The 183,041-nt window shown below is 47.1% G+C and carries 161 protein-coding genes, 1 tRNA gene, 1 pseudogene and 1 riboswitch (1 of these 164 cut by a window edge); of the genes and pseudogenes, 86 read left to right on the top strand and 77 right to left on the bottom strand.

The window, feature by feature from the left end:
• Positions 1–127: 127 nt before the first annotated feature.
• The 5 genes from rpmH (at position 128) to mnmE (ending at position 4,051) form a co-directional block, all read left to right on the top strand.
• A complete protein-coding gene (rpmH, locus tag MMOL_RS11870) occupies positions 128–262 on the top strand; it encodes a 50S ribosomal protein L34 (protein ID WP_015833284.1) in 135 nt (44 codons plus the stop codon).
• A 64-nt stretch (positions 263–326) separates the two neighbouring features.
• Positions 327–737, top strand: coding sequence for a ribonuclease P protein component (rnpA, locus tag MMOL_RS11865; RefSeq protein WP_015833283.1), 411 nt, complete (start codon positions 327–329; stop codon positions 735–737).
• A gap of 48 nt (positions 738–785) precedes the next feature.
• Positions 786–995: a membrane protein insertion efficiency factor YidD gene (gene yidD, locus MMOL_RS11860; protein ID WP_015833282.1), complete on the top strand. Its 210-nt coding sequence runs from the start codon at positions 786–788 to the stop codon at positions 993–995.
• A gap of 55 nt (positions 996–1,050) precedes the next feature.
• The gene (gene yidC / locus MMOL_RS11855; RefSeq protein ID WP_015833281.1) at positions 1,051–2,715 is read left to right on the top strand and encodes a membrane protein insertase YidC; all 1,665 of its coding nucleotides are present in this window, start codon (positions 1,051–1,053) and stop codon (positions 2,713–2,715) included.
• Positions 2,702–4,051, top strand: a complete 1,350-nt coding sequence (gene mnmE, locus MMOL_RS11850) for a tRNA uridine-5-carboxymethylaminomethyl(34) synthesis GTPase MnmE (RefSeq protein WP_015833280.1) — start codon at positions 2,702–2,704, stop codon at positions 4,049–4,051. The genes yidC and mnmE overlap by 14 nt, the downstream gene beginning before the upstream one ends.
• Before the next feature lie 106 nt (positions 4,052–4,157).
• Here mnmE and MMOL_RS11845 read toward each other — a convergent pair whose 3' ends face one another.
• A complete protein-coding gene (locus tag MMOL_RS11845) occupies positions 4,158–4,493 on the bottom strand; it encodes a YegP family protein (RefSeq protein WP_015833279.1) in 336 nt (111 codons plus the stop codon).
• Between the two features lie 390 nt (positions 4,494–4,883).
• Entirely contained in the window at positions 4,884–5,333 is a 450-nt protein-coding gene (locus MMOL_RS11840; protein ID WP_015833278.1) for a DUF1924 domain-containing protein, read from the bottom strand.
• A gap of 280 nt (positions 5,334–5,613) precedes the next feature.
• Between MMOL_RS11840 and mnmG the strand changes: the two genes are divergently transcribed.
• The 16 genes from mnmG (at position 5,614) to MMOL_RS11760 (ending at position 21,528) form a co-directional block, all read left to right on the top strand.
• Positions 5,614–7,533 (top strand): tRNA uridine-5-carboxymethylaminomethyl(34) synthesis enzyme MnmG, encoded by a 1,920-nt coding sequence (gene mnmG, locus MMOL_RS11835; protein ID WP_015833277.1) that lies wholly within the window; start codon positions 5,614–5,616, stop codon positions 7,531–7,533.
• Positions 7,530–8,207 (top strand): 16S rRNA (guanine(527)-N(7))-methyltransferase RsmG, encoded by a 678-nt coding sequence (gene rsmG, locus MMOL_RS11830; protein WP_015833276.1) that lies wholly within the window; start codon positions 7,530–7,532, stop codon positions 8,205–8,207. The genes mnmG and rsmG overlap by 4 nt, the downstream gene beginning before the upstream one ends.
• 76 nt (positions 8,208–8,283) lie before the next feature.
• Positions 8,284–9,057 carry a ParA family protein gene (locus MMOL_RS11825; protein ID WP_041928593.1) on the top strand — a complete coding sequence of 258 codons (774 nt, stop codon included), beginning with the start codon at positions 8,284–8,286 and terminating at the stop codon, positions 9,055–9,057.
• A gap of 51 nt (positions 9,058–9,108) precedes the next feature.
• A complete protein-coding gene (locus MMOL_RS11820; RefSeq protein WP_015833274.1) occupies positions 9,109–9,969 on the top strand; it encodes a ParB/RepB/Spo0J family partition protein in 861 nt (286 codons plus the stop codon).
• A gap of 196 nt (positions 9,970–10,165) precedes the next feature.
• Complete coding sequence (locus MMOL_RS11815; RefSeq protein ID WP_015833273.1) at positions 10,166–10,504, top strand: ATP synthase subunit I; 339 nt, start codon at positions 10,166–10,168, stop codon at positions 10,502–10,504.
• A gap of 33 nt (positions 10,505–10,537) precedes the next feature.
• A complete protein-coding gene (gene atpB, locus MMOL_RS11810) occupies positions 10,538–11,371 on the top strand; it encodes a F0F1 ATP synthase subunit A (RefSeq protein WP_015833272.1) in 834 nt (277 codons plus the stop codon).
• Positions 11,372–11,446: 75 nt separating this feature from the next.
• A complete protein-coding gene (gene atpE, locus MMOL_RS11805; RefSeq protein ID WP_015833271.1) occupies positions 11,447–11,713 on the top strand; it encodes a F0F1 ATP synthase subunit C in 267 nt (88 codons plus the stop codon).
• A 77-nt stretch (positions 11,714–11,790) separates the two neighbouring features.
• Complete coding sequence (locus tag MMOL_RS11800; protein ID WP_015833270.1) at positions 11,791–12,261, top strand: F0F1 ATP synthase subunit B; 471 nt, start codon at positions 11,791–11,793, stop codon at positions 12,259–12,261.
• A 23-nt stretch (positions 12,262–12,284) separates the two neighbouring features.
• Positions 12,285–12,821, top strand: coding sequence for a F0F1 ATP synthase subunit delta (locus MMOL_RS11795; RefSeq protein WP_015833269.1), 537 nt, complete (start codon positions 12,285–12,287; stop codon positions 12,819–12,821).
• Positions 12,822–12,870: 49 nt separating this feature from the next.
• Entirely contained in the window at positions 12,871–14,412 is a 1,542-nt protein-coding gene (gene atpA / locus MMOL_RS11790) for a F0F1 ATP synthase subunit alpha (protein ID WP_015833268.1), read from the top strand.
• Between the two features lie 38 nt (positions 14,413–14,450).
• On the top strand, positions 14,451–15,389 hold the full coding sequence (gene atpG / locus MMOL_RS11785; RefSeq protein ID WP_015833267.1) for a F0F1 ATP synthase subunit gamma: 939 nt from the start codon (positions 14,451–14,453) through the stop codon (positions 15,387–15,389).
• A gap of 133 nt (positions 15,390–15,522) precedes the next feature.
• A complete protein-coding gene (gene atpD, locus MMOL_RS11780) occupies positions 15,523–16,950 on the top strand; it encodes a F0F1 ATP synthase subunit beta (protein ID WP_015833266.1) in 1,428 nt (475 codons plus the stop codon).
• Between the two features lie 41 nt (positions 16,951–16,991).
• The gene (locus tag MMOL_RS11775; protein ID WP_015833265.1) at positions 16,992–17,417 is read left to right on the top strand and encodes a F0F1 ATP synthase subunit epsilon; all 426 of its coding nucleotides are present in this window, start codon (positions 16,992–16,994) and stop codon (positions 17,415–17,417) included.
• A gap of 105 nt (positions 17,418–17,522) precedes the next feature.
• Entirely contained in the window at positions 17,523–18,893 is a 1,371-nt protein-coding gene (glmU, locus tag MMOL_RS11770; RefSeq protein ID WP_015833264.1) for a bifunctional UDP-N-acetylglucosamine diphosphorylase/glucosamine-1-phosphate N-acetyltransferase GlmU, read from the top strand.
• A gap of 134 nt (positions 18,894–19,027) precedes the next feature.
• The gene (gene glmS / locus MMOL_RS11765; protein WP_015833263.1) at positions 19,028–20,869 is read left to right on the top strand and encodes a glutamine--fructose-6-phosphate transaminase (isomerizing); all 1,842 of its coding nucleotides are present in this window, start codon (positions 19,028–19,030) and stop codon (positions 20,867–20,869) included.
• A 32-nt stretch (positions 20,870–20,901) separates the two neighbouring features.
• Positions 20,902–21,528, top strand: coding sequence for an adenylate/guanylate cyclase domain-containing protein (locus MMOL_RS11760; protein WP_015833262.1), 627 nt, complete (start codon positions 20,902–20,904; stop codon positions 21,526–21,528).
• A 42-nt stretch (positions 21,529–21,570) separates the two neighbouring features.
• Here MMOL_RS11760 and MMOL_RS11755 read toward each other — a convergent pair whose 3' ends face one another.
• Entirely contained in the window at positions 21,571–22,116 is a 546-nt protein-coding gene (locus MMOL_RS11755; protein ID WP_015833261.1) for a YaeQ family protein, read from the bottom strand.
• A 130-nt stretch (positions 22,117–22,246) separates the two neighbouring features.
• Between MMOL_RS11755 and ettA the strand changes: the two genes are divergently transcribed.
• Positions 22,247–23,911: an energy-dependent translational throttle protein EttA gene (gene ettA / locus MMOL_RS11750; protein WP_015833260.1), complete on the top strand. Its 1,665-nt coding sequence runs from the start codon at positions 22,247–22,249 to the stop codon at positions 23,909–23,911.
• Between the two features lie 42 nt (positions 23,912–23,953).
• Here ettA and MMOL_RS11745 read toward each other — a convergent pair whose 3' ends face one another.
• From MMOL_RS11745 to argS, 4 genes are all read right to left on the bottom strand, one after another.
• Entirely contained in the window at positions 23,954–24,757 is an 804-nt protein-coding gene (locus MMOL_RS11745; RefSeq protein ID WP_015833259.1) for an SDR family oxidoreductase, read from the bottom strand.
• A gap of 188 nt (positions 24,758–24,945) precedes the next feature.
• Positions 24,946–25,593 carry a thiol:disulfide interchange protein DsbA/DsbL gene (locus MMOL_RS11740; RefSeq protein WP_015833258.1) on the bottom strand — a complete coding sequence of 216 codons (648 nt, stop codon included), beginning with the start codon at positions 25,591–25,593 and terminating at the stop codon, positions 24,946–24,948.
• Positions 25,594–25,781: 188 nt separating this feature from the next.
• Complete coding sequence (locus tag MMOL_RS11735) at positions 25,782–26,402, bottom strand: SPOR domain-containing protein (RefSeq protein ID WP_015833257.1); 621 nt, start codon at positions 26,400–26,402, stop codon at positions 25,782–25,784.
• 9 nt (positions 26,403–26,411) lie between these two features.
• Positions 26,412–28,070 carry an arginine--tRNA ligase gene (gene argS, locus MMOL_RS11730; protein ID WP_015833256.1) on the bottom strand — a complete coding sequence of 553 codons (1,659 nt, stop codon included), beginning with the start codon at positions 28,068–28,070 and terminating at the stop codon, positions 26,412–26,414.
• Positions 28,071–28,308: 238 nt separating this feature from the next.
• Here argS and MMOL_RS11725 point away from each other — a divergent pair, with 238 nt between their 5' ends.
• A complete protein-coding gene (locus MMOL_RS11725) occupies positions 28,309–30,567 on the top strand; it encodes a primosomal protein N' (RefSeq protein WP_015833255.1) in 2,259 nt (752 codons plus the stop codon).
• Positions 30,568–30,758: 191 nt separating this feature from the next.
• On the opposite strand, the gene MMOL_RS11720 is transcribed toward MMOL_RS11725, so the two are convergent.
• From MMOL_RS11720 to MMOL_RS11695, 6 genes and pseudogenes are all read right to left on the bottom strand, one after another.
• Positions 30,759–31,094: a P-II family nitrogen regulator gene (locus tag MMOL_RS11720; RefSeq protein ID WP_015833254.1), complete on the bottom strand. Its 336-nt coding sequence runs from the start codon at positions 31,092–31,094 to the stop codon at positions 30,759–30,761.
• Positions 31,095–31,118: 24 nt separating this feature from the next.
• A pseudogene (locus tag MMOL_RS11715) lies at positions 31,119–34,219 on the bottom strand (efflux RND transporter permease subunit).
• Positions 34,220–34,222: 3 nt separating this feature from the next.
• Positions 34,223–35,398, bottom strand: a complete 1,176-nt coding sequence (locus tag MMOL_RS11710; RefSeq protein ID WP_015833253.1) for an efflux RND transporter periplasmic adaptor subunit — start codon at positions 35,396–35,398, stop codon at positions 34,223–34,225.
• Positions 35,398–36,678, bottom strand: a complete 1,281-nt coding sequence (locus tag MMOL_RS11705) for a TolC family protein (protein WP_015833252.1) — start codon at positions 36,676–36,678, stop codon at positions 35,398–35,400. The genes MMOL_RS11710 and MMOL_RS11705 overlap by 1 nt, the downstream gene beginning before the upstream one ends.
• 141 nt (positions 36,679–36,819) lie before the next feature.
• Entirely contained in the window at positions 36,820–37,137 is a 318-nt protein-coding gene (locus MMOL_RS11700) for a hypothetical protein (RefSeq protein WP_015833251.1), read from the bottom strand.
• 621 nt (positions 37,138–37,758) lie between these two features.
• Positions 37,759–39,186: an ArnT family glycosyltransferase gene (locus MMOL_RS11695; RefSeq protein WP_015833250.1), complete on the bottom strand. Its 1,428-nt coding sequence runs from the start codon at positions 39,184–39,186 to the stop codon at positions 37,759–37,761.
• Between the two features lie 331 nt (positions 39,187–39,517).
• Here MMOL_RS11695 and MMOL_RS11690 point away from each other — a divergent pair.
• The 7 genes from MMOL_RS11690 to hemE all read left to right on the top strand — a co-directional run bounded on the left by MMOL_RS11690 (position 39,518) and on the right by hemE (position 49,890).
• Positions 39,518–39,591, top strand: a tRNA-Gly gene (locus MMOL_RS11690).
• Positions 39,592–39,615: 24 nt separating this feature from the next.
• Positions 39,616–40,476: a bifunctional hydroxymethylpyrimidine kinase/phosphomethylpyrimidine kinase gene (gene thiD, locus MMOL_RS11685; protein ID WP_015833249.1), complete on the top strand. Its 861-nt coding sequence runs from the start codon at positions 39,616–39,618 to the stop codon at positions 40,474–40,476.
• Positions 40,477–40,500: 24 nt separating this feature from the next.
• Positions 40,501–41,121, top strand: a complete 621-nt coding sequence (thiE, locus tag MMOL_RS11680) for a thiamine phosphate synthase (protein ID WP_015833248.1) — start codon at positions 40,501–40,503, stop codon at positions 41,119–41,121.
• Positions 41,118–42,407, top strand: a complete 1,290-nt coding sequence (gene hemL / locus MMOL_RS11675; RefSeq protein ID WP_015833247.1) for a glutamate-1-semialdehyde 2,1-aminomutase — start codon at positions 41,118–41,120, stop codon at positions 42,405–42,407. Before thiE ends, hemL begins: the two co-directional genes overlap by 4 nt.
• Before the next feature lie 161 nt (positions 42,408–42,568).
• Complete coding sequence (locus MMOL_RS11670; RefSeq protein ID WP_015833246.1) at positions 42,569–47,260, top strand: glutamate synthase-related protein; 4,692 nt, start codon at positions 42,569–42,571, stop codon at positions 47,258–47,260.
• Between the two features lie 56 nt (positions 47,261–47,316).
• A complete protein-coding gene (locus tag MMOL_RS11665) occupies positions 47,317–48,744 on the top strand; it encodes a glutamate synthase subunit beta (protein WP_015833245.1) in 1,428 nt (475 codons plus the stop codon).
• 81 nt (positions 48,745–48,825) lie between these two features.
• Positions 48,826–49,890 (top strand): uroporphyrinogen decarboxylase, encoded by a 1,065-nt coding sequence (gene hemE / locus MMOL_RS11660; protein ID WP_015833244.1) that lies wholly within the window; start codon positions 48,826–48,828, stop codon positions 49,888–49,890.
• Positions 49,891–50,014: 124 nt separating this feature from the next.
• Here the strand turns inward: hemE and MMOL_RS11655 are convergent, their stop codons facing one another.
• On the bottom strand, positions 50,015–50,755 hold the full coding sequence (locus tag MMOL_RS11655) for a dienelactone hydrolase family protein (protein WP_015833243.1): 741 nt from the start codon (positions 50,753–50,755) through the stop codon (positions 50,015–50,017).
• Positions 50,756–51,132: 377 nt separating this feature from the next.
• Between MMOL_RS11655 and thiS the strand changes: the two genes are divergently transcribed.
• From thiS to mltA, 4 genes are all read left to right on the top strand, one after another.
• On the top strand, positions 51,133–51,336 hold the full coding sequence (gene thiS / locus MMOL_RS11650; RefSeq protein ID WP_015833242.1) for a sulfur carrier protein ThiS: 204 nt from the start codon (positions 51,133–51,135) through the stop codon (positions 51,334–51,336).
• Between the two features lie 59 nt (positions 51,337–51,395).
• Positions 51,396–52,199, top strand: a complete 804-nt coding sequence (locus MMOL_RS11645) for a thiazole synthase (RefSeq protein WP_015833241.1) — start codon at positions 51,396–51,398, stop codon at positions 52,197–52,199.
• A gap of 134 nt (positions 52,200–52,333) precedes the next feature.
• On the top strand, positions 52,334–52,717 hold the full coding sequence (gene apaG, locus MMOL_RS11640) for a Co2+/Mg2+ efflux protein ApaG (RefSeq protein ID WP_015833240.1): 384 nt from the start codon (positions 52,334–52,336) through the stop codon (positions 52,715–52,717).
• A 62-nt stretch (positions 52,718–52,779) separates the two neighbouring features.
• Positions 52,780–54,057 carry a murein transglycosylase A gene (gene mltA, locus MMOL_RS11635; RefSeq protein WP_015833239.1) on the top strand — a complete coding sequence of 426 codons (1,278 nt, stop codon included), beginning with the start codon at positions 52,780–52,782 and terminating at the stop codon, positions 54,055–54,057.
• A gap of 118 nt (positions 54,058–54,175) precedes the next feature.
• Here mltA and pqqA read toward each other — a convergent pair whose 3' ends face one another.
• From pqqA to MMOL_RS11610, 6 genes are all read right to left on the bottom strand, one after another.
• Positions 54,176–54,247: a pyrroloquinoline quinone precursor peptide PqqA gene (gene pqqA / locus MMOL_RS12120; RefSeq protein ID WP_012777389.1), complete on the bottom strand. Its 72-nt coding sequence runs from the start codon at positions 54,245–54,247 to the stop codon at positions 54,176–54,178.
• Positions 54,248–54,406: 159 nt separating this feature from the next.
• Entirely contained in the window at positions 54,407–56,665 is a 2,259-nt protein-coding gene (locus tag MMOL_RS11630) for a lipopolysaccharide kinase InaA family protein (RefSeq protein ID WP_015833238.1), read from the bottom strand.
• 6 nt (positions 56,666–56,671) lie between these two features.
• Entirely contained in the window at positions 56,672–58,636 is a 1,965-nt protein-coding gene (locus MMOL_RS11625; protein WP_015833237.1) for an LTA synthase family protein, read from the bottom strand.
• Positions 58,637–58,709: 73 nt separating this feature from the next.
• A complete protein-coding gene (locus MMOL_RS11620; RefSeq protein WP_015833236.1) occupies positions 58,710–60,059 on the bottom strand; it encodes an MFS transporter in 1,350 nt (449 codons plus the stop codon).
• Positions 60,060–60,129: 70 nt separating this feature from the next.
• Entirely contained in the window at positions 60,130–62,250 is a 2,121-nt protein-coding gene (aas, locus tag MMOL_RS11615; RefSeq protein WP_015833235.1) for a bifunctional acyl-ACP--phospholipid O-acyltransferase/long-chain-fatty-acid--ACP ligase, read from the bottom strand.
• Between the two features lie 18 nt (positions 62,251–62,268).
• Positions 62,269–62,574 (bottom strand): ArsR/SmtB family transcription factor, encoded by a 306-nt coding sequence (locus MMOL_RS11610; protein ID WP_015833234.1) that lies wholly within the window; start codon positions 62,572–62,574, stop codon positions 62,269–62,271.
• Positions 62,575–63,517: 943 nt separating this feature from the next.
• Between MMOL_RS11610 and MMOL_RS11600 the strand changes: the two genes are divergently transcribed.
• From MMOL_RS11600 to MMOL_RS11585, 4 genes are all read left to right on the top strand, one after another.
• Complete coding sequence (locus MMOL_RS11600) at positions 63,518–64,600, top strand: efflux RND transporter periplasmic adaptor subunit (RefSeq protein WP_015833232.1); 1,083 nt, start codon at positions 63,518–63,520, stop codon at positions 64,598–64,600.
• A gap of 18 nt (positions 64,601–64,618) precedes the next feature.
• The gene (locus tag MMOL_RS11595) at positions 64,619–67,807 is read left to right on the top strand and encodes an efflux RND transporter permease subunit (protein WP_015833231.1); all 3,189 of its coding nucleotides are present in this window, start codon (positions 64,619–64,621) and stop codon (positions 67,805–67,807) included.
• The gene (locus MMOL_RS11590) at positions 67,797–69,239 is read left to right on the top strand and encodes a TolC family protein (RefSeq protein ID WP_015833230.1); all 1,443 of its coding nucleotides are present in this window, start codon (positions 67,797–67,799) and stop codon (positions 69,237–69,239) included. Before MMOL_RS11595 ends, MMOL_RS11590 begins: the two co-directional genes overlap by 11 nt.
• Positions 69,240–69,426: 187 nt before the next feature.
• Positions 69,427–69,669 carry a hypothetical protein gene (locus MMOL_RS11585; protein ID WP_015833229.1) on the top strand — a complete coding sequence of 81 codons (243 nt, stop codon included), beginning with the start codon at positions 69,427–69,429 and terminating at the stop codon, positions 69,667–69,669.
• 197 nt (positions 69,670–69,866) lie between these two features.
• Here the strand turns inward: MMOL_RS11585 and MMOL_RS11580 are convergent, their stop codons facing one another.
• The 3 genes from MMOL_RS11580 to MMOL_RS11570 all read right to left on the bottom strand — a co-directional run bounded on the left by MMOL_RS11580 (position 69,867) and on the right by MMOL_RS11570 (position 72,709).
• Positions 69,867–71,363, bottom strand: coding sequence for an ammonium transporter (locus MMOL_RS11580; protein WP_015833228.1), 1,497 nt, complete (start codon positions 71,361–71,363; stop codon positions 69,867–69,869).
• 11 nt (positions 71,364–71,374) lie between these two features.
• Entirely contained in the window at positions 71,375–71,713 is a 339-nt protein-coding gene (locus MMOL_RS11575; RefSeq protein WP_015833227.1) for a P-II family nitrogen regulator, read from the bottom strand.
• 63 nt (positions 71,714–71,776) lie between these two features.
• Positions 71,777–72,709: a TorF family putative porin gene (locus tag MMOL_RS11570; protein WP_015833226.1), complete on the bottom strand. Its 933-nt coding sequence runs from the start codon at positions 72,707–72,709 to the stop codon at positions 71,777–71,779.
• Between the two features lie 179 nt (positions 72,710–72,888).
• Between MMOL_RS11570 and MMOL_RS11565 the strand changes: the two genes are divergently transcribed.
• From MMOL_RS11565 to MMOL_RS11540, 6 genes are all read left to right on the top strand, one after another.
• Positions 72,889–73,119, top strand: a complete 231-nt coding sequence (locus tag MMOL_RS11565; RefSeq protein ID WP_015833225.1) for an accessory factor UbiK family protein — start codon at positions 72,889–72,891, stop codon at positions 73,117–73,119.
• A 5-nt stretch (positions 73,120–73,124) separates the two neighbouring features.
• Positions 73,125–74,615, top strand: a complete 1,491-nt coding sequence (locus tag MMOL_RS11560; RefSeq protein WP_015833224.1) for a YifB family Mg chelatase-like AAA ATPase — start codon at positions 73,125–73,127, stop codon at positions 74,613–74,615.
• Between the two features lie 84 nt (positions 74,616–74,699).
• Complete coding sequence (gene metH, locus MMOL_RS11555; protein WP_015833223.1) at positions 74,700–78,491, top strand: methionine synthase; 3,792 nt, start codon at positions 74,700–74,702, stop codon at positions 78,489–78,491.
• Between the two features lie 33 nt (positions 78,492–78,524).
• A complete protein-coding gene (gene mpl, locus MMOL_RS11550; protein ID WP_015833222.1) occupies positions 78,525–79,916 on the top strand; it encodes a UDP-N-acetylmuramate:L-alanyl-gamma-D-glutamyl-meso-diaminopimelate ligase in 1,392 nt (463 codons plus the stop codon).
• Between the two features lie 64 nt (positions 79,917–79,980).
• The gene (locus tag MMOL_RS11545) at positions 79,981–80,904 is read left to right on the top strand and encodes an energy transducer TonB (RefSeq protein ID WP_049764532.1); all 924 of its coding nucleotides are present in this window, start codon (positions 79,981–79,983) and stop codon (positions 80,902–80,904) included.
• Between the two features lie 145 nt (positions 80,905–81,049).
• Positions 81,050–81,358 (top strand): (2Fe-2S) ferredoxin domain-containing protein, encoded by a 309-nt coding sequence (locus tag MMOL_RS11540; protein ID WP_015833220.1) that lies wholly within the window; start codon positions 81,050–81,052, stop codon positions 81,356–81,358.
• A 67-nt stretch (positions 81,359–81,425) separates the two neighbouring features.
• Here the strand turns inward: MMOL_RS11540 and MMOL_RS11535 are convergent, their stop codons facing one another.
• The 4 genes from MMOL_RS11535 to ispH all read right to left on the bottom strand — a co-directional run bounded on the left by MMOL_RS11535 (position 81,426) and on the right by ispH (position 84,609).
• The gene (locus tag MMOL_RS11535; protein ID WP_015833219.1) at positions 81,426–81,854 is read right to left on the bottom strand and encodes an HIT family protein; all 429 of its coding nucleotides are present in this window, start codon (positions 81,852–81,854) and stop codon (positions 81,426–81,428) included.
• 37 nt (positions 81,855–81,891) lie between these two features.
• Positions 81,892–83,004, bottom strand: a complete 1,113-nt coding sequence (nadA, locus tag MMOL_RS11530) for a quinolinate synthase NadA (protein ID WP_015833218.1) — start codon at positions 83,002–83,004, stop codon at positions 81,892–81,894.
• Between the two features lie 89 nt (positions 83,005–83,093).
• Positions 83,094–83,573, bottom strand: coding sequence for a dihydroneopterin triphosphate diphosphatase (gene nudB, locus MMOL_RS11525; protein WP_015833217.1), 480 nt, complete (start codon positions 83,571–83,573; stop codon positions 83,094–83,096).
• A 22-nt stretch (positions 83,574–83,595) separates the two neighbouring features.
• Positions 83,596–84,609: a 4-hydroxy-3-methylbut-2-enyl diphosphate reductase gene (gene ispH / locus MMOL_RS11520; RefSeq protein ID WP_015833216.1), complete on the bottom strand. Its 1,014-nt coding sequence runs from the start codon at positions 84,607–84,609 to the stop codon at positions 83,596–83,598.
• A 156-nt stretch (positions 84,610–84,765) separates the two neighbouring features.
• Here ispH and purU point away from each other — a divergent pair, with 156 nt between their 5' ends.
• Positions 84,766–85,620 (top strand): formyltetrahydrofolate deformylase, encoded by an 855-nt coding sequence (purU, locus tag MMOL_RS11515; RefSeq protein WP_015833215.1) that lies wholly within the window; start codon positions 84,766–84,768, stop codon positions 85,618–85,620.
• 119 nt (positions 85,621–85,739) lie between these two features.
• Here purU and lysA read toward each other — a convergent pair whose 3' ends face one another.
• On the bottom strand, positions 85,740–86,990 hold the full coding sequence (gene lysA / locus MMOL_RS11510) for a diaminopimelate decarboxylase (protein WP_015833214.1): 1,251 nt from the start codon (positions 86,988–86,990) through the stop codon (positions 85,740–85,742).
• Positions 86,991–87,028: 38 nt separating this feature from the next.
• A complete protein-coding gene (gene lptM, locus MMOL_RS12115) occupies positions 87,029–87,151 on the bottom strand; it encodes an LPS translocon maturation chaperone LptM (protein WP_015833213.1) in 123 nt (40 codons plus the stop codon).
• A gap of 240 nt (positions 87,152–87,391) precedes the next feature.
• Between lptM and MMOL_RS11500 the strand changes: the two genes are divergently transcribed.
• From MMOL_RS11500 to MMOL_RS11475, 6 genes are read left to right on the top strand one after another with little or no spacing between them, the layout of a single operon-like run.
• Positions 87,392–87,835, top strand: a complete 444-nt coding sequence (locus tag MMOL_RS11500; RefSeq protein WP_015833211.1) for a type IV pilin protein — start codon at positions 87,392–87,394, stop codon at positions 87,833–87,835.
• On the top strand, positions 87,829–88,383 hold the full coding sequence (locus tag MMOL_RS11495) for a GspH/FimT family pseudopilin (protein WP_015833210.1): 555 nt from the start codon (positions 87,829–87,831) through the stop codon (positions 88,381–88,383). The genes MMOL_RS11500 and MMOL_RS11495 overlap by 7 nt, the downstream gene beginning before the upstream one ends.
• Positions 88,384–88,423: 40 nt before the next feature.
• A complete protein-coding gene (locus MMOL_RS11490) occupies positions 88,424–88,825 on the top strand; it encodes a type IV pilus modification PilV family protein (RefSeq protein WP_041928591.1) in 402 nt (133 codons plus the stop codon).
• 36 nt (positions 88,826–88,861) lie between these two features.
• On the top strand, positions 88,862–89,941 hold the full coding sequence (locus MMOL_RS11485; RefSeq protein WP_015833208.1) for a PilW family protein: 1,080 nt from the start codon (positions 88,862–88,864) through the stop codon (positions 89,939–89,941).
• Positions 89,938–90,603 (top strand): pilus assembly PilX family protein, encoded by a 666-nt coding sequence (locus MMOL_RS11480; RefSeq protein ID WP_049764497.1) that lies wholly within the window; start codon positions 89,938–89,940, stop codon positions 90,601–90,603. The genes MMOL_RS11485 and MMOL_RS11480 overlap by 4 nt, the downstream gene beginning before the upstream one ends.
• Before the next feature lie 9 nt (positions 90,604–90,612).
• Positions 90,613–94,998: a pilus assembly protein gene (locus MMOL_RS11475; protein WP_015833206.1), complete on the top strand. Its 4,386-nt coding sequence runs from the start codon at positions 90,613–90,615 to the stop codon at positions 94,996–94,998.
• Positions 94,999–95,054: 56 nt separating this feature from the next.
• Here MMOL_RS11475 and MMOL_RS11980 read toward each other — a convergent pair whose 3' ends face one another.
• From MMOL_RS11980 to MMOL_RS11395, 16 genes are all read right to left on the bottom strand, one after another.
• Positions 95,055–96,143, bottom strand: a complete 1,089-nt coding sequence (locus tag MMOL_RS11980; RefSeq protein ID WP_015833205.1) for a DUF3108 domain-containing protein — start codon at positions 96,141–96,143, stop codon at positions 95,055–95,057.
• Between the two features lie 10 nt (positions 96,144–96,153).
• Entirely contained in the window at positions 96,154–96,690 is a 537-nt protein-coding gene (locus MMOL_RS11465) for a Gx transporter family protein (protein ID WP_015833204.1), read from the bottom strand.
• A 56-nt stretch (positions 96,691–96,746) separates the two neighbouring features.
• A complete protein-coding gene (locus MMOL_RS11460) occupies positions 96,747–97,136 on the bottom strand; it encodes a NusG domain II-containing protein (RefSeq protein ID WP_015833203.1) in 390 nt (129 codons plus the stop codon).
• Positions 97,111–98,211, bottom strand: a complete 1,101-nt coding sequence (locus MMOL_RS11455; RefSeq protein ID WP_015833202.1) for an FAD:protein FMN transferase — start codon at positions 98,209–98,211, stop codon at positions 97,111–97,113. Before MMOL_RS11455 ends, MMOL_RS11460 begins: the two co-directional genes overlap by 26 nt.
• Complete coding sequence (gshB, locus tag MMOL_RS11450) at positions 98,212–99,147, bottom strand: glutathione synthase (RefSeq protein WP_015833201.1); 936 nt, start codon at positions 99,145–99,147, stop codon at positions 98,212–98,214. It lies immediately after the preceding gene.
• Between the two features lie 10 nt (positions 99,148–99,157).
• A complete protein-coding gene (gene gshA, locus MMOL_RS11445) occupies positions 99,158–100,468 on the bottom strand; it encodes a glutamate--cysteine ligase (protein ID WP_015833200.1) in 1,311 nt (436 codons plus the stop codon).
• A gap of 65 nt (positions 100,469–100,533) precedes the next feature.
• Positions 100,534–101,496, bottom strand: a complete 963-nt coding sequence (lipA, locus tag MMOL_RS11440; protein WP_015833199.1) for a lipoyl synthase — start codon at positions 101,494–101,496, stop codon at positions 100,534–100,536.
• Entirely contained in the window at positions 101,477–102,127 is a 651-nt protein-coding gene (gene lipB / locus MMOL_RS11435) for a lipoyl(octanoyl) transferase LipB (protein WP_015833198.1), read from the bottom strand. Before lipB ends, lipA begins: the two co-directional genes overlap by 20 nt.
• A gap of 18 nt (positions 102,128–102,145) precedes the next feature.
• Complete coding sequence (locus MMOL_RS11430) at positions 102,146–102,427, bottom strand: HP0495 family protein (RefSeq protein ID WP_015833197.1); 282 nt, start codon at positions 102,425–102,427, stop codon at positions 102,146–102,148.
• 11 nt (positions 102,428–102,438) lie between these two features.
• Entirely contained in the window at positions 102,439–103,617 is a 1,179-nt protein-coding gene (locus tag MMOL_RS11425) for a D-alanyl-D-alanine carboxypeptidase family protein (RefSeq protein ID WP_015833196.1), read from the bottom strand.
• 19 nt (positions 103,618–103,636) lie between these two features.
• Complete coding sequence (locus MMOL_RS11420; RefSeq protein ID WP_015833195.1) at positions 103,637–104,599, bottom strand: septal ring lytic transglycosylase RlpA family protein; 963 nt, start codon at positions 104,597–104,599, stop codon at positions 103,637–103,639.
• A 26-nt stretch (positions 104,600–104,625) separates the two neighbouring features.
• Complete coding sequence (gene rodA, locus MMOL_RS11415; protein ID WP_015833194.1) at positions 104,626–105,720, bottom strand: rod shape-determining protein RodA; 1,095 nt, start codon at positions 105,718–105,720, stop codon at positions 104,626–104,628.
• A complete protein-coding gene (mrdA, locus tag MMOL_RS11410; RefSeq protein WP_015833193.1) occupies positions 105,713–107,647 on the bottom strand; it encodes a penicillin-binding protein 2 in 1,935 nt (644 codons plus the stop codon). Before mrdA ends, rodA begins: the two co-directional genes overlap by 8 nt.
• 7 nt (positions 107,648–107,654) lie before the next feature.
• Positions 107,655–108,131 carry a rod shape-determining protein MreD gene (mreD, locus tag MMOL_RS11405; RefSeq protein WP_015833192.1) on the bottom strand — a complete coding sequence of 159 codons (477 nt, stop codon included), beginning with the start codon at positions 108,129–108,131 and terminating at the stop codon, positions 107,655–107,657.
• A complete protein-coding gene (gene mreC, locus MMOL_RS11400; protein ID WP_015833191.1) occupies positions 108,118–109,257 on the bottom strand; it encodes a rod shape-determining protein MreC in 1,140 nt (379 codons plus the stop codon). Before mreC ends, mreD begins: the two co-directional genes overlap by 14 nt.
• Before the next feature lie 258 nt (positions 109,258–109,515).
• Positions 109,516–110,559 (bottom strand): rod shape-determining protein, encoded by a 1,044-nt coding sequence (locus MMOL_RS11395; protein WP_015833190.1) that lies wholly within the window; start codon positions 110,557–110,559, stop codon positions 109,516–109,518.
• A gap of 310 nt (positions 110,560–110,869) precedes the next feature.
• On the opposite strand from MMOL_RS11395, the gene gatC reads away from it, so the two are divergent.
• The 3 genes from gatC to gatB are packed head-to-tail and all read left to right on the top strand — an operon-like array spanning position 110,870 to position 114,125.
• Complete coding sequence (gene gatC, locus MMOL_RS11390) at positions 110,870–111,184, top strand: Asp-tRNA(Asn)/Glu-tRNA(Gln) amidotransferase subunit GatC (protein WP_015833189.1); 315 nt, start codon at positions 110,870–110,872, stop codon at positions 111,182–111,184.
• A gap of 8 nt (positions 111,185–111,192) precedes the next feature.
• A complete protein-coding gene (gatA, locus tag MMOL_RS11385) occupies positions 111,193–112,677 on the top strand; it encodes an Asp-tRNA(Asn)/Glu-tRNA(Gln) amidotransferase subunit GatA (RefSeq protein ID WP_015833188.1) in 1,485 nt (494 codons plus the stop codon).
• Positions 112,677–114,125 (top strand): Asp-tRNA(Asn)/Glu-tRNA(Gln) amidotransferase subunit GatB, encoded by a 1,449-nt coding sequence (gene gatB / locus MMOL_RS11380; RefSeq protein WP_015833187.1) that lies wholly within the window; start codon positions 112,677–112,679, stop codon positions 114,123–114,125. Before gatA ends, gatB begins: the two co-directional genes overlap by 1 nt.
• A 179-nt stretch (positions 114,126–114,304) precedes the next feature.
• Here gatB and MMOL_RS11375 read toward each other — a convergent pair whose 3' ends face one another.
• Together MMOL_RS11375 and pyrE are read right to left on the bottom strand one after the other, a co-directional pair.
• Positions 114,305–114,988 carry a DUF4124 domain-containing protein gene (locus MMOL_RS11375; protein ID WP_238524381.1) on the bottom strand — a complete coding sequence of 228 codons (684 nt, stop codon included), beginning with the start codon at positions 114,986–114,988 and terminating at the stop codon, positions 114,305–114,307.
• 101 nt (positions 114,989–115,089) lie between these two features.
• On the bottom strand, positions 115,090–115,743 hold the full coding sequence (gene pyrE / locus MMOL_RS11370; protein WP_015833185.1) for an orotate phosphoribosyltransferase: 654 nt from the start codon (positions 115,741–115,743) through the stop codon (positions 115,090–115,092).
• Positions 115,744–115,775: 32 nt separating this feature from the next.
• On the opposite strand from pyrE, the gene MMOL_RS11365 reads away from it, so the two are divergent.
• On the top strand, positions 115,776–116,546 hold the full coding sequence (locus MMOL_RS11365; RefSeq protein ID WP_015833184.1) for an exodeoxyribonuclease III: 771 nt from the start codon (positions 115,776–115,778) through the stop codon (positions 116,544–116,546).
• A gap of 4 nt (positions 116,547–116,550) precedes the next feature.
• Here MMOL_RS11365 and MMOL_RS11360 read toward each other — a convergent pair whose 3' ends face one another.
• The 7 genes from MMOL_RS11360 to hemA form a co-directional block, all read right to left on the bottom strand.
• Complete coding sequence (locus MMOL_RS11360) at positions 116,551–117,885, bottom strand: AmpG family muropeptide MFS transporter (RefSeq protein ID WP_015833183.1); 1,335 nt, start codon at positions 117,883–117,885, stop codon at positions 116,551–116,553.
• Between the two features lie 45 nt (positions 117,886–117,930).
• A complete protein-coding gene (gene metW, locus MMOL_RS11355; protein ID WP_015833182.1) occupies positions 117,931–118,548 on the bottom strand; it encodes a methionine biosynthesis protein MetW in 618 nt (205 codons plus the stop codon).
• Positions 118,538–119,680, bottom strand: coding sequence for a homoserine O-succinyltransferase MetX (metX, locus tag MMOL_RS11350; protein ID WP_015833181.1), 1,143 nt, complete (start codon positions 119,678–119,680; stop codon positions 118,538–118,540). Before metX ends, metW begins: the two co-directional genes overlap by 11 nt.
• Before the next feature lie 48 nt (positions 119,681–119,728).
• Entirely contained in the window at positions 119,729–120,202 is a 474-nt protein-coding gene (locus tag MMOL_RS11345) for a BLUF domain-containing protein (RefSeq protein ID WP_148207870.1), read from the bottom strand.
• A 159-nt stretch (positions 120,203–120,361) separates the two neighbouring features.
• Positions 120,362–121,240, bottom strand: coding sequence for a peptide chain release factor N(5)-glutamine methyltransferase (prmC, locus tag MMOL_RS11340; protein WP_015833179.1), 879 nt, complete (start codon positions 121,238–121,240; stop codon positions 120,362–120,364).
• A gap of 42 nt (positions 121,241–121,282) precedes the next feature.
• Positions 121,283–122,365 (bottom strand): peptide chain release factor 1, encoded by a 1,083-nt coding sequence (gene prfA, locus MMOL_RS11335; protein WP_015833178.1) that lies wholly within the window; start codon positions 122,363–122,365, stop codon positions 121,283–121,285.
• Positions 122,366–122,403: 38 nt separating this feature from the next.
• A complete protein-coding gene (gene hemA, locus MMOL_RS11330; RefSeq protein ID WP_015833177.1) occupies positions 122,404–123,648 on the bottom strand; it encodes a glutamyl-tRNA reductase in 1,245 nt (414 codons plus the stop codon).
• A 117-nt stretch (positions 123,649–123,765) separates the two neighbouring features.
• On the opposite strand from hemA, the gene rpe reads away from it, so the two are divergent.
• The 7 genes from rpe to MMOL_RS11295 all read left to right on the top strand — a co-directional run bounded on the left by rpe (position 123,766) and on the right by MMOL_RS11295 (position 135,430).
• Positions 123,766–124,476, top strand: coding sequence for a ribulose-phosphate 3-epimerase (rpe, locus tag MMOL_RS11325; protein WP_015833176.1), 711 nt, complete (start codon positions 123,766–123,768; stop codon positions 124,474–124,476).
• A gap of 117 nt (positions 124,477–124,593) precedes the next feature.
• Positions 124,594–125,259, top strand: coding sequence for a phosphoglycolate phosphatase (locus tag MMOL_RS11320; RefSeq protein WP_015833175.1), 666 nt, complete (start codon positions 124,594–124,596; stop codon positions 125,257–125,259).
• A gap of 185 nt (positions 125,260–125,444) precedes the next feature.
• Positions 125,445–126,926, top strand: a complete 1,482-nt coding sequence (gene trpE, locus MMOL_RS11315; protein ID WP_015833174.1) for an anthranilate synthase component I — start codon at positions 125,445–125,447, stop codon at positions 126,924–126,926.
• 9 nt (positions 126,927–126,935) lie between these two features.
• Complete coding sequence (locus MMOL_RS11310; RefSeq protein WP_015833173.1) at positions 126,936–129,533, top strand: bifunctional diguanylate cyclase/phosphodiesterase; 2,598 nt, start codon at positions 126,936–126,938, stop codon at positions 129,531–129,533.
• A 356-nt stretch (positions 129,534–129,889) separates the two neighbouring features.
• Positions 129,890–131,140, top strand: coding sequence for a TolC family protein (locus MMOL_RS11305; protein ID WP_238524380.1), 1,251 nt, complete (start codon positions 129,890–129,892; stop codon positions 131,138–131,140).
• Positions 131,141–131,159: 19 nt separating this feature from the next.
• Entirely contained in the window at positions 131,160–132,287 is a 1,128-nt protein-coding gene (locus MMOL_RS11300; RefSeq protein ID WP_015833171.1) for an efflux RND transporter periplasmic adaptor subunit, read from the top strand.
• Complete coding sequence (locus tag MMOL_RS11295; protein WP_015833170.1) at positions 132,287–135,430, top strand: efflux RND transporter permease subunit; 3,144 nt, start codon at positions 132,287–132,289, stop codon at positions 135,428–135,430. The genes MMOL_RS11300 and MMOL_RS11295 overlap by 1 nt, the downstream gene beginning before the upstream one ends.
• A gap of 152 nt (positions 135,431–135,582) precedes the next feature.
• Here MMOL_RS11295 and moaC read toward each other — a convergent pair whose 3' ends face one another.
• On the bottom strand, positions 135,583–136,065 hold the full coding sequence (gene moaC, locus MMOL_RS11290; protein ID WP_015833169.1) for a cyclic pyranopterin monophosphate synthase MoaC: 483 nt from the start codon (positions 136,063–136,065) through the stop codon (positions 135,583–135,585).
• Between the two features lie 107 nt (positions 136,066–136,172).
• On the opposite strand from moaC, the gene MMOL_RS11285 reads away from it, so the two are divergent.
• The 5 genes from MMOL_RS11285 to ahpF all read left to right on the top strand — a co-directional run bounded on the left by MMOL_RS11285 (position 136,173) and on the right by ahpF (position 140,975).
• Positions 136,173–137,633, top strand: a complete 1,461-nt coding sequence (locus MMOL_RS11285; RefSeq protein ID WP_420794739.1) for a beta-barrel assembly-enhancing protease — start codon at positions 136,173–136,175, stop codon at positions 137,631–137,633.
• An 8-nt stretch (positions 137,634–137,641) separates the two neighbouring features.
• The gene (locus tag MMOL_RS11280) at positions 137,642–138,076 is read left to right on the top strand and encodes a thiosulfate oxidation carrier protein SoxY (RefSeq protein WP_015833167.1); all 435 of its coding nucleotides are present in this window, start codon (positions 137,642–137,644) and stop codon (positions 138,074–138,076) included.
• Between the two features lie 72 nt (positions 138,077–138,148).
• The gene (soxZ, locus tag MMOL_RS11275) at positions 138,149–138,466 is read left to right on the top strand and encodes a thiosulfate oxidation carrier complex protein SoxZ (RefSeq protein WP_015833166.1); all 318 of its coding nucleotides are present in this window, start codon (positions 138,149–138,151) and stop codon (positions 138,464–138,466) included.
• Positions 138,467–138,669: 203 nt separating this feature from the next.
• A complete protein-coding gene (gene ahpC, locus MMOL_RS11270) occupies positions 138,670–139,233 on the top strand; it encodes an alkyl hydroperoxide reductase subunit C (RefSeq protein ID WP_015833165.1) in 564 nt (187 codons plus the stop codon).
• A gap of 158 nt (positions 139,234–139,391) precedes the next feature.
• A complete protein-coding gene (ahpF, locus tag MMOL_RS11265; protein WP_015833164.1) occupies positions 139,392–140,975 on the top strand; it encodes an alkyl hydroperoxide reductase subunit F in 1,584 nt (527 codons plus the stop codon).
• 56 nt (positions 140,976–141,031) lie between these two features.
• On the opposite strand, the gene MMOL_RS11260 is transcribed toward ahpF, so the two are convergent.
• From MMOL_RS11260 to MMOL_RS11245, 4 genes are all read right to left on the bottom strand, one after another.
• Positions 141,032–141,229 carry a YgaP family membrane protein gene (locus tag MMOL_RS11260; protein WP_420794738.1) on the bottom strand — a complete coding sequence of 66 codons (198 nt, stop codon included), beginning with the start codon at positions 141,227–141,229 and terminating at the stop codon, positions 141,032–141,034.
• Positions 141,230–141,385: 156 nt separating this feature from the next.
• Entirely contained in the window at positions 141,386–143,026 is a 1,641-nt protein-coding gene (locus MMOL_RS11255) for an NAD(P)/FAD-dependent oxidoreductase (protein ID WP_015833162.1), read from the bottom strand.
• 154 nt (positions 143,027–143,180) lie between these two features.
• Positions 143,181–143,837 carry an HdaA/DnaA family protein gene (locus tag MMOL_RS11250; protein ID WP_015833161.1) on the bottom strand — a complete coding sequence of 219 codons (657 nt, stop codon included), beginning with the start codon at positions 143,835–143,837 and terminating at the stop codon, positions 143,181–143,183.
• A 4-nt stretch (positions 143,838–143,841) separates the two neighbouring features.
• A complete protein-coding gene (locus tag MMOL_RS11245; RefSeq protein WP_015833160.1) occupies positions 143,842–144,924 on the bottom strand; it encodes an AI-2E family transporter in 1,083 nt (360 codons plus the stop codon).
• Between the two features lie 137 nt (positions 144,925–145,061).
• Between MMOL_RS11245 and purM the strand changes: the two genes are divergently transcribed.
• From purM to MMOL_RS11225, 4 genes are all read left to right on the top strand, one after another.
• Positions 145,062–146,111, top strand: a complete 1,050-nt coding sequence (purM, locus tag MMOL_RS11240) for a phosphoribosylformylglycinamidine cyclo-ligase (protein ID WP_015833159.1) — start codon at positions 145,062–145,064, stop codon at positions 146,109–146,111.
• Between the two features lie 98 nt (positions 146,112–146,209).
• A complete protein-coding gene (locus MMOL_RS11235; protein ID WP_015833158.1) occupies positions 146,210–146,968 on the top strand; it encodes a DUF3108 domain-containing protein in 759 nt (252 codons plus the stop codon).
• A 93-nt stretch (positions 146,969–147,061) separates the two neighbouring features.
• Positions 147,062–148,606 (top strand): RsmB/NOP family class I SAM-dependent RNA methyltransferase, encoded by a 1,545-nt coding sequence (locus MMOL_RS11230; protein WP_015833157.1) that lies wholly within the window; start codon positions 147,062–147,064, stop codon positions 148,604–148,606.
• Positions 148,607–148,694: 88 nt separating this feature from the next.
• The gene (locus MMOL_RS11225) at positions 148,695–149,933 is read left to right on the top strand and encodes a dicarboxylate/amino acid:cation symporter (RefSeq protein WP_015833156.1); all 1,239 of its coding nucleotides are present in this window, start codon (positions 148,695–148,697) and stop codon (positions 149,931–149,933) included.
• A 102-nt stretch (positions 149,934–150,035) separates the two neighbouring features.
• On the opposite strand, the gene MMOL_RS11220 is transcribed toward MMOL_RS11225, so the two are convergent.
• The 3 genes from MMOL_RS11220 to ampD are packed head-to-tail and all read right to left on the bottom strand — an operon-like array spanning position 150,036 to position 154,860.
• Entirely contained in the window at positions 150,036–153,191 is a 3,156-nt protein-coding gene (locus MMOL_RS11220; protein ID WP_015833155.1) for an efflux RND transporter permease subunit, read from the bottom strand.
• 12 nt (positions 153,192–153,203) lie between these two features.
• Positions 153,204–154,301, bottom strand: a complete 1,098-nt coding sequence (locus MMOL_RS11215) for an efflux RND transporter periplasmic adaptor subunit (protein WP_015833154.1) — start codon at positions 154,299–154,301, stop codon at positions 153,204–153,206.
• Between the two features lie 13 nt (positions 154,302–154,314).
• A complete protein-coding gene (ampD, locus tag MMOL_RS11210) occupies positions 154,315–154,860 on the bottom strand; it encodes a 1,6-anhydro-N-acetylmuramyl-L-alanine amidase AmpD (protein WP_015833153.1) in 546 nt (181 codons plus the stop codon).
• A 74-nt stretch (positions 154,861–154,934) separates the two neighbouring features.
• Between ampD and MMOL_RS11205 the strand changes: the two genes are divergently transcribed.
• On the top strand, positions 154,935–155,936 hold the full coding sequence (locus tag MMOL_RS11205) for a sodium:calcium antiporter (RefSeq protein WP_015833152.1): 1,002 nt from the start codon (positions 154,935–154,937) through the stop codon (positions 155,934–155,936).
• Between the two features lie 152 nt (positions 155,937–156,088).
• Here MMOL_RS11205 and MMOL_RS11200 read toward each other — a convergent pair whose 3' ends face one another.
• The 3 genes from MMOL_RS11200 to MMOL_RS11190 all read right to left on the bottom strand — a co-directional run bounded on the left by MMOL_RS11200 (position 156,089) and on the right by MMOL_RS11190 (position 159,399).
• Positions 156,089–157,486: a sigma-54-dependent transcriptional regulator gene (locus MMOL_RS11200; RefSeq protein ID WP_015833151.1), complete on the bottom strand. Its 1,398-nt coding sequence runs from the start codon at positions 157,484–157,486 to the stop codon at positions 156,089–156,091.
• Positions 157,487–157,502: 16 nt separating this feature from the next.
• On the bottom strand, positions 157,503–159,095 hold the full coding sequence (locus MMOL_RS11195) for a two-component system sensor histidine kinase NtrB (protein ID WP_041928903.1): 1,593 nt from the start codon (positions 159,093–159,095) through the stop codon (positions 157,503–157,505).
• A gap of 73 nt (positions 159,096–159,168) precedes the next feature.
• Positions 159,169–159,399, bottom strand: coding sequence for a PP0621 family protein (locus tag MMOL_RS11190; protein ID WP_015833149.1), 231 nt, complete (start codon positions 159,397–159,399; stop codon positions 159,169–159,171).
• Between the two features lie 239 nt (positions 159,400–159,638).
• Here MMOL_RS11190 and MMOL_RS11185 point away from each other — a divergent pair, with 239 nt between their 5' ends.
• From MMOL_RS11185 to MMOL_RS11170, 4 genes are read left to right on the top strand one after another with little or no spacing between them, the layout of a single operon-like run.
• On the top strand, positions 159,639–160,244 hold the full coding sequence (locus MMOL_RS11185) for an RNA polymerase sigma factor (protein ID WP_015833148.1): 606 nt from the start codon (positions 159,639–159,641) through the stop codon (positions 160,242–160,244).
• A 12-nt stretch (positions 160,245–160,256) separates the two neighbouring features.
• Complete coding sequence (locus tag MMOL_RS11180) at positions 160,257–160,700, top strand: DUF3619 family protein (protein ID WP_015833147.1); 444 nt, start codon at positions 160,257–160,259, stop codon at positions 160,698–160,700.
• Entirely contained in the window at positions 160,682–161,137 is a 456-nt protein-coding gene (locus MMOL_RS11175) for a DUF3106 domain-containing protein (RefSeq protein ID WP_015833146.1), read from the top strand. The genes MMOL_RS11180 and MMOL_RS11175 overlap by 19 nt, the downstream gene beginning before the upstream one ends.
• 42 nt (positions 161,138–161,179) lie before the next feature.
• Complete coding sequence (locus MMOL_RS11170) at positions 161,180–161,614, top strand: RDD family protein (protein WP_015833145.1); 435 nt, start codon at positions 161,180–161,182, stop codon at positions 161,612–161,614.
• 80 nt (positions 161,615–161,694) lie between these two features.
• Here MMOL_RS11170 and lptG read toward each other — a convergent pair whose 3' ends face one another.
• Together lptG and lptF are read right to left on the bottom strand one after the other, a co-directional pair.
• Positions 161,695–162,765, bottom strand: coding sequence for an LPS export ABC transporter permease LptG (lptG, locus tag MMOL_RS11165; RefSeq protein ID WP_015833144.1), 1,071 nt, complete (start codon positions 162,763–162,765; stop codon positions 161,695–161,697).
• Positions 162,766–162,779: 14 nt separating this feature from the next.
• The gene (gene lptF, locus MMOL_RS11160; protein WP_015833143.1) at positions 162,780–163,904 is read right to left on the bottom strand and encodes an LPS export ABC transporter permease LptF; all 1,125 of its coding nucleotides are present in this window, start codon (positions 163,902–163,904) and stop codon (positions 162,780–162,782) included.
• Positions 163,905–164,102: 198 nt separating this feature from the next.
• Between lptF and MMOL_RS11155 the strand changes: the two genes are divergently transcribed.
• From MMOL_RS11155 to MMOL_RS11145, 3 genes are read left to right on the top strand one after another with little or no spacing between them, the layout of a single operon-like run.
• Positions 164,103–165,605, top strand: coding sequence for a leucyl aminopeptidase (locus MMOL_RS11155; RefSeq protein ID WP_015833142.1), 1,503 nt, complete (start codon positions 164,103–164,105; stop codon positions 165,603–165,605).
• Between the two features lie 33 nt (positions 165,606–165,638).
• Positions 165,639–166,061 (top strand): DNA polymerase III subunit chi, encoded by a 423-nt coding sequence (locus MMOL_RS11150; protein WP_015833141.1) that lies wholly within the window; start codon positions 165,639–165,641, stop codon positions 166,059–166,061.
• Between the two features lie 39 nt (positions 166,062–166,100).
• Positions 166,101–167,171, top strand: coding sequence for a hypothetical protein (locus MMOL_RS11145; protein ID WP_015833140.1), 1,071 nt, complete (start codon positions 166,101–166,103; stop codon positions 167,169–167,171).
• A 73-nt stretch (positions 167,172–167,244) separates the two neighbouring features.
• Here the strand turns inward: MMOL_RS11145 and gcvH are convergent, their stop codons facing one another.
• Positions 167,245–167,625 (bottom strand): glycine cleavage system protein GcvH, encoded by a 381-nt coding sequence (gcvH, locus tag MMOL_RS11140; RefSeq protein WP_015833139.1) that lies wholly within the window; start codon positions 167,623–167,625, stop codon positions 167,245–167,247.
• A gap of 188 nt (positions 167,626–167,813) precedes the next feature.
• On the opposite strand from gcvH, the gene pbpG reads away from it, so the two are divergent.
• Positions 167,814–168,818 carry a D-alanyl-D-alanine endopeptidase gene (pbpG, locus tag MMOL_RS11135; RefSeq protein ID WP_015833138.1) on the top strand — a complete coding sequence of 335 codons (1,005 nt, stop codon included), beginning with the start codon at positions 167,814–167,816 and terminating at the stop codon, positions 168,816–168,818.
• Positions 168,819–169,006: 188 nt separating this feature from the next.
• Here the strand turns inward: pbpG and MMOL_RS11130 are convergent, their stop codons facing one another.
• On the bottom strand, positions 169,007–169,279 hold the full coding sequence (locus tag MMOL_RS11130) for an oxidative damage protection protein (protein WP_015833137.1): 273 nt from the start codon (positions 169,277–169,279) through the stop codon (positions 169,007–169,009).
• A gap of 120 nt (positions 169,280–169,399) precedes the next feature.
• Between MMOL_RS11130 and MMOL_RS11125 the strand changes: the two genes are divergently transcribed.
• Complete coding sequence (locus MMOL_RS11125) at positions 169,400–169,834, top strand: diacylglycerol kinase (RefSeq protein WP_015833136.1); 435 nt, start codon at positions 169,400–169,402, stop codon at positions 169,832–169,834.
• 56 nt (positions 169,835–169,890) lie between these two features.
• On the opposite strand, the gene MMOL_RS11120 is transcribed toward MMOL_RS11125, so the two are convergent.
• The 6 genes from MMOL_RS11120 to dapF all read right to left on the bottom strand — a co-directional run bounded on the left by MMOL_RS11120 (position 169,891) and on the right by dapF (position 175,659).
• Positions 169,891–171,921, bottom strand: coding sequence for a TonB-dependent receptor (locus tag MMOL_RS11120; RefSeq protein ID WP_015833135.1), 2,031 nt, complete (start codon positions 171,919–171,921; stop codon positions 169,891–169,893).
• A gap of 63 nt (positions 171,922–171,984) precedes the next feature.
• Positions 171,985–172,314, bottom strand: coding sequence for a hypothetical protein (locus MMOL_RS11115; protein ID WP_049764496.1), 330 nt, complete (start codon positions 172,312–172,314; stop codon positions 171,985–171,987).
• A 206-nt stretch (positions 172,315–172,520) separates the two neighbouring features.
• The gene (locus tag MMOL_RS11110; RefSeq protein ID WP_015833134.1) at positions 172,521–173,102 is read right to left on the bottom strand and encodes a superoxide dismutase; all 582 of its coding nucleotides are present in this window, start codon (positions 173,100–173,102) and stop codon (positions 172,521–172,523) included.
• Positions 173,103–173,187: 85 nt separating this feature from the next.
• Entirely contained in the window at positions 173,188–174,069 is an 882-nt protein-coding gene (gene xerC / locus MMOL_RS11105) for a tyrosine recombinase XerC (protein ID WP_015833133.1), read from the bottom strand.
• A gap of 14 nt (positions 174,070–174,083) precedes the next feature.
• Positions 174,084–174,776, bottom strand: coding sequence for a DUF484 family protein (locus MMOL_RS11100; protein ID WP_015833132.1), 693 nt, complete (start codon positions 174,774–174,776; stop codon positions 174,084–174,086).
• Between the two features lie 43 nt (positions 174,777–174,819).
• Complete coding sequence (dapF, locus tag MMOL_RS11095) at positions 174,820–175,659, bottom strand: diaminopimelate epimerase (RefSeq protein ID WP_015833131.1); 840 nt, start codon at positions 175,657–175,659, stop codon at positions 174,820–174,822.
• Positions 175,660–175,996: 337 nt separating this feature from the next.
• On the opposite strand from dapF, the gene metK reads away from it, so the two are divergent.
• The 5 genes from metK (at position 175,997) to metF (ending at position 181,510) form a co-directional block, all read left to right on the top strand.
• Entirely contained in the window at positions 175,997–177,160 is a 1,164-nt protein-coding gene (gene metK, locus MMOL_RS11090; protein ID WP_015833130.1) for a methionine adenosyltransferase, read from the top strand.
• A gap of 176 nt (positions 177,161–177,336) precedes the next feature.
• Complete coding sequence (locus MMOL_RS11085) at positions 177,337–178,581, top strand: cyclic di-GMP phosphodiesterase (RefSeq protein ID WP_015833129.1); 1,245 nt, start codon at positions 177,337–177,339, stop codon at positions 178,579–178,581.
• A 76-nt stretch (positions 178,582–178,657) separates the two neighbouring features.
• A riboswitch (S-adenosyl-L-homocysteine riboswitch) is annotated at positions 178,658–178,738 on the top strand.
• An 87-nt stretch (positions 178,739–178,825) separates the two neighbouring features.
• Positions 178,826–180,250, top strand: a complete 1,425-nt coding sequence (gene ahcY, locus MMOL_RS11080) for an adenosylhomocysteinase (RefSeq protein WP_015833128.1) — start codon at positions 178,826–178,828, stop codon at positions 180,248–180,250.
• A gap of 42 nt (positions 180,251–180,292) precedes the next feature.
• On the top strand, positions 180,293–180,637 hold the full coding sequence (locus tag MMOL_RS11075; RefSeq protein ID WP_015833127.1) for a phage holin family protein: 345 nt from the start codon (positions 180,293–180,295) through the stop codon (positions 180,635–180,637).
• Positions 180,638–180,667: 30 nt separating this feature from the next.
• The gene (metF, locus tag MMOL_RS11070; RefSeq protein ID WP_015833126.1) at positions 180,668–181,510 is read left to right on the top strand and encodes a methylenetetrahydrofolate reductase [NAD(P)H]; all 843 of its coding nucleotides are present in this window, start codon (positions 180,668–180,670) and stop codon (positions 181,508–181,510) included.
• 153 nt (positions 181,511–181,663) lie between these two features.
• Here the strand turns inward: metF and MMOL_RS11065 are convergent, their stop codons facing one another.
• Complete coding sequence (locus MMOL_RS11065; RefSeq protein ID WP_015833125.1) at positions 181,664–182,137, bottom strand: Smg family protein; 474 nt, start codon at positions 182,135–182,137, stop codon at positions 181,664–181,666.
• A 95-nt stretch (positions 182,138–182,232) separates the two neighbouring features.
• Positions 182,233–183,041, bottom strand: the 3' portion of a protein-coding gene (gene dprA / locus MMOL_RS11060; protein ID WP_015833124.1) for a DNA-processing protein DprA. Its footprint extends 304 nt past the window's final position; the window shows 809 of its 1,113 coding nt (coding positions 305–1,113); its start codon lies beyond the right edge, outside the window; the stop codon is at positions 182,233–182,235.

Raw genomic sequence — 183,041 nt, 5'->3', positions numbered from 1 at the left:
TTATAAATTAAAACTGATAATAATTAAAAAGTTAGCTTGATTAATAAAACTAAATAAACGTTGACAAAACACTGTGTTATCGGGTTTAATAGCGCCCTTTGTAGCATTTTGCTCGTCGGAGATTCACATGAAACGTACATATCAACCTTCTAAAACACGTCGCGCACGTACACATGGCTTTTTAGTTCGCATGAAAACTAAAGGTGGCCGCGCTGTTATTGCTGCTCGTCGCGCTAAAGGTCGTTCACGCTTAGGTCTATAAGTTAGTAACGCCATAGGCGTTGCTTTCGCTGTATATTTTTTATTGCAGTAGAAACTTAAACATAGTGCACGCGCTTAGGTTTACAAAACAAGCTAAGCTTATTAAAACGGATGAATTTTCATCCGTTTTTAATTTCCGCAAGCGTATTTTTGCGCAATTCTTGGCGGTTCATTATCAACCTAATGCCTTAGCTCGCCCTCGTCTGGGTTTAGTTGTTGGGAAAAAGACAGCGAAATCGGCAGTACACAGAAACTACATGCGGCGTGTGTTGCGAGAGTTTTTTCGGCTGCATCAGCAAAGCATTAACCCGCTAGATCTAGTGGTGCGCGTGCAGAAAAAGTTTAATAAAAAAGATTTTTTAGCTGTGGTGCAAGAGTTTGACTCTTTGCTCAAAAAAGTTAATCAACGCACCTCTCTAAATTCACAACAAAACAACACCAATGCTTCACCATTAAAAGGTAATCAGCCTTTATAATGCATGTTTATTGCTGCACTGCAGGCATCATGGTTTGGCGGTAACGGTATGTCGCGTTTATTGATTTGGATGATTAAAGGATATCAATTCATTTTGAGTCCTTTTTTTGGGCAACAATGTCGTTTTTACCCTACTTGCTCACAATATGCAGTAGAGGCGATTCAAAGACACGGTGCTATGCGCGGTGGCTACTACATGGTTCATCGGTTATGCCGCTGTCACCCCTGGTGTGAGGGTGGGCATGATCCAGTACCTTAATATTCTCTTTTCGGTTGCATTACTAAATATTTATATAGATTGCTTATAAAACAATATGGATACAAGACGTTTAGTATTATTCGTAATTTTTTCAATGTCTATTCTGATGTTATGGGATGCATGGCAAACTAAACACGCCCCAGTACCGGTGGCACCTGTCGCCAGTGTAGGTTCTGTGCCCAGTACTGAAGCTGGTGCAGAGGTTGGTGCAGAGGTTGGTGCTGCAGCAATTGATGCGCCAGTAGATACAGCTTATGCCCTGAAGTCTGGCCAAAATATCGCGGTGACTACCGATTTATATAAGATTAACATCAACACCATGGGGGGTGATTTACGTAAACTTGAGCTACGTAAACACCGCGCTAATGACAACCTATCTAACTTCCTGTTGTTGGATGATGCTGCAAAGCCTATGCTTTATGTTGCACAAACGGGTTTAATTGGCCAAGATTTACCTACACACAACACCGTATTTAGCAGCACTGCACCTAGCTACCAAATGCAAGATGGCCAGGACAAGCTGGAAGTGCGCTTGAGTGCTGTGAGCAATGGCGTTGCTGTGGATAAGGTATATACCTTCCATCGTAATCGTTACGAAATAGACGTAAATTATGAAATTAAAAATAACACCAGTGTAGCGATTACCCCGGTTGTGTACTATCAAATCGTACATGACAGCGAGTCTAATCAAGGATCTGCCTTGATGCCTACTTTCACAGGCGGCACTTACTATACCGAAGCTGGTAAATTCAAAAAACTTGCGTTTAAAGATATGGCAAAAGAGCCGTTAAATATCACCACCAATGACGGTTGGGTGGGTATTTTGCAGCATTATTTTGTAAGTGCTTGGATTCCTAAAGACGGTTTGGCACGTAAATTTTATACTGAAAAGCTAAGCAGCAATATTTTCAGAATTGGTACTAAGAGTACATTAAGTACCATTCAGCCAGGCGCTACACTTACTGTGCCTGCCCGCCTCTACTCAGGGCCGCAAACCAAAAATGACTTGATTGCCGCAGCGCCAGGCTTGGAGTACAGCGTGGATTATGGCTGGTTAACCGTGATTGCATCACCATTGTTCTGGTTGCTATCAAAAATTCATTCTTTGGTGCAAAACTGGGGTGTAGCGATTATCTTGCTTACCATCTTGATTAAAGCCGCATTCTTTAAACTGTCTGCTTCAGGTTATCGCAGCATGGCACAAATGCGTGAACTGGCACCACGTTTGCAGTCCATGAAAGAAAAATTTGGCGATGACCGCCAAAAAATGCAGATGGCCATGATGGATCTATACAAAAAAGAGAAGATTAACCCGATGGGTGGCTGCTTCCCTATTTTGATCCAAGTGCCTGTATTTATTGCACTTTACTGGGTATTACTAGGCTCTATTGAGCTGCGCCACGCACCGTTCTTTGGCTGGATTCAAGATTTGTCAGCCATAGACCCATTCTATGTTTTGCCTATTCTTATGGGCGCAACCATGATTGTGCAAACCAAGCTTAACCCTAAGCCTACAGACCCTATGCAAGCTAAGGTGATGACTTGGATGCCAGTGGTATTTAGCGTGTTTTTCTTCTTCTTCCCAGCAGGCTTGGTGTTGTATTGGTTGGTCAATAACGTACTATCGATTGCACAGCAATGGTACGTTAACAAAATGATTCATGCAGAATCTGTTGCCAAAAAGCAAAGCCACGTAAAAAAATCAGGTGAACACCACTAATTCCGCAGATACCATAGCCGCCATCGCCACAGCAAGTGGCGCCGGTGGTATTGGTGTTGTCAGGGTATCTGGCCCTTTATCTCAAACGATTGCAGTTAGTGTACTTGGGCATTGCCCCAAGCCGCGCCATGCTGCTTATCTCGATTTTCTGCAAGCTGACGGTGATTTAATCGATCGCGGCATTGCTATTTTCTACCCCAACCCGCATTCATATACTGGTGAAGATGTCCTAGAGTTGCAGGGGCATGGCGGCACTGCCTTGATGCAAATCCTATTGGCCAGATGTATTGCACTAGGTGCGCGCCAAGCTGAACCTGGAGAATTTACACGACGCGCTTACCTCAATGATAAGATGGATCTGGCGCAGGCTGAAGCGGTAGCTGATGTCATTAACGCTGCCACGATAGAGGCGGCTAAAAGTGCGGTACGTTCATTGTCTGGCGAGTTCTCGCAGCGGATTAATACCCTACTTTCAAAATTAATTGATCTGCGCATGTATGTAGAGGCGTGTTTGGATTTTCCTGAAGAAGAAATCGACTTCATCACCCAGGGGCGTGTGGCAGATAAGTTGGATGCAATTATTGCTGAAATGCAGGCTGTGTTTGTAAAAGCAAAACAAGGCAGTTTGTTGCGTGAAGGTATTAATGTGGTGTTGGTGGGACAGCCCAATGTTGGTAAATCCAGTTTGATGAATCAGTTGGCTGGTGAAGAAGTGGCGATTGTGACTGCTATCGCAGGAACTACACGTGACACCATTAAGAACGCGATACAAATAAATGGGGTACCTTTGCACGTAATTGACACCGCGGGCTTGCGTGAAACCGACGATGAGGTGGAAAAATTCGGCATTGCACGAACTTGGCGAGCCACAGAAACGGCTCATATCGCATTATTATTGGTTGATGCAACTCATGGTATTACCGAGGTGGAAAAATCGATTTTAGCTAGGTTGCCGCAAAAAATCCCAAAAGTTTGGGTGCATAATAAGATAGATGTGACGCAAGAACCAGCTTTAATTACAGAGCAAGACCATGCAATACATATTTATATTTCTGCAAAAACTGGAGTTGGTGTCGATCTGCTGAAACATCACTTGTTGCAATTGGCGGGTTACCAAAATAATGCTGAGGGTGTGTTTATGGCGCGTGCTAGGCATTTATCTGCATTAACAGAGGTAGCTGCGCATTTGGATTTGGCGGCGAGTCAAATAAACTCGGCTGAGTTGGTGGCGGAAGAATTACGTTTAGCACAAGAAGCATTAAGTAGTATTACGGGAGAATTCACTCCAGATGATTTGCTTGGTGAGATTTTCTCTAAATTCTGTATAGGCAAGTAAGTTTGCTTCGCATGTTGAGGTAGCGATTAACTCTCTGTTGGTTGCTAAAATTATGGTTTTATGATGAAAAATAGCGCCTTAGTAGGCGCCATTTTTTTTGTAACCCTTATGCTGTTAGGTCTGTAATGGTGGCTTCAGGACCATTTTTCTTCACAGATTCAATACCGTTATCGCGTGAAGCTTCGCTTTCATACATTTGGCTTTGACCGATAACCTGATGGTTACCGGCTTTCAGTACAAAGTATGGCTTTTCTGTTTTTGATACCAAGCGCTCATAACGTGCATCATCAGCCGCATTTTTTTGGATGGAAGCGATGCCATTTAATGCGCTGGCTTTAGTCTCGTACATTTCAGATTGCAAAATAATTTGGCCGTTACTTGCCAATAAATTAAAGTGAAACTGACCACTTTTTGCTGTTTTTAATTCAAATTTTCCAGCCATAAAATTCTCCTTAGTATTATTTGTCGGTCTAATGTTCGTTCTTGCACTTATTGCTATAGGTACTATAGGCGCGCAGATGCATACAAGTCAATACTGATGCATTAAGGTGTTGATGCCGAAGGGGGTGCTGTAGATTGTTTCACGTGAAACAATGCCGTGGTTGTTTTGCTTTGTCAGGGTTGTCGGGTTGATGGCACTGCTGCAGATGATTTTGTTGAATAGAGTTCTGTGTTGCGGGGTGTGTGCTAATTAGCTATGGGGGTGTTGGTTTAGCCAACAACATAGCGCCATGTACTGTTTATATTTACTGTGATTGTTAGGTTGAGCAAAGATGGATATAAAAAAAGCAGAACCTCTCGCGAGATTCTGCTTCAAATTAACAGAGGTTAATTATTTTTTAGCCGAAGGTGTTCTTTCAGTTAGTAGATAGATGATGTAGTTAGCTTTTTCAGCTGCTGTACAATCTGTACCGATAATTTCGTTGCAGTGTTCAGTGAATTTCTCTTCAACTTTTTCAATATCTTTAAAGCGTTTGTTGTTAACTGCAGGTGACAATGGCTCGATTGATTTGCCAGTTAATGCATGTTTACCTGGGTTAGCTGGGTTGGTTGTGTGACATGAAGCACAAGCCATCTCTTTGCCGTTAGGCATTTTGAACTTGCGGTTAAAGAACATCTTACCTTCTGTTACAGAGGTGACGAATTCTGGGTTAACCGTTTGTGCGATACCAGTGTATTTTTTTGTTAGTCCTTCGGCGTTGGTAATGTTTGCTTGCGCAGCATGGGCTGTAAGTGAAGCAAAACCTAGTAACGTGGCCAAAACAATATGGGTGTATTTCACGTGCGACTCCTTAGTAATAAACCAATAAACCAAATCTAGTTAAACAAAAGTATATTGATTGTGATTGTTATAATATGACTTAATTCTAAACCAATTATAGCTTGCATGATATCGATTAAAGCGAATTTTATTGCTAATTTGTGAATAAATTATGACAGCGCGGTAATTTTTGATTGTTTCACGTGAAACATTGATTATAAGTAGCGTTATGCATGACCTAAACTTGAGTTTAAGTTAAACTGCTACCTCTTGAGTAATAACGTTTTTTTGTGATTAAAATATGAATTTTCCTGATATTTTTGATGTGATTGTGGTGGGTGGTGGACATGCTGGCACTGAGGCAGCGCTTGCCAGCGCAAGAATGGGTCAAAAAACCTTATTGCTCACACATAATATTGAAACCTTGGGCCAAATGTCGTGCAATCCAAGTATTGGCGGTATTGGTAAGGGGCATTTAGTTAAAGAGATTGATGCATTGGGTGGCGCGATGGCTGCCGCCACCGATGAGGGTGGTATTCAGTTTCGTATCTTGAATTCAAGCAAGGGTCCTGCCGTACGTGCCACGCGTGCACAAGCAGACCGTGTGTTATATAAAGCGGCGATTCGACATCGTTTGGAAAACCAAGAAAACCTTTGGTTATTTCAGCAGGCGGTAGATGACATTATTTTGGAAGGTGATCGTGCCGCTGGTGTGGTGACGCAGATTGGCCTGCGTTTTGCAGCGAAAGCTGTCGTGTTAACCGCCGGTACGTTTTTAGGTGGTTTGGTGCATGTGGGTTTGCAAAACTATCAAGCTGGACGCGCTGGTGACCCACCATCTGTTTCGCTAGCAGCACGTTTACGTGAAATCGGCTTGCCAGCAGGCCGCTTAAAAACCGGCACCCCACCACGTATTGATGGGCGCACAATTGATTACTCAGTAATGACGATACAGCCGGGTGATAATCCTGTGCCGGTGTTTTCATTTTTGGGTAATGCAGCACAACACCCTGCGCAATTGCCGTGTTGGATTACGCATACCAATGAGCGTACACACGATATTATTCGCAGCGGACTAGATCGTTCGCCTATGTACACAGGTGTGATTGAGGGCGTTGGCCCGCGCTACTGCCCTAGCGTGGAGGATAAAATCCACCGTTTTGCGGATAAAGAGTCACATCAAATCTTCTTGGAACCTGAAGGTTTGGCAACCAATGAAATTTACCCAAATGGTATTTCTACCAGTTTGCCTTTTGATATCCAATTGGCTTTGGTGCGTTCAGTACGTGGTCTGGAAAACGCACATATTCTGCGTCCAGGTTATGCGATTGAATATGATTATTACGATCCACGCGGTTTGAAATCAAGCTTGGAAACAAAAGCAGTGCAAGGCTTGTTTTTTGCCGGCCAGATTAATGGCACTACTGGCTATGAAGAGGCGGCCGCGCAAGGCTTGCTTGCCGGCGCTAACGCAGCATTGTATGCGCAAGGTAAAGAGGCATGGTGCCCTGCGCGTGATGAGGCCTATTTGGGTGTGCTGGTAGATGATCTGATTACACGCGGAGTGAGTGAGCCCTATCGCATGTTTACTAGTCGTGCCGAGTATAGGTTGCAGTTGCGAGAAGATAACGCAGATATGCGCTTGACTGAGATCGGCCGTAAGCTGGGTTTGGTAGATGATGCACGCTGGGAAGCATTTAGCCGCAAAAAAGAAGCGATTGAGCGCGAACAGGAGCGTTTGAAAAAAACCTTTGTACAGCCGGCCAACTTAAGTGCAGAGCAAATGCAGGCTGTATTTGGCAAGCCGCTTGAGCATGAATATAGCTTGTTTGAGCTATTGCGCCGCCCCGCGGTGAGCTATGAAGCTGTGCTTAGTTTAGATGCTTCTGGTTTAGGTGAGTTGGAGCCTGCAGTGCGTGAGCAGGTGGAAATTTCTGCTAAATATCAGGGTTATATTGATCGCCAGGTGGAAGAAGTGGCGCGTAGTCGTGGGCAGGAAAATACCATATTGCCCAAGGATTTGGACTATAGGGAAATTCATGGTTTACCAATAGAGGCACAGCAAAAATTAAATGCGCATAAGCCAGAGACTATAGGTCAAGCCAGCCGTATTTCTGGCATTACGCCAGCGGCGATTTCCTTATTGCTGGTTTATTTAAAACGTAAATCACGTGCGAAGAGTTTAACTAACAGCAATGCAGATATGGGAAATGTAGCATGACGGGCAATATGCCAAAGAATTTTAAGTCGGATGATCGTGCACAGTTGCAGGCTAAGTTAGAAAATGGCCTGCAGGAAATGGGAATTACCCTGCTACCGGAACAAACGCAAAAGCTGTTGGACTACGTGGCATTGATCTATAAGTGGAATCAGGTGCACAACCTCACTGCAGTGCGCGAACCTATGGAAATGGTAACGTTGCACATCTTGGATAGCCTGTCTGTACTCGCGCACATCGAATGTAAACGCTTACTAGATGTTGGAGCAGGTGCGGGTTTGCCGAGTATACCGCTGGCGATTTGCCTACCAGAGTTACAAGTAACATCTATTGATGCGGTGCAAAAAAAAGTGAGCTTCATGCGTCAGGTGAAGGCGGAGTTGGGCTTAGCAAACTTCAGCGTGATTCATGGGCGCATTGAAGAGCAAACTGTGCCTAGCAAAGAGATGCCTGAAAAATTTGATGTCATCATCTCGCGTGCGTTTTCGGAAATTGCGTTGTTTATCAAACTGACCAAGCATTTGTTGGTGGAAGATGGCGCTTGGCTGGCGATGAAGGGTGTTGTGCCTGAGCATGAATTTAAGAAGAGCAGCGTGCAGCCTACGGAGATTCGCCCGCTGAGGGTGGCTGGGTTGGATGCGGAGCGTCATTTAGTCGTGTTAAAGCAAGCGTCATAGTATATAAGTTAACTGAGCAGTTTTGAGTGCCTGATTAGGCATGCGTGTAATCATAAAAAATGCAAAGAAAAATATAATGAAAATATTGGCAATCACAAATCAAAAAGGTGGGGTAGGTAAAACTACAACTTGCGTCAATCTGGCGGCAAGTCTGGCTAGCTTGGGTAAGCGTGTATTGTTAATAGATTTAGATCCGCAAGGTAATGCAAGTACCGGTAGCGGTATAGATAAGGCGCATCTTAAATTAAGCATCTACCATGTGTTGATCGGTGAGAAAACCTTAAAAGAAGTTGTAGTGAGTAGTGAAAAAGGCGGATTTGATATTGCGCCATCCAATCGAGAGTTAGCTGGTGCCGAAGTAGAGTTGGTGAATGAGTTGGCGCGTGAGACGCGCTTGAAAACAGCGATTGGTAAGTTGAGTGATGATTACGATGTGGTGTTGCTTGATTGCCCCCCTGCCCTCAATCTGGTGACGGTGAATGCGCTCACTGCCGCCAATGCGGTGATGATTCCTATGCAGTGTGAGTATTACGCGCTAGAGGGTTTGTCAGATTTGGTGAATACCATTAAAAAAGTGCGCGCGCATTTAAACCCTACTTTAGAGATTGAGGGTTTGCTGCGCACACTGTTTGATAACCGCAATATGTTGGCACAGCAGGTTTCTGCACAGTTGATTAGCCACTTTGGCGATAAGGTTTACAAGACCGTGATCCCGCGCAATATTCGTTTAGCCGAGGCGCCCAGTTATGGTGTGCCGGTGTTGAGCTACGATAAAAGCTCCAAAGGCGCGGTGGCCTATATGGAACTCGCACAAGAAATTACCAATAGAGAAATTACTAATAGAGTCTGACAGCAGGCTGTACGGTCTACCCAAAAAATATAAGTTTAAAGAGAAGCAAATATGGTTAAGTTAAAAGGTTTAGGGCGTGGCCTTGATGCCCTGCTCGCTGGGGATATGGGGAGTGTTGGCGAGGCAGACTCGCTGATGATGCTAAAAGTTGAGCAGTTGCGTCCTGGTAAATATCAGCCAAGAAGTTATATGGATGAAACAGCGCTGCAAACTTTGGCTGACTCAATTAAAGCACAAGGCATTATGCAGCCTATTCTAGTTCGTCAATTGACGGATGAGCAATATGAGATTGTTGCTGGTGAGCGTCGTTGGCGCGCAAGTCAGCGTGCAGGTTTGCTTGAGGTGCCGGTATTAGTGCGCGAAATAGCAGACGAATCAGCGTTGGCGATGGCGTTGATTGAGAATATCCAGCGCGAAAATCTTAACCCACTAGAAGAAGCGCAAGGCATTAAGCGTTTAATCGATGAGTTTGCCATGACGCATGAGAAAGCCGCTGATGCGGTAGGACGCTCACGCGTAGCAGTGTCAAACCTACTCCGCCTACTTACCTTGACCGGTGCGGTGCAGGAAATGCTGATGCACGGTAAGTTGGATATGGGACATGCACGTGCATTAGTTGGTTTGGATGGTGCGCAACAAGTAATGCTGGCTGAACAGATTGTGCAGCAGCGTTTGTCGGTACGTGAGGCGGAAGCGCTGGTGAAAAAAGTTGCCGAGCAGCCGGCTGCGGCTAAAAAAGTACCGCCAACGGTGAAAGAAGATGCTGATGTCATCAGGCTGCAGGAAACTTTAAGTGACAGGTTGGGGGCAAGTGTGAGTATTAAGGCCAGTGCAAATGGTGCTGGTGTGTTGAAAATTAACTACACAAATTTAGATCAGTTAGACGATATTATCAGCAGAATTGCGCGCTAAGTGTTTCATTTTCTTACAACTTAGCTATTGACTAAAAACCGCTAATAATTCAAAATCGCGGTCTTTGCTACATCAAGGTCTTGGTGTTGTGGAAATGGATACATAAAGCCTGGCATGATCAGGCGTTATACAAGCTTTTAAATTAACTGGATTTAAGTCATTGTTAGCATTAAATACATCAGATGTTTTTAGTAAAATGCTTAAAATTCAGCTAGTTGCTACGCTTGCTGTTGCTTTGGTGATGTATTTTGCTTCAGGTGCACACGCAGCGCTGTCAGCGGTCTTCGGCGGTTTAAGTGTGGTAGTTGGAGCTTACTTGGCAAGTTTAGTTGCCAAGCGCGGTGCAAATAAAACGGATGCTTCAGCAATCTTGATTAATTTGCTCAAAGCAGAAGCCGTTAAGATTTTAATGATAATTGTGATTTTGGTTATCGTATTTAGTTTTTATAAACAATTGGTGCCTTTTGCACTGATTGCTGGTTTGGCGGCTGCCGCACTATTCTCTGGTGCAGCCCTCAGTAAGTTAAACGTGTAATTTAAACAACGTCAGTTAGAAAAATATTAGATTATGGCTACAGAACACGCAGATAACGCACAACACGCACTCACTCCTTCAGCTTATATCGAGCATCACTTAAGTTTCAATGCGCATCCGCTAAACGAAGGCGCTGGTTTCTGGACATTACACGTAGATACGTTTGTGATGTCAGTAGCCTTAGGTTTGATTGTGATGGGTTTGATCTGGCTGGTAGCACGCAAAGCCACTGCTGGTGTGCCTAGCAAAGGTCAAGCCTTCGTTGAGTTGGTGTTTGCTTTTATTGATGACCAAGTGAAAAACATTTTCCACGGCAACCGTCATAGCTTTATCGCACCAACTGCATTAACCGTGTTTTTATGGGTATTCGCCATGAACTCCATGGACTTTTTACCAGTTGACTGGGTTGCCGGTATTGTTTCATTCTTTGGCGGCGAGCATGCAAAGTGGCGTGCGGTACCTACTTCAGATATCAACACCACCTTCGCTCTAGCGCTATCTGTATGGATTTTAATGATTTTCTTCGCAATCAAGGTTAAAGGCTTGGGCGGTTGGATTCATGAGTTGTTCTGTGCACCATTCGGTACCAAAGTATGGGTATGGCCTGCTAACTTCATGTTCAATTTGATTGAATACGTATCAAAACCACTTTCACATTCATTGCGTCTATTCGGCAATATGTACGCTGGTGAGGTTATCTTCTTGTTGCTAGGTATGTGGGCTGCTACAGGCTTAACTGGCACGATTGCAGGTGCAATTTTAGGTGCTGGTTGGTCTATCTTCCACATTCTGATTGTTGCGTTACAAGCGTTTATTTTCATGATGTTAACGGTTGTTTACCTAGCCATGGCGCATGAAGGTCACTAGTAAGGTTTTGTTTCAATTTAAGTAGTTTTATTTTTTGTAGTTAGTTGTAAGTTTAATTTTAGAGAGGGTAATAACATGGATGCATTAGCATTGATTCAAGCCTACACAGGCGTTGGTATTGGTTTAATTATTGGTTTGGGCGCTGCTGGTGCTTGTATCGGTATCGGTATTATGTGTGCAAGTTTCTTGGAAGGCGCTGCTCGTCAACCAGAAATGATCCCAGCTTTGCAAGGTAAAGTATTCTTGCTATTAGGTTTGATTGACGCTTCATTCATTATCGGTGTTGGTCTTGCAATGATGTTTGCATTTGCTAACCCATTATTAAGCGTAGTTGCTCAGTAATTAGCAAAATTAAGCTAACTAGTCATTAACCTCTGTTTAATGACTAGTGCTTTTATGATTAACAAAATGGATCAAAAATGAACATTAACTTTACACTTATCGCACAAGCTATCGCATTTGCTGTGTTGATTTGGTTCACAGTGAAATTCGTTTGGCCGCCGCTTTTAAAAGCGATTGAAACGCGCCAAAAAGAAATTGCTGATGGTTTGGCAGCAGCGCAAGAAGGCCGCAGTGCTTTAGAAGTTGCGGCTAAAAAGTCAGAAGTGACATTGGCTGAAGCAAAACAAAAAGCGAGCGAGATTATTGCGCAAGCTGAAAAACGCGGTTCACAAATCGTTGAAGAAGCTAAAGGCAATGCTAAGGTTGAAGGCGACCGTATTTTGGCTGGTGCTAAAGCTGAAATCGATCAAGAAGTAAACCGTGCTAAAGAAGGTTTGCGTGCACAAGTGTCAGCATTGGCAATCGCCGGCGCTGAAAAGATTTTGCGTAAAGAAATCGACGCAAATGCGCATAGCGAAATGTTGTCTAAACTAGCTGCAGAACTATAAGGCTAAGGGATAAAGGAAATCACATGGCTGAAATATCAACCATCGCAAGACCTTATGCAGTAGCGGCTTATAAACTAGGTCGTGAGCAAAAGGCACTTGGCAAATGGTCTGAGATGTTGGGTTTTGCCGCTGCCGTTACCAATGACGCGCAAATTAAAGCCTATATTCAAGACCCTAAAGTTGTGAGCAGTGATTTGCAAGCAACTTTCTTGAAAGTGTGTGGCGATCAACTTAATGAAAACGGACAAAATCTTGTCAAAGTTTTGGTTGAGTATGGTCGTTTATCCATTTTGCCAGAAATTTCAAGCGCATTTGAAGCGTTAAAAGCACAGGATGAAGGTACTTTAGATGCTGAAATTATTGCAGCAGCTAAACCAAGTGCGGCTGAGGTTAAAGACCTGGTAAAACGCTTAGAAGCTAAGTTTGGTAAAAAGATAGAGGCTAGTGTTTCTGTTGACCCAGAACTCATTGGTGGCATCAAAATTGTTGTTGGCGATACCGTGATCGACGCATCCGTCAAAGGTCAGTTACAAAATTTAGCCTATACGCTTACGGCATAAGACGCAGGCAATGGCCTAACTTTAGGCAAAGAAACTATTAGGAGTTTACATGCAGTTATCTACATCAGAAATCAGTGAACTGATTAAAAGCAGATTAGAAAATTTTTCTACCTCAGCTGAAGCGCGTACACAAGGTACAGTAATTTCAGTAACAGACGGTATCGTACGTATTCACGGCCTATCAAACGTAATGGCCGGTGAGATGATCGAATTCCCAGGCAACACTTTTGGTTTGGCGCTGAACTTAGAGCGTGACTCTGTGGGTGCTGTGGTATTGGGTGATTACGAGCACATTACTGAAGGCGACACATGTAAATGTACTGGTCGCATTTTAGAAGTGCCAGTAGGTCCAGAATTAGTGGGTCGTGTTGTGAACGCATTGGGTCAGCCTATCGATGGTAAAGGTCCAGTGAATGCTAAATTGACCGACAAAATTGAAAAAGTTGCGCCAGGCGTTATTGCACGTAAATCAGTTTCACAACCAGTACAAACTGGTTTGAAATCAGTTGACTCTATGGTGCCAGTAGGCCGTGGTCAACGTGAGTTGATTATTGGTGACCGTCAAACAGGTAAAACTGCAGTTGCGGTGGATGCGATCATCAACCAAAAAGGTCAAAACATGACCTGTATCTACGTTGCGATCGGCCAAAAGGCTTCTACTATCGCTAACGTGGTGCGTAAATTGGAAGAAAACGGCGCGATGGAATACACCATCGTAGTTGCAGCTTCAGCATCTGACTCAGCTGCATTGCAATTCTTGGCACCATACGCTGGTTGTACTATGGGTGAATACTTCCGTGACCGCGGCCAAGATGCATTGATCGTATACGATGACTTGACTAAACAAGCGATCGCCTACCGTCAAATCTCATTGCTATTACGTCGCCCACCAGGCCGTGAAGCTTACCCAGGTGACGTGTTCTACATCCACTCACGTTTGTTAGAGCGTGCTGCTCGTGTAAACGAAGAGTATGTAGAGAAATTCACTAACGGCGAAGTTAAAGGCAAAACTGGTTCATTGACTGCATTGCCAGTGATTGAAACAGCAGCTGGTGACGTTTCTGCATTCGTTCCAACCAACGTTATTTCTATTACTGATGGTCAGATCTTCTTGGAAACTGACTTGTTCAACGCTGGTATCCGTCCTGCGATTAACGCTGGTATTTCAGTGTCTCGCGTAGGTGGTGCTGCGCAAACTAAAGTAATTAAGAAACTAGGCGGCGGTGTACGTTTAGCGTTAGCGCAATACCGTGAATTGGCTGCTTTCGCGCAGTTCGCTTCTGATTTGGATGAAGCAACCCGTAAACAACTAGACCGCGGTCGTATGTTTACTGAGTTGATGAAACAAGCACAATACGCACCATTGAGCGTTTCAAACATGGCAATTACCTTGTTTGCTGCGAACAAAGGTTACTTCGATGATGTTGCTACTAACAAAGTATTGGCATTCGAAGGCAAATTGCACGGCTTCATCGCTTCTAAATACAAAGCATTAGCTGATGCGATTGAATCAAGCAAAGACTTAAGCGGCGATAACGAAAAAGCACTTGAGGCAGCAATTCAAGACTTTAAAGCGACGACTGCTTACTAATATCTAACTATTAGGATAACTTACCTAGGGGTATTGGAATGGCTGGTAGTAAAGAAATTAGAACCAAGATCAAGAGTGTAGAAAATACACGCAAGATCACCAAGGCGATGGAGATGGTGGCTGCTTCTAAAATGCGTAAAGCGCAAGATAGAATGCGTGCATCACGTCCATACGCTGAGAAAATTCGTAATGTTGCAGCTCACCTTTCGCTAGCACACTCTGAATATAAGCACCCTTTCTTGTTAAAGCGTGACAATGTTAAGAATGTTGGCGTGATTGTGGTGAGCTCAGACAAAGGTCTGTGCGGTGGTTTAAATACTAACGTATTGCGTTTAACTGTAAACCAAATGAAATCTTGGGAAGCAGAAGGCAAGAAATTGTCTGTAAGCGCGATTGGCAATAAAGGTTTCACCTTTATGAACCGCGTTGGTGCTAATGTGAAGTCACACATCACTGGTTTAGGTGATGTGCCACATTTGGATAAACTCATCGGTACGATTAAGGTAATGCTTGACGCTTATACTGCTGGTGAAATTGACCAGTTGCATATTTGCTACACCAAGTTTATCAACACCATGAAGCAAGAGCCGGTGATGGAGCAATTGCTACCATTGACGGCTGAGCGTTTGGGTACACATCCAACTACAGAGAAATCTGAAGCGTTGAGTGCTAGTGCTGTTGTAAAGAGTGCGCTTGAAATCGGTGCGGCAAAAGGTCATTGGGATTACATCTACGAGCCTGAAGCTAAGCCAGTAATTGACCAGTTGATGGTACGTTACATTGAGTCATTGGTTTACAACGCAGTGTCTGAAAACATGGCATCAGAGCAATCATCACGTATGGTAGCGATGAAGTCAGCGTCAGATAATGCGAAAAACGTGATTGGTGAATTGAAACTGGTTTACAACAAAGCACGTCAAGCAGCGATTACCAAAGAGATCTCAGAGATCGTTGGTGGCGCGGCAGCGGTAGCGTAGCGAGATTGTCGATTGGCCGTTACTAACCTTGCCTAGCATGGTGACGTAGTGGCCAAAACGATAAGACGCAGCAAGCAAAGAATTTAATTAAAGAAATATCTGACTAACAGTACGTTTGAGTCGAGGAAAAAAGATGAGTACAGCAAATATTGGTAAAGTAGTGCAATGTATTGGCGCGGTGGTTGACGTTGAGTTCCCACGTGATCAAATGCCAAAAGTATTTGAAGCGTTGATTATTGATGATGCATCAAGCCAAGCGGAAGCTGGTTTGACATTGGAAGTGCAACAGCAATTAGGTGACGGCATTGTGCGTACGATTGCCATGGGCTCATCTGATGGTCTTGCACGTGGTACTGCGTTTAAATCAACTGGTGCACAAATTCAAGTGCCAGTAGGTACAGGTACTTTGGGTCGTATTATGGACGTATTGGGTCGCCCAATCGATGAGGCTGGTCCTATCGAATCAGACGAGCGCCGTTCTATTCACCAAAAAGCACCGACTTTTGAAGAATTATCTCCATCAGTTGACCTGTTAGAAACAGGTATCAAGGTGATTGACTTGGTTTGCCCATTCGCTAAGGGTGGTAAAGTGGGTCTGTTCGGTGGTGCTGGTGTGGGTAAAACCGTTAACATGTTGGAACTAATCAACAACATCGCTAAACAACACTCAGGTTTATCAGTGTTTGCAGGTGTGGGTGAGCGTACTCGTGAAGGTAACGACTTCTACCATGAAATGGCTGAAGCTGGTGTTATTAAACTAGACGACATGAAAGAATCAAAAGTAGCGATGGTATTCGGTCAAATGAACGAACCACCAGGCAACCGTTTACGCGTAGCTTTGTCAGGTTTGACTATGGCTGAGAAATTCCGTGACGAAGGCCGTGACGTGTTGTTCTTCGTTGACAACATCTACCGTTACACCTTGGCCGGTACTGAAGTATCTGCGTTGTTAGGCCGTATGCCTTCAGCTGTAGGTTACCAACCTACCCTAGCTGACGAAATGGGTCGTCTACAAGAGCGTATTACTTCAACTAAAACAGGTTCTATTACTTCTATCCAAGCGGTTTACGTACCAGCGGATGACTTGACTGACCCATCACCAGCAACAACATTCCAACATTTGGACTCAACCGTTGTGTTGTCACGTGACATTGCATCTTTAGGTATCTACCCAGCGGTAGACCCATTGGACTCAACATCACGTCAATTAGACCCATTAGTGGTTGGTGAAGAGCACTACCAAGTTGCACGTTCAGTTCAACAAACATTGCAACGTTACAAAGAATTGCGTGACATTATCGCGATTTTGGGTATGGACGAGTTGTCACCAGAAGACAAATTAGCTGTTGGCCGTGCACGTAAAATCCAACGTTTCTTGTCACAACCATTCCACGTTGCTGAAGTGTTTACAGGCGCGCCAGGTAAATACGTACCACTAAAAGAAACAATCAAAGGCTTTAAAGCGATTGTTGCTGGTGAATACGATCACTTACCAGAGCAAGCTTTCTACATGGTTGGCGGTATCGAAGAGGCTGTTGAGAAAGCTAAAACACTTAACTAAGTTTTACTTGGTTAATTAGTTAAACGCTTTAAGGAAAAATAATGGCAAATACTGTTCATATTGATGTAGTTAGTGCAGAGGCAAGTATATTCTCAGGTGAAGCTGAGTTTGTAGTTGCTCCTGCAAGTGCTGGTGAAGTAGGTATCTACCCTAACCACGCACCGATGATCACTACCATCAAGCCTGGCGCTTTGCGTATTAAGCAAGCGAGCGAAGCTGAAGAAACGTTAATCTTTATCTCAGGTGGCATGTTAGAAGTGCAACCTGGCGTGGTAACTGTATTGGCTGACACAGCAGTACGTGGCCATGACTTAGATGAAGCAAAAGCGATTGCTGCGAAAGAAGCGGCTGAAGAAGCGCTGAAAAACAGATCTTCAGATATTGACTATGCAACAGCACAGGCAGAATTGTCTGAAGCCGTGGCACAGATTCAAACTATCGAACGCTTACGCAAAAACACGCACTAGTTGCGGTGAAGATGGTGTAAAAGCAAAAAGGCAACCTCGGTTGCCTTTTTTGTTATACTTTGTGCATACAAATCTAGTGCGTATAGAAATAGACTTAAATAACACATGAACAAATTAAATATCGTGATACTGGCTGCGGGTAAAGGCACTCGCATGCATTCTGATTTACCTAAAGTCTTACATGTCGTTGGTGCAAAGCCGATCTTGGCACATGTGATTAATTGCGCCAAAGCATTGCAGCCTAATAAGATTATTGTTGTTTATGGTTTTGGTGGCGAGCGCGTGAAAGAAGCGTTTAGCGGCGAGGACATTACTTGGGTAAACCAGGCGGAGCAACATGGCACCGGGCATGCGGTGCAACAAGCTTTGCCCTACCTAGATGCAGATGCGGACACGCTGATTTTGTTAGGCGATGTGCCACTGGTGGATGTAAATGCCTGCAAACGTCTGATTGCACAGGCTGATAACAAGCTGGCGATTCTGTCGTTTAATAAGGCTGACCCTACCGGTTATGGACGTATCGTGCGTGATACCAATGGCAGGGTGCATGCGATTGTGGAGCATAAAGACGCCACAGCAGAGCAGCGTGCGATTGTTGAGGTAAATACCGGCATTATGGCCATGCCCAATGCTCATCTCAACAGCTGGCTATCCAGAATCACTAACAATAATGCACAGGGTGAATATTACTTAACCGATATTGTGGCATTGGCTGTAGCAGACAAAGTGAGTGTAGTGGCTGAAATCACCACTGATGAATGGTCTGTCACCGGTATTAATGCAAAAACAGATTTGGCGCAAATCGAACGTGTGCATCAAGCCAGAGTCGCACAAGCTCTACTGCAGCAAGGAGTTACCTTAAAAGACCCAGCACGTATTGAAGTGCGTGGTGAACTACAGTGTGGGCGTGATGTAGAGATAGACGTCAATTGCGTGTTTGAAGGCAAGGTGACGTTAGGCGACCGTGTGAAGATTGCTGCGAATTGTGTGATTAAAAATGCTGTGATTGCTGCAGGTACGCAAATTGCTGCGTTTACGCACATTGATGACACTACTGTGGGTGAAAATAGCAAGATTGGCCCGTTTGCACGCTTGCGTCCTGGTACTACCTTGGCTGCGGATACACATGTTGGTAACTTTGTTGAGCTGAAAAACGCACAGGTAGATGTAGGCAGCAAGATTAACCATCTAAGTTATGTGGGTGATAGCACAGTAGGCAAGGCAGTGAATATCGGTGCAGGTACCATTACTTGCAATTATGATGGTGCCAATAAATTTAGAACGGTGATTGAAGACGGTGCTTTTATTGGCTCAGATTCACAATTGGTGGCACCGATTACCATCGGTAAAAACGCCACAATTGCAGCTGGCTCAACGATTACCAGAGACGCACCAGCTGATGCCCTCACCTTTTGTCGTGCCAAAGAGCAAAAGACGATTACAGGTTGGAAGCGACCACAAAAGATTAAAAAGTAATTCCTTACAAATGATTTGAGTAGCAATCAGGCCAAGTAATGCATCAGCCCATGTAATCTGGGCATGGTAAATACGAACCAATCGGCTTTCTGCTGGTATAAGCAAATCGAGACAAAAATTAAGAGAGTAAAACTATGTGTGGCATTGTAGGTGCAGTAGCAAATAGAAACGTTGTTTCAACCTTAATCGAGGGCTTAAGCCGCCTAGAGTACAGGGGCTATGATTCAGCCGGTGTTGCTGTATTAAACGATACAGGGATTGCGCGTGTGCGCGCCGTGGGTCGTGTTTCTGCCATGACAGAAAAGGCAAATGAGTTGCAACTTAGTGGTTTGGTCGGTATTGGCCATACACGCTGGGCTACGCATGGCGGCGTGACTGAAAGCAATGCGCACCCACATATGTCACCTAGCCAATTGAATGGCGAAGTGGCCGTGGTACATAACGGCATTATTGAAAACCATGATGAGCAGCGTGCACGCTTAAAAAGCTTGGGTTATGTGTTTGAGTCGCAGACCGATACCGAAGTGATTGCACATTTAATTCATCACTACCATCAATCGCTGCCTTTACTGGCGGCAACACAAAAAGCAGTCGCTGAACTGACTGGTGCATTTGCGATCAGTGTCATTTCTAAAAAAGAACCAGAGCATATGGTGACGGCCCGCTTGGGTTGCCCACTACTAATCGGCCTAGGCGAAGGTGAGAACTTCATTGCTTCTGACGTTTCTGCGGTGCTTTCCGTCACCCGTAAGGTGATTTACTTAGAAGATGGCGATGTGGCAGATATTCGTCGTGAAGGTGTGACCATTTTGGGCCGTGATGGCGCCGAGGTTACACGTAAAATCCATATGAGTGACGTGTCACTGGCCAGCTTGGAATTGGGCCCTTACTCGCACTTCATGCAAAAAGAGATTCATGAACAGCCACGTGCATTAACCGACACCATAGAGGCATTGATTGATGATAATCACTTTTCACCGGCCCTGTTTGGTAAGAATGCCGCAGCTGTATTTGCGCAAGTGGATAGCATTTTAATCCTGGCCGCCGGTACCAGTTATTATGCGGCGCTTACCGCTAAATACTGGTTGGAAAGCATTGCCAAGTTACCCACCAACGTAGAAATTGCCAGCGAATACCGTTATCGCGAGTCTGTACCGAATCCACGCCAGCTAATTGTGACTATTTCTCAGTCTGGCGAAACATTAGATACCATGGAGGCGCTGAAGCATGCCAAGGCATTAGGTCAGCATTTAACTTTGGCCATTTGTAACGTGCAAGAGAGCGCCATTCCTCGTGCGTCAGAGTTGGTGTTCTACACACGCGCTGGTGCAGAAATCGGCGTGGCGTCTACCAAGGCGTTCACTACGCAATTAGTCGCTTTATTCACTTTAGCTGCCACACTGGCAAAACAACGCGGCTTGCTAGATGCAGAGGCTGAGCAAGCGCATTTAGGCGCACTGCGCCAATTGGCGGGTAGCGTGCAGCATGCGTTAAACCTAGAGCCGCAAATTCGTGAGTGGGCAAACTCATTTGCCAACAAACAGCATGCTTTATTCTTAGGGCGTGGCATTCATTACCCTATCGCACTGGAAGGCGCTTTGAAGCTTAAAGAGATTTCTTACATCCATGCCGAGGCTTACCCTGCGGGCGAGCTTAAACACGGCCCCTTGGCCCTTGTGGATAGCGCCATGCCAGTAGTAGTGATTGCTCCGAACGATGCTTTGCTAGAAAAAGTGAAGTCGAATATGCAGGAAGTCAAAGCACGCGGCGGCGAGCTGTTTGTATTTGCGGATGCAGATAGCCATTTTACTGAATCAGAAGGTGTACACGTGATTCGTACTCCGCGTCATGTGGGCGTGCTCTCGCCTATTTTGCATACCATCCCCGTGCAGATGCTGGCCTACCATGCAGCGCTATTAAAAGGCACTGATGTGGATAAGCCTAGGAATCTGGCGAAAAGCGTGACCGTAGAATAGGGATTGCTGTTGCATGTTTAGGATTGGACGCGATGAGCCACAACGCTAAAACTGCCATGCGGAACTCTGAAGGTCGCCTATATGACCTAATTGCACAGAGATTGTTGCCAGATACGAACAAGACTGAAATAGATCAGCGTATTTGGGATTTGTTTGGTGAAGAGTGGTGTGTGATGATGACGGACTTAGCGGGATTCTCTCGTCGAGTTGCAGAGTATGGCATCATTCATTTCTTGCAGACGATTTATGAATCTGAGCGCTTATTGTTACCTGTGATTGAGCAACATGAAGGTTTTTTACTTAAAACTGATGGCGACTCTTTTTTAGTGATTTTTCGTAAGCCGCAAAAAGCTTTGCAATGTGCAATGGTGATGCAGAAAGTGTTAGTTCCATACAATCAAGCTAAACTTGAGCAGGAAAGAGTTCATCTTTGCGTGGGGCTGGGCTTCGGTAAGATTTTACGTGTAGGAAATACTGAAGTGTTTGGCGCTGAAGTGAATGCTGCATGTAAGCTTGGTGAAGATGTCGCTAACCAAGGTGAAACACTAGTAACTGGCGCATTTCAGCAGGCTTGTGTAGATTTTGCAGGCGCCACCTATCAAAAACTTGAGCATGCGCCAGCTGGCGCAAATGCCGCCTACAAAGTCATTTTTTCTTAGCTAAGACTACTACAGCAATCTTTTTGCTTAGAAAATGCAAATTTAGTAAGTGCTTTTTTCTTTTAAAATCGTTGGGGTAATGTGTAATGTGCCATTGCTATGCCCCACCATGATTTGCCCATCTTGAATGGTGCAACTGACGTCGAAGCCACGTTCTGCAATGTTTGCTAACTCTTCAGTTTCTGGCAGGTTAATCACGGTTAAATTATTTAGCTTGAGTAAAGCTTTGCTGTTTTGCTCCCACCACATATCGGCAACTTTGCCACCATAGAGCACTACGGCTACTTGCTGCGCACGCCCTGCTGCCTTGCGGATTTCTTTTTCTGTGGGTAAACCTACACCTATCCACAGCTCGATAGCGCCGGTGAGGTCTTTTTGCCATAAATCTGGCTCATCCTCATCGCTGAGGCCTTTGCCAAAGGCCAGTGACTCTGAAGCAAATAGTGTAAATGCAATCACACGCACCATCATGCGTTCATCGGTTTCTGACGGGTGACGCGCCACGGTGAGGTTGTGCTGCCCATAATACTGCCTATCCATATCGGCAATGTTGAGGTCAATTTTGTAGATGGTAGATTTAAGCGCCATATGGGTTTTATGCTTTAAGTTTTATAAGTGGCCACATTATACCGTTATCTATTGATTCTACTGGTGTTGCCTAGTAAGTGCCCCCTACTTTCTGTTAAGCTTGCATCTTTAAAATTTGCAAAATAACATCATGGCTCAGTATGTAATGTCTATGCTCCGCGTGAGCAAAATCGTTCCTCCTAAAAAACAGATTATTAAAGATATTTCTTTGTCTTTTTTCCCTGGCGCTAAGATTGGCCTGCTTGGTTTAAACGGCTCAGGTAAATCTACCGTGCTGCGCATTATGGCGGGCGCTGATAAAGAGTTTGAGGGCGAGGTGCAGTGGCAGCCTAATATTTCAATTGGCTATTTGCCGCAGGAGCCAGAGCTAGATGCCGATAAGACCGTGCGTGAGGAGGTGGAAGCTGGCCTAGGCGAAGTGATGGAAGCCAAGCAAAAGCTGGAAGAGGTATATGCTGCTTATGCCGAGCCGGATGCAGACTTTGATAAATTGGCTGAACTGCAAGCCAAATACGAAAACATTATTTCTACCAGCGGTGCCGATGTAGAAACCCAACTGGAAATCGCAGCAGACGCACTGCGTTTACCGCCTTGGGATGCCAAGATTGGCCCACTATCTGGTGGTGAGAAACGCCGTGTAGCGCTGTGTAAATTATTGCTATCCAAACCGGACATGCTGCTTTTAGATGAGCCAACCAACCACTTGGATGCGGAGTCAGTGGAATGGTTAGAGCAGTTCTTGGTACGTTTTCCGGGCACAGTGGTGGCGGTTACGCATGATCGCTACTTCCTCGACAATGCTGCTGAATGGATTTTAGAGCTGGACCGTGGCGAAGGCATTCCTTGGAAAGGCAACTACTCTAGCTGGTTGGAGCAAAAAGAAGCACGCTTAGCGACTGAGCAGAAACAGGAAGATGCACACCGCAAAGCCATGAAGCAAGAGCTGGAGTGGGTACGCCAAGGTGCCAAGGCACGCCAATCTAAATCTAAAGCGCGTTTGAGCCGCTACGAGGAAATGAGCTCGGTTGAGTACCAAAAACGTAACGAGACACAAGAGATCTTTATTCCACCTGGTGAGCGTCTAGGCAATCAGGTTATTGAGTTTAACGGCGTATCTAAAGGCTTTGGTGACCGCTTACTGATTGATAACCTGTCTTTCAGCATTCCACCGGGTGCTATCGTCGGCGTGATTGGCCCGAACGGTGCCGGTAAGTCTACACTGTTCCGTATGCTGCAAGGCATGGAACAGCCTGACAGCGGCGAAATTCTAGTGGGCCCTACCGTGAAAATGGCGGCTGTAGATCAATCGCGTGCTGGTCTGCCGGATGACAAGAGTGTGTTCGAGGCTGTGTCAGGCGGTGCTGATATTATTTCTGTAGGCAAGTTTGAAATGCCTAGTCGCGCCTACATCGGCCGCTTCAACTTTAAAGGTGGTGACCAAAACAAGATCGTTGGCCAACTTTCTGGCGGTGAGCGTGGGCGTTTACATTTGGCCAAAACCTTGATTGCCGGCGCTAACGTGCTGCTACTGGATGAACCGTCAAATGACCTAGATGTGGAAACCTTGCGCGCACTGGAAGATGCCTTACTTGAGTTCCCTGGCTGCGTGCTGGTGACCTCGCATGACCGCTGGTTCCTAGACCGTATTGCCACGCATATTCTAGCGGCGGAAGGTGAATCACAATGGACGTTCTTTAACGGCAACTACCAAGAGTATGAAGCCGATAAGAAGAAACGTTTGGGTGAAGAAGGCGCTAAACCTAAGCGTATCCGTTATAAGCCGATTGCGCGATAACAGTTAATCAGATGAGCAGTGACGGATACACCGTCACTGCAATTACTCGACATTAATACGTGGTTTATGGGGGGCATTCTTTGCCAGATAATCCCATAAGACTGGCGGAATGAACCGCATCAGTCGCGCTACCCAGCCCATTTGCCATGGAATGACCACAAAGCGTCTTTTGCGCTCAATGGCGCTCACAAACTTATGTGCAGCGATATCGACATCCATTAAAAATGGCATTTTATAAGTGTTGATATTGGTCATGGGCGTACGAATATAGCCGGGGGCGATGGTTGTAACGGCAATATTGTGATGCAGCATTTCTACGCGTAGGCTTTCCAGGTAAGCGATAGCGGCGGCTTTGGATGCACTATAGGCCCCAGCGCCCGGCAGGCCGCGGACGCCCGCTACGCTGGCGATGCCGACTAGTTGCGCATTATGGCCGCTGGCTGCGGCTGCGTGCATGGCGTGAATAAATGGTTGAAAGGTATTCACGAGGCCCATCACATTAATATCCATTACCGCTTGAAATGCATCGGTATCTGCGGCATTTTCGGTGAGGGTGCCACTGCTGACCCCGGCGCTGCCTATTACCACGTTAGGAGTGCCATGGTGCTGTATAAAATGTTGAGCGGCAGCCGTGAGCGCGTCACCGTCACGTACATCCAATGCATAAACCTCACATTTGACGCCATAGCTAGTTTCTAAAGTATGTTGCAACGCTTGTAAGTGCCCACTACGTCTTGCTGCTAATCCAATAGTCGTATCTTGGTGCGGATGGCGCTTAGCATATTCGTATGCTAGCGCCTCACCTATGCCACTGGATGCCCCTGTGATAAAGACTTTCATCGTCATCTTTCATTATTGTTGATAGTGGAGTGACAGGTCATCCAAAGATAAAACCCCGTTTTGCCATGATGCAGAAACGGGGTTTTAAGTTTAGGTCAACTTGACTAGATTCATTGATTAAAAAGTTTACCAATTAAAAAGCTTTTCATACCAAGCGCTAATCCAGGCTTTAAACCAGTGGGGTGTCGCGCTGGTTACTTTTTTGCTGGAGTTGCTGCTCTAGCTTTGTCGGCACGGATGTTAGCAATGATATAGTCCGCAGTTTTTAGCGCAGCATCATTGTTACCAGCCATGGTGCTGGAAGTAATGAATTGGCCATTGATAATCAAGCTAGGCACGCCAGTTGCGCCTGAAGAACGGAAGATATTAGCGGCACGATTCAAGCTAGTGTTGGTAGCAAATGAGCCGAAAACTTCTTCCACTTTTCTTTTGTCTAGGCCGCTTTGTTGGGTAACCCAGGCAATTGCTGCTTTTTCATCGGTAGGGTTAAGTGTTTTTTTGGTGTGAATTGCTTCAAATAGCGGTGTGTGCAACTTCTCTAACACGCCTAGAGTTTCCATTGCGTAGTAAGTTTTTGCCATAGGCGCCCATGCTTGGTGCGGCAGGCCTGGTACGCGTTTAAATGTCACATCGGCAGGTAATTTTTTAATCCAAGCGTTGATTGGTGCTTCCATGCTGTGGCAATGACCACAGCCATACCAAAACAGCTCAATCACCTCAATTTTATTTGGGTTGTCGGTGTTGATGGTTTGAGCGGTGCGGTCAAAGTCTTTGCCCATTTGCGGCTCAGCCATTACGCTAAATGAGGCTAGCAACATTAAGGCGGTTAAAAATTTTTTCATTGATATTGTCCTTGTTAACGATTCTTTAAATTTGTACTTAAAAACTCAGCTACTAAACCATTTAGTTATTCGACCGATTAGCTGTTTAGCTATACAACCAACGCGTCAGCTAGAATTTGGCTGACAAGCACTGCTCTACTCAGCACCCTTAGCTGACCACGATTACTTTGCATTGACCTGTGCAACGGCTATTGGGTTTCATTGTTGATGGTAATTAAATCAGATTTAAAGCCATTGCTGGCTAAATCGGCTTTGGTTTTGTTAATCAGCTCCAGATTTTTGAGCGGACCCACGCGTACACGGTGCCACACGCCCTTGTTAGGAATAGTGGCGGTTTGTACTACCGCCTCAAAGCCTTGCAAAGCCAGCGTGGCTTTCATGTTATCTGCTTCGTCTTCAGTCTGAAAAGCGCCCACTTGTAAAAAGTAGGTGTTTTTTGCTGATGGTTCCGCAGCTTGCTCTTTGTTTTTCACTTCTTCAGTTGTAACTTGGCGCTCGCTGCCGGGCAGTATGGTGTAGAAGTCAAAACGCGTTTTGTCTTCAGCCGTTTCAGTCGGTTTGGCTTTTTCTTCAGTTGCAGCCTTCTCCTGTGCGGCTTCTTCTTTCGCCGTTTCCGCAATCTTCTCAGACACCGGTTTGGTTGGTGCGGCTAAATCGGCAAATGGGCTTTCTCCACCCTTAATCATCATCACTACTGCTAAAGACGCTGCAACGCCCAGTAAAAACCCGATCAATAAGCCGGTGACAAATGGATTGCCCTGGCTTTGCTTGGGCGCGCGGTCTGCTCTAGGTTTGTAATCCCTGCTCATAATGGTTCCTTACATTCTTTCTTTAGCGGTAACACCCAGTAAATCCAGGCCGTTTTTAAGCACTTGCTGCGTAGCGCTAATTAAACTTAAGCGAGCCAGTTTTAACTGTTCATCTTCAATCAAGAATTTGTATTCGTTATAGTAGCTGTGCAGGTCACTAGCCAGCTCTTTTAAGTAATTTGCTACCACATGCGGTGCCAGCTCGGTGGCGGAGTTGGCCACGATTTCCGGGTATTCGCTTAGGCGCTGCATTAATGCAGTTTCGTGCGCGGTAGTGAGTGGGTTTAGGTTAACGTGCGCTAAGCTGCTTACGTCACCATTCCATTGGCTGAGTACGCTGCAAATACGGGCATGCGCATATTGAATGTAGTACACCGGATTGTCATTGCTTTGGCTGCGTGCCAAATCAATATCGAATACCAATTGTGAGTCAGCACGGCGTGCGGCCAAGAAGTAACGCGTGGCATCACAGCCAACTTCTTCAATCAGATCACGCAAGGTGACGTAGCTGCCAGCACGTTTGGAGAGCTTCACCTCTTCGCCACCGCGCATTACGGTCACCATTTGATGTAACACGTAATCTGGCCAGCCTTGCGGTATGCCGATATCCATAGCTTGTAAACCAGCGCGCACACGGGTGATCGTGCTGTGGTGATCTGCGCCCTGCTCGTTAATCACACGCACAAAGCCACGGTTCCATTTGTCTGTGTGGTAAGCCACATCTGGTACAAAATAGGTGTAACCGCCATCGGTCTTGCGCATCACGCGGTCTTTGTCGTCGCCAAAGTCTGTGGTTTTAAGCCATAGCGCGTCGTCTTGTTCATAAGTGTGGCCGCTTTTAATCAGCGCTTGCACGGTTTGCTCCACTTTACCGGTGGTGTAGAGCGCACTTTCTAGTGAGAATACGTCAAACTTGATTTGAAACGCTTTTAAGTCTAAATCTTGCTCGTGGCGTAAATACGCCACGCTAAAGGCACGAATGGAATTTAAATCATTGATGTCGCCACTAGCGGTGACTTCAATGTCATCGGCCACCACGGTGTGTTTGGCTAAGAAAGCGGCAGCAATATCGTTGATATATTCACCACGGTAACCATTTTCTGGAAAGCTCTCATGCTCGGTAGAAATACCTTTGCATCTTGCCAGTACTGAAATGGTCAGGTTGTCGATTTGTGCGCCAGCGTCGTTGTAGTAGAACTCACGGGTAACATCCCAGCCATTAGCGTCCAATAGGCGAGCCAAACAATCACCTACCGCTGCACCTCGGCCATGGCCTACGTGTAAAGGGCCGGTTGGGTTGGCTGATACAAACTCTACCTGTACTTTTTGCTGCTTGCCGCTACTGTTGCGGCCGTATTGCGCACCCGCGTTAAGAATATCTTTAATCACCACTTGCTTAGATTGTGGGCTTAAAAAGAAGTTAATAAAGCCTGCGCCAGCAATTTCCGTTTTGGCGATGTATTCGCTAGTAGGCAATGCTTCAATAATTTGCGTTGCGATAGCGCGTGGATTTTGTTTTAGCGGTTTAGCCAAAATCAATGCCAAATTTGTGGCAAAATCGCCATGGTCAGCAGATTTTGGACGCTCTAATATAATATTAAGGTCGGTCAGTTCTGGCGCAATCGATTTTGCGGCAGCTGTCAGTAATTGGGTAAGATGTGTTTTCACAATAATTACATAAAATCTAAAAACGGTATTTTAACCCATATTGGTGCATAGTTAATGTTTAGTGCGCTAAGTGTAGAAGTTCTGCTTGCAACACCCCTCTAGAGGCTGTTGATAAGCGACATTTGGGCGCCAAAAGCCACATGTTAGATGGCAGATTTCACCAATTTTTAGCTTAAAGTCACTTTGTTCTTATTAACTTTTAAATGTCATTCAATTTTAATTACTAGCGTTATTACCATTGCCTAAACCAATTTTACAAATTGCACTTGATGTACCGCTAGCGCGCTTATTTGATTATTTAAGCGCAGGTCAGCAGGTGCAGGTCGGCCAGCGTGTACTGGTACCGTTTGGCCGCCGCAATCAGATTGGCATAGTGATGGATGAGGCTGATAGCAGCGAGTTTGCCATCGAGAAATTGAAGCCTATCACTCAGGCGTTTAGTGATGAGGTGCCGCTAGATGCAGAAGTGTTAAGTTTAATTAGATTTAGTGCGGATTATTATCATTATCCATTTGGACAGGCTTTGCTGGCAGCTTTACCGGCGCGTTTACGCCAAGTGGCGCCAGCCGTTGCCCGCAAACAATATTGTTATCAAATCACGGATGCTGGCAGGCAAGTAGATTTAGAGTCCCTACCCAAGCGGCAGCGCGTATTGCGCCTGGTGTTGCAAGCCTTACAAGCAGAGGGGGAGCAGACCGAGGCGGTACTGGATGCGCTGTCCGGCAGTGCGCGTAAAGCGGCAAAAGAGCTGGTCAATTTAGGCTATGCCACGGCTGAACAGGTGCTGGCGGTAAAGCGGGTACCGGCGATTTTGCAGACACCGCAGCCCGCGCTGAACGCAGAGCAGGCGGCCGCGGTGACGAGTATTACGCAGGAGATACAGGTTTTTAAGGCTTGGTTGCTGCACGGGATTACCGGCAGTGGTAAAACTGAGGTGTATATCCGCTTGATGCAACACGTTTTGCAGCAAGGTGCAGACGGAGCTGCACAGCAGAGTGCTCAAGTGTTGGTACTAGTGCCTGAAATTAACCTGACGCCACAGCTGGAAGCTAGATTCCGAACGCGCTTGCCTCAGTATAACCTAGTCAGCTTACATAGTAGTTTGAGTGAGAGTGAGCGCTTACATAATTGGCAGTTGGCGCAATCTGGAGCTGCGCAAATTATTATCGGCACACGCCTGTCCATTTTTACGCCTATTCCTAACCTCAAGTTGATTCTGATTGATGAAGAACACGATAGCTCGTATAAGCAGCAGGACAGCATGCGCTACCATGCGCGCGATGTTGCCTTAGTGCGCGCCAAGCGCTTGAATATCCCGGTCGTGATGGGCTCGGCCACGCCAGCGCTGGAAAGCTGGTACAACGCCATGGGTAGCAATGGGCAGGCTACCAGCGCTGCATCTAGTCAGCCCAATAAATACGGCTTGCTTACACTTAAGCAGCGTGCGGTGAGTGCGGCGCAGCTGCCTAAAATTGACTGTATTGATACTACTAAGGTTAATTTGCAGCACGGCTTAACGCCGCAGCTGGTAGCCGCATTGCGCTTGCGGCTGGAACGCAAGGAGCAGTCGTTATTATTTATCAATCGCCGAGGTTATTCGCCGGTATTGCTATGTACAGCATGCCACTGGATTGCGCCTTGCACGCGTTGTAGTAGCCGTTTGGTTGTACATTTGGGGCAGAAAAAACTACGCTGCCATCATTGTGGACATGAACAGCGAATTCCGCATCAATGCCCAAGCTGTGGCGATGCTGATTTACACCCAACCGGCCATGGTACGCAGCGTTTGGAGCAAACGTTAGCTACGCTCTTGCCAACTGCACGCATCGCGCGCGTGGATAGAGACAGCATTAGCCGTAAACATGCGCTCGTGGAGATATTGGACCGGGTGCACAATCAGGAAATTGATATCTTGGTCGGCACGCAAATGCTGGCGAAGGGGCATGACTTCCCTAATTTAACCTTAGTAGGCGTGATAGATACAGATAGCGCCCTGCACAGCCCGGATTTTAGGGCGAGTGAGCGTTTGTTTGCGCAGTTGATGCAAGTAGCTGGGCGCGCAGGGCGTGCCGATAAGGCTGGGCAAGTGATTATTCAAACCGCCTTTCCTGAGCATGCGCTATTTAACGCGCTACGCAGCCAGGATTATGCAAGTTATGCTAATGATTTGTTGCAGGAGCGTGAGCAGGTGCAGTTTCCACCTTATGTGTTTACCGCTTTGCTTAGGGCTGAAGCCCATGATTTCCCCTTGGTGCAGCAGTTCTTGCAGCTGGCATTTAGCAGTGCGCGCGCATTAAGTCAGCAGGTGGTGACTTATGACCCGGTGCGCCCACAAATGGAGCGCTTAAAAGGCATGGAGCGCGGTTATATCTTGATGCATGCACAGCAGCGCCCGGCATTACAAAAGTTATTGACGCAGTTGGTGCATCAATTAAGGGCAGCGCCGATAGCAGCTAAGGTAAGGTGGGCGGTGGACGTGAACCCGTTGGAGTTCTGATGCAAGCGGCGTTAATTTAATTAGTGCTGACGCCGCATGCTGAGGCTAGGCGTAGCATCTATGCTACTTGCCCTGATGCCATGAATGAATGCGGAGCAAGAGACCAGTAGGCATAGACGATACAGCGTTACTACGTGTTATTACTGTTTGTTATTACAAAGTGCTATTACGTTGATTATTAGCCTTTCAGCCTAACAATCAACCACATTAATTTGCTCAGATAGACGGATAAAGCGCTCTACTGGTGTGACCCAGACGATGCCGTCTCCTACTTGGCCAGTATGGCCGATTTCTACGATGGTTTGCAAAATGCCTTCCAGCAAGTCGTCGCTCACCACCATGACAATCATCACCTTCGGGCTATAGTCTGTTAGCTCTTCTCGTATGCCTTGGGCGGGCTTTGCCAAGTGATGGCCGCAGCCATCTACTTTACTGACAGTCATGCCCGGGAAGCCCTTGATATTGCGCAGAGACGAGCGAATTTTAGCCAAACGGTGCGGTTGTATTACTGCTCTGATTTCTTTCATTACACAATCCCTTTCAACGATTGGTTAAGCTTCAATTTTAGCTTCTTCAAAAATGCGGTACAGCGTAGGCAATACCACCAAGGTCAATAACGTCGAGCTGATTAAGCCACCGATTACCACAATTGCCAATGGACGCTGTATTTCTGAGCCAGGGCCGGTGGCAAATAAAAACGGTACCAATGCCAGCATCGCCACGGTGGCGGTCATCATCACCGGTCTAAACCTTTGCTGGCAGCCTTCAATAATCGCTTCCATCTGACTTTTGCCTTCTTCACGCAGTGAGCGGATGTAAGATACCAGCACTACCCCGTTCAGCACGGCAATACCCCACAATGCAATAAACCCAACAGATGCCGGCACCGAGAGATATTCACCAGTGACCAGTAGCGCAAATATGCCGCCAATTGAGGCAAATGGCAGGATCATAATGATCATGGTGGCAAAGCGAATCGAGTTAAAGAGCAAGAACAGCAGGAAGAATATCGCAGCGACTGTCACCGGTACGATAATCATCAAGTGATTGAGCGCGCGCTCCATGTTTTGGAACTGACCGCCATACTCCAGATAATAACCGTCCGGTAGCTTCACTTTGTCGGTCAGCACCGATTGTAGCTCAGCCACAAAGCCCCCTAGGTCACGGTCTTTCACGTTAATTGCTACCACGATACGGCGTTTACCCAGCTCACGGCTAATCTGCGCCGGGCCGTCTTTGATTTCGATTTGTGCTAAATCTCGAAGTGCCACGCGCGAGCCGTTGGGCGAAGTAACTAAAATATTACCGATAGACTCTACATTATTCCTGAAGCTATCCGGGAAGCGCACTGCTGCTGAAAATCTGCGCTGCCCTTCGTAGATATCGGTGGCAATTTTGCCGCCAATTGCGGTTTCAATAATATCGTGAATATCTGAAGCGTTAATGCCTTGGCGTGCAATGGCCTGGCGGTTCACGGTGATATTCAGATATTGCTGACCGGATATTTTCTCTACGCGTAAATCCACAGCGCCGGGGATGGCGCCGGCGATTTTAACAATCTCCTCCGCTTTGCTTTTGAGTTTGCCCATGTCGTCGCCAAATATTTTGACTGCAACATCAGAACGCACGCCCGTAAGCAGTTCATCCACACGGTCTGAAATAGGCTGTGCCATCACAATTTGCACGCCGGGCAGGCCTTCTGTCAGCACCTCGGTCATCTTGTCCGCAATATCATCTTGAGTCCAACCCTCTGGCCACTCACTGCGCGGCTTAAGGCTGATGATGGGCGTAGATTCATTTTGCGCCTGCGGATCTGCCGGACTTTCACCGCGACCGATACCAGACATGGCGGACTTTACCCCAGGCACTTTTTCCATGATTAAGCGCATCGCTTCATTTTCCATCTTGATGGATTCTTCAAGTGAAATATTGGGCACGCGGTTAATACCAGGCACGATAGAGCCCTCTTTCATTTCTGGGATAAACGAGGTACCCAGTAACGGCACCACCAACAGTGCCGCGATAAATACGCCGGTTGCGCCAGCAATGGTTTTTTATCATTCACCAATACCCAATTCAGCATCTTGATGTAGGGTTTTTTGATAAATTGAATAAATTTGGTATCTTCGCCAGAGCCGCCTTTCAGGATATAAGAGCACAGCACGGGTGACAGCGTTAACGAGATAATCAAAGATACAAATAGCGCAATGGCAATGGTGAGCGCTAATGGTGCAAACATCTTACCCTCCATGCCTTGCAGGGTCATGAGCGGTAAAAACACCAGGATGATAATACCCACGCCAAACAGCACTGGTGTGGCTACCTCTGCCGCGGCCTCTAGTACTACGCGAATCTTACTTTCGCCCTGACGGTGCCCTAGATGGTGGAACGCATTTTCTACCACCACCACCGAGCCATCGACCATTAAGCCAATTGCAATCGCCAAGCCTCCCAGTGACATCAGGTTGGCAGAAATATCGTAATGATTCATGGCCATAAAAGTGATGAGCGGCGTCAAAATCAACGTGGCCACTACAATTACGCTGGAGCGTACATCACCCAAGAACAGGAACAGAATCAGTACTACCAGAATAATGCCCTCTACCAGTACTTTGCTCACGGTAAACAGTGCTGCATCCACTAGTTCACTGCGGTCATAGTAAGGCACAATTTGCAGGCCATCTGGCAGCATACCTTTGGCGTTAATTTCTTCTACACGCTCTTTGACACGGCTCACTACTTCTTTGGCGTTACCGCCGCGCATCATAATGACAATACCGCCTACAGACTCGGTATAGCCATTTTTCATCACGGCCCCCACGCGTACTTCATGGCCTAGCTTCACTTCAGCTACATCGCGCATAAATACCGGCACACCGCTCTGCTCTTTGAGTACGATATTGCGAATGTCGTCTAAGCTTTCAATCAAGCCTACACCGCGAATCAGATACTGCTCTGCAAATTGCGGTAACACGCCGCCGCCACTGTTGGCGTTATTTTTGGCTAAAGCCGAGTAGATGTCCTGTAATTTCAGGCCGTAGTGATTCATCCGGTCTGGATTCACCAAAGCCTGATACTGTTTGACATAACCGCCCTGCGAGTTAATTTCTGCCACTCCGGGAATGCCGCGTAGCAATGGGCGCACTATCCAGTCCTGAATCGAACGACGCTCCGTGAGCTCTTCCGCACTTAACTTGGTTTCGCCATCTGCTGGGTTATCCAGGGTGTACTGGTAAATTTCGCCCAAGCCTGTGGCCACCGGCCCTAAAATGGGGGTGACGCCTTGCGGCATTTTATCCATCACCTCCATCAGTCGTTCCATCACCAACTGGCGTGCGAAATAAACATCAGTATTATCTGTAAATACCAAGGTAATCAGCGATAGCCCATTACGGTTGAGGGAGCGCATCTCGGTTAGGCCGGGTAGACCAGTCATGCCAATTTCTAGCGGCACGGTGATAAAACGTTCTACTTCTTCCGGTGACTTGCCGGTGGCCTGGGTAGCAATTTGTACTTGTACGTTGGTCACATCCGGAAATGCATCCACGGATAGCTTTTGTAATGCAAAGATACCGGCCATCATCAGCGCCACGGCGATGACCAGCACAATCAGGCGCTGTTTGAGCGCCGAGCGAATCAGAGATTCAATCATGCTTTACTCCAATTCTTTAATTTTACGTTCGTTATTCACATGGAACGCGCCGTCGTTGACTACTACTTCGCCTTCAGAAATACCATTGGTGATGGTCACCATGTCCATGTATTCTGGCCCAAGCTCTACTTCGCGCAGGCGGAATTTATTTGGTGCAAGCTGCACGTAGACGTAGGTTTTGTCATTCTCACGTACGATACTCTGTAGCGGCAGCGCCAGTTTGGATGTTGGGCTAGATTTAATCAGCATAGAGACCAGCATATCCGGCTTGATTTCGCGGTTAGCATTTTCAATGTCGCAGCGTACGGTCACGGTTCTGGTTTCCGGGTTCACCACGTCACCTTCGTAGATGAGTTTTGCGGTGTATTGCTTGTTGTGCAGCGCTGGAATCTCCACTAACACCTCTTCACCAATCTGAATCAGATCAATCTGCTGTTCGGGCACTTCAGCTACTACCCATACATGAGATAAATCGGCAATGATAAATAGCTCTTCAGCCGGCTGTACTACCTGGCCAAGGTTAACCTTACGGCTAATCACGTTGCCGCTAATACGTGATACCACATTACTGTAAGAGTGAATCTGGCCAGATTTAGACAGCTTGTCTATCGCCGACTCGCTCATGCCCAGTACGATCAATTGGTCACGTGCTGCGTTTAAATCGGCCTGGGCAGCACTTAACTCTGCCTCTCTGCGTTGCAACTCGGCGGAGCCAATCACATCTGCTTCTTGCAGTAGTTTGGCACGATTCACCGCTTTGGTTTGCAAACCGATCTGTTGCGCGGCTTTAATGTAAACCAGTTGGCTCTGCGCTAATTCTGTACTGTTTAAAGTGGCGAGCACTTGGCCGTTGCTGACCTTTTGGCCTAGTGTGGCTTCAATGTCCTTCACCCTGCCAGTCACTGAAGCGCCGATTCTAGCCATGCGCTGTTCATCTACCTGTATGGTGCCGGGTAAGCGCATGGTGTCACGCATCTCAATTTTTCCTGTGGTATGCAAGGTGACTTGCTTGGCGAGCTGGTTGCTGATATCAACGATATCCACATCCTTGGCTTTTGCCTTGGTTGGCGCTACCTCTTCTTTTGAAGAACAGCCTGTTAACATGATGCCAACCATGCAAAATGCCAGCAGCAGATTTTTGCTAAAAAAGTGATGGGTAGTAATGGGTTGAGCAGTCATTATGGTTTAACCTCCAAAAGTTCATAGCCAAGTAAACGCTCTATGGTGAGCATGGCGTTTATGTATTCGTAGCGTGCAGATAAGTAGTCTTTTCTGACCGCACGCTTAGTACGTTGCGCATCTAGATAATCCAGAATGCCGCGCTCACCAAAGCGATAAGCAGCTTCTGCGACCTTAAGTACCGATTCAGCCTGCTCCAGCAGACCATCTTCAAATGCGGAAACTTGCTGCTGTGCAATCAGATAACGCTGGTACGCTGATTCAATATCGCGCTGGATGGTGAGTTCGCGGTCACTGAGTACAGCATGCACTTCTTTTAGCTCGGCCGCAGCATGCGCAATTGGGCCGCTACGTTTGTCCCAAACCGGAATCGGTATCGCCACCCCGATGCGGAACTGGCGCAAGTCCGGGTCTTGCTCCACCCCTGCCTTCAGGCTGAGCCCAGGGTTGCGCAATTCGTCCTGTAAACGTAAATTTGCTTCAGAAGTTTTGATGGCAGCACGAATCTGCTTCAACTGCGGTGAGTCGTGCATCTGCTCGCGCAATGCATCAATTTGCGGCAGGCTGCTGGCAATCGGCAGCTCACCAACCAAGTTAAAATTTTCCGGAATGGCGGCGCTGACTAAGCCTCTTAGGTAAGCCTTGCCTTCCATCACACGTGTTTTGGCCGATTGATAATCGCGCTCCGCTGCCAGCGCCTCTGTGTTGGCTTTAATCAGTTCGTACTTGGGGGACTCGCCTACTTCTACCCTTAGTTTCACACGGTCACGAATGTCTTTTAATAATTTATAGTCGGCTTCGGTCAGGCTAAGAAAAGCCTCACGCTGTAGCACATCATAAAACGCGCTTTTTACACGGGTGATTAATTCTCTTTTGGTGACCTCTGTGCTTAGCGAGGCTACCGCGATGTTCTGTTCTGCCATATGAATTTTGGCATTGCGCACACTTGGGTAATCTAGAGGTTGCGAGATGCCCACTACCCAGTTGCCGCTAGAGCCTAGCCCGCCAGGGGTTCTGTAGCGCGTGGGGCCACCTTGCAGTTCAAGTTCTGGGTTGGCATAGGTTTTAGCGGTAATGACCGAGGCCGTGGCGGCGTCTTCGCGCGCTTTGTAAATATTAAGCAGCGGATTTTGCTCGGCAGCAATGCTAATAATTTGATGAATGGAGTAATTGGGCGCAGCCGTTGCCGTGAAACTAGCAGCGATACCGCCCAATAACATAAATGTTAAAGCTATGGTTCGGGGGTAACTTACCCCTGAATTTGCACCAAATGCAGGCATGAATACTTTTCCTTTGTGATGGAAGTAAGCGCAACGATTAGCACAGTTCAGCCACGGGCTATACGTGGCCTGTGGCTGTGTGAGCTAGTCGAGCGTAGGGTTCTGTGCAAATGCCAATCTCTAGTGATTGGCAAGCAAGAGTTAAGCCAAAGAATGGCTTGGGAGGGGGGGTCTTAGATGCAGGAGCAAAATAGGCTCCTGGTAGCTCGCATAATCATGGTGCAACATGATGTACGTGTAATACGTGTAGGTGGAACGAGGAATGATATCGACAATGGTGTCGCTTAAGTCGCGGTTACCATCTTTATCGGGTTGCGCTGCGGCAAGCTGAGTGCTTTCAGTGATTCTATCTTCGTATAAATCAATATTCGATTGCGTAATCAAAGCAAGCGTGGTCAAGATTCCGATAATCGAAATCAGCCGTGCGATAGTTTTAATTGAAAGCAATTTATAGAGCATTGAATATAGCGTTGATTGGCAAGCGTGCTTTAGTATTTTAAGTAAGTATTTAAGTCTAAGTGTTTATGCAGTAATAGGGTAATCTAGCATTCATGAAGTCATGTTTTTCTACTTGCCCAGTGTCGCTATTTTCCATGGTGCACGGGTTTTAGTCAAATTTGTCATCCATCAGCACGCAAACCATCCAGACATTACCCATTAGCGTGCTTTACCTATCAACGTGTTTTCCATGTATTGAGATTTGGTATTGAGGTTTGCTAGGGTTGCAGGTTTAACAAACTAGCAGAGGAATGCAAGTGACGCGCCAATGATGATGGATAACCATTGTTTCATGCCCATGGTACGTGTCCTGCACGCGATATCCTTGACATTAGACTTGACCATAAGCGTATCACCCGCATTCCTCTGCTAGCGTGGGCTCAAAGCGCTGCAATTTCTGAAAATCGCTGCTTTAAGCGGTATCACGCTGCAACGCACCAGTTGTTTGGTATATGCGATCGCTGTTTTTATCCTGATGCAAAAATATGACAATAACGCTGTTGTAATGGTTCCGTCATAGATGGATAAAGCGGCTCAATCTGTTTGCAGTGACATCAAGCAGATTGAGCCGTAGGCATCACCCTACTTGTGTTTTGTCATTAATAACACGTGGTAATTATTGTTGGCAATAATTACGGCCTGCCCATTTGCGGTTAACTGCGGCGCGAGTTTTGCGTTGGCAATGAGCAGCGTGTCTGGCTGTTGCAGTAAGTTGGTTACAGCAGCGTAATCCTCTATCAGTTGAATCTGTCCGCTGGTGTAGTAACTTAAGGAAAACTGATCAGAGCTATACGCATATAGCGGCAAGCTTGGGTGTTGGCTGTGCGCCGTTTGCACCAGTTTGCGTACAGAGCGGGTTTCCGTCTGTTGCGGAATCCATACCAGGCTGGCGAACGTGGCTAAAATGAGCCAAGCCGCAATTAACACCTGCATTACCCGCTTAAAACGGTGGCCTATGGTTGACCAGAATTTGGCTGTTAATAGCGCAAAAGCGGGTAACGCCGTTAAGGTGTAGGTCCAGATGATGTTGCGCGACAGGGTAAAAAACAATAATGGCGCTAGCACACACGCCCATAACCATTTTGTCTCTGCGTCTAGCTTGGTGTTGATTAGCGGCTTATCTTTAACCATGCTGTAAACAAATAGCGGCAGCCAGATAGCGATAGATGCTGCCCAGTATAGCCAGATCATGCCTATGGCTTGGCGATGTGCGGTGCCATACATATCACCCTTCCAACCGGGCTCAAGAAAGCGCTGGAAGTGTTCACCGACAATAAAATACTTGAGAAAGCCCGGATAATAAATTTCCGCAGGGATATACCAGGCCAATACTAAGCCGATGAATAGCAATATACCTGGCCAAAACCATATTTTCTTGATGTGGCTATAAATCACCTCACGTGATGAACAGACCCAGAACAGCAATACAGGTAAGCCAATCAGCACCCAAGTCGCCAGCCCTTTAGCAATAGCTCCTATCCCCAGCACTATCCATAAGCCATATTGGTCCGACTTTAATGGTGTCGCACTTGTTTGCAAGCGCCATAACAACACCATCGCCCAGGTAACAACGGCGAGCTGGGTGGCATCGGTCATCACCGCGCCGGCACTAATAAAGCCAATCGGTGCAGTCAGCATCACAAACGTAGCAAACAGCCATTGCTGGCGTGTCAGCTTTAGGCTTTGTGCGCCGTATAACAGCGCAAGGCTGGATAACAGCACCATAAGCAATGAAGGCAACCTCAGCGCAAACTCATTGTGACCAAAGGCTAGCCAGCTAGAGGCCGCAAACCATGTGGCGAGCGGTGGTTTAGCAAAAAAGGGCTGGTCTGCCGACATATGCGGCATTAACCAGTAATTGCCGGTTGCCGTCACGCGGGCCAATTCGCCATAACGAGCCTCTGTGGTGTCCAGCAAAGGAATGCTAGTCATCAATACGATGCGCAGTGCAATGACGAATAAAATTAGTGCGATGAAATAGAGAAAAGCTTTTGTTTGGGTGCGCGACATGCTGTTTTTTTAACCTACGCCTTTTTGGCTTGATAAAGATAATTAGGCAAGAGCTATGCCATTATCGGACGGATGGCGATACTGGGTGATATTAATCAATATGTTACCCAAATATTAACCAAGCGTTGAGTGGTCTGAGTATATAAAAAGAATACAGATTTTGCGGGATTTATACAAGGTAGGATTTAGCGCGCTCTGCAAGAAAGAGTACATATTATTATTGTGGTTAAGTCTGATGGCCGCATGTGACTTGGGTGGCGCAAGCCTGCAAGCAGTCGTTTTCACGGCCGTATCATTAACTTGAATCGATTGGAGTATAATTCACATTTTGGCGGGTGTAGTTCAATGGTAGAACGCTAGCTTCCCAAGCTCGATACGCGGGTTCGATTCCCGTCACCCGCTCCACCTTCTAGTAGTTAGATTATATTTATGGCAAACCAAGCACCTCCCTCAGTTTTGACATTCGCAGGTACAGACCCTAGTAGCGGTGCTGGGCTGCAGGCAGATATTCTTACTTTTGCCAGTATCGGCTGCCATCCTTTGTCGGTGGTAACTGCTATCACGGCGCAGGATACTGTGGGTGTAGATGGTGTGCTGGCGATGGACTCCGACTGGGTGAATGATCAGGCGCGCGCTATTTTAGAAGACGTGCAGGTGTCTGCATTCAAATTGGGTTTGCTTGGTTCGGTGGAGAATATTGCGGTGATTGCCGAAATTATGGCGGATTACCCGGATATTCCGCTGTTGATAGACCCTATCCTAACCTCTGGCCGTGGTGATGATTTAAGCAATGACGAAATGATGGAAGCCATGATGGAGCTGCTGTTCCCGCAGGCAACGTTAATTACGCCTAATAGCTTAGAGGCACGCCGCTTTGCGTTTGCCGATGAGGCGGATGAGGTGGGTTTGACCTCACTGGATGAAAGCGCAGCCCGTTTGCTGGCCATGGGAAGTGAGTACGTACTGATTACCGGCACGCATGAGCGTACTACGGAGGTGACGAACACCCTGTATGGTGAAGATAAGCTGATTAAAGCCTATAAATGGGAGCGCTTGCCTGGTAGTTATCATGGTTCTGGCTGCACACTGACCAGTGCCATTGCTGCGTGCATGGCGCATGGACTGAGCATAGAGGATGCCGTGTTGGAGGCGCAGGAATATACATGGCAAACCCTGAAAAATGGCTTCAGGCCTGGTATGGGGCAATATATTCCAGACCGTATGTTCTGGGCGCGTGACGAAGAAGACACTACCGCTGGCAGCGGTGACGGCAGCGCAAAAACCCATTAACGCCGCGATGATGAGTGCAATTGCATGAGCGTGATTAAAGGGTTGTACGCCATTACGCCTGACGAGCAGGATACCGATACCCTGCTGTCCAAGGTAGAAGCGGCCTTGCAAGGCGGCATCGGCGTGTTGCAGTATCGCAACAAGCTGGCCGACCACAAGCTGCAAACACAGCAGGCGCGCGCCTTGTTGCCGCTGTGCCGTCAATATCAAGTGCCATTCATTATTAATGACTCCATCAAGCTATGTCTGACCTTGGATGCGGATGGTGTGCACTTGGGTGCAGATGATGGCAACTTGGCCGAAGCGAGGGCTAGGTTAGGTAGCCATAAGCTCTTGGGCGCATCTTGTTATAACCGTTTTGATCTGGCATTGTCAGCACAGCAGCTAGGTGCAGATTATGTGGCTTTTGGCGCCTGCTTTGCTTCTAGTACCAAGCCCAATGCACCGGTAGCTGGCTTGCATTTATTTACGCAGGCAAAAGCCGAACTTAAGGTACCTAGCGTTGCAATCGGCGGTATCACCTTGGAAAATGCAGCATTAGCGATTGCTGCTGGCGCAAACTCCATAGCGGTCATCAATGCAATTTTTAATGCAGATGACGTAAAATTAACCTCTCAACAATTTACAAAGCTATTTCAATCATGACTTCATCTAATCAAGCTCTTTTTGAGAAATCACAACAACTTATTCCTGGTGGCGTTAATTCGCCGGTGCGTGCGTTCCGTAGCGTAGGCGGTACGCCTATCTTTTTCAAAAAAGGCCTGGGTTCTAAGCTGTGGGACGTTGATGGTAAAGAGTACATTGATTACATCAACTCTTGGGGGCCGATGATCGTTGGTCACGCGCACCCGGATGTGATTGGTGCAGTGCAGGCGGTTGCAGCTAATAGCTTGTCATTTGGCGCGCCAACCGGCTTGGAGCTGGAAATGGCGGCGCTAATCAATAAACTGGTGCCCAGCATGGAGCAAGTGCGCTTGGTGAGCAGTGGTACCGAAGCCACCATGAGTGCGATTCGTGTGGCGCGCGGCTTTACCGGCCGTAATAAATTGGTGAAGTTTGAAGGTTGCTACCACGGTCACTCCGATGCGTTATTGGTAAAAGCGGGTTCTGGTTTGCTGACATTTGGCGAGCCTAGCTCAGCGGGTGTGCCGGCGGAAGTGGCAGCGCATACATTGACACTTGAATACAACAACACGCAGCAATTAAAAGAGTTGTTTGCAAAAGCTGGCGATGAAATCGCCTGTGTGATTATTGAGCCTGTGGTCGGCAATATGAACCTAATAGTGCCACATATGGAGTTTCTGCAAACCTTGCGCGAGCTATGTACGCAACATGGTACGGTGCTGATTTTTGATGAAGTGATGACTGGTTTTCGTGTGCATCTAGGCGGCGCGCAGGCGCTATATGGCATTAAGCCGGATATGACAACGCTAGGTAAAGTAATCGGTGGTGGTTTGCCGGTGGGTGCGTTCGGCGGGCGTAAAGATATTATGCAGTGCTTAGCACCACTGGGTGCGGTGTATCAGGCTGGTACCTTGTCAGGTAACCCAGTGGCGGTAACGGCCGGTTTGGAAACCTTGAAACTGATTCAGGTGCCGGAGTTTCATGCCAAGCTTGCTGCGAAAACTAAAAAGCTGGTGGATGGCTTGGTGGCTGCAGCAAAAGAAGCGGGTGTTGTATTTAGTGCGCAAAGCGTTGGCGGTATGTTTGGTCTGTATTTCAGTGAGCAATGTCCTACCAGCTTCGCTGAAATAATGCAGAGCAATAAAGATAACTTCAATCTATTCTTCCACAGCATGCTGGAGTCAGGCATCTATTTAGGGCCATCTGCGTTTGAGGCTGGTTTTGTGTCTGCAGCGCATACGGATGCTGATATCGCTCTTACTTTAGCGGCGGCTAAAAAAGCATTTGCTGCAGTGGCTGCTCGCTAGCGCTTGACGATAGTCGCAGCAGGCAAAGCTCGCTTTGCCTGATTCGCTTACTTTTAGACGGTAGATAAAAAAATATTTATCTTTAAGTCCTATCTTATTGAACTCATAGGCATTTAGCGGTAAACTTGAAGGTTCCGCTAAATGTTTTGTGATTAGATAATATGGCAACAGATTTAAGTAAGCAAATTGGTTCTGAAAACGCACTGGCTGCACATGATGATGCAGTTGCAGTTAATCCTGATTTGTATGCAGGGCGACCAGCAAAACAAGGTTTATACAGACCTTCAAACGAGCGCGATGCTTGTGGCGTTGGTTTCGTAGCACATATTAAAGGCAAAAAAAGTCACGATATCGTGCAAAAAGGTTTGGAGCTATTAACCAACCTAACGCACCGTGGCGCAACCGGCTATGACCCTAAGTTGGGTGATGGCGCTGGTTTGCTAATGCAAATGCCGGATGCCTTCATGCGCAAAGAAGCTGCCAAGCTTGGTATTGAGCTGCCTGCGGTAGGTCAATATGCAGTAGGTAATGTGTTCTTGCCGCAAACTGCGAGCAACCGTGCTGCCTGTGAAGCGCTATTCACAACGATCATTGCAGAAGAAAATCAAATCTTGCTGGGCTGGCGTGATGTGCCAGTAGATAACAGCAATATTGCACAAGCTGCGCGCGATGTAGAGCCGACCATGCGTCAGGTGTTTATCGCGACTAGCGGCACAGATCAAAACGTATTCGAGCGTAAACTGTTCGTGATTCGTAAACGTATCGAGCATGCAGTACGCGCGCTTGAATTAACTGACCACGCAGCGTTCTACATGCCTTCATTGTCATCACGTACCATCGTGTACAAAGGCATGTTGCTAGCGAACGAAGTTGGCATCTACTACCAAGATCTAAACGATGAAAGCGTTGTGTCAGCATTAGCTTTAGTGCACCAACGTTTCTCTACCAATACTTTCCCAGCTTGGGACTTGGCACATCCGTTCCGCATGATTGCGCACAACGGCGAAATCAATACCGTACAAGGTAACGTGAACTGGATGGCGGCTCGTCACGAAGCGATGCGCTCAACCGTGATTGGCGAAGATTTGGAAAAACTATGGCCATTAATCGCCGAAGGTCAATCTGACTCTGCCTGTTTCGATAACTGCTTAGAGTTATTGGTAGCGGGTGGCTATAGCTTGCCGCACGCGATGATGATGTTGATTCCAGAAGCATGGTCAGGCAATCCACTGATGGATGAAGAGCGCCGCGCGTTCTACGAATACCACGCTGCATTGATGGAACCATGGGATGGCCCAGCAGCGGTAGCGTTTACTGATGGTCGTATGGTGGGTGCTACGCTAGACCGTAATGGTTTGCGTCCAGCACGTTACTTGGTAACAGATGATGACATCGTGATGATGGCGTCTGAAATGGGTGTGTTGACATTCCCACAAGAAAAAATCGTTAAAAAATGGCGTCTGCAACCAGGCAAAATGTTGTTAATCGACATGGAGCAAGGCCGCATTATTGATGACGCAGAAGTGAAAAAAGAGCTGGCTACTGCCAAGCCTTACAAACAATGGATTGAAAAATCACGTTACTTCTTGAGCGATATGCCAAAAGTACAAGGCGAGCTAGAGTTGGCTGCAGATTTATTAGATACACAGCAAGCATTTGGCTACACCCAAGAAGACATCAAGTTTATCTTGCAGCCGATGATTCAAAGCGGTGAAGAGGGTTCAGGCTCTATGGGTAACGACGCTGCATTGCCAGTGTTGTCAGCGAAACCAAAAGTCTTGTACAACTACTTCAAGCAATTGTTCGCACAAGTGACTAACCCACCTATCGACCCGATTCGTGAAGAGTTGGTGATGTCATTGATCACCTTCATTGGCCCTAAACCAAACTTGTTAGGTTTAGACGAAACCACACCGCCTATGCGTTTAGAGGCGAGCCAGCCAGTATTGATGCTGGATGAGTTGGAGCAATTGAAAGCGATTGCTACCTTAACGCAAAACCAATATAAATCATTGGTGTTAGACATTACCTACCCTGCCACACAAGGTAAAGCGGGTATGGCAGCAGCGGTTGCCAGCATCACTAAAGCAGCTTCAGATGCGGTGCAAAATGGCTTCAATATCTTAATCTTGTCTGACCGCAACGTAAGTGCAGACCGCGTGGCTATTCCTGCGCTGCTGGCTTGTTCAGCAACGCATGAGCATCTAGTTAAAGCAGGCTTAAGAACCAGCACTGGTTTGGTGGTAGATACCGGTTCAGCACGTGAAGTGCATCACTTTGCATTGTTGGCAGGTTACGGCGCAGAGGCAGTTTGTCCATGGCTCACTTTTGAGACCATTAAAGACTTGGCAACAGATAGCTATGTTGCGAATAAGAACTTTGTAAAAGCAATCAGCAAAGGCTTATACAAAGTGATGTCTAAAATGGGCATTTCTACTTACCAGTCTTACTGCGGCGCACAGATTTTTGAAGCGATCGGTTTAAATAGTGAGTTTGTAGAGCAGTACTTCACTGGCACGGTGACAAATATTGAAGGTATTGGCTTAGATCAAGTGTCTGAAGAGGCTGTGCGTCTGCATACTGCTGCTTTCGGCGTTGACCCGGTATTGGCAAACCACCTAGAAGCAGGCGGCGAGTACGCTTACCGTGTGCGTGGTGAGGAGCATACATGGACGCCTGAGTCTGTAGCGAAGCTGCAAAATGCAACACGTACCGGTCAATACGACACCTACAAAGAATATGCTAAGTTAATTAACGACCAATCACGCCGTCACATGACGCTACGTGGCTTGTTTGAAATCAAATCAGCAGGCGCGGCGATTCCATTAGAGCAAGTAGAGCCAGCAAAAGAAATCGTTAAACGTTTTGCTACTGGCGCGATGTCATTGGGTTCTATCTCAACAGAAGCGCATGCAACACTAGCGATTGCGATGAACCGTATCGGCGGTAAATCTAACACTGGTGAAGGTGGTGAAGACGCTAAGCGCTTTATCCCTGTGGCTAACGCAACCACCATGGCTGACGTGCTGGGTGCGAATTTGATTGAGAGTAACATCAATCTAAAAGCTGGCGACTCAATGCGCTCCAGCATTAAGCAGGTGGCATCAGGCCGTTTCGGTGTGACTGCTGAGTACCTGGCAAATGCAGACCAGATTCAAATTAAAATGGCGCAAGGTGCTAAACCAGGCGAAGGCGGTCAATTACCAGGCCATAAAGTATCAGAGTACATCGCTAAATTGCGTTTCTCTGTGCCAGGCGTTGGCTTGATCTCACCTCCTCCACACCATGATATTTACTCGATTGAAGATTTAGCGCAGTTGATTCATGACTTGAAAAACGCTAATCCTAAAGCTTCGATTTCAGTAAAATTAGTATCTGAAACTGGCGTGGGTACGGTAGCTGCTGGTGTGGCGAAAGCTAAATCTGACCATATCGTGATCGCAGGTCATGATGGCGGTACTGGTGCATCCCCTATTTCTTCTATCAAGCACGCAGGTGCGCCGTGGGAGTTAGGTTTGTCTGAAACACAGCAAACCTTGGTATTGAACCAATTGCGCGGCCGCGTGGTAGTGCAAGTTGATGGTCAAATGAAAACTGGCCGTGACGTGGTGATCGGCGCCTTGCTAGGTGCGGATGAGTTCGGTTTTGCTACTGCTCCATTGGTCGTTGAAGGCTGTATCATGATGCGTAAGTGTCACTTGAACACTTGCCCAGTGGGTGTGGCGACACAAGACCCAGAGTTGCGTAAACGCTTCACAGGTCAACCAGAGCACGTAGTGAACTACTTCTTCTTCGTTGCCGAAGAGGTACGTGAGTTGATGGCATCTATGGGTATCGCTAAGTTTGACGACCTGATTGGTCGCCCAGATTTGTTGGATATGCAAGCCGGTATCGACCACTGGAAAATCAGCGGCCTGGACTTCAGCAAAGTGTTCCACCAACCAGATATGCCAGCAAGCGTGTCACGTAAGAATAACGACGTGCAAGACCACGGTTTGGTTAACGCATTAGATAACCAATTAGTTGCATTAGCAGCACCAGCGTTGGAAAAAGGCGACAAAGTAGTATTGGATCTGCCTATCACCAACACTAACCGTACCGTAGGTACCATGTTGTCTAACCAAGTGGCTACCCGTTACGGTAACGCTGGTTTACCACACGACACTATCCATGTGAATTTCACAGGTACATCAGGCCAAAGCTTTGCTGCATTCCTGGCGAAAGGCATTACCTTTAACCTAACTGGCGAAGGCAATGACTACGTAGGTAAAGGTCTATGCGGTGGCCGTATTGTGATCAAACCACCAACAACCTTCCGTGGTATTTCACACGAGAACATCATTGTGGGTAACACCGTGATGTTTGGTGCAACGACCGGTGAGAGCTATTTCAGCGGCGTAGCTGGTGAGCGTTTCTGTGTACGTAACTCAGGCGCTACCGCAGTGGTTGAGGGTGTAGGTAACCACGGTTGCGAATACATGACAGGCGGTACAGTCGTGGTGTTAGGCGTGACTGGTCAAAACTTTGCAGCTGGTATGAGTGGTGGCGTAGCTTATGTTTACGATGAAGATGGCTTATTTGCAAAACGCTGCAATATGGGTATGGTGTCTTTAGAGAAAGTTGAGCATGTTGACAATGTGGCGCCAGATGCAGTGCATCATTTGGATCAGCCAGATGAAGTAACCTTGCTGGCTTTAATCAACAAGCATGCTGAATATACAGGCAGTGGCCGCGCTAAAGCGCTACTTGCTGACTGGGATAACGCACGTGCCAAGTTTGTTAAAGTAATGCCAAACGAATACAAACGCGCCTTGATTGAATTGGCTGAAGATAAAGCGCTAGTAGCGGCCTAGAGTCGCTTTTAATATGAAACAAGTAAAGAGACTCTTTAGGGAAAAGGCTTTATAGTATGGGTAAAGTAACGGGATTTATGGAATTTGAACGTCTGTCCGAGGCAAATTTGCCAGTACAGGATCGCGTTAAAAATTACAAAGAATTTGTACTGCATTTAACAGATGACCAAGCTAAGCAGCAAGGTGCACGCTGTATGGATTGCGGTATTCCATTTTGTACAACGGGTTGTCCAATCAACAATATCATTCCGGACTGGAATGATTTGGTCTACCAACAAGACTGGCGCAGTGCGATTGATGTATTGCACTCCACCAACAACTTCCCGGAGTTCACCGGTCGTATCTGCCCTGCTCCGTGTGAGGCAGCATGTACACTGAATATCAATGCGGATGCGGTAGGTATTAAATCTATCGAGCACGCGATTATAGATAAAGCTTGGGAAAACGACTGGGTACAGCCACAAGTTAATCCAAACAAAACTGGTAAAAAAGTAGCGGTTGTTGGTTCTGGCCCTGCTGGTTTGGCAGCGGCGCAACAATTGGCACGTGCCGGTCACAATGTTGTGGTGTTGGAGAAAAACAGCCGTGTCGGTGGCTTGCTACGCTACGGTATTCCTGACTTCAAAATGGAAAAATCACACATTGACCGCCGTATGGCGCAGATGGAAGCTGAAGGCGTTGAGTTCCGCGTGAACCAACACGTAGGCGAGAACGTAAACGCTGATGCCTTGGTGGCCGAGTTTGATGCAGTGGTATTGGCAGCAGGTGCTGAGCAGCCACGTGATTTGCCAGTAACTGGTCGTGAGTTGGATGGCGTACATTTCGCCATGGACTTTTTAACACCGCAAAACAAGGTGGTGGCTGGCGATACTATTCCAGACCAAATTAGAGCTACCGGTAAGCATGTGATTGTGATTGGCGGCGGTGATACCGGTTCTGACTGTGTTGGTACTTCAAACCGTCATGGTGCAGCTAGCATCACCCAGTTTGAGTTGATGCCACAACCACCAGAGAAAGAAAATAAAGAGTTGGTATGGCCTAACTGGCCATTGAAACTACGTACTTCTAGCTCACATGAAGAAGGCGCTAACCGTGACTGGTCTATCACTACCAAAGAGCTGATTGGCGAAAACGGTAAAGTAGTGGCACTGAAAGGTGCTCGCGTAGAGTGGAAAGATGGCAAGATGTCTGAAGTTGCTGGTACTGAGTTCACCATTCCAGCTGATTTAGTGTTCTTGGCCATGGGCTTTGTGTCACCAATCCAAAAACTGCTAGAAGCATTTGGTGTAGAAAAAGACAACCGCGGTAATGCTAAAGCAACTACCGACGGTGTTGGCAGCTATAAAACCAACAAAGACAAAGTGTTTGCGGCTGGTGACGTACGTCGCGGTCAGTCTTTAGTGGTTTGGGCAATCCGTGAGGGTCGTCAGGCTGCGCGTGCAGTAGATGAATTTTTGATGGGCTCATCAGTATTGCCACGTTAAGTTAACGCCACAGTATGACAATGTAAAAATAAAGGATACAAAGTAAAACCACTTTGTGTCCTTTTTTATTTAGGTAACCAAATGAATCAATTAAAAAACGACACGTTCTTAAAAGCATTGATGCGCCAACCAACGGATTACACGCCAGTGTGGATGATGCGCCAAGCAGGGCGCTATTTACCTGAATATCGTGAGAGCCGTAAAACCGCGGGCAGTTTTTTACAGCTTTGCAAAAATGCACAATTTGCGACCGATGTCACATTGCAGCCTTTAGACCGTTATCCACTGCTGGATGCGGCGATTCTGTTCTCAGATATTCTTACCGTGCCTGATGCCATGGGTTTGGGGTTGTACTTTGAAGAAGGTGAAGGCCCTAAGTTCGAGCGTACCTTACAGCAAGAAGCAGATATCCAAAAGCTGGTAGTGCCGGATATGGCCAAGTTGCAGTACGTGTTTGATGCGGTAAGAAGCATACGCAAGGCTTTAGATGGCCGCGTGCCGTTAATCGGCTTCTCTGGCAGCCCGTGGACGCTGGCTACCTATATGGTGGAAGGCAAAGGTGGTACGGACTTCTTGAATACGAAAAAAATGGCGTACGCACGCCCTGAGCTGCTGCACCACATTCTAGAAACCACGGCACAAACTGTGATTCAATACTTGAATGCGCAGATCATGGCAGGTGCACAGGCGGTGATGATATTTGACTCATGGGGCGGTGCCTTGGCGCACAATGCTTACAAAGAATTTTCACTCAATTACATGCAAAAAATCGTCAATGGTTTAATTAAAACCAATGATGGTCGCACTGTGCCAAGCATCGTATTCACCAAGGGTGGTGGCTTATGGCTGGAAGCGCAAGCTGAGATAGGCTCAGATGCATTGGGACTGGATTGGACGGTAGATATCGGTAGCGCGCGTCAACGTGTGGGTGATAAAGTGGCGTTGCAAGGTAACTTGGACCCAGCTATTCTGTTATCAACGCCTGAGGCGATCGAGCGTGAAGTGGCTGCGGTATTAGCTAGCTATGGCAACGGCCATGGCCACGTGTTTAACTTAGGACATGGCATCACGCAATGGACACCGCCAGAAAACGCGGCAGCGATGCTTAGCGCAATTAGGGCGCATAGCTTGCAATATCATGTGTAGTTTTCTGTTTTATCCATCGCTAGCTAAGTAAACGATATAAAAAAGCCTGATCGATATGATCAGGCTTTTTTGTTTGTGCGCCATGCTAATAAATCGCATGGCGTTTGGATTACTGATGTCTAGCTTACTGGTGCAAAGTACGGCTAAACAGATTCAATGCCAGTTGGTAACCAATCATTGCAGTTTGCGGGTCATAACGTTCACCCTCATCACGCATAAATGCATGTTGAGCATTGAACTCATGCCATGTGAATGTGATGTTAGTGTCACCTAATTTTTTATACACATCTGCACGGCCAGCGGCAGGGATATGCGGGTCTTGTTTACCCCAAATCATCAATAGCTCGCCAGTAATATCGCTGAGGCGCTCCATGCTATGTTGGCCAGGTTTGTTAGGAATCACTTGGGTGTGCAAATCCGTTGCGTAGAAGCAAGCAGTACCTTTGATTTCAGGCTGTAATGCAGCGCGGAATGCTAAGTGGCCACCGATACAGAAGCCCATAGCACCGATGTTGCCGTTATACCAAGCTTGTTGTTTCACAAAAGCAATCATCGCGGCATTGTCGGTGTCGTAGCCTTCAACATCTTTTGCAGATTTGTCGGCGTTACCTTTATCACGGCCTGCATCGTCATAACCCAATACTGTGCCAATTGGATTAAGTTCATGAAACACTTCTGGAACTAATACAGCATAACCGTGGCTAGCGATGATTTTAGCAGCACGCTCAATCGGGCCGGTTTGCTGAAAAATCTCTGAATAGAATAAAACAGTAGGATACTTTCCATTGCCTGTTGGGCGGTGGATATATGTGCGCATAACCCCGGTTGGTGTGTTAAGGTCAGCAATGTTACTTTGAATGTTCATGATAGCTCTCTGAATAGACTTTTCAAATAAAAAACTCGAGATATTGTACAACGCTACACGTGTTTTTTGTGCGATATGTGTACTTTATGCGCATGCAAATACGGCATTTTCTACGATGATTGAGCAGAATTGTTAAAAATTAGAATTAGCTAAATTAAGGTTTGCTAAGAGCACTATAATTTCCGTAAAATGTTACTTTAGAATTTCCGTAAAATGTTGTTTTAAATCTATTTGTGTAAACAATCACCCAGGTTTATACAGTTTCAGGTTAATTCCTATCCGGTGCGTTAGTCAGGCGTTTGCTTCTTGAACTAATCACACGGTTTTAATCACTTAAGTCTTTGTCATATGGTTTTAGTCATAATGGTGCAATTTCTATGCAACTTACAATAAATGGAAAAGCGCGCAGTTTTGAACTTGCGCACATGAATACCGCACAGCTGGTAGAGCAGCTCGAATTAGTGGGAAAACGCTTGGCAATAGAGCTCAATGGTGAAATTGTGCCGCGTAGCCAATTTGAGCATACCAAGCTGTCAGATGGTGACAAATTAGAGATAGTCGGCGCAGTCGGTGGTGGTTAGTCGCCACGTTGAATAGACTCACGATTGTAAACTTGCGATGGTAAATTCGCGATTAATGAATGATGAAGGATAATAAGTTGTCAGATTTATTGAAAATAGCAAATAAGACCTATCAATCACGCTTGTTGGTGGGCACTGGTAAATACAAGGATTTTGCCGAGACCCGTGCAGCAATTGATGCCAGCGGTGCAGAAATCATTACGGTGGCAATACGCCGTACTAACATTGGTCAAACTGCAGGTGAGCCTTCACTTCTCGATTATTTGCCGCCGGAAGAGTTTACTTATTTGCCGAATACAGCAGGTTGTTATTCTGCGGATGAGGCAGTGCGTACGTTACGCTTAGCGCGCGAGTTATTGGATGGTCATCAATTAGTGAAATTAGAGGTGTTGGGCGACCCAAACACTTTATACCCCAATATGACTGAAACGCTGGCTGCTGCTAAAACCTTGGTAAAAGACGGTTTTGAAGTCATGGTGTATTGCTCGGATGACCCGATTATCGCTAAACAACTGGAAGAGATTGGCTGTTGCGCGGTAATGCCACTGGCATCACTGATAGGCTCAGGCATGGGTATTTTAAACCCATGGAATCTGCAAATCATCATTGAAAATGCAAAAATCCCGGTATTGGTGGATGCTGGCGTGGGTACTGCTTCTGATGCAGCGATTGCAATGGAGCTCGGCTGCCAGGGCGTGTTGATGAATACCGCAATTGCTGCTGCCAATAACCCTGTATTAATGGCAGGTGCGATGAAAAAGGCGGTAGAGGCCGGTCGTGAAGCTTACTTGGCTGGGCGTATGCCCAAGAAGCTGTACTCTGCTAGCCCTAGCTCACCAACCACAGGCTTAATCTCTAAATAGGGCTCTATGTCCGTTTGAATCGGCACACCGCTGCTTTGCATGTTACATGCAAGCCTGCGGGCACAGATTCAAACGGCTAGATTAGCTTGTGAATTTTATTACTTTTGCACTGTCGGTTAGGTATTGAACGCGAGATGAGCAGCGATAAACATTATGAATGCACGGTAAAAGTAGAGGTTACTTTTATCGCTGAACAGTCGGATATTGAGCACAATCAGTATGCGTTTGCCTACCATGTGACCATTATTAATACCGGTAATGTCGCTGCGCAGTTGATTAGCCGGCATTGGGTGGTGACCGAGGCCAACGGTGAGCGTAAAGAGATTAAAGGTTTGGGCGTAGTCGGCGCACAGCCTTTGCTCAAGCCTGCCGAGCAGCATGAATATACCAGCGGCACCTTGATTAACACGCCGATGGGTGAGATGCATGGTACTTACCAAATGGTTGCCGAGGACGGCACGCAGTTTGATGCGGTCATTGCGCCTTTTGCTCTAGCGATGCCTAGAATCCTGCACTAAATAGCGGTTGCACTGCACTCATTTCAGCATTAAATATCCCACACACTAGACTTGTGATAAAAATGAAAAAAATTGCACAGAATACTTTGCTTGTAGTGCTCACCTTGCTTGCCACTGCATGTGCAAACACCACCACTAAACCGGTGACGCCGCCTGCTCCACCACAAGCAAAATGTGATTGCGCTAGTGGCGCACCCGTACAAGTACCAGCAGGTAGCAAACCTGCTGAGGCTTCGGCTGAGCAGCAAAAGCAGATGGCAAAGCTATCCGATTACAGCTTGCTGCAAACCGCCGATTGGAGCGATATTGATGGCTTGCAGCTAGATAATTTAAGCCTAGCCTGGCCTGCGTGGATGCAAAGCTGCTCTACCCTAGTGAATAAACCGATGTGGAAGAATGCCTGCAGCGCCGCACAAAAACTAAACAGCGACACTGCAAGCAAGCCGCCAACACAAGCTGTATTGAGCTATTTTCAAGAAAATTTCTCGGTGTATAAAACCAGCAATATTGATGGCTCTGAGCAGGGCTTGATTACCGGTTACTACCAACCGGTGCTGAAGGGTAGCCGTACCAAATCTGCCAAGTACCCTAACCCCTTGTACACCACACCGGATGACTTGATTACGGTAGAGCTAGATAGTGTGTTCCCAGAGCTGAAGTACAAGCGAGTACGTGGCCGTTTAGTCGGCAACAAGCTAGTGCCCTACTATAACCGTGCCGAGATTGAGACCGATGCGTCGCCAGTGAAGGGACGTGAGTTTGTATATATTGACGACATTATCGATGTGTTCTTTCTGCAAATTCAGGGTTCTGGCGTAGTGCAGCTAGATACTGGCGAGCAAATGTATGTAGGTTATGCCGATCAGAATGGCCACACCTATAACTCGATAGGCCGTTTGCTGATTGAGCGCGGTGAGCTGACCCTGCCGCAAGCCTCCATGCAGGGCATTAAGAACTGGGCGCGTAATAATTTGGATAAGCTACGCGACTTATTGAATCAGAACCCTAGCTATGTATTCTTTAGAGAGCTACCAGCTGGCTTGCCAGGGCCTTTAGGCGCACTAGGCGTGCCTATTTTGGCGGAGCGCAGTGTGGCGGTAGATCCTAAGTTTGTACCATTGGGCGCACCGGTGTTTTTATCTACCACTGAGCCTAATAGCAACAAGCCACTCAAACGCTTAATGATGGCGCAGGATACAGGCGGTGCGATTAAAGGTGGCGTACGAGCTGACTTTTTCTGGGGCGCTGGTGCTGCTGCCGGCGCGAAAGCCGGTGCGATGAAGCAAGCCGGCAAGATTTGGGTATTTTTACCTAAGGGCTTCGTGATTAAAACGCAATAAGGCAGTGTTCTCATGCCTCGCTTAGACGTAATTGTCTGATAGGGGTGTAGCTTCTTAAATGATGCGTATAAATAAAAAAGGGTGCCATCAGCACCCTTTTTTATTTATACGTAAGATATTACTTGTTCATTACGTACATTGTAACTTCAAAACCGAAACGCATTTCAGTAGCAGCTGGTGTTGTCCACATAGTAATTCTCCTTTTATATAAATTCGTCTCGCATTTGCTTAAATACAATTGCATTACGTGAGAGAGATATTACGGCTAGCCCGGTTTTGTGACATGACCTTGTTCATTAAAGCTGGCTAGTGAAAATCATTAGAAACAGCTTTGTTTGTCAGGCAGGCTTTACTTTCTGAATTTCTGTTTCAGTTTTTTAATGCCCTTGCGCCCAAACTTTCTCTTAAATGCTACTTTAAAGTCATATAAATAGAGCGATAGTTTAATCTGCAGGGTAAGTTTTCTGCCGATATTGGCGAGATACAAGCTCATAAAGCGCTCACGCCCTGCCCAATGCAGTTTGTTGCATACTCTGGCTAAGTCAGAAATGCGGTACTTCATGGCGGTGGGGTGCGTATAGAAATGCGCGCGTGCGGTATCAATCAGTGAGAATGACAGCTGACGGTTGCTCTGTAGCTGCACCAAGACATTGCCGCCGGATAAATCTCGGAAGAAGGTACCGGTTTGATGCATGCGGTGCAGGTATTGTGCTAACTGGGTATAAGCATCTTCGGCACGAATTGCATAGTCTTTGCCGGCAAATGGGAACTCTTTATTGCCTTTGGCAAAGTGCACGAACATCTCACCTACCGAGCAGTCGGCCTTCACGTAGTCGCAAATATAAAAATTCTGTTTGAGAGTTTTATCCCCGGTCTGCTCGAAAAAAGCCACAGGGTGCGCGGTGCTGATACCGCGCCTTAGTAGCTCCACAGCGCCATTCCAGCTGCGCTTGGCTTTACTTGGTTTGAATCTATCCAAGAAAGCCTTGTGTGGGTACATCTTCACCGGTTGTTTCACGGTGACCTGCGCATCGGGATTGCGCGGGTCTGGCAATGCCCAGATAGCATTGCGCGCATGGCGTAGTGCGCCTGATTTTTGCGGGCTCACCAGCTTGTTCGGATGCAATTGTTCACCGATCAGCACCGCCTCTTCTGCACTGCGAGCCAATATCATGCCAAACCAATTATTCTGACGGAATGGGTAGTATTGCAGCCCTGTAATATGTGCATGGATGGCCAAGTCTTGTGCAAGGCCATAGCTAGGCTTGATGTTAACCACGTGGTTTTTAGGCCAGCGTATATAAATAGGTGATTCATTCACCAAGTGGGCTGGCGCGGCCAGCGGCTGACCGTCACGGTGGATGATTTCAGCTGTGTCGAGGTCGGCGCTGTCATAGATGTCTTGCAACAATGCTACTTTGCCGTTGATAGTCCATAGTGCATGGATATTGTGTTCCTTGGTCTGGAAGTGGTGAATTTCCAAGCCATTGGCACTGGAGATTGCCTGAATATAGTCTGCACCTTGCACCATAGCCGCCACAGTTTTAATGGCGTGAAAGCTGGCGTGACGCCAGAAGTTCTCTAGTTTGCCATCAACACTGGCATAGTGGGTAACCCGCTCTAGTGCAGGGTATTCTGCATCCAACAAACCATCGTCTATCAGACCTTCGCGGTGGCAGATAAACGAGCCCCAGAACGCTTGATCTAGTGCGTCGGATGCCGCATTCAGGATCATATAACGTGCAGCATAGTCGGCTTGCTTTTGTTCGCCGTCCGGCAGTAAGCGCTGGATGCGATAAATGGCCCAAAATGCCACTGGTGAAATAAAGCGTTTAATACCGAAGTCGGTGCCTATCTTTCTGAGCAGGCGTGCCTTTTTCACTAGGTTGTATTTAAAAATGGTGGCCCAGCGGTATTTCAGTATCCGGTGGTCAAAGCGTTCAGGCTCGGAAACACGCTCTGAGAATAGATTGTTGCTGTGCACGTCGGGTAACTGCTGCCGTGCTTTGAGCTGGCTTAATATGCCGATATTGTAGATAGGCTCAAAATCGGTAACGTTAGGGCCTGCTAGCTCAATCTGCTGTTGTTTGATGCTGGTATAAGCAATATTCCAGGCCGCGATAAAGCCATTGGGCGTATAGCCCGCCCAGCGTTTTCTGTTGATGGTGTTGCCGATTTCTATACGCGGGATTTGGCCGCCAAAGCGGCTGATAACGTTATTTACGAAAGTTTGCCAAGTAGCCTGCTCTGCTTTACTCTCCATGTTTTTGGCATGCTGAAATGGCTGTATCAGGTGCAAAGTGACGCTAAAGCCATCATTGATCAGGCGTTGCAGAAAGCGCGCGTTAAAGCTTTCTAAATCACCGTAAGTGAAGTCCAGGCGTACCTGTTTAATCCCTAAGGTGAGCAGCTCTGTCACTACATAATCATCCATTGCAGGGTCGGTGGCGGATGCCACGCAAACCCCGATAAAGTCGTTCGGTACCTGATGCTGTGCGGGCGGTAGGTGCGCCTGGTTGACGCGCATTTTGCCGCTGAAAATGTAGGCTAGACCTTTTCTGATGATAGACCCGGTCAGCATGCTACGCTGTTTAGTTAAGTTGTTCATGCAAGTTTACGGTAAATGGTAACGCTGTTCGTTGTAAAGAAGGTCTGGCAGCAATACGTTTGCCAAGGCACGCTGTTCCAATTCTTTGGCATTGGCCGGCGCTGCTACTTCAGTCATTTTTTTAGTTTTTGGATCATACAAGCCGTGCGCCGGTAGCTTACCTGAGCGCAATACCACCACTTCCTTGCCAGATGGGCTTTCTTCCATCCAGCCATAATTGTCGTTGTATTGCATCATGGCGCGGCCTGGGCTATCGGCAGCCAGGCTGGATAAATCGCGGCCTGTCATTGGGTGCGCAGCTTGTATGCCCATCAGTGACAACATAGTCACTGGCAGGTCAAGCTGGCTGGCAAGCCCGGTATAACGTAGCGGCTTGATGTCTGCGCCTAAAATAAGCGCAGGGATATGGAAGTGGGTAATCGGTACCAAGGCTTCACCGCGCACACGGATGTCGTGATCTGCCACTACTAAAAATACCGTGTCTTTCCAATACGGACTTTGCTGTGCCTTTTTGAAAAACTCACCGATAGCATAGTCTGCATATTTCACCGCATTGTTGTCTGTCGCTTTAGGCTGCTCATACAACTCTATGCGCCCGTCAGGAAACTCGAATGGTGCATGGTTAGAAGATGAGAATGCCAGCGTGAAAAATGGCTTGCCAGCATTGTGGTGCGCCATGAGCTGTTCGTGCGTTTTGTTCAGTAGGTCTTCGTCTGAAACCCCCCAGCTGCCGGAAAACACAGGATTTTTATAATCCTTTTGATCCACAATATGGTTAAAGCCATTACCTAGGAAAAAGCTACGCATATTGTCAAAATGTGACTCACCGCCATAGATAAACTCGGTGTTATAGCCTTGTTTTTCCAATAATGCGGCAATACTGAAGAAGTTTTTTTGTGATTTTGACAGCTTAACCGTGCTATCCGCTGGGGTAGGCTGGAAGCCCGTTACCACCGCCTCAATGCCGCGCACAGAACGGGTGCCGGTGGCGTATAGCTGTTCAAACCAAATGCCTTGTTCTTTGAGTTTCTCTAAGTTGGGCGTGACTGGTACACCGCCTAAAGACTCGACAAAGGTGGCGCCCAAGCTCTCCTGCAAAATAATCACCAGGTTAAGCGGCTTGTCGCGCTTATGGCTAGGATGCAGCGTGGTCAGGGTTGGAATATCCGTATCTTTAGCGCCGGTGATTTTGAATATCTCGTCACGCGGCATTTTGCCGTAGATGTCGCTGGATTTAGTTTCTTTAATTAAATTGTAGGTGGCATAAAACACAGAGTAGCCGGAGTTAAGCACAAGGCTATTGACCATATTATCTGCAGTGATTGCAAACAAAGCCGGGTTGGCAGGACGGTGGCCTAATGTTGAGCGTATACCCAAAGCCGCTAATATTACAATCAGTGGCCATACCAGCCAGGTTTTGGTATTTGACCAACTGGATGGCAAACTGAGCCAAGGGCGCATGAATTTATGCACTAGCCATACAGCTAATGCTACGGCACCTAACGCGCTAAAGATTTCTACTTTAAAGCCGCCCCAAAGCATGCTAAATACTTCATGCGGGTATTTTAAGTATTCCACAAAAATGCGATTAGGCCTTACGTCATATTCACTAATAAAGCCCGGAGTAGCGGCTTCTAAGAACACTAGTAGTACCAGTGCGATGCTTACCCAAACATAACTGAACCTTTGCCAAACTTTAAACAGGCGCTGCGTTGCCAATATAGGGGTGAGCAGTAATGGGATGAAGGCAATTAAGCATAGCTGTATCACGTCTACACGCACGCCCTGCAGCAAAATCTCGGCTAACTTACCAGTGTTGCTGACACGCTCAAACTTCCATAGCACCAGCCCCAAACGGGTTGCCGACAACATTGCGAGACCCACAAGAAGCATTGCAATCAATGGTGCAAATGGGCCTAATTTAGCGGAAAATTTCCAGATAGATTGGTGTAGTTTCTTAATCAAAGACATGAGCGTGTAGACAGTAAAATAGTTTTGCTATTATAAGGTTAAAGATATTTTTCTGCCTGATGTTTAGCGCTGTTTATGGATTGGGCTTTAGCCAAGCCATAAAGGTGCGCAGGTAAACAGGCTGACGTATGCATAAATAAATCATAATGAAGACATTAAGCAGTGCTGTGACTAAAAATAGCTGCGGAATGTTCAAGCCCAGATTGAAAATCTGCACTGAAAACAGTGCTGATGCCACCATAAACAATGCGTTGAGAATATTGTTGGCAGCAATGACGCGTGACTGATGGCTTTTCTCGGCTCGGGTTTGGATAAACGCGTACAACGGCACGATATATAAACCGCCAAAAACACCAATCAATGCAATATCGGCAAGCAAGCGCCAATAAGTGAAAATCAAGTGTCCTGTTGCATCATAGTGTTTGGCAATAAACGCTGCGTAATCCAGCAAGGCTTTATTGTTGAGGCTTTCATAGATGCTGGTGCTGGCAAAATATAAATCAACGCCGAACACTGTTAACCCGCACGCGCCAAACAACACCAGCCCCAGTTCGACTTTTCCCTTAGAGAGCTTTTCACACATGAGGGAGCCTATGCCTATGCCTAGTGAGAAAATGGATAGTAATAAAATGAATAGACTTTCATCCCCGTGCAAGATGTTTTTTGCAAAATTGGGGAATTGTGCCAATAGCGTTGCACCATAAAACCAGAACCAGGAAATAGCAATAATCGTGAGCCAGATGGCTTGGTGTTGCCAGATGAACTTGATGCTTTTACAAGTTTCGGTGATTGGATTCCAGTTGACGTGAAGCTTAGGGGCTGCCGCCGGCGAATTAGGCACACCGCGGCTAGTCCAGTAGCCTAGTGCGGCGATGCCTAATACGGTGATGCTGGTTAATGCGGCATGCTCGTTTTGCATGGCGAGCCAGGCGCCGAGTACTTGCCCAAGTAAAATCGCCACAAAACTGCCCATTTCTACCATGCCGTTACCACCCACGATTTCGTGCTCGCTTAAGTGTTGCGGTAAGTAAGCATATTTCACTGGCCCAAACAGTGTGGAATGCATGCCCATCATGAATAGTGCTGTTGCTAGCAGCCAGATGTTATGCAGAAAAAATCCCATGCTGGCAAATAGCATAATGCCAATTTCAAACACTTTAACTAGGCGGATGATTTGTGACTTTTCATATTTATCTGCCAATTGTCCTGCTGTAGCCGAGAACAGGAAGAATGGCAGGATAAATAAGCCTGGCAGCAAGGTTGCCAGCGTACTTCCATCAATACTGGTCAGGCTTGCGGTATGAAATGCCACCAAAGTAATAAGCGCAGTTTTAAACACATTGTCGTTAAATGCGCCTAAAAACTGGGTAAAGAAAAACGGACGAAACCGTTTTTCTTGCATCAATTGAAATTGGTTACTCATGGGTTGGGCCTTTTTATGGTGACTTGATTGCTAGTTTTGTTGTTTGTTTGCTGCATCGTTAGCTTCGTGGCTATAAGTCTTCCGCCATCTTTTTAAGTGTAACGTAATCAGTTTTCCCTGTGCCCAATAGCGGCAGCGCATTGACCCATATGATTTTGCGGGCAACCGCAAGCTCTGGGCTACCCAGTATTTTTGCACTATTACCGAGTTGCTCTCTGTTAAGGGAGCTATCTGTGGTGTAAAGCATGATATTCTCGCCACGCTGTGCATCTGGGCTGGTAGTAGCCGCATGCTGATGCTGTGGTGAGGCATGGTTCGCAATGCTTTCTACCGTTTCTAAAGAAACCATTTCACCTGCGACTTTGGCAAAGCGTTTGACGCGGCCTTTAATAAATACAAAGCCATCTTCATCCAGTTGGACGATATCGCCAGTGTTATACCATTGGTCTTTGGGGGCTTGTATCACGCCTGGGTTGTCAAACAGGTAATAACCACGCATCACGTTTGGTCCACGCACTGAGAGCAATCCACCATGCTCAATACCGGGTACATTTTCCAGTTTGGCCTCTAAACTTGGCATGAGTGTACCTACTGACCCTACTTTGTTCGCCATTGGCGTGTTGACGGCTAATACCGGCGCGCATTCGGTGGCGCCATAGCCTTCTAGAATACGGATACCAAATTTATCCATCCAAGTTTTGCGTACCTCTTCATTCAGCTTTTCTGCGCCAGCCACTACATAACGTAGTTTATAAAAGTCATAAGGGTTAGCGAATTTGGCATAGTTAGCCAGAAAAGTACTGGTGCCGAAAAGTACGGTACAACCGCGGTCATAAATCACCTCTGGAATCACACGGTAATGTAACGGTGATGGATACACAAATAACTTGCTACCAGCGACTAACGGCATAATGGCACCACAAGTAAAACCAAATGCATGGAATAGCGGCAGCACCATCATGAATTTGTCCTGCATGGAGAAGTCAATCACGGATCTAATCTGTGCGATATTTGCCAGAATGCTAGTGTGCGTATGCACCACGCCTTTGGGTTTACCTTCGGAGCCTGAGGTGAATAGCACCACGGCAGGATCACTGGATTTGCATTTGTCGACAGCTAGTCTTGGCAACCACAGTGCGAAACCCATCAGCCATAGCTTATCTAGCCAAGTGAATTGTTTGAATAGGTCTTCAAGATAGACAATGTTGATACTTTTTAAGCCGGAGACAACCTCTTCCAGTTTTGCAGTTTTAATGAACGCGCGTGAGGTGATGATGGTTTTAACGGCTGCTGCAGTACAGGCATTTTGAATGCCAGCACTACCTGCGGTGTAGTTCAGCATTGCAGGTACTCTGCCAAAGGCACTCATGCCAAATATCAGGCAAATTGTATTGGTGACATTGGGCATAAGTACGCCAATGTTTTCATGCTTGCTGCTGATTTTGTTGGTAAGCCGTCCCAAGGCAAGACTCTTTTTCAATAAGTCACCATAGCTTTCCTCCACTTGACGCATGTCTTCTACCAGCATGGTGCTACGGCCATAGGTTGCGATGGCATCTAGAAATGCACTAAACAAGGTGCTGATGGGCGCAGAGCTGAATAGCATATTTTGCATTTCGCGGCGCATGGCGTCACCAGCAAGTCTGCGTCTGGCTTTGGCGGTAGGCGCTTGTGGCATGTCGATGTGGCGTATCGGTAAGATGCTGATGGTGACTTTGGGAAATAACCTTCTTGGATGGCTACCACGGAGGCGGCTAAAGTAGGAACGTGCTGCGCCGTCAATGCGCACCGGCAAAATCATCGCTCCTGTTTTTGCGGCGACAAAACCAGGGCCATCATAGACTTTCATTAACGAACCGGTGAGTGTGATGCGGCCTTCAGGGAATATCACCACGGGTTTGCCGGCCTCCAGCAACTTAATCACTTTTTTCATGGCGAGCGGCGAAGTAGGGTCGACTGCCAAGTATGGAGTGAGGCGTAATACTTGCCTAAATAACCAATGATTAAGTACGGTGGTATGCACAACAAACGTGGCGCGAATCGGTAAAAATAAGCCTAACAGCAAGCCGTCTAGAAATGATTCATGGTTGGCAATAATCAACAACTTGCCTTGTTTAGGCAGATTGGCAACGCCAGAGACGTCTACTCTGAAAATAATGCGGCAAACCAGTTGTAACAGTGTTGCTATCATTTGTGCTCCGTAGGTTAATCAGGTTTCGTTTCGAATGTAATCTAAGACTTGCTGCAAAGCATTGGCAACCAGCGAACTATTTATCCAGAAAAATACTTCTTTGCCGATTTTTTCTGAAGCTAGAACGCCGGCGCGATGTAACACCTTAAGGTGATGCGTGACTGCGGTGCGACTGAGCGTGGTGGTAGAGGTAATTTGCATGATGTTTAATTTCTCACCCTTTTCAAAGGCAAGCAGAATCAGCTGTCTATGCTCATCTCCTAAGGCGATGAAAATGTCAGCGGTATTTTTAAAGCTAGCAGGAATCTCTGTTACGCTCTTCATAACTAAATAATTAGTTATTTAGTTATGAAAGTCAAGCGGATTTATTTGGTGTGATGCAAATTGGAACTATTTGGCTTGCGTTTGTCCAACAAACACGGTTTTTGCTAGCCAGCTTATTTGCCTAGTTTTTATTTGTTTAGTGGTCATCTTGTGCTGATTAGCGCTTGATTATTGACAACATTTTAGTCGTAAGCGATTGAATCGTTGTTAAATTGGCGCTTTTCATATAGTATGTTCCCAAATAATTAAGCGGAAAACGTGCTTAATATTTATTTACAGGATTGTACAAACAACCTTATGGGCCAGAACTTAAATTCAGTTGCGTTTAGAATCAGACTGTTATCGCTAACAGTGCTGATTGCCGTGCTTGGGTTTGTTTTCCTGGCTCAGTATTCTGATAATTCTTCTTACAATGACGATGCACCGCGCTTACGTGTGGCTGAAATTCAAAGCCTCACCGGTGACTCCGAGCCTCCTCCGCAGGATGGACCGCCGCGAGACGTCATGCTGTCCAGCATTGTTTTTATTTTTGCCAGCGTATATTTCATATCGTTTGCGCTTCTAAACGAGGCCTTACCTCGTCTTACTTTTCTTTACCACGTACGACCCCGTTCTCCCCCGTTCAATTAGTCGGTTTAACATGAGCTGGCATCGTGATGCTGCTCAGATTTAACAGACTAGTCATGTAACCCATTCTTTAACTTGCGTATAGCTAGAGGCACTGCACCCGCAGTGATGATGCTTGCGTATGTTTCAAGCGCAGGTTTGCGTTAGCCAAAGTCTACAAATCATTTGTTTTACTGACTGTATTCAGCAAAGTCGCTTCAGCTTGTCTGGCGCCGCTTTGGCATCTAGCACTTGTTGCTTAAGCCTTGGTGTCGTAGCGGCAATCTAGCGTATTTGAGCTTCAAAATTTTTTAAATTTTAGAAATTAGAAATTAATATGATTAATAAATTGTTTGTAGCATTAGGCCTTACCGTATTGCTCATCACTGGTTGCCACCATTCAGAAGAGGCAAAAGAGGAAGAGGCGAAACTTGAGGTGACGCAACCCCTGCGTAAAGACACTGCCATTGTGAAAGAGTATGTCAGCCAGATTCATGCGTTCAGGCATATTGAGTTACGGGCGCTGGAACGTGGTTATCTGCAAGATATTTTTGTAGATGAAGGCCAGGCGGTGAAGCAAGGTCAGCGCATGTTTAAAATTATGCCTAATCTGTATCAAGTGGATTTGCAAAAATCTAAAGCCGAGGCTGAAGTGGTGCGGATTGAGTATCAAAATACTAAAGCCCTGTCAGAAAAAAATATCGTTTCACCAAATGAGCTTGCATTAGCTAGAGCTAGGCTGGATAAAGCTGAGGCTGAGGTTAGGCTTGCACAAACGCATCTAAACTTTACCGATATCAACGCGCCTTTTAGCGGTGTAATGGATCACTTTAATGTGCGAAACGGTAGCCTGGTAGATGAAGGTGATTTGCTAACCACGCTGTCTGACATTAGCAAAATGTGGGTTTATTTCAATGTGCCTGAGTCAGAGTATTTGGATTATAAAATTGCCAAAACCACAAAAGCACCCGTTAACGTTAAGTTGAAAATGGCTAATGGTGAAATATTTGATCAGCCGGGTGTGATTGAAACCATCGAGGCGGATTTTGACAACAAAACCGGTAACATCGAATTTAGGGCGGTATTTGCTAACCCTAACCAAATTCTGCGCCATGGTGAGACCGGTAATATCTTAATCGATATCCCATACAAAAATGCGATGCTAATCCCGCAAAAAGCGACCTTTGAAATTCTAGATAAAACCTATGTTTATGTCGTGAACAAAGAGAACAAGCTAGAGCAAAGGCTGATTACTATTGCTGCCGAGTTGCCACATGTGTTTGTGGTAAAAAGCGGCCTGAAAGATGACGACAGAGTCTTGATTGAAGGTTTGCGCAAGGTACGTAACGGCCAAAAAATCGGCGTTAATTTTGTAGCGCCAGACAAAGTACTTTCACAATTAGAACTGCACGCAGAATAGTGAAAGAAGAGGCCCTATATGTTTAATATATTTATCAAAAGACCAGTGATGGCCATTGTGCTGTCGCTGATTATTGTCTTTCTAGGATTCCTGTCGATCAGGACATTGCCTACCTCGCAGTTCCCGGACATTGCGCCACCGCGCGTGATTGTGTCGTTAGCCTACCCAGGTGCAAGTGCCGATGTATTGGTGCAGTCATCGCTGATTACCATTGAGCGTGCCATCAACGGCGTGCCTGGCATGAAATACATCGTGTCAGATGCAACCAGCGCGGGTGAAGCGACCATCCAGGTGATTTTCGGCCTGGGTACAGACCCTAACCAAGCGATGATTAACGTGAAAACACGTTTGGACCAGGTGATGAGCCGCCTGCCTGAGTTAGTACAGCTAGAGGGTGTGGTAGTTGAGCGTGTGCAACCTAGTATGCTGATGTACATCAACTTGTTCAGTAAAGATAAAGATGCTGATGAGAAGTTTTTGTACAACTATGCTAACGTCAATCTGATTCCAGAGATACAGCGTGTAAATGGTATCGCCAGTGCGAAGATTCTTGGTAGCCGTCAATATGCGATGCGTATTTGGCTGAACCCAGACCGGATGCGTGCTTATAAAGTCTCTGTTGAAGAAGTCATGAAAGCGATGAACGAACAGAGCATTATCGGTCGCCCAGGTCGCTTGGGTCAGAGCTCAGGTATTGCTGCCCAGTCAAAAGAGTACGTGTTGGTTTACCAAGGGCGCTATAACAAGCCTGAGCAATATGAAGACATTATCATCCGTGCCAGTTCTGATGGTGAAATCTTAAAACTGAAAGATATTGCCAAGGTGGAACTAGGCAGTGAATTCTTTGATATTTACTCGAATAAAGATGGTTATCCGTCCTCTGCGATTATTCTGAAGCAGAACTACGGCAGTAACGCGAGTGAGGTGATTGAGCAAGTTAAGGAGAAGATGGAAGAGCTTAAGGGCACTTTCCCTGCCGGTATGGAATATGAAATCGACTATGACGTTTCTAAGTTCCTGGATGCTTCGATTGATAAAGTACTGCACACCTTGGTTGAAGCATTTATCTTGGTGGCATTGGTCGTGTTTATTTTCCTTGGCGATTGGCGCTCTACCTTGATTCCTATCTTGGCGGTGCCGGTGTCCTTGATTGGTACTTTTTTCTGTATGCAGATCTTTGGCATTACCATTAACCTCATCACCTTGTTTGCGCTGGTGTTGGCGATTGGTATTGTGGTGGATAACGCCATCGTGGTGGTAGAGGCGGTACATGCCAAAATGGAAGAAAATGCGGAGCTAAGCCCATACAAGGCTACTCAGCAAGTGTTGGGTGAAATTGGTGGTGCGATTGTCGCGATTACCTTGGTGATGACCGCGGTGTTTGTGCCAGTTGCCTTTATGACTGGGCCTGTGGGCGTGTTTTACCGTCAGTTCTCTATTACCATGGCGGCATCTATTGTGATTTCTGGTGTGGTTGCGCTATCACTGACCCCAGTGCTGTGCGCAATGCTGCTAAAAAATCATCATGGGCACGTTAAGAGAAAAACACCAATTGGTTATTTCATTGATGTGTTTAACCGCGTGTTTGAGAAGTTGACAGGGCGTTATACCAATTTCTTAAGCAAGATTGTGACGCTACGAGTGGTGACGCTGTTAGCGTTGGTAGGCTTCTCTTTCGCTACTTTTACCATCAATAAAACTTTACCCGCTGGTTTTATCCCAGGTGAAGATCAGGGACAAATCTACGCGATTATTCAAACGCCGCCAGGCACTACGCTAGAGGCGACCAATAAGGTAGCGCGTGCGTTGCAGGTAGAAGCCAAGAAGATTGAAGGTATTGAGTCTGTATCTGCCTTGGCAGGTTATGAGATTCTGACCGAAGGTCGTGGTTCTAATGCTGGTACTTGTTTGATTAACCTGAAGGATTGGTCTAAACGCGATAAATCTGTACAGCAAATTATTGAAGAACTGGAAGAAAAAACCAAAAACTTTGGTGCGATTGTCGAGTTCTTTGAGCCGCCTGCGGTGCCTGGTTATGGTGCAGCATCTGGTTTGGCATTGCGTTTGTTGGATAAAACCAATGGTACGGATTACCACGAGTTTGACAAAATCAACCAGGACTTCATGGCGGAGTTGGGTAAACGTAAAGAACTGACCGGCTTGTTCACGTTTTATGCGGCCAATTATCCGCAATATGAGTTGGACATTGACAATAAGGCTGCCATGCAAAAAGGCGTGTCTATTGGTAAAGCAATGGATAACCTCAATATCTTGATTGGTAGTACCTTTGAGCAAGGCTTTATCCGCTTCAATAACTTCTTCCGGGTATACACGCAGTCTGGCCCTGAGTTCCGTAGATATCCTAGTGATATTTTGAACTATTACGTAAAAAATGAAGACGGTGAAATGGTGCCTTACTCATCTTTTATGAAAATGAAGAAGATACAAGGTCCAAACGAGATTACACGTTACAACTTGTATAACTCAGCCACGATTCGTGCCACACCGGCTAAAGGTTACACCACGGATGATGCGATTAAAGCGGTGCAAGAAGTTGCTGCGGCTACTTTACCGCATGGCTATGACATCGGCTGGGAAGGCTTATCTTTTGATGAGGCTAAACGTGGTAACGAAGCGATGATCATTTTTGCGGTGGTCTTGGTGTTCGTCTACATGGTATTGGCCGCGCAATATGAAAGCTTCCTGCTACCGCTAGCGGTAATTCTGTCATTACCAGCGGGTGTGTTTGGTACCTTCTTCCTGCTTAAAACGTTAGGTCTAGCCAATGACGTTTATGCGCAGCTGGGGCTGGTGATGCTGGTTGGTTTGCTGGGCAAAAATGCCGTGTTGATCGTGGAGTTTGCCGTACAAAAACACGAGCAGGGTATGTCGGTTGCTGAAGCAGCAATTGAAGGTGCTAGAGCACGTTTCCGTCCAATTTTGATGACCTCGTTTGCATTTATTGCAGGTTTGATTCCATTAGTAGTGGCGACGGGTGCAGGTGCTGTGGGTAACCGCACCATTGGTAGCTCGGCGTTGGGTGGTATGTTGTTCGGTACTGTTTTTGGCGTGATCTTGATTCCTGGTCTTTACTATCTATTTGCAAAAATGGAAGAAGGCAAATCATTGATTAAAAATGAAGAGTTCAAACCTCTTACAGAGCTATATCACTACAATAAAGATGAAGATAAAGATGATGACAAATAAACCTACTTATATCCGATTAGCAGTCGCGGGGGCGTTAGCCCTCTCGATGCAGGCGTGTTCCATCCCTTTATTAACAACTAAAAAGGCGGACACTAAGCTTCCTGAGCAATTTAATAACCAGTCGGCACAAAGCAGCGAAAATACCGCAAATGTGAACTGGAAGGACTTTTTTGATGATGCCTATTTACCGGCGTTGATAGACACTGCCATTGCCAACAACAAGGAAGTGAATATCATGGCGCAGCGTATTAGCATGGCCAAAAATGAGATTCAGGCCCGCCGTGGTGAGTATCTGCCATTTGTGAGCTTCGGCGCCGGTGCAGAGGTGGAGAAAGTTGGCCGCTTTACGCGTAATGGTGCGGTAGAAGAAAGTCTGGAAATTAAAGAAGGTAAGGCTTTTCCAGACCCTTTACCTAACTATCAATTTGGTTTGTACTCCTCTTGGGAATTAGACGTTTGGAAGAAGCTGAGAAACGCTACTAAAGTAGCGGGCATGGAGTACATGGCTTCGATAGAGGGCAAAAACTTCTTAGTGACTAATCTGGTAGCAGAAATTGCCAATGCCTATTATGAGCTGATCGCGCTGGATAACCAGCTGGATAACTTAGAGCAGAATATTAAGATCCAGCAAAATGCGCTCGAAGTGACCAAAGAGCTTAAAAAGTACGCTAGAACAACCTCTCTGGCTGTGAAGCGATTTGAAGCGGAAGTGAAGAAAAATCAGAGCAGGCAGTATGTGATTAAACAGCAGCAAGTAGAGCTGGAGAATCGCATTAACTTCTTGCTGGGTAGAACGCCACAGCCGATTCAAAGAGCGAGTGCCGGCTTTATGGATATTAAGCCTAAGATGGTCCAGGCCGGCGTGCCTGCGCAGTTGCTGGAAAATCGACCAGACATCCGGAAGGCAGAGCTGGAGTTAGCCGCAGCAGACCTGAATATTCAGGTAGCTAAGGCTAATTTCTATCCTTCGTTCGCGATTCGTGCCGGGGTAGGCTTCCAGGCGTTTAACCCTAGATACCTGCTCAATACGCCAGAGTCTTTGATGTACACACTGGCGGGCGACATGATGGCGCCATTGGTGAACCGTAATGCTATTACCGCTGTGTATAAAAATGCCAATGCAACACAGATACAGGCGGCTTATGACTACGAGAAAACCATTATCAATGCCTATGGTGAAGTCGCAAACCAGCTGTCGAACATTGATAATTTAGAAAAAAATTACCAACTGAAAACGACACAGGTACAAGCCTTGACTGAATCTGTAGATGTGGCAAATCAGCTGTTTAAATCTGCTCGAGCAGAATATTTAGAGATTTTGTTAACTCAGCGTGAAGCGCTGGAAGCAAAAAGTGAGCTGATTGAAACCAAACAGAAACAGATTAGCGCCATGGTGAACCTATACCGAGCACTAGGCGGTGGCTGGAAGTAGTAGCAATCAACGTTAAGCATGGACTGAACATGATGCATGTGCGCTTAAACGCGCCCATGCATCATGTTCCCCCATCTTATCTAGCCCTTACCTAGCAGGCCCGGTTTAAAGCCGCTATTCGGTTTTAAACACACGGGTTATTTTCTTGGGTCTATTATCAATTTTAAAGAAGCATTAGGAGTGACTAATGAAGTTATGCGTATTATTGATGGCATTGGGTCTTGCTGTTAGCGTTAATGCCAGTGCAGATGAAAACAAAGAGCAAAGCAATGCAGTGCAGCAGCTTAAACAGCAGGAAGTTGATGCGAGTAAGGTGAATGCCAACCAAGCTGAGGAAGAAGTTACACGTCAGCATGATGTGTTAAAAAACCAGTTTTTGGGTAGAAGGCCTTATATGGAAACTAAAGTTATGGAAAGCAAGGCCAAATAAAAGGATGGTGTGAAGCCATAGCCAAAGTATTTGCCAAGTTCCATGGTGCAGGTATGGAGTCACAGATAAATGTGTTAGGCATGTAACTATTTGCTGTAGTGTGATGTATAAGGCGATTAGATTTATCTATTAACTCATGCCATTAGGCATAAAAAAAGGGGCGCACATGCGCCCCTTTGCATTACCGCTATCTACTACTAGCTATGGTATGCACGCTCACCGTGTTCGCTTGTATCTAAGCCTTCACGTTCAGCTTCTTCACTTACACGTAAGCCAATTAGTACGTCTACAATCTTGAACGCAATGAATGAAACCACTGCTGATAACACGATTGCAGTTACTACTGCATAAACTTGCGCAGTCATTTGTGCACCAAAGTCGTAAGCTGCTACGCCATTTGCTACATAATCAACAACACCTACGCCACCTAGAGCTGGGTTAACAAACACGCCAGTTGCTAGTGCACCGAATACGCCACCGATTGCGTGGATACCGAATACATCTAATGCGTCATCGTAACCAAGCGCGTATTTCACTTTAGCTACCATGAAGTAGCAGATTGGTGATACTAACAAGCCGATAACGATTGCACCCATTGGGCCTACGAAACCGCAAGCTGGGGTAATTGCAACTAAACCAGCTACTGCACCAGATACTGCACCTAACATTGAAGGTTTGCCTCTTAACAACCACTCAGAGAATGTCCAAGACAAGGTTGCTGCACCAGTTGCAATAAATGTGTTTACTAAAGCAAGCGCTGCATAACCGTTAGCTTCAAGGTTAGAGCCTGCGTTGAAACCAAACCAGCCAATCCATAGTAATGCTGCACCAACCATAGTTAAGGTCAAGCTATGAGGAGTCATTGCTTCTTTACCGTAACCGATACGTTTACCAACCATGATGGCACCAACTAAACCAGCAACACCAGCGTTGATATGTACTACTGTACCGCCTGCAAAGTCTAATGCACCTTTAGCCCATAACCAGCCTGCGTTAGCAACTACAGTATCAAGTGAAGCTGCAGTGGTGATCGCATCAGGACCATCCCAGTACCAAACCATATGTGCTAGTGGCAAGTAAGAGAATGTGAACCACAACACCATAAATACCAAGATTGCAGAGAACTTCATACGTTCAGCAAATGCACCAACGATCAATGATGGCGTGATTGCAGCAAACGTTAATTGGAACGCTACGAACACAAGCTCAGGAATGTAAGTACCTTTGCTGAAGGTTGCGCCTAATGAATCAGGAGTAACGCCAGCCAAGAATGCTTTGCTTAAGCCGCCAAAGTACGGGCTGCCACCTGTAAACGCAACGCTGTAGCCATAGATTGCCCACAATACTGCCATGAGCGAGAAAATCATGAATACTTGCATCAGTACAGACAGCATGTTTTTCTGGCGCACTAAGCCGCCGTAAAACAATGCCAAGCCAGGAATTACCATTAAAGCTACCAGTACGGTTGCAATTAACATCCATGCGGTATCACCTTTGTTTGGTACTGGTGCAGGCGCAGCTGCCGGAGCAACTTCTGTCGCAGCAGGTGCAACTGCAGCAGCAGCTGCTTCGGCAGCTGGCGCAACCGCGGTCGCGGCTTCAGCCACTGGCGCAGCATCTTCTGCGTATGTGTTACCTGTGAAGCCGAAACCCAACATGGTAACTAACGCAAACATCGAGAGTAGTTTCTTCATTATTGATCCCCTTATAGAGCTTCTACACCGGTTTCACCGGTACGAATGCGGTAGACTTCTTCTAGATTAAAGATAAAAATCTTACCGTCGCCAATCTTACCTGTAGCTGCAGATTTTTCAATCGCATCTACTACTTGGTCTAGCAACTCATCTTTAATCGCTACTTCTAGTTTAACTTTTGGTAAAAAATCTACTACGTACTCAGCGCCACGGTACAGCTCTGTGTGGCCTTTTTGGCGTCCAAAACCCTTCACTTCGGTTACAGTGATGCCCTGTACACCGATAATTGAAAGTGCCTCGCGCACTTCGTCAAGCTTAAAAGGCTTGATAATTGCGGATACAAATTTCATGTATGTCTCCTTTGGTTGTTAAGAACAATAACGGGCGCTACGCCCGTTATTTTACTGAAAAATTTAGAACGTACGACCGATAGTCACAACTACACGATCAGCACTTAAATCTTTAGCTTGTTTGCTGCCATTAAAGCTTGAGCCACCGTAGCCTTTGTTGCCCCAGTAACTACCATTGGTGTTGCCAACATAGTAAACGCCTGCATTCCAGCCTTCAGAGTTAGCAATCTTGAATGCTTTGCTTAAGCCAAGTTTGTAATCTGTGTAATCAGGATTGCCACTTTCATTTGTTGCAGATGGTTGTTGACCTGAACTTGATGTGTAGGTTTTGTTAAGTTCACCAGCAACATTCAAGTGACCAATGTGACCTACTAAGGTTAAGTCGTACCATGGTAATGGGTATGCTGCATTTAACTCTAAATAAGTTGTGCCGCTAGTGCCGCCATCCCAGCCAGTTTTCTTTTCCGCGCCGTACCAGTCACCTAATGTAACTGATGCTTTTGCACTTAGCCATTTGTATGACAAGCCGAAGTTAGCTTCATAGGTATCCCAGCGACCACCTTGTGGAGTTTGTTTAACACCTGGTGCCGTGTTGTATGTGTATTTGCTCCAGCTGCCGCCTGGATAGAAGTAGCCAATTGCACCTACAGAGTAGCCTAAGCCATCTACTGCTGGGATTGAACCATTGTAGCCAGCGTATGCATCTAACTCTACAGTGGCGTCAGGGAATGTGTTTGGTGTAACGCTTGAGCCCCATGCACCAGCATAAAAACCGCTTGAGTGAGCAACGTCTATACCGCCTTGAACAGCTGGTTTATGCCAAGATTGTGAAACACCACGTGCATAGTAGTCTGAAACAAAGCCAACGTTTGATGTTAATGACCAAGCAGATTCCGGTGCTTTGGCTGTTGTTTCTGCAGTTTCTTCTGTTGCCGATGCGAATGAAGGCAGGGCGAGTGTACTTAAAACAGCTAGTGTTAGTATTGATTTACGCATGCTATTAACTCCAAGTTAAAAAAGTGTTATCTAAAAAATCCACGATTTTGATTAAGCAATTGCCGTGCCAATAATAAAACTGTTTAAAATCAATATGATATTGAATCATTTGATTGTGGCGTTGATGTGATACTGGGAGATAATCTGCTAAACTAGACCTTATTACTAAGGAATTTAATATGTTAGATACACATAAAATTAACGAAATATCCAATAAAATCAAAGAGGTAATGGCAACGTCGCCGTTGTCGGATGTGGAGAAAAACCTGAATGCACTATTAAAGGGCGCATTCACCAAAATGGAGCTTGTGACGCGCGAGGAGTTCGAGGTGCAGGCTGAAGTGCTACGCAATACACGTGCAAAGCTTGATGCACTTGAGGCCAGGCTGGCTGAGCTAGAAGGAAAGTAAGCGAGATGAGCTTAGCCGTATTGTATAGTCGGGCGCTTACTGGCATGGATGCGCCAGAGGTAGTGGTAGAGGTGCACTTAGCCAATGGTTTGCCTAGCTTTACAATTGTAGGCTTGCCCGAGGCTGAGGTAAAAGAGAGTAAAGACCGCGTGCGTGCTGCCTTACAAACGGCACAGTTTGAGTTTCCGGCACGGCGTATCACGGTAAATTTAGCACCGGCTGACTTGCCCAAAGAGAGTGGGCGTTATGACTTGCCTATCGCACTCGGCATATTGGCAGCAAGTGGCCAGATTCCGGCAGCAGCTTTATCTCAATATGAGTTTGCGGGTGAGTTGGCGCTCACCGGTGAATTGCGCCCAGTGCGCGGTGCATTGGCCATGACTTATAAGTCTTACCAGAGTGGACGCGCCTTTATTTTGCCTACCGACAGTGCGCTAGAGGCGGCATTGGTGAGTGACGCTGTGATCTATCCGGCAAAAAACTTGCTAGAAGTGTGCGCACATTTAACTGGGCGCACCTTATTGGTGCAATTGGACGCACAATGTCAGGCGCAACCGATTGTTTATCCAGATTTTAGTGAGGTTAAGGGTCAGTCCGCACCTAAACGTGCCTTAGAGATTGCTGCGGCTGGTGGCCATAGTGTGATTATGAGCGGGCCGCCCGGCACTGGTAAGAGTATGCTGGCCAGCCGTTTTGTCGGCATACTACCAAGCATGGCAGAAGACGAAGCGCTTGAATCCGCTGCGCTACAGTCGCTCAATGGTCAATATAAAGTGGAACATTGGAAGCGGCGTCCATTCCGCTCTCCCCATCACACTGCCTCAGGCGTGGCATTGGTGGGTGGCGGTGGCGTGCCGCGACCAGGTGAGATTTCATTGGCACACCGCGGCGTTTTATTCTTAGATGAACTGCCGGAGTTTGACCGTAAAGTGCTGGAGGTGTTACGTGAGCCTTTGGAAAGCGGGCATATCACTATTTCGCGTGCGGCACGTCAGGCGGATTTCCCTGCACAGTTTCAGCTAATTGCCGCCATGAACCCCTGCCCTTGCGGTTATTTGGGGCATTTCAACAATAAATGCCGTTGCACGCCTGATCAGGTTGCGCGCTATAAAGGCAAAATATCCGGTCCGTTGCTGGATCGTATCGATCTGCATATAGAAGTAGCGGCATTAAAAGAGGATGAGCTGACGGCAGCTGCCGACGCGGAAGCCAGCGATGTGATCAGGCTACGGGTTGAAAAAGCACGCAATTTGCAGCTGGCGCGTCAAGGTAAAGCGAACTTTGCACTTGGCACTGCAGAAATAGAGATGCATTGTCAGCTTGATGCGGCAGGTTTGGCTTTATTAAAAACGGCGATATCACGCCTTAATCTATCAGCACGCGCTTATCATCGTATCTTAAAAGTTGCGCGCAGTATTGCCGATTTGGCGGGAGAGGTTGAGATTAAACCTGCTCACATCGCCGAAGCCGTGCAATATAGACGTGGTGACGTATAGAACTGGGCACTAGATATATAGAACTAGATTCAGCAACTAGATACTTGCATGATAAAATTGAGAAAATTTTAACGACTGATTTTCATGGCTCAATTAACAATTTCTCCGATAGAAACCCAATTACGCGCTTTACTGGCGCAACGCATTCTGATTTTGGATGGTGCGATGGGCACAATGATTCAGCAATATAAGCTGACCGAAGCTGACTATCGTGGTGAGCGCTTTGTTGATTTTAAAGCGCCTGCGGGTGAGCGCGAGTTGTTTGTAAAAGGCAATAATGAGTTATTGACCTTAACCCAGCCAGCGATTATTCAGGAAATCCACGAAAAGTATCTGGCCGCTGGCGCAGATATTATCGAAACCAACACTTTTGGTGCCACCGCAGTTGCGCAAGATGATTACCATATGGCGCATTTGGTGTATGAAATGAACGTCGAAGCAGCCAAGCTGGCAAAAGCGGCTTGCGCTAAATACAGCACACCGGACAAACCACGCTTTGTGGCCGGTGCATTAGGCCCTACCCCTAAAACCGCCTCTATCTCTCCGGACGTGAATGACCCGGCAGCCCGTAACGTGAATTTTGACCAGTTGGTAAATGCTTACTTGGAGCAAACGCGTGCGCTGGTTGAAGGTGGTGCGGATATCTTAATGGTGGAAACCATTTTTGATACGCTTAACTGTAAAGCGGCTTTGTTCGCGATTGATACCTATTTTGAAGAGGTGGGACGTACCCTGCCTATTATGATTTCCGGTACGGTGACCGATGCCTCCGGCCGTATTTTGTCCGGCCAAACAGTCACAGCCTTTTGGCATTCTGTACGCCATGCCAAACCGCTTACAATTGGTTTAAATTGTGCATTGGGCGCTACCTTAATGCGTCCGTATGTAGAAGAGCTGTCTTCGATTGCCGATACTTTTGTCTGTATCTACCCGAATGCTGGTTTGCCTAACCCCATGAGCGATACTGGCTTTGATGAGACGCCTGATGTCACTTCGAGTTTGGTAAAAGAGTTTGCACAGAGCAACTTCTTAAATATCGCTGGCGGCTGCTGTGGCACCACGCCTGCGCACATCAATGCCATTTACAACGAAATTAAAGATTTGCCACCACGTCAGCTTCCTGCGTTGCCGCGCACATTGAAGTTATCTGGTTTAGAGCCGTTTGTGGTGGATGACGATTCGCTATTTGTGAACGTGGGTGAGCGCACCAATGTAACCGGCTCCAAAGCCTTCGCGCGCCTCATTATCAACGAGCAGTACGATGAAGCACTGACGGTAGCGCGCCAGCAGGTAGAGAATGGTGCACAAGTCATCGACATCAACATGGACGAAGGCATGCTGGATGCCATTAAAGCCATGACTCATTTTTTGAATCTGGTGGCGTCTGAGCCTGATATCGCGCGCGTGCCGATTATGATCGACTCTTCAAAATGGAGCGTAATCGAGGCGGGCTTAAAATGCGTGCAAGGTAAGGCCGTGGTTAACTCTATTTCTATGAAAGAAGGCGAAGAAGAGTTCATCCGCCAGGCGCAGTTATGTAAGCGCTATGGCGCAGCCGCGATTGTGATGGCGTTCGATGAAAAAGGTCAGGCTGATACCTTTGAACGTAAGATTGAGATTTGTAAACGTGCTTATGATTTGTTGGTAGAAAAGCTGGACTTCCCACCGGAAGATATCATTTTCGACCCGAATATTTTCGCGATTGCGACCGGTATTGAAGAGCATAACAACTATGCGGTGGACTTTATCAACGCCACGCATTGGATTAAGCAGCACCTGCCCTATGCCAAGATTTCTGGCGGCGTATCTAACGTAAGCTTTAGTTTCCGTGGCAACGATCCCGCACGTGAAGCGATACACACTGTGTTCCTCTATCACGCCATCAAAGCAGGTATGACTATGGGTATCGTCAACGCCGGCATGATGGGTGTGTATGACGACCTAGCGCCAGAGCTCAAAGAGCGCGTGGAAGATGTGGTGCTTAACCGCGTGGTGGACCCAAATAATCCGTTAGCCGCCACCGAGCGCATGATTGAGATTGCCAGCACGCTAGTGGCTGGTGGTAAAAAAGAGGCAGCTACGCTGGAATGGCGCGGTACGCCTGAAAACCCAGTGCCGGTTGAAAAACGCTTAAGTCATGCCATGGTGCATGGTATCACCGAGTTTATTGTCGATGACACCGAAGAGGCACGCCAGAAAGTGGCGGCGGCTGGTGGCAGGCCGATTCATGTGATTGAAGGTCCGCTAATGGACGGTATGAACGTGGTCGGCGACCTGTTTGGCCAAGGCAAAATGTTCCTGCCGCAAGTGGTGAAGTCTGCGCGCGTCATGAAATCCGCCGTGGCACATTTGATTCCATTTATCGAAGCAGAAAAAGCGGCTGACGAAGCGCGCACTGGCATCGTGGCCAAGCCTAAAGGCAAAATGGTGATTGCCACGGTAAAAGGCGATGTGCATGACATCGGCAAAAATATCGTATCCGTGGTGCTGCAATGTAATAACTTTGAGGTGGTAAACATGGGCGTCATGGTGCCCGCCTCTGAGATTTTAGCCATGGCTAAAGCGGAAAATGCCGACATTATCGGTTTATCCGGCTTGATTACGCCCTCCTTGGAAGAAATGGCGCATGTGGCGCGTGAAATGCAGCGCGACCCGTATTTCAGCGAGCAGAAAATGCCGCTATTGATTGGTGGCGCCACTACCTCACGTGCGCATACCGCAGTGAAAATCGCCCCGCACTATGATGGCCCGATTGTGTACGTTGCGGATGCTTCGCGCTCGGTCACGGTAATGCAGAACTTGCTCACGCCAGAAACGCGCGGCGCGTACCTAGCTGAGATTCAGGCTGATTATGAAAAAGCGCGCACCCAGCATGCCAATAAAAAAGGCACGCCTATGCTCACCATTGCCGAAGCACGCGCTAACAAAGCCGATTTGTCTTTTGCAGGTGCAGATGCACCGGTGAAACCTAAGTTTATCGGTCGCCGCGAGATTAAAAACGCAGATTTGAGCGTGATTGCCCAATACATAGACTGGACACCATTCTTCCAAACTTGGGATCTGGCGGGCTTCTATCCTGCTATTTTGAAAGATGAAGTAGTCGGCGATGCTGCCACCAAGTTGTTCAATGAAGCGCAAATGATGTTGAAAAAAATCATCGACGGGCGCTGGCTCACCGCCAATGGTGTGGTGGCGTTGCATCCGGCCAATCGCACGGGTGATGATGATATTGAAATTTACACCGACGAAACACGCACCAATATTGCCTTTACTTACTACGGTATGCGTCAGCAAACCGTGAAACCGGTGATTGATGGCATTGCCCGCCCTAACCAATGTTTAGCAGATTTTATTGCACCTAAAGGCACGCCGGATTACATCGGCCTGTTTGCAGTGACGGCTGGTCTGGGGATAGAAAAGCACGAGCAACGCTTTGAAGCCGCGCATGACGACTATAGCAGCATCATGTTAAAAGCCTTGGCGGATAGGCTGGCGGAAGCGTTTGCCGAATATATGCACGAACGTGTACGTGTGGATTTCTGGGGTTATGCGCCGAATGAAAACGTAACTAAAGAAGGTCTGATTAAAGAGCAATACCAAGGTATCCGTCCAGCGCCAGGCTACCCTGCGTGCCCGGACCACACGGTAAAACCGGATATGTTCAAGTTGCTGCAAGCTGAAGCGATTAGCATGGCATTAACTGAGTCATTTGCCATGTCACCTGGGGCTGCGGTTTCAGGCTTCTATTTTGCACATCCGGAAAGTAAATATTTCAGTGTGGATAAAATTGGCATAGACCAATTAGAAGATATGGCAAAACGCAGAGGCTTAACTAAAGAGTATTTAGAACGTTGGTTAGCGCCTAATCTGTCTTAAAATTTTATCGAATAGAACAAGTAAAAAGAGCTTATGCACATTCATATATTAGGTATCTGCGGAACATTTATGGGCGGTATTGCGGTGCTGGCCAAGGCCGCAGGCCATAAGGTCACAGGTTGTGACGCCAATGTTTACCCGCCAATGAGCACACAGCTTGAAGCACAGGGCGTAGAGTTGATTGAAGGCTTTGGCCCATCGCAAACTGCGTTAAATCCGGATATTTACGTCATTGGTAACGTGGTGTCACGCGGTAATCCATTAATGGAAGAAATCCTTAATCGTGGCCTGCCTTATATTTCCGGCCCGCAATGGCTGGCTGAAAACGTACTGCAAGGTAAGTGGGTGCTGGCAGTGGCTGGTACGCATGGCAAAACCACCACCAGTTCCATGTTGGCGTGGATACTGGAATATGCAGGCTTGGCGCCAGGCTTTTTAATTGGTGGTGTGCCTGAAAACTTTTCGGTATCCGCTCGTCTCCCGCAAGTACCTGTGCAAGATAAAAACAGCGTATCGCCCTTCTTTGTGATTGAAGCGGACGAATACGACACGGCATTTTTTGATAAACGCTCCAAATTTGTACATTACCGCCCACGTACGGCGGTATTGAATAATCTGGAGTTTGATCATGCCGATATTTTTGAAGATTTGAGTGCGATTGAAAAACAGTTCCATCACTTGGTTAGAACAGTGCCGCAGCAAGGCTTGGTGGTGGCCAATGGTAAAGAAACCAGCTTGCAGCGCGTGCTGGATAAAGGCTGCTGGACACCTGTAGATAAATTTGGCACCGACGATGATTGGCAAGCCACTAACGCACAAGGTGATGGCAGTTTTGATGTGATTTATAAAGGCCAGATGCAAGGACATGTGGCATGGGGCTTGTTAGGTGAGCACAATCGCATGAACGCGCTGGCTAGCATTGCCGCTGCGCGCCATGCTGGTGTGGCGGTTGATGTGAGCATCGCCGCTCTAACAGAGTTTAAAAATGTGAAGCGCCGCATGGAAGTGCGTGGCGAGAGCCGTGGCGTGGTGGTGTATGATGATTTTGCCCATCACCCAACTGCGATTGAAACCACTATCGCTGGTTTACGCGCTAAGGTAGGTGCTGCGCGCATTCTGGCGGTATTAGAGCCGCGTTCTAATACCATGAAGCTGGGCGTGATGAAAAATGCCTTGCCAGCTAGTCTGGCGCAAGCGGATTTGGTATTTTGCTATCAAGCCAATTTAGGCTGGGATGCAGGTGCCGCACTTGCGTCTATCGCCCATAAAACCCAAGTGCACGATGACCTAGCGCAGTTAATTCAGGCGATTAAGCAAGCAGTGGTTGCCGGGGACCATGTATTGATTATGAGTAATGGTGGCTTTGGCGGCATTCACCAAAAGTTACTCGATGCCTTAAAACAAGATGCATTAACAGAAGCGTAAATACTTGGCCAAAGCATCCGCAGCGTTAAATCCATTGGCTGCACTCATTGTGAAAATTAAAACAATGAGTGTTATGTCCATTGCATTGAGTATCTCTTTGCTTATACATTTGGTCGTTTTGAGCATTCATTTTGAGCCTGAGCTTAAAAAGTTTCGTGATCAATTGCCGGTGCTGGAAGTGATGCTGGTCAATACCAAAACCAAGTCCAAGCCACAAAACACAGAGGTTTATGCGCAAGCCAATCTGGACCGCGGCGGCAATACAGATTTGGACCGTCAGATGAAGACAGCATTGCCTGCACTCAAACAGCAGCAAGCTGACGTGACACTTAAACCTGTGGTGAACGCTAAGCAAGCGGCCAAGGCGGCAGAGCAACCAACGGAAGAAAAACAGTCGAAGAAAAACGTTGCGGTGCTAGAAAAGCAAGCGCAAGCATTGATGACCCAGCTGGAGGCTACGCATCGGGTGGAATCGCAGCCGGTGCAAAAGGTGAGCGCCACAGAGGTTGATACTGCACCGCAGGAGAATTTGAGTAAGAAAATTAATCTGCAGGATGTGACTGCAGCAGCGCTGGAAATGGATCGTCTGGAGGCTTTGATTTCCAAGCAGCAGGATGAATACCAAAAGCGACCCAAGCGTAAGTTTGTCGGAGGCCGGGCACAGGAGTATCGTTATGCGTTATATGTAGAGGCATGGCGGCAAAAAGTAGAGAAAATTGGTAATCTGAATTACCCTGAAGCTGCAAAAAACCTAAAGCTTTATGGTCAGCTGCAAATGACGGTTTCGATTAAGGCCGATGGCAGTATTGAGTCGATAGAAATTAACCGTAGTTCTGGGCATAAAGTGCTGGATGCCGCGGCAAGGCATATTGTGGAATTGGCAGCACCTTATGCCAAGTTTCCAGATGATGTACGCAAAGAGATCGACGTGCTCAGCATTACCAGAACTTGGACATTTACCAAGGAAGAAAGCCTAGCTACTGAGTAGCGCCATCAGTTTTAGGTGTCGCTTGAGGTGTATAGCGTGCGTCAGGCATGTAGCATGCACCGTTTGTAGCGTTAAAATCTGGATTGGCCTGGCTGCTGCTGAAAATACCCCCTGCAATTGTCTTAAGCATTGATATGAGAACATTATGAGCCACTTTCAATACCACGTATTTTTCTGCCTGAACCAGCGCGAAGGCGGTGCCGCCTGCTGTATGGATCATGGCGCGGAGCAGGCTTTTGATCACATGAAGTCACGGGTGAAAAAGCTCAATCTAAACGGTGCAGGTAAAGTGCGCATTAACCGTGCAGGCTGTTTGGATCGCTGTAATGATGGGCCGGTGATGGTGGTATATCCGCAGGCAGTGTGGTACACCTTTGTGGATAACGACGATATAGATGAAATTGTCGATAGCCATTTAGTCAATGGCAAAGTTGTTGAGCGTCTATTGGTTTAAGCTACTGCAGTTGGCAGGCACTAATTTAACTTATTTGAGTTAATCCACTTTAGCTTAGCTCGCCAAGTTAACTTGCTTTAAGCGCACATTTAATCAATGTGTTTATAGTGTCAGCTAGCGTTTGCTTAGTTGTTGCATTAAGTAGTGAGGCATTGTGTTCGCGCACTGCTTGCCCCCAGTGTGAGTTCGGGAAGTGTTTGTCATGTTCATAGCGCGGAATCACATGCCAGTGAATATGCGGGGTTTTATTGCCTAGGCTAGCTAAGTTGATTTTGTCCGGATTGAACACCATTCTTAGCGCGGTTTCCACCGCAAATACCACTTTCATCATGCGTGCCCGGTCTTGCGGTGGTAAGTCGGACATTTCTTTAACGTGTTCTAGCAACTCTACACGGCAATAGGCTGGGTAGTCTGCATCGTTAAGCAATACCACTCGGCAGAAATCATCTAACCATAAGATTTCATGGGGTGTAGGCCCGCATAATGGACAAGTCAATTCAGTCTCTTTCAACGTAAATGATTACGCTGGCTGGCTAAGATGCAGCCAACATGCGGTCTAAGGTCAATTTAGCCAATTTAGCCTCGTGCGCAGGTACTTTAATTTGGTTGACCACTTTGCCTTCTACCAAATTCTCCAGCACCCAAGCCAAGTGTTGCGGGTCTATACGTGCCATGGTTGAGCATTCGCACACTACGTGGCTCATAAACTGCACCAGTTTACCTTCAGGCTTCATTTGTTCAGCAAGACGGTTCACTAGGTTTAATTCTGTGCCTACTAGCCATTTAGTGTTGGCGGGGGCATCGCTGATGGTTTTCAAAATATACTCGGTAGAGCCCACGTAGTCAGAGTGCTGACAAACTTCAAACGGCGCTTCTGGGTGCGAAATCACAAAGCCATCCGGGTGTTCGGCACGGAATCTCTCTATATTTTGCAGGCGGAACATCTGGTGCACAGCACAGTGCCCTTTCCATAGAAGAATCTTCGCGTTCTTGATTTGCTCTACAGTTAGGCCGCCTAGCGGTTGGTCTGGATCCCATACCGGCATCTGCTCTAGTGGGATGCCCATTTTATAGCCACTCCAGCGGCCTAGGTTTTGGTCTGGGAAGAACAGCACTTTTTCGCGTTGTGCAAAACCCCATTCCAATATTTTTGTTGCGTTGGTGCTGGTGCAGACGATGCCGCCATGCTCGCCGCAAAACGCCTTAAGGTCTGCGGCAGAGTTAATGTAGGTAATTGGAGTGATTTGCTCATCAAAGTTAAGTACTTTGTTCAGCTCACGGTAGCTGCGCTCCACTTTGGCAAGGTTAGCCATATCGGCCATAGAGCAGCCCGCGGCAAGGTCGGGCAGAATCGCAATTTGCTCTGGGCGGCTTAAAATATCCGCGACTTCAGCCATGAAATGCACGCCTAAAAACACGATGTATTCAGCGTCCAGATTCTCGGTATAGCGTGAGAGCTTGAGCGAGTCGCCGGTGTAGTCCGCATGACGGTACACGCTCTCATGTTGGTAATGGTGGCCTAAAATAACAAGGCGCTTACCTAATTTCTCTTTGGCGGCAATGATGCGGCGCTGGCAATCAGCGTCATCTGCTGCTTGAAATTTATCGAATTTAATTGGTGCTGCTGGTATGGTTGCAATAGACATAGTATTTTAAAAAAGTGTGCACACTAAAGTGCATATTTTATAATGGAAACATGGAGTAAGTCGACGTGCGGGGTATTCCCGCAGAGTGCTTATTCCTTGTTTTCTAAGGTTAAGTCTTCTAAAGTTAATTGATGTCGTTCACCTAATCGTCTTAATGCATCTACGTTGGTCCAGGAAAACACCCGTTTTGCAGCTTCACGCCAATCGACCCATTGATATTGCAAATGTTCGTTAGGTGCTAGCTTAACAGGCAAGGCACTGGGTAGCATCAAGCCAAATAAGTGCTCGCGATTTTCAGTGACACCAGGGGCATAGCGATGGCGCCAGTGAGGGTAAATTTCATATACATTAGATACCTTCCAGTTTTCCAGCGTATATTGTGTTGCATCTAAGCCAGTTTCTTCAGCCAACTCACGGGCCGCAGCCTGTTGCGGGGTTTCGTCACCTTCTACGCTACCGGTGACCGATTGCCAGTACCCAGCTTTATCTGCACGTTCCATAATCAATACTTGTAAATCCGGCGTGTAGATCAGCACAAGTGCAGAGACTGGGGTTTTATAAGTTTTCAATTTGGCGCGAGTTGTTGTTGTGTTATCGGGCGGTCTTGGCTGCACTGGTCAGGTTTTTAGGCAGCTGAAACACTACGCTTTCTACTACGCCCTGTAATTCCTGTACGTTACCTGCACCAAAGCGCTGTAATTGTGCAATCACTTCTTGCACCAACACTTCAGGCGCAGATGCGCCGGCGGACACGCCTACTTTTTTCTTGTTCACTAACCATTCTGGTTTTAAATAGCTGGCGTTATCCACCATGTACGCTTCTATGCCCTGATTCTTTGCTACTTCACGCAAGCGATTGGAGTTTGAGCTATTGGGTGAGCCTACGATAATGACCAAGTCGCAATCTTGCGCCATGATTTTTACCGCGTCTTGGCGGTTCTGTGTGGCGTAGCAAATATCATCGCTCTTAGGCGCATTAACTTGCGGGAATTTTTCCTTAAGCGCATTAATCACCAGCGCTGCATCATCCATAGAAAGCGTGGTTTGTGTAACGTAAGCCAGCTTGCTCGGGTCCTTCACAGTGAGTGCGGTAACGTCTTCCGGCGTTTCCACTAAGTACATGCCAGTATTGCTGTTGCCTGCCTGCTCAACCTGCCCCATGGTGCCCTCAACTTCAGGGTGGCCTTTGTGCCCTATCATGACGATTTCCATGCCGGCTTTACGCATTTTCTCTACTTCAATATGTACTTTGGTCACTAGCGGGCAAGTGGCATCGTAGGCAGTGAGCCCGCGTGACTCTGCTTCTGCTCTTACCGCTTTAGATACACCGTGTGCGCTAAAAATCACAATACTGCCGGTAGGGATTTCATCCAGCTCTTCAACAAACACGGCACCTTTGGCACGTAGCTCGTCTACGACAAACTTGTTATGCACCACTTCGTGACGCACATAAATCGGTGCGCCAAATTTCTCTAACGCCTGTTCTACAATAATAATTGCACGATCGACGCCTGCACAGAAGCCACGCGGGTTGGCGAGCACGATGGCTGCATCGTTCGGCGTGATACTGCTCAGAGGGTTAAGCGTAGATTGTTCGCTGTTCATATGTCATCCACATTCAAATTACATCAGGCGCTAAGCGCATCAGGTATAATTGCTTCTTTTAAAATAATTAACTTTAAAAATATTATCGGTTAATGGTCGTCTTATCGTCTTTGAGTGCTGATAGTGCCGAAATTAGCTAGATTATAAATTTTTACTATGAAAAATACTGCAACCCTACTGATTACTTGCCCAGACACTAAAGGCATCGTCGCAGCCATCGCTGATTTCTTACTTCAGCACAATGCCAATATTTTACACGCAGACCAGCATCAAGATGCGGAAAATAATCTATTTTTAATGCGCGTGGAATGGGATTTCAACGGCTTTAATTTAGATGAAGCTAGCTTTGATCAGGCATTCTCTGTAGTTGCCAACAAATTCAGTATGCAGTGGCAGCTTAAGCTATCCCAGCATAAAACGCGTGTTGCTATCATGGTATCGCAGTATGACCATTGCTTGGCTGATTTGTTGCATAGACACAAAAGCGGTGAGCTGGCCTGTGAAATTCCATTGGTGATTAGTAATCACCGTGATACCGAAAGTCTAGTTAAATTCTACGGCATAGATTTTCACCATATCCAAGTCACCAAAGACAATAAAGCGCAAGCTGAGGCTGCACAATTTAAACTATTTGCCGATTACGATATTGATTTAATCGTGCTTGCGCGCTACATGCAGATTCTGTCACCGGATTTTGTGGCACGTTATCCACAGCGCATTATCAATATCCACCACTCTTTCCTGCCGGCCTTTATTGGTGCACGCCCTTATCACCGTGCCTTTGAGCGCGGTGTGAAATTGATTGGCGCCACCAGTCATTACGTGACCGAGGTGCTGGACGAAGGCCCGATTATTGAGCAAGGCATAGACCGTATCTCACATCGTGATCAAGTGGAAGACTTGATTCAAAAAGGGCGTGATTTGGAGCGTGTGGTGCTATCTAAAGCGGTGAGCTGGCATATTGAAAACCGTATTCTGCTATACGCAAACAAGACGGTGATTTTTGACTAGAAAGATATAAAAAAAGCGAAGATAAATCTTCGCTTTTTTTATGACTGCTATTGATTGTTACTCAACTAACAACTGATAACTCACGCAACTGAGTCACCCACAGCGATTCGCAAGTGTATTTAGCTGTTCGGTACAGTGCTTTCATTTGCGAACAAGTCCGCAATTAGCTCACGTTTTTTGATTAAATGGCATTGGTCGCCATCTACCATCACCTCAGCCGCACGCGGTCTGGTGTTGTAATTGCTAGACATACTCATGCCATATGCACCTGCGGACATAATGGCTAGCAAGTCTCCTTCTTGTAAAGCTAGATTCCTGTCGTGACCTAAAAAGTCTCCGCTCTCGCACACCGGTCCTACGATTTCATAGTTTACGGCCGCTTCATTACGTGGCGCAACTGCTTGAATGTCATGGTAAGCATCGTAGAGTGCTGGGCGCATCAAGTCGTTCATGGCCGCATCCACGATTGCAAAGTTCTTGGATTCGGTCGGTTTTAAATACTCAACCTTGGTCAGTAATACCCCAGCGTTGCCCACTAAAGCGCGGCCCGGCTCAAATACCAGTTTCACATCACGATTGCCCAGCTTTTCACGCATCGCTTTTGCGTAAGCGGTGAATTCAGGAGGTGTTTCATCGCTATAGCAAATGCCAATGCCGCCGCCTAGGTCAATATGCTGAATCTGTATGTTGTTTTCCGCCAATGCATCGACCAGCGCCAGCACACGATCAAACGCATCCAGGAATGGTGATAACTCCGTGATTTGTGAACCAATATGGCAATCCACGCCATGAATGGCGATATTGGACATTTCTGCTGCTTGTAAATAAATATCCAGCGCGTCTTCATACGCAACGCCGAATTTATTGTTTTTTAAGCCGGTGGAGATATAAGGGTGGGTTTTTGCATCTACATTTGGGTTGACGCGCAGAGAAACCGGCGCGATTTTGCCCATATAGGCCGCTACGTCGTTTAGGCGTATCAGTTCACTGGCAGACTCTACATTAAAGCAGAAAATACCGGCTTCCAATGCGGCACGCATTTCTTCTGCGGTTTTGCCTACGCCAGAAAATACTACCTTTTTCGGGTCGCCACCAGCAGCAATCACACGCGCCAGCTCGCCACCAGATACGATGTCAAAACCAGCACCCAGCTTAGCAAACAAATTTAAGATTGCAAGACTAGGGTTGGATTTCACTGCGAAGCAAACTAAGTGGTTCGCATCTTTAAAGCCAGCACTAAAACGCTCAAAAGCCTGGCTAAGCGCAGCTTTCGAGTATACGTAGCAAGGTGAGCCAAAGTTTTCTGTAATTTGTGTCAGCGCTACATTTTCAGCATGTAACACGTTGTTTTTGAGTGTAAAAGTATTCACGGTGATGTCTTAACAGTTAAGGGGTAAAAATGCCGGATTTATTTGCTAGGCGTGGTTGGCTGCGGATATGCCTTCTCAGGGATGTATAGCGGACCTTTGGTGCCGCATGCGCTTAATACGCTGCTTGAAATGAGCAGAAATATAATCAGTTTTTCGCGCATTGAAATAGCCTTTTGTTGGTTATCTACGTGTTTGTAGTGAGATGACGCATCTCATTAAAAAATTAAGACGCTATTCTACCATTTTTTTACTAAGCGTTAGCCCGGCACAAATGAGCATTGTCATTTGGGAGAAAGATCTAAGTAACCGCTTATTAGGCTAAATTTACCATTTGTCGGATGCTAATAGACATGCGAAAAAATTAAGCAGAGGATGCAACCTAGGAAAAAAGGAAAATAGCTATGAATATTTTGTTGAATACACAGTCACGTCGTTGTCGCCAATCGTATGGATTACAGAGAGGCTTTTCTTTAGTGGAGTTGATGGTAGTAGTGGCAATTATCGGCATAGTGACCTCTATAGCATTGCCAAGTTATACCGATTACGTTAGAAAAGGTAGGGCTGCTGAAGCTCCTTCTATTCTGGCAAACCTGAAAGTAAGAATGGAGCAGTATTATCAGGATAATCGCACATATGTTGGCGGCCCTTGTGCACCTGCTAGTGGGGCAAAATATTTTGCTTATACATGCAATAACACAACAGTCGCGACGTTTCAGTTGGTTGCAGATGGTGTGGGCGAGATGGCTAATTTTCAATATACGGTGGATCAAAGTGACGTTAGATCTTCCAAATATGATGGCGTTACTGGCAACTGCTGGTTAACAGGCAAAGGCGCCTCATGTTAGTTTCAGCCCCCAAGCGCAACATGCTGGGCTATAGTTTAGTCGAGCTGATGGTTGGGATTGCTTTAATCGCAGTGTTGGCAGGGTTAGGTGCTTCCAGTTATCGTGATTGGATAGAAAATACTCGTATTCGTAGTGCCGCAGAGTCCATTCAAAATGGCTTGCAAGTCGCACGTGCAGAGGCAGTTAAGCGCAATGCACAAGTTCAGTTTGTATTTACAGGTAATTCTGCTTGGACAGTGGGCTGTGTTGTTGCGATAGGAGATACTGACGGTGATGGTGTTGATGATTGCCCTGCTACGATAAAGAGTCGTAGTCAAAACGAAGGATCTACTGCCAATATCACTGTTTTAACGACACCTGCTGCGCAAACTTCTGTAGTTTTTAGTAATTTAGGCGCCACAACGCCAGCTTCATTTACATCTGTTGACATTGATTCTACGGCTATATCTGGCAGCCGTGCATTACGTATTACGGTTGGTGTGGGAGGGAATATTAGAATGTGTGATCCCGCCGTAGCTCAGTCTTCAGATGACTCTCGCAAATGCTAAATGTGTAAGAGGTATTAATGTGAATAATAGAGCAAATTTTTTGAGCAAACGTTTATGTGCCAGCGTAACCAGTGCCAAAGCACAGCAAGGGATGATGTTGCTTGAGGCATTGATTGCGCTTGTAATTTTTTCTATGGGCATTCTTGCATTGGTTGGGCTACAGGCATCTATGCTGAGTAATACCAGTAATGCTAAGTATCGTGCGGATGCAAGTTATGTGGCGCAGCAAAGAATAGGCCAGATATGGGCAGATTCAGATAATGCCATTAATTATCTGGAAAATCAGACGGCAATTCCTACCTTGTTGCCTAATGGTAAGCGTACCGTGACACAGCCAGATTTGAACCAGTTTCAGGTGACAGTGACTTGGCAGGCGCCGGGCGAGGCTGAGGCACATAATGTGGTAATGAATGCTTCAATTGTTAGAGTGCTATCAAATTAATCTGCAATTGTTGAATATGAATTAGAGGCGTTTTAGATGCTAATAAATACTAAAAGAAATGATGCAAATATCCTGCCTCTTGATGACTGCAGACGCAAATCCATCAGTATGTCTCAAGCTGGATTCAGCTTGGTTGAAATCATGGTTGGCTTGGTGATTGGGATGCTGGTTACTTTGGTGATTATGCAGGTTTTCTCCGTGTTTGAGGGTCAAAAGCGTAGTACCACCGGTACTGCTGATGCCCAAACTAACGGCAATATTGCGCTTTACAATATTCAGCGAGACGTACAAATGGCCGGATTTGGCTTGCCAGAAATTGATCCTAGAGGCTCACCTATGCAATGTAGTCCATCGCCTTCATATGATGACCCAGATACGCCGTTTGTTGAAGACTTTGATATGTTCCCGATCACGATAGTAGATGGCGGTAATGGTAGTGACCAAATTACGGTACGTTATGGTGATGCGCCTATGGGTGGATTCTCTTCACTGATATCCAGTAATCCTGCTGGCTTACCGGAAATTGTTGTAGATAACAATATGGGATGCAAGGTCAACAATGTTGCCATGATCGTGAGTCAGGGTATTTGCGCAATGACAAAGATCAGAACTGTTACTGCTACTACTAAAGTAACAGTTGCCGTCGATGGCGGCGGTAAAGTGGCAGCTAGTGCAAAATCTGGCGCTAGTTTATTCTGTTTGGGTAATTGGAGTGCAGTTGGTTATGGTGTTAATAACGCCATGCTTGAACGTAATGGCCAAGCCAGCGTGGCAGACATTGTGAATATACAGGCACAGTATGGTATATCAGACGCTGCAAACAATAATAGAGTCACCGCTTGGGTTGATGCCACTGGTGTTTGGGCCGCGGCAGGGCTAACAGTAGCAAATAGAAATCGTATTAAGGCTGTACGTGTCGCAGTGGTGGCCAGAAATGGGCAGCTGGAGAAAGACGCGGTTACCTTGAATGCGCCAGTTGCTTGGCCTGATGAAGCGGGTTCACCAGCGCCTGTGGTTGACCTGACGACCATTGCAGATTGGCAACGTTACCGCTATCGCGTTTATGAAACCATTATTCCACTGCGTAATATTATCTGGTCCAGAAACGTATTATGAGTAAATTCATCATGAACTCACTTAATGAAAACAGCACCCTTGCTACTGCAATGCGGCAGGCCGGTGCTACACAGCACAGTATGTACAAACAACGTGGCGTGGTGTTATTTTTTGCGTTGATGGCTCTGGTAGTGATGTCGCTAGCAGCGGTAGCATTGATTCGATCAGTAGATACCAATACATTAATTGCAGGTAACTTGGCATTTAAGCAATCTGCAACTGCATCGGCAGATACTGGTGTTGAAACTGCTATTAAGTGGCTGGATGCAAACCAAACAGCCCTGCTCAATAACGATAGCGTGAATAATGGTTATTATGCATCGCCCCAAGACGATGCAAAAACACGTTTTACTACTGGCTCTAGTTTGGCGACTGGCACGGGTATTTCTGCAGGTAAAGACAGTAGCGGCAATACTATAAGCTATGTGGTAGAGAGAATGTGCGTGGCTGGTACGGTATTACCTAGTACCGGGTTGTACAAAGCAAAAGAAAAATGTCTTCTGGGTGCTACATCAACAAGCCCAGGCTCACAGACTACAAAGGAATATGGTACTGCCGGAGGGCAATTGTCTAGTTCGGGTGATGTGCCAATGTATAGGGTTACCGTGCGTGTAACCGGCCCTAGAAATACGCTTAGCTTTACGCAAGCATTTGTTTATTAGGATTAAATCATGAAAAACTATATACAGTCCTTGTTAACCTCTTGTTCCATCGCTGGCTGTTTACTTTTAGGCGGTATGTTACCGCTATCGGTGCATGCAGCTACGGTTGATTTGGCTACAGTGCCTTTGGCAAACGCCACAACCACTAATGTGCTGCCCAATTTGATGTTTATTTTAGATAACTCTGGAAGCATGAAGCAGGATTACACACCAGATTACATTAGCGATAGCAATCAGACTCCAGGCAGCAACGATAGAAATTGCCGTGATAGTGGCGACGATGATTTACTAGATTCAAGTAGTGCATCAGACCCAAAAGGTGTTGTACTCCCCGGCGTGTTAAGTGGTACAACCCGTGTGCTGGATATGTGCGTAGTCGGTGATGTACCTTTTATGAACAGTGATATGAATAGCCAATACTACAACCCGGCGATTCGCTATACAGCAGGTGTGAATGCAGATGGTACAAGTAGAGGTGACCAAACTACGCCGACCAATGTAAGGACAGACTCTTACAATAAGCAAAATACTACGCAATTGTTGGTAACCACCAATTATGTGGATCTCACCACCAACTATCCGGACCGTGTTTGGTGCACTAAACGGGACCCTAGTGCCAGCGAACTTATTGACACCAACGTATGCCGCAAGAATAGCGGCTATCTTTACCCTAATGCAATCTATAAATATGGGCGTACTTCAGGTGTGCCAAATCAGCAGGCGACGTCTGGTATGCTAGCCAATTTAATTAAGGTGTCTGGCGCACCGTATTACTACTCAGTGGTGCCAACCGAGTATTGCAGTGAGTCTGAGCTAGTTAATTGCGTATTATCGGCAGTGCCAACGACTGTAGCTGGTGTTAGTTATAGCTTTCCAGCTAGGTCGCGTTGGTGCACTGACTCATCAATGACTACCTGCAAATCAACGCGCTCCGGTGATTATATCTACCCACGCTATATAGGCTCTGGTGCGACGGCGACTGGTTCGTTCTCGGTTACGAATGTAAGTAGCTCCGGCACTACTACTGTCAGCAGTGTCAAAGTAAATAGTGTGGAGATTATGAGCACCGGTACTGGTTGCGCCGCTGCAACATACACCCCAACAGGGGGCCCAAATTTAAATACGCGACGTAAGGCGTTAGCCGATGCAATTGTTGCCAAAATTAATGCTTGTATTTCTAGCCCTGATTACATAGCAGTTTCTGATGGAGCAAATACCCCTACAATCACTATCACTGCTATTGCTGCAGGCACTAATAGTAACGGCACATTGCAAATTACATTAAACAATAGCGCGACATATGGCAATGTTGCGAATGCTGCAGGTGGTGTCAGTGGATCAGCGATGCCACCTTACACTTTTAGCCGCACCGATATTGTTGCTTCAACTAACAGTTATCCTAAGTCAGCCGCACGTACCGATTGCGGCAATACCTGTAGTTATGTGCAGGAAATGACCAATTTTGCTAATTGGTATACCTATTACCGTACGCGTATACAAGCGATGAAAACTGCTGCTAGCTTGGCGTTTAAACCGATTGATAATCGTTACAGAGTTGGTTTTGTTACAATTAGCAGCCAAAGCAGCAATTACTTACCAATCAACAAGTTTGATAATGGTACTGGCAGCCAAAAAGAGCAATGGTACACTAAGTTGTTTGGCATAGACCCCAGTGGTGGCACCCCGTTGCGCTCTGCACTTTCAGTAGTGGGCAGAATTTATGCTGGCAAAAAGCCTATAGGTTCCTCCGATCCGGTGCAATACTCTTGCCAACAGAATTTCGCACTGTTAACCACCGATGGTTACTGGAATACAGACACGGCTAGTGATGTGAAAAATGTTGCGGGTACCGGTCAAGTAGGTAATATGGATAGTGGGGATGGTGTCCCACGCCCGATGAATGAGGGAAAAACTGCAAGCACCAATAGCTTGGCCGACGTTGCTAAATATTATTATGACACTGACCTGCGTACTAGTGATTTAAGCAACTGTACTGGGACAATAGGTCTGGATGTTTGCGAGAATAATGTGTTTGTAAGTGGTACCGATAATAACCCGAAGCAGCACATGACCACGTTTACCTTGGGCTTGGGTATTGACGGTACTTTAATGTATAGCAGTGACTATAAAACTGCAACCTCAGGTGATTTTTATAAGCTTAAAACTGGCGTAGGCACTACCACAGTGGATTGGCCGTTGCCTGTGGCAGACAGTGAAAGCGCGGTGGATGACCTCTGGCATGCAGCGGTCAATGGGCAGGGTACTTATTTTAGTGCTAAAGACCCGGCGCAGCTTACCAAGGGTTTAGCTGATGCACTGACTCAAATCAATGCAAAAGTTGGTGCAGGCGCAGCTGCCGCAACCAGCACGCTTAATCCTGTGCAAGGGGATAACTATGCTTATTTGGCGAGCTACACCACAGTTAAATGGACAGGCAACTTAGAAAGACGCACCATTAACACGACGACGGGTGAAGTGAGTGAGTCTGCAGAATGGAGCGTTGAAGATATCGTCACTGCCTCATGCCCTGCACCCAGTTCGATTGTGGCAGAGCCAACTAGCGGCAGTAATATCTATTATTGTGTAACTCCTAATGCAAGCAGTTGTGTGGGTGGTAGCATGGATGGCACAAATTGCAAGGTCGAGGTAGCAGCAGCTAAGGCTGGGACTGGGCAAATTGCAGCTAAGGCCGCAGCAGGTACTAGGCAAGTTTGGATGAATAAAGGTGGGGCATTGGTGAGCTTTGATTATACAAACATGACAACTGTACAGCAGTCTTATTTTCAACAGGCTTATCTAGCGCCTAAATTGAGCCAATGGACCTCGCTAGATGCGGTTACGCAACAGCCAAACGCTAAAGAAGCCAATTTAGTCAACTTCTTGCGTGGAAGTATCACGTATGAAGACCGAGGTACTAACACGCCTGTGAACCGCTTGTTCCGTTATCGCGAGGCATTTTTAGGTGATGCGCTGGAGTCTAAACCTGTTTTTGTAGGTGATCCGGTATTTAAATATAGTGAAAACAACTACCCTAGTGGCATAACTGCAGGCAGGGGCAAGACGGTATATATTGGTACCAATGACGGTATGCTGCATGCTTTTAATGCAGATACAGGCGAAGAGCGTTGGGCTTATGTGCCAAGTATGGTGATTCCTAATATGTGGAAGTTGGCTGATAAGAACTACTCAACCATGCATACCAATTATGTGAATGGAGACACAGTTGTCGGTGATGTTTATGACGGGTCTGCTTGGAAAACTATTTTAGTCGGTGGCCTGAATGCTGGTGGCAAAGGATACTATGCTTTAGATATTACTAACCCAGATTCGCCTATCCTCTTATGGGAGTTTGGTAATTCGGATTGCGAGGGTTGTACACGTACCGATAATAATATGGGTTATAGTTTTGGTAACCCCATTATTACGAAAACACCTGAAAATAAATGGGTGGTGGTATTAACCTCTGGATATAACAATGGTGGCGGCAGTGAAAGTGGTAAAGGCGTGTTATATGTATTGAATGCCATGACTGGTGTTCCAGTTGTTAGTCATATTAGTACTAGTGCTGGTGATAATGTAACACCGAGTGGCTTGGCAGATATTTCTGCTTGGTCTGATGTTGCAGATGCGGACAAGGAAACTATAGCGCACTGGATTTATGGCGGGGATTTACTAGGTAATTTATGGCGTTTTGATATCAGTGCTACGCCATCTAGCCCTAATCCTAAGCTTGTGGCTATCTTAAAAGACCCACAAGGCAATAGACAGCCGATTACCGTGCGGCCAGAGCTAGGTAAGGTGGGAGAGTATCGCGTTGTATTTGTTGGGACGGGTAAGTATCTAGAGATTAATGACTTGACTGATAAACAACAGCAGACACTTTATGCAATTAAGGATAGCGATGGCCCTACAATAGATAATCCGCGTAACACTTTGGTTGAGCAAACGCTTAGTGCACCTAGCAACACGCGTACAGGGTCAACTAATAATGTGGATATGACCAACGGTGATGGCTGGTTTGTAAATTTCTACGTGCCTGCGGCCTCTGATACCACTACAGCAGCTGAGCGGCAAAATGTGGCAGGGCAACTAGTTGCTGGCACGATACTTGTGCCAACTACTATACCTTCTAATGCAGTTTGCAGCCCTGGTGGCTATAGTTACTTTAATTTCTTTAGCTATGATACTGGTAAGCCGCCAAACCTATCTACTGGGTTGGTTTCCACAAAAACCAATGCGCCTATTGTTGGTTTTAATGTGATGTATATTGCAGGTAAGCCAGTGGTTTCTGCAGTGACGGCAGACGCAAAGTTTGAGCCAGTCACCACGGAATTTAGCAGTGGTAATGCCAAGTTTCAAAGTAAACGGGCAATTTGGCGTGAGTTACTGGATTAAAAAATAGCAATTGTTTAAAAATAAAGAGCGGCAAAGCCGCTCTTTATTTTTTAGTACTACCAGGTGACATCGGGCTCTTGTGGTTTCAAAGCTGGTGTAGTGTTAAGGCTACTAATTACCTGTTCTATCACACTGCCATTCTTTTCAGTTTTACGGATTTTTATCGGTAGATTCTTGTAGTCCGTGGCTAGCCATAATTCTGTTTTCTCTTCACTATTTGCGTTAGCTCTGATTAAATGGATAGTATTGAGCGCGCCAAGCTTTGAATAGATGATTTCTTCCCCTTCAAAACGGTAGTTGTAATTACGCAATGTCTTGCCATTGGTGATGTTGATTGCGTTAGACACCAAAGGTGGTGTGAACATGAATTGGTATATAAAACTCAATAAATCTTGCGTGCCAGCTTCTAACTTTTCGGTTTTTTCGCCTTTTTCTGTACGCATCGTTAAGGTGCTATCATCCCAGTGGAATTTAGCGGTTTGCGATTTTTTATTACCGTATCGGTACGAGTAATAACTGGGCTTTAGTCCCTGTTCTGTCACTACTCCTTGGCTCTCTTGTACTAAGTTTTGGAAGAACAGCGCAGTTAACCCTTGGGCTTCAATGGTGCTCTTGATTGCATAACTACCAGCCATATCTATATTGAAAGTGATGCGTGCATTACCGACCGCGCTCTTGCTGTCACCTTGAAATACCTCGAACTCTGTTTCTATATACTGTGGCGGTGTTACGGCCACTTCCGTTTCCGACATGGATGGTTCGCTTGGCATAACGGCATCATCTAAGCTAGCCGCCTCAGGCTCAGTATTTACTGGAGGTACCGGTGCATCGTCGGTTGCTGGTAAATAAACCTTATCTTCAGTAGGCGTCGTGCTGATGCTGTCTGTTGGTTTACTGCTTTCGGTATTCGAATTTTCAGGTTTCTTTTGTTTAGGTTTACTTGCGCTTTTTTCTAAGATCTTTTTTACCATGACGGGCGCAGGTGTTGGTGTGAGCCTGACATTAAGCTGCTGCTGGTTATTAGTTATTTCTGGTAGTGTGAAAGAGAACTCTGACAAAAATAGCGTATGCAATAGCAGCGATACCATCACTGCTGCTATAAAGGTTTTGTGCGCTTTAGCATGTGATGTAAGTGTATGAAACATGGTCGATTAGCTAATGTTGGTTGTTTTTAGATGCGGTATCGATGGTAGATGTTTCATTATAGAGTAACTTGTTGGCAATGACGCCATTGATGAGGCCGAAAAACAGCGCTGCCATTGCAAAGACGGGGACTAGGTAAGCTACGCTGGCATGTGGGATCAGCCATAGCCTGACGATAATCAATTGCCCAGCAATATGCGCAAAAGCAGCGAGTATGCTGAGTGATACAGTGCCGAAATGTTTTTTTGGTAGGTACATGCATAGCCTTAGTACCCCTAAACTTAACATCGCACCGGCTAGACTTAGAATAAAAGTTGGCGATAGAAACTGCCCGAGCAATAGGCTGCTGGCAAATACGCGGAGCATGCTTACCCAAGCTGCGCTGGCAAACCCATATTTCAATAACACATATAGAGTCACAATATTGGCGATGCCTGGTTTCACCCCCGGTAGCGGTGATGGGATTACCGCTTCTAGCATATGCAGGGCAATAGCGACTGCGGCCAGTTTGGCAATGCGGTGGTCTTCTATTGTGGTTTTAATCAGCATGTTTGCATCTATGGTGAGTCTATAGGTATCTATAGATTTACCGTGTCATGATAGCGTTAATAGTTGAGCGAGTCATAAGGTTTGGTTTCACCAATAAGTTCCAAGCTGAGTTGATTGGGCAAACAAATGGCGGCTTGCCCCGCGCGTGAGAGCCAGCCTTGGTGTACACAGTACTGATTATGGCATGGTGATTGAGAAAATCTAGCTTTGCCATGCAAGATGCTCACCGTGGCAGCACCCATCGCGCCCTGTACGTGAATATCCCGCTGCTGGTTGAGGCTATATGTGCCGTAGATGCGGTCACCATGGCGAATCTGTACGCGCGTTGCATCTTGATGCGACCATAATTGTTGGAACAGTACTGCCACCAAGATGATGCCGGCAGTGAGCACGCACCAATCGCCAATCTGGATGGCGCTGTTAATGTTGTGCAGTAGGTTGCGCATGCAAATGCTTCTTGAGGTCTGTATCCAGCCAAGTGAGCTTGGTTTGCATGGCTGGCGTGATGTATACCTGCGCGGCTTGATCAATCACCATATAGTGTTGGACGCCCATTGCTGCTGCCATTTCTGCTTTATTGGCTAATGGCGCAATAAAAATAGGTTTGGATGCAACGTCAGATAAAACCCCAGCTTGCGTGCTATGTGCGGCTTGCGGCGGAATGAGTACGGTAACTGCCTGCGTGTGCTGTACTGGATAGCCTGTACGTGGGTCGATGATGTGACAATAGCGTTTGCCGCCCAGCATAAAATAGCGCTGATAATCACCTGAAGTGCCAATCGCCCAGCCATCATCCAAATCCAGCGACGCAATCGCGCCGGGTTTGCGTGGGTGTTGTATGCCTACACGCCAAGGCTTATCGTCATGTTGGCCCAGCGCAATGATATTGCCGCCAATATTGATAAGGGCATTGTGCACCTGCTGCTTGCGTAGATAGTCTATCGCCTGATCTAAGGCATAACCTTTGGCGTAGCCGCCTAAATCCAATTTTAGCTTTGGGTTTTTACTGTAAGCAGTATTGTTCTTAATAACGATCTCTGACATGCTGGGATTCGCCTTAACCAGCTGGGTGATTAAGGCTGTATCGATATTAACCGCACTGAATTCATCGCGCTGGAAGCCCCAGGCGCCAATTAAATGGCCGATGCTGGGGTTAAATAAGCCATCAGATTGTCTGGATAGTCTAGTAGCATCTAGTAAGATTTCCGCCATGCGCGGGCTGATCTGTACCGGTTTGCCTGAAGCGAATGCGGCGTTTAGGGCACCTAGTTCACTGGCCTGATTATCGGTTGTTGGCTTCCAAGCATGCAGCTGCTGATGCAGCTGCTGAAAGTCCTGCAGAATATGATTAGACAGCACTTTGGCGCGCTGTTCCGGCTCACCATAGATGCTGATATCAACCAGGGTGCCAAATACGTAGCTTTGGCTATGGTAGAGCTTGGGTTGTTTGTAACTAATGAGTCCCCATATTGCGAGGCAGCATGCTGCTACAATGAATAAGGGTTTTAATCCTTTACGCATTTATTTGAGCTGTCGTTGCTCTAGAGCGTCAATAAACATAGCGGCAGGATTGCAGTCGGTTTGTTTGGCAATTTCTACCATGCCGGTGGGGCTGGTGACGTTGATTTCGGTAAGGTGCTCGCCAATCACGTCCAAACCGACCAAGAACAAGCCGGTTTGTTTTAGCACTTGCCCAACGGTGGTCGCAATTTCACGATCACGCTCAGTCAGCGGTTGTGCAACACCAGTGCCGCCTGCAGCCAAATTACCGCGCGTCTCCCCTGCCATCGGGATTCGTGCCAGGGCATAAGGTAATGGTTCACCATCAATCACAATAATGCGCTTATCGCCTTGCACAATGGCAGGTAGATAACGTTGCGCCATCACGGTTTGTGTGCCGAACTGAGTAATGGTTTCCAGTATCACGCTGATGTTAGGGTCTTGCAATGTTAGGCGGAAAATACTGCTACCACCCATGCCATCTAAGGGTTTCACTACAATGTCAGTATGCGTGTGGAGAAACTCACGAATCAAGGCTTGGTTAGCCGTGACTAGAAACTCCGGTGCAAATTGTGGAAAACGTGTTACTGAGAGCTTCTCATTCCAGCCACGAATCGCACTTGGGTTGTTAAATACCTGCGCACCTTGTTGCGCTGCTATTTCAAGTAGATAGGTGCTGTAAAGATATTCGTTATCAAACGGCGGGTCTTTACGCATGATAATGGCGTCAAACGCGCTAGGCGCACACTCTACTTTTTCTGCCGTGACATAACTTTCTCCGGCAAAGTTAAACTGCTGCACGTTAATTCTGGCCTGTGCACCACGTAGGAACAAGTCATGCTGCATGCACACATACAGCTCATGACCACGTTGACTGGCCTCACGCATAATGGCAAGGCTGGTATCTTTGTAGCTCTTAAGACTTGCGAGTGGGTCTAGAATAAAGACGAGTTTCATAGCGCTGGCTTTATTGGTTGAGAGGGTCTTGCTCTTGCAACTCGATGGCCGCGGCTAATAACGCCAGACGCGCTACCACGCCATAGGCATAAAAACGATTAGGCGTGGCGTCCGGTGAGCCTGCGCAGTCGGGCAAGGTACAGGGTTTTTCAAATGCTAGCGGTACAAAATGTGAGCCAGGCGCATTCAGGTTTTCGTCTATGCCTCGCCCCGTGTGCACGCGGTAAAAGCCGCCTATCACGTAGTGGTCCATCATATAGACCACTGGCTCTGCTACCGCATCATTGATGCTCTCAAAAGTGTAAACGCCCTCTTGGATAATCACTTCGGTGACTTCCAGCCCCTCTTTAATCACGGACATCTTGTTGCGTGCTTTGCGATTGAGTCCGCGTACATCATCTGGTGATTTTACGGTCATAATGCCCATGCCATAGGTGCCGGCATTGGCTTTTACGATCACAAACGGCTCTTGCGTCACGCCATATTCTGCGTATTTGATTTTAATTTTTTCAAGCAATGACTCCACTTTAGCCGCCAAGCAGTCTTCACCTGTTCTGGCGTTAAAGTCAATTTCACCGCAGGTTTCAAAGTATGGATTCAACAACCATTCATCTATGCCCAGTAGCTCTGAAAACTCACGTGCCACGCTATTGTAGGCATCAAAATGTTGTGATTTTCTGCGCGTGCTCCAACCTGCATATAATGGCGGGATTAGGTTTTGCTCTAAGTTTTGCAAGATGTCTGGAATGCCACCAGATAAATCGTTGTTGAGCAGAACAGCACAGCTATCAAACTCACTTAGTTGCGTGTCACCTATTTTAGCTGCCGCCAGTTTGAGGCGATTGCCTTCGCGCACCACAGGCTCTAGCAGTAATGGCTGGCCGTCATGTGTTTCCAGCACGGTGGGCTCGGTAATCTCTGGAGAGATAGAACCGATTCTTACATCCATGCCAGCCTGTTTTAAGATATTGGCTAGCTCCACTACGTTGCGTAAATAATAGGTGTTGCGGGTGTGGTTTTCCGGAATGATGAGTAAGCGGCTGGCTTCTGGACAGATTTTCTCTACAGCTACCATCGCGGCCTGCACGCTTAAATGTAAGAAATCCGGATTCAGGTTGTTAAAGCCGCCAGGAAACAAATTGGTATCAACCGGGGCTAATTTAAAACCAGCGTTACGTAAATCAACCGAGGCGTAAAATGGTGCCGCATGATCTAACCATTGTGTGCGAAACCAATGCTCAATTTTCGGCATGGCGTTTAGCATGCTTTTTTCTAGAGATAACAGTGGGCCATTAAGTGCTGTTGTTAGATGCGGAACCATATTTTCCTTTTTTAAAACTTTAACGCAGTTAGTTAGAGGTCATTGCTGGCAGCGGGGCTCCATCGTTAAGTGATCACTTGATGGGCTTGTGCGTCAGCATGATAGCTACTTCTTACCATGGGGCCACTGGCGGTATTATTAAAGCCCATCATGTCAGCTTTTTGTTTTAAAGTTTCAAAAGTTTGTGGTTCTACGTAGCGCATCACCGGTAAATGGTGCACGCTAGGCTGCAGATACTGCCCCAATGTCAGCATGCTGACATTGTGCGCGCGCAAATCCTGCATCACCGCTAAAATTTCTTCGTCCGTCTCGCCTAGGCCTAACATCAGGCCGGATTTAGTCGGCACATGCGGGTACATTTCACCAAACACTTTTAATAGGTTTAACGAATTTTGGTAGTCCGAGCCTGGTCTTGCCTGTTTATACAGCCTAGGGATGGTTTCCAGATTATGGTTCATCACATCAGGCGGGGCTTTACGCAGAATTTCCATTGCAACATCTAGGCGGCCACGGAAGTCCGGCACTAAAATTTCAATGCGGATATTGGGTGAGTGCTTGCGTACCGCTTGAATGCAGTCAACAAAATGCTGAGCGCCACCATCCAGTAGGTCGTCACGGTCTACACTGGTAATGACTACATAGTTTAAGCGCATCTGCGCAATGGTTCTTGCAAGATTTTCCGGTTCATTGGGGTCTGGTGGCAGCGGTTTGCCGTGCGCTACATCGCAGAATGGGCAACGGCGTGTGCAAATGTCACCCAAAATCATAAAGGTGGCCGTGCCGCCGCTAAAGCATTCGCCGATATTAGGACAGCTGGCTTCTTCGCATACAGTATGCAGGTTGTTTTCACGTAGTACACGTTTAATTTCCTGATAGCGCTCGCCATCAGGCACCTTCATGCGTATCCAGTCTGGCTTGCGCTGCACTGGCTGCGGAATAATTTTAATCGGGATGCGCGAGGTTTTGGCTGCGTCGATTTCTTTCACGCCAGCCACTTTAGGTGCTCTGTTAGGAGGTAGGTTCGTCATGCAAATGCTCTAGTTTGCTGGCAAGCATGGTTACAAGTTGCTCACCAATGGTTTGTATATTGGCATCAATGCCGAGGTCTTTGGTTTGTGTCACTGCCAGCCCTTTGTAGCCACAGGGGTCAATCGCGCTAAATGGGCTTAAATCCATGTCTATATTCAGGCTGAGGCCGTGATAGCAGCAGTTGTTCTTTACTCGTAAGCCTAATGAGGCAATTTTTGCCTCTTGCGTGTTGCCTACACTTACATACACACCCGGTGCATCCGCTTTTGCTACTGCGCTTACCTGATATTGCGCAAGTAATTCTATCACTGTCTGCTCCAGCAGGCTGACCAAACTGCGTATATTAAGATGGCGTTTGGATAAGTCTAACAATACGTAAATGATGACTTGGCCTGGCCCATGATAGGTGATTTTGCCACCGCGATCTGTATTTACTACGGCGATATCATGGCGCGATGGCGGTGCAACCTGTTTGCGGTTAAGCCCAAGCGTGTAAACCGGCGTATGCTCGGTGAGCCATATCTCATCTGCGGACTCAGGCGTGCGTGCTGCGGTGAACTGCTGCATCGCCTCACAAGTGGCTTCAAATGAGGTGATGCCTAGATTTCTAACAATAATATTGGTTAGCATCACAAGCTGATGCGCATCTTAAAGCGTATATTTCACTAAAGGATGCGCTGTTAATAAGCGATAAACATCATCAAGCTGTGCTTGTGAGTCCACATCCACCGAACAGGTCAGGCTGATGTATTTGCCATTGCTGCTCGCTCGCATTTCCACCTGCTCAGCACTAAAGCTAGGCACGATGGTTTGAATCAGGCCAATAATCGTCGTCGTGAATATGTCTTGCGTTTCCCCCATCACTTTGATGGGGAAGTTGCATGGAAACTCGATAAGTGGCGGTGTGGTTTGTGGGTCAATATCGGTCATCGTGATCACACTTATTGCATCAGTAGTTTAATAGAGTCCCAAGCGCGGCCGAATAAGCCAGCAGTCGCAACGGATCTGTCCGCCACCAATGCGCGCTCGCTAATGGTTTTGCCATTGAGTACAAATTTAACTTGCCCAATCACCTGACCTTTTTTGATCGGGGCGATTAGTGGCTGAGTACTTGAAGCAATTGCCTTTACATTGGCGTATTCACCTTTAGGCAGGGTCAGGTACAGGTCATTCGCGGTGGTGGAGTTGATTTCATTGACTTCACCTTTCCACACTTTAAGCTTGCTCACCGGTTTGTTTTGTTTGTATACCAAAGCAGAGTCAAAGAATTGGAAACCGTAGTTCAATAATTTTTGGCTCTCGGTAGCGCGTGCAGTATCGGTCGGTGCGCCCAATATCACAGAGATATAGCGCGTGTTGTCGCGTTTTGCGGTTGAAATCAAGCAATAACCTGCAGATTCAGTATGGCCGGTTTTCATGCCGTCTACATTCGGGTCCAGCCATAACAGGCGGTTACGGTTAGGCTGCTTGATGTTGTTGTAAGCATATTCCTTTACTGAATATAAGCGTTTATATTCTTCTGGGAAGTCGCGAATCAGTGCCATCGCCAAGGTCGCTAAATCTTCAGCGGTAGTGTAGTGCTGTGGGTCTGGCAAGCCGGTAGCGTTCATGTAGTGGGTATTCTTCATGCCTAGGCGTTCTGCTTCTTTGTTCATCATTTGTGCAAATAGTGGCTCAGAACTGGCAATGCCTTCGGCCAGCGTAATCGACGCATCGTTGCCAGACACGATAATCATGCCGTGTAGCAACTCATCCACCGTGGCTGGTTTGTTTGGTTCAATAAACATTTTTGAACCTTCGGTTTTCCAGGCATGCTCGCTCACCGGCAGGGTTTGGTTCAGTTGCAAGTGGCCATTTTTCACGGCTTTAAATGCAAGATAAGCGGTCATGATTTTAGTGAGAGACGCAGGCTCCACGCGCATGCTGGCATTGTTTTGCGCAATCACATAGCCGTTGTTAAAATCTTTAAGTAAATAGGCTTTCACCGCTAGGCTAGGTGGCGGTGCGATTTGCGCGGCACCGGCATGTGCCAAGTTGGTGAAAGAGGTGGCAACTAGGCTGATTGCTAGTGTAGTTGCGCTGATAATGCGAGTGAAAACGTTTGTTTTGATGATATGCATGAGATTCTAAAGTGTAGCTTTACTGATTGGTAACAATTGCGGAAATGTTGAGTTGATTACGTACTTTGTTTGCATGAAGGTCAGCCTCTTTCCTATTGACGAAAGGGCCTAATCTAACGCGATGTAAACCATTATTATACACGCTAGTTACGGCCACATCGCCTGCAAGGTCGAGGTCAAGAATTTTCTTTTGTAGCAGCTCGCCATTAGCCTCATTCTTAAAAGCGCCGGCTTGCACATAGTAGCTAGGCGTGCGTACTTCGTTGCTGGTGCTTGATTCTGAAACTAACGGCTTGGCTGTACTGCTTACGTTAATTGGCTCCGGGGTTGGAGTTTTGTTGATATTGGTTAGTTCCGCTTTGGCTACAGTAATGTTTGCCGTGTTTTTTAATGCTTCTGGGCTGGTGTCAATCGCGGTGACTTCCACCGTACCGCTGCCGTTAGCCACTAGGCCTAATTTGTGGGCGGCTGCGTAGGATAAATCAATTAATCGATCACTCTTGAATGGGCCACGGTCATTCACGCGCACAATCACAGCTTTGCCATTGGCTGGGTTGACGACCTTAGCAAAGCTAGGAATCGGTAAGGTGGTGTGTGCGGCGGACATGCCGTACATATCGTACACTTCGCCGCTAGAGGTTTTGCGGCCGTGGTAGCGTTTGCCATACCAGGAGGCGACACCCTGTTTGCTGTAAGGCGCGTAGCTGGTCATTGGCACGTATTTTTTCCCTAAAGCCTGATACGGCTTATTACTGCTGACCAAAGGTTTTTCGGTTTTAAGCTGTGCATCCGGGATGCTGTCAAAATCAATGCCGGAGCTGTCACCAGGGCCGTCATCCAGATAATAGCCGCCGCCTTTTCCGCTGGCACTATTGGATGGTTTGCTTTTAGTGTTGCTAGACTCTGGCTTGGTGCTGGTGCCAGCGCAGGCGGTCAGTAATGCCATGCATAAGATGATAAAGCTCTTTTGGAAAGTAGCCATGAATGTCTCCTCAGTGCTGCAGCTTACTAGGTTGCAACGAGTTTTTTATGGGAGTGTATACTCATCAAAATACCAAACCCCAGATACAGTGTCACCAGTGAGGTGCCGCCGTAGCTAATGAGGGGTAATGGTACACCAACCACGGGCAAAATGCCGCTTACCATGCCCATGTTGACGAATGCGTACGAGAAAAAATTCAGCGTGATACTGCCCGCTAACAATCTTGAAAACGTGTTTTGCGCCTGCGAGGCAATCACCAGGCCACGCGCAATAATCAGGCTAAATAAAGCGAGCAGTAACATATTGCCCAAGAAGCCGAATTCTTCGCTGAATACTGCAAAAATAAAATCGGTGGTGCGCTCAGGTAAAAAGTCTAGCTGTGTTTGGGTGCCATTGAGCCAGCCTTTGCCTGCGCTGCCGCCGGAGCCGATGGCGATAATGGCCTGTATCGTATGGTAGCCCGCGCCTAGTGGATCTTGGGTGGGGTCGAACAATATTTCAATGCGCTTTCTTTGGTAGTCATGCAATAACGACCAAAATACCGGCATTAATGCCAGTAATGAGGCTGATGCGACTAATAAAAAGCGCCAGCTTAAGCCGGCAAGAAATAACACATAGAAACCTGAGGATGCGATTAATAATGATGTGCCTAAGTCTGGCTGTTTCATAATCAGTGCTACAGGAAAAGCGAGTAATAAGCTGCCAATGACAAAGTTACTAGCGCTGGACTTCCCCTCTCTGCTGGCAAAATACCAGGCGAGCATCATCGGTACTGCAATCCGCATCAGTTCTGATGGCTGTATTTGCATAAAGCCTAGGTTTAACCATCTGCGCGCGCCGTGACTAATGGTGCCGAAGAGTGCCACGGCAATCAACAGCAATAGGCCGAGGATATACAGTGGCCGCGCTGCACGCTCCAAGTTAAGCGGTGAAATATTGGCAGCTAACCACATCACGCCCAGTGCTGCTAACACGTTGATGCCTTGTGCGTAGATACGCGAAAAGTCTTGGCCAGAAGCGCTATACAGAACGAACAGGCTTAATAGCAATGCAAAAAATAGACAAGCCATGAGAAATGAATCTAAGTGCTTGAATAAGAATTGAAATAATTTGCTAATCATGTGGCTCTTCCTCAGGGATGGTTGCCGTGCCCGTGGCGCCTGCAGGCACAGGAGCAGCTACTGCCGAGGGCTCAATGGCTGGTGTTTTCCCTAGTAAATAATAATCCATGACTTTTCTTGCAATCGGCCCAGCGGTGGAGCCACCATGTCGGCCATTTTCTACGATAACGGCTACAGCGATGGTAGGGTCTTCGGCTGGGGCAAAGGCAATAAACAAGGCATGGTCGAGATGGCGCTCATTCATGCCATGCTCGTTGTATTTTTCATTTTGCTTGATGCCAATCACTTGTGCGGTACCTGTTTTGGCCGCGATGGAGTAAGGTGCATTTGCACCCACGCTTGCCGCGGTGCCGCCTGGCAAGGTCACGTCCACCATGCCACGTTTTACAATCGCCATATTTTCCGGATTAAGCTCAATGCGGTCTTGCACGACGGTTGGAACATCCGTTTGCTTGCCGGTTAGACTGTTCTGGATTTTAGTGACTAAATGCGGCTTCATCGCCACCCCATTGTTGGCCAGAATAGCCGTTGCTTGAGCCAATTGTAGCGGTGTGACCAAAGTATAGCCTTGACCAATACCCACAATGACGGTTTCACCAGGGAACCACGGCTGCTTGTAGCGACGTTTTTTCCATTCAGGTGTAGGCAGCAGGCCACCAATTTCGCCTTTGATGTCTAAGTCTGATTTTCTGCCAAAGCCAAAGTGGCTGACAAAAGAAGTGAGCCTCTCAATACCCAGTTCCATGGCCAACCCGTAAAAGAAAGTGTCACAGGATACGGTAATGGCTTTTTGCATATCCACCATGCCGTGCCCGCTTGGTTTCCAGTCGCGATAGCGGTGGCTGCTGCCGGCCAGGGTGAAGAATCCACCATCCTGAATCGAGAATGGTGGGGTGCGTTTGCCTGCTTCTAGCCCGGCTAGCGCCACAAATGGCTTAAACGTAGAGCCCGGCGGGTAAATGCCGCGTAGTGGTCGGTTGATTAAAGGTTTATCTAGGGACTCGTTGAGCAGTTTCCAGTTTTCGCTATCAATGCCGTCTACAAACAGGTTGGGGTTGAATGTAGGCTGGCTGACATAGCTTAATACCTCGCCAGTTTTGGGGTTGATTGCGACCAATGCGCCGCGTCTTTCGCCAAAAGCAGTTTCTGCGATTTCCTGCAGCTTGCTGTCTGCCGATAAAATCAGATTGTCACCGGGGATAGGTGCGTTGCTGGAGAGTACCCGCACCGCGTGCCCGTCTGCGTCAATCTCCACTTGCTGAAATCCGGTTACTCCGTGCAGCTGCCGTTCATAAAACTGCTCTAGCCCACTTTTACCAATGTGGTCTGAGCCTTTGTAGTTGGAGTAAACACCATCATTTTTCAGATTTTCGATGTCCTTATCGTTAATGCGCCCAATATAACCCACCATGTGTGAGCCCAATTTTCCCAGGGGATAGTGCCTGAACAGGCGTGATTTAATCTCAACGCCGGGGAAGCGGTAGTGGTTTACTGCGAACTTGGCAGCTTCAATCTCGTTAAGATGGGTGCGGATAGGGGCACTTTCAAAGCTATGGCTTTGCTCTCTAAATTTCTTAAAGCGCTTTTTATCCTGTGAGCTGACTTCAATCAACTGCCCCAGTTCAGCAATGGTGCTGTCTAGGTTTTTTACTTTAGATGGTGTGATCTCTAAGGTGTAGACAAAGAAATTATGCGCCAGTACCACGCCATTTTTATCTAAAATCAACCCCCGATTAGGGATGGTCGGCACTAGTGAAATGCGGTTGTTTTCAGCCAGTGTTTGGTAATGGTCGTAATGCAGAATCTGCAGATAATAAAAGCGGAACGCCAGCAGCGTAAATAGGCAGAGTACAACTAAGCCGGCCACCCCTAGGCGTAGCCGGAAATAATATTGCTCATGAATATAATTTTTGAGTTCAGCAACCATGCTTACATCACTTGCGGGAAGGTCTGCTGGTATTTAAGCCAAGCGCAACGGCGGCCTGCCACAAGATAACGCCGGTGAGGCTGGGTAGGAAATAAGTCCAACCTAATACATCGTTACCGGAGAATATTTTAACGGTGAGTAAAGTCACTTGTGAAATAAGCAGTAATAACAACACATAAACCAATTGCTGTGTATTGCTGAATAACACCAAGCGACGCTGGTAGATAACAGCGACGAAAGTGGTGATGGTATAAGCCAGTGCATATTGGCCAAAAACGCCACCGGTTGCTAGGTCAACCCATAGGCCGATAAACCATGCGGTGCCGATGTTACATTTGTTAGGTGCGCGCAAAATCCAGAAGATGATGACTAATAGTACAAAATCCGGGCGCAGTTTGAGCGCGCTGCCTGACCAAGGCAATAGTACGCATACAAATGCCACTAGCAGTGAAAGGTAAATGGTTTGTAACTTAGTCTTGTGCATGGGGTTTGTGGCTGGTGCTAGGTTCAGTTGCTACAGCTGGCTGTTTATGTTGAGTTGCTTCTGCTGAGGTGGCCGGCGCCGAAGTCGCTGCGGCTTGCACTGCTGGCGCCGTAGGCGTGTTAGTTACCGGAGCATTTGCTGGTACTTTGTTTGTCGGTGTTTTAGCTGCACCTGCTAGTGCTTGGCTTGCTTCAGGCTTGGTGGTTTTTGCGGCTATGTCATTGTTGTTTGCACGCTGGCTGGCCGCACTGGTGTTGGCAACGCTGTCAGGCTGCGAGATGCTGACAATGAGCACTTGCTTATGATTTTCAATACCACCAGTCGGCACGCAGACGATTCTTGCAAACGGCGAGTCTGCGCTGGTTTGGATGTCTGTCACGGTGGCGACTGCCAGCCCCTTGGGGTAAACGCCGTCAATGCCGGATGTCACTAGCTTGTCACCGGGTTTGATATCTACGTTGGCAGGTAGAAATGGCAAGTCTAGCGTGTTATCGCGGCCATGGCCAAACGCAATGGCACGCAAGCCATTGCGCTCAATCTGGATGGGGATGGTCAGTGATTTGTCCGTAATCAGGGTGACTTCGCTGCTGGCTGGATAAGTGCGCGTTACTTGACCGATTATCCCTTTGGCATCTACCACGGCTGCGCCATCTACCACCTGATGGTTGCTGCCGCGATTGACGACGATTTTCTTGGTAAAAGGGTCGCGTCCTACATGCAGAATTTCGCCAAGCTGGCTGTATTCTTCTAGTGATTGATTGGCAGCTAATAGTTGACGCAGATTGGTATTCTCCAGCGTCAGTGTTTTCATTTTCTGCAGCGAAATCGCCTGCACCAGTGCCTGCTTGCGCAGATATTGATTTTCATTGAGTAAACGGTGATGGGTAGAAAAATACTCGTTGGTTGAGTCGTAAAGCATAGAAGGTGCATTTGCAATAAATTGCAATGGTTGCAATACCACCATTAAGTGCTCACGCGCGGTACCCAGATATTGCAGGCGTGAGTCTGTCGCCATTAATGTCAATGATAGCGCAGAGAAAAACGCCAGACGTGCCAGTGGGCTAGGGCCGCGCGCAAAAAAAGCTGGGGCTTGCTGTTGATCCAGATTTTGATGATAACCGGCCATTGTGAGTACGTTCTGATTCCAAACTTTAATGCTGTTAATTAAGACATAGGCCGTAATAATACGGCCTATTAGGTGCTGCGAGTAAATCTCTTGTCAATCTCAAGACTAAATTTTAACTAGACCTGAAAGCGCTAAACGCCTTGAGAAAATTCAATGCTGTAAGTGAAAGCGAGATTATGCTTGTACTTTAGCTGCTTTTACTGGATAGCTGTTCTTATCTAAGTCTAGTATTTGTCTAGGTCTAGTATTTGCGTGTGATTACTCGTAAGCGAAGATGCTGCCTAGTCTGTCCATTTCCTCTAGGGCGCGACCGCAACCGCGTGCCACGCAGGTAAGCGGATCTTCTGCCACAATCACTGGCAAGCCGGTTTCTTCAATCAGCAGACGGTCTAAATCGCGCAATAGTGCGCCGCCGCCAGTCAGTACCATGCCTTTTTCTGCAATGTCGGCACCCAGTTCTGGTGGGGTCTGCTCTAGAGCTGATTTTACTGCGCCTACGATGGCATTTAGTGGCTCGGTGAGTGCTTCCAGAATTTCATTGCTGGAAATGGTGAATTTACGTGGCAAGCCTTCTGCCAGGTTGCGGCCGGTAACTTCCATTTCTAGCACGGTTGAGCCTGGGAAGGCAGAACCGATTTTTTTCTTAATTGCTTCCGCTGTTGGCTCAGAAATTTGCATGCCGTAATTGCGGCGGATGTAATCAATAATGGCTTGGTCGAATTTATCACCGCCTACGCGCTCTGACTTAGCGTATACGATGCCGCCTAGTGAAATGACGCCTACCTCTGTGGTGCCGCCGCCGATATCCACCACCATAGAGCCGGTAGCTTCTGATACTGGCATGTCGGCGCCGATCGCTGCTGCCATTGGCTCTTCAATCAGGAACACCTGTTTAGCACCGGCGCGCTCTGCAGATTCTTTAATTGCACGGCGCTCAACTTGGGTAGAACCTACCGGTACGCAAATAATAATGCGTGGGCTAGGTGCAAACCAACGTGAATCGTGCACGCGGCGGATAAAGTATTTGAGCATTTGCTCAGTGATGGTGAAATCTGCAATCACGCCGTCTTTCATCGGGCGAATCGCTTGAATATTGGCAGGTGCACGGCCTAGCATGCCTTTTGCCTCAGCACCAACGGCTAGAAGGATTTTTTTGCCGTTAGGGCCACCCTCTAGACGAATCGCGACCACGGATGGTTCGTCTAGAACGATGCCTTTGCCGCGTGAGTAAATGAGGGTGTTTGCTGTGCCTAAGTCGATGGCAAGATCGTTTGAGAAATAACTACTTATAGTGCCTAACATTATGTTTTTCCTGTGGTGTGGTGCTGGTTTAGTGCTGCGTGCTTGGTTAATCCTGAGGCAATCCTCAGTTAATCGTAGATGGCGCGATTAAGGTACACGAAAAATCAGGTTATAATACCGTATATCTTGTTGAAAATTAAGATGCATTGGAAAAATTAAGGTGCACCGGGGTTAATTTCACACAAGTCGCGCTTGGATGAAGACTGCCGGGTTAAGCACTTGTTCCTTGAATTTACAAACAATAGATTAAAAAGGTAAGTTTGCTGCAAACTTATCAAATTTCAACTAACCATTTCGGATTGTTAGAAGCATGGCACTGAGTACTGATGATATAAAAAAAATAGCGCATCTTGCCCGCTTGGAAGTAAGCGATAGTGATGCTGCGGCAACGTTGTCAAAACTGACTGGCATATTGGGCCTGATCGAGCAAATGCAGGCAGTGGATACTGCGGGGATTGAGCCTATGTCGCATTCACAAGACGTGGTGCAACGTTTACGTGACGATGTGGTGACCAAAACCAATCAGCGTGAATCTTTCCAAAAAATTTCGCCAGTGCTGGGCAATGGTTCGGCAGAGCTTGCTGTGGACAGCGGCCTGTATCTTGTACCTAAAGTAATCGAGTAATCGCAATCATGATCAACAGTAGCTTAAAAACATTAGCCCAAATGTTGGCTAATAAAGAAATTTCTAGCGTAGAGCTGACGCAAACTTTTTTAAACCGCATTGACGCACTGAATCCAGCCATCAATGCCTATATTGCTTTAGACCAGGATAAAACCCTAGCGCAGGCGAAGGCGGCGGATGTGCGCATTGCCGCTGGCAACGCAACACCGTTGACTGGTATCCCGATTGCACAAAAAGATATTTTTTGTGCGGTAGGCTGGAAAACCACGTGCGGCTCAAAAATGCTGGAAAACTTTATCGCGCCTTATGACGCACATGTGATTACGCAGTTTGACCAAGCGGGTGCGGTGAACTTGGGTAAAACCAATATGGACGAGTTCGCGATGGGTTCATCCAATGAAACCAGCTACTTTGGCGGCGTAAAAAACCCTTGGGATTTCAGCCGTGTGCCTGGCGGCAGTAGCGGCGGCAGTGCGGCGGCAGTAGCGGCACGCTTATGTGCGGCGGCTACCGGTACCGATACTGGTGGTTCAATTCGTCAACCAGCCTCACTGTGTGGCTTTACCGGTTTAAAACCAACTTACGGCGTGGTATCACGTTACGGCATGATTGCTTTTGCTTCCAGCCTGGACCAAGCTGGGCCGATGGCGAAGTCTGCTGAAGACTGCGCATTGATGATGAACGTGATGGCAGGCTTTGACGAGCGCGATTCCACCAGCTTGAATCGCGAAAAAGAAGATTACACGCGTGATTTGAATAAGCCTTTGCAAGGTTTACGTATCGGCTTGCCGAAAGAGTTCTTTGCCGAAGGTTTGGATGCGGGCGTGGGTAAGGTAATTGAAGATGCCATTGCCGAGTATAAAAAACTAGGCGCTGAAATTGTAGAGATTTCACTGCCGAATACTGGCTTATCTATTCCGGTTTACTACGTATTGGCACCGGCTGAGGCGTCTAGTAACTTATCTCGCTACGATGGTGTGCGTTATGGGCACCGTGCTTCTGAATATACCGATTTGATGGATATGTACTGTAAGAGCCGTGCTGAAGGTTTTGGTGCTGAGGTCAAGCGTCGTATCTTAATCGGTACCTATGTGTTGAGCGCAGGCTACTACGATGCGTATTACCTGAAAGCGCAGCAGATTCGTCGTTTAATCGCACAAGACTTCGAGGAAGCTTTCAAAAAATGTGATGTGATTATGGGGCCAGCGGCACCATCCACTGCATTTAAAGCAGGTGAGAAGGTAGATGACCCTGTGGCGATGTATCTGCAAGATATTTACACCATTTCCACCAACTTAGCAGGCTTGCCAGGTATGAGTGTGCCGGCTGGTTTCAGCACTAGTGCTGATGGTAAAGCCTTGCCTGTAGGTTTGCAGATTATCGGTAATTATTTTGATGAGGCACGTATGTTAAACGTGGCGCATCAGTATCAGCAAGTGACAGATTGGCATGCGGCTATGCCGGAGCTTGATGTATTGGAAGGGTCTAAGTAATGGAATGGGAAGTCGTTATTGGGTTAGAAACACATACCCAGTTAAAAACAAATACTAAAATTTTCTCAGGTGCTTCCACCACTTATGGCGCCGAGCCTAACACACAGGCGTGTGAAGTGAGCATTGCCTTGCCTGGTGTGTTGCCAGTATTGAATAAAGAAGCAGTGAATTGTGCGATTAAGTTCGGTCTGGCAATACATGCTGACATCGCACCGCGTTCTGTATTTGCGCGTAAAAACTACTTCTACCCGGATTTACCTAAAGGTTACCAAATCAGCCAGTATGAGTTACCGGTGGTGGGTAAAGGCGCGGTCACCATACAAGTGCCGGCAGTAGGCAAAAACGCTGCTTATGAAAAGGCAATTAATATCACGCGTGCACATTTGGAAGAAGATGCGGGTAAATCTGTGCATGGCGCGGTAGAGGGCATGAGCGGTATCGACTTAAACCGTGCTGGTACACCTTTGCTGGAAATTGTGACCGAGCCTGATATGCGCTCGGCAGCAGAAGCGGTAGCTTATGCCAAAAAACTGCATGAGTTGGTGCAATGGATAGGTATTTGCGACGGCAATATGCAGGAAGGCAGCTTCAGATGCGATGTGAACGTTTCTGTGCGCCCAAAAGGCACTGAAAAGTTGGGCACGCGCCGTGAAATTAAAAATCTGAACTCATTCAAGTTCATGCAGCAGGCGATTGAGTATGAAACGCGCTGGCAGATTGAAACGCTGGAAGATGGCGGCACCATTCAGCAGGCTACTGTACTGTTTAACCCGGATACCGGTGAAACGCGCGCCATGCGTAGCAAAGAAGAAGCGAATGACTATCGCTACTTCCCGGATCCTGATTTATTACCATTAGAAATTACCGAAGCAGATAAGGCACGCATACAGGCAGAAATGCCAGAGCTGCCAGAGGCGATGAAGGCCAGATTTGAAAGTCAGTTTGGCTTAACTAGCTACGATGCGGCTACACTCACGGCAGACCGCGCACTAGCGGATTACTTCGTGGCGGTAGTGAATGCCGGTGCCGAAGCCAAACCAGCCGCTAACTGGGTGATGGGTGCGATTTCTGCTAAGTTGAATGCAGAAGAAAAATCCTTGGCAGCATCACCTGTGGGTGCGGAGAGCTTGGCGGCGCTGATTAAACGCATCACGGATAACACTATTTCTAATAACGCGGCTAAACAAGTGTTTGAAGCCATGTGGAATGGTGAGGGTGAAGTGGATGCCATTATCGAAGCCAAAGGCCTCAAGCAAGTTTCGGATACTGGTGCGATTGAGGCCATTATCGACGAAGTGTTAGCGGCCAATGCGGCTATGGTAGAAGAGTTCAAGGCAGGCAAAGAAAAGGCATTTAATGCTTTAGTCGGCCAAGCGATGAAGGCTTCTAAAGGCAAAGCCAACCCGGCACAGGTAAATGAGGTATTGAAGCGCAAGCTAGGTGCTTAGTTAGGCTTGATTTGCGGTACTGGCAATAAAAAAATCCTGCGGTTAACTACCGCAGGATTTTTTGTTTATAGGACATACACGGCGTAACCGCGTTAGTTATTTGAACTAATTGTTTAGGCTAGCTTTGGTAACAGTTTGGCTAGTTGCTTGCGAAAGTGCTTACTGATTTCGCAGCGCATTTACTGCGCTTGCCCTGCGGGCTCACTTTTTAGCAAGGTATAGCGCTTCTTGTCCTCCTCAAATCGCTTGCGTGTCTCGCTAATGGCAGCATTTTTATCTTCGATGTTTTTATCCAAGCGGCTGATTTGTGTCTGCTCATCGGCAATGTCAGCTTTCAGATCTTTAGGCACTGTTTTCTTTTTTTGCTCCAAGGTCGCTGCCGTGGCTTTTTTGCTATCCAAGCTCTTTTGATGCGTGGCTCGCTCTTGCTTTAGGTTATCTAAGGCAATTTTATCCAGTTGAATATTGCGCTCTAAGGCTAAATCAATCTCACCCACATTGGTAAATGCGCCTAGCAGTGCTTTGTCTTTCTTGGCTTGCTCGGTTTTGGCTTGCTCTAGTTTGCTAAGTTCATCAGCATTGCCTTTGTTCGGCACGTTGTGTTTAACTGTGATGCCTTGACGGTTAATCTGCGAGTTTTCCCGGTTGTTGTATTGGCTAGGCATGTTGTCACCATAGTGGGTGACGCCATTTTCGTCCTTCCATTTCAGAATCTTGCCGCTACCTTCTGCCTTTGCGTATTGTGCTGTGCATAGCAGTAAGCCCAGTGCGTAAACACTGTACATTACAAACTTTTGGATAGGTAGTGTGGCCGCTTGGCTGGGTTGTTGTGTTTTAGGTTGCTGTCTTAACAATTTCTGCATTTTGTTTGCAATCACCTTTCGCGGCCACATTTAAGTCTGGTTTAATTGAGCTTAGTTTACTAAATCTTGCTCGACTTAACCTTGATTGACCAAGCCTTAAATTAAATCACGCCATATTTTTGTCGATATGCCTCGACCGCATGCAAGTTCTGCGCCATCTCGGTTTTATCGTTTAAATAGGCCAACAAATCGTTTAAATTAGCAATGGCACATACCGGTATTTTGTTGCTATTAATCACTTCCTGCACTGCTGAAAGCTCGCCCAAACCTTTCTCTTGCCGGTCGATAGCAATCGCTACACCACAAGCGGTGGCGCCGCTGGCATTGATCAATTCAACAGATTCACGCACTGAGGTGCCTGCTGAAATCACATCGTCGATGATGAGAACTCGCCCCTTGAGTGGGCTGCCTACAATCACGCCGCCTTCTCCGTGGTCTTTTGCCTCTTTGCGGTTGTAGGCATAGGGTACATTGTGACCATCTTTGGCAAGTGCAATGGCAATACTTGCCGCTAACGTAATGCCTTTGTAAGCTGGGCCAAATAACATGTCGAACGCAATACCTGAGTTTTTAATTGCTTGCGCGTAGAACTCACCCAGTTTCATCAGGCTTTCGCCATCGTTAAACAAGCCGGCGTTGAAAAAGTAAGGGCTTAATCTGCCGGCTTTGGTTTTAAATTCACCGAATTTTAAAACCTCTTTTTGGATTGCAAATGCGATAAAATCTTGCCTGAATTGATCGAGTGGTTGGGTCATGATAGTTTCTGTTAATTATTTGGAATAAAGTTTTGAAGATTATATCGTTAAATTTAAATGGCATCCGTTCTGCAACCAACAAAGGTTTGTATGCGTGGTTAAAAAACCAAGATGCGGACGTGATCTGCATGCAGGAACTCAAGGCGCAAGCTGGCGATATGACGGAGCAAATGCTGAATCCGGAAGGTTATTATGGCTATTTCCATTATGCGGAAAAAAAAGGCTATAGCGGCGTTGGCATCTACTCAAAAACTAAAGCTGACAGTGTGATTGAAGGCTTAGGTATAGAAGATATTGATAGTGAGGGGCGTTATCTGGAAGCCAGGTTTGGCAATCTGAGTGTGGTGTCACTGTACTTGCCCTCAGGCTCTAGCGGTGAAGAGCGTCAGGCATTCAAGTTCAGCGTGATGGAGCGCTTTATGCCACAACTACATGCGTTGGTACAAAGTGGGCGTGATGTAGTGATTTGCGGTGACTGGAATATTGCACACAAAGAGGCTGATCTGAAAAACTGGAAAGGTAACCGCAAGAACTCAGGTTTTCTGCCTGAAGAGCGCGCATGGTTGACTCAGTTGTTTGACGACATGGGTTGGGTAGATGTTTATCGCACCTTGTATCCGGATACGACAGATGCCTGTTACACATGGTGGAGTAATCGCGGTCAGGCATGGGCTAATAATGTAGGTTGGCGTATTGATTACCAGATTGCGACACCAGCTTTCGCTGCCAAAGCGGTATCAACCAGCGTATATAAAGATGAGCGCTTTAGTGATCATGCGCCTTTAATCATAGACTATGCTTAAAAACCTATGCGTCGGCTTGCAGTTCTTTTGCGGTTTCATGCCAGGGCGCAATTTTTAGCAGTAACAGCATGCCGGGGATGGCGATGATAAAGCAGAGTATGAAAAAGTCGCGCCAGCCCATGCTTTCCACCATATAGCCGGTTGCTGCATTGGCAAATGTACGCGGCACTGCGGCCAAACTGGTAAACAGCGCAAACTGGGTGGCGGTGTAAAGTGGATGAGTGGTTTTGGCAATGTAGGCAACAAATGCAGCGGTGCCCAGCCCTACTCCCAGCGCTTCTACACCGATGACCATGCCAAGCCATAGCAATCGCTCTTGAAGGCTGAAACTGGTGCCAAATATATCCAACTCAAGGGTGGCACTGAATGCCGCGGGGTTGCTTGCAGCGTCTGCCAGCCATGCAAAGCCCAAAATGGCCAGCATTTGTACCGCGCCAAAAACCCATAATGATTTATTGATACCCAGCCTGATCATCCACAGCCCGCCAATCAGGCCACCTAGCACGCTTGGCCATAGCCCTGCATTTTTAGCGATTAAACCAATTTCGGTTTTGCTGTAGCCCATGTCTAAATAAAACGGCGTAGCGAGCGCGGTGGTCATGCTATCGCCAAGTTTATAAAGGAAGATGAAAGCCAAAATGAACAGTGCTGATTTTAAGCCGTTGCGTTGGATAAACTCTTTAAACGGCTCAACAATCGCCGCGCGCAAAGTTTTTGGTGCGCCATATTTTAATGCTGGTTCTGACACCAGTAGCGTCATCACTAGGCCTGGCAGCATAAATAGTGCGGTAATAGTAAATACGCTGCTCCACGGCATATGGTCTGCCAGTATCAGTGACAGCGAGCCCGGAACCAGACCTGCAATCTTATAGGCGTTGACATGAACCGCATTGCCTAAGCCTAGCTCTGCATCAATCAAGAGCTCGCGGCGGTAGGCGTCCAGCACGATATCCTGACATGCGCTAAAGAAAGCCACGACTGTGGCTAGATAGGCAATGCTCCATATATCAAACTTGGGGCTAAACGCACCAAATGCTGGAATAGACAGCAGCAATAACACTTGCCATACCACCAGCCAGCCGCGGCGGCGCCCTAGCGGTGGCGTGAAGCGGTCAAATAGCGGCGCCCACAAAAACTTCCAGGTAAATGGTAGGCTGATTAACGCAAATAGGCCTATCGATTTTAGGTCTACCCCTTCAGAGCGTAGCCATGCCGGCAGTAGGCTGATTAAAATAAATAGTGGCAGCCCAGAGCTAAAGCCGGTAAATACGCAGATGAGCATCTTTTTGCTCATCAGTGATTGGCGGATGGTAGGCTGGGCAGCGTTTTGCAATGACATTACTAGGGTTTCAATGACCTGAGTTCTAGATTATTTGGGCTTAAACTACTTGGATTTTAGACGGTACATGGCGAGGCTACCCAGTAGGTTGGGCATGAAGTTCACTTCTTTGCCGTCGGTAATGACGCGGCGTTCAAGTATCTCAATGCCGTGCTGCTGGCAGAAGTAATCAAAGTCGTTAATCGTGCATAAGTGCACGTTAGGTGTGTCATACCATTGGTACGGTAGTGCTTTTGAAACTGGCATGCGCCCTGCTGTGATTTGCATGCGGTTGCGCCAATAGCCGAAGTTGGGGAAAGTGACGATGATTTCTTTACCCACGCGCAGCATTTCCAGCACAATTTCTTCTGTATTGTGCATGGCTTGCAGGGTTTGTGACAGTATCACGGTGTTGAATGACTGGTCTTCAAAGCCTGATAAACCGTCTTCCAGGTCCATTTGAATCACGTTGATACCGTTTTTAACGCAGGCGATGAGGTTGGTATCGTCTTTTTCTACGCCATAGCCTTTAATTTCTAATGAGCTGCGTAAAAATTGTAATAACTCACCATCGCCGCAACCTAAATCCAGCACTTTTGTCCCAAACTTCACCCAGTTTGCAATAATTGCAAAATCTTGGCGGTACTCGGTGACATTTTTTGTAATATTTACATTATTTTGCATGGTTACCACCAACTTCAATGTTGCTTAAATAGGTACGTAAGATAGCGTGGTAATGTTTATCTGGCATTAAGAATGCATCATGACCATGAGCTGCCGTAACTTCTGCATAGCTGACTGTGCTTTCGTTATCAAGCAGCGCTTTTACGATTTCGCGTGAGCGCGCAGGTGAGAAGCGCCAGTCGCTGGTGAATGACAGCACTAGAAATTTAGCTTGAGTTTGGCTGAGTGCTTTGCTTAGATCGCCGCCATAGGCCAGCGCAGGATCGTAGTAATCTAAGGCTCGTGTCATGCGCAAGTAAGTGTTCGCATCAAATTCACCGGCAAACTTATCGCCTTGGTAGCGTAGGTAAGATTCCATTTCAAACTCAACGTTAAAGCCGTATTTGATGTCGTCTTTCAGTTTGCGACCGAACTTTTCACCCATTGCGTCATCGCTTAAATAGGTGATGTGGCCCAGCATGCGCGCGATGCGTAGGCCACGGCGTGGTACCACGCCGTGCTCGTAGTAGTCACCACCGTGAAACTCAGGGTCTGTGATAATAGCTTGACGTGCCACTTCGTTAAACGCGATGTTTTGCGCGGTAAGATTAGGTGCTGAGGCAATGACCAAGGCGTGACGTACACGATCCGGATAGGCGATAGTCCATTGCAGTGCCTGCATGCCGCCAAGGCTGCCGCCGATGACTGCAGCTAGTTGCGTAATCCCAAGTTGGTCTAACAGGCGTGCTTGCGAGTTTACCCAGTCTTCAACTGTTACGATGGGGAAAGCAGAGCCCCATGGTTTGTCTGTGGCAGGGTTGATGCTAACCGGGCCAGAACTGCCGTGACAGCCGCCTAGGTTGTTGACGCCAATCACAAAAAATTTATTGGTATCCAGCGGCTTGCCGGGACCCACTAAGTTGTCCCACCAGCCTGGGTATTTGTCTTGTTCTGAATACTTGCCTGCCACATGGTGTGTGCCTGATAACGCGTGGCAAATTAGCACCGCGTTGGACTTATCGGCATTTAAGGTGCCGTAGGTTTCGTAGACAAGATTGAATTGCGCTAGCACTGCGCCGCTTTTAAGAGTGAGCGGCTCGCTAAAGTGTGCGGTTTGTGGGGCAACAATGCCGATAGAGTTATTTTCAGACATAGTTTGATTATACTATGCCGCACTGCAAAAGTTTATGCTGCTAACGCGCTATATCCCGATGTGTATAAATTTTTGTTGTGTCAGGTCATGGCGATGCCATGCCCCGTTCTTAAAAGCCTCTATCAGTTGGCGCGCCCGCCCTGCTGCCATGCCGTTAAATCCAGGGTGGTCTTGGTCAAGGTAATCGGTCAAGCCGGTGAATGATGCCATTTCCTCACGTGTGACATGTTCATAGCTCATGGTCCATTCAGTAAAACTACGCTGCGTGATGGGCTCTCTAATCAGCTTCACTACATGGTGGTTGCGTTTGTCCAGGCAGATTTTTTCGTATAGGGCATCTACAGTGAGCTCTTCGCCTTCTAGCACCTGAAAAAAGCAATCATCCATATACAGCAGCATGCCGGTGATGCCGTGGCGCTGATTGCAATTTCGTGCTGAATCCAGCAGTGATAGCAATTCATCGTGCGTCATCGGGTGTGTTGCAACGCTGGTGTAGGCTAATAAGATAAGTCGATCAGTCATGGGTTTAATATGCATTGATGATGAAAGGTGCTTACTGTTTCAGACATTTTCTTAGCGTATTTGTTCAGGCGCGGGTGTGTGCACGAGGGGTGCGTTGCTAGTGTAATTTTTTTGTTAGCTGTTGATTGGCATTGCTGTCATGCGCTAACTGTGATGATTTCAGTCCCAGTGAGTGCTCACTATTAGTGGGTTTTTGCCTATAGTGACGCGGTCATTCGCTCCTAGGTCTTTGATGGTCTCGATATCAACTAAGCCGCTTTCTGCCATAAGGTCTGCCACCAAATGCGCTTGATTGTAGCCGTGCTCCAGCATCAGCCAGCCTTGTGGTTGCAGGTGGATTAAGCTGTGCGCGATGATTTCACGTATATCATCCAAGCCATCCACACCAGAAGCTAGCGCCGAGATAGGCTCAAACCTTAAATCCCCTTGGCCTAGGTGCGGGTCGTGCTGCTCAATATAGGGCGGATTACTGATAATGAGGTTAAATCTTTCACTTTCTACCGCCGAAAACCAGTGGCTTAAGCTGAAGCGTACCTGCGTTAAACCTAGTTGCTGTGCGTTGTGTTCAGCTATATGCAGTGCGCCTTGAGATGCGTCAACTGCCGTCACTTGTGTGTGTGGACGGTGTTGGGCGATTGCTAGTGCCACTGCGCCCGTGCCGGTGCCTAAGTCCAGGATTGTGTAGTCTGTATCAGTGGGGATTTTTGCTAAGGCGGCCTCTACCAATGTTTCTGTATCTGGCCTTGGAATTAGGGTGTCTGGGCTAACCTTGAGGTTGAGCCCGTAAAACTCGCGGTAACCTAATATGTAAGCAACAGGTTCACCTGCAAGGCGGCGTGTTAGCAAAGTCTCAAAGTCTGCGCTTACACTGGCTGGCAGCACATCTTGCTCGTGTGCCAGCAGCCAGGAGCGTTTTACCTTGAGTGCGCTCTGCAGCAGCAGTTGTGCCTCGAATTTTGCATCGTTAGCCTCTAGTGCTAAGTGCTGAATTAGGCGCTGTTGGGCTACTAGCCATGTGCTGCGTACAGATTGTGTCAATTAATGGTCTTTGAGAGGTTTTCTATGGCTAGCTATCTGGGGCTAGTTATCTTCACCCAAGCTTGCGAGCAAGTCTGCCTGATGCTCTGCTGCCAGTGCGCCGATCAGTTCGTCCATATCGCCTTCGGTAATGGCATCAATTTTATATAGAGTAAGATTGATACGGTGATCGGTAATGCGGCCTTGTGGGTAGTTGTAAGTACGAATACGCTCTGAGCGGTCGCCACTACCAATCAGGCTTTTACGTTCACTGGCAATTTTGCTTTGCTGTTCGTCCACTTGCTTGGCTTTGATGCGTGCGGCAAGTACGGCAAAGGCTTGCGCCTTGTTGGCGTGCTGGCTACGACCTTCTTGGCACTCTACCACGATGCCGGTAGGTGCATGGGTGAGGCGTACAGCGGAGTCGGTCTTGTTAATGTGCTGACCACCGGCACCTGAAGCACGGAAAGTGTCGATACGCACGTCGGCTGGGTTGATGACCACATCAGAAACCTCATCTGCTTCTGGCAAGATCGCCACGGTACAGGCGCTGGTATGGATGCGGCCCTGGGTTTCCGTATCCGGTACGCGTTGTACGCGATGACCGCCGCTCTCGAATTTGAGTTTTGAATACGCGCCATAACCTTCAATTTTGGCGATGATTTCTTTGTAGCCACCCATTTCGCCTTCGTTGGCTGACATCACTTCAACTTTCCAGCCTTGGCGCTCTGCATAGCGAGAGTACATGCGATATAAATCACCGGCAAATAAGCCAGACTCATCACCGCCGGTGCCAGCACGGATTTCTAAAAAGATGTTTTTGTCGTCATTCGGGTCTTTTGGCAGCAACAGGGTTTGCAGTGCAGCTTCAATCGCTTCAAGTTTGGCTTTGCCTGCTTCAATTTCTTCCTGTGCAAACGCTTTCATCTCCGGGTCGTTAAGCATGGTTTGTGCTTCGTTGATGTCGGCTTCGGTCTGCTCAAATGCACGGTATTGCTCTACGATAGGCGTAATTTCTGCATGTTCGCGCGTTAGTTTGCGGTAATTGTCCATGTTGTCAGTGATGCCCTCACTGCTCATTAAACGGTCAATTTCATCTAAACGCTCGCTTAAATTAGCGAGCTTGGTAATCATGCTTGGTTTCATTGTTTGTTTCTCAAGGTTTATTGCTTAAGTAATACTGCTTAACTTTTAATTTGATATAAGTCTTTTAGAATTTCTTCTAGTTTCGCGTGTTCGTCGCCATGCGTCTTGTTTAAAGCATGGCTAGGCGCATGCAGGAATTTGTTGGTGAGTGCCACGCTCAATGCTTCTAGCGCTTTTTCCGGAGCTTCGCCTTTTTGCAGCAGTTTGTAGGCTTTATCTAGCTCGGCCTTGCGCATATGCTCAGCTTGGTCGCGCAATGCTTTAATGGTGGGAACAGCATCGCGTTTTTTAAACCACTGCATGAAATTTTCAACGCGGGTTTCCACAATCATTTCTGCTTCTACCGCGGCAGTCTGCCGGTTTTCAATACCGTCAGAAACCACTTGCGCTAAATCATCTACCGTATATAAGAAAACGTCATCCAATTCAGCTACTTCAGGCTCAATGTCACGTGGTACGGCTAAGTCCACCATGAAAATCGGGCGATGGCGGCGCGCCTTGATTGCGCTTTCTACCATGCCTAGCCCGATGATGGGCAATGTGCTGCCGGTAGAAGTGATGACGATATCAAAATTGGCAAAGTGTGCAGGTAAATCATTCAGCAGCATGGCTTCGCCATTGATTTTTTGCGCCAAGTTAGAGCCACGCTCAATGGTGCGGTTGGCAATGGTCATGCTTTTGGGTTTTTGCGAGGCAAAATGGTCTGCACATAGCTCTATCATTTCCCCTGCACCAATAAACAGCACTTTTTGTGCGCTGATGTCACCAAAAATACGCTGTGATAGCTTGACCGCCGCGGCCGCCATGGAAATAGAGTTGGCACCGATGTCGGTGTTGGTGCGTACCTCTTTGGCTACTTCAAACGTGCGTTGGAACAGCTTGTGTAACAGGGTGCCTAGAGTGCCGGCGTCTTGGGCGATTTTTACCGACTGCTTAAACTGACCTAAAATCTGTGGTTCGCCCAGTACCATGCTATCTAAGCCAGACGCCACACGGAACGCATGTTTCACCGCTTCATTGTCCGGTAGGGTGTAAATGTAAGGGGCAATCGCGGTTTGCTCGATGTTGTGATACTGCGACAGCCAGGCCAGCGCTTTTTGCGGGTCGTCCGTACTGCAGTACAGCTCGGTGCGGTTGCAGGTAGACAAAATGGCCGCCTCCGAAGCGTCGTGCATGGTCAACTCGCGCAGGGCGCTACCAAGATGCTCGCTGTTAAAAGCGACATGCTCGCGGATTTGGATGGGGGCGGTTGTGTGGTTCACGCCTATAACATATAACTGCATAAGTGTAATTTTGAGGGATTGGACTATCTTAAGCAAGAAGCATCATCTTATTAGTGTGAAATAAGGTTAAAATAACGCTTTAAACTGATTAATAAATTTAATTTGACGGATATTGCCATGGATAAAACTTTTAGAATTGCCCCAAGTATTCTTTCTGCAAACTTTGCCAAACTTGGTCAAGAGATTGAAGATGTGATTACTTCAGGCACAGACATCGTGCATTTTGACGTAATGGACAACCACTACGTACCTAACCTCACTATTGGTCCATTGGTGTGTGATGCAATTCGCGAAACTGCAAAAAAAGTGGGCGCATTGATTGATGTGCATTTAATGGTTAAACCAGTAGATCGCATTATTCCTGACTTTGCTAAAGCGGGCGCAAACATCATCACTTTCCACCCGGAAGCTTCTGAGCATATCGACCGTAGCTTGGCCATGGTGCGTGATTTAGGCTGTAAATCAGGCTTGGTGTTCAACCCAGCTACTTCATTAAGCTACTTAGACCATGTAATGGATAAAGTAGACATGATTCTATTGATGTCAGTGAACCCTGGTTTCGGTGGTCAAAAATTCATCCCTGAAACATTAGAAAAGCTAAAATTAGCACGCGCACGTATCGATGCATACTACGAAAAAACTGGCCGTCAAATCTGGTTGGAAGTAGACGGCGGCGTAAATGCACAAAATATTGCAGAAATTGCACGTGCTGGTGCAGATACTTTTGTTGCTGGTTCTGCAATTTTTGGTTCACCTAAAGATACCGATGCAAATCGCTACAACACCGTAGTGGCTGAAATGCGTGCATCTTTAGCAACTGTAAAATAAGCACAATCATTTAAGATTGCCTAGCCGCTACGATAAGAGCTGCTAGGCGTTCTTAGACCGATGTGTTGGAACTAATCTAGCTTTAAATCAGCGTCATTGAAACTCAAGTAAATCATCATGGGATTTCATGTTAAAGCCGTTATGTTTGACCTTGACGGTACATTGGTGAACACTGCGCCTGAAATTGCTTATGCGGCAAATCAGATGCTGAGCGCATTGAACTTACCAAATAAATCGCCGGCGCAAATCGCGCGTTATATCGGTGAGGGTGTGCAAATGCTGGTTAAACGCTGTGTAACCAACGGTACGCAGGTGGAGCCAGATGAAGCTTTGCTCAACGATGCGCAGGCTTTGTTTTTTGAACACTATGCTCAGAACGTGAGCACTAGCCAGCCATATCATGGCGCGCTAGAAACCCTTAATGAACTCAAGCGCACCGGCTTTAAGCTCGCGTGTGTCACAAATAAACCCGAAAAATTTACACTGCCGTTACTGAATGCGACAGGATTGGCAGATTTTTTCGAGTTGATTGTTTCTGGTGATACCTTACCGAAAAAGAAACCCAATCCGATGCAGCTGCATCATATCTGTAAAAAATTAGGAGTGCTGGAAACAGAATCCATGCTGGTAGGAGATTCTGATACGGATGTAGTAGCCGCACACGCTGCAGGATGCTATATTGTTACTGTGCCCTATGGGTATAATCAAGGTAAGGCAATCGACGAGAGTATGGTGGATGCCACTATCGAGCATTTACCTGACTTAATTCATTTATTAACCTAGTATTACTTTTAAACATAACTTCGAATATGAAGCACAGCGCATACGACTATTTATACGATAAGTTTCTTAATGATTCTTTTAGCTGGCGAGGCTCTTGGCAACGCTAATCTACGAAGCGCAGCGCACACATCAATCATGTGGCGTGCGATTTTTTAAGAACACGATAATTTAGTCTTAGGAAGTTTATGTTAAATACTATTAATCAAGAAGAATTCAACGCCCTGGCAGCACAGGGCTATAACCGCATTCCCCTGGTACTCGAAACTTTTGCTGACCTCGACACCCCGCTTTCCCTTTATTTGAAACTTGCTAACCAGCCTTTTTCATACCTGCTGGAATCTGTACAGGGCGGTGAGCGTTTTGGCCGTTACTCCATTATTGGCTTACCTGCAAAAATGCGCATTGTGGCGCATGGCAAGAATATTCAGGTGCTGGATGGCGATACCGTGGTGGAAAGTGTGGAAAATGCCAACCCGTTGGACTTTGTGAAAAGTTTCCAAGCACGTTTTAAAACGCCGCCTTATGAAGGTTTGCCTAGATTCACTGGCGGTTTGGCCGGTTATTTTGGTTACGAAACCGTGCGCTACATTGAGAAGCGCTTGGCTGACAAGCTAAAGCCAGACGCGATTGCAACGCCAGACGTGCTGTTAATGGTGTCTGAGCAGTTGGCCGTGGTAGATAATTTAAGCGGTAAGCTTTATTTTATTGTTTACGCAGATGCGACTGCACCAAACGCGTACGAGCAAGCTAAGCAGCGCCTAAATGAGTTGATGCAGAAGTTAAGAAGTACAGTCACCATTCCAAAATCTGCTGCTACAGAAAAAACCACAGCTAGCTCAGAGTTTGGTGAAGATAACTTCAAGGCAGCAGTTAAGCGCGCGCAGCAGTATATTCTGGATGGTGACATCATGCAGGTGGTGTTGTCACAGCGTATGTCGCAACAGTTCTCTGCACCGCCGTTATCGCTATATCGTGCCTTACGCAGCCTGAATCCATCGCCTTATATGTTCTATTACGACATGGGCGATCATCATGTGGTGGGCGCCTCCCCTGAGATTCTAGTGCGACTTGAAAACGGCACGGTGACCGCACGGCCAATTGCAGGCACCAGACCGCGCGGCAAGACACGCGAGCAGGATATTGCCTTGGCAGAAGAGTTGCTGGCAGACCCGAAAGAGCGTGCCGAGCACGTGCAATTGATGGATTTAGGACGTAATGATGTAGGCCGCGTTGCGGTGACAGGCTCGGTGAAAGTGACCGATAACATGATGATAGAGCGCTACTCGCACGTGATGCACATTGTGAGCAATGTAGAAGGTAAGCTCAAACCAGGCATGGATGCGATAGATGTGATTAAAGCGACCTTCCCTGCCGGTACCGTGTCTGGCGCGCCTAAAGTGCGTGCGATGGAAATCATTGATGAGTTAGAACCTAGCAAGCGCGGCATTTATGCGGGTGCTGTCGGTTATTTGGGTTTTAATGGTGATATGGATGTTGCCATCGCGATTAGAACCGGCGTGATTAAAAACAACATGCTTTATGTACAGGCTGGCGCCGGCATCGTGGCCGATTCTGTCCCTGAAAGTGAATGGATGGAAACGCAAAATAAGGCACGGGCAGTGCTTCGTGCTGCCGAGTTGGTACAAGACGGTCTTGATATCAGCTAAGCGCCGGTGATGCAAAACGCTATTGCTCAATATCGTTTTTTGACTTTCAAAGGAAAGTTAATTACTTTTGTAGCAGTAGCGTTTGCTTATTTTGTCACCGCTAAACTTGGGCTGATGGTGCCCTATAAAGAGTCGGTAGCAACGCTGATTTGGCTGCCTACCGGTATTGCGGTTGGCGCCATCATGCGCTGGGGGCGTGTCAGTATTCCGGCTGTCTTTGTCGCATCATTACTTGTTGAATTAACTGTTTTACCTCTCACCGCCAGTGTTTTGATTGCAATCACTAATACACTTGGCCCTCTCCTCGCAGCCTACCTCCTGCCAAAATTACGTTTTAATCATCATCTCTATAAGCAAAAAGATATTTTTCTGATGATTGCCGTCGCCTTGATCGGCATGTCCGTGTGCGCGACTGGCGGAACGTTTAGCTTATACATTACCGGGCTTGCTCCAACTGATAAATTATCCAGTATCTGGTTTATTTGGTGGCTGGGTGACAGCCTCGGCGTGCTGCTTGCCCTGCCTTTGGTGCTCAATCTCGGCAGAAAGGGCACTTTCAGCTGCAACGACAGATGCTATCAACTGCTGGCATGGATCATTTTATTTGTCTGCGTTGAGCTCATTATCGTGAGCGCGGTGCCAGATCTCAATAAACAGTTTATTTTATCCATGTTCGTGATTCTGCCCATGCTGATATGGGCCTCCATGAGCTTTGGTTTGGTTGGCGGTTCGTTCTTTGTGATTATTTTATCCAGCATAGCCGTGTGGGTAACATCGCAGGGTAGCGGTAATTTTTACAGCCATGATTTAAGTGAGGGTGTGTTTTCACTGTGGACGTTTATGGTGGCCTTAGTGGTGACCATGCTATTAATTTCCGCTTTGCAGTCTGAGCGTAATTTAGCGCATATGACCATACAAAAAAATGACAAAAAACTGCGCTCAGTGATTGATGGCGCGTTTGATGCCATTGTTACCATAGACTCAGCCGGATTGTTGGTTGAGTTTAACCCGGCAGCTGAGCGTATTTTTGGCTACAAAAAAGAAGATGTGTTGGGTAAATCTATGCCAGACCTGATTATTCCGGCACGCTATCGAAATGCACATCATGCCGGGCATCAGCAATATAAAATGACTGGTGTTACGCATATTTTTAACCAGCGCATCGAGCTGGTGGGGATGCGGGCGGATGGCAGCGAGTTTCCTATTGAGTTAACGCTTACTGCATTAAAAGATAATAATCTGTCTTTAGTCACCGGCTTTGTGCGAGATATATCCGAGCAGAAAAGAGCGCGGCAGGAAATTGAAAATTTTGCGTATTATGACGCGCTAACTAGCTTGCCGAATAGACGTTTGCTCGCAGATCGCTATCAGCATGCCATGTCCATCGCGCAGCGGGCGAAGACCTACTGCGCGTTATTGTTTATTGATTTAGATAAATTTAAAGTACTCAATGACACCAAGGGTCACGATGTAGGCGACCAATTGCTAATAGAAGTGGCGCATCGCATTCAACATACGGTGCGCGCCGGCGACACCGTTGCTAGGCTGAGTGGCGATGAGTTCGTGGTGATACTGGAAAGTCTGGATCAGAATGCCAGCATTGCTTATCAACAGGTGAGCGAGATTGCCCAAAAGCTGCTGGCAGAGCTGAATAGAAATTACTACCTGAGCTTGTTTGAGTTTGCTACCAGTGCCAGTATCGGTGTCACTTTGTTCAATGACAATGCGCTGACGTTTGAAGACCATTTACGGCATGCAGATACCGCAATGTATCTATCAAAAGATAGCGGCGGTAATACTTATCGCTTTTATGACCAGCTCACGCAAGAAAGTATAGAAAAAAACTTTGCATTGGAGGCTGCGCTGGGGCTGGCGTTAGCTAATCAGGAGTTGTATCTGAATTATCAGCCTATTGTGAATGTGGCTAAACAGGTGGTAGCGGCTGAGGTATTGCTGAGGTGGAGCCATCCGACTTTGGGTAATGTCAGCCCGGTAGAGTTTATACCGATTGCAGAAAAGTCGAATCTGATTATTAAAATTGGACATTGGGTGCTAGAGCAGGCATGTGAGCAACTGAAAACATGGGAGGCGAGCCCTGTACTTGGCCAAATCAAGCTCTCGGTGAATATTAGCGCCAAGCAGTTTTTATATATCAACTTCGTGCAAGAGCTGCGCGAGATATTGGCACGTACTGGCATCAATCCTAGTTTGCTGAAGCTTGAGCTGACTGAAACAGCGGTGATTGATAATATGGACGATGTGATCCATAAAATTGGTATCCTGCGGCAGATGGGGGTGCGCATTGCACTAGATGATTTTGGCATTGGGCATTCATCTTTGGTCTACCTTAAAAAGCTGCCGGTGACGCAAATTAAGATTGATCAGTCATTTGTGCATGATGTACTTACCGATTCAAATGATGCAGCCATTATTCAGATGGTGCTGGCGGTTGGCAAAACCATCCATTGCGATATCGTGGCAGAAGGGGTGGAGCAGGTAGAGCAATTCGAACTGTTGCGCGAATTTGGCTGCGACTATTTCCAGGGCTATTACTTTAGCCGGCCAGTGAATGTGGCGAATTTCGAACAGTTTGTCAGTGCTAGTTAATTTGTCTGTGATAGTTAAGCTAAATTCATCAATTCTTAATAATTAAGATGGCGGGGTAGGATATACTGCGGGGTTATTTTTGTGCTGCCATTTATGGTTTGGCTTTAGTTTGGTATGTGTTTGGTCGCGTTGAGCTTAAGTTTAAACTTAATGCGGGCACTTGATACAAGCTAGATACAAATCAGGAGTTAATGGATACACTTAATACATCCATGGAATTTTTCTTACACCTTATAGTCAATTAAGCGTCCTACCTGATTCCAAACAGCTAAAGATATCCCCTAAATTTGACTAAAAAATAATCATAGCGAATAACAATGTTGAAAAAAGTTGCTTATCTCCTTGTGCTCGGTTTTTTGAGTAATGTACCCACTGCCTATGCCGAAACTGATTTGGCACATCTAACGCTGGACGCAGCCCGGCAACTATTTCAAGCAAATAATAAAGAGCTGACTTCCGCGAGGCGCATGGTACAAGGGGCTGAAGCTAACGCCATCACGGCTTCGCAAAAGCCTAATCCTAGTTTGTCCGTTGGTGTTTCCAGCTTTAACCTGAATCGCTCCGCTGGTAATAGAAACCAAAATGGCAGCAACAGCCTATCGGATCAAACGCTTAACTCCAGCGTGCAGGTCAGCCAGTGGATAGAGCGCGGCGATAAGCGCGAGCTACGTATGGCGTCTGCTAAGAATGCGATTAAAGCATCCAATTACGACTTGAAAGATGCGGAACGTCAACTGTTATTGAGCTTCAATGATGCTTATTACGACTTAGTGTTAGCGCAAGAAACGGAGAAAATTCTTGCGAGCAATCGTGCTTCCTACGAAAAAGCCATTCAGGCAGCTGAGCTCAGATTAAAAGTCGGGGATATTGCTGCGAGCGACGTAGCCAGAATGCGCGTAGATTTGCTAAAAATACAAAATGACATACGCCAGGCAAAAGCCAACCGCGAAAAGGCGCAAGCCAACCTGGCTTATATGATGGGGCAGGAAAATGAGGCCGCGCGTTTGTATGCGCAAGATGGCTGGCCGGCACTGAGTCAGGCTGTCAGTACGGTGCAAGATGTGGATGCCCGCCCTGATGTATTAGCGGCTGATGCACGGACTAGGCAAGCAGAAGAGAATCAGCGCCTCGCCAATGCCTTAAAAACGCGCGATGTGAATATTGCGCTGCAGTATCAACGCTTTCCCGGACAAATGCCAGGTTCTGACACGAATACCATTGGGGCAGCGATTACTATCCCTTTATTTACCAATTATGAATATCAAGGTGAGATTGCCAAAGCGGAAGTAGATCTGACATCGGCGCTGGAAGCAAAACAGCAGGCGCGAGCCTCCGCGGTGAGTGAGATTTCACGTGCCCGTGCAGATTTAAATGCAGCCTTGGAAAAAGTTAATCGTTTTGACACGCAAATTTTGACCGAAGCACAAAAAGCCGCAGATGCTGCCGAGTTCGCCTATAACCACGGCGCTACCGGTATCACGGACTTGCTGGATGCACGCCGTATACTGCGTTCAATACAGCTAGATGCCGCCACCGCCCACGCTGATTATGCAAAGGCACTGGCAGCATGGCAAGCGGCAATAAAAACAGAAGATTATCAAAATTAAGTATTCATAAGGTAAGCACATGAAGCACGGATTCAACTCTTTACTCACAGTTCTCTTGGTTGGAGCCGCTATCGTGCTACCGACCCCACTCTTGGCCGGCCCCAAGCCCGCGCCACATGCCAAAGCCGAAAACGAAGTAATTTTAAAAGAAAACTCTGCGCAAGATGCTAATTTAAAAATTGAGCCAGTGGTTGAAGTACTGGCCTCCACCACTGAGCCATTGAATGGCAAAATCAGTTTTGATGAAAACTATACTTCACGCATCAGTTCCCCAGTCTTAGGGCGTGCCATCAAAGTTCAGGTGCAATTAGGTGATAGGGTAAAGGCTGGCCAGGCCCTGTTGACGATTGATTCGCCAGACCTAGGCTCTGCTGTGGCTGATTACCGCAAGGCAACGGCTGATTTAGACCTTAAAAGAAAAGCGCTAGAGCGCAGTAAGCTGCTGTTAGATGGTGGCGTGATTGCGCACAAAGAGTATGAGGCAGTACAAGCTGATATGGCGCAATCTCAAGCTGAGGCTACGCGTACCAAATCACGCTTACACAACTTGGGCATTGACCACGCTAGCAGCAATGAAAGTTTTATACTGAAAGCACCGATGGCAGGCATGGTGGTAGACCGTCAGGTCAACCTCGGTAATGAAGTGCGCCCCGATGCACCTAACCCGCTCTTTATTATTACCAACCCAGATCATCTTTGGGCAATTATTGACTTGCCAGAGCGCGATCTTAGCAAAGTCAGCCTAGGCCAAGCCTTGAGTATCAAGGTGGATGCTTATCCTGATGAGGAGTTTCAAGGCAAAGTACAGTCTATGGGTACCATGCTGGATCCGGTGAGCCGTCGCGTGCAAGTGCGTTGCTCGGTAGAGAGCAAAGGCAAATTACGCCCAGAAATGTACGCCAAAGTTACCCCGCTTAATATGACGCAGCAAAAAGTCATTCGCATCCCTAATAGTGCGCTGATTACAGAAGGCCTGTATAGCTTTGTATTCGTTGAAACCAGTCATGGCCATATTCAAAAACGCCGTGTCACGTTAGATTTACAAGGGCGTGATTACGCCACGATTAAAGAAGGCCTCAAAGCTGGTGAGCGCGTGGTCACTAAAGGCGCTATTTTGATTAACTCAGAGCTGGCCGCGGATAAATAATGCTAGAAAAACTCATTACCTTTTCGCTGCAACAACGTACCTTTGTACTGATTGCAACGTTTATCCTCATTGTCGCCGGTATCGTCTCGGTGCAGAACCTGCCAATTGAAGCTTTTCCTGATGTTGAGGACGTACATGTCGGTATCGTGACGCAAGTGCCAGGCTTGGCACCAGAAGAGGTGGAGCGTGTGGTGACGCTGCCGATTGAGCATGGGATGAGTGGTGTGCCGAATTTGTCGCAAATGCGTTCGGTGTCTATTACCGGCTTATCGGTGGTGACACTGACTTTTTCTGAAAAGACCGATGACTATTTTGCCCGTCAGCAAGTGCTGGAAAAACTGCAGGCCGTCAGTCTGCCACCGGGTTACCAGCCTACGCTAGCTCCACTCACTACGGCGGTGGGTGAGATTTACCGCTTCTTGGTAGAGGCGCCTAAAGATATGCCGCAGCGCGAGGTGCGCGCTATTCAGGACTGGCAGATTATCCCAGTGTTGAGAACGGTGCCCGGTGTTGCTGATATTACTAGTTTTGGCGGTGCGGTCAAAGAGTACCAAATCAAGCTGGACCCTTACCTGCTCAAGAAGTACAACCTCAGCATCGATCAAGTTAATCAGGCACTCAACAACGGCAGTAGCAATGTAGGTGGCGGCCTCATGCACCGGGGCGATGAGTCGCTGGTTGTGCGTTCATTAGGTTTATACCGCTCGCTGGATGACATTGCCGAAACGGTGATTGTATCGAGTGCAGGCAAACCTGTCTTGGTGAAAGACGTAGGCGAAGTGGTGATAGGCAATCGTTTCCGCTCAGGTATCGTGGCCTTTAACAATCAGGATGATGTGATTGAAGGCATAGTCTTGATGAACAAAGGCCAGAATCCGGCTAAGGTGATTGAAGCCTTAAAAGCCAAGGTGGACGAGGTAAATGCCAAGTTGCCAGAGGGTGTGAAAATCCGGCCTTTTTATGACCGTACTAGCTTGATTCACCACACCGTACACACCGTGACCGAAAACATGATTGTTGGCGCGATTCTGGTGGTGGCGATTCTTATCATCTTTTTGCGTAACTGGCGTGCCGCGCTTATCGTGGCGGCAATTATTCCGCTGTCGCTGTTGTTTGCCTTTATCGTCATGGATATACGCGGCGTTTCTGCTAACCTGATTTCATTAGGCGCGGTGGACTTCGGTATTATTATCGACAGTGCGGTGGTGCTGGTGGAGGCACTTATGGTGAAACTGTCACTGGCGAAAGTAGATGAGTTCCCCCATCACGGCACGCATTCATGGCGTGTTACCACGCTCAAAAATACGGCGATTGAAATGGGACGCCCTATCCTGTTTTCAAAAGTGATTATTATTCTGGCCTTCCTGCCGATTTTCACGTTCCAGCGCGTAGAAGGTAAAATCTTCTCGCCCATGGCGTTTACCTTGAGTTTTGCTTTGCTAGGCTCAATTTTGCTCACGCTCACCCTAGTGCCAGCGCTCATGTCTTACTTAATGAAGCGCACCGACATGGCTGAAAAACACAGCTCATGGATGCATAACGCACAAGAGTGGTATCGTGGCACCCTGCTCAAGGTGGTGAAGGTACGCATCCCTGTGATTGTGGCATCCGTTTCTTTACTGGTGCTGTCCTTGGTGTTGTCACCATTGTTGGGCTCAGAGTTCTTGCCCAAGCTGGATGAAGGCAATATTTGGCTCACCATCAGCATGCCACCTTCTACCGGCTTAGAAAAAACCAAGGAAATTGAACGCAATATTCGCAGCGTGTTGACCAGCTATCAGGAAGTGAATTTGGTGGTAAGTCATGTTGGGCGGCCTGATGATGGTACCGACCCTAAAGGCCCCAACAATATTGAAATATTGGCGGACTTAAAACCTAAAGACAGCTGGAAGTTTAGTAATAAAGAGGCGCTGATTGCTGATATTTCCAGCAAGATCCATCAAATTCCGGGTATTCCAACCAACTTCTCGCAAGTGATTCAAGATAGCGTGGAAGAGGCCTTGTCTGGTGTTAAAGGCGAGATTTCCGTCAAAATATTTGGCCCGGATCTAGCAGTGCTGGAAGAAAAATCAGACCAAGTGGCCACTGTACTCAATTCGGTGCAAGGTGCTACCGATGTGGCGGCTATCCGTATTTCTGGTAACTCGGAACTGGATATTACTTTAGATCGCCAAAAGCTGGCACGTTACGGCATGAACGTGAATGATGTGAATGCTTCAGTGCAAACGGCATTGGGCGGTACCACGACCAACACATTCTATGATGGCGACCGCCGCTTTGATGTCACGCTACGTTTGGCCAGAGATTACCGCGACTCGTTGGATGATATTAACGAACTGCCAATTGCCTTACCCAATAACGCCGGCACGATTCCTTTAGGGGAAGTGGCTGATGTCACGATTAAGCAAGGCGCATCACGCGTGGCGCGTGAAGGGGTTTCTCGCATTGTGGCAATCAAAGCCAACTTGATAGACCGTGACCAAGGTAGCTTTGTAAAAGAAGCGATGGCCAAGGTGAAGGAGCAAGTCAAGCTACCACCGGGCTATACCATGACCTGGGGTGGTCAGTTCGAGAACCAACAGCGCTCAATCAAGCGCCTCAAGGTGATTGTTCCGCTTTCATTAATGCTGATTTTTGTGGTGTTATTCGGCGCCTTCCGCTCGGTGCGCAACGCACTGCTTGTGTTGTTGATGATTCCGTTCAGCTTGATCGGCGGTTTTGCCGGCTTGGCGTTAGCTGGGTTGCACCTATCTATTTCGGCGGCGGTGGGTTTTATTGCGCTAGCCGGTATATCGGTACAAAACGGCGTCATTATGGTGGAGCAATTTAATCATCTGCTGTTAGAAGGCCGTAGCATCGCAGAAGCTGTGCTGGAAGGTGCGGTGGTACGCTTGCGTCCGATTCTGATGACCGCGCTAATGGCCGGTTTGGGCTTGCTACCAGCAGCACTGTCGCACGGCATCGGCTCAGAAACGCAGCGTCCTTTCGCGGTGGTGATTGTCGGCGGCCTAGTTACCGCTACAGTTTTCACCCTGTTGTTGTTGCCGTTACTGTTCCCGCTGTTCTTTAGTGAAGAAAAATATAAGGGTGATGTAAAAGGCACGGAGCCAGTCACCGGTGATGAGCAATTAAAGCCGCATTAATGCTAGCTAAAGGCTATGCCAAATAAAGGCATAGCCTGTTTTGCGTGGTGTTGATCAAGCTATTTTTTCAGGTATCAACTGAATAAAACGTTCACCCCGAGTCTGGTTTTAGTGGATATGGTTTTGACAAGTTTGCGCTTGATAAGACACGCTTACTTCTCGGCAATCCAGTGTCCAGACTTCCCGCCCTGTTTTTCTAGCAGTTTTATATCCGCAATCACCATGCCTCTGTCTACTGCCTTACACATGTCGTAGATGGTGAGTAAGCAAGCACTCACTGCGGTGAGTGCTTCCATTTCTACACCTGTTTTGCCATAAGTTTCAGTGGTAACGGTGCAGTTGATGCTGGATAGTGCTTCATCTACATCAAAACTCACCGCAATGCGCGTGAGGAAAATGGGATGGCATAGCGGGATAAGGTCTGAGGTTTTCTTTGCAGCCTGAATCGCGGCGATTCTGGCAATGCCAAGTACATCCCCCTTTTTGCTGGTACCGGATTGAATCAGGGCCAGGGTCGCTGGCAGCATGCTGATGTGGCCGCTGGCGATGGCAATACGATGCGTTTCAGCTTTTTCTCCGATGTCGACCATATGTGCCTGGCCGTGTTGATCAAAGTGGGTAAGTGGGTTGGTCATTTTGAGTGTCTCGGTATTTAGGGTGTTGCCGTGTTGAACTGCTTGGGCTGATGGCGGATAATTTGCGCAGAATTATGAAACATTCAACTACAAACGTTATCATAGTAATGATGAAATTAACTTTACCTACCATTAGATTATTAGCCATTATATTATTAGTTGTAGCCGTTGCGCATGGTCATCTAGCAGTAGCCAATGAATTGCCAGATTTGGGCGATGTTTCTGCCACGGTGCTTTCACCTTTGCAGGAGCAAGAAATTGCCGAGCAGATTTTGCGCCAGGTGGCGGTGAGCGATGAAGTATTAAATGATGTGGAAGTCACTGATTACCTGCAAAGCTTAGGTGGGAAGTTAGTGGCGAATGGCCCGGACAAGCGGCAGAGCTTTAACTTTTTTGTGGTGCAGGACCCATCCATCAACGCCTTTGCTATGCCGGGCGGGGTGATTGGGGTACATACCGGCTTGATACTTGCCGCGAATAGTGAATCTGAGTTGGCCAGTGTGCTTGGGCATGAAATCGGCCACGTAACACAGCGTCATTTGGCGCGTATGCTGGCCTCGCAAAAGTACGATACATTTAAGAACTTGGCTGGTATTGCGTTAGCATTGCTGGTGGCAAGGTCTAACCCGCAGCTGGCGACGGGAGCGCTCACGGCATCTTCTGCCATAGGCGTGCAAAATCAGCTCGATTACACACGAGAGCACGAGCGTGAGGCGGATCGTATCGGTTTGCAGATTTTAGATTCGGGCGGTTTTGATGTACGCGCCATGCCAGAGTTTTTTAAAACCCTGCAGCGCGGTTCGCGCTTTGCCGAGGGTAACGCACCTAGCTTTTTACGTACCCACCCTTTAACTTCAGAGCGTATTGCGGATGTGACTAACCGTGTAGAGCAGATGCACTATAAGCAAGTGCGCGATAGCATAGAGTTTCAGTACGTAAAAGCTAAGCTACGAGCCACGTTGGGGGGCGATCAGGCGGCGATTGATTTATTTGAGCAGAATATTCGTGAGCAGCGTTATGCCAATGCTGCGGCAGAGCATTACGGTCTAACGGTAGCGTTGTTACGTAAAAGCGCATGGGTAGCGGCGGACAAAGAGCTGGCCTGGCTGCAGAAAAATGCCGCGCCACACCCCATGATTGCAAGCTTGGCCGCCCGTTTAGAAGTGGCTAGAGATAAGCCCGCGGCCGCTGCAGAAAGATATGCATCAGGCTTAAGAAGTTTCCCGGATAGCCGTGCCTTGATTTATGGTTATGCCGAGCACTACCTCGCTACCAGGCAGGCAGAGCCGGCGATACAGTTAGTTAAGGCTAAACAGAGTTTGTACCCAAATGACGCATATTTCTATGACTTGCTGGCCAAGGCTTACACTATGCAGCATAAAGTGCTGCTCAGTCACCAGGCGCAGAGCGAGGCTTATTTTAGGAAATATGATCTGGCGCGTGCTATTGAGCAGATGGATTTGGCGGCGAAAGCAAACGATGGTGATTTTTATCAGCAATCCATTGTGGAGGCGCGCTTAAGGCAGCTTAGGCAAATGATGGGCGATGACAAAAAGGCAAAACTGTAGGGGGTGATATGCAGCGTAGAAGTTTCTTATTAGGTATGCTGACACTGATTGCGTTAGCGCCGCTCAAGCTATGGGCAGCATTATGGAATAAGCCTGCGTTTGAAGCGGTGAAAATCAACGATGTCAGCAAGTATTTAAATATTAATGCCGAGATTTCCTCGCAGGATATCGTGATTATCGCGCCCGACCGTGCCGAGAATGGTGCCATTGTGCAGGTGGAAGTGCAAAGTAAGATTGAGAATACCGAGGCGATTGCGATTTTAGTCGAGCATAACCCTACGCCGCTGATTGCCAATTTTATGTTCAGTAATGGCGCTGAGCCATTTGTGATTACACGCATCAAAATGGCAGAAACCTCAGATCTGAAAGTCGTCGTAAAGGCTGGCACGCAATATTTCACACGCAGTAAAAATATTACGGTGCTAGAAAATGGCTGTGGCTAACATGGATGCGGGCGATCTTGTTTCACGCAGTGGTAATCCCCACAGCATACTATCGCGTACTTAGGAGCTTACATGGATAGCAACATGAAAATGCGCGCCCAACTGAAGGGTGACTACACTGAAGTGAAGGTGTTGATGAGTCACCCCATGGAAACCGGGCGCAGAAAAGATGACCATGACCAATTAGTGCCTGCACATTTTGTGCAGTTGTTGACGGCTACCTTAAATGGCAAGCAGGTAATCGAGGCACAGTGGGGTACGGGCATTGCTAAGAATCCCTACTTAACCTTTAGATTAAAGGGGGCCAAGTTAGGTGATGTGGTAGAAGTGACGTGGCATGATAATTTAGGTGAAAGCGCCACACAAAGTATTGCCGTTACCTCGGTTTAAGGTGGCGGAGAGCTTGATGCAGTTTAGGCTATATTCATTGTAAATCACGATATCAAAGTACGGCAGCATAGTTTTATCATAAATTTAATTTATCAATATCATTAGAATGATATATTGGATTTATTAATTTTCGGTCTTTATAATTCAAACCATGAATTGATCGCTTTATTAACCATTTTTTTAATCAATAGATAGGAAGAACGATGTCATTAATCAATACACAAGTACAACCATTCAAAACCGAAGCTTTCCACAATGGTAAATTTGTTGAAGTGAGCGATGTAAGCATGAAGGGTAAGTGGTCTGTGGTAATTTTCATGCCGGCAGCATTTACTTTTAACTGCCCTACTGAAGTTGAAGATGCTGCTGATAACTATGCTGAATTCCAAAAAGCAGGTGCAGAAGTGTACATCGTGACAACTGATACGCATTTCTCACACAAAGTATGGCACGAAACATCACCAGCTGTGGGTAAAGCAAAATTCCCATTAGTGGGCGACCCTACACACAAATTAACACGTGCATTTGACGTGCATATTGAAGAGGAAGGTCTGGCATTACGTGGTACTTTCGTGATCAACCCAGAAGGCGTGATCAAAACTGTAGAGATCCACAGCAACGAAATCGCACGTGACGTAAAAGAAACACTACGTAAATTGAAAGCTGCACAATTCACAGCAGCTAACCCAGGCCAAGTTTGCCCAGCTAAATGGCAAGAAGGTGCTAAAACATTAACACCATCATTAGACCTAGTAGGTAAGATCTAATTATTGTTGTAAGCAAAGCAGTACTGCGCTAACGAGCAAACATCTCTTAGCGCAGTGAAATAACAAGGGCATTATTCAAAAGATAATGCCTTTATTTTAAGTAGCGTTGGTTGTGTTACGTCACACCAAACTAAAAGAATTTAAAGAAGAGAGCAATCATGGCATTAGAAACTGGTATCAAAACCCAATTGCAAACCTATTTACAGATGTTGCGTGAGCCTATCGTGTTGGCTGCGTCATTAGATGAAACACCAGCCGCACAGGAAATGCGTGAGCTGCTGGAGGAAATCACCAGCATGTCAGACAAAATTACGCTGACGATGGAGGATGATGCGCGCAAACCATCATTTGCTGTAAAGCGTGGTGCAGGTCATGCCGAAGCAAATAAAGCGGTCGGTGTGCGTTTTGCTGGTATTCCTATGGGTCATGAGTTTACCTCTTTAGTGTTGGCGCTATTGCATACGGGCGGTCACCCGATGAAGCTAGAGCCAGAAAAAATTGCGCAAATCGCAGCGATTGAAGGTAGCTTCCATTTTGAGACTTATATTTCACTGAGCTGCCATAACTGCCCAGACGTAGTACAAGCCATGAATATGATGGCGGTGATTAACCCCAACATCACCCATGTGATGATTGATGGTGCGCTGTATCAGGATGAAGTTAAAGCAAGAGAAATTATGTCCGTGCCAACCATTTACTTAAATGGTGAGGTGTTTGGCGCAGGCCGTATGGAACTAGATGAAATCCTGCCAAAAATCGATCTTGGCGCGGTGGCGCGTGAGGCGAAAAAGCTAGATGCACAAGCGCCTTTTGACGTGTTGGTCGTGGGCGGTGGCCCTGCGGGTGCCTCTGCGGCTATCTATGCGGCACGTAAAGGCATACGCACTGGTATTGTTGCCGAGCGCTTTGGCGGGCAGGTGATGGACACCTTAGGCATTGAAAACTTTATTTCGGTAAAGGAAACCGAAGGGCCAAAACTAGTAATGGCGCTGGAAGAGCACGTAAAAAGCTACGATGTAGAAATCATAAACTTGCAGCGTGCGGTTTCACTCACTGAGCCAGGCAAGCATGGCAACAAAAACGAAGATTTAATCGAGCTGAAACTGGAGAGCGGTGCTACCTTAAGAAGTAAATCGGTGATTCTGGCTACCGGTGCACGCTGGAGAGAGTTGAATGTGCCTGGTGAGAAAGAGTACCGTGGCAAAGGCGTGGCTTATTGCCCACACTGTGATGGTCCGTTATTTAAAGGCAAGCCAGTGGCAGTAGTCGGCGGTGGTAACTCCGGGGTAGAGGCAGCGATTGATTTGGCCAACTTTGTTGACCATGTGACCTTGCTGCAATTTGATACCGAGTTAAAAGCCGATGCCGTGTTGCAGAAGAAATTACGTTCTTTGCATAACGTGACCATCATTACCAGCGCACAAACCACTGAGGTGACGGGCGATGGTAACAAGATGAATGGCTTGACGTATACCGACCGCGTCACAGGTGAGTCTAAGCATTTGGCGTTGGATGGTGTATTTGTGCAGATTGGTTTAGTGCCGAATAGCGATTGGTTAAAAGGTACTTTAAACCTGAGTAAGTACGGCGAAGTAGAAGTGAATCACCATAACGCAACATCGCTGCCAGGCGTGTTTGCTGCTGGCGACGTGACAACTACCCCTTACAAGCAAATCATTATTGCCATGGGTGAGGGGGCTAAAGCTTCATTAGGTGCGTTTGATTACTTAATTAGGCAATAGCTGGGATTAAGCAGTAACTAGCGATAAAAAGGCGGCTTTTCAGCCGCCTTTTTTATTTATTCATGTTTGGTTTTACAGGTGCTAATACCAAGCATGCCGTAAGCAGGGCAAAAGTTAATCAGCCCAGTCACTAGCGGCACCACACCTATCCAAGCCCAAACTGGGCCGTTTGCAAATAATGCCCAAGCGATTAAAGCAAGCCCTGCAATAATACGCACGACACGTTCGGCTCCACAAATGTTAGCTTTCATCATGCAGCTCCTTGAGTGAACACTGACACAGAAGTCAGAGTGTTCAGTGTACGCCCAACTGATGCAGTATGAAAGTGGCTGTATTGATGCCGCTGCTAGTGAGCGTCGGTAATGCCTGAAGGCTGATAATACTTAGCTTCAGATAATATTCAGGCGCCGTTAATGCTGGCTACCGATAATACTAAGCGCCACTGCCTCTGCGACTTTAATGCCATCCACACCAGCCGACAAGATGCCACCGGCATAGCCAGCACCTTCGCCGCAAGGATATAAGCCTTTGGTGTTAATGCTTTCCAAGCTGTCGTCATCACGTTTGATACGGATGGGTGAGGAAGTGCGTGTTTCTACACCGGTCAGTACCCCATCAGCTAAGTCAAAGCCTTTGACCTGTTTGGCAAACTCCGGGATAGCCTCACGAATCGCGGTAATGGCAAATTCTGGTAACACCGATGCCAGGTTGGTGAGGTGTACACCTGGTTTGTAAGACGGAGTGACTTCACCAAACTGCGTAGAGGGCTGGTTTTGCAGAAAATCACCGATTAGCTGGCCAGGCGCATGGTAATTGCTACCGCCAGCGATAAATGCCTGGCTTTCCAACTGGCGCTGTAGTTCCATCCCTGCCAGCGGATGGCCAGGGTAATCTTGCTCTGGCGTGATACCTACGACTATGCCCGCGTTGGCATTGCGCTCATTACGGCTATATTGACTCATGCCGTTAGTCACCACGCGGTTAGGTTCTGATGCTGCGGCAACCACAGTGCCGCCAGGGCACATACAGAAGCTGTAAACTGAGCGGCCATTTTTTGCATGATGTACAAGTTTGTAATCGGCTGCGCCTAGCTTGGTGAGTAAGTCCTCACTGTAGCTCTTGCCGTATCTGGCTTTGTCGATAATAGATTGCGGGTGTTCGATACGGAAGCCAATCGAAAACGGTTTGGCTTCAATGTAAATGCCGCGCTGGTGCACCATTTCAAACGTATCGCGTGCGCTGTGGCCTACTGCCAACACCAAATGGTTGGTTGCTAGGCGCTCCCCGGTTTGCAACACCACGGCTTGCACTTGATTATTTTCAATCACGATATCATCCACACGGCTTTCGAAGCGGATCTCGCCACCTAGCTCGGTGATGGTTTTGCGCATTTCCTCTACCATCCCCACCAAACGGAAGGTACCGATATGCGGGTGGCTGACGTACATGATTTCTTCCGGCGCGCCGGCTTTGATAAATTCTTGAATCACTTTGCGACCATAGTGCTTAGGATCTTTAATTTGGCTATAAAGCTTACCGTCTGAGAACGTACCGGCGCCACCTTCGCCAAACTGCACGTTGGACTCCGGGTTGAGCGTACTTTTACGCCATAAGCCCCATGTGTCTTGTGTGCGCTTACGTACTTCTTTGCCGCGCTCCAATACGATAGGTTTGAAACCGGCTTGCGCCAAGATAAGAGCGGCAAAAATGCCAGCTGGGCCAAAGCCCACGATGACAGGCCTTAGCTGCGGTGCTACCTCGGTAGTTGCCACAAATTTATAACTGGTATCTGGTGCTGGTTTAACGTGTGCATCTTTGCGGAACTTGGCGAGTATTTTTGCTTCGTTCTTCACCTCTACATCCAGGCTGTACACATACAAAATGGCATGTGATTTACGCGCGTCTACGCCACGTTTGAAAATCTCAAAATGAATTAAATCACTTCCCGCAATTTCCAGGCGCTTCAGCAAAGCGGCTTTAATTTCGTCTGTTTGGTGGATTAAGGATTGTGCGTTCTCAATCGGGAGTTTTATTTCACTAATACGTAACATGTGTGGTCACTTTAATAAGGGGAGTGTTTATCTGCCAATGGGGTGTGATTTTACAGCATGTTGGGCCTGGCGAAAAATGCCATGATTGCGCTGGGCTAGCTTTGCTAAGGTGAGCGTTCATTGCCCAAATATACGTACCTAAGCCGGCGTTAAGCTAGGCTTGCAGGTTGTGCTGTAACAGTTTCTTGAGCATAGGTACGGTCACCGGTTTTTTCTCGGTGAGTGACCATACATCCAGCGCATCCAAGACGGCCATCAGAGTTGGCAAGTCGCGGCGCAGGTAGCGCAGGCAGTACTCCACCACTTCATCCGGCAACTTCATGCCACGTTCTGTGGCATGCGTTCTCAGTGCTTGTGCCTTTTCTTCATCGGTGAGCGGGTGCAGTTGGTAAACCAACCCCCATGCCAATCTGGTGGCTAAATCGTCGCGCAGGTTCATTTGCATAGGGGCAGCAATGCCGCTAGAAATCAGGATGCCGCCAGAGGAGCGCAACTGGTTGAATTGGTCAAACAGTGCGATTTGCGCAGCTTCATCTAGTGTATGCGTGTCATCTGCAATAAATAGCGGCAAATTAGATTGTCGAGCCATGCGTTCGCAGGCTTGTAGCAGGTGTGACTTGCCGCTGCCTTGTGCACCCCATAGGTAGATAAAACGCGCCTCTTCGGCGTGAGTGAGTGCTTGCTTTAGGCTGAAAAGTGCCTCTGCATTTTGCCCCTCGATAAAGTTATCTAAGCTAGGTGGTGGCAGTGGCTGAATATCCAGCAATAGTTGCTTGGTCGGGGATTTGTAATGATGCTCCGTGCTATGCATGCTGCTAACCTAAATAAAAGTGACTGCTAAGATATTTTTGTTTGGCGTGCCTGAAGCCGACGGCAATCGCGGCCGATACGGGCAGCGCCAGTAGTATGCCGGCAAAGCCAAATAATTGGCCACCAGCCATCAGTGCAAAAATGACTACAAGCGGGTGCAGGCCGATGCGGTCGCCCACCAACCATGGTGTGAGTGCCATGCTTTCCACCAATTGCCCAATGCCAAACACAATCAGCACCGGAATGAGATCGTTGAGGTTGCCGTATTGTAATACGCCGGAAATGGCTGCCAATGTTAGGCCTAAGCCAAAGCCTAGGTATGGAATAAAGCCTAATAAGCCGGATAATATACCGATAGGTAGTGCAAACTCCAAGCCGACTAACCATAAACCAGTGGCGTAAAAAACGCTCATCAATAGCATCACGGTCAGCTGTCCACGTAAGAACTCGGCGAGTACAGCATCAATATCAGCGGCAATTTCCTGCGTTTTGCCTATCAGTGAACGCGGCAATAAAGTGCTGATTTTTTGTAACAAAATATTCCAGTCTACTAGCAAATAAAACAGCACGAGCGGAATCAACACCACATTACCTAGCCAGCCGATAATGGTCATGCCGTGGCTGCTTAAGCTCAGCGCAATATTCTTGGCAAAGTTGCCGGTAGTTTTCCAGTTTTCGGTAAGGATAGCTTGAATCTGGGTTGGATCGATCTCGGTGCTGATGCCAAAGTTCTTTTGTAGCCAAGGTTCTAGGCTGGTTTTTGCGGTATTTAAATACGCAGGAATCTTCTGTGATAACTGCACAAACTCATGTTGCAGCAGTGGAATCATGATCAGCAAAATGATAGTCAGCACCGCGAACAGCAACACTAGAACTAACACGGTGGCGATGGTGCGACTAGGTTTGAATGAAAGTTTTTTTGCGATGCTATTGCATTGAATTGCTTCAATCTTATTGACTAAGGGGTTGGCAATGTAAGCCAAGATGGCCGCAATTAAAAATGGAGTAAGGATAGGGCCCAGCAGGTAAATGATGCCAACAACCGATAAAACCGCGACTAGCCAAGCGGTATTTGTGTGTTTGTTCATTCTGCGCTTTCAGTAAAGTGTGACTGTTTTGTAAAAGCCAGTGTTTTCCGGCCTTCAACATTTCAGATAACTAAGCATTTCGGTTAAAATAGCATTATAACGATAGAACACAATTTTTGTAGAAAGCGAGAACCCCCTTGAGCGCCAATAATTCAGATAAAACTTCAATTAGCTACCGCGATGCCGGAGTGGATATTGAAGCGGGTGATGCATTAGTTGAACAAATTAAGCCGTTTGCCAAACGCACGATGCGCCCAGAAGTATTAGGCGGGATTGGTGGTTTTGGTTCATTGTTTGCGGTGCCGCAAAAATTTAAAGAACCAGTCTTAGTTTCTGGCACTGATGGCGTGGGTACTAAGCTTAAATTAGCGTTTGAGCTGAACAAGCACGATACCGTGGGTATTGATTTGGTAGCCATGAGTGTAAACGACATTTTAGTGCAAGGCGCAGAGCCACTGTTTTTCCTAGATTACTTTGCTTGTGGCAAACTGGAAGTTGGTGTTGCAGCGCAAGTGATTAAAGGCATTGCCGAAGGTTGTGAGCAATCTGGCTGTGCATTGGTAGGCGGTGAAACTGCAGAAATGCCAGGTATGTACCCTGCCGGTGAGTATGACTTAGCCGGTTTTGCCGTGGGTTGCGTAGATAAAGCCAACTTGATCAGTGGCACAACCATTGCTGCGGGTGACGTAGTGTTGGGCCTAGCTTCCAGCGGCGCACACTCAAACGGCTATTCGCTGATTCGTAAACTGATTGAAAAATCAGGCATTGATTTTGAATCTGACTTCCACGGTAAAAAATTCAAAGACGTGGTGATGGCGCCTACGCGTATCTATGTGAAATCATTATTGAAACTGATTGAGGCAATGCCGGTTAAAGGTATGGCGCACATTACCGGTGGCGGTATTACCGAGAACATTCCACGTGTGTTGCCTGAAGGTTTAACTGCTGAAATTCAGGCGTCAGGCTGGGAGTTGCCGCCGCTGTTCCAATGGCTGCAAGCACAGGGCAATATCGTGCCGAGCGAAATGTACAAGACATTTAACTGTGGTATCGGTATGGCAATTGTCATGGCCAAAGAAAACGCAGCAGCAGCGAAAGCATTACTTGAGGCTGCAGGTGAGACCGTGTTTGAAATTGGTCACATTCGTGCACAAAATGCAGGTGAAGCACCTACGATTGTTGTCTAGTCTGGTTGTTAAAGTCGTTAGAAAAACTGCTTGTCGTGTAACAAAAGCAGCGCTGATGCGTTGAGCATGATGTGTCTTAAAATGAAGGAATTTTAGTGATGAATCAAATCAAAGCATGGGGCTTAGCGTTTGTGGTGAGCATGGGCGTACTGGCGCTCATGCCGCAAGCAGTTGCTGCTAAGACAAAAGCACCGAAAGAGGCAGCGGCAAAATTTACGATACCGAAAAGTATTAGCGCCACATATTTGGTGACTAAAAATGGCGACCCATTTGCTAATGTGCATGAGCAGTTTACGACCACTAAAAACACTTATAAGATTGAAAGTGTGACTAAAGGTATTGGTGTGTACGCTTTGCTCGGTGAGCGTAAGTTAACTAGTACTGGTGAAATCACGGCACAAGGCTTAAAACCCAGCCATTTTGAGTTGCATCAGGGTAACCAAAAAAAGAAATCATTATTTACTGATTTCGACTGGGCAAAACAAAGTCTGGTGATGACAATTAAGGGCGAGCAAGAAACCTCGCCACTCAAGCCTGGCACGCAGGATTTAGCGAGCTATCCGTATCAGTTTATGTTTATGCGCGCTTCGTTGAAAAATACGATTACCGTGCCGCTAACAACCGGCAAAAAACTGAAACAGTATGCCTACAAAGTAAGTGCTGACCTCAAAACCATAGATTGTGCTGGCGTGCAGTATAAAACCCTGTATTTGACACCAACTGAACACGAGGGCGCAGAAACCAAAGACCTATGGCTGGCGACAGAGCAGAGTTACGTACCAGCGCGTATTCTGGTGATAGACGAAGATGGACAAAAGCTAGAACAAACCTTAACCGAGTTGCGTATCCAACAATAGTAGTGGCATTGTTTAACGTATGCCTCATGGCTAGGCTATTTACCAAGTAATTAAAAATATAAGTAATTTTAAGAATATACAAAGAGAATCAATATGACGCCTAATTTAATTCGGCAAGCTGCAATCGTTTTATCTAATCTACTGACGTTTAGTAGCCCTGCTGATGCGAAGTTAAGTGAGTTTTTCCGTAATAACCGTGACCTAGGTACCAAAGAGCGCGCATTTGTGGCAGAGAGCGTGTACGGCGTATTGCGTCGCTTACGTTTCTTAAGCACAGTTACTGCCAACGATGAGAACGATCCAGATGACGCACGTAAGCTGATTTTAGCTTGGTTATTACGTGTGCAAGGCATGAGCATTCGCGAGTTAGAGCCTATGCTAAATGAGCAGCAAAAAGAGTGGGCACATTTGATTAAAGCCAAATCTACCGACAATTTGCCATTGGCAGTGCAGGCAGACGTGCGCGATTGGCTGTGGGATAAGCTGGTGGCCCAATACGGTGAGGCTGAAGCCTTAACTATTGCGCGTAGCATGCACGAGCAAGCCACGTTAGATTTACGCGTGAATACCATCAAGGGCACACGCGACGAAGTGCTGGCCAAGTTTATTGCCGAAAATACCTCGGGTGAAACCAATGTGACGAAAACCCCTTACTCACCACTTGGCATTCGTATGCCAAATCGTATGAATATTGGCCGTCATGTATTGTTTACTGAAGGCAAGATCGAAGTGCAGGACGAGGGCAGTCAGCTATTGGCACATTTGGTTGCTGCCAAGCGCGGCATGATGGTGGCGGATTTTTGTGCTGGTGCTGGCGGCAAAACACTGGCGATAGGCGCGCTCATGCGCAATACTGGCCGCATCTATGCGTTTGATGTGTCTGAAAAGCGCTTACATAATTTAGGGCAGCGCTTGAAACGTTCAGGCTTGAGCAATTTGAACGCACAAGTCATTAGCAGCGAAACTGACCCTAAATTAAAACGCTTAAATGGCAAATTTGACCGCGTGCTGGTAGATGCGCCATGTAGCGGCTTAGGCACGCTACGTCGCAACCCTGATCTGAAATGGCGCCAAACGCCAGAAGATGTGGCTGAGCTCAATGTTAAACAAACCAATATTCTGGCACGCGCAGCTAAGCTAACCAAAGTTGGTGGCCGTTTAGTTTATGCCACCTGTAGTTTGCTTAGTGATGAAAACGAGAAAATTGCAGAGCAGTTCTTAGCTACGCACCCTGATTTTAAATTGCTGAATGCCGCCGAAATTTTGGCGCAGCAGCAAATTGAACTGGATACAGGTGATTACCTAAAACTGCTGCCACACTTACATAATACCGATGGTTTCTTTGCTGCTGTGTTTGAAAAAATGGGTGCTACAACCGCGCCAGCGCCAAGCGAAGGCAATCCAGTTGAAGCTATGCTAGAGGCATCCTCTGAGCCAGAGCTTAATTCAGTGATTGAGGAAGTGGCTGTAGAAGAAGTGCCGGCTAAAGCGACTAAAAAGGCAGCTGTTAAAAAAGAGCCTAAGCCTAAAGTAGCAAAAGCGCCCAAAGATGACAGCGCGACCAGCGCTAAAGTGAGTAAGGCAAAAGCCAGTACGACAAAAGCAAGCACGGCTAAAACAAAAGTAGTTAAAGCCTAAGTCCAATAGGGTAAGATCAAAAATCTTACCCTTTTTTATTCAGCTGTAGGCGCTTCGGCGCTTTTTTCTTATGTAAAGGCATCGCAGGATGAAGTGGCCTAGCCTCAATTTGCAAATATTATTGGCATCCATCATCGGTGTAGCCTTAGGGCTTTATTTCCATGTGTTGGGTACACAGCATGCACTGGTGCAAGTAAGTTTGTATAGCGCTAGCTTGGTGGGCACCTTGTTTATCGACCTGCTCAAAATGATACTAGTGCCCTTGGTGTTTTGCTCTATCTCCATGGGCGTGGCTAATTTACGCCAGCATCAGCAAATGCACAAAGTATGGGTGAGCACTATGCTTTATTTTGTGACGACCACGACGCTTGCCATCATCTTAGGTTTGCTGGCGGCTAATTATTTTGAGCCGGGCACTGGTTTGCATGTGGCGATGTTTAAAGATGCCATGCATGGCTTTGAGGCAAAGCAGCTGCCGCTGCCTGAGTATTTTGCACAATTCTTACATAGTTTGTTTGTAAACCCATTTGCTGCCCTGGCGAAAGGGGATGTGCTGGCGTTGGTTATGTTTGCGCTTATTTTGGGTGTGGCGCTAGTGGTAGGTGGCGAGCGCTTTAATCAGCTGCGCACGTTATTGCAAGAGGCGCTAGACGTGACCATGCTCATTGTGAGCTGGGTGATGTACTTGGCACCGCTCGGGATCATGGCGTTGCTGATTAAATTAGTCGCGGTGCAGGATATCGCGGTACTTCATACGTTGGCCAAGTTTGCAGCAGTGGTTGTAGGTATCACCTTGCTGCATGGCGTGGTGGTGTTGCCATTGCTTTTATATTTAGTGACAGGCAAGTCGCCGTTATGGTTTTTCCGCGGTAGCCGTGATGCTTTGCTCACGGCATTTGCTACCAGCTCCAGCTCTGCCACACTGCCCGTGACCATGCGAGCAGCCCTGCAGATGCAAGTAAGGCCGGAAATCGCAGGTTTTGTCGTGCCGTTGGGCGCCACTATTAATATGGATGGTACCGCGCTGTATGAAGCGATTGCAGCCATTTTTATCGCTAATTTGATGGGCGTGGAGTTAAGCTTGGTACAGCAGATGATCGTGTTTTTCACGGCAATGATAGCGGCGATGGGCGCTCCCGGTATTCCGAGTGCTGGCATGGTAACAATGGTGATGGTATTGCAGTCGGTAGGCTTGCCTGCCGAGGCTATCGCAATTTTGCTGCCGATAGACCGATTGTTGGATACTGTGCGCACTAGCGTGAATGTGCAGGGCGATATCGTGGGTAGCTTAATTGTGCAAAAACTGACGGCGGATACACCGCATTAAGCCCTTATCAATCTGCATAGCTAGTAGCTTGCTATGCAACTACTGATTACGGGCTGCTATGCAACCATATAGATTAGGTACCCTCACTCAGGGTGGTATAGCTTATAGATGGGGCTCTGGATGGTAGCGGCGCGCATGTAAGCGACTCACCCAGCCGATTAGCAATGAGTAAGCGGCTGGTACCACTACCAAGGTCAGCAAGGTGGAGGAAACCATGCCGCCTATAATTGCGACAGATAATGGCTTATTGGTTTCAGAACCAGCACCTAAGCCAATGGCCGCCGGAAGCAAGGCCAAAATAATGGTCAGCGATGTCATCAGTACCGGGCGCAGACGCACCGGGCAAGCTTCTTGTAGAGCGGCATTGATATGCGTGGTATTAATCACGGCACCGCTCTCCCTGACTTTATCTAATAGCTGGTTGGTTAAGTCTACTAGCAGAATCGAGTTTTTCGCGACCAAGCCTATCAGTAGCACCAGGCCAATCATGGAGTACATATTGAGGCTATCTCCCGAAATCAGCAATGCAATTAACCCGCCGATAATCGCTAATGGCTGAGCCAGCATGACTAGTAACGGCTGCAGGAATGAGTTGAACTGGCTAGCCAGCACCATGTATAGCAGAAGAAACGCCAGTGCAAATACAAACTGTATATTTTTCAGGGTTTTACCAAACTCTTCGGCCTGGCCTGTGAGCCTAAGCGTAAACTCAGGCGGCACAATCTTAGCCGCAGTGTCTTTGACCAAACTTACGGCCTCGCCTAGTGGCATACTAGGGTTGGCGTAAAAATTAACGGCATACTGTAAATCGTAACGACCAATCACCGCAGGCCCTAACTCTTGTTTAAATGCTGCCACCGCATCAAGGCGTACCAGTTCACCGTTTGCGCTACGTAGGTAAATTTTGCTTAAATCCTGCACGTTGTTTAGGTCACCTTCAGCGGCCTTGATACGTATGTCGTAGCGCTGGCCGTCACCAGTGGCTTCATTGTATTTGGCAACATTAATGCCGCCTGCATACAAGCTGATAGCCGTGGCAATCTCCTGAGCATTCAAGCCTAATGTAGCGGCGCGTGCGCGGTCAATATCCACATTGAGTTGTGGTAAGTTTAGCTGTACGTCTACATCTACTTTGCCCATAGCTGCATTGTTGGCGAGCGTTTGTTGCAGTAGTTTAGAGATGCTGCCTAGTTCTTGTAGGTTGTTACCAATTAAATTGAATTGTAGCTTTTCTGAACGTTGCCCACGTACCACAGAAGGCGGAGCCGCCATGGCGCGCGCACCAGGGATCTGGTCTAGTTCGGTTTTGAGCTCTTTGATCAAGGTTTGTTGGCTTTTGGCGCGCTGCTCTTTGGGCTTGAGGCGCACATTCACGCGGCCTTCATTCACCTGGCCACGTGAGCCGGTACCTATGGTAGAAAAATAGCTGTCAATTTCGGCAGTATGATTTTTGAGTATGTTTTCTACCATTTTTAGCCTGGAGTCGGTGTAGTCAAGGCTGGAGCCTAATGGCGTTTTTAGGCTGATGCTAAAGCTGCTTTCATCCGATTCTGGTACAAAGTCTTTTTCTACATATTTGAGTGTAAGATAGCCGGATGTCGCTACAAAGATGGCGGTGAAAATCAGTACAAAAGCGCGATGCTTTAAGGTGATTTTTAGCAGCTTTTTATACTGTGTATCTAGGTAGTCCAAGCCGCGCCCAGTAAGTCTGTACACGGCGTTTTCTTTGTGCGTTACGCTTAAGTAGCGTGAGCACAGCATGGGCGTGAGGGTCAGTGATACAAATAGCGAAACCAGTACGCCAAAGGTGACCACCACGGCAAAAGACTTGAAGAACATGCCGATGACGCCGCTCATAAAAATTACCGGTGCAAAGATACATACCAGCGATAAGGATGAAGCCAGCACGGCAAACACGACTTCATTACTGCCGTGTCTGGTGGCTTGCGAGCGGAACAGTGCTACTTTGGCTGGATCTTTGAGATCGGCCGGGCTTAGCGCCTCACCTACCTCACCTGACATATGGCGCAAAATACTTTCGCGTACCACGATTGCGTCATCTACCACTACGCCGATAAGCAACAGTAAGGCGAGCAGAGTCATGCTATTAAAAGTGTAGCCAGCAAAATACATGACCGCGATTGCGCCCAGCAGCGATACCGGAATTTCCAGACAAATCATGACAGTGGAGCTAAACGAGCGCATGAAAATCAGCACAATCAGGGCGGCAAACAGGGTGCCTTCTACCAAATGCTCTTTCAGTGATGCCACTAATTGATTGATGAAAATGGCGTCGTTGGTTGAAATTTCCAGGCTGAGCCCGGGCGGCAGATTGGGGCGTATCTCTTGGTCTAATCGGCGCTCTACTTCTTTAATAATCTCTACGGTATTGGCATTAGCGATTTTTACCATGCCTAGGCCCACGGTGGGCTTGCCGTTGTAGCGTGCGATTTGGCGGTTGTCAGTTAGTCCATCTTCTATGCTGGCTACATCGCTCAGGCGAATGGGCATGCCATCTTTTGTGCTAACAATTAAAGCGGAGAGTTCTTTAATGTCATGAAACTCAAGGTCTAGCTTTAATAACTGTTCGGCGGTGGCGCTGACCAGAAAGCCGCCCGGCAGCTGGATATGTTCGCGATTAAAAGCATCTACCAAGTCTTGGGCGCTTAGTTTATAAGCCGCCATGCGCTCAGGGTTCACATTGACGCGAATCACGCGGTCGCGGCGCCCACCGATGGAGACTTCGCCAACGCCGTTAATCGTTTCAAATTTCTTTTTTAGTACGTTATTGGCGTAGAGGTTGAGCTGCTGTATGGTGCGGTCACCGCTCAATGCCAGCCAGATGACGGCTGAAGCATTGGTATCAACCTTTTGGATGGTAGGCGGGTCAGCATCTACGGGCAGGCGACGCAATACCTGATTTACCTTGGCTTGCACCTCGTTGTAGGCCACATCAATATTTTTATCTAAAGCAAAAGTAATGCTGATACTGGAAACACCGGGTGAGGAGGAGGATTGAATATGCTCAATACCGGGTGTGGTATTGATGGCGGATTCAATGATGCTGGTGATGCTGGTGTCCACGACATCGGGGTTGGCGCCACGCAGGGTGGTGTTGACCATAATGACCGGGAAATCGATGGCTGGCAGGCGGTCTACGCCGATACGGTTGTAGGCGATAATGCCAAACAGCACGATGACCCCAGATAGCATCCATGCAAGCACATGGCGTTTAATTGAGAGTTCAGGTAGCGTCATGAGATGATGGGTTTATGGTTTGGCAGAGTTGTCGGCGATTTTGATTGGTGCTTTGTCGGTGAGAAAACCTGCACCATCAACTACTACAGCATCGTTTGCTTGCAGGCCGCTGGTGATTTCAACCAGCCCGTTCTGGTGGGCGCCGGTGGTGACGATGGCTTGCTGGACCTGATTATCTTTTACCACATAAACCACTTGACCCGCTGGGCGTAGCACTACGCTTTGTTCCGGCACCATCATAGCCGCGCTACGCTCAGCTAGAATCACGCTGGCATTGACGCTGGCGCCAGCCTGCCATCCAGCTACGTTTTTAACGTCAGCAATCACAATAATGCTGCGATTGCTGGCAGTAATCAAAGGCTTTAACTCGCGGATCACTGTTTCAATCGGGGTGCTGCTGGTAGGGGTAGTGAGGCGTAATTTTAAGCCGGCTTTGAGTTGTGTACCTACGCGCTCAGGGAATGGGATGTAAGCGCGTAGCAGCTTATTGGAAACGATCTGGACGATAGGGTCGCCCACTTTTACGTACTCGCCCGTGTCCACAATCTTCTTTTCCACTACGCCGTCGGTAGGTGCAAAAATTCTGGTTTTTCCCGTACTGTTGCGTATGGTATTGATGCGCGCTTTAGCCGCGGCTAATTGTTCTTTTAATGCCTTTTGATCAGCCAGGCTGGTGTCCACGGCATTTTGCGAGATGAACTTTTTATCGACTAAAGCCTGATTCCTAGCAACAGTTTTCTCCTGATTGCTGAGCAGTGCTTCAATGCGAGCTACTTCAGCCTGCGCTTCACGCTCTTGCAGGTTGAAATCGGTGGGGTCCAAGCTGGCAATCAGCTGGCCTTGTTTTACCGTGTCGCCTGGGCTGACATAGACTTTGATGATGCGCGCGGCGACCTCTGCCGTGAGTGTGGGGTCAATTAAACCTTCTAGTGAGCCTATGCCATCCTCTGTCATTTCTACTGGCGTGTTCTGCACCGTGGTCACGGTGACTAGCGTCGGCTTAGGGCCGTTTTTCTTATCCTGTTTGCTGGCGTTGTCATCTTTTGCACCGCAGGCAATTAGTATGCTGATAAGCAGCGTCGAAACGGCCAGACTAAAAATTCTTTGCATATATTGGTAGTGATTAATGGTGGTGATGGGTTAATTTTTGCCAGTCAAAATAAGGGCCAGGGTCAGTTTTTCTGTCAGGCGCGATATCGGAATGCCCTACTATAGCTTGAATCGCATAGTTGCGCTTGAGGCTGGCTACTAATTTATTCAGGGTTTGGTACTGCACTTCTTCAAACGCCTCAAAGTCCGAGCCTTCAAGTTCTATTCCGACTGAAAAATCGTTGCAGCGTTCACGCGTTTGCCAGTTGGATTTACCCGCGTGCCAGGCTCGTTCTAAGCAAGAGACAAACTGTATCAGTGTGCCGTCACGCCGGATTAAAAAATGTGCTGAGACCTTGAAACTATGGATAGTTGCATAATACGGATGTTCATCGGGGTTGAGCTGGTTGGTGAATAGCTCAATAATGCCATTGCCACCATATTGGCTGGGCGGCAGGCTGATGTTATGAATCACGATCATGCTGATTTCGTGGTCAGGGCGCGCATCGAAATTGGGCGATGCAATTTGCTGCGCCTGTGTTACAAAACCATCATTATTTATCGTGTAATTTTCCGCCATTGCTAATTTTATGCTGAGTTCAGTTTAAAATGCCAACATTAATGATGTGATGCTTGAAATATAAGGAAATTTAAATGGTATTTTTAGAACTGTTACTGATGCTGATCGTGATTTTAATCGCGGCAGAGGTGTTTACCAATGCGCTGGAGCATTTAGGCGAAAAGCTAGGCATCTCCGAAGGGGTGACTGGCTCATTATTTGCAGCTGTGGGCACTGCGTTGCCAGAAACTTCAGTACCGTTGCTGGCATTATTAGCGGGTACGCAAAATGCGGCGACCAATGAAGAAATCGGCGTAGGGGCTATTTTGGGCGCGCCGCTGATGTTGGCTACGCTGTCTATCTGTTTGATGGCGGTATCCGTGTGGCGCAGTAGAGGGGTTAACGGACATCTGCGCCCTGAGCGCACGGGCCTTGCGCGTGACCTGAGCTTCTTTATTGCGGCATTTAGTTTTGCCGCAATTGCCATGTTTGTACCGCATAGTTTAAGCGCAGTGCGTTATGGCTTAAGCTTTTCTATGGTGATGATTTACTTTGTTTACGTGATGCTAACCTTGCGCGCATCCAAAGCGCTGGTGGAAGATGGCCACGCGACCGAAGCTGGCGGCGACATGTTTTTATGCAAGCTTGGCCTGCCTAATAATATGGGTATCATTTTTGTGCAGCTGTTCTTGGGATTAGCGCTGCTGGTCGGGGGCGCTAAAGGCTTTATCAGTGGTGTAGAAGAAGCTTCGCACTTGCTTGGCATTTCAGCTTTGCTGCTATCGCTGTTGATTATTCCTATTGCCACAGAGCTGCCAGAAAAGGTGAACAGTATTTTATGGATACGCAAAGGTAAGGATACGCTGGCTTTTGGCAACATTACCGGTGCGATGGTGTTTCAAGGTACGTTGTTACCGGCTATCGGTATTATGCTCACCCCGTGGGAGCCGCGCCGTGAAGTGTTATTAGGTATTGTACTAACATTAGTAGCGGCTATTTGGTTGCGCTATCTGGTGCAAAAAGGTGGCTTGCGCGTTTGGCACTTGTTGGTAAACGGTGCGATTTACGTCACTTACCTATGCTTGGTGCTTGCTTAGGCTGGCGCTTACGAGCTTAGTGCTTACTTGGTTTTGGCTGTTACCTCAGCTTAGCTAGTGCTAGGCTGAGCTATTGCTGCGCTGATTGGTGCAGTAATAGTGGGCGGGAGTCTTGATTGCCAGATAGTTGCTGGATAATCGATTGCTGAGTATCAGCCTTCTTCGGTGTCTGCTTCTAAATCGGTATCAGCCTCTTTGGACAGGCCAAGCTTGGCAAGGCGGTAGCGTAAGGTGCGGAATGTCACCCCCAGTAGCTTAGCTGCGGCAGTTTTGTTGTGGTTGGTTTTATCCAATGCCTGAATAATGGCCTTTTTCTCTATCTCTTCCAGATAGTCCGTCAGGTTGATTTCGCTAGTGTTGCGGTCATCAAACATAGGGCTGGTGCGCACGTCCTGCCCCTCTGGGCTGCCTTCGGTCAGCACATCCTCTACGATGATGGTTTGGCCGTCACACAGAGCTAGCGCACGCTCTAGCATGTTCTCCAATTCGCGCACGTTGCCCGGAAATGGCAAGCTGGCAATGTAGGCTTGGGCTTGTGCATCTATTTTAGGTGTTGCGATGTGTTGCGCTTGGCACAGCTTATTCAGCAGCATTTCGGTGAGCAATGGGATGTCGGCTGGTCGGTTACGCAGCGCAGGCATTTTGAGTTGAATCACATTCAGGCGGTAGTACAGGTCTTTTCTGAATTGGCCTGCATCCATCATTTCGGTTAGATTTTTATGCGTAGCGCTAATAATGCGGACATCAACCGCATCTTCGTTGGTGCCACCCACCATGCGCACTTTCTTTTCCTGAATCGCGCGTAGCAGCTTGACCTGCATAGCGAGCGGTAAATCTGCCACTTCGTCTAAAAACAGGGTGCCACCACTGGCAGCTTGGAATAGACCCTCTTTATCTTGATTGGCGCCGGTGAACGCACCCTTCTTGTAGCCAAAAAACTCACTTTCCATCAGGGTTTCAGGAATGGCGCCGCAGTTGACTGCGATAAAGGCACCGTCGGCACGCGAGCTGTTTTGGTGGATGAGTTTTGCCGCTAACTCTTTACCACTGCCAGACTCGCCACTGATATAGACTGGCGCTTGGCTGCGCGAGACTTTAGCAATCATGGTACGTACATGCTGAATTGGCTCAGAGCTGCCTATCATGTCCAAGGTGTTGGGTTTGCTTTGGCCGGACTTTGCGCTGAGTTTGAGTGCAGACTCAATCACCGGGCGCAACTGCTTGAGCGAGATAGGCTTGGCCAGATAATCAAATGCGCCGGCCTTAAGCGCACATACTGCGTTGTCGGCGCTGGCATGCGCGGTGATCACAGCAACCGGCAGACCAAAATGAAATTCATTGATATAGTTAACTAAGTCTAGGCCGGTACCGTTGGGCATTTGCATGTCGGTAAGGCACAGCGCATAGGGGCGCAATTTCAGCATGGCTTTGGCCTCTTCCACGCTGCTGGCGCTATAGGTATCAACATCCATGCGCTCTAGCGTCATGGCTAGCAGTTCGCGGATATCGGTTTCATCATCCACAATTAAGCAGCTAGGTCTTTGTTGCATACTAAAAATATGGCCCTTAGTTGGTGGTTTGTAACTGTAGTGTAAACGCGCTACCCTCGTCTAGCTTTTGGTACTTTAAACGCGAGCTATTCGCTTCGGCAAGCTCGCGTGAAATATAAAGCCCTAGGCCGTTGCCCGTGGTTTTGGTGGTGTAAAACGGCTCAAACAGCTTGTTGCGATTTTCTTCTGCCACGCCTTCACCGTCATCTATTACTTCCAAGTTTAAACCAGCACGCCCACTTTTTGTACAGTTTAACTTTAAACTGCCCACTTGTTTACGGCTATGTTCCCAGCCATTTTTGGATAAATTCCACAAAATCTGCATCAAATGGCGCTGGTCATAAGTGACAAATAATGCGTCCTTGAATAGGCTGATCTGGAAATGATTGGCCGGTATTTTCTCTACCGCGCAAAACTGCGTGTAAAAGTCTAGGATAAATTGGTTGAGTTCAAACTTCTCTTGGTTGGTGCGGTCGCGGCGGTTGAGTTCCAGCACGTCTTTAATAATCTTATCAATGCGCTGGATATTGTCGGCGATGATTTGCAGCATACGGTTATTTTGTGTGCCAAAGTTTTCTTCTTGCAGCAATTGGTTGGCATGGCTGATGGCGCTGAGTGGGTTGCGGATTTCATGCGCGATATTGGCGGTGAGACGGCCCAGGGCGGCCAGCTTGGATTGCTGGGCGGCAGACTGAATCTGGCTCCAGTCCTGAATAAATATCACCGCACCGTGCAGTCGGCTGTCGTGGTTGACAGGCTCGAACCTGAGCTTGAGTTCTTTATTGTTAATTGAAATAATCAGATGCTCGTTCGCTGTATCAGCGTGCATCCAGCGCGTAAATGCATTGGCGATTTCGATTGCGCTGTCATTTAACTTAACCGTTTCCCCATCATCGGTTTGGGTTGCACTCAAGAACGACATGGCGGCCGAGTTGTGGTGGCGAATATTCAAAAACTGATCGATCACGATAACGCTATCTTGCATCTCTTCTGTAATCAGCGCATTCACTTGTGCCAGGTTTTCTAGGTCAACCCCGCGCGCTGAAGCTAGCGCCTCACTTTGCAGGATGCGCTTGGCAAAGCTGTAGCCTAACCAGGCTGTGGCAAAGCAACTCAGGCTCAGCATTACAGGATGGCTGTAGCCCGAGATTGGCAGATCCCATTTTGCGATTTGGTAACTTTGCTCCAGTAGCAAGCCTATGGTAGCAATCGCGGCATAAAACAACGCTAAGCGCCCGTTACTGATGAGGCTGGCAGTAACAATGGTGATGATCAGCAGCAAGCCTAAACCACTTTGCATGCCGCCAGCTGCATGCATAATGGCAATGATGAAAAGTATGTCTATGATGATTTGCACCGGGTTAAAAAACACCAGTGCGGAAGACTTGAGCGGCGCCACAATCAACATTGTGAAACTGAACAGAGAGTAGGCTAGGGATAAGCTAAAGAACAATGAGGCATCTTGCATTTCGCCCCAGTTTTTTTGCCCAAGATATAGCGAGAGTAATACAAAAATCAGGCTGAGAATTAGTCGGAAAACATTAATAATGCGAATAGTACGCGCCTGTAGTGACAGATCACTTTGTGAGGTTAGGTGTTGACGAAGCATGAGGTCCATCATGGGCGTATGTTGAGTGTAAGTGTTTTGTGATAGTTATCTTGGTTAATTGTTAATGGCATGCTTATACGTCGGATTTAATGTGTGCCTTGGAGCAGTAAAACTTACCTTCGACTAAAAACGCTTCAGACCTAGGTAAATGCACATGGCATTGCTCGCACTCCACCATGCTCTCTATATTAGCCTCTTCTCGCTTGTCGCGCTCTGGCGTTCGGTATGCTTTGGCGTTTAGGTTGCGTTTAATTACTTGGATAACTAGTCCAATCACGATAGCCCAAAAAATTAGTTTCCACATAATGAATGTAACTCAAGTGTTAAATGGTTAAGTTTAGATTGTAACTAAAACCGCCGTTCGTGTCGGTTTTTTAATCAGTGCGACTTTTGCCGCTGATGAGCCGCCTAGTTCGCTACTGGCTGGGCTGGCGGAAAAGGCAAACCTGATATACTGTGAGCCTGAATATGAGGTGCGCTTACGCACATGATTTGGTTAACAGTATAAAATACCAACCTGAATATGGCGTTAAATATCTAAACATGGCAACACCCAAGGAACTCTCTGACTTTCTCGCAGCGATTGAGCGGCGTGCATTTAAGCAGACGGCTTATGCTGTCCGTGATGACCATGCTGCACTAGATATCGTGCAAGATGCCATGATGAAGTTGGCTGATAAGTACGGAGCGCAGCCTGCTTCTGAGTTTCCTATGCTGTTTCAACGCATTTTGCAAAATACGATGCGCGATTACTGGCGCAGGCAAAAGGTGCGTAACTTGTGGACCACGCTGTTATCCGCCTTTGGCGGCAGTGGCGAGGATAATGAAGACCGCGACCCACTCGACACCATTGATGTGGGGGATGATAGCGAAGAGCCGTCGGCACAAATTGCTCGTAGCCAAACCATACAGCTTATTGAACGTGCTTTAGAAAAGTTGCCGGCACGTCAACGCGAAGCCTTTGTGTTGCGTTATTGGGAGGAGATGGATGTCGCAGAAACAGCAGAGATCATGGGATGCTCCGATGGCAGCGTGAAGACGCATTGCTCGCGAGCGGTGCATGCATTAGCTACAGAGTTGCGCAAACAAGGGCTAGATAAGTTGGGATTGTCCAATCACGGAACGAACCCCAACCATGGCTCGAAATAATAGGAGCGAGCAATGAGCGCGAGTGAAAATAAATATATCGATCAAGCAACGGTGTTAGACGCCAGCGTTGAGGATCAAATAGCACGCAATATAGTGGAGTTGCTGGATAGCCATGCCCAGGGAGTGACGGAAGCTCACGCTGCACGTTTGGCTGATGCACGTAGTTTAGCCATAGGCAGGTTGGTGAGTCAGGAAGCGCAATTAGCTGGCCATAGCCTGCACCGTAGTGGTCATGCCTTGCAATGGCGTGGAGGGCGCTGGGGGCATTATTTTGAGCAGCATCGCATATTATCTACTTTGTTGATTGTATGTGTGGTGTTGTTTGCGGTGTTTGCCGTGCAACAATTTAGTGTTAGTCATCAAATGGAAAGTAGCGATGCGTTCTTGCTGGCATCTGATTTGCCACCTGAAGCGTACGCAGACAAGGGATTTACTGCATGGTTGGATACCAATTGAAGCTGAAGCGCCTAGTTTTTTTATGTACGTTGCTTATCTGTGGGATTTCAGCGGGAGCTTCAGTGGCCAATGCTGCTGATGTTTCTTGGTCTGAGCTGAATGATACACAACGTAAAGTGTTAAATCCCTTGGCATCTGAATGGGATACATTGCGCCCATGGCAGCGTGAGAAAATGCTGGATATTGCCAGAGACTACCCCAAGATGAATGCCGATAAACAGGCCTTGGTGAAGGAGCGCCTGACCAATTGGAGTCGCATGACCCCTTATGAGCGTGAAAATGCAAGGAAGAGGCATCAGCAATTTAATGCCTTGTCCGCTGATAAAAAGAGCGAACTGCGCAAAAAGTGGCAGGAATATCAAAAACTCCCTGAGTCCGAGCGGGCAAAGCTACGCGCAGAATCACCTGACGCCTATACAGATGCAGATTTGAATTAAATCCAAGTACTAACACTGAACGAAATTACACCGAAGTCCCGCATGCATCCTGAAAACTCAGCCGTCCCTACATCGCAGGCGCCTAGCTTACTCAAGCTAAGTGCCTGTTTGCTTTATGAGCTACTTGCTATCATCGCGCTCAGCCTTGTATTTGCAGGGCTGTTCTATGCGGTATTTGGCGATGCTACCCACGGTATTAAGCGCTTGCTACAACAGCTACTGCTATGGGGGCTGTTAGGTGCGTACTATATTCGGTGCTGGATGAGTAGCGGACAGACGCTCGCGATGCAGGCCTGGCACTTTAGAGTGGTGACAGAAAATAATGTGCCTTTGCCTAAATTTAGCGCCTTTGTGCGTTATCTATTAGCTAGCTTAAGTTTGGTGTTATTCGGCTTGGGCTTTGTATGGGCGCTGGTGGATAAAGATAGATTGTTTTTGCACGATAGATTGCTCAAGTCTAAAATTATCGTGATTTAGCCGCTTCTCTACCAATTTAATACCCATTCAACACCTGCTCATCATCCACTTTATCGTGGCGGCATCGTGGATGCTGCTGTCTACCTTTTATCGATATGATGTAGCATTGCCAGCCCGCCCAGCAGGAACAGCGCGGTTGGCGTAATGGCGCTAAATGCTGGCGCCCAGTCGTTTAAAAGGCCTAGATGGACAAAGGTCTGGTTCAGCGTCTGGTATAAAATGCCCAGCATGATGCCGATAAAGATTTTTGTGCTGGCACCCGTTGCGCGCTGCTGTATAAATGCAAATGGTAGCGCCAGTATGACCATGACCAAGCTGGCCAATGGGTAAACCAGTTTTGCCCATAACGCCATTTTGTAACGCGTGGTTTTTTGCTTGTTGGCAGCCAAATGGTCAATGTATGCGTACAAATTCCATGCGGACATCTTTTCTGGCAACACCAGTAATACATTGAGTAGTTCCGGGCGTATCAGCGAGCGCCAAGTTGCTTTGTCCAAATGTTCTACGTGGTTACTATCTTTGTCCAGATGCGTTTGTGATACTGATTTCAAATGCCATTGCTCATCCTCATACAGTCCTTTGTGGGCATGGCTGACGGTGCGTAGGTTGAACTTGTCATCAAACTCATAAATATGGATGTTTAGCAGCGTAGTGTCTGCCAACACTTCTTCGACGTTGACAAAGCTGTGGCCATCTTTGACCCATAGCCCGGATTTGAAGTCTTGCACAATCACCGAATCGGTAGCTTTGATACGGATGCGCTGCGCCATTTTTTCGCTAAGCGGTGTGATTAACTCACCAATCAAGAAAGTGATGACGGTAAATAGCATGCCTATTTTGATGAGGGTGGCAGCCAGACTGTAAAGGGAGATGCCACTTACCCTTAATACGATTAGTTCTGAGTAACGAGCAAGCTGTCCCAAGCTGTACATGCAGCCAACCAGTACGGCGACAGGCATCACTTCGTACACGTGGCCAGGCGCGCTCAATGCTACAAATAATAGAATCTTGCTCAAACCATAGCTGCCATGACCGAGGCTTTCCAGCTCCTGTATCAGATCAAAGAACGAAAACATGGCAATAAGTGCCAATGTAATCAACAGTACATTGACTGTAATTTCTTTGAATAAATAGCGGGTAATGATTTTCATAAAAGGCTAATCGGTTAGCTTGCTAAGGTAGCTTGGCGGCGTTTTTTTAGCCAGTGCATTGCAAATATACTTGGGATTAAGGGTAGCTGCTGCGCACGTCGACGGAATAGGTAAATGGTCAACAATAAGAAAAACGCATGCACAGGCCATAAGCCAACCAGTGCGCTAAGTTTGCCTTGTGCGGTCCAAGCCTGAAAAATGCTCAGTAGATTGTTGTAAATAATGTAAATCACCAAAGCGAGGATAAAGTTGGCTGAGCGTCCTGCTCGTGGGTCTAGTGCGCTCAACGGGATGGCGAGTAAGCTAAGTATCAGTGCCGAGATCGGGATGGCAAGCCGCCATTGCAGTTCTGCTTTGTTAGTACTGTTGGCTGAGCTGACCAGTTCCTTCGTGGATTTAGATTGGGTGCTGGGCGGCTCTTCTTTTGCTTCTTTTGCCTCGATGCGGATGGCGTATTTTTCAAAAGTCGTGGTGGAGAACTCCGCACTGCCCCGTCTGCCTTCGTAGCGTTTTCCGTTTTCCATCAGCACAAAATTGTCGCCATTTTTTTCAGTGTAACGGCTGCCTTGGGCCGCAACAATCACGCCCAGCTTTTGGTGCTGCATCGTTTGTACAAAAATGTTTTTGACGACATTGCCCAATTCGTCAAAACTTTCCATAAAAAATACTCGATCACCATTGGCAGACTCTTTAAATACGCCAGGACTAATAGTGGCTAAGTCATCGCGTGCTTCTAATTGGGTGCGATAGAGTTCGCCCTTGCTGGTTGCCCACGGCATTACAAACAGGCTGAGCGCCAAGATAAACAGGATGACAGGGAAGATAAAGGTAAGCACCGGGCGTACCCAGTTGTTGATACTGAGCCCGCCGCTAAACCAAATGACCATTTCCGAGTCGCGATACCAGCGCGATAAGGTCATGAGTACCGCCAAAAATAGCGAGAGCGAGAGCACCATGGGTAAAAACTTCACCATGTTAAAGCCAAGGATGGTGGTAATGGCGTCGTTAGGCAGAATGCCTTTAGCCGCTAGGCGCACTAAAGTACCCGCGCGCTGGGCGACCACAATCCCAATCAGGATGAGGAATGCACCTGCAGCCGTTGAGATGAGTTCTTTTATTAATGAGTGCCTAAAAAGCATATACTGGACAGTAAACCAATTTATTTACGACTATGAATTACATGTAAAACACGCGATAATTTAATCAAACTTAACATTTGATTGAATTGATGCTGATGTTTAATGCGCTATTGTAGAGTAGTTAACTACTGCAAGTAGCGACGATTCTGCATTTCGGCAAAAAATTTAATGTAACAACAATAACTAGGATCTAACACTATGGAATTTAGCATAAAAACGGGCGCAGCGGAAAAACAGCATCATAATTGTGTCATCGTTGGCGTGTATGAGGGGCGTGAGTTATCAGATGCGGCACAAGCGATTGATAAATTGTCCTCAGGGTATATCGGTAGCGTACTGAAACATGGTGATTTAGAGGGTAAGCTAGACTCTAGTTTGATGTTGCATCAGGTGCCGGGTGCGCAAGCTGATCGCGTGCTGCTGGTAGGCTTGGGTAAAAAAGCTGAATTTGGCGCCAAGCAATACGGCAAGGCGGTACGTGCTTCGGTAAAGGCGCTGGGTGCCATTAGCGTTGATGTCGTGTTGACGACACTGGCTGAGTTGCCAGTAGCTGGTGTGGATGTGCATAAAAAAGTGTCGCAATTAGTGGAAACTGCCCTAGATGCGAGCTATCGCTTTGATGCGATTAAGCGTAAGCCCGATGCAGCAGAAGAAAAAGCAGCGAAAAAAGGCATTAAAAAGCTGGTTATCCAGATAACTGCTGCCGCAGATGTAGTCGCGGCTGAATCAGGCTTGCGTGATGGTAAGGCAATAGGTGCCGGCGTCAGCTTAACCAAAGATTTGGGCAACTTGCCGCCTAATGTTTGTACTCCTAGCTACTTGGCCGAGCAGGCGCAGGCAATGGCGAGCACTTACGGCTTGGCTGTGGAAGTGCTGGAGCGCGAAGCGATGCAGAAGCTGGGCATGGGCTCATTTTTGGCTGTAGCGCAAGGCAGTGAGCAGCCACCTAAACTTATCGTGTTGCAGCATCTTAAAGGTGACAAGAGTCAAAAACCAGTAGTGCTGGTAGGCAAAGGCATTACCTTTGATACCGGTGGTATTTCATTGAAGCCAGGCGCAGAGATGGATGAGATGAAGTATGACATGTGTGGCGCTGCTACCGTGTTGGGCTTGTTTAAAACCATCGCAGAGATGGATTTGCCGTTGAATGTGGTGGGTGTGATTCCTACCTGTGAAAATATGCCGGATGGCCGTGCTACTAGGCCGGGCGATGTGTTAACCAGTATGTCCGGCCTGACTATTGAAGTGTTGAACACCGATGCAGAGGGGCGTTTGATTTTATGTGATGCGTTGACCTATGCCGAACGCTTTGAGCCTAGCGCTGTGGTGGATATTGCTACCTTGACCGGCGCATGTGTGATTGCACTAGGCCATCATGCGACTGGCCTATTTAGTAATAATGATGATTTGGCCAAAGAGTTGTTGCAAGCCGGTGAGCAGGCGCTGGATCGTGCATGGCATATGCCAATGTGGGATGACTATCAACCGTTATTGGATAGTAACTTTGCTGATATCGCTAATATTGGCGGGCGTGCAGGTGGCAGCATCACCGCAGCTTGCTTCTTATCGCGCTTTACCAAAAAGTATGATTGGGCGCATCTGGATATCGCTGGTACTGCTTGGAAGTCTGGCAAGGAAAAAGGTGGCACCGGCCGCCCAGTGCCATTGTTGACAGAGTTCTTGGTTGGTCGTACCCGCTAACAGCGGGCGTTATTCGATGCGAGTGCTTTTATCATGACGCGTGTAGAGTTCTTCTTTAACGTTCCCGATAAATTGGCAAAGGTTGCCGAATTGTGCGATCGAGCGGTGGCGAAGCGGCGTCAGCTAACTATTTTTACCCAAGATGACGTCATGTCTGCAAATGTGCAGGCATTGTTGTGGCAGCATTCGGCGACCAGCTTTCTACCGAGTGCTTACCCAGGCAGCCCTGAGCAGGATGATGTGGCGATTATTGTGGATAAAGAAGGCACGCAGTTGTTGCAAGATGATATTTTGATTAATTTAAAAGCTGAGCATCCGCCGTTTTTTAGTCGATTTAAATATTTGGTGGAACTGGTGGGCGCGGATGATGCGGATAAGGCGCTCGCCAGGGCGCGTTATAAGTTTTATCGGGATCGCGGTTATCAAATCAAGTCTACCGATGAGTCTGCCTCTTAATTAACCGTTTATTGGCACGTTAGAAGGACATTAAATTACATGCAAGAAGATGACGATATCCCCCTGTTAACTGAGGTGCATGCCCTGCCCACGCAAGTGTTGGCAAATACGTTTAATGTCACGCCTGAGCTAATCAGCACGATTGTCGCTGAAATCAGGCCGCAGATAGCGGCCGAGATTGAACGCTCTGTCGCGCAGAAAATTAAAGATGAGGTGCGGCAAGAGTTACTGGATTACCTGTCAAATATGTCAACTGAAATCAAAGTTGGCCAAACTGATGCTTTGAGTGACTTAACGCAGCAACATGCGCAGTTTGCTGAGCATGTGTTGGCAGCGCAGCAAGATGCCGAGCAGGTACTCAAGCAGCAAATCGGCACCGAGCTGATGAATGCAAAGCAGGCTATTATGGAGCAGACTTCGGTATTTGTTGACAGAACGCGAGCGGATTTTGCCACCGAAATTCCTAAAATGGTACACGCCAATGTGGACATTATTAAGGCTGATTTAGCACAAAGCTTGGCGCAAATGCAGTCGCAAGTAATGGAGGATGTGCAACATAACCTAAGTGCTACGCTACCAACACTGGAGCAGTCACTTACCGAAGGGCTGCAGGCATCGTTGCTGAATTTGGAAAAACTGACGGTAGAGAATGCCTCACACGACTTGCAGGCTAAAATCGCAAGGTTGCACGAGGATATACTCACTGAGCATCGCGCCAGCTTGGCGCAAGACCTTGCCAGTATTTACAAAGACCTGACGCAGCATACGCAATCAGAGTTAAATATTTATCTGGATGCGATTCAGTTGCAATCTCAGCAGGCGTTGCAGCAGAAGCTGGGCGCTACGTTCCCTGCACTGTATGAAGAGCTGTCGCAGCAGTTAAGCGCAACACTGAAAGCGGACTTTACTCTGCTGGCAGAGCGGGCGAAGAGTGACTTTATTCAGGGTTTGAATGCAGAGTTGCCTACCACAGAGCAGGCGTTGGCTAATAAAGTGCATGAGGTGTTGGCCGTGGAAACGCCGCGCATAGAGCGCGAGATGATAGCTAATGTGCGAGCAGAGGTTGCCAAAGTGGTGGAGGCGGTGCGCTTGGTCTTCCCCGTGGTTTAGTTTTGTGACCGCGGCCTTGCTCTTGGCAAAGTGCTAGGCTGCGTTGAGGGGGAGTCGTTAGTTTGCCACTGTCTTAGGCGTCAGTCAGCGCATCATAAGCGCTAGCGGATAGTAGTTGCTCCGCATCCGCATCGTTATCTGCTTTAAATCTAAATATCCATGCTTTATACGGATGGTCGTTAATCTGTTCTGGTGAGTCTATCACCGCTTGATTGATTTCAAGCACTACACCGTTGATCAGTGCATGCAGATCTGAACCGGTTTTGACCGACTCTACCAAGCCGCATGGTTGTGCTGCATTCAAACGGGTGCCCACAGCCGGCGCCTCAACAAACACGATGTCACCTAGCAGGTTTTGTGCGTAATCGGTAATACCGGCTTCCCATGCGCCATCGGCCGTAGCTTTTGTCCATAAATGTTGGGGGCTGAATAACAAAGTTTGTGGCGTTTCCATGCTGGTTGCTCTGTGATTTTTTAGTTGAGATTGGCTTAAATTTTAACGTAATTTAAGCCAAAGTTAATTTATTTTTAATCTAGGTGAGGGTTAACCATTAAATCCTTAAAAATTCCTTAAGAATTATGGTGACAAAGCTAAAGTTTTTATATAGTATTGTGCTGTAACTCCATGAGATATAAGTCATTATGAAAAGCACACTGCAAAAGTTTACTTTATTTTACATTAGCTTGGCGCTGTGCTTGGTTCCTGTGGCTGCGGATGCGGCAACTGATAAAAAACACAGACAGGTTTCTACTCAATCTAAAGCTTCCAGCAAGTACAAAGCCGTAAAATATAAGACCAGTGCGTTGCGTGTTAAAACGCGCTTACCTGCACGTAAAGCGATCGCCGCTGTTGATAGCTACGATGGTACCACCCCCCTAAAATTAGCTTCAGCCAAAGCCTTGGTGCTTAACCAGCAAACGGGTGAAGTGTTATTTGCAAAAAATACCAATTTACCAACGCCGATCGCATCGGTTACCAAGTTGATGACAGCGATGGTGATGCTGGATGCGCATTTGCCGATGGATGAACTGCTCAATATTTCGGATGAAGATGTCGATTACCTGAAACATACAACGTCTAGGTTAAGTGTGGGTACTACGCTGACGCGTGGCGAAATGTTACAGTTAGCCTTGATGGCTTCAGAAAATAGGGCTGCATCAGCTTTGGGTCGTAACTACCCAGGTGGTAGCTATGCTTTTGTGAAAGCGATGAACCAAAAAGCGAAATTGCTGGGCATGAATGCAAGCCGTTTTGTGGATTCAACTGGTTTAGATAGCAATAACGTATCGACCGCGGAAGATTTAGCCAAAATGGTCGATGCCGCGTATCACTACGCAGAAATTCGCCAGGTAACGACGCTGGCTTCACAAGAAATTACCTTGTACGGTCGCCGCAGCCCGCTCAGCTTTGTGAATACCAATGCTTTAGTGCGTGGCGGTAAGTGGGATATCGGTCTATCAAAAACAGGCTTTATCAATGAAGCGGGTCGCTGCTTGGTCATGCAGGCGCATATTTCAGGTCAGCCTGTAATTATTGTGTTGCTGGATTCTGCTGGTAAATTAACTCGTATAGGTGATGCTAATCGTATCCGTAAATGGGTAGAGACCAACGAAGCCGGCTCTTTAGGCACGTTTGTTAGCGGTTAGTTGTATTGAGTAGCAAGCTAGGCTTAGTTTGTAGCTCACTTGGTTGGAAATTTAACAGCTTGAACCAAATAATTTGAACTCAATAGGTTCAATCAAATAAAAAAAACGCCAGCATTGCTGGCGTTTTTTTTATGGGTGAGGCGGCGCGGCGCTGCTAACTGCGCCACTTGGCAATCATTGAGTAACCATCATTCTTTTGGTGGAACATAGCCGCTAGCAGTGTCGGCACCTTCGCCGAAGAAATACTTCTCAGTTTGTTCGGCTAAATATTTACGTGCAGAAGGGTCAGCCAAACTGAGGCGATTTTCATTCACCAGCATGGTTTGCTGTTTTAACCATACGGCCCATGCCTCTTTCGATACGCTCATGTAAATACGTTTGCCTAACTCACCTGGGTATGGCGGGAAGTCCATGCCATCGGCTTCTTTGCCCAGTTTAATACAATTAACAGTACGTGCCATGATAGTCCTTTTATATAATCTAATCGTTATTGCTTAAACCGTTATGATAGCGCATGTTAAAATTCATGCATTAAACTATTCACAATTTAACGTTACGTAATCAATTTTTTCAGAAAGTCTATGATGTCAACACCTCCTAATAAGCCTGTGGACCAAGCACAAGACGCACCAAAATCTAAGCATATAGCAACCAGCCCTTTTAAAGGGAAAACTGGTGTTCGCCGCTTGATTAACGCTTTTGGTTACTCGCTGGAAGGATTTAAAGCGGCTTTTGTGCATGAAGATGCTTTCCGCCAAGAGGTTTTTCTGGCGATTGTATTAATTCCACTGGCTATTTACTTAGGTCATAGCCCTGTTGAGCAGGCGCTGCTGATTGCTAGCGTGCTGTTGGTGCTGATAGTGGAACTGCTTAACTCTGCCATTGAGGCCGCGGTGGATCACACCTCTACCGAGCATCATGCGCTGGCTAAGCAGGCTAAAGACATCGGCAGTGCTGCGGTGTTTATCGCTTTGTTGATTGTGGCAGTGGTCTGGGGTTTAATCCTGTTCGCATAACGCGCTCAACCAGCACAGTTTAAGCTGTTGTCAGCTTAAACTGTGCCTGCCTTGTATTAAAAATCGCCGCGTAATCCAAATAATATGGAGCGCTGTCCCTGCATGGAGATATCTTTCAAGAACGAGGCGTGCTCACGTATCTCTTGGTTAAGCAGGTTGTTGGCTTTGGCAAATATCTCTAAATTAAGTTTGGTTGGCAGCTTGTAAGAAACAAGTGCGCTTACGTTAATATAGCCATCTGTTTTCAATTCACTCTCGGCGGTATGCGTTTGTGCAAACGCCTTGAGGACGTCTAATTTTGCTCCCAGTTTATTGCGTTGATACTGTAGCCCTGCACCTAGGCGTAATGGCGCAATTCTCGGTAAATACTTGTCATTACGCAGATCTTTGGCATGCACATAATCACCAAGCAAATTAAGGCTTACGCTATCCGTCAGGCCGAATTTGGCTTCGCTTTCAAACCCTTTAAACACGGCGGGTACTGTCATGAATTTGGCTTCTGGTAAGAGTTCGCCGCCAACCGCAATTTCATTGCCGGTTCCAAATAGCCCAATAAAGTTGCTGAATCTAGTGTAATAGGTGCCGATGCTGAATGAGTTTTTCGCATCCTTCCAGCGCAGTTGTGCATCAATGCCATTGGAGCGCTCCTTTTGGAAATTGGCGTTGCCTACTTCAAACTGGCCGGTAGCCATATGTGCACCGTTCGCGTACAGCTCAAAATAACTTGGCGCGCGTTCGTTATGCGAGAAGTTGCCGGTCACTGACCAGTTAGCGTTAATGCTGTAAAGACCACCTAGCCCTGCACTGTTGGGGTTAAAGCTGTTGCGCTGACCTGCGCCGAAGTTTGCGTTATCTTTAGAATCCACCGAGGTGTGACCCAAGCGTCCGCCAAACGTGATTTTGTGCTGACCGATGGCCAATTCTTCATAAAGATACGCTGCATGGTTCTGTGTGTTGACATCGGGGACAAAGGCTTCTTCGCCTAGCGCTTCGAAATTGGTATTGCTGAATTGATAGCCAATGGTGCCATTTAATGCACCAAATGGACGATGGCCTAACTCAATGCTGCTTTCCATGCCACGATTTTTAAATGTAGTGCCTACATTGCCATTTTCTAATTCACGATGTTCGTAATCTGTGTGTGCGGCACGCAGTTTTACACGGTTAATGATGCCGCTTAAATCTGTAAACTCGCTGGCAACATCCCAGCGGTCACTTTTCATATCGATGCGTACGTCTTCTTCAGCCACCACTCCATAATTATTGCGCATGGTGGAGAAAGAGGTGCCGATATAGCCATTTTCAAAAGTGAGGGCTGCACCTAGTGCACCGCCATCGCCATCTGCACTGCTGTTGGCCAATTTTCCACGATTCTCACGTGGAGTGCCATCTTCAGCACTTTTGCGGCGCGAGACTGCATAACCTGGAATATCCAGGTCGTCTGTTTTGCGTGTATAAGCATCGGCATGAATGGCAATCTTGCCGTTTCCCACATCAATGACTGCGGCACCATTCCTAGTGTTGCTGGGGCCGCCAAAGCGTGTTTCAGCACGGCCAGTGGCACCATCTAGCTGCTCTTTAGGAATGCGGTGGTCAATCGCGTTCACTACGCCACCTACGGCACTGCCGCCATACAGTAGCGCAGCTGGCCCACGCACCACATCAATCTGCTCTATGATGAGCGGGTCTACCCCGACTGCATGATCAAAGCTTAAGCTAGAAGCATCTAAAATACTGGTGCCATTTTGCATGATGCGTACGCGCTCACCATCTAATCCGCGAATCACAGGGCGCGAGGCGTTGGGACCAAACTGTGTAGCGCTGACGCCAGGGATGCCGTTGAGGGTTTCGCCTAAAGTGCTTTCTCGCTTTAGCGACAGCTCACGCCCGCTGATTACTGCAACTGGTACTACCAGTTCGTCAGAGGCTACGCCTAATGGGTTGCTGGTGACGGATACTGTGGGTAAGTCGATACCGATATTAGCATCAGCGGCGATGGATGGCGTGGAAAGTGCTGTGGCCACAGCAACAAGCAAGGGTCTAAATGCAAATGCGTTAAGCACTTGCAGGCTAGGGGAGTTGTACATATCAATAACCTCAAAATAAAAGCAAGTAATCAGCAAACGTGGTGGTTTGCTGTCATTTTTAACTTAAATACTTGCGATTTGAGGAGGTGCTCTTGCCGAATACGGGCTGCTTGCGTAAAGCTGAAAGGAGCTTGGCTTGCTGGATGTTGCAATCAAGCCAGGCTGGCTGATTGGGATGATGATTGGGGTTGCTAAGACCCCGCTGGCGATTTTTGCATAGCTAATACATTGGGCGCATTGCTCGGCAACCGTGCTTTTTTGCTGCGATTTTTCACTGGTTTGTGAGTGTTGCGTGCCATTAGTAATGTGGCTAATTTCATGCGTGGCTACACCTATCTGCGTCAATGCAAATAGCAGGGCAAGGCTGAGGTTGACGATGAATTTTTGCAACATAGTTGCGCATTTTAACAGAGTTTTAGTATTTGTTCCGTCAAAAAATAAATGGCAGACGGAGCGCAATCGTTCTTTATCGCAGTATGGGGGAATGTTTGCGATTAGTAGGCAAATAAAAAGCCTTAAAGTTTCCTTTAAGGCTTTTTATCGCGGCATCTCGCGAACCCTTAGGTTAATGAGATACTGGGGGTGCTAATAATGGGGTATTAAGCAAAGTTTGCTGCAGCAAAATCCCAGTTAGCTAAAGAAGTTAAGAATACTTCTACAAATTTAGCACGAGCGTTGCGGTAGTCGATGTAGTAAGCGTGTTCCCAAACGTCGATAGTAAGCAATGCTTTGTCGCCTGTGGTTAATGGTGTGCCAGCCGCGCCCATGTTCACGATATCTACAGAGCCGTCAGCTTTTTTCACTAACCATGTCCAGCCAGAGCCGAAGTTGCCAACTGCAGAAGCTTGAAATGCTTTTTTGAACTCGTCAAATGAGCCCCATTTTGCGTTGATAGCATCAGCCAATGCACCAGTAGGAGCGCCGCCGCCATTAGGCTTCATGCTGCTCCAGAAAAATGTGTGGTTCCAGATTTGTGCTGAGTTGTTGTAAATGCCAGCTGAAGATTTCTTGATGATTTCTTCTAGGCTTAAGTTTTCAAACTCTGTACCTTTGATCAGGTTGTTCAGGTTGGTCACGTAAGTTTGGTGATGTTTGCCGTAGTGGTATTCGATAGTCTCTACTGAGATGTGTGGCACTAACGCGTCTTGTGCGTACGGTAAAGCTGGTAATTGATGTTCCATGATAGTCCTTTGTTCGTAAGTTAACGTCTAAACCGTTATTTTGCCATAATAACAGTGTAAATTAGTAGGGTATTGTCGAATTTGACTATTTTTTCTTGGCCCTGGGATGGGCGTTATCATAGACTTTAGCCAGATGCTGGAAGTCCAGATGCGTATACACTTGCGTGGTGCTGATGTTGGCGTGGCCGAGCATCTCCTGAACCGCACGCAGGTCTTGACTGGATTGCAGCACATGGCTGGCAAAGCTGTGGCGTAACATATGCGGATGAAGATTGGAGTCTGCGCCTTGTTTAATTGCCCATGCTTTCACTCGATATTGCACCGCGCGTGGGGTGATTCTTTTCCCCTGTTGGGTGATAAACACCGCCTGTTTATTGGTTTCGGCGGTTGGAATGAGCGCACGTGCCTGTAGCCACTTTTGCATGGCTTCTGCCGCGTGGCTGCCTAACGGCACGATGCGGGTTTTGTTGCCCTTGCCGATGACTTCTACGGTGCCATCGGTAAAATCCAGGCGGTCAATATCCAAGTTTACCAGTTCAGCCAGGCGTAAGCCTGAGGAGTAAAACAGTTCCAGTATGGCATGGTCTCTAAGATCCAGCGTGCCCCCACCTTGAATATCAACGAAGTTCACTGCTTGGTCTACCGATAGCGCTTGCGGCAGTGTCTTGGCTGCTTTAGGCGCGCGCAATCCATGCACTGGGTTTTGTGTATAGCCGTGGTGGTGAATTAAGTAATCATAAAACCCTCGCCAGGCAGAAAGAGCTCTGGCTATGCTTTTGCTACTGAGCTCACGTGCGTGCAGTTTGCCAATAAAACGCCTGATTTGCGCATGGCTTATCGTTTGTAAATCAGCAGCTTCGGCGAGAGACTCCAGCAGTGAAATATCTCGCCTATAGTTTATGCAGGTAAGCTGGCTAAGGCCGCGTTCAAATGTCAGGTGCTGAATATATGCGTCTAGATGCAGCATCTATGTGCGGCTATTTATAGATTTAAGGCAAATAAATGATTGAGCAGAGCAGTCGCCACTAGCTCGCCGATATGTTCCAGATACATGGTGCCCATGCCGGCTTTGAATCTATCCTTGTCTGACGAACCTAGAATTAGTACGCCAAACGGGCGCTGGTCTGCGGCTATTTTACCTAACGGGATAATCACAAATGACTGCAGTTTGCTGTCAACCAAGTCACCCATTACTTCAGGTTTTGCACCACAGTAAGGTTGCGTTAGCGACATGACCCACTCGTTGAAGGCGTCGCTAACGTGGGTAAATACTGCATCTTGGATAATTGCACTATTGCTTGGTTTTACCCAGATGCGGATAAGGGGTTCCGTCACGGCGAAATCTAGTTTTAATGTTTCTGCAATCAGTGTCTGCAGCGCGCTGAAGCTTTGTTGATTCAGTAATTTGACACTAAGCTTGTGCACTTTGGCGCTGGTGGCATCATTTTCTTCTGCATGCACAATCATTTGCGCCATCATGGCTTCAATCACACGAATTTTATCGCGCTGCGCTATTTGCTGGCGCTCCGTGAGTGAGATGACGCCACTGCCGTGCGGGTTAGGCAGGGTTATTTCTGTGAGTAACGTAGCGTTTTTTTCAAAAAAACTAGGATGGTTACGCAGGTAGTCTTTTACATCCTCTGCAGAAATTGCCTCATGCTGATTGCTTGTCATTATTGGTCTTTCTTTAAATTTTATTAATTAGATCGCATTTGGTTTAGATAGCGTCTAAATCTATCTCACCGGTAAATACAGTGACGGCCGGGCCTGTCATCATCACGGGTGTATCTGCGCCTTGCCATGCGATGCTCAACTCACCGCCACGCGCTGAGACTTTAACCGGAGAGCTTAGGCGACCGGATTGAATGCCAGTAACCGCGGCGGCACAGGCTCCGGTACCGCAGGCCAGTGTTTCACCTGAGCCGCGCTCAAACACTCTAAGCTTAATATGGTGCTCGTCCATGACTTGCATAAAACCAACGTTGACACGTTCAGGGAAGCGAGGGTGGTGTTCAATTGCACTACCTAATGGGAGTACTGGGGCGGTTTCAACATCATCTACCGTCAGTACTGCGTGTGGGTTGCCCATAGAGACTGCGGCAATATTGAACGCTTGATCATTCACTTCCAGCGCATAGTGCGTGGCGGCAGACGCTGCCACAAACGGAATTGCGTCAGGTTTAAATCTAGGTGCGCCCATATTCACGGTGACCAGGCCGTGATCTTCTAGTTTCGGGGTGATAATGCCGCTGGCAGTTTCAACGCTAATTTCACGCTGCTGGGTCAAACCTTGGTCAACGACAAAGCGTACAAAGCAGCGCGCGCCGTTGCCGCACTGTGAAACCTCGCTGCCATCGGCATTAAAAATGCGGTATTTAAAATCCGCTACTGCGGATGATTCAACCAGCAGCAGTTGATCAAAGCCTATGCCAAATTGACGGTTGGCGAGCTTTTTAATGGTGTCTGCACTGAGGGAGATGGATTGTGTGACGCCATCGATGACCATGAAGTCATTACCGGCGCCTTGCATTTTTGTAAATTTAATCATATTAGCCATGTGTTTATTGTAATGAGAATGCATATTTAGCGGTGAAAAAATCGCAGTTTAATATGTAAAACAGTCAGTTTTAAACGCTAGCTCAGTATGCTGCGTGTGTTGATCATGTTTTTAATGCGTGTTGCGTGTGTGGATTTGCCGTTGGCTATCTTCGCACCGGGTTAATGGTGTTAATGAACCAATTCTATTTTTGACTATCAGATGCGGTTGGTAATGTGTTGATAATTAGTAATTTTTTTTGATGTAATGACTAATTCAGGTACAATTCACCTCCCCAATACTTGCTTCAGCCTTTAGTAAGTATCTTAATAAACTTTTTTCTTTCCAAGGCAGATGAATGAGCGAATACCTTTTTACTTCAGAATCAGTATCTGAAGGCCATCCAGACAAATTAGCAGACCAAGTATCAGACAGTATTCTGGATGCTATCCTGGCACAAGATCCAACTGCGCGTGTAGCGGCTGAAACTTTAGCGAACACCGGTTTGGTTGTGTTAGCGGGTGAAATTACGACAACAGCGAATGTTGATTATATTAAAGTGGCACGTGATGCGATTAAGCGCATTGGTTACGACAATACTGAATACGGTATCGATTATAAAGGTTGTGCTGTGCTGGTGGCTTATGACAAGCAATCACCAGACATTGCACAGGGTGTGGATGGTGCGCATGATGACCCACTAGACCAAGGTGCGGGTGACCAAGGCTTGATGTTCGGCTATGCGGTAGATGAAACGCCCCAATTGATGCCGTTGCCAATCTGGTTGAGTCACCGATTGATGGAGCGTCAAGCGCAATTGCGTAAAGATGGCCGTCTGCCATGGTTGCGTCCAGATGCGAAGTCACAAGTGACTGTGCAGTATGTCGATGGCAAACCATATAAAATCGACACCGTGTTAGTGTCAACCCAGCATGCACCTGAGATGAGTTTAGAAGCCGTACGTGAGGCGACGATTGAGGAAATCATCAAGCCTATGTTGCCTAAAGAGTTAATCAAAGGCGATATCAAGTTTCTGGTGAACCCTACCGGCCGTTTTGTAGTGGGTGGCCCGCAAGGTGATTGCGGCTTAACCGGCCGCAAGATTATTGTGGATACCTACGGCGGCGCAGCACCGCATGGTGGTGGCGCATTCTCGGGTAAGGATCCATCTAAAGTTGATCGTAGTGCTGCTTACGCAGGTCGCTACGTTGCCAAAAACATTGTGGCGGCAGGTTTAGCGTCGCGCTGCCTAGTGCAGGTGAGCTATGCGATTGGTGTTGCTAAACCAACTAGCGTAATGGTAGAAACTTACGGTACAGGTAAGGTTTCCAACGAAGTGCTGACACAGTTGGTGTTGGAGCACTTTGATTTGCGTCCAAAAGGCATCGTGCAGATGCTGGACTTGTTGCGCCCGATTTACAGTAAAACCGCGGCTTACGGTCATTTTGGTCGTGACGAGCCTGAGTTTACGTGGGAAGCTACGGATAAGGCGGCTGCATTGCGAGCTGCTGCTGGTTTGTAGTTAGCGACGCTGCATAAAGCTTCTGATGCAAACCCCATTATGCAAATGCATAATGGGGTTTTTTGTTCACAAAAAATCCTTTATTCGCTTTAATTCAATACTAAGTTTAGGGGTAATAGTTCAATGTAATTTATTCATTCTAGGTATAATATCAATAACTAATTGATCGTTATCACATGTTAAAAATCGTTTCTACAAAGCAAGTGCGTTTGGGTATGTTTATCCATGAATTAAAAGGTTCGTGGATAGATCATCCTTTTTGGAAAAAAGCATTTAAATTAGAAGATTCCACTGATTTAAAGAAATTGCAAGCTAGTTCAATTAAAGAAGTGGTTATTGATACATCTAAAGGTTTGGATGTCTTGCATGAAGTGGAAGCGCTTCCTGTAGAGGTGAAAGATCATGAAAATCTACCCCCCAACCAGTTGCAGCAAGCTCCTGTAGAGACTGATTCTTCTGTTAAGCCCATCTCCAAGGTTAAGCGCATTACTTCCTCAGAGGAGCGTGCGCGCGCTAAGCAGGTGATCTCTGCTTCAAAAAAAGCCGTAACGTCAATGTTTAATGATGTGCGAATGGGCAAAGCTATTCGTGCTGAAGCTGCGATGCAGTTTGTGGATGATATTGCAGAGTCAGTAGCAAGGAATGAAGGCGCGTTAATTAGTTTGGTTAGACTTAAAACCAAAGACGATTACACTTATATGCATTCAGTGGCAGTGTGTGCGTTGATGGTTGCGCTGGCAAAAGAGCTTGGAATGTCCGAGCAGCACGTCAAGCAAGCTGGGTTAGCTGGGCTGTTGCATGATATCGGTAAAGCAGCTGTTCCTTTAGATGTGCTTAATAAACCGGGCGCATTAACTGATGACGAGTTTACATTGGTGAAGCTGCATCCGGAACGCGGTCATGAATTGTTGGTTCAAGCCAATATTACAGATGCTGTTACGCTAGATGTGTGTTTGCATCATCATGAAAAAGTAAATGGTACAGGTTATCCACATCGTCTGCAGGGTGACGAGATTACTCTCTTCGCAAGAATGGGGGCAGTCTGTGACGTTTATGATGCGGTTACTTCAAACAGGCCGTATAAAGATGGTTGGGAGCCAGGTGTGTCCTTGCAACGTATGGCTCAGTGGGCGGGGCACTTTGATGATGTTGTGTTCAAGGCCTTCGTGAAAAGTGTGGGTATTTATCCTATAGGCTCTATGGTGAAACTGAAGTCAGGGCGATTGGCTGTAGTGATAGACCAAAGCCCTAAATCTTTATTGACGCCGATTGTGAAAGTATTCTTTTCAACAAAATCTAAAACAAGATTGCCTGTTGAAGTGATAGATCTCTCTAAGGGAGGTGCTAATGATGCGATTGTTGGTCACGAAGATCCCGTGTTTTGGGGTGTGCACGACGTCGATAAGTTATGGGCTGAGTAGCTTGTAAATCTTTATATGAAACAAATGGTTGCGAATTCTTAATTGCGCTAAAAATAATATCAAGTATAATGGCTTTACTTCTGAGGGGCGTTGCGAGGCGTGTTAACCATACAGGCTCCCAGGCTCAGAACTTTGCAGTAAACGACGCTCACCAATATTAACCGTGCCGGGCACGGGATATGGGTGAGATAGATTATCTTCCGCTACACCCCCTTCCCCCCGGTCACACATTCAAGGAAAACACATGAATACTGTGACTGCTGATTTTAAAAATATAGCCAACGATTACGTTATTGCCGACATCAATTTAGCCGCTTTTGGCCGTAAAGAAATTGCGATTGCTGAAACAGAAATGCCAGGTTTGATGGCGATTCGCGAAGAGTTCGCAAAAGCACAGCCGCTGAAAGGCGCGCGCATTACCGGTAGTTTGCACATGACGATTCAAACCGCGGTGCTGATTGAAACCTTAAAAGACTTAGGCGCGGACGTGCGCTGGGCATCTTGCAATATCTACTCTACACAAGACCATGCTGCTGCAGCGATTGCTGCTGGCGGCACACCAGTGTTTGCAGTGAAAGGTGAAACATTAGCTGAATACTGGGATTACACACATCGCATCTTTGAATGGACAGATGGTGGCTACAGCAACATGATTCTGGATGATGGCGGCGATGCTACTTTGCTGTTGCATCTAGGTACACGTGCTGAAAAAGACTTGTCTGTGATTGCTAACCCTACTTCAGAAGAAGAAACCTGTTTGTTTGCCGCGATTAAAGCTAAATTAGCAACAGACGCAAGCTGGTACTCAACACGTTTGGCGCAAATTAAAGGCGTGACTGAAGAAACAACAACTGGTGTGCACCGTCTGTATCAAATGCATAAAGAAGGCAAGTTGGCGTTCCCAGCGATTAACGTTAACGACTCTGTGACTAAATCTAAATTTGATAACTTGTATGGCTGTCGTGAGTCTTTAGTAGATGCAATCAAACGCGCAACCGATGTGATGGTGGCTGGCAAGATTGCTATCGTTGCCGGTTATGGCGATGTAGGTAAGGGTTCTGCTCAAGCTTTACGTGCACTTTCAGCCCAAGTTTGGGTAACAGAAATTGACCCAATCTGTGCATTGCAGGCAGCGATGGAAGGCTACCGTGTGGTAACTATGGATTATGCGGCTGAGCACGGTGACATTTTTGTAACTGCAACTGGCAACTATCATGTGATTACCCATGACCACATGGCGAAAATGAAAGACCAAGCGATTGTTTGTAACATTGGTCACTTTGACAATGAAATTGATGTTGCTTCACTGGAAAAGTACACTTGGGATGAAATCAAGCCGCAAGTTGACCATGTGATTTTCCCAGATGGTAAAAAAATCATTCTGCTGGCAAAAGGTCGTTTAGTGAACTTAGGTTGCGGTACTGGTCACCCAAGTTATGTGATGAGTTCATCATTTGCTAACCAAACTATCGCGCAAATTGAGTTGTTTACCCAAACCAGTAAATACCCAGTAGGCGTATATACTTTGCCTAAACATCTTGATGAAAAAGTGGCGGTATTACAATTGAAGAAATTGAATGCACAATTGTCTGTACTCACCGACGAGCAAGCTGCTTATATTGGCGTGCAAAAGCAAGGTCCATTTAAGCCTGATACTTACCGCTACTAAGTAAGTCTGGGCTTAACGGCTAAAGTATAAAGGAGCAGTCGCATGAAATTGCTATTGGGGTGGGTGCTAAATGCACTGGCATTATTAGCGGTGGCTTATTTGCTGCCCAATATTCATGTGGCAAGCTTCTTGAGTGCTTTGCTGGCGTCTTTCATCATCGGTCTGGTCAATATCCTGATTCGACCCTTGCTGATTTTGCTGACGCTGCCCATTACTGTGCTCACATTGGGGCTATTTATTTTAGTGATTAATGGGGTTCTGTTCTATTTTGTTGGGCAGTCATTACAGGGCTTTCATGTGGATACCTTAATGGCAGGTGTACTAGGCGCATTGCTGTACAGCGTGTTCTCATGGCTACTGGCCGCGCTATTAATTGATGATAAATAATCACGAAGAAATATATATAAAGACATACAAATGAAGACGACTACTAAAAAGTTTGATGTTAGTTTCGAGTTTTTCCCGCCTAAAACGACTGAAGGTATGGATAAATTACGCGAAACGCGTAGCCAGCTTGCAAAGTTTAATCCTGAGTTTTATTCCGTCACCTTTGGTGCGGGTGGCTCTACGCGTGATAGAACCATGGATACTGTGCTGGAAATTCAGCGTGAAGGCTTTCAGGCTGCACCACATATCTCCGGCATCTCATCCAGTAAGTCGGAAATTCGAGACTTATTGCAAGCTTACCAAACGCAAGGCATTAAACGTTTGGTGGCGCTACGCGGCGATATTCCTTCAGGTGAGGTGAGTGCTGGTGATTTCCGTTATGCCTCTGAGCTGGTGGCATTTATTCGAGAGGAAACCGGCAGCCACTTTAGTGTTGAAGTTGCCGCTTATCCAGAGTTTCATCCAGAGGCGCGTACACCTGCCGCAGACTTGCAGAACTTGAAGCGCAAGGTGGCTGCAGGTGCAAACTCTGCCATTACGCAATATTTTTATAATGCAGATGCTTATTTCCGCTTTGTTGATCAGTGCGATGCATTAGGCATTAACGTGCCTATCGTGCCAGGTATTATGCCTATTTACAATATTACCCAGTTGGCGCGCTTTTCAAGTGTGTGCGGTGCTGAAATTCCGCGTTGGTTAAAAATGCGTTTAGAAGAGTACGGCGACGATATGGCATCACTAAGAGCATTTGGTGTAGATGTGGTGAGTGAGTTGTGCGAAACCCTGCTGGCTTGGGGTGTACCTAGCTTGCACTTCTATACGTTGAATCAATCTAATATCATCAGCAATATTATCGAGAACGTTCAGGAATAAGCGGTTGAGCGCTTTCCCCTAGCTAGTTGGGGTAGCGTATAAGGACTTGCTCGCCATGCTGGGCTCTTGGCATGGCGAGTTGTTCTGAGTTAGTACAAAATCTAAGCAGTAAAAGCCGCTGTATCAAGTGACTCTAATTAAGAGTCGCTATATTCAGTGCAGTGTAGGCTTTTTTTCATTCAGCAATACATCTTCAATAAACAAATACTCTTTAGTTTTATCCGGACCAGTCTTGCTGGCACCCCATGTGGTCATGAGCACGATCCAGCGCATTTCCTCAATCCCTATCATGGCTTGCGGAACGTTCATGGCAAGTTCCAGTACTAGTTCTCGCTGTGAAGTGTTGAGGATGTTGGCTTGTACCAAGAATAAAATAAAAGCGATGCTTTCGGCAGATATCTTTTTTAGCTCTATTTCGGTAAATATGCGGCTATTGGCAGCATCTGCCATTTGAAATAGCTCTGGCTTGCCGGTCATGGATTCTAACTGATTGAACCAATCGCAAGCACCGTTAATATCTTCTTCGTCAAACCCTGCGGCAAATAACTCTCGGGTGAGAGTGTTGTTGTCGGGTCTGTATTGTGTGTCAATGTAGTTTTCGAACATATAAACCAAGGCTTCAAACATGATTTTTATCCTTATTAATGATTCACTTAATGAATGACTCACGTACTAATGATTCATTTAGGCGAAATGGTTTAATTAAATTTTTGAATTAAAAACTACATAATTTTTTGATATTGCCCTCCTGTTAAGCTGGCAACTTTGCCATCAAGCTCCAGTAACATTAGCATGGATGAAACTTCAGCCACCGTCAAGCCTGTCAGCGTGACTAGGCGCTCTAAAGGTGCTGGGTCAAAGCCCATGGTGTCGAGCAGCAATTGCTCAGATGAGGCGATTTCTCTATCTTGAGATGCTGATGCCTTGGATATTAAGGTGTTGCTGCGAGGCTGCAGTTTGAGCTCTTCCGTAATATCTTGTATGCAATCCACCAGTTTGGCGCCTTGCTTGATGAGCTGGTGGCAGCCCTTAGACATGGGCGAATGGATTGAGCCTGGAATGGCAAAAATTTCACGGCCTTGCTCTGCAGCCATGCGCGCGGTAATTTGTGAGCCGCTCTGTATGTTGGCTTCTACTACCAAACAGCCCAAACTTAGGCCGCTAATGATGCGATTTCTTTTGGGAAAGTTTTGTGGCTTGGATGGCGTGCCCAATGCAAACTCAGACAAAAGTAAGCCGTGTTCCGCAATTTGGTGAGCAAGTTCGCGGTGTTTTGCCGGGTACACAATGTCCAGCCCGGTGCCGACTACGGCAATGGTTGCGCCGCCGGCCTTAAGTGCGCCTCTGTGGGCTGCACCATCTATGCCAAGTGCCAAGCCACTGACGATGCACAGCCCGTGCTGGCACAGGTCATAAGCGAACGCTTCTGCGTTTTTTTCACCTTGTACGGATGCATTGCGGCTGCCTACGATGGCGATGCTGGGTTGATTCAGGAGCGCCAAATTACCTTTTGCGTATAGATAAGGTGGTG

Source organism: Methylotenera mobilis JLW8 (assembly GCF_000023705.1).
GTDB classification, from domain to species: domain Bacteria; phylum Pseudomonadota; class Gammaproteobacteria; order Burkholderiales; family Methylophilaceae; genus Methylotenera; species Methylotenera mobilis.
This window is presented reverse-complemented; position numbering and strand designations above follow the sequence as displayed.

Coding starts and splice junctions, on each gene's coding strand:
- rpmH (WP_015833284.1), top strand. CDS start 128: ATGAAACGTACATATCAACCTTCTAAAACACGTCGCGCACGTACACAT.
- yidD (WP_015833282.1), top strand. CDS start 786: ATGTCGCGTTTATTGATTTGGATGATTAAAGGATATCAATTCATTTTG.
- yidC (WP_015833281.1), top strand. CDS start 1,051: ATGGATACAAGACGTTTAGTATTATTCGTAATTTTTTCAATGTCTATT.
- MMOL_RS11845 (WP_015833279.1), bottom strand. CDS start 4,493: ATGGCTGGAAAATTTGAATTAAAAACAGCAAAAAGTGGTCAGTTTCAC.
- mnmG (WP_015833277.1), top strand. CDS start 5,614: ATGAATTTTCCTGATATTTTTGATGTGATTGTGGTGGGTGGTGGACAT.
- rsmG (WP_015833276.1), top strand. CDS start 7,530: ATGACGGGCAATATGCCAAAGAATTTTAAGTCGGATGATCGTGCACAG.
- MMOL_RS11825 (WP_041928593.1), top strand. CDS start 8,284: ATGAAAATATTGGCAATCACAAATCAAAAAGGTGGGGTAGGTAAAACT.
- MMOL_RS11820 (WP_015833274.1), top strand. CDS start 9,109: ATGGTTAAGTTAAAAGGTTTAGGGCGTGGCCTTGATGCCCTGCTCGCT.
- MMOL_RS11815 (WP_015833273.1), top strand. CDS start 10,166: ATGCTTAAAATTCAGCTAGTTGCTACGCTTGCTGTTGCTTTGGTGATG.
- atpB (WP_015833272.1), top strand. CDS start 10,538: ATGGCTACAGAACACGCAGATAACGCACAACACGCACTCACTCCTTCA.
- atpE (WP_015833271.1), top strand. CDS start 11,447: ATGGATGCATTAGCATTGATTCAAGCCTACACAGGCGTTGGTATTGGT.
- MMOL_RS11800 (WP_015833270.1), top strand. CDS start 11,791: ATGAACATTAACTTTACACTTATCGCACAAGCTATCGCATTTGCTGTG.
- MMOL_RS11795 (WP_015833269.1), top strand. CDS start 12,285: ATGGCTGAAATATCAACCATCGCAAGACCTTATGCAGTAGCGGCTTAT.
- atpA (WP_015833268.1), top strand. CDS start 12,871: ATGCAGTTATCTACATCAGAAATCAGTGAACTGATTAAAAGCAGATTA.
- atpG (WP_015833267.1), top strand. CDS start 14,451: ATGGCTGGTAGTAAAGAAATTAGAACCAAGATCAAGAGTGTAGAAAAT.
- atpD (WP_015833266.1), top strand. CDS start 15,523: ATGAGTACAGCAAATATTGGTAAAGTAGTGCAATGTATTGGCGCGGTG.
- MMOL_RS11775 (WP_015833265.1), top strand. CDS start 16,992: ATGGCAAATACTGTTCATATTGATGTAGTTAGTGCAGAGGCAAGTATA.
- glmU (WP_015833264.1), top strand. CDS start 17,523: ATGAACAAATTAAATATCGTGATACTGGCTGCGGGTAAAGGCACTCGC.
- glmS (WP_015833263.1), top strand. CDS start 19,028: ATGTGTGGCATTGTAGGTGCAGTAGCAAATAGAAACGTTGTTTCAACC.
- MMOL_RS11760 (WP_015833262.1), top strand. CDS start 20,902: ATGAGCCACAACGCTAAAACTGCCATGCGGAACTCTGAAGGTCGCCTA.
- MMOL_RS11755 (WP_015833261.1), bottom strand. CDS start 22,116: ATGGCGCTTAAATCTACCATCTACAAAATTGACCTCAACATTGCCGAT.
- ettA (WP_015833260.1), top strand. CDS start 22,247: ATGGCTCAGTATGTAATGTCTATGCTCCGCGTGAGCAAAATCGTTCCT.
- MMOL_RS11745 (WP_015833259.1), bottom strand. CDS start 24,757: ATGACGATGAAAGTCTTTATCACAGGGGCATCCAGTGGCATAGGTGAG.
- MMOL_RS11740 (WP_015833258.1), bottom strand. CDS start 25,593: ATGAAAAAATTTTTAACCGCCTTAATGTTGCTAGCCTCATTTAGCGTA.
- MMOL_RS11735 (WP_015833257.1), bottom strand. CDS start 26,402: ATGAGCAGGGATTACAAACCTAGAGCAGACCGCGCGCCCAAGCAAAGC.
- MMOL_RS11720 (WP_015833254.1), bottom strand. CDS start 31,094: ATGAAAGAAATCAGAGCAGTAATACAACCGCACCGTTTGGCTAAAATT.
- MMOL_RS11710 (WP_015833253.1), bottom strand. CDS start 35,398: ATGACTGCTCAACCCATTACTACCCATCACTTTTTTAGCAAAAATCTG.
- MMOL_RS11705 (WP_015833252.1), bottom strand. CDS start 36,678: ATGCCTGCATTTGGTGCAAATTCAGGGGTAAGTTACCCCCGAACCATA.
- MMOL_RS11700 (WP_015833251.1), bottom strand. CDS start 37,137: ATGCTCTATAAATTGCTTTCAATTAAAACTATCGCACGGCTGATTTCG.
- MMOL_RS11695 (WP_015833250.1), bottom strand. CDS start 39,186: ATGTCGCGCACCCAAACAAAAGCTTTTCTCTATTTCATCGCACTAATT.
- thiD (WP_015833249.1), top strand. CDS start 39,616: ATGGCAAACCAAGCACCTCCCTCAGTTTTGACATTCGCAGGTACAGAC.
- thiE (WP_015833248.1), top strand. CDS start 40,501: ATGAGCGTGATTAAAGGGTTGTACGCCATTACGCCTGACGAGCAGGAT.
- hemL (WP_015833247.1), top strand. CDS start 41,118: ATGACTTCATCTAATCAAGCTCTTTTTGAGAAATCACAACAACTTATT.
- MMOL_RS11670 (WP_015833246.1), top strand. CDS start 42,569: ATGGCAACAGATTTAAGTAAGCAAATTGGTTCTGAAAACGCACTGGCT.
- MMOL_RS11665 (WP_015833245.1), top strand. CDS start 47,317: ATGGGTAAAGTAACGGGATTTATGGAATTTGAACGTCTGTCCGAGGCA.
- hemE (WP_015833244.1), top strand. CDS start 48,826: ATGAATCAATTAAAAAACGACACGTTCTTAAAAGCATTGATGCGCCAA.
- MMOL_RS11655 (WP_015833243.1), bottom strand. CDS start 50,755: ATGAACATTCAAAGTAACATTGCTGACCTTAACACACCAACCGGGGTT.
- thiS (WP_015833242.1), top strand. CDS start 51,133: ATGCAACTTACAATAAATGGAAAAGCGCGCAGTTTTGAACTTGCGCAC.
- MMOL_RS11645 (WP_015833241.1), top strand. CDS start 51,396: ATGATGAAGGATAATAAGTTGTCAGATTTATTGAAAATAGCAAATAAG.
- apaG (WP_015833240.1), top strand. CDS start 52,334: ATGAGCAGCGATAAACATTATGAATGCACGGTAAAAGTAGAGGTTACT.
- mltA (WP_015833239.1), top strand. CDS start 52,780: ATGAAAAAAATTGCACAGAATACTTTGCTTGTAGTGCTCACCTTGCTT.
- MMOL_RS11630 (WP_015833238.1), bottom strand. CDS start 56,665: ATGAACAACTTAACTAAACAGCGTAGCATGCTGACCGGGTCTATCATC.
- MMOL_RS11625 (WP_015833237.1), bottom strand. CDS start 58,636: ATGTCTTTGATTAAGAAACTACACCAATCTATCTGGAAATTTTCCGCT.
- MMOL_RS11620 (WP_015833236.1), bottom strand. CDS start 60,059: ATGAGTAACCAATTTCAATTGATGCAAGAAAAACGGTTTCGTCCGTTT.
- aas (WP_015833235.1), bottom strand. CDS start 62,250: ATGATAGCAACACTGTTACAACTGGTTTGCCGCATTATTTTCAGAGTA.
- MMOL_RS11610 (WP_015833234.1), bottom strand. CDS start 62,574: ATGAAGAGCGTAACAGAGATTCCTGCTAGCTTTAAAAATACCGCTGAC.
- MMOL_RS11600 (WP_015833232.1), top strand. CDS start 63,518: ATGATTAATAAATTGTTTGTAGCATTAGGCCTTACCGTATTGCTCATC.
- MMOL_RS11595 (WP_015833231.1), top strand. CDS start 64,619: ATGTTTAATATATTTATCAAAAGACCAGTGATGGCCATTGTGCTGTCG.
- MMOL_RS11590 (WP_015833230.1), top strand. CDS start 67,797: ATGACAAATAAACCTACTTATATCCGATTAGCAGTCGCGGGGGCGTTA.
- MMOL_RS11585 (WP_015833229.1), top strand. CDS start 69,427: ATGAAGTTATGCGTATTATTGATGGCATTGGGTCTTGCTGTTAGCGTT.
- MMOL_RS11580 (WP_015833228.1), bottom strand. CDS start 71,363: ATGAAGAAACTACTCTCGATGTTTGCGTTAGTTACCATGTTGGGTTTC.
- MMOL_RS11575 (WP_015833227.1), bottom strand. CDS start 71,713: ATGAAATTTGTATCCGCAATTATCAAGCCTTTTAAGCTTGACGAAGTG.
- MMOL_RS11570 (WP_015833226.1), bottom strand. CDS start 72,709: ATGCGTAAATCAATACTAACACTAGCTGTTTTAAGTACACTCGCCCTG.
- MMOL_RS11565 (WP_015833225.1), top strand. CDS start 72,889: ATGTTAGATACACATAAAATTAACGAAATATCCAATAAAATCAAAGAG.
- MMOL_RS11560 (WP_015833224.1), top strand. CDS start 73,125: ATGAGCTTAGCCGTATTGTATAGTCGGGCGCTTACTGGCATGGATGCG.
- metH (WP_015833223.1), top strand. CDS start 74,700: ATGGCTCAATTAACAATTTCTCCGATAGAAACCCAATTACGCGCTTTA.
- mpl (WP_015833222.1), top strand. CDS start 78,525: ATGCACATTCATATATTAGGTATCTGCGGAACATTTATGGGCGGTATT.
- MMOL_RS11545 (WP_049764532.1), top strand. CDS start 79,981: ATGAGTGTTATGTCCATTGCATTGAGTATCTCTTTGCTTATACATTTG.
- MMOL_RS11540 (WP_015833220.1), top strand. CDS start 81,050: ATGAGCCACTTTCAATACCACGTATTTTTCTGCCTGAACCAGCGCGAA.
- nadA (WP_015833218.1), bottom strand. CDS start 83,004: ATGTCTATTGCAACCATACCAGCAGCACCAATTAAATTCGATAAATTT.
- ispH (WP_015833216.1), bottom strand. CDS start 84,609: ATGAACAGCGAACAATCTACGCTTAACCCTCTGAGCAGTATCACGCCG.
- purU (WP_015833215.1), top strand. CDS start 84,766: ATGAAAAATACTGCAACCCTACTGATTACTTGCCCAGACACTAAAGGC.
- lptM (WP_015833213.1), bottom strand. CDS start 87,151: ATGCGCGAAAAACTGATTATATTTCTGCTCATTTCAAGCAGCGTATTA.
- MMOL_RS11500 (WP_015833211.1), top strand. CDS start 87,392: ATGAATATTTTGTTGAATACACAGTCACGTCGTTGTCGCCAATCGTAT.
- MMOL_RS11495 (WP_015833210.1), top strand. CDS start 87,829: ATGTTAGTTTCAGCCCCCAAGCGCAACATGCTGGGCTATAGTTTAGTC.
- MMOL_RS11485 (WP_015833208.1), top strand. CDS start 88,862: ATGCTAATAAATACTAAAAGAAATGATGCAAATATCCTGCCTCTTGAT.
- MMOL_RS11480 (WP_049764497.1), top strand. CDS start 89,938: ATGAGTAAATTCATCATGAACTCACTTAATGAAAACAGCACCCTTGCT.
- MMOL_RS11475 (WP_015833206.1), top strand. CDS start 90,613: ATGAAAAACTATATACAGTCCTTGTTAACCTCTTGTTCCATCGCTGGC.
- MMOL_RS11980 (WP_015833205.1), bottom strand. CDS start 96,143: ATGTTTCATACACTTACATCACATGCTAAAGCGCACAAAACCTTTATA.
- MMOL_RS11465 (WP_015833204.1), bottom strand. CDS start 96,690: ATGCTGATTAAAACCACAATAGAAGACCACCGCATTGCCAAACTGGCC.
- MMOL_RS11460 (WP_015833203.1), bottom strand. CDS start 97,136: ATGCGCAACCTACTGCACAACATTAACAGCGCCATCCAGATTGGCGAT.
- MMOL_RS11455 (WP_015833202.1), bottom strand. CDS start 98,211: ATGCGTAAAGGATTAAAACCCTTATTCATTGTAGCAGCATGCTGCCTC.
- gshB (WP_015833201.1), bottom strand. CDS start 99,147: ATGAAACTCGTCTTTATTCTAGACCCACTCGCAAGTCTTAAGAGCTAC.
- gshA (WP_015833200.1), bottom strand. CDS start 100,468: ATGGTTCCGCATCTAACAACAGCACTTAATGGCCCACTGTTATCTCTA.
- lipA (WP_015833199.1), bottom strand. CDS start 101,496: ATGACGAACCTACCTCCTAACAGAGCACCTAAAGTGGCTGGCGTGAAA.
- lipB (WP_015833198.1), bottom strand. CDS start 102,127: ATGCTAACCAATATTATTGTTAGAAATCTAGGCATCACCTCATTTGAA.
- MMOL_RS11430 (WP_015833197.1), bottom strand. CDS start 102,427: ATGACCGATATTGACCCACAAACCACACCGCCACTTATCGAGTTTCCA.
- MMOL_RS11425 (WP_015833196.1), bottom strand. CDS start 103,617: ATGCATATCATCAAAACAAACGTTTTCACTCGCATTATCAGCGCAACT.
- MMOL_RS11420 (WP_015833195.1), bottom strand. CDS start 104,599: ATGGCTACTTTCCAAAAGAGCTTTATCATCTTATGCATGGCATTACTG.
- rodA (WP_015833194.1), bottom strand. CDS start 105,720: ATGATTAGCAAATTATTTCAATTCTTATTCAAGCACTTAGATTCATTT.
- mrdA (WP_015833193.1), bottom strand. CDS start 107,647: ATGGTTGCTGAACTCAAAAATTATATTCATGAGCAATATTATTTCCGG.
- mreD (WP_015833192.1), bottom strand. CDS start 108,131: ATGCACAAGACTAAGTTACAAACCATTTACCTTTCACTGCTAGTGGCA.
- mreC (WP_015833191.1), bottom strand. CDS start 109,257: ATGGCCGGTTATCATCAAAATCTGGATCAACAGCAAGCCCCAGCTTTT.
- MMOL_RS11395 (WP_015833190.1), bottom strand. CDS start 110,559: ATGTTAGGCACTATAAGTAGTTATTTCTCAAACGATCTTGCCATCGAC.
- gatC (WP_015833189.1), top strand. CDS start 110,870: ATGGCACTGAGTACTGATGATATAAAAAAAATAGCGCATCTTGCCCGC.
- gatA (WP_015833188.1), top strand. CDS start 111,193: ATGATCAACAGTAGCTTAAAAACATTAGCCCAAATGTTGGCTAATAAA.
- gatB (WP_015833187.1), top strand. CDS start 112,677: ATGGAATGGGAAGTCGTTATTGGGTTAGAAACACATACCCAGTTAAAA.
- MMOL_RS11375 (WP_238524381.1), bottom strand. CDS start 114,988: ATGCAGAAATTGTTAAGACAGCAACCTAAAACACAACAACCCAGCCAA.
- pyrE (WP_015833185.1), bottom strand. CDS start 115,743: ATGACCCAACCACTCGATCAATTCAGGCAAGATTTTATCGCATTTGCA.
- MMOL_RS11360 (WP_015833183.1), bottom strand. CDS start 117,885: ATGTCATTGCAAAACGCTGCCCAGCCTACCATCCGCCAATCACTGATG.
- metW (WP_015833182.1), bottom strand. CDS start 118,548: ATGCAAAATAATGTAAATATTACAAAAAATGTCACCGAGTACCGCCAA.
- metX (WP_015833181.1), bottom strand. CDS start 119,680: ATGTCTGAAAATAACTCTATCGGCATTGTTGCCCCACAAACCGCACAC.
- MMOL_RS11345 (WP_148207870.1), bottom strand. CDS start 120,202: ATGACTGATCGACTTATCTTATTAGCCTACACCAGCGTTGCAACACAC.
- prfA (WP_015833178.1), bottom strand. CDS start 122,365: ATGAAACCAAGCATGATTACCAAGCTCGCTAATTTAAGCGAGCGTTTA.
- hemA (WP_015833177.1), bottom strand. CDS start 123,648: ATGCAGTTATATGTTATAGGCGTGAACCACACAACCGCCCCCATCCAA.
- rpe (WP_015833176.1), top strand. CDS start 123,766: ATGGATAAAACTTTTAGAATTGCCCCAAGTATTCTTTCTGCAAACTTT.
- MMOL_RS11320 (WP_015833175.1), top strand. CDS start 124,594: ATGGGATTTCATGTTAAAGCCGTTATGTTTGACCTTGACGGTACATTG.
- trpE (WP_015833174.1), top strand. CDS start 125,445: ATGTTAAATACTATTAATCAAGAAGAATTCAACGCCCTGGCAGCACAG.
- MMOL_RS11310 (WP_015833173.1), top strand. CDS start 126,936: ATGCAAAACGCTATTGCTCAATATCGTTTTTTGACTTTCAAAGGAAAG.
- MMOL_RS11300 (WP_015833171.1), top strand. CDS start 131,160: ATGAAGCACGGATTCAACTCTTTACTCACAGTTCTCTTGGTTGGAGCC.
- MMOL_RS11295 (WP_015833170.1), top strand. CDS start 132,287: ATGCTAGAAAAACTCATTACCTTTTCGCTGCAACAACGTACCTTTGTA.
- moaC (WP_015833169.1), bottom strand. CDS start 136,065: ATGACCAACCCACTTACCCACTTTGATCAACACGGCCAGGCACATATG.
- MMOL_RS11285 (WP_420794739.1), top strand. CDS start 136,173: ATGATGAAATTAACTTTACCTACCATTAGATTATTAGCCATTATATTA.
- MMOL_RS11280 (WP_015833167.1), top strand. CDS start 137,642: ATGCAGCGTAGAAGTTTCTTATTAGGTATGCTGACACTGATTGCGTTA.
- soxZ (WP_015833166.1), top strand. CDS start 138,149: ATGGATAGCAACATGAAAATGCGCGCCCAACTGAAGGGTGACTACACT.
- ahpC (WP_015833165.1), top strand. CDS start 138,670: ATGTCATTAATCAATACACAAGTACAACCATTCAAAACCGAAGCTTTC.
- ahpF (WP_015833164.1), top strand. CDS start 139,392: ATGGCATTAGAAACTGGTATCAAAACCCAATTGCAAACCTATTTACAG.
- MMOL_RS11260 (WP_420794738.1), bottom strand. CDS start 141,229: ATGATGAAAGCTAACATTTGTGGAGCCGAACGTGTCGTGCGTATTATT.
- MMOL_RS11255 (WP_015833162.1), bottom strand. CDS start 143,026: ATGTTACGTATTAGTGAAATAAAACTCCCGATTGAGAACGCACAATCC.
- MMOL_RS11250 (WP_015833161.1), bottom strand. CDS start 143,837: ATGCATAGCACGGAGCATCATTACAAATCCCCGACCAAGCAACTATTG.
- MMOL_RS11245 (WP_015833160.1), bottom strand. CDS start 144,924: ATGAACAAACACACAAATACCGCTTGGCTAGTCGCGGTTTTATCGGTT.
- MMOL_RS11235 (WP_015833158.1), top strand. CDS start 146,210: ATGAATCAAATCAAAGCATGGGGCTTAGCGTTTGTGGTGAGCATGGGC.
- MMOL_RS11230 (WP_015833157.1), top strand. CDS start 147,062: ATGACGCCTAATTTAATTCGGCAAGCTGCAATCGTTTTATCTAATCTA.
- MMOL_RS11225 (WP_015833156.1), top strand. CDS start 148,695: ATGAAGTGGCCTAGCCTCAATTTGCAAATATTATTGGCATCCATCATC.
- MMOL_RS11220 (WP_015833155.1), bottom strand. CDS start 153,191: ATGACGCTACCTGAACTCTCAATTAAACGCCATGTGCTTGCATGGATG.
- MMOL_RS11215 (WP_015833154.1), bottom strand. CDS start 154,301: ATGCAAAGAATTTTTAGTCTGGCCGTTTCGACGCTGCTTATCAGCATA.
- ampD (WP_015833153.1), bottom strand. CDS start 154,860: ATGGCGGAAAATTACACGATAAATAATGATGGTTTTGTAACACAGGCG.
- MMOL_RS11205 (WP_015833152.1), top strand. CDS start 154,935: ATGGTATTTTTAGAACTGTTACTGATGCTGATCGTGATTTTAATCGCG.
- MMOL_RS11200 (WP_015833151.1), bottom strand. CDS start 157,486: ATGCAACAAAGACCTAGCTGCTTAATTGTGGATGATGAAACCGATATC.
- MMOL_RS11195 (WP_041928903.1), bottom strand. CDS start 159,095: ATGCTTCGTCAACACCTAACCTCACAAAGTGATCTGTCACTACAGGCG.
- MMOL_RS11190 (WP_015833149.1), bottom strand. CDS start 159,399: ATGTGGAAACTAATTTTTTGGGCTATCGTGATTGGACTAGTTATCCAA.
- MMOL_RS11185 (WP_015833148.1), top strand. CDS start 159,639: ATGGCAACACCCAAGGAACTCTCTGACTTTCTCGCAGCGATTGAGCGG.
- MMOL_RS11180 (WP_015833147.1), top strand. CDS start 160,257: ATGAGCGCGAGTGAAAATAAATATATCGATCAAGCAACGGTGTTAGAC.
- MMOL_RS11175 (WP_015833146.1), top strand. CDS start 160,682: ATGGTTGGATACCAATTGAAGCTGAAGCGCCTAGTTTTTTTATGTACG.
- MMOL_RS11170 (WP_015833145.1), top strand. CDS start 161,180: ATGCATCCTGAAAACTCAGCCGTCCCTACATCGCAGGCGCCTAGCTTA.
- lptG (WP_015833144.1), bottom strand. CDS start 162,765: ATGAAAATCATTACCCGCTATTTATTCAAAGAAATTACAGTCAATGTA.
- lptF (WP_015833143.1), bottom strand. CDS start 163,904: ATGCTTTTTAGGCACTCATTAATAAAAGAACTCATCTCAACGGCTGCA.
- MMOL_RS11155 (WP_015833142.1), top strand. CDS start 164,103: ATGGAATTTAGCATAAAAACGGGCGCAGCGGAAAAACAGCATCATAAT.
- MMOL_RS11150 (WP_015833141.1), top strand. CDS start 165,639: ATGACGCGTGTAGAGTTCTTCTTTAACGTTCCCGATAAATTGGCAAAG.
- MMOL_RS11145 (WP_015833140.1), top strand. CDS start 166,101: ATGCAAGAAGATGACGATATCCCCCTGTTAACTGAGGTGCATGCCCTG.
- gcvH (WP_015833139.1), bottom strand. CDS start 167,625: ATGGAAACGCCACAAACTTTGTTATTCAGCCCCCAACATTTATGGACA.
- pbpG (WP_015833138.1), top strand. CDS start 167,814: ATGAAAAGCACACTGCAAAAGTTTACTTTATTTTACATTAGCTTGGCG.
- MMOL_RS11130 (WP_015833137.1), bottom strand. CDS start 169,279: ATGGCACGTACTGTTAATTGTATTAAACTGGGCAAAGAAGCCGATGGC.
- MMOL_RS11125 (WP_015833136.1), top strand. CDS start 169,400: ATGATGTCAACACCTCCTAATAAGCCTGTGGACCAAGCACAAGACGCA.
- MMOL_RS11120 (WP_015833135.1), bottom strand. CDS start 171,921: ATGTACAACTCCCCTAGCCTGCAAGTGCTTAACGCATTTGCATTTAGA.
- MMOL_RS11115 (WP_049764496.1), bottom strand. CDS start 172,314: ATGTTGCAAAAATTCATCGTCAACCTCAGCCTTGCCCTGCTATTTGCA.
- MMOL_RS11110 (WP_015833134.1), bottom strand. CDS start 173,102: ATGGAACATCAATTACCAGCTTTACCGTACGCACAAGACGCGTTAGTG.
- xerC (WP_015833133.1), bottom strand. CDS start 174,069: ATGCTGCATCTAGACGCATATATTCAGCACCTGACATTTGAACGCGGC.
- MMOL_RS11100 (WP_015833132.1), bottom strand. CDS start 174,776: ATGACAAGCAATCAGCATGAGGCAATTTCTGCAGAGGATGTAAAAGAC.
- dapF (WP_015833131.1), bottom strand. CDS start 175,659: ATGGCTAATATGATTAAATTTACAAAAATGCAAGGCGCCGGTAATGAC.
- metK (WP_015833130.1), top strand. CDS start 175,997: ATGAGCGAATACCTTTTTACTTCAGAATCAGTATCTGAAGGCCATCCA.
- MMOL_RS11085 (WP_015833129.1), top strand. CDS start 177,337: ATGTTAAAAATCGTTTCTACAAAGCAAGTGCGTTTGGGTATGTTTATC.
- ahcY (WP_015833128.1), top strand. CDS start 178,826: ATGAATACTGTGACTGCTGATTTTAAAAATATAGCCAACGATTACGTT.
- MMOL_RS11075 (WP_015833127.1), top strand. CDS start 180,293: ATGAAATTGCTATTGGGGTGGGTGCTAAATGCACTGGCATTATTAGCG.
- metF (WP_015833126.1), top strand. CDS start 180,668: ATGAAGACGACTACTAAAAAGTTTGATGTTAGTTTCGAGTTTTTCCCG.
- MMOL_RS11065 (WP_015833125.1), bottom strand. CDS start 182,137: ATGTTTGAAGCCTTGGTTTATATGTTCGAAAACTACATTGACACACAA.